Annotated in this window: 194 protein-coding genes, 8 tRNA genes, 1 pseudogene and 1 riboswitch (1 of these 204 cut by a window edge); of the genes and pseudogenes, 57 read left to right on the top strand and 146 right to left on the bottom strand. The window is 57.4% G+C overall.

Translation table 11 applies throughout. From position 1 onward, the window contains the following. Positions 1-315 precede the first annotated feature (315 nt). The 3 genes from B9Z40_RS08890 to B9Z40_RS08900 form a co-directional block, all read right to left on the bottom strand. Positions 316-2637, bottom strand: coding sequence for an alpha/beta hydrolase domain-containing protein (locus tag B9Z40_RS08890; protein ID WP_143473945.1), 2322 nt, complete (start codon positions 2635-2637; stop codon positions 316-318). A gap of 305 nt (positions 2638-2942) precedes the next feature. Beyond that, complete coding sequence (locus B9Z40_RS08895; protein WP_100173021.1) at positions 2943-4106, bottom strand: DUF1501 domain-containing protein; 1164 nt, start codon at positions 4104-4106, stop codon at positions 2943-2945. Positions 4107-4110: 4 nt separating this feature from the next. After that, the gene (locus B9Z40_RS08900; protein ID WP_100173022.1) at positions 4111-5457 is read right to left on the bottom strand and encodes a DUF1800 family protein; all 1347 of its coding nucleotides are present in this window, start codon (positions 5455-5457) and stop codon (positions 4111-4113) included. A gap of 211 nt (positions 5458-5668) precedes the next feature. On the opposite strand from B9Z40_RS08900, the gene B9Z40_RS08905 reads away from it, so the two are divergent. After that, a complete protein-coding gene (locus tag B9Z40_RS08905; protein ID WP_100173023.1) occupies positions 5669-6949 on the top strand; it encodes a serine hydrolase in 1281 nt (426 codons plus the stop codon). 156 nt (positions 6950-7105) lie between these two features. Here B9Z40_RS08905 and B9Z40_RS08910 read toward each other — a convergent pair whose 3' ends face one another. The 11 genes from B9Z40_RS08910 to aceE all read right to left on the bottom strand — a co-directional run bounded on the left by B9Z40_RS08910 (position 7106) and on the right by aceE (position 21920). Then, a complete protein-coding gene (locus B9Z40_RS08910) occupies positions 7106-8077 on the bottom strand; it encodes a tripartite tricarboxylate transporter substrate binding protein (RefSeq protein ID WP_100173024.1) in 972 nt (323 codons plus the stop codon). 27 nt (positions 8078-8104) lie between these two features. Beyond that, positions 8105-9076, bottom strand: coding sequence for a cupin domain-containing protein (locus tag B9Z40_RS08915; RefSeq protein ID WP_100173025.1), 972 nt, complete (start codon positions 9074-9076; stop codon positions 8105-8107). Between the two features lie 13 nt (positions 9077-9089). Next, the gene (locus B9Z40_RS08920) at positions 9090-9911 is read right to left on the bottom strand and encodes a fumarylacetoacetate hydrolase family protein (RefSeq protein WP_100173026.1); all 822 of its coding nucleotides are present in this window, start codon (positions 9909-9911) and stop codon (positions 9090-9092) included. Between the two features lie 16 nt (positions 9912-9927). Next, on the bottom strand, positions 9928-10899 hold the full coding sequence (locus B9Z40_RS08925; protein WP_100173027.1) for an ABC transporter substrate-binding protein: 972 nt from the start codon (positions 10897-10899) through the stop codon (positions 9928-9930). Between the two features lie 25 nt (positions 10900-10924). Then, positions 10925-11659 (bottom strand): class II aldolase/adducin family protein, encoded by a 735-nt coding sequence (locus B9Z40_RS08930; protein WP_100173028.1) that lies wholly within the window; start codon positions 11657-11659, stop codon positions 10925-10927. Positions 11660-11666: 7 nt separating this feature from the next. Then, positions 11667-12635: a tripartite tricarboxylate transporter substrate binding protein gene (locus B9Z40_RS08935; protein ID WP_158238073.1), complete on the bottom strand. Its 969-nt coding sequence runs from the start codon at positions 12633-12635 to the stop codon at positions 11667-11669. Positions 12636-12637: 2 nt separating this feature from the next. After that, entirely contained in the window at positions 12638-13624 is a 987-nt protein-coding gene (locus tag B9Z40_RS08940; RefSeq protein WP_158238074.1) for a tripartite tricarboxylate transporter substrate binding protein, read from the bottom strand. Between the two features lie 11 nt (positions 13625-13635). Then, positions 13636-15333, bottom strand: coding sequence for an FAD-dependent oxidoreductase (locus B9Z40_RS08945; RefSeq protein ID WP_100173031.1), 1698 nt, complete (start codon positions 15331-15333; stop codon positions 13636-13638). Between the two features lie 368 nt (positions 15334-15701). Continuing rightward, positions 15702-17546, bottom strand: coding sequence for a dihydrolipoyl dehydrogenase (gene lpdA, locus B9Z40_RS08950; RefSeq protein ID WP_100173032.1), 1845 nt, complete (start codon positions 17544-17546; stop codon positions 15702-15704). Between the two features lie 9 nt (positions 17547-17555). Then, complete coding sequence (gene aceF, locus B9Z40_RS08955) at positions 17556-19208, bottom strand: dihydrolipoyllysine-residue acetyltransferase (RefSeq protein WP_100173033.1); 1653 nt, start codon at positions 19206-19208, stop codon at positions 17556-17558. Between the two features lie 15 nt (positions 19209-19223). Beyond that, a complete protein-coding gene (gene aceE, locus B9Z40_RS08960; protein ID WP_100173034.1) occupies positions 19224-21920 on the bottom strand; it encodes a pyruvate dehydrogenase (acetyl-transferring), homodimeric type in 2697 nt (898 codons plus the stop codon). A gap of 132 nt (positions 21921-22052) precedes the next feature. Between aceE and B9Z40_RS08965 the strand changes: the two genes are divergently transcribed. The 5 genes from B9Z40_RS08965 (at position 22053) to B9Z40_RS08985 (ending at position 28624) form a co-directional block, all read left to right on the top strand. Further along, positions 22053-24569: a PAS domain-containing sensor histidine kinase gene (locus tag B9Z40_RS08965; protein ID WP_100173035.1), complete on the top strand. Its 2517-nt coding sequence runs from the start codon at positions 22053-22055 to the stop codon at positions 24567-24569. 19 nt (positions 24570-24588) lie between these two features. After that, positions 24589-25215 carry a response regulator transcription factor gene (locus B9Z40_RS08970; RefSeq protein WP_100173036.1) on the top strand — a complete coding sequence of 209 codons (627 nt, stop codon included), beginning with the start codon at positions 24589-24591 and terminating at the stop codon, positions 25213-25215. Positions 25216-25291: 76 nt separating this feature from the next. After that, on the top strand, positions 25292-26143 hold the full coding sequence (gene folD / locus B9Z40_RS08975; protein WP_100173037.1) for a bifunctional methylenetetrahydrofolate dehydrogenase/methenyltetrahydrofolate cyclohydrolase FolD: 852 nt from the start codon (positions 25292-25294) through the stop codon (positions 26141-26143). A gap of 35 nt (positions 26144-26178) precedes the next feature. Then, positions 26179-28218 (top strand): M3 family metallopeptidase, encoded by a 2040-nt coding sequence (locus B9Z40_RS08980; RefSeq protein WP_100173038.1) that lies wholly within the window; start codon positions 26179-26181, stop codon positions 28216-28218. A 22-nt stretch (positions 28219-28240) separates the two neighbouring features. Continuing rightward, complete coding sequence (locus tag B9Z40_RS08985; RefSeq protein WP_100173039.1) at positions 28241-28624, top strand: DUF2237 family protein; 384 nt, start codon at positions 28241-28243, stop codon at positions 28622-28624. 15 nt (positions 28625-28639) lie between these two features. On the opposite strand, the gene soxA is transcribed toward B9Z40_RS08985, so the two are convergent. From soxA to B9Z40_RS09030, 9 genes are all read right to left on the bottom strand, one after another. Then, complete coding sequence (soxA, locus tag B9Z40_RS08990; protein ID WP_100173040.1) at positions 28640-29431, bottom strand: sulfur oxidation c-type cytochrome SoxA; 792 nt, start codon at positions 29429-29431, stop codon at positions 28640-28642. Beyond that, positions 29428-29760 carry a thiosulfate oxidation carrier complex protein SoxZ gene (gene soxZ, locus B9Z40_RS08995; RefSeq protein WP_233204864.1) on the bottom strand — a complete coding sequence of 111 codons (333 nt, stop codon included), beginning with the start codon at positions 29758-29760 and terminating at the stop codon, positions 29428-29430. The genes soxA and soxZ overlap by 4 nt, the downstream gene beginning before the upstream one ends. Next, on the bottom strand, positions 29747-30190 hold the full coding sequence (locus B9Z40_RS09000; protein ID WP_100173041.1) for a thiosulfate oxidation carrier protein SoxY: 444 nt from the start codon (positions 30188-30190) through the stop codon (positions 29747-29749). Before B9Z40_RS09000 ends, soxZ begins: the two co-directional genes overlap by 14 nt. Positions 30191-30194: 4 nt before the next feature. After that, positions 30195-30533: a sulfur oxidation c-type cytochrome SoxX gene (gene soxX / locus B9Z40_RS09005; protein ID WP_100173042.1), complete on the bottom strand. Its 339-nt coding sequence runs from the start codon at positions 30531-30533 to the stop codon at positions 30195-30197. Between the two features lie 103 nt (positions 30534-30636). Continuing rightward, on the bottom strand, positions 30637-32820 hold the full coding sequence (locus tag B9Z40_RS09010; protein WP_100173043.1) for a molybdopterin cofactor-binding domain-containing protein: 2184 nt from the start codon (positions 32818-32820) through the stop codon (positions 30637-30639). Between the two features lie 11 nt (positions 32821-32831). Further along, positions 32832-33341 carry a (2Fe-2S)-binding protein gene (locus B9Z40_RS09015; RefSeq protein WP_100173044.1) on the bottom strand — a complete coding sequence of 170 codons (510 nt, stop codon included), beginning with the start codon at positions 33339-33341 and terminating at the stop codon, positions 32832-32834. Between the two features lie 166 nt (positions 33342-33507). Next, a tRNA-Val gene (locus B9Z40_RS09020) sits at positions 33508-33584 on the bottom strand. A gap of 64 nt (positions 33585-33648) precedes the next feature. Further along, a complete protein-coding gene (locus tag B9Z40_RS09025; protein WP_100173424.1) occupies positions 33649-35895 on the bottom strand; it encodes a bifunctional (p)ppGpp synthetase/guanosine-3',5'-bis(diphosphate) 3'-pyrophosphohydrolase in 2247 nt (748 codons plus the stop codon). A gap of 40 nt (positions 35896-35935) precedes the next feature. Further along, the gene (locus B9Z40_RS09030; RefSeq protein WP_100173425.1) at positions 35936-36874 is read right to left on the bottom strand and encodes an alpha/beta fold hydrolase; all 939 of its coding nucleotides are present in this window, start codon (positions 36872-36874) and stop codon (positions 35936-35938) included. A gap of 102 nt (positions 36875-36976) precedes the next feature. Between B9Z40_RS09030 and B9Z40_RS09035 the strand changes: the two genes are divergently transcribed. The 3 genes from B9Z40_RS09035 (at position 36977) to B9Z40_RS09045 (ending at position 39870) form a co-directional block, all read left to right on the top strand. Continuing rightward, positions 36977-37747, top strand: coding sequence for a 3-hydroxybutyrate dehydrogenase (locus tag B9Z40_RS09035; protein ID WP_100173045.1), 771 nt, complete (start codon positions 36977-36979; stop codon positions 37745-37747). Positions 37748-37759: 12 nt separating this feature from the next. Further along, complete coding sequence (gene ompR / locus B9Z40_RS09040; protein WP_100173046.1) at positions 37760-38491, top strand: two-component system response regulator OmpR; 732 nt, start codon at positions 37760-37762, stop codon at positions 38489-38491. A 134-nt stretch (positions 38492-38625) separates the two neighbouring features. Continuing rightward, a complete protein-coding gene (locus B9Z40_RS09045; protein WP_369823435.1) occupies positions 38626-39870 on the top strand; it encodes an ATP-binding protein in 1245 nt (414 codons plus the stop codon). A 13-nt stretch (positions 39871-39883) separates the two neighbouring features. Here the strand turns inward: B9Z40_RS09045 and ispF are convergent, their stop codons facing one another. Together ispF and ispD are read right to left on the bottom strand one after the other, a co-directional pair. Continuing rightward, entirely contained in the window at positions 39884-40366 is a 483-nt protein-coding gene (ispF, locus tag B9Z40_RS09050; protein ID WP_100173048.1) for a 2-C-methyl-D-erythritol 2,4-cyclodiphosphate synthase, read from the bottom strand. After that, entirely contained in the window at positions 40363-41088 is a 726-nt protein-coding gene (gene ispD, locus B9Z40_RS09055; protein ID WP_100173049.1) for a 2-C-methyl-D-erythritol 4-phosphate cytidylyltransferase, read from the bottom strand. The genes ispF and ispD overlap by 4 nt, the downstream gene beginning before the upstream one ends. A gap of 136 nt (positions 41089-41224) precedes the next feature. Between ispD and mfd the strand changes: the two genes are divergently transcribed. Both mfd and serB read left to right on the top strand, forming a co-directional pair. Continuing rightward, entirely contained in the window at positions 41225-44719 is a 3495-nt protein-coding gene (mfd, locus tag B9Z40_RS09060; protein ID WP_100173050.1) for a transcription-repair coupling factor, read from the top strand. Positions 44720-44750: 31 nt separating this feature from the next. Then, a complete protein-coding gene (gene serB / locus B9Z40_RS09065; RefSeq protein WP_100173051.1) occupies positions 44751-45467 on the top strand; it encodes a phosphoserine phosphatase SerB in 717 nt (238 codons plus the stop codon). Between the two features lie 90 nt (positions 45468-45557). Here the strand turns inward: serB and B9Z40_RS09070 are convergent, their stop codons facing one another. The 3 genes from B9Z40_RS09070 to B9Z40_RS09080 form a co-directional block, all read right to left on the bottom strand. Then, on the bottom strand, positions 45558-45767 hold the full coding sequence (locus tag B9Z40_RS09070; protein ID WP_100173052.1) for a DUF3820 family protein: 210 nt from the start codon (positions 45765-45767) through the stop codon (positions 45558-45560). Positions 45768-45777: 10 nt separating this feature from the next. Further along, the gene (locus B9Z40_RS09075) at positions 45778-46575 is read right to left on the bottom strand and encodes an alpha/beta fold hydrolase (protein ID WP_100173053.1); all 798 of its coding nucleotides are present in this window, start codon (positions 46573-46575) and stop codon (positions 45778-45780) included. A gap of 138 nt (positions 46576-46713) precedes the next feature. After that, positions 46714-47910 carry a PLP-dependent aminotransferase family protein gene (locus tag B9Z40_RS09080; RefSeq protein ID WP_100173054.1) on the bottom strand — a complete coding sequence of 399 codons (1197 nt, stop codon included), beginning with the start codon at positions 47908-47910 and terminating at the stop codon, positions 46714-46716. A 66-nt stretch (positions 47911-47976) separates the two neighbouring features. Here B9Z40_RS09080 and nth point away from each other — a divergent pair, with 66 nt between their 5' ends. The 5 genes from nth to B9Z40_RS09105 all read left to right on the top strand — a co-directional run bounded on the left by nth (position 47977) and on the right by B9Z40_RS09105 (position 53216). Further along, the gene (gene nth, locus B9Z40_RS09085) at positions 47977-48609 is read left to right on the top strand and encodes an endonuclease III (RefSeq protein ID WP_100173055.1); all 633 of its coding nucleotides are present in this window, start codon (positions 47977-47979) and stop codon (positions 48607-48609) included. Positions 48610-48791: 182 nt separating this feature from the next. Beyond that, positions 48792-49595, top strand: a complete 804-nt coding sequence (locus B9Z40_RS09090; RefSeq protein WP_100173056.1) for a DUF3348 family protein — start codon at positions 48792-48794, stop codon at positions 49593-49595. Then, entirely contained in the window at positions 49592-51961 is a 2370-nt protein-coding gene (locus tag B9Z40_RS09095; RefSeq protein ID WP_100173057.1) for a DUF802 domain-containing protein, read from the top strand. Before B9Z40_RS09090 ends, B9Z40_RS09095 begins: the two co-directional genes overlap by 4 nt. Continuing rightward, positions 51961-52635 (top strand): OmpA family protein, encoded by a 675-nt coding sequence (locus B9Z40_RS09100; protein WP_100173058.1) that lies wholly within the window; start codon positions 51961-51963, stop codon positions 52633-52635. The genes B9Z40_RS09095 and B9Z40_RS09100 overlap by 1 nt, the downstream gene beginning before the upstream one ends. After that, the gene (locus B9Z40_RS09105; protein ID WP_100173059.1) at positions 52632-53216 is read left to right on the top strand and encodes a DUF2894 domain-containing protein; all 585 of its coding nucleotides are present in this window, start codon (positions 52632-52634) and stop codon (positions 53214-53216) included. Before B9Z40_RS09100 ends, B9Z40_RS09105 begins: the two co-directional genes overlap by 4 nt. Before the next feature lie 30 nt (positions 53217-53246). Here B9Z40_RS09105 and B9Z40_RS09110 read toward each other — a convergent pair whose 3' ends face one another. The 7 genes from B9Z40_RS09110 to B9Z40_RS09140 are packed head-to-tail and all read right to left on the bottom strand — an operon-like array spanning position 53247 to position 59958. After that, positions 53247-54242, bottom strand: coding sequence for a TauD/TfdA family dioxygenase (locus B9Z40_RS09110; RefSeq protein ID WP_100173060.1), 996 nt, complete (start codon positions 54240-54242; stop codon positions 53247-53249). 38 nt (positions 54243-54280) lie between these two features. Continuing rightward, positions 54281-54523 (bottom strand): glutaredoxin domain-containing protein, encoded by a 243-nt coding sequence (locus B9Z40_RS09115; RefSeq protein ID WP_100173061.1) that lies wholly within the window; start codon positions 54521-54523, stop codon positions 54281-54283. Between the two features lie 38 nt (positions 54524-54561). Next, positions 54562-55329 carry an ABC transporter ATP-binding protein gene (locus B9Z40_RS09120; protein WP_100173062.1) on the bottom strand — a complete coding sequence of 256 codons (768 nt, stop codon included), beginning with the start codon at positions 55327-55329 and terminating at the stop codon, positions 54562-54564. Then, positions 55326-56306, bottom strand: a complete 981-nt coding sequence (locus B9Z40_RS09125; protein ID WP_100173426.1) for an iron ABC transporter permease — start codon at positions 56304-56306, stop codon at positions 55326-55328. Before B9Z40_RS09125 ends, B9Z40_RS09120 begins: the two co-directional genes overlap by 4 nt. Positions 56307-56338: 32 nt before the next feature. Further along, the gene (locus B9Z40_RS09130) at positions 56339-57277 is read right to left on the bottom strand and encodes an ABC transporter substrate-binding protein (protein ID WP_100173063.1); all 939 of its coding nucleotides are present in this window, start codon (positions 57275-57277) and stop codon (positions 56339-56341) included. Then, entirely contained in the window at positions 57270-58073 is an 804-nt protein-coding gene (locus B9Z40_RS09135; RefSeq protein ID WP_100173064.1) for an ABC transporter substrate-binding protein, read from the bottom strand. The genes B9Z40_RS09130 and B9Z40_RS09135 overlap by 8 nt, the downstream gene beginning before the upstream one ends. A 22-nt stretch (positions 58074-58095) precedes the next feature. Further along, positions 58096-59958 carry a TonB-dependent receptor domain-containing protein gene (locus B9Z40_RS09140; RefSeq protein WP_100173065.1) on the bottom strand — a complete coding sequence of 621 codons (1863 nt, stop codon included), beginning with the start codon at positions 59956-59958 and terminating at the stop codon, positions 58096-58098. 67 nt (positions 59959-60025) lie between these two features. Beyond that, a riboswitch (cobalamin riboswitch) is annotated at positions 60026-60274 on the bottom strand. Between the two features lie 72 nt (positions 60275-60346). Here B9Z40_RS09140 and B9Z40_RS09145 point away from each other — a divergent pair. From B9Z40_RS09145 to B9Z40_RS09155, 3 genes are all read left to right on the top strand, one after another. Further along, positions 60347-60577, top strand: coding sequence for a DUF904 domain-containing protein (locus B9Z40_RS09145; RefSeq protein ID WP_100173066.1), 231 nt, complete (start codon positions 60347-60349; stop codon positions 60575-60577). Next, positions 60574-60900, top strand: coding sequence for a cell division protein ZapA (locus tag B9Z40_RS09150; protein WP_100173067.1), 327 nt, complete (start codon positions 60574-60576; stop codon positions 60898-60900). Before B9Z40_RS09145 ends, B9Z40_RS09150 begins: the two co-directional genes overlap by 4 nt. A gap of 253 nt (positions 60901-61153) precedes the next feature. Beyond that, a complete protein-coding gene (locus B9Z40_RS09155; RefSeq protein ID WP_100173068.1) occupies positions 61154-61969 on the top strand; it encodes a sulfite exporter TauE/SafE family protein in 816 nt (271 codons plus the stop codon). Here the strand turns inward: B9Z40_RS09155 and B9Z40_RS09160 are convergent, their stop codons facing one another. Then, entirely contained in the window at positions 61970-62650 is a 681-nt protein-coding gene (locus tag B9Z40_RS09160) for a sulfite exporter TauE/SafE family protein (protein ID WP_100173069.1), read from the bottom strand. 75 nt (positions 62651-62725) lie between these two features. Continuing rightward, positions 62726-64108: an oxygen-independent coproporphyrinogen III oxidase gene (gene hemN, locus B9Z40_RS09165; RefSeq protein WP_100173070.1), complete on the bottom strand. Its 1383-nt coding sequence runs from the start codon at positions 64106-64108 to the stop codon at positions 62726-62728. Positions 64109-64314: 206 nt separating this feature from the next. Here hemN and fnr point away from each other — a divergent pair, with 206 nt between their 5' ends. Beyond that, on the top strand, positions 64315-65040 hold the full coding sequence (gene fnr, locus B9Z40_RS09170) for a fumarate/nitrate reduction transcriptional regulator Fnr (protein ID WP_100173071.1): 726 nt from the start codon (positions 64315-64317) through the stop codon (positions 65038-65040). Between the two features lie 39 nt (positions 65041-65079). Here the strand turns inward: fnr and B9Z40_RS09175 are convergent, their stop codons facing one another. The 9 genes from B9Z40_RS09175 to B9Z40_RS09215 form a co-directional block, all read right to left on the bottom strand. Continuing rightward, positions 65080-65316, bottom strand: coding sequence for a hypothetical protein (locus tag B9Z40_RS09175; RefSeq protein WP_100173072.1), 237 nt, complete (start codon positions 65314-65316; stop codon positions 65080-65082). A gap of 20 nt (positions 65317-65336) precedes the next feature. Continuing rightward, positions 65337-65612 (bottom strand): nitrogen fixation protein FixH, encoded by a 276-nt coding sequence (locus tag B9Z40_RS09180; RefSeq protein ID WP_100173073.1) that lies wholly within the window; start codon positions 65610-65612, stop codon positions 65337-65339. Positions 65613-65633: 21 nt separating this feature from the next. Next, a complete protein-coding gene (ccoG, locus tag B9Z40_RS09185; RefSeq protein WP_369823436.1) occupies positions 65634-67070 on the bottom strand; it encodes a cytochrome c oxidase accessory protein CcoG in 1437 nt (478 codons plus the stop codon). A gap of 70 nt (positions 67071-67140) precedes the next feature. Continuing rightward, positions 67141-68058, bottom strand: coding sequence for a cytochrome-c oxidase, cbb3-type subunit III (ccoP, locus tag B9Z40_RS09190; protein ID WP_100173074.1), 918 nt, complete (start codon positions 68056-68058; stop codon positions 67141-67143). A 36-nt stretch (positions 68059-68094) separates the two neighbouring features. Next, positions 68095-68235 (bottom strand): cbb3-type cytochrome c oxidase subunit 3, encoded by a 141-nt coding sequence (locus B9Z40_RS09195; RefSeq protein ID WP_100173075.1) that lies wholly within the window; start codon positions 68233-68235, stop codon positions 68095-68097. A 15-nt stretch (positions 68236-68250) separates the two neighbouring features. Then, positions 68251-68877, bottom strand: a complete 627-nt coding sequence (gene ccoO / locus B9Z40_RS09200; protein WP_100173076.1) for a cytochrome-c oxidase, cbb3-type subunit II — start codon at positions 68875-68877, stop codon at positions 68251-68253. Between the two features lie 12 nt (positions 68878-68889). Further along, a complete protein-coding gene (ccoN, locus tag B9Z40_RS09205; RefSeq protein ID WP_100173077.1) occupies positions 68890-70326 on the bottom strand; it encodes a cytochrome-c oxidase, cbb3-type subunit I in 1437 nt (478 codons plus the stop codon). A 70-nt stretch (positions 70327-70396) separates the two neighbouring features. After that, positions 70397-70534 (bottom strand): cbb3-type cytochrome oxidase assembly protein CcoS, encoded by a 138-nt coding sequence (gene ccoS, locus B9Z40_RS09210; protein ID WP_100173078.1) that lies wholly within the window; start codon positions 70532-70534, stop codon positions 70397-70399. Positions 70535-70553: 19 nt separating this feature from the next. Next, complete coding sequence (locus B9Z40_RS09215) at positions 70554-72971, bottom strand: heavy metal translocating P-type ATPase (protein WP_369823437.1); 2418 nt, start codon at positions 72969-72971, stop codon at positions 70554-70556. 40 nt (positions 72972-73011) lie between these two features. Here B9Z40_RS09215 and B9Z40_RS09220 point away from each other — a divergent pair, with 40 nt between their 5' ends. After that, positions 73012-73455, top strand: coding sequence for a universal stress protein (locus B9Z40_RS09220; RefSeq protein ID WP_100173428.1), 444 nt, complete (start codon positions 73012-73014; stop codon positions 73453-73455). Positions 73456-73494: 39 nt separating this feature from the next. Here the strand turns inward: B9Z40_RS09220 and B9Z40_RS09225 are convergent, their stop codons facing one another. The 16 genes from B9Z40_RS09225 to B9Z40_RS09300 form a co-directional block, all read right to left on the bottom strand. Continuing rightward, positions 73495-75039, bottom strand: a complete 1545-nt coding sequence (locus B9Z40_RS09225; RefSeq protein WP_100173429.1) for a malonyl-CoA synthase — start codon at positions 75037-75039, stop codon at positions 73495-73497. A 61-nt stretch (positions 75040-75100) separates the two neighbouring features. Then, on the bottom strand, positions 75101-76096 hold the full coding sequence (locus B9Z40_RS09230) for a tripartite tricarboxylate transporter substrate binding protein (protein WP_100173080.1): 996 nt from the start codon (positions 76094-76096) through the stop codon (positions 75101-75103). Between the two features lie 35 nt (positions 76097-76131). Beyond that, entirely contained in the window at positions 76132-77613 is a 1482-nt protein-coding gene (locus B9Z40_RS09235; protein WP_100173081.1) for a malonyl-CoA decarboxylase, read from the bottom strand. Between the two features lie 131 nt (positions 77614-77744). Next, on the bottom strand, positions 77745-78401 hold the full coding sequence (locus B9Z40_RS09240; RefSeq protein ID WP_100173082.1) for an HAD family hydrolase: 657 nt from the start codon (positions 78399-78401) through the stop codon (positions 77745-77747). After that, the gene (locus B9Z40_RS09245; protein WP_100173083.1) at positions 78398-79639 is read right to left on the bottom strand and encodes a Tm-1-like ATP-binding domain-containing protein; all 1242 of its coding nucleotides are present in this window, start codon (positions 79637-79639) and stop codon (positions 78398-78400) included. Before B9Z40_RS09245 ends, B9Z40_RS09240 begins: the two co-directional genes overlap by 4 nt. Next, entirely contained in the window at positions 79636-81000 is a 1365-nt protein-coding gene (locus B9Z40_RS09250; protein ID WP_100173084.1) for an aminotransferase class III-fold pyridoxal phosphate-dependent enzyme, read from the bottom strand. The genes B9Z40_RS09245 and B9Z40_RS09250 overlap by 4 nt, the downstream gene beginning before the upstream one ends. 17 nt (positions 81001-81017) lie before the next feature. Further along, positions 81018-82502, bottom strand: coding sequence for an aldehyde dehydrogenase (locus B9Z40_RS09255; protein ID WP_100173085.1), 1485 nt, complete (start codon positions 82500-82502; stop codon positions 81018-81020). Positions 82503-82511: 9 nt separating this feature from the next. Further along, entirely contained in the window at positions 82512-82826 is a 315-nt protein-coding gene (locus B9Z40_RS09260; RefSeq protein ID WP_100173086.1) for a 2Fe-2S iron-sulfur cluster-binding protein, read from the bottom strand. 18 nt (positions 82827-82844) lie between these two features. Further along, entirely contained in the window at positions 82845-84137 is a 1293-nt protein-coding gene (locus B9Z40_RS09265) for a glutamine synthetase family protein (protein WP_100173087.1), read from the bottom strand. 23 nt (positions 84138-84160) lie between these two features. After that, positions 84161-85426: a cytochrome P450 gene (locus B9Z40_RS09270; protein WP_100173088.1), complete on the bottom strand. Its 1266-nt coding sequence runs from the start codon at positions 85424-85426 to the stop codon at positions 84161-84163. Continuing rightward, positions 85423-86160, bottom strand: a complete 738-nt coding sequence (locus B9Z40_RS09275) for a type 1 glutamine amidotransferase (protein ID WP_100173089.1) — start codon at positions 86158-86160, stop codon at positions 85423-85425. The genes B9Z40_RS09270 and B9Z40_RS09275 overlap by 4 nt, the downstream gene beginning before the upstream one ends. Positions 86161-86324: 164 nt before the next feature. After that, on the bottom strand, positions 86325-88808 hold the full coding sequence (locus tag B9Z40_RS09280) for a S8 family peptidase (RefSeq protein WP_233204865.1): 2484 nt from the start codon (positions 88806-88808) through the stop codon (positions 86325-86327). A gap of 185 nt (positions 88809-88993) precedes the next feature. Continuing rightward, complete coding sequence (locus B9Z40_RS09285; RefSeq protein WP_100173430.1) at positions 88994-89983, bottom strand: AAA family ATPase; 990 nt, start codon at positions 89981-89983, stop codon at positions 88994-88996. A 102-nt stretch (positions 89984-90085) separates the two neighbouring features. Then, positions 90086-93424, bottom strand: a complete 3339-nt coding sequence (locus tag B9Z40_RS09290) for a DEAD/DEAH box helicase (RefSeq protein ID WP_100173091.1) — start codon at positions 93422-93424, stop codon at positions 90086-90088. Beyond that, a complete protein-coding gene (locus tag B9Z40_RS09295; RefSeq protein ID WP_100173092.1) occupies positions 93424-96858 on the bottom strand; it encodes a DNA methyltransferase in 3435 nt (1144 codons plus the stop codon). Before B9Z40_RS09295 ends, B9Z40_RS09290 begins: the two co-directional genes overlap by 1 nt. After that, positions 96843-99746 carry an SNF2-related protein gene (locus tag B9Z40_RS09300; RefSeq protein WP_100173093.1) on the bottom strand — a complete coding sequence of 968 codons (2904 nt, stop codon included), beginning with the start codon at positions 99744-99746 and terminating at the stop codon, positions 96843-96845. Before B9Z40_RS09300 ends, B9Z40_RS09295 begins: the two co-directional genes overlap by 16 nt. Positions 99747-99999: 253 nt before the next feature. Between B9Z40_RS09300 and B9Z40_RS09305 the strand changes: the two genes are divergently transcribed. From B9Z40_RS09305 to B9Z40_RS09325, 5 genes are all read left to right on the top strand, one after another. Then, on the top strand, positions 100000-100959 hold the full coding sequence (locus B9Z40_RS09305; RefSeq protein WP_100173094.1) for a helix-turn-helix domain-containing protein: 960 nt from the start codon (positions 100000-100002) through the stop codon (positions 100957-100959). An 85-nt stretch (positions 100960-101044) separates the two neighbouring features. Further along, positions 101045-102115 carry a M14 family metallopeptidase gene (locus B9Z40_RS09310; protein ID WP_100173095.1) on the top strand — a complete coding sequence of 357 codons (1071 nt, stop codon included), beginning with the start codon at positions 101045-101047 and terminating at the stop codon, positions 102113-102115. A gap of 147 nt (positions 102116-102262) precedes the next feature. Continuing rightward, complete coding sequence (locus tag B9Z40_RS09315) at positions 102263-103240, top strand: tripartite tricarboxylate transporter substrate binding protein (RefSeq protein ID WP_143473946.1); 978 nt, start codon at positions 102263-102265, stop codon at positions 103238-103240. A gap of 104 nt (positions 103241-103344) precedes the next feature. Then, positions 103345-104808 (top strand): amidase, encoded by a 1464-nt coding sequence (locus tag B9Z40_RS09320; protein WP_100173097.1) that lies wholly within the window; start codon positions 103345-103347, stop codon positions 104806-104808. A 14-nt stretch (positions 104809-104822) separates the two neighbouring features. After that, entirely contained in the window at positions 104823-106256 is a 1434-nt protein-coding gene (locus B9Z40_RS09325; RefSeq protein ID WP_100173098.1) for an amidase, read from the top strand. Positions 106257-106291: 35 nt separating this feature from the next. Here B9Z40_RS09325 and B9Z40_RS09330 read toward each other — a convergent pair whose 3' ends face one another. Next, complete coding sequence (locus B9Z40_RS09330; protein WP_100173099.1) at positions 106292-107674, bottom strand: twin-arginine translocation pathway signal; 1383 nt, start codon at positions 107672-107674, stop codon at positions 106292-106294. 72 nt (positions 107675-107746) lie between these two features. Continuing rightward, entirely contained in the window at positions 107747-108553 is an 807-nt protein-coding gene (lgt, locus tag B9Z40_RS09335) for a prolipoprotein diacylglyceryl transferase (RefSeq protein ID WP_100173100.1), read from the bottom strand. A 103-nt stretch (positions 108554-108656) separates the two neighbouring features. On the opposite strand from lgt, the gene ilvD reads away from it, so the two are divergent. After that, positions 108657-110360: a dihydroxy-acid dehydratase gene (gene ilvD / locus B9Z40_RS09340; RefSeq protein ID WP_100173101.1), complete on the top strand. Its 1704-nt coding sequence runs from the start codon at positions 108657-108659 to the stop codon at positions 110358-110360. A 115-nt stretch (positions 110361-110475) separates the two neighbouring features. Here ilvD and B9Z40_RS09345 read toward each other — a convergent pair whose 3' ends face one another. Continuing rightward, the gene (locus tag B9Z40_RS09345) at positions 110476-110883 is read right to left on the bottom strand and encodes a heme-binding protein (protein ID WP_100173102.1); all 408 of its coding nucleotides are present in this window, start codon (positions 110881-110883) and stop codon (positions 110476-110478) included. A 188-nt stretch (positions 110884-111071) separates the two neighbouring features. On the opposite strand from B9Z40_RS09345, the gene B9Z40_RS09350 reads away from it, so the two are divergent. Then, positions 111072-111764, top strand: coding sequence for a Bax inhibitor-1/YccA family protein (locus B9Z40_RS09350; RefSeq protein WP_100173103.1), 693 nt, complete (start codon positions 111072-111074; stop codon positions 111762-111764). A gap of 64 nt (positions 111765-111828) precedes the next feature. Here the strand turns inward: B9Z40_RS09350 and rlmD are convergent, their stop codons facing one another. The 4 genes from rlmD to surE form a co-directional block, all read right to left on the bottom strand. After that, entirely contained in the window at positions 111829-113256 is a 1428-nt protein-coding gene (rlmD, locus tag B9Z40_RS09355; RefSeq protein ID WP_100173104.1) for a 23S rRNA (uracil(1939)-C(5))-methyltransferase RlmD, read from the bottom strand. Positions 113257-113331: 75 nt separating this feature from the next. Then, positions 113332-114180, bottom strand: a complete 849-nt coding sequence (locus B9Z40_RS09360; RefSeq protein ID WP_100173105.1) for a peptidoglycan DD-metalloendopeptidase family protein — start codon at positions 114178-114180, stop codon at positions 113332-113334. 15 nt (positions 114181-114195) lie between these two features. Beyond that, entirely contained in the window at positions 114196-115029 is an 834-nt protein-coding gene (locus B9Z40_RS09365) for a protein-L-isoaspartate(D-aspartate) O-methyltransferase (protein ID WP_100173106.1), read from the bottom strand. Beyond that, the gene (surE, locus tag B9Z40_RS09370) at positions 115026-115802 is read right to left on the bottom strand and encodes a 5'/3'-nucleotidase SurE (RefSeq protein ID WP_100173107.1); all 777 of its coding nucleotides are present in this window, start codon (positions 115800-115802) and stop codon (positions 115026-115028) included. Before surE ends, B9Z40_RS09365 begins: the two co-directional genes overlap by 4 nt. 166 nt (positions 115803-115968) lie before the next feature. Between surE and B9Z40_RS09375 the strand changes: the two genes are divergently transcribed. After that, on the top strand, positions 115969-116943 hold the full coding sequence (locus B9Z40_RS09375; protein ID WP_100173108.1) for an NADPH:quinone oxidoreductase family protein: 975 nt from the start codon (positions 115969-115971) through the stop codon (positions 116941-116943). A 105-nt stretch (positions 116944-117048) separates the two neighbouring features. On the opposite strand, the gene clpA is transcribed toward B9Z40_RS09375, so the two are convergent. Both clpA and clpS read right to left on the bottom strand, forming a co-directional pair. Then, complete coding sequence (gene clpA / locus B9Z40_RS09380) at positions 117049-119385, bottom strand: ATP-dependent Clp protease ATP-binding subunit ClpA (protein ID WP_100173109.1); 2337 nt, start codon at positions 119383-119385, stop codon at positions 117049-117051. Between the two features lie 57 nt (positions 119386-119442). Further along, the gene (clpS, locus tag B9Z40_RS09385; RefSeq protein ID WP_100173110.1) at positions 119443-119802 is read right to left on the bottom strand and encodes an ATP-dependent Clp protease adapter ClpS; all 360 of its coding nucleotides are present in this window, start codon (positions 119800-119802) and stop codon (positions 119443-119445) included. Between the two features lie 161 nt (positions 119803-119963). Here clpS and B9Z40_RS09390 point away from each other — a divergent pair, with 161 nt between their 5' ends. Both B9Z40_RS09390 and B9Z40_RS09395 read left to right on the top strand, forming a co-directional pair. Then, complete coding sequence (locus B9Z40_RS09390) at positions 119964-120224, top strand: cold-shock protein (protein WP_100173111.1); 261 nt, start codon at positions 119964-119966, stop codon at positions 120222-120224. Between the two features lie 129 nt (positions 120225-120353). Then, on the top strand, positions 120354-120818 hold the full coding sequence (locus B9Z40_RS09395) for a DUF192 domain-containing protein (protein WP_100173431.1): 465 nt from the start codon (positions 120354-120356) through the stop codon (positions 120816-120818). Positions 120819-120835: 17 nt separating this feature from the next. On the opposite strand, the gene B9Z40_RS09400 is transcribed toward B9Z40_RS09395, so the two are convergent. The 9 genes from B9Z40_RS09400 to aceA form a co-directional block, all read right to left on the bottom strand. Further along, positions 120836-121168, bottom strand: a complete 333-nt coding sequence (locus B9Z40_RS09400; RefSeq protein ID WP_100173432.1) for a DUF1840 domain-containing protein — start codon at positions 121166-121168, stop codon at positions 120836-120838. Between the two features lie 22 nt (positions 121169-121190). Beyond that, positions 121191-121541, bottom strand: a complete 351-nt coding sequence (locus B9Z40_RS09405) for an integration host factor subunit alpha (protein ID WP_100173112.1) — start codon at positions 121539-121541, stop codon at positions 121191-121193. A gap of 30 nt (positions 121542-121571) precedes the next feature. Beyond that, a complete protein-coding gene (pheT, locus tag B9Z40_RS09410; RefSeq protein WP_100173113.1) occupies positions 121572-124001 on the bottom strand; it encodes a phenylalanine--tRNA ligase subunit beta in 2430 nt (809 codons plus the stop codon). A gap of 34 nt (positions 124002-124035) precedes the next feature. Next, the gene (gene pheS / locus B9Z40_RS09415; RefSeq protein WP_100173114.1) at positions 124036-125073 is read right to left on the bottom strand and encodes a phenylalanine--tRNA ligase subunit alpha; all 1038 of its coding nucleotides are present in this window, start codon (positions 125071-125073) and stop codon (positions 124036-124038) included. Positions 125074-125192: 119 nt separating this feature from the next. Beyond that, complete coding sequence (rplT, locus tag B9Z40_RS09420) at positions 125193-125555, bottom strand: 50S ribosomal protein L20 (RefSeq protein ID WP_026036460.1); 363 nt, start codon at positions 125553-125555, stop codon at positions 125193-125195. 25 nt (positions 125556-125580) lie between these two features. Next, the gene (gene rpmI / locus B9Z40_RS09425; RefSeq protein WP_100173115.1) at positions 125581-125784 is read right to left on the bottom strand and encodes a 50S ribosomal protein L35; all 204 of its coding nucleotides are present in this window, start codon (positions 125782-125784) and stop codon (positions 125581-125583) included. A gap of 136 nt (positions 125785-125920) precedes the next feature. After that, positions 125921-126517, bottom strand: a complete 597-nt coding sequence (gene infC, locus B9Z40_RS09430; RefSeq protein ID WP_100173116.1) for a translation initiation factor IF-3 — start codon at positions 126515-126517, stop codon at positions 125921-125923. 86 nt (positions 126518-126603) lie between these two features. Continuing rightward, positions 126604-128523 carry a threonine--tRNA ligase gene (thrS, locus tag B9Z40_RS09435; protein ID WP_100173117.1) on the bottom strand — a complete coding sequence of 640 codons (1920 nt, stop codon included), beginning with the start codon at positions 128521-128523 and terminating at the stop codon, positions 126604-126606. Between the two features lie 104 nt (positions 128524-128627). Beyond that, entirely contained in the window at positions 128628-129959 is a 1332-nt protein-coding gene (gene aceA, locus B9Z40_RS09440) for an isocitrate lyase (RefSeq protein ID WP_100173118.1), read from the bottom strand. Between the two features lie 534 nt (positions 129960-130493). Between aceA and B9Z40_RS09445 the strand changes: the two genes are divergently transcribed. Then, positions 130494-130895, top strand: coding sequence for an SWIB/MDM2 domain-containing protein (locus tag B9Z40_RS09445; protein WP_100173119.1), 402 nt, complete (start codon positions 130494-130496; stop codon positions 130893-130895). Between the two features lie 49 nt (positions 130896-130944). Here the strand turns inward: B9Z40_RS09445 and B9Z40_RS09450 are convergent, their stop codons facing one another. Together B9Z40_RS09450 and clpB are read right to left on the bottom strand one after the other, a co-directional pair. Beyond that, positions 130945-132648, bottom strand: a complete 1704-nt coding sequence (locus tag B9Z40_RS09450) for a thiamine pyrophosphate-binding protein (RefSeq protein ID WP_100173120.1) — start codon at positions 132646-132648, stop codon at positions 130945-130947. 72 nt (positions 132649-132720) lie between these two features. After that, positions 132721-135327 (bottom strand): ATP-dependent chaperone ClpB, encoded by a 2607-nt coding sequence (gene clpB / locus B9Z40_RS09455; RefSeq protein ID WP_100173121.1) that lies wholly within the window; start codon positions 135325-135327, stop codon positions 132721-132723. An 85-nt stretch (positions 135328-135412) separates the two neighbouring features. On the opposite strand from clpB, the gene B9Z40_RS09460 reads away from it, so the two are divergent. Then, complete coding sequence (locus B9Z40_RS09460; protein WP_100173122.1) at positions 135413-135964, top strand: hypothetical protein; 552 nt, start codon at positions 135413-135415, stop codon at positions 135962-135964. Between the two features lie 37 nt (positions 135965-136001). Here the strand turns inward: B9Z40_RS09460 and B9Z40_RS09465 are convergent, their stop codons facing one another. The 6 genes from B9Z40_RS09465 to B9Z40_RS09490 are packed head-to-tail and all read right to left on the bottom strand — an operon-like array spanning position 136002 to position 142069. Beyond that, positions 136002-136490, bottom strand: a complete 489-nt coding sequence (locus B9Z40_RS09465) for a molybdenum cofactor biosynthesis protein MoaE (protein ID WP_100173433.1) — start codon at positions 136488-136490, stop codon at positions 136002-136004. A 4-nt stretch (positions 136491-136494) separates the two neighbouring features. Then, positions 136495-136746 (bottom strand): MoaD/ThiS family protein, encoded by a 252-nt coding sequence (locus B9Z40_RS09470; RefSeq protein ID WP_100173435.1) that lies wholly within the window; start codon positions 136744-136746, stop codon positions 136495-136497. Continuing rightward, positions 136743-138002, bottom strand: a complete 1260-nt coding sequence (gene glp, locus B9Z40_RS09475; protein WP_199172537.1) for a gephyrin-like molybdotransferase Glp — start codon at positions 138000-138002, stop codon at positions 136743-136745. Before glp ends, B9Z40_RS09470 begins: the two co-directional genes overlap by 4 nt. A 5-nt stretch (positions 138003-138007) precedes the next feature. Beyond that, the gene (gene thrC, locus B9Z40_RS09480; RefSeq protein WP_100173123.1) at positions 138008-139453 is read right to left on the bottom strand and encodes a threonine synthase; all 1446 of its coding nucleotides are present in this window, start codon (positions 139451-139453) and stop codon (positions 138008-138010) included. Beyond that, positions 139453-140775: a homoserine dehydrogenase gene (locus B9Z40_RS09485; RefSeq protein ID WP_100173124.1), complete on the bottom strand. Its 1323-nt coding sequence runs from the start codon at positions 140773-140775 to the stop codon at positions 139453-139455. The genes thrC and B9Z40_RS09485 overlap by 1 nt, the downstream gene beginning before the upstream one ends. Positions 140776-140827: 52 nt before the next feature. Continuing rightward, on the bottom strand, positions 140828-142069 hold the full coding sequence (locus B9Z40_RS09490; RefSeq protein WP_100173125.1) for a pyridoxal phosphate-dependent aminotransferase: 1242 nt from the start codon (positions 142067-142069) through the stop codon (positions 140828-140830). A gap of 133 nt (positions 142070-142202) precedes the next feature. Between B9Z40_RS09490 and B9Z40_RS09495 the strand changes: the two genes are divergently transcribed. From B9Z40_RS09495 to B9Z40_RS09505, 3 genes are all read left to right on the top strand, one after another. Continuing rightward, a complete protein-coding gene (locus tag B9Z40_RS09495) occupies positions 142203-142580 on the top strand; it encodes an Mth938-like domain-containing protein (protein WP_100173126.1) in 378 nt (125 codons plus the stop codon). Positions 142581-142739: 159 nt separating this feature from the next. Continuing rightward, the gene (locus B9Z40_RS09500; RefSeq protein ID WP_100173127.1) at positions 142740-143225 is read left to right on the top strand and encodes a peroxiredoxin; all 486 of its coding nucleotides are present in this window, start codon (positions 142740-142742) and stop codon (positions 143223-143225) included. A gap of 150 nt (positions 143226-143375) precedes the next feature. Further along, positions 143376-145100 (top strand): PhoH family protein, encoded by a 1725-nt coding sequence (locus tag B9Z40_RS09505; protein WP_100173128.1) that lies wholly within the window; start codon positions 143376-143378, stop codon positions 145098-145100. A gap of 27 nt (positions 145101-145127) precedes the next feature. Here B9Z40_RS09505 and dnaB read toward each other — a convergent pair whose 3' ends face one another. The 3 genes from dnaB to B9Z40_RS09520 all read right to left on the bottom strand — a co-directional run bounded on the left by dnaB (position 145128) and on the right by B9Z40_RS09520 (position 149447). Then, positions 145128-146546 carry a replicative DNA helicase gene (gene dnaB, locus B9Z40_RS09510; RefSeq protein ID WP_100173129.1) on the bottom strand — a complete coding sequence of 473 codons (1419 nt, stop codon included), beginning with the start codon at positions 146544-146546 and terminating at the stop codon, positions 145128-145130. Between the two features lie 231 nt (positions 146547-146777). Further along, complete coding sequence (locus B9Z40_RS09515) at positions 146778-148994, bottom strand: molybdopterin cofactor-binding domain-containing protein (RefSeq protein ID WP_100173130.1); 2217 nt, start codon at positions 148992-148994, stop codon at positions 146778-146780. A gap of 3 nt (positions 148995-148997) precedes the next feature. Then, positions 148998-149447, bottom strand: coding sequence for a (2Fe-2S)-binding protein (locus tag B9Z40_RS09520; protein ID WP_199172549.1), 450 nt, complete (start codon positions 149445-149447; stop codon positions 148998-149000). Positions 149448-149646: 199 nt separating this feature from the next. Here B9Z40_RS09520 and B9Z40_RS09525 point away from each other — a divergent pair, with 199 nt between their 5' ends. Further along, positions 149647-149967: a hypothetical protein gene (locus B9Z40_RS09525; RefSeq protein WP_100173132.1), complete on the top strand. Its 321-nt coding sequence runs from the start codon at positions 149647-149649 to the stop codon at positions 149965-149967. Between the two features lie 107 nt (positions 149968-150074). Here B9Z40_RS09525 and B9Z40_RS09530 read toward each other — a convergent pair. The 7 genes from B9Z40_RS09530 to uvrC form a co-directional block, all read right to left on the bottom strand. Then, positions 150075-150150 (bottom strand) — tRNA-His (locus B9Z40_RS09530). Positions 150151-150176: 26 nt separating this feature from the next. After that, entirely contained in the window at positions 150177-152108 is a 1932-nt protein-coding gene (locus tag B9Z40_RS09535; protein ID WP_100173133.1) for a SurA N-terminal domain-containing protein, read from the bottom strand. A 63-nt stretch (positions 152109-152171) separates the two neighbouring features. Further along, positions 152172-152247: transfer RNA gene (locus B9Z40_RS09540), tRNA-Val, on the bottom strand. Between the two features lie 286 nt (positions 152248-152533). Next, complete coding sequence (locus B9Z40_RS09545; protein ID WP_100173134.1) at positions 152534-153619, bottom strand: tartrate dehydrogenase; 1086 nt, start codon at positions 153617-153619, stop codon at positions 152534-152536. A gap of 83 nt (positions 153620-153702) precedes the next feature. Beyond that, positions 153703-154611 carry a DMT family transporter gene (locus B9Z40_RS09550; protein ID WP_100173135.1) on the bottom strand — a complete coding sequence of 303 codons (909 nt, stop codon included), beginning with the start codon at positions 154609-154611 and terminating at the stop codon, positions 153703-153705. Further along, complete coding sequence (pgsA, locus tag B9Z40_RS09555; protein ID WP_100173436.1) at positions 154608-155177, bottom strand: CDP-diacylglycerol--glycerol-3-phosphate 3-phosphatidyltransferase; 570 nt, start codon at positions 155175-155177, stop codon at positions 154608-154610. Before pgsA ends, B9Z40_RS09550 begins: the two co-directional genes overlap by 4 nt. A gap of 122 nt (positions 155178-155299) precedes the next feature. Further along, a complete protein-coding gene (gene uvrC, locus B9Z40_RS09560; protein ID WP_100173136.1) occupies positions 155300-157231 on the bottom strand; it encodes an excinuclease ABC subunit UvrC in 1932 nt (643 codons plus the stop codon). A gap of 96 nt (positions 157232-157327) precedes the next feature. Between uvrC and earP (B9Z40_RS09565) the strand changes: the two genes are divergently transcribed. Continuing rightward, entirely contained in the window at positions 157328-158425 is a 1098-nt protein-coding gene (gene earP / locus B9Z40_RS09565) for an elongation factor P maturation arginine rhamnosyltransferase EarP (RefSeq protein WP_199172538.1), read from the top strand. 81 nt (positions 158426-158506) lie between these two features. Here the strand turns inward: earP (B9Z40_RS09565) and B9Z40_RS09570 are convergent, their stop codons facing one another. Then, positions 158507-160600 (bottom strand): caspase family protein, encoded by a 2094-nt coding sequence (locus tag B9Z40_RS09570; protein WP_100173138.1) that lies wholly within the window; start codon positions 160598-160600, stop codon positions 158507-158509. A 245-nt stretch (positions 160601-160845) separates the two neighbouring features. Between B9Z40_RS09570 and B9Z40_RS17395 the strand changes: the two genes are divergently transcribed. Continuing rightward, complete coding sequence (locus tag B9Z40_RS17395) at positions 160846-160971, top strand: hypothetical protein (RefSeq protein ID WP_255408269.1); 126 nt, start codon at positions 160846-160848, stop codon at positions 160969-160971. Beyond that, positions 160916-161263: an elongation factor P maturation arginine rhamnosyltransferase EarP gene (earP, locus tag B9Z40_RS17090; RefSeq protein WP_143473947.1), complete on the top strand. Its 348-nt coding sequence runs from the start codon at positions 160916-160918 to the stop codon at positions 161261-161263. The genes B9Z40_RS17395 and earP (B9Z40_RS17090) overlap by 56 nt, the downstream gene beginning before the upstream one ends. On the opposite strand, the gene B9Z40_RS09580 is transcribed toward earP (B9Z40_RS17090), so the two are convergent. Both B9Z40_RS09580 and B9Z40_RS09585 read right to left on the bottom strand, forming a co-directional pair. Next, positions 161223-161492 (bottom strand): Txe/YoeB family addiction module toxin, encoded by a 270-nt coding sequence (locus B9Z40_RS09580; protein WP_100173139.1) that lies wholly within the window; start codon positions 161490-161492, stop codon positions 161223-161225. The two genes, earP (B9Z40_RS17090) and B9Z40_RS09580, sit on opposite strands and share 41 nt — an antisense overlap. Beyond that, entirely contained in the window at positions 161489-161731 is a 243-nt protein-coding gene (locus tag B9Z40_RS09585; RefSeq protein ID WP_100173140.1) for a type II toxin-antitoxin system Phd/YefM family antitoxin, read from the bottom strand. Before B9Z40_RS09585 ends, B9Z40_RS09580 begins: the two co-directional genes overlap by 4 nt. Positions 161732-161898: 167 nt before the next feature. Here B9Z40_RS09585 and efp point away from each other — a divergent pair, with 167 nt between their 5' ends. Then, positions 161899-162453 carry an elongation factor P gene (gene efp / locus B9Z40_RS09590; protein WP_100173141.1) on the top strand — a complete coding sequence of 185 codons (555 nt, stop codon included), beginning with the start codon at positions 161899-161901 and terminating at the stop codon, positions 162451-162453. A 47-nt stretch (positions 162454-162500) separates the two neighbouring features. Then, positions 162501-163412: a TIGR00730 family Rossman fold protein gene (locus B9Z40_RS09595; RefSeq protein WP_369823438.1), complete on the top strand. Its 912-nt coding sequence runs from the start codon at positions 162501-162503 to the stop codon at positions 163410-163412. On the opposite strand, the gene B9Z40_RS09600 is transcribed toward B9Z40_RS09595, so the two are convergent. The 11 genes and pseudogenes from B9Z40_RS09600 to B9Z40_RS09650 form a co-directional block, all read right to left on the bottom strand. Then, positions 163409-164539, bottom strand: coding sequence for an MFS transporter (locus B9Z40_RS09600; RefSeq protein ID WP_369823440.1), 1131 nt, complete (start codon positions 164537-164539; stop codon positions 163409-163411). The two genes, B9Z40_RS09595 and B9Z40_RS09600, sit on opposite strands and share 4 nt — an antisense overlap. A 50-nt stretch (positions 164540-164589) precedes the next feature. Further along, on the bottom strand, positions 164590-166020 hold the full coding sequence (locus B9Z40_RS09605) for a DNA recombination protein RmuC (protein WP_100173143.1): 1431 nt from the start codon (positions 166018-166020) through the stop codon (positions 164590-164592). Next, entirely contained in the window at positions 166017-167003 is a 987-nt protein-coding gene (locus tag B9Z40_RS09610) for a D-glycerate dehydrogenase (protein WP_100173144.1), read from the bottom strand. Before B9Z40_RS09610 ends, B9Z40_RS09605 begins: the two co-directional genes overlap by 4 nt. A gap of 30 nt (positions 167004-167033) precedes the next feature. After that, a complete protein-coding gene (gene nhaD / locus B9Z40_RS09615; RefSeq protein ID WP_100173145.1) occupies positions 167034-168317 on the bottom strand; it encodes a sodium:proton antiporter NhaD in 1284 nt (427 codons plus the stop codon). A gap of 17 nt (positions 168318-168334) precedes the next feature. Then, a pseudogene (gene pncB / locus B9Z40_RS09620) lies at positions 168335-169534 on the bottom strand (nicotinate phosphoribosyltransferase); the annotation flags it as partial. A 73-nt stretch (positions 169535-169607) separates the two neighbouring features. Next, the gene (locus tag B9Z40_RS09625) at positions 169608-170264 is read right to left on the bottom strand and encodes an ABC transporter ATP-binding protein (protein ID WP_233204867.1); all 657 of its coding nucleotides are present in this window, start codon (positions 170262-170264) and stop codon (positions 169608-169610) included. Then, positions 170251-171072 carry an ABC transporter ATP-binding protein gene (locus B9Z40_RS09630; RefSeq protein ID WP_100173148.1) on the bottom strand — a complete coding sequence of 274 codons (822 nt, stop codon included), beginning with the start codon at positions 171070-171072 and terminating at the stop codon, positions 170251-170253. The genes B9Z40_RS09625 and B9Z40_RS09630 overlap by 14 nt, the downstream gene beginning before the upstream one ends. Next, positions 171069-172937, bottom strand: coding sequence for an ABC transporter permease (locus B9Z40_RS09635; RefSeq protein ID WP_100173149.1), 1869 nt, complete (start codon positions 172935-172937; stop codon positions 171069-171071). Before B9Z40_RS09635 ends, B9Z40_RS09630 begins: the two co-directional genes overlap by 4 nt. Positions 172938-172966: 29 nt before the next feature. Continuing rightward, positions 172967-173704 carry a nitroreductase gene (locus B9Z40_RS09640; protein WP_100173150.1) on the bottom strand — a complete coding sequence of 246 codons (738 nt, stop codon included), beginning with the start codon at positions 173702-173704 and terminating at the stop codon, positions 172967-172969. Beyond that, a complete protein-coding gene (locus tag B9Z40_RS09645; RefSeq protein WP_100173151.1) occupies positions 173701-174153 on the bottom strand; it encodes a thioesterase family protein in 453 nt (150 codons plus the stop codon). Before B9Z40_RS09645 ends, B9Z40_RS09640 begins: the two co-directional genes overlap by 4 nt. Beyond that, the gene (locus tag B9Z40_RS09650) at positions 174150-175088 is read right to left on the bottom strand and encodes a histone deacetylase (protein WP_100173152.1); all 939 of its coding nucleotides are present in this window, start codon (positions 175086-175088) and stop codon (positions 174150-174152) included. Before B9Z40_RS09650 ends, B9Z40_RS09645 begins: the two co-directional genes overlap by 4 nt. 188 nt (positions 175089-175276) lie before the next feature. On the opposite strand from B9Z40_RS09650, the gene B9Z40_RS09655 reads away from it, so the two are divergent. Next, the gene (locus B9Z40_RS09655) at positions 175277-175810 is read left to right on the top strand and encodes a phasin family protein (RefSeq protein ID WP_100173153.1); all 534 of its coding nucleotides are present in this window, start codon (positions 175277-175279) and stop codon (positions 175808-175810) included. Between the two features lie 79 nt (positions 175811-175889). Here the strand turns inward: B9Z40_RS09655 and B9Z40_RS09660 are convergent, their stop codons facing one another. Beyond that, a complete protein-coding gene (locus B9Z40_RS09660; RefSeq protein ID WP_233204868.1) occupies positions 175890-176765 on the bottom strand; it encodes a patatin-like phospholipase family protein in 876 nt (291 codons plus the stop codon). 133 nt (positions 176766-176898) lie between these two features. Here B9Z40_RS09660 and B9Z40_RS09665 point away from each other — a divergent pair, with 133 nt between their 5' ends. Continuing rightward, positions 176899-177942, top strand: a complete 1044-nt coding sequence (locus B9Z40_RS09665) for an extracellular solute-binding protein (protein WP_100173154.1) — start codon at positions 176899-176901, stop codon at positions 177940-177942. Continuing rightward, a complete protein-coding gene (locus B9Z40_RS09670) occupies positions 177942-179126 on the top strand; it encodes a cytochrome-c peroxidase (protein WP_233204869.1) in 1185 nt (394 codons plus the stop codon). The genes B9Z40_RS09665 and B9Z40_RS09670 overlap by 1 nt, the downstream gene beginning before the upstream one ends. Before the next feature lie 64 nt (positions 179127-179190). On the opposite strand, the gene ahpF is transcribed toward B9Z40_RS09670, so the two are convergent. The 3 genes from ahpF to B9Z40_RS09685 all read right to left on the bottom strand — a co-directional run bounded on the left by ahpF (position 179191) and on the right by B9Z40_RS09685 (position 182038). After that, positions 179191-180741, bottom strand: a complete 1551-nt coding sequence (gene ahpF, locus B9Z40_RS09675; protein WP_100173155.1) for an alkyl hydroperoxide reductase subunit F — start codon at positions 180739-180741, stop codon at positions 179191-179193. A gap of 159 nt (positions 180742-180900) precedes the next feature. Beyond that, a complete protein-coding gene (ahpC, locus tag B9Z40_RS09680; protein ID WP_100173440.1) occupies positions 180901-181464 on the bottom strand; it encodes an alkyl hydroperoxide reductase subunit C in 564 nt (187 codons plus the stop codon). 127 nt (positions 181465-181591) lie between these two features. Continuing rightward, positions 181592-182038 carry a DUF423 domain-containing protein gene (locus B9Z40_RS09685; protein ID WP_100173156.1) on the bottom strand — a complete coding sequence of 149 codons (447 nt, stop codon included), beginning with the start codon at positions 182036-182038 and terminating at the stop codon, positions 181592-181594. A 151-nt stretch (positions 182039-182189) separates the two neighbouring features. On the opposite strand from B9Z40_RS09685, the gene B9Z40_RS09690 reads away from it, so the two are divergent. The 3 genes from B9Z40_RS09690 (at position 182190) to B9Z40_RS09700 (ending at position 185988) form a co-directional block, all read left to right on the top strand. Next, a complete protein-coding gene (locus B9Z40_RS09690; protein ID WP_100173157.1) occupies positions 182190-182948 on the top strand; it encodes a 3-hydroxyacyl-CoA dehydrogenase in 759 nt (252 codons plus the stop codon). A gap of 94 nt (positions 182949-183042) precedes the next feature. Further along, positions 183043-184869, top strand: a complete 1827-nt coding sequence (locus B9Z40_RS09695) for a gamma-glutamyltransferase family protein (protein WP_233204870.1) — start codon at positions 183043-183045, stop codon at positions 184867-184869. A 135-nt stretch (positions 184870-185004) separates the two neighbouring features. Then, positions 185005-185988, top strand: coding sequence for a tripartite tricarboxylate transporter substrate binding protein (locus B9Z40_RS09700; RefSeq protein ID WP_199172539.1), 984 nt, complete (start codon positions 185005-185007; stop codon positions 185986-185988). A 93-nt stretch (positions 185989-186081) separates the two neighbouring features. Here the strand turns inward: B9Z40_RS09700 and acs are convergent, their stop codons facing one another. Further along, positions 186082-188043 (bottom strand): acetate--CoA ligase, encoded by a 1962-nt coding sequence (gene acs / locus B9Z40_RS09705; protein WP_100173160.1) that lies wholly within the window; start codon positions 188041-188043, stop codon positions 186082-186084. A gap of 179 nt (positions 188044-188222) precedes the next feature. Between acs and B9Z40_RS09710 the strand changes: the two genes are divergently transcribed. From B9Z40_RS09710 to murI, 3 genes are read left to right on the top strand one after another with little or no spacing between them, the layout of a single operon-like run. Then, positions 188223-188822 carry a TIGR00645 family protein gene (locus B9Z40_RS09710; protein ID WP_100118973.1) on the top strand — a complete coding sequence of 200 codons (600 nt, stop codon included), beginning with the start codon at positions 188223-188225 and terminating at the stop codon, positions 188820-188822. A gap of 46 nt (positions 188823-188868) precedes the next feature. Continuing rightward, positions 188869-190422 (top strand): fumarate hydratase, encoded by a 1554-nt coding sequence (locus B9Z40_RS09715; protein ID WP_100173161.1) that lies wholly within the window; start codon positions 188869-188871, stop codon positions 190420-190422. A 2-nt stretch (positions 190423-190424) separates the two neighbouring features. Beyond that, positions 190425-191306 (top strand): glutamate racemase, encoded by an 882-nt coding sequence (murI, locus tag B9Z40_RS09720; protein WP_100173162.1) that lies wholly within the window; start codon positions 190425-190427, stop codon positions 191304-191306. On the opposite strand, the gene B9Z40_RS09725 is transcribed toward murI, so the two are convergent. The 5 genes from B9Z40_RS09725 to B9Z40_RS17275 all read right to left on the bottom strand — a co-directional run bounded on the left by B9Z40_RS09725 (position 191226) and on the right by B9Z40_RS17275 (position 194009). Next, positions 191226-192515, bottom strand: a complete 1290-nt coding sequence (locus tag B9Z40_RS09725) for an MFS transporter (protein ID WP_100173441.1) — start codon at positions 192513-192515, stop codon at positions 191226-191228. The two genes, murI and B9Z40_RS09725, sit on opposite strands and share 81 nt — an antisense overlap. Positions 192516-192534: 19 nt before the next feature. After that, positions 192535-193176: a DUF6806 family protein gene (locus B9Z40_RS09730; protein ID WP_100173163.1), complete on the bottom strand. Its 642-nt coding sequence runs from the start codon at positions 193174-193176 to the stop codon at positions 192535-192537. A 17-nt stretch (positions 193177-193193) separates the two neighbouring features. Next, positions 193194-193286: transfer RNA gene (locus B9Z40_RS09735), tRNA-Leu, on the bottom strand. Between the two features lie 39 nt (positions 193287-193325). Next, the gene (locus tag B9Z40_RS09740; protein WP_100173164.1) at positions 193326-193718 is read right to left on the bottom strand and encodes an MAPEG family protein; all 393 of its coding nucleotides are present in this window, start codon (positions 193716-193718) and stop codon (positions 193326-193328) included. 120 nt (positions 193719-193838) lie between these two features. Further along, on the bottom strand, positions 193839-194009 hold the full coding sequence (locus tag B9Z40_RS17275) for a hypothetical protein (RefSeq protein ID WP_199172540.1): 171 nt from the start codon (positions 194007-194009) through the stop codon (positions 193839-193841). A gap of 93 nt (positions 194010-194102) precedes the next feature. Between B9Z40_RS17275 and B9Z40_RS09745 the strand changes: the two genes are divergently transcribed. The 3 genes from B9Z40_RS09745 to B9Z40_RS09755 all read left to right on the top strand — a co-directional run bounded on the left by B9Z40_RS09745 (position 194103) and on the right by B9Z40_RS09755 (position 195778). Beyond that, positions 194103-194642, top strand: coding sequence for a hypothetical protein (locus tag B9Z40_RS09745; RefSeq protein ID WP_100173165.1), 540 nt, complete (start codon positions 194103-194105; stop codon positions 194640-194642). Further along, a complete protein-coding gene (locus B9Z40_RS09750) occupies positions 194633-195433 on the top strand; it encodes a hypothetical protein (protein WP_100173166.1) in 801 nt (266 codons plus the stop codon). Before B9Z40_RS09745 ends, B9Z40_RS09750 begins: the two co-directional genes overlap by 10 nt. A 66-nt stretch (positions 195434-195499) precedes the next feature. After that, a complete protein-coding gene (locus B9Z40_RS09755; RefSeq protein ID WP_100173167.1) occupies positions 195500-195778 on the top strand; it encodes a cupin domain-containing protein in 279 nt (92 codons plus the stop codon). A gap of 43 nt (positions 195779-195821) precedes the next feature. Here B9Z40_RS09755 and B9Z40_RS09760 read toward each other — a convergent pair. The 10 genes from B9Z40_RS09760 to B9Z40_RS09805 all read right to left on the bottom strand — a co-directional run bounded on the left by B9Z40_RS09760 (position 195822) and on the right by B9Z40_RS09805 (position 206767). Beyond that, positions 195822-195895: transfer RNA gene (locus tag B9Z40_RS09760), tRNA-Cys, on the bottom strand. Between the two features lie 79 nt (positions 195896-195974). After that, a tRNA-Gly gene (locus B9Z40_RS09765) sits at positions 195975-196050 on the bottom strand. Positions 196051-196096: 46 nt separating this feature from the next. Then, positions 196097-196172: transfer RNA gene (locus B9Z40_RS09770), tRNA-Gly, on the bottom strand. A 99-nt stretch (positions 196173-196271) separates the two neighbouring features. Beyond that, on the bottom strand, positions 196272-198695 hold the full coding sequence (gene lon, locus B9Z40_RS09775; protein WP_100173168.1) for an endopeptidase La: 2424 nt from the start codon (positions 198693-198695) through the stop codon (positions 196272-196274). Positions 198696-198789: 94 nt separating this feature from the next. Then, the gene (clpX, locus tag B9Z40_RS09780; protein ID WP_100173169.1) at positions 198790-200055 is read right to left on the bottom strand and encodes an ATP-dependent Clp protease ATP-binding subunit ClpX; all 1266 of its coding nucleotides are present in this window, start codon (positions 200053-200055) and stop codon (positions 198790-198792) included. A gap of 108 nt (positions 200056-200163) precedes the next feature. Next, entirely contained in the window at positions 200164-200772 is a 609-nt protein-coding gene (clpP, locus tag B9Z40_RS09785; protein ID WP_100173170.1) for an ATP-dependent Clp endopeptidase proteolytic subunit ClpP, read from the bottom strand. 121 nt (positions 200773-200893) lie between these two features. Then, positions 200894-202207: a trigger factor gene (tig, locus tag B9Z40_RS09790; RefSeq protein ID WP_100173171.1), complete on the bottom strand. Its 1314-nt coding sequence runs from the start codon at positions 202205-202207 to the stop codon at positions 200894-200896. A gap of 63 nt (positions 202208-202270) precedes the next feature. Next, positions 202271-202357 (bottom strand) — tRNA-Leu (locus B9Z40_RS09795). Between the two features lie 114 nt (positions 202358-202471). Then, positions 202472-205624: an efflux RND transporter permease subunit gene (locus tag B9Z40_RS09800; protein WP_100173172.1), complete on the bottom strand. Its 3153-nt coding sequence runs from the start codon at positions 205622-205624 to the stop codon at positions 202472-202474. Between the two features lie 6 nt (positions 205625-205630). Further along, positions 205631-206767, bottom strand: a complete 1137-nt coding sequence (locus B9Z40_RS09805; protein ID WP_100173173.1) for an efflux RND transporter periplasmic adaptor subunit — start codon at positions 206765-206767, stop codon at positions 205631-205633. Between the two features lie 87 nt (positions 206768-206854). Between B9Z40_RS09805 and B9Z40_RS09810 the strand changes: the two genes are divergently transcribed. Next, on the top strand, positions 206855-207928 hold the full coding sequence (locus B9Z40_RS09810; RefSeq protein ID WP_100173174.1) for a squalene/phytoene synthase family protein: 1074 nt from the start codon (positions 206855-206857) through the stop codon (positions 207926-207928). Between the two features lie 44 nt (positions 207929-207972). Beyond that, positions 207973-208812 (top strand): presqualene diphosphate synthase HpnD, encoded by an 840-nt coding sequence (hpnD, locus tag B9Z40_RS09815; protein WP_100173175.1) that lies wholly within the window; start codon positions 207973-207975, stop codon positions 208810-208812. On the opposite strand, the gene B9Z40_RS09820 is transcribed toward hpnD, so the two are convergent. Beyond that, positions 208813-209463 (bottom strand): glutathione S-transferase family protein, encoded by a 651-nt coding sequence (locus tag B9Z40_RS09820; protein WP_100173442.1) that lies wholly within the window; start codon positions 209461-209463, stop codon positions 208813-208815. A gap of 10 nt (positions 209464-209473) precedes the next feature. Next, positions 209474-210181 carry an HAD family hydrolase gene (locus B9Z40_RS09825; protein WP_100173176.1) on the bottom strand — a complete coding sequence of 236 codons (708 nt, stop codon included), beginning with the start codon at positions 210179-210181 and terminating at the stop codon, positions 209474-209476. A gap of 19 nt (positions 210182-210200) precedes the next feature. Here B9Z40_RS09825 and hemH point away from each other — a divergent pair, with 19 nt between their 5' ends. Further along, on the top strand, positions 210201-211289 hold the full coding sequence (hemH, locus tag B9Z40_RS09830; RefSeq protein ID WP_100173177.1) for a ferrochelatase: 1089 nt from the start codon (positions 210201-210203) through the stop codon (positions 211287-211289). Positions 211290-211338: 49 nt separating this feature from the next. Here the strand turns inward: hemH and B9Z40_RS09835 are convergent, their stop codons facing one another. From B9Z40_RS09835 to B9Z40_RS09890, 12 genes are all read right to left on the bottom strand, one after another. Next, positions 211339-212205, bottom strand: a complete 867-nt coding sequence (locus B9Z40_RS09835; RefSeq protein ID WP_100173443.1) for an alpha/beta fold hydrolase — start codon at positions 212203-212205, stop codon at positions 211339-211341. Between the two features lie 7 nt (positions 212206-212212). Beyond that, entirely contained in the window at positions 212213-213304 is a 1092-nt protein-coding gene (locus B9Z40_RS09840) for a branched-chain amino acid ABC transporter permease (protein WP_100173178.1), read from the bottom strand. Positions 213305-213314: 10 nt separating this feature from the next. Beyond that, on the bottom strand, positions 213315-214301 hold the full coding sequence (locus tag B9Z40_RS09845; RefSeq protein WP_100173179.1) for a branched-chain amino acid ABC transporter permease: 987 nt from the start codon (positions 214299-214301) through the stop codon (positions 213315-213317). Next, positions 214298-215038, bottom strand: coding sequence for an ABC transporter ATP-binding protein (locus B9Z40_RS09850; RefSeq protein ID WP_369823439.1), 741 nt, complete (start codon positions 215036-215038; stop codon positions 214298-214300). Before B9Z40_RS09850 ends, B9Z40_RS09845 begins: the two co-directional genes overlap by 4 nt. Beyond that, a complete protein-coding gene (locus B9Z40_RS09855; protein ID WP_100173180.1) occupies positions 215035-215799 on the bottom strand; it encodes an ABC transporter ATP-binding protein in 765 nt (254 codons plus the stop codon). The genes B9Z40_RS09850 and B9Z40_RS09855 overlap by 4 nt, the downstream gene beginning before the upstream one ends. Positions 215800-215901: 102 nt before the next feature. Beyond that, complete coding sequence (locus tag B9Z40_RS09860; RefSeq protein ID WP_100173181.1) at positions 215902-217089, bottom strand: substrate-binding domain-containing protein; 1188 nt, start codon at positions 217087-217089, stop codon at positions 215902-215904. 204 nt (positions 217090-217293) lie between these two features. Next, the gene (locus tag B9Z40_RS09865; RefSeq protein ID WP_100173182.1) at positions 217294-218787 is read right to left on the bottom strand and encodes a sigma-54-dependent Fis family transcriptional regulator; all 1494 of its coding nucleotides are present in this window, start codon (positions 218785-218787) and stop codon (positions 217294-217296) included. Between the two features lie 64 nt (positions 218788-218851). Then, the gene (locus tag B9Z40_RS09870) at positions 218852-219649 is read right to left on the bottom strand and encodes a transporter substrate-binding domain-containing protein (RefSeq protein ID WP_158238075.1); all 798 of its coding nucleotides are present in this window, start codon (positions 219647-219649) and stop codon (positions 218852-218854) included. Then, positions 219642-219947 (bottom strand): hypothetical protein, encoded by a 306-nt coding sequence (locus B9Z40_RS09875; protein ID WP_143473948.1) that lies wholly within the window; start codon positions 219945-219947, stop codon positions 219642-219644. Before B9Z40_RS09875 ends, B9Z40_RS09870 begins: the two co-directional genes overlap by 8 nt. A 107-nt stretch (positions 219948-220054) precedes the next feature. After that, positions 220055-220447, bottom strand: a complete 393-nt coding sequence (locus tag B9Z40_RS09880; RefSeq protein WP_143473949.1) for a hypothetical protein — start codon at positions 220445-220447, stop codon at positions 220055-220057. Positions 220448-220576: 129 nt separating this feature from the next. Continuing rightward, positions 220577-229333, bottom strand: a complete 8757-nt coding sequence (locus tag B9Z40_RS09885) for a YDG domain-containing protein (RefSeq protein WP_100173186.1) — start codon at positions 229331-229333, stop codon at positions 220577-220579. Positions 229334-229590: 257 nt separating this feature from the next. Beyond that, a protein-coding gene (locus B9Z40_RS09890) for a ShlB/FhaC/HecB family hemolysin secretion/activation protein (protein WP_100173187.1) crosses the window boundary here: on the bottom strand, positions 229591-230686 show its 3' portion. Its footprint extends 560 nt past the window's final position; the window shows 1096 of its 1656 coding nt (coding positions 561-1656); its start codon lies beyond the right edge, outside the window; its stop codon occupies positions 229591-229593.

The following is a 230686-nucleotide window of genomic DNA, read 5'->3' on the forward strand; positions in this document are numbered from 1 at the left end:
CCAAAACGAAAGGAGCTAAAAACACAGAACAGCTAAACTTATCCACAACCGAATAAGCCAATTCTTTAAAAACCAGTGGCTCAATATTCGATGCAAACACTGGCTCAGTTTGTCTGGCTAATCAACACGTTGAAAAAGATCTTCCCCAGAAAGCCTGATCAAACAAGAAAGCCGCCACCCTTTCAGGTCGGCGGCTTCTTTTTTATCGCGAAGCGTTCACGTCTTGTTTGGCTTTAGGTCTTTGCAGAGGCCTTGCACAACAACTGCCACCGAGGCCATCCATCTATTCCTCAACATTCAGACGTGAACCCAAGGTCATTGCTGGCCCAACTTGGCAAAGTTAGGTTGAACACTTTGCATCAAGCCACGGTTTTTGTACAAGACGGCATCGTCAGGCAGCATCAGCTTGTCAGCGACCAAAGCGTCCACAGCAGCGTTCCATTTCGCCAGATAACCAGCAGGATTGGTGTACAACTCTTGGGCACTCATGCGTGGGTCTTTGGCGTTTTTGCTGCCCGTGTTCAAGGCAAAGGCCAGTTGTGAGGTGTTCAAGCCGTTTTGATCGCCCTGAACATAACCCGGGTTCCGCAAGCTGTAACCCACAAAGGTGGCCAAGGGCACTGCACTGTCAGGCATTTTGACGCCCGCTTTGCTATTGCCTTGCGTGTCGGACGTGGGCAAATGCACCACGTACATCTTGCTGGTGGGCACCGTGGGGATGACGCTCTCGTCGTTCAGCGACAAGGTGTTGTAAACGCCATTAAAGCCCAAGCCCAAAGCCGACAAATCCGGTGCTGTCAGACTTTGAGGATTGGTTGTGGCAACGGCCATGGTGCCATCGGACACTTTGGGCCAGTTGCTCGCCAATGGTGTACCTGTTCCTTTGGCCCAACCTTCAAGGCTACTGAGCAAAGCACGGTAGAGAGCGGTACTGGCGTTCAATGCGCCGGGAAGTGTTGCCACGGCGGTGCCTGCGCGATCCACACTGTAGTCAGGTTGACTCTTGGCGTTGTTGGCCAATTGTTGTGGGCCATGTGATGTGCCTGCTGAGTAGAACAAACGCACATTGGACGGGATCTCGAGATCTTTGCCCGCGCCGTCGGTCGACACCAAGGAAGCGCGTGCGCCAGCAAACTCAACCGGGCTGTCGTACTGATAGACCTTGGGACAGGTGTTGAGTTCGGCACACTTTTTCATCAGGCCATCGGTCTTGCCAGACAAGGGGTCTGTGATCGTCGAATAGGCAAATGGGAACTGGTCACCCGGGGTGTAATGCGTCTCGTGTTGGCGCGAATAGTCGCCGGGCTTGGCCCAACGGTAGTTGGTGTAGGTTTTGCGTGAACCGCCGACCAAAGGCAACATGCCATCGAAGACCATGCGCACTTGACGATCTGCATTGAAACCCATCCACAAGAAGTCACGCAAGTACCGGCCTGATTGAGAAATGCCCGTGGCCAGCGTGGTCTTGATGCGCCCGGCAACGGGATTGGCATTGCCAACCTTGTCTTGTGTTTCATAACGCAAGAAAGAAATCAAATCACGCACGCCCAAAAAGCCCAAGCCCATGGCCTTGGGGTCGCTGGCGGTGTAATTGAAGTGGTAAATGGAGCCGTTGTCGCTCCCATTGTCCAAGGCGGCTGCATATTTGGCATCTGCCTTGATTTTGGCGCGGTCAATGGACACATAACCGAAACCTGTTGCCGTGGTGTTGCCGCCTTCAGCCACACCCGAGCCCGCTGTGTATGTCCACATAGAAGGGTCGACCTCGATGGGGGCATCGGTGGCTGTTTTGCGGATCCACAAGCTGGCAGGACTGGAGGTCACGCGCGGATAGTACGTGCCCAAAAGACTGCTGGTCGCGTTATCTGCAATGAATTCGTCTTGCACCCCTCCGGTGATTTTTCCGCCAGTTGCATCTTTGGCGACCGGTAAGGTCATCCCTGGTGCATACCAGGTTTTGGTGCTGGTGATGGCCGCTGTTGGGCCGCTCAGTGATGAGGGGCGATCGCCCTGCCATCCGGACAAGACCACGGTCATGCCTTGTTTCATCAAATAAGCACTGCCTGCGCCCAAACCGGTGGTCACCGTACCGGTGGCAGTGGTCGGAATCACCGGGGCAACGTTGTTGAACAAATCGTTGCCTGAGCCATCGTTTAAACCTTCTAATGCACTGGTGTTGGTGCGGTTGTTGACGATGTAAAGCAGGCTACCGCTGGCTTTGGCGGCATCGCTGGGGGTCAAGATGACCACATCGAATTTGTAATTCACCATGCCCGAGGTATCGGCAGAGTTTTTGAGGTCGACAATGGTGGCAGCGCACGGATCGTTCGGATTGACTTTGGCCGATGCCTCAGCCAGGATGTAGTCGTAGGTGCCAACGTTGCCAAATTGGGCGCCGTTGAATGCAGGCGCTTTGCCCTTGGTGACCAAAGACTCGATCCATGAGTTGGTGATTGGACATGACACCGTCAAGTCTGGGGCCACCAAAGCAGACTTGGATGCTGGGATCACGGGTTGTGGAAAAAACGGGGTACTTGAACCGCAGGCCACAAGCATGGCGGCTGTTGCACTCAATCCAAGCAAGGCTTGAACAGATTGGCGTGTGGGCAGTTTGTCTCTTTGAGTAGGTTTGATCACGAGGTGTTCTCTTTCATCTTCGTTGATTGAAGTCGCTCATTTGGACTTCTGCGCTCAACTTATGCCAAGCAAAACGGAATGAACAGAGGGTAAATACTCGTGTGAAAAAAATTCGGAACTGGATCGCTCAGCCTATTTCATCCATGTTTCAGAGTGCTGCGCCTGTGCTGAAGACAGCCAGATGCTATCGGGACCACATGGGTTCTAGAGCTAATGTATGAGCACAACACACATCAATGCTGAGCCATTGCATCGCTTTCTGCGATCTATGACGAGGATCGTTTTTGGTGATTTTTATTGTCTGTTCAGACCCGCCACAAATTGTCGAGCGCCTGAGTTGTGTTTGGCAGCACAGCGTTCATCGCCACCGTACTCAACTGAAATTGCCTTTGCACAATGGGCATGATCACCGAGCGGATGTCCCGCGTTGGCCGCAAGTCTCGACCCTCTAACAATTCCTGCCGTCCCAGTCCCGGCCAATCGGTCAAGACTTGGCCGCCTGCAACTTGACCACCGGCGACAAACGCAACGCCGCCTGTTCCGTGGTCAGTGCCTTGACTGCCGTTCCAGATGGCTGAACGGCCAAATTCGGTCATCACCAAAACTGTCGTTGTGGCCCAATGCGCCGAAAGCGATTCACGCAAGCTCGCCATCGCTTCGTCCAGCGCAGGCAGCATCCGACCCAGACGCACTGTTTGTTGGCTGTGTGTGTCCCATCCACCCACTTCGAGCCAAGCGACGCGCGGACCACGAGGTGCAGATAAAAAGGTGCCCGCTTGTTTGGCCAAAGCGGTTAAACCGGCACCCGTTGAAGGTTCTGTCATCATCGACTTGTCATGCTGTTCCATGGCTTGGGCCAGGGCGCTGGCCAGAGGGACATCGTCGGCGTACATCGCGGTGATCCGATCGAGCGTGTCTTGTGACTTGTTGGGCCTGCGGCTGGGCGTCCAGGTATTGGCACGGTCCGCGCCGCGAAGGGCCAAGGGCATGGCGTGCGTCATGGCCACAGCGGAATGCTGCGAGGCTTGCAGCGCGCGCGCCAGCCAACCGGTGCTCAAAACAAAGGGCCGGTCGCCACCACTTTCGAGTTGCTGCTGGGCATCAAAGTGCGACCGTTCTCGGTAAGAGCTGGCCACGGCATGCACAACCGTCAATTCTTTGTTGAGATACCAACGGTGCAAATTCGCCAAGCCAGGGTGCATGCCAAAGGTGCTGTCCAATGGCAGCGCGGCAGGTGTTTCTAAGCCGCCGCGCAAGGCCGACCATGCGGGGTCACCCATTGCCGGCACAGCAGCCAAGCCGTCCAAAGCACCCCTGAGAAGCACCACAACCAAACGCTGTTCAGAGGGCAAGTGATCCGTTTGTGCGGCCATTGCGAGTCGCGCTGGCAAGGTCCCTGAGGCAAGGATGCCCGCGCCCAAGGCCAGTTGTTGCAGATGCTTACGGCGCGAAAATGTTGGACTTGTCATGGGCTTATCTCCGCATCAGTTCAGGACTGGCCAAGGCAAACGCCAGTGCTTGGACGCCACTTTCGGCGCGTGCGATAGTTTGCGAAGTGCTTGTGCTCAAGTTGGGGCCAAAGGCCTGCTGCATCAAATTTCTCGCATCCAGGTCTTTGCCGTAGAGCTCGCCATAACGCTCAGCCCACTGAATCCGTTTGAGGACCGTGTCAGGAGAAAGCCAATCCGCACTGAGGTCGGGCCAGCCCTGAGGTGATGGCGCTCGCGCCAATGCTTGTCCCATGGTTTGCACCCAATACGCAGAATTTTCAACACTGATGATTCTCTTTTGCATCAGGCGATGCGCAGAGATCAAGCATTCTTCGGGGCGCTTGAATTTGGGGGAATGGTTGTCTTGCCAGCTCAAATCGTGGCTGAACAAGGCCAAAGCCACGGCTTTGAGATCGCCATCGGTGCGGCGAAATTGCGCGGCAACGGATTGGACCAGTGCCGCCGGTGGGGTATCGGTCACAAAGTGACGACACAGCTTGCTGGCCATGAAGTCAGCGCATGCAGGATGCCTGGCCAAGTCGGTGAGCAGCAAATCGAGTGCGTGAGGGCCCTCGGGATAGGTGTTGCCCAGGATGGTTTTTTTGCCAGGTTGATGCAGGTTTTCTACGAACCTTGTCACACCTGCTGTGTTGGGGCTCACGGTCCAGCCGGTTAACAATTTGGCAGTTTGGGTCACGTCGTCTTGCGTGTAGCCCGCGTTCACCCCCAAGGTGTGCAGCTCAAGCAGCTCGCGGGCCAAGTTCTCGTTCAGACCCCTGTCTCGTCGACGCCCTGCGATGGATTGTGGACCGATCGATTGCGCATTGTCCAAATACAACAACATGGCCGGATGAACGATGGCAGCGCGCAAAAGCTTTTTGTAATCGCTGAATGCATGTGGGCGAATGGCTTCGTATTCGTGCGGCCAGACCAAGGCCAGTGTGCTTCCTTTGGTCGCCGCAACACAAAAATGATTCGCCCAAAACTGAACCCACCGTTCAGCAACCGGTGTTGTTGTTTGCGTCATGTGTTGCCAGCGTTTTTCTAAACCATGGAGATTGGTTTGTCGGAGCAACTGCCGCGCAGGTGTCATGGGGCCCAAGGCGTCTTGGGGCTGGTTGGTGCTGGGTGGTGTGCTTGGATTTAGTGCCGCCTGCACGACATCGCGCGAGATTTGCCAAGCTTTTGCACTGTCAATCAGACCCGCAGTGTCAAACGCTGCAGGCCGGTCAAATTGCGCCAGGACCCAAGACTGTGGGTCATTGGCAAGGGTTTGCAGCTGAGGCTGCGAATAACCGAATCGATGGGATGCCAGATGGGCGGCACGCATGGGCACGAATCCTCTTCAAGCTGGAGGGGGTCTTGTGACAATTTACACCCTTTGTGATGAAACTTGATGGAATCGCCGTTCTTTTTTTTTCTGAAAGCAACGTCACAAGAAAAGCGTTACCCATGTGACAGGCCGGTGAGACAAGAGGCTGGATCATGATCAAAGGGTTTACTTTGAACCCTTGAGGCCCCTCATAACAAGGAGACAAACCATGAAACCATCTCGCACGCTGTGTGCTTTTGCCCTTCCCTTGCTTGTTTTCATGAGCGCTGGCATCTGTGCTCAGAATCTGCCCACGACCAAAGCCGAGGATGTGGGCCTCTCGTCAGAGCGACTTGCCCGTATTGGCACCTGGATGCAAGGGGAAGTGAATGCCAAACGCGTCCCTGGCGCCGTTGTGATGGTCGTGCGCCAAGGAAAGGTGGCCTATTACGAACAGGTAGGCCAACAGGACACTTTCACACAACGCCCCATGGCAAGGGACAGCCTGTTTCGAATTTATTCCATGACGAAGCCCATGGTCTCTGTGGCCACCATGATGATGGTGGAAGAAGGCAAGATCACGCTTGAAACTCCGATCTCGCGGTACATCCCTGCATTTGCCAACAGCAAAGTCGGGGTGGAAAAAGTGAACCCCACCACCGGAGTCAAGAGCTTGGAGCTCGAGCCCATGCGTCGACCCATCACCGTTCAGGACATGTTGCGCCACACATCCGGTCTTACCTATGGGTTTTTCGGAGATTCGTTGGTCAAGAAAGCTTACCTGGACGCTGGTGTCGGTGTCAGCGGAGATTTCACGAACGAGGAATTTGCCAACAAGCTGGCGGCACTTCCGCTGCATTACCAACCCGGCAGCACTTGGGACTACAGCTATTCAACCGATGTATTGGGGCGCGTACTTGAAGTAGTTGCCGGCAAACCGCTTTACGCCTTGCTCAAGGAGCGTCTTTTGGACCCGCTTGACATGAAGGACACCAGTTTTTACGTCACAGATACCGCCAAGCAGGCGCGCATTGCGGAGCCTTTGCCGGACGACAGGGTGATCGGTGCAGGCGCCACGGTCGGCGATCCACGTATCGCCATGAAGTTTGAATCTGGTGGCGGGGGCATGGTCTCCACGGCTGACGACTACGCGCGCTTTCTGTCCATGCTGACCTCGGGCGGTGTCTACAAGGGAAAACGGTTCCTGAGTCCACGCACCATTGAGTACATGTCAGCCGACCATCTGGGCAGCAGCGTAGCCACGACGCCCCTTTATCTTCCCGGAGCGGGGCATGGTTTCGGCTTGGGCTTTGCAGTGCGCAAGGTTACCGGTGAATCCCCCTGGATTACCCCTGCTGGGGACTACTGGTGGGGTGGCGCTGGCGGAACATACTTCTGGGTCGACCCCAAATCGGACATGTTTGTGGTCTTCATGATGCAGTCGCCCAAGATGAGAACGGTGTACCGCTCGGTGCTCAGAAACATGGTTTACGCAGCGGTGGAAAAGTAAACTAATTTTCGACCGGTCCCCTGCTTATGATCTATTTGAAGCGCCAATATGAAGATGATCAAGTAACACGCTAAATGGTGCGCGACTTTTGCGCCCATTGGGACATGCCCGTAGGCCGGACGGGCATGGGTTCCGGATTGGGAACCTTGATTAATTCTACAAATCGGCTTTGGCGCCTGAAGCCTTCACCACCTTGGTCCACTTAATCACCTGATCATTCAAATACTGTGTGGCTTGAGCAGGCGTATTACCCACCGGAATTGCTCCCAAATCAGACAACTGTGACTTGATGGCGGGATCGCGCATGACCTCGGCAATTTTGGCACTCAGTGTTTGAACAATGCTCGCAGGTGTGCCTTTGGCCACAACAAATGCGAAAAACGAAGACGACTCTGCACCGGACAAACCTGCTTCAGCCATGGTGGGCACTTCGGGTAACTGACTCAGACGTGCATCTGAAGTCACAACCAAAGCCCGCAACTTCCCACTGCGGATGTGGTTCAACACATTAGGCAGGTTATCGAACATGACCTGGATCTGTCCGCCCAACAAATCGACGACAGCAGGCGCTGCGCCTTTGTATGGCACATGCAGCATGGAAGTGCCGGTTTGGCTATTGAACAACTCGCCGGACAAATGGAATGGGGTACCTGTGCCTGGCGAACCATAGGCCACCGATTTAGGATTGGCTTTGGAATAAGCCACCAACTCTTTCACCGTGCGCACCGGCATGGCGGCATTCACCACCAAGACGGTTGGAGACTCCGCAAGGATAGACACCGCCTGAAAATCTTTGACCGGGTCATAGCTCAGCGAAGGAAAGAGGCTGGGATGAATACCCAAAATACTGGTGTTGCCCAGCAGCAGGTTGTATCCATCGGCAGGTTCCTTGGCCACAAAGCCTGCGCCAATGGTGCCGTTGCCGCCCACCTTATTTTCCACAAAAAAGTTTTGCTTGAATGCGACGCTCAAGCGCTGGGCGACGGCTCGCGCAACGATGTCATTGGTTGCGCCTGCCGAATAACTCACCACCACACGCACTGGGCGCTCAGGGTAAGCCTGGGCCCACAGCACGCATGGCAAAAATAAAGCCACTGAAACAAAGAGACGTTGGATAAGTTGATTCATCGGAGGTTTCCAGGTTAACAATCGAAATCAGGCAGAGAATGGGCGACCTGTACGGTCCCAACCCAAAAATTGCATCAAAGGTGCATCCGACATCCGGATCAAGACACTGTCTCGGCTTGCGCTGTGCGTATGGGCCTGCCAGTAAGGTATGGCCATGAGATCACCTGCCTGCCAATCAAAGCACTGGTCTTGAATTTTCGTGTGTCCTTCCCCGCGTAAAACGACCCAAATCTCGTTGGGCGTTGCGGCAGGCCGAGACCACTGGGTTTGCGCCTGCATATGAAATACCGTTCGGTCAAAGGTCGCCAATGTGGCCGGGCCCAGCACCAGGCTTTTGACACCCTCGGCTACTTCAGTTGCGGCCATCAAACGCGGCAGATACTCGGCGAAAGCAAAACGCATCGGCGAATGCGGATTGACTTGGGTGCTCGCTTGAGTCCTGTCTGGGTGAACTTCGAAAAACATCGGTCCTAAGAACTGAACCAAGGGAACATCCAGAACATCAATCCAATACGCTTCATCGGTGTTCTGATTGTCGTGGCCGTGGTAACACCCATTGGGTGTTAGCAATACATCGCCCGGCAACATGGGAATACTTTGACCATCGACGATGGTGTAAGTCTTCGGGCTACCCTCCAAAATGATACGCATGGCATTGGGTGTGTGTCTGTGGCTGCGTGCCGACTCACCGGCCTTGACCATTTGATAAGCCCCCACCAAAGACGCGACGGTGGCATAGTCGTTGCCCTCAATCGGGTTGGCCATGATCAGGTTGCGCCGCTCGGCTTTGTCTGTGCCCATCAAGCGGCCTGCCGCATGAAGGGCTGGCCGTGCATCGGTGTATTTCCAATGCGCGGGTACAAAATGAGGCTTGGGTTCCGGGTACAAAGATGGCGTCGGTTTGGCCCAGCCATTTTTCATCTTCACCCGATCGAGCATGCCATGCAGAGCCGCAAGGTCTTGGGCTGTGTCAAAGGGAATTGCGCTTGAATCTGTCATGGCCGTTTTCCGTTTACTTCACGATCAATGTCATCTCACCCACATGCTGAATTTCAATGCGCACACGGTCACCGCGCTGCACAGGTCCTACACCTGCAGGCGTACCTGCCGCAATGATGTCACCCGGGTACAAGGTGGCAACCTTGGAGCACTGCTCAATCATGCCGGGAATGTCCACAATCAAATCTTTGGTGTTGGCATCTTGACGCAATTCATCGTTCACCCAAAGTCGGGTCTGCAGGTTACCCGGATCTGGCACTTCGTCAGAAGTTGTGATCCAAGGTCCAAAGGGGCAAAAAGTATCGTAAGACTTGCGCATCACACGCTCTTCTTTGCCGCGCACCACCATGTCGATCAGGCAGGCATAGCCGAACACATGCTTGTAAGCGTCTTCACGCGAAATATGACGTCCGCCTTTGCCAATCACAATGCCCAATTCACATTCATGGTGAATTTCGCGGCCAGGTAAATCGGGCAACACGATTGCGTCATTGGGGCCCGACAAGGAGGAGTTGGCTTTCAAGAAAAAACCATTCAAATCGGCACGGTTGATCGATTTCATCTCCACGCCATGGGCCAGATAGTTGACCGGAAAGGCCAGTAATTTATTGGGCCAGGAAATCGGCACATTGAGATGCACCGTGGTCACATCGATTTTTTTCGTCAAGGCATGGGTCAATATCCCAGGCATGTTGTGGTCAATGTTTGCAATGAACTGCACCATTTGCACAGGTGGCCAAGCCTGGGTGTCCACATGCAAAGCCTCGGTTAAGTCATAGGACTGGGCACCAACAGTCACACCAATGCGACCGCCATTGAATTGAAAAACTTTCATCGGGATATCTCCAACATCAAACAGGAACAAACAAAGATTCGACCGGCATCACTTCTTTCAAGATGCCCTGCTCCACCATGTACTGCATCATGGTTTCCAAATTCACGCGATTGGCCTCCACGCCATAAGGCCAGGGATCGTCTCCAAAAACCTCATCCAGCTCATCCAGGTCATCGCCCAGCCAGGGCAACATATAACGCAAAGCAGCCAAGTTGCGCATGCGCTTGAGTGCAATGGCTTTGGACTCGCAAAACGCTTTGAATAAAGCAGGCCCGATGTGCGGATGCTTCTCATAGGTCTCGCGTTTGAGGGCCAGCAAATGCATGATCGGAAAAATGCCTGTGCGTTTGTAATAGTCTTTTTCGACCTCCCGAAAATTCGGGAACAAACGCACGATGTCAGGATTGTGTTTGCGGGCATCGGGCAAAGTGGTGCCAATGATGGCGTCAATCAAACCCTCGTCGAGCAACTGGCTCAATGACTTGCCGGATTGGTTGCGCTCGATCGGCACGGATCGCAACATCGGCAAGACAGTGGGCTCACCATGGCTGGTCGGGCTGTTGATCGAGCCTTCAACCCATTGAACTCGGGACAAGTCCACACCGTAATCATGTTCCAAATGTCCGCGCATCCAGATCGCTGCTGTCATGGTGTACAGCGGCACGCCGATGCGTTTGCCTTCCAAGTCCTTGGGCGAGCGTATACCCGCTTTGCGGTTGATGCTGATGAAACCATGACGAAATACGCGTGAAGGAAATACAGGCAAAGCGACAAATGGTGAGCCTCCGGCACTGAGTCGGGTGATGAATTCGGAGCTCGACATTTCGGCCAGGTCATAAGCCTGGTCGCGCGCCATGTTGTCAAAAATCACACGCGGCGCTTCGATGGCCAGAAAGTTCAGGTCTATGCCTTCAGGACGCACCTCACGGGTGTACAAAGGCTGCATGCGGTCGTACAAACCTGAAGCGAATGTCAAAGGAATGTTCATGGTCTTCTCGTTTTAATCCAAGGCATTAACGCTTGGGCGCAGGGCCGGTGTCCGTGCCGGCCAATTGGCACCAATACTCCCACGCACGCCACATTTGCGTCGCCGTGGGTGAGACCTGCGAGCGAATGGCGATTTCGCCTGCCGTCAATGCCTTGACGCTGCCGCCCAGCATCCGTGCCTGCAGTTGGATGGTTGCATTGCGCGGCAAATACACCGAGGTCTTGACCACTTCGACCAATGAACGGCCTGTTGCTGTGAAGCCATGACCACGCATCAACACCACACGGTGGTCAGCCAAACCAGCGGCCATGTCACGGCCTTGCGCCATGTCAATGACCAGCATATTGGTATCGCCAAATTTATCGCGGATATCCCAGATCGGAATCTGCAAACCCATGTCACTGGCCGTGTGGATCACTGGGACCAAGGGGACATCGGAAATGGTGAAGGGCAAGACCGCATCGGCATGGCTGTGCACAACCGCTTGAACTTCTGGACGTTTTTCATACACACCCCCATGAATAAAGCGTTCCAGATAAGGCTGGGGGCCGCCCGGATGAACCGGCTCTCCGTCCAGGTGAAACTCCAAAATATCTTGGGCTGTCACCAATTCAGGACTCAAGGACCTGGACAAGAAATAGCGATTTGGATTTTCAGGGTGCCGCATGCTGACGTGGCCATAAGCATCGACAATGCCTTGGTTGGCGAGAATCCGATTCGCTGCGACCAGTTGCGCGATAACTTGGGGGACTTGACTCATGCTGCTCCTAATTCAAACGTGCGCCAGATTGCTTGACGATGGATTCCCAACGCTTCATCTCTTCGGCAATGAAACTGCGAAATTGATCCGGCGTCATATAGGCAGGCTCCACACCTGCTTGGGCCAAACGGGTTTTGATGCTGGTTTGTTGTGTCGCCACTCTGGCTTCTTGGTTCAATAAGTTGATGATCTCTTTGGGCGTTCCGGCGGGCGCCAAAATGCCAAACCAGGTTGGCGACTCAAAACCTGGAAACCCCAACTCAGAAAGCGTTGGGGTCTGCGGCAGGGATTCAACACGGTTGCCCGCCGCAATCGCGATGGGTTTGAGTACGCCACGCTTGATGTGCGGCATCACCTCGGCCGGCGATGCAAACTGCAGCTGTATACGGCCTGCCACCAACTCCTGTATGGCTTCCCCACTGGATTTGAAAGGGATGTGCTCCATCTCTACGCCCGCGCGCTGCTTGAGCAACTCGCCAAACAAATGCGCTGTGTTGCCAATGCCTGAAGAGCCGAAGTTGAAATTCATTTTCTTGCTCTTCATCAAGGCAATCAAATCTTTCAAATTATCGGCCGGCACAGATTGCTGCGCCACCAGTACAAATTGCATTCGGCCAATGAAGGCAATCGGCGCAAAGTCTTTTAGGGTATCAAACGGTACCGAGGCATACAGGAAGGGATTGGCCGCCAACGCATTGGCTGCACCCAAACCAATCGTGTACCCGTCTGCCGGCGCATGCGCCAGAATGCCCATGCCAATATTGCCACCAGCACCTGCTTTGTTTTCAACAATAAAAGGTTTGCCCAATTGGGTGTTGAAAGCCAAAGCAAATTCACGCCCAAGCAAATCCATGGTGCCACTGGTCCCTGAAGGCACAATGACTTTCACCACTTTGGTGGGATAGCTTTGCGCATGAGCAAAGGACACGAAGCTGCAGAGCAAATACAGACAAAACAGACGTTTCCAGTGGACCATGATCAATTCAACTTCGCACCAGATTGTTTGACAATGACTTCCCATTTGGCGGTTTCTTCCAGCAAGAAATTTTTAAACTGTTCGGGCGACATGTATTGGGGCTCAACACCCGTTTGATCCAGTCGCGCACGCAAGGCAGGTTGCACAATCGCTTTTCTGGTTTCTTCATTCAACAATGCAATGACTTCCTTAGGCGTCCCTTTAGGCGTGATGATGCCAAACCATGTTGGCGATTCAAACCCAGTCATGCCCATCTCAGCCATCGTGGGTGTCGCGGGTAACAAGTTCAAACGTTTGGGGCCTGCAATGGCGATCGCCTTGACTGCGCCTCTGGCAATTTGCGGCAACAACTCCACCGGCGTGCCAAACTGCAACTGCAAGCGCCCAGCCACCACTTCTTGTGTGGCCTCACCACTGGATTTGAAAGGCACATGCACCATCTCGACACCCGCTTTGGATTTGAACAACTCACCGAAAAGATGCGCGGTGTTGCCAATGCCCGAGGAGCCGTAATTGAACTCCATTTTTTTGGACTTCATCACAGCAATAAGATCTTTCAAATTGTCTGCGGGCACGCTGGGGTGGGCCACCAAAATAAAGGGAACGCGACCGATGAATGCAACGGGCACAAAATCCGTTAACGTGTCGAAGGGTAAGTTGGTATATAAAAATCGATTGGTCGCTAACATGTTTGCAGCGCCCAGTCCCAATGTGTAGCCATCGCCTGGCGCTCTGGCCAAAATGCCCAAACCCACATTGCCCCCCGCACCAGCGCGGTTCTCCACAATAAATGACTTGCCCAATGCTGTGGTGTAGGCTTGGGCAAACTCTCTCGCCAATGCATCCACCGAGCCGCCTGGGGCATAGGGTGCAATGATTTTGACAGTCCGATTGGGGTAGGACGCGCCAGCTTGTGTATTGACTTGTGCACACAACCAACTTGGTGCAATTGCAATCAGTGCAACGCAACACCGAAACCAAGAGCTCATGAGGGATCGGCTCATTGATCACCCCCCGCAGCTTGCGCCAGGTTCTGGCTTTGTTCAACCTTGCCGTGTCCCGCAATGACCCGCAACCAAGCGCTCAAATCATGGGGCAGCTCATTGCCCCGCCATGCCACATGGCCATCGGGTCGGACCAAGACAAAGTTCTTTTCATACATGCGTTTTGCCTCGTCGTGATGAAAACAAACCTGTTGTAAGGGCATACCCAATTGCTGAGCAGCATCGGTCAGATTGTGGTTTTTTTCATTGTCTGAGGACACCAAGGTAAACCCTCGACCAAAAAAATCCAAAGTTGATTGCCCAACTGACAGCCAGACGTGCGGGGCGCGGCAACCAACGCGTGTGGAAGGGCGGTAATGAATGGCATCTTCAAATTCGGCATCCACGCGGTCTTGATCTTGCGGCTCTAAATCGATGTTGATGGGTGAGCCCACATAGCGATTGCCCAAATGCATGTTGAGCGAAAACCATTCTTTTTTAAGTCCTTCTGACATAGACAGCCCTACCCGCTCACGCACGGCTTGACCCTCCGCAGAATCCTGCGCAATGAGAGGGCTGCTGGGGACTTGCTTCATGGTTTCCAAGTTGCTGGTTGAAAAGCGCGTGATGCGCACCGCAATTGGCCGACGTTCGACGCCATAAGAGGTGAGTAATTGCGGACCACCCCACCCTTCCAATTGAGCGGCCAGTTTCCAGGACAAGTCCACCGCGTCACCAATGCCTGTGTTCATGCCCAAGCCCCCTGTGGGCGACGTCAAATGACAGGCATCACCGCAAATGAAAACGCGGCCGTCGCCATAACTGTCTGCCACCAACTCGGCGCGTTGCCAAGGCAGAACACTCAAAATGTCCATTTCAAATGGCTGCCCCAGTGCTTGATGCGCAAAGTCACGAAGCTCAGTCTCTGAATAGGTTCGTTTTTCCTTAGCATTGCCAATGATGGACATGCGCCAAAGGTCTTTGCCGTTGATGGCTACGATCGTGGCCCAAGTCCCCGTAGGACCGACAAACATGTAGCGGTATCCGGGTGCCTTGTCATGCAAGCGATTGAATTGCGCGCAGCGAAAAATGATGTTGGTGGTGTAACTGAGCAACCCCTTTCCATGCATCGCAATTTGCAATTGTTCACGTACACGGCTTTTAGCGCCGTCGCATCCCACCAAGAAACGGGCATGTACCTGCTTGTAAACGCCCGTTAAGGCATCTTTCACCACAGCAGTTACGCCTTGCGCATTCTCAGAAAAAGCGTCGTATTCTGTTTGAAACATCACCTGAACGCCCTTTTGACTTTCAGCGAACTGACGCAAGATAGGGTCGAACATATTCTGCGGGCAGCGTTCGCGTTTTTGTGGGCTTTCTGGTGGGGGCTGTTCTTGCCGCATGGACGGCATGGGTTGACGCCCTAACTCAAAGCCTTGCAGGGTCGTAAGATAAACATTGTCTTGGGGGTAGTCCCGGTCATAAGGACTGCACTCCACATCTTTCACAATGCCCCATCGCCTGCAAAACTCCATGGTTCTGATACCCACCAGATCCATTTTGGGCTGGAAGATTGAACCATCGCCTTTGTCAATCACCAAAACTCGGCGACCTCGCCAGCCGAGGTCACCGGCTAAAGCCAAACCCACAGGCCCGGCTCCAATCACCAGTACTTCGGTATGAATTTGCTCAAGGGTCGCATTCAGGTCTGTCATAGAGGGGGTTGGCCTTGTCAATTGAATCATGAAATCAATACACGCCCAATTTCGTAATGTATAACCAAGAAGCCCAGGTAGGCTATTGAATTATTCTCTTGCTGACCAGTTCTGACATGAGCCCAACTCCTTCAGAATGAGCGGACAAGCGCTAGATGACTTCTTTTTTACCCATCTTTCTGACGGCATAAATAGCAGGCAATCGACTTGATGGCGGATGGCGTTTTCCAATCCCCACCGACTGTTAAATTGGTCATTCTGTGCAAATGCACAGCATGCTGCGGGGATTGCTTGTATTCGGAAAGCAAAAAGCCCGAACCGTTTCCAGTTCGGGCTTTTGAATTTGTGCCGCTACCGGCTCATGGCTTTTACTTCTTGCCAGGCGGCAAGTCCGTGCAGCTGCCGTGCGCCACTTCCGCCGCCATGCCGATGCTTTCGCCCAGCGTGGGGTGTGGGTGGATGGTTTTGCCGATGTCCACCGCGTCAGCGCCCATCTCAATGGCCAGAGCGATCTCGCCAATCATGTCGCCCGCGTGCGTGCCCACCATGCCACCGCCCAAGATCTTGCCGTGGCCGTGGGCCTCGGGTGAAGCGTCAAACAGCAGTTTGGTCACGCCTTCGTCGCGGCCGTTGGCAATGGCGCGGCCAGAAGCCGACCAAGGGAATAAGCCCTTTTTCACCTTGATGCCTTGCGCTTTGGCTTGGTCTTCGGTCAAGCCCACCCATGCCACTTCGGGGTCGGTGTAGGCCACGCTGGGGATGACGCGTGCGTTAAACGCAGCAGCAGCCAACTCTTTGTTGCCTTGCAGTTCGCCCGCAATGACTTCGGCCGCCACGTGTGCTTCGTGCACCGCCTTGTGCGCCAACATGGGCTGGCCCACGATGTCGCCAATGGCAAAGATGTGCGGCACGTTGGTGCGCATTTGAATGTCGACGTTGATGAAGCCGCGGTCGGTCACAGCTACGCCCGCTTTTTCAGCGGCGAGTTTCTTGCCATTGGGCGTGCGGCCCACGGCTTGCAAAACGAGGTCGTACACCTGCGGGGCGGGGGCGGTGCCGCCCTCTTCTGCCGGTGCAAACGTGACTTCAATGCCTTCGGGCAAGGCGCGTGCGGACACGGTCTTGGTCTTGAGCATGATGTTGTCAAAGCGTTTGGCGTTCATCTTTTGCCAGATCTTCACCAAGTCGCGGTCAGCGCCTTGCATGAGGCCGTCCATCATTTCCACCACGTCAAGGCGTGCGCCCAGCGTGCTGTAAACGGTGCCCATCTCCAGGCCGATGATGCCGCCGCCCAAGATGAGCATGCGCTTGGGCACTTCTTTGAGTTCCAAAGCGCCAGTGCTGTCGACCACGCGTGGATCGTTCGGCATAAAAGGCAAACGCACCGCTTGCGAGCCTGCAGCGATGATGGCCTTCTTGAAGGCGATCACTTTTTTGCTGCCGTTTTGTTCTTGCGCGGTGCCGGTGGTCTCAGACACTTCGAGGTGGTTGGCGCCGATGAATTGGCCCAAGCCGCGCACGGTGGTGACCTTGCGCATCTTGGCCATGGCAGCCAAGCCGCCTGTGAGTTTGCCGATGACTTTTTCTTTGTGGCCGCGCAGCTTGTCGATGTTGACCACCGGCTTGCCAAAGTCCACGCCCAGGTCAGCCATGTGAGCCACTTCGTCCATCACCGCTGCGACGTGCAGCAAGGCTTTGGAGGGAATGCAACCCACGTTCAAACACACTCCGCCCAAGGTGGCGTAACGTTCAACAATGACGACATTCAAGCCGAGGTCAGCCGCACGGAATGCAGCTGAGTAACCGCCGGGGCCACCGCCCAAGACGAGCACATCGCATTCGATGTCGGCCATCCCTGCATAGTTCTCGCCGAAGGATGAGGCTGTGGGTGCAGAGGCTGCTGCCACTGGGGCAGCGGGTGCTGTTGCAGAAGCGACCGCTTGAGCAGGCGCAGCGGCTGGGGCCGCAGCAGCGCCCTCGCCTTCCAGCACCAACACCACCGAGCCTTGCTTGACCTTGTCGCCGAGCTTGACTTTGAGTTCCTTGATCACGCCGCCGTGGCTGCAAGGAATTTCCATGGAGGCTTTGTCGCTCTCCACGGTGATCAGACTTTGGTCAGATTTAACGGTGTCGCCCACCTTGACCATCAACTCGATCACGGTGACTTCGTCGAAGTCGCCGATGTCGGGGACTTGAATATCAATCAGTGCCATGGTCTGTCCTTAGAGCAACACGCGACGGAAGTCGCTGAGGATTTGACCCAGGAACGCGTTGAAGCGTGCCGCTGCGGCACCGTCGATCACGCGGTGGTCCCACGTCAAAGACAAAGGCAGCATCAGGCGGGGCACAAACTGCTTGCCGTCCCAGACGGGTTCCATGGTGCTCTTGCACACGCCCAAAATGGCCACTTCGGGCGCGTTGATGATGGGCGTGAAGTACTTGCCACCAATGCCGCCGAGGCTGGAGATGGTGAAGGTCGCGCCCGTCATTTCTGCAGGGCCGAGTTTGCCGTCGCGCGCCTTCTTGGCCAGCTCACCCATTTCTTGGCTGATTTGCAGCACGCCTTTTTTGTCGCAATCGCGGATAACCGGCACCATCAAACCATTGGGCGTGTCAGCGGCAAAGCCAATGTGCCAGTAGTTTTTGTAGACGATGGCATCACCATCCAACGAACTGTTGAACTCTGGGTATTTCTTGAGCGCGGCCACACAAGCTTTGATCAAGAACGCCAGCATCGTGACTTTGACGCCGCTCTTCTCGTTCTCTTTGTTGGTTGAGACGCGGAAGGCTTCGAGGTCGGTGATGTCGGCGTCGTCGTGGTTGGTGACAGCCGGAATCATGATGGCGTTGCGCAGCAAGTTGGCACCGCTGATCTTCTTGATGCGGCCCATTTCCTTGCGCTCGATGGGGCCGAACTTGGCAAAGTCCACCTTGGGCCAGGGGATCAGGCCCAAAGCTGCGCCGTCACCGCCCGAAGCTGCAGGGGCTTTGGCCGCTTGTGCCTTGGTTTGGGCGGCACCAGTCATGACAGACTTGGTGAAGGTTTGCACGTCGTCTTGCGTGATGCGGCCTTTGGGGCCATTGCCTTTGACTTCGTCCAAAGGCACACCCAGTTCGCGGGCGAACTTGCGCACCGAGGGTGACGCGTGGGGCAAGCCCACCGCGATGCCACCGGGGGCGTGGGCAGGTGCTGCCACTGCTGCGATAGCCGCCACAGGGGTTGCTGCGACAACGGGTGCCGAGGAAACAGCCACAGCCGCTGCTGGGGCAGCAGCAACTGCAGGCGCAGCTGCAACCACGGTGCCTTCCAAAATGGCCAGCAGGTCACCGATGTTGACGGTGTCGCCCACTTTGACTTTGAGCTCTTTGAGCACGCCAGCAGCCGAGGACGGGATTTCCATCGCAGCTTTGTCGGACTCAACGGTGATCAGCGATTGCTCTGCTTTGATGGTGTCGCCGGGCTTGACCATGACTTCGATGACGACAACGTCTTTGAAATCACCAATGTCTGGCACATGCACTTGCACGGGGCCAGATGCAGCAGGTGCAGCGGCCACGGCAGCCACCGGTACAACCGCAACAGGAGCTGATGCGGCCACAGCGGCAGCCGGAGCAACAGTCGTCGCAGCCACTGCGCCAACGGCTTCGACCACCAACACGATGGAGCCTTGCTTGACCTTGTCGCCCAAAGCGACGCGCATTTCTTTGACCACGCCTGCCGTGCTCGATGGGATTTCCATCGAGGCTTTGTCGGACTCGACGGTGATCAGCGATTGCTCGGCTTTGACGGTGTCGCCCACTTTGACCATCAACTCAATGACGGTCACTTCATCGAAATCCCCGATGTCCGGGACTTGAACTTCTACCAATGCCATGTTTGTCTCCAGCTTTTACGCGTACAGCGGGTTGATCTTGTCGGTGTTGATGCCGTACTTTTTGATCGCCTCAGCCACTTGGCTGACAGGCACTGCGCCGTCTTCGCTCAGCGCTTTGAGGGCGGCCACAACGATGTAATGGCGGTTGACCTCGAAGTGTTCGCGCAGCTTGCTGCGGAAGTCCGATCGGCCAAAACCGTCGGTGCCCAACACTTTGTAGGTGCGACCCTTTGGAATGAAAGGACGGATCTGCTCTGCGTAAGCCTTCATGTAATCGGTCGAAGCCACCACGGGGCCGTTGTGCTTGGCCAGCTGTTGACCCACGAAGGACACACGGGGTGTTTCCATGGGGTGCAACATGTTGTGGCGCTCGGCGTCTTGGCCATCGCGGGTCAGTTCGTTGAAACTTGGGCAGCTCCACACGTCGGCCTGGATGCCCCAGTCGGTGGCCAGCAGGGTTTGTGCCGCAATGGATTCGCGCAGGATGGTGCCCGAGCCCAGCAGTTGCACGCGCTTGTCGCCAGCCGCTCCGGGCTTGCACAAATACATGCCTTTGATGATCTGCTCTTCGGTGCCAGGCGTGAGGCCAGGCATGGCGTAGTTTTCGTTCAACAGCGTCAGGTAATAGAAGATGTTGTCTTGCTTCTCGACCATGCGCTTCAAACCGTGGTGCAGGATGACGCCGACTTCGTGTGCGAAGGTCGGGTCATAAGACACGCAGTTGGGGATGGTGTTGGCCATGATGTGGCTGTGACCGTCTTCGTGCTGCAAGCCTTCGCCGTTCAAGGTGGTACGGCCCGATGTGCCGCCGAGCAAGAAGCCGCGTGCCTGCATGTCGCCCGCAGCCCAGGCCAAATCGCCAATGCGCTGGAAACCGAACATCGAGTAATACACATAGAACGGGATCATGATCCGGTTGGACGTGCTGTAGCTGGTGGCGGCAGCGATCCAGCTGGACATGCCGCCGGCTTCGTTGATGCCTTCTTGCAGGATTTGACCGGCTTTGTCTTCCTTGTAGTACATGACCTGGTCTTTGTCGACCGGGGTGTACTGCTGACCCGCAGGGTTGTAAATACCGATCTGGCGGAACAAACCTTCCATACCGAAGGTACGGGCTTCGTCCACCAAAATCGGCACCACGCGTGGCCCCAGGGCTTGGTCGCGCAGCAACTGCGTCAAAAAGCGCACATAGGCTTGGGTCGTTGAGATCTCGCGGCCTTCAGCCGTAGGCTCCATCACTGTTTTGAAGATCTCCAACGCAGGCACTGTGAAGCTTTCTTCGGCTTTGGTGCGGCGGTGTGGCAAGTAGCCGCCCAAGGCCTTGCGGCGCTCGTGCAGATAACGCATTTCTGGCGTGTCGTCTGCCGGCTTGTAAAACGGCACATTGGCCAATTCACTGTCGGACACCGGGATGTTGAAACGATCGCGCATGTAGCGGATGTCTTCATCGGTCAGCTTTTTGGTCTGGTGGACGTTGTTCTTGCCTTCACCCGCCTTGCCCATGCCAAAACCTTTGACGGTTTTGATCAGCAACACGGTCGGCTGGTCTTTGTGCTTCACAGCGGCGTCGTAAGCGGCGTAGACCTTTTGTGGGTCATGGCCGCCGCGCTTCAAAGCCCAGATTTCGTCGTCGCTCATGTGGGCGACCATTTCAAGGGTACGTGGATCACGTCCAAAGAAATGCTTGCGCACATAAGCGCCATCATTGGCTTTGAACGCTTGGTAGTCACCGTCCAAGGTGTCCATCATGATCTTGCGCAAAGCACCTTCTTTGTCGCGGGCCAAAAGCTTGTCCCATTCGCTGCCCCACAAGAGCTTGATCACGTTCCAGCCGGAGCCACGGAATTCACCTTCGAGTTCTTGCACGATCTTGCCGTTGCCACGCACTGGGCCGTCCAAACGCTGCAAGTTGCAGTTGACCACGAAAATCAAGTTGTCGAGTTTTTCACGAGCGGCCAAACCGATCGCGCCCAGTGATTCCACTTCGTCCATCTCGCCGTCACCACAGAACACCCAGACCTTGCGGTTTTCTGTATTGGCAATGCCACGGGCGTGCAAGTACTTCAAAAAGCGCGCTTGGTAGATGGCCATCAAGGGGCCCAAGCCCATCGACACCGTGGGGAACTGCCAGAACTCGGGCATGAGTTTGGGGTGGGGGTAACTGGACAAGCCTTTGCCATCCACTTCTTGGCGGAAGTTGAGCAACTGCTCTTCAGTCAAGCGGCCTTCTAAGTAAGCACGGGCGTAAACGCCGGGAGAGACGTGGCCCTGGATGTACAGGCAGTCGCCACCGTGGTTTTCGTTCTCGGCATGCCAAAAATGGTTAAAACCGGCACCAAACATGTGGGCCAGCGAAGCGAACGAGCCAATGTGGCCGCCCAAGTCCCCGCCGTCGGCGGGGTTGTGGCGGTTGGCTTTGACCACCATCGCCATCGCATTCCAGCGCATGTAGGCGCGCAGGCGCTCTTCAATTTCGATGTTGCCTGGGCAGTGAGCTTCTTGATCTGGCTCAATCGAATTCACATAGCCCGTGTTGGCCGAAAACGGCATGTCAATGCTGTGCTGACGGGCTTCTTCCAGCAATTCTTCCAGCAAAAAGTGAGCGCGATCGGGGCCTGCTTTTTCAATCACGGCGGACAGGGCGTCCATCCATTCGCGTGTTTCTTGGCTGTCGGTATCCGCGCCATTATGTTGTGGTGTTGCCGCTGTCATGCTTGTCTCCATTTGCTGTTATGGGTCAATGATGCTTGAATTTTCACATAATTTTCCCTTTATTTCAAATCGTGCGTATTGATTTTGTATTGTGAAATTTAAAGACGCTGCCGAGTCACCTAAACTAAGAAGATGGAATTGAACAAAGCAACATTGGTCGTGAAGAAGGTAGGACCGTGGGCTTGGTGGCGCACTTGGTGGCGTCGCCAATCGCCCAACAAACAAGACCGGTTTGCCAATTTGGCACCCGTCGCAGCGGTGGTTCTGTTCTTAGCAGCCATTGCCACCGCATTTTGGTATCTGAGAATTGAAGAGCTCGAGCGTGAGCAAGAAGCCATCAAACGCGATGTGGAATACGCGCAACAGCGTTTACGCCTTCGCTTGCTCGAACGTCAAGAACAGGTCATGCGCTTGGGCCGCGATGTGTCCAACAAAGAAATACGCGCAGAACAGTTTTTGTCTCGCGCCGAAGCCTTTGTACAGCAGTACCCAGAGGTCTTGTCTCTGACATGGATAGATGACCGCAGGCGAATCATCGCCAGCAAAAATGTTTCCAGCATGTCATCGACCAACGACAGACGGGCTGGAACTGTGCTGAAAGTGGGAGAAACAGAAAGTCACTACAGCCTGGCCAGAGACCTGATGCAACCGATTTACGGTCAAGTGCGCGTGGAGTCTGACAGGGATACGCAGTTGACAGTGCTGCAGTTGCACACCCCTTTGAGGAGTGACCAAGGCCGATTCGGTGGCGTGATTTTGGTCGAATACACCATGGAAGGTTTGCTGCGCTACGGCGTACCCACCGAGGTTTTGGCCAAATACGCAGTTGCGCTTCAAGATGGCAATGGCCAACTGTTGGCGGGTCAATCCATACCGGGGCGAGCGACGCTTCGGGGCATGTTGCCGGGCAGTGACAAACCCAACAACGACTACGAAGTGCCCGTTTCACCTGTGGGCAACGACTTGATTTTGAGGGCGCAAGCCTGGAGAACGTCTCAAAGCTTGGTGGGCAGCGGTTTGTTTTGGCTGGTCAATGTCTTGAGTGTCATGACCGCCTGGATGTTGATTGGCAATTGGCGTCACACCCGACGGCGAATCCAGGCGCAAAAAGCACTGGTGGCCGAAACCAACTTCCGACGGGCCATGGAAAACTCCATGCTCACAGGCATGAGGGCACTGGATTTACGTGGACGAATCACCTATGTCAACCCCGCTTTTTGTCAGATGACGGGCTGGAGCGACTCCGATTTGGTCGGGGCTGTCGCTCCCTTTCCTTACTGGCCAGACCAAGACCGCGAATTGCTGATGCAAAGGCTGGAAGAAGAGATCAGCGGCCAGCACTCGGCTGCCGGTTTTCAGGTCAGGGTCAAACGCAAAAATGGTCAGTTGTTTGATGCACGCATGTACGTTTCTCCCCTGATCGACGCTACGGGGGAGCAAACCGGTTGGATGACCTCGATGACCGACATCACGGAGCCCAACCGCATTCGAGAGCAACTGGCGGGCTCTCAGGAGCGTTTCACCATCGTTCTCGAGGCCCTTGATGCATCAGTGTCGGTGGCACCTTTGGGCAGCAAAGAGCTGTTGTTCGCCAACAAGTTGTATCGGTCATGGTTTGGCCAAGACACCGAGGGGCATTTGCGTTTGGTCCAGCAAGCCGGTGCCAGTGACAGCACAGACAAAACCTCGGCAGTGGACGATGTCGATGAGATGGCCGGTTTGCCCACCGTGAGCATCACAGTGGCAAGGTCTGAAAACTCCGAAATTTTCATCACCGATCTTGGCAAGTGGCTCGAAGTGCGCTCCCGTTATATCAACTGGGCCGACGGACGACTGGCCCAAATGGTGATTGCCAGCGACATCACCCCTCGGCGTCAGGCCGAGGAACTGTCCGCACAACAAGCTGAACGTGCACAAAACGCCAGCCGTCTGATCACCATGGGCGAGATGGCTTCCAGCGTGGCGCACGAACTCAATCAACCGCTGACGGCCATCAGCAATTACTGCAGCGGCATGATCACGCGCATTCAATCCAAGCAAGTCAACGAAGACGACTTGTTATCGGCCTTAGACAAAACGGCACGTCAGGCGCAGCGCGCAGGGCAGATCATTTTGCGCATTCGCAGCTTTGTGAAACGCAGCGAACCCAACCGCACCTTGTCGGATGTGTCGGCCATGGTGAGTGAAGCGCTTGAATTGGCCGAAATTGAAATGCGCAGACGCCAAGTTCGCCTGACCCACCACATCGCAGCCCGCCTGCCTCAGCTGTTGGTCGATCCCATCCTGATTGAGCAAGTGCTGATCAATTTGATGAAAAATGCCGCCGAATCCATTGACAACGCCAATCGCCCAGCTGAGCAGCGGCAAGTCGAGTTGCGCATCGTGCCCAAACTCATCGAGAACCAGTCGGTGGTGGAGTTTTCGGTCACCGACACAGGCCCAGGCCTGCCGCCAGAGGCCATTGAACGTGTTTACGAAGCCTTTTTCTCGACCAAAGTCGAGGGCATGGGCATTGGCCTCAATTTATGCCGCAGCATCATCGAATCGCACCAAGGCAGGATTGGCGCCGAGAACCTCTACAATGCCGCCGAGGTGTCGGGTTGCCGGTTTTCCTTCTGGATACCGGTCGAAGCCACTTTGAACACCTAACCACCCACGGGGTAACTGAATGAGCTTGATTCCCAAAAAAGGCACTGTTTATGTCGTGGACGACGACGAAGCGGTCCGCGACTCCTTGCAGTGGTTGCTGGAAGGCAAAGACTATCGGGTTCGTTGCTTTGACAGTGCTGAGTCCTTCATCAGCCGTTATGACCCCCGCGAAGTGGCTTGCCTGATTGCCGACATCCGCATGGGCGGCATGTCCGGGCTGGAGTTGCAAGACCGCCTGCTTGAGCGTAAATCGCCTTTGCCCATTGTGTTCATCACGGGTCACGGCGATGTGCCCATGGCTGTGGACACCATGAAAAAAGGTGCCATGGATTTCATCCAAAAACCCTTCAAGGAAGAAGAGTTGCTCGGCTTGGTTGAACGCATGCTTGATGAAGCCCGCGACGCCTTTGCCGAATACCAAAGCGCCGCCAGCCGTGACGCTCTGCTGTCCAAGCTGACGGGCCGAGAAGCCCAAGTGCTCGAGCGCATCGTGGCTGGACGTTTGAACAAACAAATTGCCGACGATTTGGGCATCAGCATCAAGACGGTGGAGGCGCACCGCGCCAACATCATGGAAAAGCTCAACGCCAACACCGTGGCCGACCTGCTCAAGATCGCGCTGGGGCAAAACGCACCCAAGGCCTGACCTTTCGCGACCCCTTTGAAACGCCCGCACCCGTCGGGCGTTTTGCATTTTTTCTCTGACTTTTGGGTTTTCTCACATGACCGCACACACCATCGACGGCAATGCCCTCTCCAAAGAACTGCGCACCGAGGTCGCCACCCGGGCACAAGCACTGAAGGCCAAAGGCATCACCCCTGGCTTGGCCGTGGTGCTGGTGGGCGACAACCCAGCCAGCCAGGTTTATGTGCGCAACAAGGTCAAGGCCTGTGAAGACAGCGGTCTGCACTCGGTGCTGGAGAAATACGAAGCCACCATGACCGAGGCCGACCTGCTGGCCCGCGTCGAAGCGCTGAACAACGACCCCAGCATCCACGGCATTCTGGTGCAGCTGCCCTTGCCTGCGCACATCGACGCGCAAAAAGTCATTGAAGCCATCAGCCCCGCCAAAGACGTGGACGGTTTCCACATCGCTAGCGCTGGCGCCCTCATGACCGGCATGCCGGGTTTTTGGCCCTGCACCCCTTATGGCTGCATGAAGATGCTGGAAAGCATTGGCTACGACCTCAAAGGTAAACACGCCGTGGTCATTGGGCGCAGCAACATTGTGGGCAAACCCATGGCGCTGATGCTGCTGCAAAAAGACGCCACCGTGACGGTGGCGCATTCGCGCACCCAAAACCTCAAAGCCCTGACCCTGCAAGCTGACGTGATCGTGGCCGCCGTGGGCAAGCGCAACGTGCTGACAGCCGATATGGTCAAACCCGGCGCGGTGGTGCTGGACGTGGGCATGAACCGCAACGACGAGGGCAAGCTGTGCGGCGACGTTGATTTTGATGGCGTTAAAGAAGTCGCCAGCCACATCACCCCTGTGCCCGGCGGCGTGGGACCTATGACCATCACCATGCTCTTGGTCAACACCCTTGAAGCCGCCGAACGCGCCTCCAAGTGATCCACAGTATTGATTCAACCGATTTTGGAATCCCCATGACCAACCCCTTGCTCGAGACCTCTGGCCTGCCCCTGTTTGACCGCATTGCCCCTGACCATGTGTCACCGGCTTTGGACGAATTGCTGGCGGCCGCCGAGCAAGCCCTTGAAAAAGTCACTGCTGCCGACTTTCCAGCGGACTGGAAAGCCATTGCCAGCACGCTGGATGTCAGCACGGAGCGGCTGGGTATGGCCTGGGGCGCGGTCTCACACCTCAACAGCGTGGCCGACACCCCCGAATTGCGGGCCGCCTACAACGCCGCCCTGCCCCGCGTGACCGAGTTCTGGACACGTTTGGGGAGTGACGAACGCCTGTACGCCAAATACAAAGCCATTGACGCGGCCAGCCTCAACACCGAGCAAACGCAGGCCCACAAAAACGCCCTGCGCGGCTTTGTCTTGGGCGGGGCCGAGTTGCAAGGTGCGGCCAAAGAGCGCTATGCCGCCATCCAGGAGCGTTTGGCCGAAATCACGCAAAAGTTCAGCGAAAACACGCTGGACGCGACTGACAAATTTGCCCTGTATGTGAGCGAAGATCAGCTCAAAGGTGTTCCCGCCGATGTGGTGCAGGCCACGCGCGATGCAGCTCAAAAGGAAGGCAAAGAAGGCCACCGTTTGTCGCTCAAGATGCCGGTTTATTTGCCGGTGATGCAATTTGCCGACAGTGGCGCTCTGCGCGAACAACTTTACAAAGCGTATGTGACCCGCGCTTCAGAACAAGCGCCGGATGACGCCAAGCATTTCGACAACACTCCATTGATGCAGGAAATCCTGGCGCTGCGACAAGAAGAAGCCCATCTGCTGGGTTATGACAATTACGCTCAGGTGTCGGTGGTGCCCAAAATGGCCGAATCGCCCGAAAAAGTCACCACCTTTTTGCGCGACTTGGCGGCCAAAGCCCGTCCCTTTGCCGAAAAGGACCTGGCCGATCTGCGCGAATACGCCACCACATCACTCGGCACCACAGCCCCACTCAATGCCTGGGATGTGCCCTACCTGAGCGAAAAGCTCAAGGAAGCCCGCTACAGCTTCAGCGAACAAGAGGTCAAGCAGTACTTCACCGCCCCCAAGGTGCTGGCCGGGCTGTTCAAGATCATCGAAACCCTGTTTGAAGTCAGCATCCGGGTCGATCAAGCCCCGGTCTGGCACCCCGCCGTGGGTTTTTACCGCATCGAGCGTGATGGCAAGCTGATTGGCCAGTTCTACTTGGACCCCCCAGCACGCGCCGGCAAGCGAGGCGGTGCCTGGATGGACGACGTGCGCGGCCGCTGGCAGCGCCCAGACACCGGTGTGCTCCAAACCCCTGTGGCGCATCTGGTGTGCAATTTTGCCGAAGGCGTGAATGGCCAGCCCGCCTTGCTCACGCACGACGACGTGATCACCCTCTTTCATGAGTTTGGCCACGGCTTGCACCACATGCTCACCCAGGTGAGCGAGCGCGATGTCTCGGGCATCAGTGGCGTGGAATGGGATGCGGTGGAATTGCCCAGCCAGTTCATGGAAAACTTCTGCTGGGAATGGTCGGTGCTGCGCCACATGACGGCCCATGTGGAAACGGGTGAGCCCCTGCCCCGCGCCCTCTTCGACAAAATGCTGGCGGCCAAAAACTTCCAGAGTGGCTTGCAAACGCTGCGCCAGATCGAGTTTTCGCTGTTTGACATGCTGGTGCATTCAGAGCACGACCCGGCGACAGACTTCATGCCACTGCTGGCCCAAGTGCGCGACGAGGTGGCCGTGATGCGACCACCCGCCTTCAACCGCATGGCCCACACCTTCAGCCACATCTTTGCCGGTGGTTACGCCGCAGGCTATTACAGCTACAAATGGGCTGAGGTGCTGAGCGCTGACGCCTATGCCGCGTTTGAAGAAACCGCTGCCGCAGACGGCACGCCCAGCGTGGAAACCGGACGCCAGTACCGCCAAGCCATTTTGGAAGCGGGCGGCAGCCGGCCAGCGCTTGAATCTTTCAAGGCTTTCCGAGGCCGAGAGCCCAACTTGGACGCCTTGCTGCGCCACCAAGGCATGGTCGCGGCCTGAGTCAAACCAAGAGCTTCAACCCATGAGCCAAAACGCCCTGAATGTCTTGGGAACCCCATTGGTTCCTTGTTCTTATGACCCGCTCACCGGTTATTACCGCGACGGCTGCTGCAACACCGATGCCCACGACCACGGCAGCCATGTGATCTGCGCCAAAGTGACGCAGGCCTTTCTGGACTTTTCCGTGGCTCGGGGCAACGACCTTGTCACCCCTCGGCCTGAATACCGTTTTGCGGGTTTGAAAGCGGGCGACCGTTGGTGTTTGTGCGCCATGCGGTGGCGAGAGGCATTGGAGGCCGGAGTGGCACCACCCGTGGTGCTGGCGTGCACGCATGAGCGTGCGCTGGCCTTCGTGACATTGACGCAATTGAAAGCGTCGGCCTTGGATGGTGACGCCCAAAACTGAGGTTTGTGGGCTGCTTCAGCGCCGCACGCCCGGAGCCTCCAGAGGCAATGGGCCGGCCCGCCAGGCCAAAAAAACCTCCAGGTCCAGCAGGGCCTGTGAACCAAATGCGGGAGGCTCTGCCCGCACCCCTGAAAAGCACGCCCGCAAACGGCGGTGCAAAGACCCCATTCCCTGCCATTCCAAGCGGTAAGCCGGATACGCCACTGGATGCCCTTGGCTCATGGTTTCGCCGCCCAAACGTCGCCCCCAGTTTTGTTCATGGCACTGCGCGCACGCCAGGTTCATCTGCCCGATGCGCTGGTAGTACTGGGCCTGGCCCCGCTGCCAAGAAGCAGTTTGGCTCAGCTGCATCTTGGCTGTACGCGTACCCTCCTGCATCTCGCCCCGTGACGACTTGGCCAGCCATGCCGAGATCGCCAGAAGGGCTTCGGACTCATAAGCCCATGCCGGGGCCTTTTGCTGCTGGGTGCGGCATTGGTTGATCTGCGCCTCCAAATTCAACACAGCACCGCTTTGCGTGACACGCGGGAAACCCGCGGCCATACTTGCCAAGCGGCCAGGTTCTTTGCCGTGACAGCTGGCGCAGGCAGGGCCGTCAGTTGCAGGCTGTTGCCACAGGCGCTCGCCCTGTAGCCACCACAGGCTGGCGGGGTTGAGTCCGTCGTCAGATTGCAAGGTCCGCAGGTCAGCACTCATGAACGCGGTGCCAGACTTCAGATCCGTCAAAGCAATGCCCCGCTGTGGGGATTGCGCTGCGGCCCCCAGGCAGGCCAGCAGCCAAATGCAAACCAGCACCCAGCGCTTCATGCCACCACCACAGGCACAGCGAGCTGCCCTTTTTGTCCTTTGTCGTCAGACCAAGCGAGCTGCAAATCGGCACTCTCGGTCGCCCTCGTGTAAAAAGACAAGTAAGGGTTGGCCGATATGCCGGTGCTCATTTCGGCCTTGAAGATGCGTTGCCCGGCGTAATCCACCGTGAGGGTGTGGATCACGTTTTTGGGTACGGCCGAACCCAGCACATCAAAACGGTAACCGGTCTCCATGGGGTGCTGCAGCAGCACGCGGATTTCGAACACCTCGCCACGGCGAACGCTGGGGGGGATTTGTACACGGGCCAGCATGTCAGGAGGCGTCAAGGCAAGCGGATTCGGTGACTTCCACCTCGGCGGAGGCAGACCACCAGGTGAGGTCAGACATTTGCACCAGCGCCACCACCCGCTGCGAGCCATTCAGGCGCACACGCGTGGACACTTCTGCCTTTCCAGAATGTGGGCCCAGCTCAAACCGTGCCATCAAGGGCCTTGGGTTGCGCATGGACACCAGGCATATCTGGCGCACATGGTCTTGCACCGTCATCGGGCTGGGTACGCGCACATTCAAGGGCACCGACAAGCCGTTGTCGGCCAGCCTTGGCAGTGTCAAGGCCAAACGGCCCTCGCGCACAGTTTGACCTTGTGTGAGTTGGTCGATCCAACCCTGCGCAGACAGTTCGGAGGTTTGTGCGCCCACATTGGGCAGTACGGCAGCGCCGATCAGTCCGGCCAGCAACTCACGTCTTTGGGTCATGGCATCAATTCAAGGTCAAGAGGTAAGCCAACACGTCTTCAATGTCCTGCGCCGCCAACACGGGTTGTCCTGCCCAAGCCTTGCCCACCTGCTGCAGCCCAACAGTGCTGTGGTACGCAGGCATGAGGCTGTCCGGGTTGATCTGGCGCGAGTCCACCAAGCGCAAACGCAACATGGCCGGAGACAAGCGCTTGGCCACACCTTCCAAGCCGGGCGCCATGTTGCCCTGGCGCACGGTGCTGCCCGGCAGCGCATGGCACAGGGCACACTGACCTTCACGCCCCTGGGCAATGCGCAAGCCTTGAACAGGGTCACCGGCCACCGAGGTCAACGGCGTGGGCATGTCCGTGACAAAAGCAGGGCTTGCCAGTGCCTGTGCAGCCCACAGGGCAAGCCCTAAAGCTTGCCCTGCACGCCTGCAGCACCCCCCGGCCACTCGCTGGCGATCAGACGATCTCAAGGCCTTCATTCTTGAGGGGCAGATTGCGCACAGGCTTGCCCGTGGCCGCATAAATCGCGTTCATGATGGCCGGGGCCACCACACAAATGGTGGGCTCGCCCACCCCGCCCCAGAAGTCGTGCGTGGGCGCGATCACCGTTTCAATGTGTGGCATCTGGGCCAGCCGAGCGATGGGGTACAGGTGGAAGTTGTTGTCCACGATGCGGCCATCCTTCACGGTGGACTGGCTTTGCAGCGAGTCAAAACCGTAAGCCACAGAGCCCTCGACCTGCGCCGCGATCTGCTGGGTGTTCACGGCGTGACCGCAGTTGGTCGAGAGCACCAGACGGTGGACCTTGACCTTGCCGTCTTTGACCGAAACTTCGGCCACGGCTGCGGTGTAACTGCCATAACCCATGAACTGGGCGATGCCGCGGTGACGTCCAGCGGGCAACGGCTTGTTCCAGCCCGCTTTGTCAGCGGCCGCGTTGAGCACCGCCAAGTGCTTGGGGTGCTGGGTGATCAACGCACGGCGGAACTCCAGCGGGTCTTTGCCAGCGGCACGGGCCACTTCATCAATGAAACACTCGATGTAAATGCCGTTCTGGTTGGTGTTGACACCCCGCCATGGGCCCACGGGCACATGGGTGTTGCGCATGGCGTATTCGACACGCAAATTGGGCACGGTGTATCCGAACTGAGCCTCGCCGGGCTCTTCGTAATAGCCTTGCAACTGGCGGCGGTCCTTGCCATTCTGGATGTTGTGAGGCGCTGCATACGCGTTGATGGATTGTCCCGACACGCGCAGCTGCAGGCCCACCAACTGCCCTTTGTCGTCGAGTCCCGCTGAGAGCTTGCACAAGCCAATGGGACGGAACATGCCTTGTGACATGTCTTCCTCGCGCGACCAGATCATCTTGATCGGGGTGCCGATGAACTGTTTGCCAATCAGTGCTGCTTGGCGCACATAGTCCTGCGGGCCACCACGGCGGCCAAAACCACCACCCAGCGACGGGTTGTAGACCTCGCATTTGTCAAGCGGCAAACCCGCCACGGTGGACAAAACGGCCAAGGCTGCTTCGGCGTTTTGTGTGGCCACCCAAGCCTCGGCTCGGTCAGCGGTGATGCGCACGGTGCAGTTCATCGGCTCCATGCAGGCATGCGCCACAAAGGGCGTGCTGTAAACCGCCTCCACCGTGCGGGCCGCTTTGGCAATGGCGGCAGGCGCATCGCCCACATCGCGGTCGGCAAAGACGTTTTGTGTGGAAGTCAGGCCTTCGGTCAAATGCGCTGCAATCGACGCGCTGGAGACCTGACCGTTGCCCACTTCATCCCAAACAATGGGCAGCTTCTCAAGCGCTTGTTTGGCGCGCCAGTAAGAATCGGCGATCACGGCCACGGACTCGTCGTCGACCTTGACAACCGATTTGATACCGCGCAGGCTAAGCACCTTGCTGGCATCAAAACTGACCAACTTGCCACCGAACACCGGGCTGGCCTTGATGGCCGCAATCAGCATGCCGGGCAGCGCGACGTCGATGGCATATTTTTGTTGGCCTGTGACCTTGGGCGCCGTGTCCAGTCGCTTGATGGGCTTGCCAACCAGCTTCCAGTCGCGGGGACTTTTCAGGGTGATGGACTTCACATCCGGTGCAGGCAGCTTGGCCGCGGCATCGGCCAGCTTGCCGTAAGTGGTGGAGCGGCCACTGGCCGCGTGCTGCACCAAGCCTTTGTCCACGCGCAGTTCGGCCACGGGCACCTGCCATTGGTTGGCCGCAGCTTGCAACAGCACCATGCGGGCGGCTGCACCGCCCTGGCGCACATACTCTTGAGAGCCACGGATGCCGCGGCTGCCCCCAGTGGCCATGTCGCGCCAGACCCGCTTGCGGGCCAAGTTTTGACCTGCCGTGATGGGTTGCAGCACGACCTTGCTCCAGTCGCACTCGAGTTCTTCGGCCACCAGTTGGGCCAAGCCCGTGTGGGTGCCCTGCCCCATTTCGGCGCGGGCAATGCGGATCACGCAAGATTCATCAGGGCGCACAACGACCCAGGCATTGACCTCGGGCATGGTGGCGCTGGCCAAGGTTTGTGCACCCAGCGGGACATGAAAGCCCACCGAGAGGCCGCCTCCAGCAGCGGCAGCGCCGATGATGAAGTTGCGACGAGAAATGACAGCAGAGTTGGTGTTCATGTTGCGTCTCCTCAAGCTGGCTTAGCAGCGCTGGAAGCACCGGCATCGACCATGTGAATGACCGAGCCGACCTCTTTGCCGGTTTTGGCCGCCAAATGGATGGCGGCGCGAATGCGCTGGTAGGCACCACAGCGGCAGATGTTGGTCATGGCCTCATCGATGTCTATATCGGTGGGCTTGGGTTTGCGTTTAAGCAAAGAGGCTGCGGCCATGATTTGGCCCGACTGGCAATAACCGCACTGGGGCACATCCAACTCAACCCAGGCTTTTTGCAGCGGGTGGCTGCCGTCCTTGGACAGGCCTTCGATGGTGGTGATGCGCTGATTTTTGACCGCGCTGGCTGGGTAGGAGCAAGAGCGAACCGGCTGCCCGTCGAGGTGGACCGTGCAAGCACCGCATTGGGCAATGCCGCAACCAAATTTGGTGCCGGTCATGCCCAGCTGCTCACGCAAAACCCACAAAAGGGGCATGTCCGATTCAGCGTCCACCTTGTGGCGTTGACCATTGATGTTCAGTTGCACGCTATTCTCCTGAAGTAATCTGAAAATTCATCTTCAAGCGTATTCGGCAAACACAGACTGCGAAGTCATTCAAGCGACAGCCAATTCGGATGGCCATTCTGGGTGCCTGAAAATGAAAAAAACCGGTACAAATTACTTTGTACCGGTTTTTTGATCCTACCGAATTTGGTAGGCGCGACTAGATTCGAACTAGCGACCCCCACCATGTCAAGGTGGTGCTCTAACCAACTGAGCTACGCGCCTGCTAAGCCTTGAATTATAGCCACAAAAAAAGGACCCAAAGACAGTTTGACCACAATACGAACGTTCAACGCCTTTTTGCGGCCCTCACGCCTTTCACGCCGCGCACACTGCCCAGCACCTTGTTCAAACTGAACGCGTCGCCAATCTCCACCGTGAAGGTCATCCAGGCCGTGCCTTTGACGGATTGGGTTTGCACCCCGATCACATTCATCTTTTCTTTGGCAAAGACTTCAGAGATATCGCGCAACAGACCTTGGCGGTCCATGGCCTCGACCGACACGTCCACGGGGTAGACCGAACCTTCAGCACTTTTGCCCTCCCCCCAGCGCACATCGATAACCCGCTCTCCGTGGCGCAACGCCAGTTCGCGGAAATTGCTGCAGTCTTGGCGGTGGATGCTCACACCCTTGCCACGCGTCACAAAACCGCCAATCACATCGGGCGGTGCGGGTTTGCAGCAGCGCGACAGTTGGGTCAGCAATGAATCCACACCCACGACCAGCACGCCAGAAGGCGATTTGCGCGCCGTTGCACCTTTGAACTTCTTTTGAAAGTACTCATCAGGCTCCAGCGCTGGCTCGGGCGGGTTGAGCAAGACCTCAATGTTGCGAAGGGAGAATTCGTCTTTGCCCACCACTTCAAACAAGCTGTCGGCAGATTTGAATCCCAGTTGACTGGCCAAGTCCTCCAAGCGGATGGCGGTTCGACCCAGTCGCTGCAAAGATTTCTCAACCGCTTCACGGCCCTTGGCGATGGTTTCTTCGCTGACATGCGCGTTGAACCAGGCACGCACTTTGGCGCGTGCACGGGGGCTGGCCAAAAAACCCAGTTCAGGGTTGAGCCAGTCGCGTGAAGGCCCACCTTCTTTGATGGCGGTGATTTCAACCGTTTGACCATTGGCCAGCGGCGTGTGCAGGGGCACCATGGCACCGTCCACTTTGGCCCCACGGCAGCGGTGCCCCAAATTCGTGTGCACCGTGTAAGCAAAATCAATCGCCGTGGCGCCTTGCGGCAGTTCAACGACTGCGGCGTCAGGGGTCAGCACGTAAATGCGGTCATCAAAAAGTGCGGTGCCCGCTGCCTTTTCTTGCGCCGCACCCGTCAGGTCGCGTTCCCAAGCCAGCAATTGCCGGAGCACAGCAATTTTGGTGTCGTAAGCGCTATTGGCAGAGACCCCGGTGTAGCCTTTGGCCCCGGCTTCTTTGTAAGCCCAGTGCGCAGCCACCCCGTTTTCGGCGTGGTCGTGCATGGCTTGGGTGCGAATTTGCACCTCGATCGGTCCGCCATCGGTGTCGCGCACCACCGTGTGCAGCGACTGGTAGCCGTTGGCTTTGGGCTTGGCGATGTAATCGTCAAACTCCTCTGCGATGGGCGCAAACTGCTCATGCACCCAACTGAGCACTTGGTAACAATCGGCGACCTGGGGAACCACCACGCGCAGTGCCCGAATGTCAAAAACCCGGTCAAAAGCCAGCGACTTTCCACGCATTTTGCGCACGATGCTGTAAATGTGTTTGGGCCGCCCATCCACTTGGGCGCTGATACCTTGGCTGGCCAAGGCCTGTTGCAAGCGCTCACGCAAGGCCAACATGTAGCGCTCGCGCTCAGCCCGCTTTTCATCGAGCAAGCGAGCGATGTCTTTGTAAGTGGTGGGCTCTAAGAATCGGAAAGACAGGTCTTCCATCTCCCATTTGATCTGCCAGATGCCCAATCGGTTGGCCAAGGGCGCAAACACCTGCAAAGACTCACTGGCCAAAGCGGACGGCACCAGGCGTTTGGTGGCCGCGTAATGCCGAAGGGTTTGCAAACGCGAGGCCAAGCGCAGCATCACCACGCGCAAGTCGCGGCTGAAAGCCAGCAGCATCTTGCGCACATTTTCGGTTTGCACCTGAGGGCTCAAGGGTGTGTTGTCAGGCCCTTGGGTGTGCGACTCAGCCGCTCGCGACAAGCGCTGCACATGGATCAAGTGGTTGGTTTGAATCGCCAGCTGCGCCAATTGAGGGCCAAAAGCCTTGCCAATCACCTCTTCGGGTTTGTTCAGGTGCTGGCAGGTGTAGACCAAATAACTGGCGGCCTGCATGGCGACCGAGCCACCAATGTCGGCCAAGATGAGCGCCACCGCGTCTGCGTGGGCCAAGATGTTTTCGCCTGTCTCAAGCGATTCACCCGAAATCAAGGGCTCGGCAAAAGCGCGGGCCTTGGCCAGGGTTCCGGCCAGCTCTTGCTCTGCTGTGGCCAACATGACGGGTGGCACGTCGGACGCATGGGGCGCAAGCGATGCAGGGCCATGCAAACGCCCAGGTGGCGTCATGGGGCTGGCGGAATGGCTGATGGTGGGACTGACCATGGGCTCAGTCGCTCAGCAAAAAATCGGCGACCACTTGAATTTGATCATCCCCGGTTAACGTTGGCGCGTGGCCAAAACCAGGCCAAGTTTCCAGCTGGGCACGAGGACCACGCTGCGTCATCTCCAGAGCGGTCTCTGGCGTCAACAAGTCCGAGTCTTGTCCCCGAATGAGCAGGGTTTGGGCCTTGATCTGATCGTACAAAGCCCACAAAGTCGCCTCGCCAACCGAGGCGTTTTCAGGGGTCATGGCACGCAAAGGCACACCAATGGCAGGGTCGTAATGCAAGGTCAACGCGCCACCCGTGCCAGGGCGGGTCATGTGCGACGACATCTCGTGCCAAACTTCGGGAGTCACCGGGCCAAAGCCTTGCGAAAGTGCCCACATGGCAGAGGCCGCCGCATCAAGGTCGGGGTATTCGCCGTATTGACCCACATAGGTTTTCATGCGCTCAACCGAAGACCAGGTAATGGCGGGCCCCACGTCGTTCAGCACCAAACGGCGAATGGGGGCCAGTAAAGGCAGGCCCGGCTGCCCTGCCAAGACCATGCCAATGAGGCCACCCATGCTGGTGCCCACCCAGTCCAGGCTCAGCAGGGGTTCAGGCCCAGTCTGCACTTGCACCTGGGCGAGCATGGCCAACATGTCGGCCGCATATTGCGGAATTTGGTACAGCGCCGGGTTGGCAAGCCATTCACTTCGGCCGCGCCCCGCCACATCAGGGCAAATGACTTGCAAGGGCTCGGTGCTTTGGGCCACCAAGGCTTGGGCCAAACGGTCAAAATCACGGCCCTGACGCGTTAGCCCATGCGCGCACACCACCACACGTCGAGCCTGTGGGTGTCCCCATCGCACGAACGACATGCGGTGCTGGCCTTCGGGATGCGGGCAAACCACAGCCTCCAGCTGGGGCTGAGAAATGTGAACGGGTTCGTGGGTGGTCATGACAATCAGAAACAATCTCGGTGCGTTGTATCCAAAAACAGGGCTTGGCCAGCGCCATAATGGACTTTTGAACATCCTAATTCATCTTTCGGAGTCATCTTCATGTTGCAAGGTAAAACAGCGTTGGTCACAGGTTCCACCAGCGGCATCGGTCTGGGCATTGCCAAAGCATTGGCCAAACAAGGCGCCAACATTGTTCTGAACGGTTTTGGCGATGCAGAAGGCCCCAAGGCCGAGATCGCTGCGCTGGGTGTCAAAGTCGCCTACCACGGCGCTGACATGAGCAAAGCCTCCGAGATCGAAGCCATGATGAAGTTCGCTGCCGACACCTTTGGCCGGGTGGACATTTTGGTCAACAACGCCGGTATTCAGCATGTGGCCAAGATCGAAGACTTTCCCATTGAGCGCTGGGACGCCATCATCGCCATCAACCTGACCAGCGCTTTTTTGGCGACGCGTCTGGCGCTTCCTGCCATGAAAGCGGCCAATTGGGGCCGCATCATCAACGTGGCATCGACCCACGGTTTGGTTGGATCTGCCGAGAAATCTGCCTATGTCGCCTCGAAACACGGTGTTGTCGGCTTGACCAAAGTCACGGCCTTAGAAAACGCCACCACGGGCGTGACCTGCAACGCGATTTGCCCTGGCTGGGTGCTGACCCCCTTGGTGCAAAAACAAGTGGACGCCAAAGCCGCTGCCATGGGCTTGACCAACGAAGAAGCCAAAAAACAGCTGCTGCAAGAAAAAGAACCCTCGATGCAGTTCACAACGCCTGAAGAACTCGGTGAGTTGGCTGTCTTCTTCTGCTCTGCTGCAGGAAACAATGTGCGCGGCGCTGCCTGGAACATGGACGGCGGCTGGACGGCCCAATAAGGCAAGCTGACCATGAGCACCTCCACTCGCTTGGACAAAATCGTCATCGTTGATGACGACGCCCGCATCCGTGACTTGTTGCGCCGTTATTTGTCGCAAGAAGGTTTTGATGTTTTGTTGGCCGAAGACGGCCGTGCACTAGACCGGATTTTGCAGCGCGAAACCATTGACTTGATGGTGCTCGATTTGATGCTGCCGGGCGAAGATGGCCTGAGCATTTGCCGCCGTTTGCGCAGTGCAGGCGTTAAAACGCCCGTGATCATGCTGACGGCCAAAGTCGAGGATATCGACCGAATCACGGGCCTTGAAATTGGCGCTGACGACTACCTGGGCAAGCCCTTTAACCCACGCGAGTTGTTGGCGCGCATTCACGCTGTTTTGCGCCGCAGACCCCAAAACGAGTCGCCCAGTGCCCCCTCTTCTGCTGACCACGAAGTGATCGTCTTTGGGGCGTTTTCACTGGATTTGGGCATCCGTTCTCTGACCAAAAACGGCGAAGACATCCCTTTGACCAGCGGCGAATTTGCCATGCTCAAAGCACTGGCACGCCACCCCAAGCAACCGCTGACCCGAGATAAATTGGCCCAATTGGCTCGAGGGCGTGAGTTTGAGCCTTTTGACCGCAGTCTGGACGTCCAGATTTCTCGACTGCGCAAAATGATTGAGCTCGATCCCGCCTCGCCCAAAATCATCCAGACCGTCTGGGGCGTGGGCTATGTGTTCGTGCCTGATGGTCAAGCGTGACCCCAACGCCAACCCCGCCATCTGAAGGGGGCGCTTTTGACAGGGCGCCCCGCAGAGTCAAACTGAGCCTTTTTTGGCGAACGTTCTTTCTCTTGGTCTTGTTGATTTTGTGCAGCAGTTTGGCTTGGCTGCAAATGTTCCGCACACAAGAATACGAGCCACGCGTCTTGCGCAATGCCCACCAAATCGCCACGGTGGTCAATTTGACCCGCACCGCCCTCATTCACACCGACGCCATAGCCCGTGTATCTCTTTTGAAAATGTTGGCGGACGAGGAAGATGTCGGTATCCAAACGCGTGAACCCAACGACCAAATTGTCCAGTTTGGCGCATCAGGCTTAGAACGCCAATTGGTGGATGAAATGGTCAAGCGCTTGGGCCCCGATACGCTGATTGCTTCCGAGGTGAATGGGGAAGCCGGTCTTTGGATTGGTTTCAAAATCGAGCGTGACAGTTACTGGCTGCAAATGGACCCTGCTCGCCTGCGGCCACTGGGCGGCTCGGCATGGCTGACTTGGCTAGGCCTGACCTTGGCGCTGTCTTTGGGCGGTGCTGCCTTGATGGCGGGCCTCATTAACCGGCCCCTTAAACGATTGTCTTTCGCCGCCAGTCAAGTGCGCGAGGGGCACTTCAACACATCGACCTTGGACGAAGACGCCGCTACTTCTGAAATCCGTGAAGTCAACATTGGGTTCAACCGGATGGCCGAGCGCTTGGCCAAAATTGAACAAGAGCGGGCCCTGATGTTGGCGGGCATCTCGCATGATCTGCGCACACCACTGGCGCGCTTGCGACTAGAAACCGAATTGAGCGTGGCAGACCTTGAAACCCGCGATTTGATGGCCGCCGACATCGCGCAGCTCGACGCCATCATCGACAAATTTCTCGACTACGCCAGGCCTGAGCCCACCGAACTGGGTCCAGTCTTACTCTCTGGCGTGATCAGCAGAAGCATCGCGCCTTGGCGAAACAACCCGCGCTTTGAGATCAGCGTTGATGTGGCAGAAGACCTGCAAGTGCAAGCCGAGCCAGTGGAACTGTCGCGGGTGTTGTCCAACCTGTTGGAAAACGCCCGCCGCTACGGCCAAAGTCCGAGCGATGGCATCACACGGGTCGAAATCGTGGCCAGGGTGCACGACGGCTGGGTGCTGCTTCGTGTGCGCGATCAAGGCCCTGGCGTTTCTGAAGAAGCCCTGAAAAACCTCACGCAACCGTTTTTCAGGGGCGACACCGCAAGAACCGATGCCACAGGATCTGGCTTGGGCCTGGCCATTGTGGAGCGCTCGGTTCAGCGCATGGGGGGCACGTTTTCGGTGTTCAACAACAGCGCGGGCGGTTTGATGGCGCTGATGAAGTTCCGCCAAGCCGAAGCTGGCTGAGCAAGCCTAAGCGTCAGCTGGCTTTGTTCAGCAACACCACCGCACGCGCTTCCATGCTCTGGCCCATGCCCACGGGGCCGAGCTTTTCAGCCGTTTTGGCCTTCACATTGACCTGATCGGGCTGCACGCCCAGCGCTTTGGCCACGGAGGCATTGATGGCCGCCATGTGCGGTGCCAGTTTGGGGGCTTGGGCCACTACGGTGCAGTCCACGTTTACCAGTTCCCAGCCTTTCTCGCGCACGCGGCGCATGGCTTCGGCCAGTAAGACGGAAGAGTCGGCTCCCTTGAACTGTGCATCCGTGTCCGGAAAATGCCGACCAATGTCGCCCAGACCTGCAGCGCCCAACACCGCGTCCGTGATGGCGTGCAGCAGCACATCGGCGTCTGAATGGCCGAGCAAGCCCAAGGTGTGGGGAATGTCGACCCCACCCAAAATCAACTTTCGACCGGGCACCAAAGCGTGCACGTCCCAGCCTTCACCGATGCGGATATTCATGGTTTTGCCTTTAAAACAGCCTCGGCAAACGCAAAGTCTGCCGGGTAAGTGACTTTCAGATTCATGGCCGAGCCTGGCACCAGTCGGGGCGACAGACCTTGTTGCTCCATGGCACTGGCCTCGTCGGTGATGCCAGCAAAACCCGTTTTGGCCGCTTGTTCCAGCGCTTGGTGCAAAGCGCCGAGGCGAAACATTTGCGGGGTTTGGGCCAGCCATTTGCCCTCGCGTGGCACCGTAGCCTCGACACGCGGAACACCTTCGGACTTTTGGGTCTTGAGCGTGTCGGGCAGCGGCAAAGCCAACAAACCGCCCACCGGGTCGTCGCGGCAAGCTTCGATGAGGGCACTCACCGCCTCAGGTGTCACAAGACAACGCGCCGCGTCGTGCACCAGCACCCAATCATGAGCAGGCACGCCATTGGCCAACATGACATCGAGACCATTGAACACGCTTTCGGCCCGGGTCGCCCCGCCGCAGCTCAGCCGGGTAAACCGGGCTGGCCAACTCGCACCTTCGGGCAAGGCGAAGTCATCGCCGGGAGACACAACCACCCAACCCTGAGCAATCAGCGGCACCCGCGCCAGCGCTTGCAAGGTGTGCATGACCATCGGCTGCCCAGCCACCGCTTGGTATTGCTTGGGCACAGGCGTGCCTGCTCGGCTGCCTGTGCCTGCGCACGGGATCAAGGCGTGGAATCTTGGGTTTTCTGTGGTCGTTGACATGACTCTTGATTGTAGGAGCTCACCCAACTGGGTCTTTGCCCGGCTTCTACAATGGCGGTGTCTGATCATTTATTCACCCCCCTCCTCTCTGGCGGGGGGTGTTTTGCTTTTTTCATCGCCATTGCCCCTCGCAACCATGCAACTGCCCAGCCTTATTTCCGGCAAACGTTTCACCCTGCCCCGCCCCGCCGGATCGGCCGATGCCGTTTTGCTGGCCCAACTGGCCGAGCGCGAGAAAAAAGTCGGCAAGCTCACCGCCATCGTGACTGCCGACGCGGCCGATGCACAACGCTTAATGGACGAGCTGGTGTTTTTTGCGCCCGATCTGCGCTGCGTGATGTTCCCCGACTGGGAAACCCTGCCCTACGACACCTTCTCGCCGCACCAAGACTTGATCAGCGAGCGCTTGGCCACGCTCTGGCGCATCAAACAACGCAACCACGCCGAAAGCGCCGATCTGGTCCTGGTGCCCGCCACCACCGCGCTTTACCGGCTGGCGCCGCCGTCCTTTTTGGCAGGCTACACCTTCGAGTTCAAAGTCAAGCAAAAGCTCGACGAAGCGCAACTCAAGGCCCAACTCACCCTGGCGGGTTACTCACATGTGAGCCAGGTGGTCAGCCCCGGCGAATACGCGGTGCGCGGTGGCTTGATCGACCTTTTCCCCATGGGCTCGCTGGTGCCTTACCGGGTGGATTTGTTCGAAGACGAAATCGACAGCATCCGCACCTTCGACCCCGACAGCCAGCGCAGCCTCTACCCCGTGCCCGAGGTGCGGCTCTTGCCCGGACGCGAGTTCCCGATGGACGAGGCGGCCCGTGCGCGATTCCGGAGCCGCTGGCGCGAACTGCTCGAAGGCGACCCGACCAAAAGCCGCATCTACAAAGACATGGGCAATGGCGTGGCCACAGCGGGCATCGAGTACTACCTGCCCCTGTTTTTTGAAGAAACCGCCACGGTGTTTGATTACCTGGGCGCTGGCCAGGCCGATGCGGCCACCGTGGTGCTGCACGGCGATCTGGAGCCCGCCTTCCAGCGCTTTTGGCAAGACACCCGCGACCGCTACCGCCTGGTCCAAGGCGACCCCGAGCGGCCCGTGCTGCCGCCCGATGCGCTGTTTTTGAGTGCTGAGCAGTTCTACACCCTGACCCAAGGCCATGCCCAATTGGCCCTGCGCGCAGGCACCAGCGATGTGGCTGACAACACCCTCGCCCAGCCCCTGCCCGAGCTGACGGTGGTTCGCGGCGCCGAAGACCCGCTGTCGCGCTTGCAAGCGCACATCCGCAGCAGCGCCAGCCGCGTGCTGATCTTGGCCGAAAGCGATGGCCGACGTGAGAGCCTGCTCGACTTCGTGCGCTCCAGCGGCCTCACGCCGCCTGTGTTTGACAGCCTGCAAGACTTTTTGACCAGCGACGAAAAGGTTGGCATGGCCACCGCCGCCCTGGTCAGCGGTTTCCATTGGTTCGAGCACAACATCGACCTCGTTACCGAAACCGAACTCTTCGCGGCTGGGGCGGTCACCCGTCGCCGTAAGAAACAGGAACAGGTCAGCGACGTTGAAGCGCTGATCAAAGACCTGAGCGAGCTGAATGTGGGCGACCCGGTGGTGCACAGTGCCCACGGCATTGGCCGCTACAGGGGTCTGGTCAATATGGACATGGGCCAGAAAAACCCCGACGGCACGCCCGCCCTGCAAGAGTTTTTGCACCTGGAATACGCCGATCAAGCCACGCTGTATGTCCCCGTGAGCCAGTTGCAGCTGATTGGCCGCTACACAGGCGTGAGCGCCGACGAAGCGCCCCTGCACAAACTGGGCTCTGGCCAGTGGGAAAAAGCCAAACGCCGCGCCGCCGAGCAGGTGCGCGACGCCGCCGCCGAGTTGCTCAACATCTACGCCCGCCGAGCCGCACGAGAGGGCCACCCTTTCCGCTACAGCCCGCAAGATTACGAGACCTTTGCCAACGATTTCGGCTTCGAAGAAACCGCCGACCAAAAGGCGGCCATCCACTGCGTGATTCAAGACATGATCAGCCCCCGCCCCATGGACCGCCTGGTCTGTGGCGATGTGGGTTTTGGCAAGACCGAGGTCGCGCTGCGGGCCGCTTTTGTGGCCGTCACAGGCGGCAAACAAGTCGCCCTGCTGGCCCCCACCACGCTGCTGGCCGAGCAGCACTACCAGACGCTCAAAGACCGCTTTGCCAAATGGCCTGTCAAGGTGGCCGAAGTCTCGCGGTTCAGATCGGGCAAAGAAGTCACCGCCGCCCTCAAAGGCCTTGCCGACGGCACGGTGGACATCGTGGTGGGCACACACAAGCTGCTGAGCGAATCGACCAAATTCCACGACTTGGGCCTGCTCATCATCGACGAGGAACACCGCTTTGGCGTGCGCCACAAAGAGGCCATGAAAGGCCTGCGGGCCGAGGTCGATGTACTCACACTCACCGCCACGCCCATCCCCCGCACCATGGGCATGGCTTTGGAGGGCCTGCGCGATTTGAGCGTGATTGCGACTGCGCCGCAACGCCGCTTGGCCATCAAGACCTTTGTGCGCAACGAAGGCACGGGCGTGATCCGCGAGGCGGTGCTGCGCGAACTCAAGCGCGGCGGTCAGTGCTATTTTTTGCACAACGAGGTCGAGACCATCGAGAACCGCAAGCAAAAGCTCGAAGAAATCCTGCCCGAAGCCCGCATCGCCGTGGCCCACGGCCAGATGCCCGAGCGCGAGCTGGAACGCGTGATGCGCGACTTTGTGGCCCAGCGCTACAACATCTTGCTGTGCTCAACCATCATCGAGACCGGCATCGACGTGCCCACGGCCAACACCATCGTGATCTCTCGCGCCGACAAATTCGGCCTGGCCCAATTGCACCAGCTGCGCGGGCGCGTGGGCCGCTCGCACCACCAAGCCTATGCCTATTTGATGGTGCCCGAGATCGAAGGCCTGACCAAACAGGCCGCCCAGCGGCTCGATGCGATTCAGCAAATGGAAGAACTGGGCAGCGGCTTTTATTTGGCCATGCACGACCTGGAAATTCGTGGCGCGGGCGAGGTGCTCGGCGAAAACCAGAGCGGCAACATGCTCGAAGTGGGCTTTCAGCTCTACAACGAGATGCTGTCCGAGGCGGTGCGCAGCCTCAAAGCGGGCAAAGAGCCCGACTTGCTCAGCCCCCTGTCGGTCACCACCGACATCAACCTGCATGCCCCCGCCCTGCTGCCCAACGATTACTGTGGTGATGTGCACTTGCGCTTGTCGTTCTATAAAAAGCTGGCCACCGCCAAAACCAGCGACCAAATCGACGCATTGCTCGAAGAGCTGGTGGACCGCTTTGGTAAGCTGCCCCCGCAGGCGCAGACCCTGGTGGACGTGCACCGCCTGCGCGTGCTGACCCAGCCCTATGGCGTCATCAAGGTCGACGCCGCCCCGGGCGTCATCCAGATCACCTTCAAGCCCAACCCGCCCGTGGACCCGATGGCCATCATTGGACTGATCCAGAAAAACAAACACATCAAGCTGGCGGGCAACGACAAAATCCGCATCGAACGCGAACTGCCCGACCCCAAGGCGCGGGCGCAAATGGTTCGGGATGTGCTGCGGAGTTTGGGGCAGCCCAAAACCGAAACAGCCCCTGCCTGAATCCGTCAACGATCTTCGATAATCCTGAATCATGACCACTGTTACCGAATTCGCCCCCGGCCTCGCCATTCAGGGCTTCACAGCCCCCCTACCCTTGTCCCAGTTCAAACTGATCGCGTTTGACATGGACTCCACGCTCATCAGCATCGAGTGCATTGACGAGATCGCCGATGCCGTGGGCCGCAAGGCCGAGGTGGCCGCCATCACCGAGGCCGCCATGCGCGGCGAGATCACCGACTTCAAAGAGAGCCTGCGCCGCCGCCTGGCCCTGCTCAAGGGCGTGACGCTGGCCGACATGGAGCGCGTTTACACAGAGCGCCTGAAAATCAACCCCGGCGCGGCCGAGCTGATCGCCGCTTGCCAGAAGGCGGGCATAAAGGTGCTGCTGGTCTCGGGAGGTTTCACCTTTTTTGCAGACCGAGTCAAACAGCGCCTGAACATCGACTTCGCCCGTTCCAACCGTCTTGAGGTGGTGAACGGTGAACTCACGGGCGGCTTGGTGATGCAAAGCTGGGGCGACATTTGTGATGGTGCCGAGAAGCGCCGCACCTTGCTCGAAGTTGCTTCGCTGCTGGGTATAGCACCCCACGAATGCATCGCCATGGGTGACGGCGCGAACGACCTGCCGATGATGGGCGCTGCGGGATTGTCGGTGGCTTATCACGCCAAACCCAAGGTTCGCGAGCAGGCCATGGTCGCCATCCATGAAGGCGGGCTGGACCGGTTGCTGGAAGTCGTGAAGCCCTGACCCTTTGAGTGTGGGAGCCCCGCCCTCGGGGCGATGGCTTGTGGACCGCGAGCGGTCTTTCGCGACGAGGGCGTCGCTCCTACAGGGACCTCAGCGGCGCAGAGGTTTGAGCAGATCACTCAGCCCGTTGTGGTCGATCTCTTGCATCAGTCGGAGCAGCTGTCCGATTTCGGTTTTGGGAAAACCCTCGCGGGCAAACCAATTGAGGTAGTTGCCGGGCAAGTCGGCGATCAGCATGCCCTTGTGCTTGCCAAAGGGCATGGTCGTGGTGACCAGCTTCATTAGGTCGTCGGGTTTCATGGCCTCGCCCTCAGACTGGGCCCCAGAGCCATTCACGCACGCGTGCATGAAATGCTTCAGGGCGCGAGATCATGACCCAATGCCCGCAAGGCAAGCCCTGCACCGCGCTGCCGGGCGCGGCAGCGACCTTTTCCAGCCATTGGGCCGAATGGAACATGAAGGGTTTGCGCTCGCCATAAACAAACAAAAGGGGCATGGGCAGCTGAATTTGCGCCGCGCCCTTGAAGCCGCCTGCCGTGCCAAACCACTGCATGGCGTAGGGGTAGTTCATCTTGTGGGTGATGGTGGCCGGGTCGGTCGGGCAACGCAGCCAGCGGGCCATGGCGCGGGTCATGCGGGTGCCCAGACTGCCGCCGATTTTCCAGGCCAAGGCCAACCAGACCTGGTAGCCCATCACAGAGAGTTTTTCCTTGACGCCCCAACTGCGCAACAAGTCACCCGAGTTGTGGTCGCCCACGTCCACCGCCACCACGCGGGCCACTCGCTCGGCGTGGCGCATGGCAAATTGGTAGCCAAAGATACAGCCCCAATCGTGCAGCATTAGGGTCACGGGTTTGCCCGGGCTGATGCGGTCCACGATCTGGCGCAGCAGTTCGCACATGTCGTCCAAGCTGGTGGCCGAGGGGCCTGACTCAAAGCCCGGCAGCGTGAGGCGCGCACAGGTGGCGCGGTCCTGCAGGGCCGCCACGGTGCCGTCCCACAGCGCACGGGTATCGGGCCAGCCATGCAGCATGAGGATGACCTCGTCACCCTGCCCTTGCAGCCAGACTTCGGTGCCGTTGATGGTGATGCAGCGTTCTTGGTTCATGTTGGCCTCAATTTAAAGCCATGGCTTGGCTGAAGTGGGAGGCTGCCCCTGCAGCCGAATGCGTTCAATGGCATGGCAAGCATTCGCGAGCGGGGGCTCGCTCCCACAGAGAGCTTGCCCTCACCTAGGATCGTCAAATCACAGCGCCTTGGCCAAGCGAGAGACGCCTTCAAGGATCTTGTCTTCGCCCACGGTGGCAAAGCTCAGGCGGAAGGTGGCGTGGTCGGGGTTGGCGCAGAAAAACGGCGTGCCTGGCACAAAGGCCACGCCGTTGTCGATGGCGCGTTTGGCAAACACGTTGCCGTCATTCACCTTGCCGCCTGCGCCCCTGAGGCGCGCCCACACAAACAAGCCGCCTTGCGGTTGCACAAACTCCACCGCATCGCCCAGCTCACGGCGCAATGCGTCGCCCATGGTTTGGGCGCGCTTGGCATACACAGCACGCACTTTGTCCAGCGTGGCAGGCATGCGGCCCGCCAACAGGTATTGCGCGGCCGTGGCTTGGGCAAAGGTACTGGTGTGGGCGTCACTGAACTGCTTGCACATGGTGGCGCGGGCCAGCAATTCGGCAGGCGCAACCATCCAGCCCACGCGCAGGCCGGGCGACAGCACTTTGGACAGCGACCCGCAATGCACAAGCAGCTCACGGCTACCGGGCACCGAGGGGCTCATGGCCAGCAGGCTGGGTGGTGGCGCTTCGCCAAAATACAAATCGCCATAGGGGTCGTCTTCGACGATCAGGGTTTGGTGTTTGACGGCCATCTCCAGCACCTGCTTGCGGCGTTCGGCGCTCAGCAAGGCACCGCTGGGGTTGCCAAAGGTGGGGATCAGGTAAACAAATTTGGGTTTGTGCTCGGCGATCAGTTTTTCCAGCTCGTCGGTCTTGACACCGTGGCCGTCCACCGGGGCGCTGATGAGTTCGGCCCCATACAAACGGAAGCACTGGATGGTGGCGAGGAATGTTGGGCCTTCCACGATCACCTTGTCGCCGGGGCTGATCATGGTTTTGCCAATCAAATCCAGCCCTTGCTGGCTGCCCGTGGTCACGATCAATTGGTCAGACGTGACGTCTTTCGCCCCCTTTTGGCTCATGAAGTGCGCCAGTTGCTCGCGCAGCGGGCCAAAGCCTTCGGTCGCGCCGTACTGCAGGGCCGCGCCGGGGTCTTGGCTCAAGGCGGCGTTGCTGGCCTCGCGGATGCCGTCCACGTCAAACATGGCGCTGTCCGGGAAGCCGCCCGCAAAACTGATGATGCCGGGCTTGCCCAGGAGCTTGAACAGCTCACGGATGGCAGAGGTTTCGACGTTGTTCAGGCGATCGGCAAATTGCAAAGGCATGGTGTATCTTCCCGTGTTGACTTGGCCATCATTTTGCCAACATCTGCACACCTAATTTTGACCCTGATGAAACCCGTACAGATCGAATCCTTTTTTGCCACCCTGCAAGCCGCCAACCCCATGCCCGTGACCGAGCTGGAATACACCAGCGTGTTCGAGCTGCTGGCTGCAGTGCTGCTGTCGGCCCAAGCCACCGATGTGGGCGTGAACAAGGCCACGCGCAAGCTGTTCCCAGTGGCGGGCACGCCGCAAAAGATCTTGGAACTCGGGCTGGAGGGGCTTGAGGGTTACATCAAAACCATTGGCCTATATCGCAGCAAAGCCAAACACCTGATGGAGACTTGCCGCATTTTGGTGGAGCAGCACGGCGGCAAAGTGCCCCGCAGCCGTGAAGAACTCGAAGCGCTGCCCGGCGTGGGCCGCAAAACAGCCAATGTGGTGCTCAACTCGGCCTTTGGCGAGGCGACCATGGCGGTGGACACACACATCTTCCGCATGGGCAACCGCACGGGCTTGGCCCCAGGCAAAACGCCTTTGGCGGTGGAGCTCAAACTGCTCAAACGCATCCCGGCCAAGTACCTGGTGGACGCCCACCATTGGCTGATCCTGCATGGGCGTTATGTGTGCCAAGCGCGCAAACCGCTGTGCGGGCAGTGCGCTGTGGCGGCGTTTTGCGATTTCAAGCCCAAGACGCCCTGAACCCAGGGCTGGAATTGACTTCTTTGTGATTCAGATGTCATCCAACCGAGGCTCATGAAACCCTGCTTGCACGGGTAAAATCATGCGCTCTCCCCATGAGGGTAGCCCCTTGACGGCGGGCATTTGCCGCCGTTGCCACAAGAGCGCTTTGCGCTGCTTTTCAAACCCAATCTGACCTGCCCATGACGCGAGCCTCGCCGCGTGCCCACTTCAACAGTTCTCGACTGACGCGTTTTCTGACCGAAAACGCCATGATCGATGCCGCCCCTGTGGCGGACGATGTGGGGCAAAAGTTGGGCGATTGGCTGAACTTTCGCCATGCGATTGCCTTGCACGGCGTGCTCAACCCAGAGCAGCAGCCCGCAGCACCCCAGCCTGCGCACCTGCGGCGCGCGGGTGTGATGACAGCCGAGGCGTTGACCCGGCATGTGGACAAAGTGCGCGCCCAACTCGAACAATCCATCGCCCAAGGCGCGCCCAGCGGTTCGGGGCTGACGCGCATCGACATGCCACCCGCAGAATTGGACGAACCCATCGAGCCCAAAACGGCGTTTGAGCCCTATCGCCGTTTTTATGCCGCCCACCAGCGCCAAATGGAAGTGTCCCTGCAGACCTTGCGCTCACAAGTGCGGGGGCAGCTGAGCAAGGGCGCACCAAGTCTCCAACAACTGGCCACGCTCGATGCGGCCTTTGAAAACATCTTGAGCGAGCGCGAAGCGCTTTTGCTGGCCAAAGTGGCCAAGCTGCACGAAAAGCGCTTTGCGCAAGCCCTTAAAAAACACATCCAACAACTCAGCACCCTACAAGCCGAGGCTATAGCCGAAGGTGCCGAAGCGCCGTCCGCCACTGCAGTGAGCCCTTTGCCTTGGCTCTTGCCCCTGCGCCAAGCCATGCGCACCGCTTTGCTGGCCGAGCTGGACACGCGCTTGCAACCCGTGCTGGGCCTTGTTGAAGCCTTCAACCAATACACCCCACAAGAACAATGAAACGATATTCCTTTCACATCGCCTTCGCACTGGGCGCATTGGCCGTTGTCTGGGTGGCGGCGGCTGTGGCCACCTCGCACCTGCTGGTTTTGGGCATGGCTGCGGTCATTGGCGCGGTTTATGTGTTTGGCGCGATGGAGCTGCGTCAATACCGCGCTGCCACGTCTGCCCTGAACCAAGCGCTTGCCGACATTCCGCAAGATTTGCAAAACCTCAGCGATTGGCTGATCACCCTGCCTGCTGGCTTGCAAAACCCGATTCGCCAACGTGTGGAAGGTGAGCGCGTGGGCCTTCCTGGCCCGGCTCTGACCCCTTATTTGGTGGGTATGTTGGTCATGCTGGGCATGCTCGGGACCTTTTTGGGCATGGTGGTCACACTCAATGGCGCGGTGTTTGCGTTGGAAGGCTCCACCAACATCGCGGGCATTCGGTCGGCGTTTTCCGAACCCATCAAGGGACTGGGGCTGGCGTTTGGCACGTCGGTGGCAGGCGTGGCCACTTCGGCCATGCTGGGCTTGATGAGCAGCTTGGTGCGCCGCGAACGCGCACAAGCCACCCAGGTGCTGGACACGCTGACAGTCACCACGCTGCGCGGATTTTCTTTGGTGCACCAACGGCAAGAAACCTTCAAGGCATTGCAGCAACAGTCACAAGCCCTGCCGCAAGTCGTGCAGCAACTGCAGACCTTGATGGTGCAAATGGCCCAAACCAGCCAGCAAATGAACGAGCGTTTGATGGCCAATCAGGAAAGCTTTCACGCGCAGGTGCACACGGCCTACACGGGGCTGGCGCAATCGGTTGACCAATCGCTGCAAACCAGTTTGTGCCAAAGCATGCAACTGGCCAGCGACAGCATTCGTCCTGTGGTGCAAGCCACCATGGCGCAACTGAGTGAGCAGGCCCAGAGCATGAACGAGCGCCTGCTGCTCAACACGCAGCAGCAACTGGGCGAACTGACGGCTCAAATGGCGGCCACCACCGCTGCCGTAGCGCACACCAGCGCAGAATCGCTGAAACGCCATGAACAAGCCAGCACCCACATGACCGATCGTGTGGGCCAGACCTTGGAAGCGTTCAGCCAGAATTTCGAACTCAGCGCTAAATCGTTGGTCGACCAAGTCACTGCCGCCCAAACGCAGCAGCTGACTCTGCAGAGCAGCGCCGACCAGCAGCGCCTGCAAGCTTGGCAAGCCTCGCTGACACAAATGGCCAGCGAACTGCACAGCCAGTGGCAGGCCTCAGGGACGCAGACTTTGGCACAGCAGCAAGCCATTTGCGACACCTTGGGCGAAACAGCCCAAGCCATCCAGACCCATGCACAAACCCACGCCAGCCAGACGCTGGCCGACATCACGCGCCTGCACGACGAGCGCGCTGCCGTTGATCAAGCGCGCCTGGATGCATGGCAGGCCTCTTTGACGGTTACGGCCAGCAACTTGGACCAAGCGTGGCAAAACGCGGGCGCGCAAACCTTGGCACAGCAGCAAGCCATTTGCGACACCCTGACCCACACGGCTCAAGAGATCACCGCCCACACACAAACCCAAGCCACACAAACCTTGGCTGAAGTCACACGCCTGATGGCCAGCAGCGAAGCCCTGATGCGAGAGCGCATCGCCTCTGAAACGCAGTGGGCCGCAGGCCACCAAGGGCGCGCCCAAGCGCTTACCGACGTGCTGCGCCAAGAGTTGTCGGCCCTGAGGGATGCAGAAGACGCACGCGGTCAGACCGCTGTGGCCCGACTGGCCGAACTGCAAACTACTGTGACCGCGCACCTGACCACACTGGGCACCGCGCTGGAAGACCCGATCACCCGCCTGATCGAAACCGCCTCAGAGGCCCCCAAAGCCGCAGCCGAAGTCATTGGCCAGCTGCGTCAGGAAATCTCGGTCAGCGTGGCGCGCGACAACGCCTTGCTCGAAGAGCGCACCCGCATTCTGGGCACGCTCAGCACTTTGTTGGACGCGATCAACCACGCCTCGACCGAGCAGCGCGGCGTGATCGATGCCATGGTCGCCACCAGCCAGGCGTCCCTGCAGCAGACCAGTGGGCAGTTCACCGAACAGGTGGCGGCCGAGACCAGCAAGCTGGGCGACATCGCCGCGCAGGTCACGGCCAGCGCGGTGGACGTGGCCAGCCTGGGCGAGACCTTTGGCTTTGCCGTGCGTAACTTCAGTGAAACCAATGAGAAGCTCATGGCCAATCTGCAACGCATCGAGCAGGCGATCGAAAAATCCATGACGCGCAGCGATGAACAGCTGGCCTATTACGTGGCGCAAGCCCGTGAAATGATTGACCTGAGCATTGGCAGCCAGAAAGACGTGTTGGAAGCCCTGCAAAAGCGCCAGTCTGAAGGGGCCGCCTGATGCTCGAGCACGACGCAGACGTCGAGTCCACCGCACCGACCTGGATCTCGTTTGCCGACCTGATGACCGGTCTGCTGGGGGCCTTTGTGCTCTTGCTGGTGGGCGTGATGGCCACACAATTGGAGATGGCCTCCAAACTGGAAGACGAGGTGCAAAAGCGCCAGATCGAAGAGCAAAAGCGCATTTCGCTCGAACAGGCTTTGGCAGGCCCACTGGCCAGTGGGCGCATCACCCTGAACAATGGCCGCATCGGCATCAGCGGCAAGTTGTTGTTCGAGCTGAACTCCGACAAACTCGAACCCGAAGGCCGCAAGCTGCTCAAAAGTCTGGTGCTGCCACTGCGCAGCTACCTGCAGTCGCGCGAAGAAATCCTGATGGTCAGTGGCTTCACAGACGACAAAGCGGTCGGCAGCCGCAACCGCCAGTTTGCAGACAACTGGGAACTCTCGGCCCAGCGTGCACTGACCGTGACGCGCACCCTGATCGAAGAAGGCATGCCCTCCTCACAGCTGTTTGCTGCCGCCTTTGGCCAAGAACAACCTTTGGTGGCCAACACCAACGAGAAAGCCCGCGCCCAAAACCGCCGGGTAGAAATGGCACCTGTGCCCAAAGCGGCCAACGCGTCCCAGGCGGCCCAGGCGACTGGCGTCAAACAAGACACGACCAAGCCATGAACGAAGCCGCACCAGCGCTGCCTGATCTGGACGCCATGCGGGCGGCGGGTGCAGCGCGGGTGGATGCGGTGGGCTGGCATTACATCGAAACATTGGCCAATCGCACGCAAGCGCAATCTGGTCCAGCGCGGCTTTTGCTGCACGCCAAGTTGCAAGAAGCGCTGCAGCGATTCAATGCCCGCATGACCACGGCGGCTCAAACCCATGCCGCTTCCGAACCTTTGCCCTCCCCTTTGGCCACGCTTTTGCAAGACATGGGGCCCAAAACGGCGCCACCAGGGTCAGGCAAAACGGCAGGCTGGCCATCCGAAAACCCGCGCATCCAGGCCTTTAAAAAGCAGTTGAGCCAGATCAGCGTGCAAAAGCAGGTCACCCAAGCCATTGCCCAAGCCCCGCAAAACGCAGGCCCCATCAACTCGCACATGTTGGTGCTGCGCTCTTTGGGGCTCATGCGCGACATTTCACCGGATTACCTCAACCGCTTCATGGCGCATGTGGACACGCTGCTGTGTTTGGAAGAGGCGGGCAATGTCAAATTGACGCCTAAAAGAGCCATGCCCTCGGCTAAAACCCGTTCGTAAGAGGGCCTCGCCGACAGGCTGAGGCGGCGTTCAGGCCGCAACCAGATCCACTGCCACAGGTGCCGGAAATCCATTGCGCCCCGGAAACTCGGGGGCCAAAGTCCGCGCGTTGGGCATCTTGACCCACAGGCGCAGCATCTTGCGGTTGAGCTCGTGCACGCCGTGGTCTTCAAACCCGTTGCGAGAGTGCAGCACGGCGTAGTTGTTGGCGAACTGCAGGTCACCGGGCTCGAGCATCATGCTCAAGCGGAAATCATCGCGGTGCATGATGTCGTCAAACAAGTCGAGTGCTTCGATTTCGACCTTGGACAACGGCAGGTTGCGGATTTCGTGGCCCAGCTCAATGTACTGGCGCAGGTAGCGGCAGCTGAGCTTGCCTTGGTGGTGGCTGAAGATGGGCGACAAGCTCGGCAGGTCTTCGCACAGGTGCGAAAAATACCAAGTGCGGTAATACAGACCCAGGTACTCGGGGTGGTGCTGCAGGATCTCGTTGTAGATCGCCGCCACGCTCACCAAACTGCTCAAGCCACCCTGCTTGGCTTTGCGAAGGCACAAAAGGCCCACCACGTCTGAGGGGTCAGAGTGGTACGGCAGGTACAGGTTGGTTTCGTAAACGCGGGTGGTTTTTTTCGTCACATCGCCCACGTTCATGACCACGCCAAGCAGATCCCCTTTGGGGTTTTGCCGAACGGGCACACCCATGTGCAGTCCAATGCCGTAGTAGAGGATTTGAATGTCTTCTTCGCTGTAGCGCTCAACAGGCAAGCCCCGCAGCACCAAAAAGCCCCGGCCGTTTTCCAGTTCCTCGCTGTGGGTTTTCAGCTCGTGGGCCCAGTCACCAATGGGGAAATCTTCCCGAGAAAAATGGGGGAATGACAGCCCTTTGGATTTCACTTGGGCCAAAGCGGCATCGAGGATGGCCAACACTTTGGCGCTCAATGGGTGCACCCAAGAGGTGTCACCCTCCAAGTCCTGCCCCTTCCAGACCGCTGGCCCGGACATCGCTTGCTTCATGATCAGACCCATGGCCGTTCCCTCATTTTGGTTGCGGCCAACGGCCTGTTTCAGAGCCCGAGTTGGACCAAAGCGGCCTGTAAGCCTGCAAATCCACCCACCCGCTGGTCGTTGATGAAAATTTGCGGCATTTGACGTACCGAAGGACCACATTTTTCGAAGAATGCCATCCGCTCGGCTTCACCGTCGATTTTGATTTCTTCAAAAGCCAAGCCCTTGGTTTTGAGCACCATCTTGGCGGATTCGCACTGGGGGCATGCGGACTTGGAGTAAACGACGATTTTGAGTTCCATGTTTCAAATTCTAGCGAAAGAAAACGGGTAGAAGCCAATCAGGCCATGCGGGGCAAAACCACCCACTGACCATCCAAGGCGCTGATGCGAATACGCTGTTCGAAGACCGATTCGATGGCTGAGTGTGTCGCCGCATCGCTGGCTGCGCCATGGTGCATCACCTGTCCTTCGCGCATGACCACGATGTCGTCAGCATGAAGAGCCATGCCGATTTCGTGCAGCACGCTGACCACCGTGGTGCCCTGAGCCAAGAGACAGTGCACCTGCTCCAGCCAGTCCACTTGGTGCGGCGGGTCCAAGTTGGCCAGGGGTTCGTCCATCAGCATGGTGGGCGCATTGCCCGCCATGGCGCGGGCCAGCAGCACGCGTTGGCGTTCGCCGCCCGACAACTCGCCCAGCATGCGCTCGCGCCAATCCCAAGCCTGTGTGGCCTTCAGGGCGGCTTCCACCATTTGTGCATCGATTGCCGAGGGTGCACTCAGCCAGCTTTGGTGTGGCAAGCGGCCCAGCATGGCCACGTCCCACACACGCAGGTCCAAGGTGCTGGATTCGCCCTGCCCCAGCCAGGACAGTTGCAAGGCCCTTTGCTGACGGGTGAGCGATGCCAGCGGTTGACCTTGTAAAAGCACCTGCCCACTGGTCGGCAACAAACCCGCCAGTGCTTTGAGCAGGCTCGATTTACCCGCCCCGTTGGGGCCGACCACACAGGTCCAGCGTCCTGCTTTGATCTGCAGGTCAATGTCTTTGAGTACCTTGTGCCCCCCCAAAGAAGCACTCAATTGCTGGGTTTCGAGAGCGTGACTCATGCACGCGCTCCGGCTTGGCCATCGTGGTACACGCGCCACAACAAATAAGCACCGCCCAACACCGCGGTGAGCACACCCACGGGCAACTCTTGCGGAGCCAACACAACACGGGCCATCACGTCTGCGAGCAGGAGCAAAGCACCGCCCATGAGTGCTGACAAGAGCAATCGCCAGGCATGGGTGCATCGCACCAGCGAACGGACCAAATGCGGCGCAGCCAAACCCACAAAGGCCACCAAACCGATGTGCGCCACCGCTGCTCCCGTGGCCAATGAAATCACAAGCACAAGAACCACCCGTGCCAAGGTCAAAGGAACGCCCAAGCTTTGCGCAGTGGCCTCACCCAAACTCAGGGCATCCAACACGCTGGCAAAGCCCCAAGCCAGTGACAAGCAAAGCGCCAACACGACCGCAAGGGTGATGCAGGCGCTCCAGCTGACAAACGCGGTCGAGCCCAACAAGAAGCCTTGCATGGCCTGCAAAACCTGCGGTTGCAGCAATGAAATCAAAGAGGTCACAGCGCCCAGCACCACGCCCACCACCACGCCCGCCAACAACAGGCGCAGCGTTTGCTGCACACCGCGCGCCAAAGTCAGGGTGAGCAACACCGCAACGACTGCGCCTAAAAAGGCCGCACTTGTTAGCCCCAAGCCCATCCAGCCGCTCAAGGCCCAAGCACTGACAGCGGAGCTGGTGCCCCAGAGACTCAAATAAACGCTCACACCCAGCGACGCGCCAGAGGCACTGCCCAACAAATACGGATCGGCCAAAGGGTTACGGAAAAGGCCTTGCGCCACCGCTCCTGCCAAACCCAACAAGGCACCGCCAATCCACGCCCCCAAACTGCGCGGCAAACGGATGTCCCACACTATCTGACGCGACACCGCATCGGCCCCGTCAGTCCACCAATCTTGCCAGCCTTGACTGCCTGCAGCCGTGCCGAACAACACCATGAGCAGGCCCAAGGCCAACAGCATCAGCGCCCAACGTGGCGCGTGGGTGTTGGCATTCACCGCAGAGCTCCAATAGCGCTTGAAGCTGGACTTGCAGGCAAGTCAACTTGTGCCGCTGCGCGGTTCAGGCAATGGGCCATCAACTGCGCGCCTTCGGCCATTCGCGGTCCTGGACGCACCAGCAGGTCCGACTCCTCTTGCTTGAAGATACACAGTCGCTCGCTTTGCATGGCGCGCAAGCGACCCCAACCCGGGCGTTGAAGCATGCTGGCGCGGCTGCTGTCGCCAGCCATGATCACATCGGGCCTCGCGCGCACCACCCACTCCGGGTTAACCTGCGGAAATGGACCCATGGATGCGGGAAGGATGTTGGCCACGCCCATGCGCGTGAGTGTTTCGCCAATGAAAGACGACTCACTTGCACCATAGGGTGCCGGGCTGACTTCAAAATAAACACGCTGCAGTTTGGCCGCAGGGCTAAGCGATTGCACCGCCCCCTGAACGCCCGCCTGAATGCCTTTCCATACGCGATCGCTCTCGGCGGCCGGCACATGCAGGGCCTGCGCCACCGTTCGCAAAACGCGCTGTGCGTCGGCATGGTTGCGCGGTTCTAGGCGCAGCACCATGAGACCGAGCGCTTCCAAGCGGTCGGCTCCTCGGGTGGAACCTGCGGCCAACACCAGATCAGGCTTGAGCGCAACGATGCTCTCGATGTTCGGGTCCAGCCCGCCGCCTACACGCGCCAAAGACTTGACCGACTCGGGCCAATTGGAATAACGGTCCAGCCCCACCAATTTGTGACATTGACCCAAGGCACAAACGGTCTCGGTCAGCGACGGCAGCAAGCTCACGATGCGTTGCGGGGCTTGGGTGATTCGCACCTCTTGTTGGCGGTCATCGAGCACGGTGACCGCTTGCACGCTCTGAAAAAACGAGAACAGCAAAAAACCCACAAGGGCCAATGTTTGAGCGCTGCTTCTAAAAATCTTAGCCATGCAAGGCTTCCCACTCACTGAAGATACGGTGCAGTTGTTTCACGCCATCGGTCAAGGCCGCAGGACCGGGCTGCAGAATATCCGCCGATTTGATTTCAAAAATTTGCCCATTGCGCACCGCTGGCACGTCTTGCCAACCCGCCCGCGCCGCCACCTTTTCAGGGCGAAACTTTTTGCCACACAAAGAGCCGATGACGATGTCAGGTGCCATCTCAACGATGGTTTGGCCGCTGGCGATGATGCGGTCGCGCCCCATAGATTGCTGCGCCAACTCAGGGAACACATCGTCCCCACCCGCGATGCCCATCAATTCGGACACCCAACGGATGGTGCTCATGTGGGGTTCATCCCATTCCTCAAAATATACCCTGGGCCGCCGTTTGAAACCCGCAGCCCGCTGGGCAATAGCGTCCAGCTCGGCTCGCATGGCAGACAGCTGGGCCAAGCCCTGCTCGGCCTGCCCCACCATGGCCGCCACTTGGTAGAGGACCGAAAAAATCTCGTCCACGCTGCGCTGATTGAACACCGTGACCTGCACACCTGCCTTGATCAACAAGGACGCAATGTCGGCCTGCAAATCTGAAAACCCGAACACGCAGTCAGGCTTGAGTGTCAAGATCTTGTCAATCTTGGCGGTCAAAAAAGCACTGACTTTGGGTTTTTCTTCCCGCGCCCGGCGCGGGCGCACTGTGTAGCCCGAGATGCCCACGATGCGCTGCTCTTGTTCTAACAAATAAAGCCACTCCGTGGTCTCTTCGGTCAGGCAAACGATGCGTTGGGGCAGCAAGTGGTTCATGGTCTGCAAGCGACGGACGACATCAAGACTTGAGTTTCCAGCTCAATCCAACCGTGGTGGTTCGAGGGAGCTGGTTGTATCCGAAAGCCGTTTGATACCGGCTGTCGGTGGCATTTTCGATGCGCCCAAACAGCGTCCAGTCGCGGTTCAAGGGATAACGGGCCGTCAAGTCCAGTAAGACGTAACTGTTAAGACCCGGTTTGCCTTCGATGTCAGGACGGCCACCTGTGTAGCGAATGCTTCCGCCCAAGGCCAGTAAGCCAATGGTATGTGACACCGATGCAGAAGCCAGGGTCTTGGCGCGACGGACCAATATCTGTCCGGTGGCTTCATTCAAGGGGTTTTGAAGCGTCAAGCTGGCGCGCAAGTCAGTGGTGTGGATGCGGCCGCTGTAGCTGGTTTCAAGGCCTTGGTTCTTGACACTGCTCACGTTGCTGAATTGCCAGGTAGTGGGGTCATACAACAGCAAGTCTTTGGTTCTGGTGTCAAACCATGTGGTACGCAGCCGATGTGCGCCACTGACCCACTGAAAACCCATTTCGCTGGTGGTGGCGGTTTCGTGTCGCAAATTCGGATTGCCACTGTAGGGGTCATACAGATAACCCAACGGCGGCACATTGAATGCCGTGGAATGGCTGACGATCCATTTCCATTGAGGGGTCATGTCGAAGCCGTAGCCCCAATAAACCGAATCCTTGCCCGCCAAGCCCTCTACACGGTCATGCCGGACATTGAACTGCGCACTGTGAACCGACCGGGCATAAACCAATCCGCCATACACAGCGTTGGCAGTGCGCTCGCGGGTCAAATCGGTCACGCCATCCATGCCCGCTTGAATGCCCTGTGTTTGATGATCAACACCAGCCGAAAGCACCACGGACTGCAAGTTGACTTGGTGCGTCCACGACAGCAGACGGGTTCGGGTCTCGGCCTGGGTGGTGAATGAATACCCCCCCGCCGTATCGGTGGTGTTGCGCTCTTTGGCGTCCGAATAGTTGAGGCGGCTGTTCCAAACGGGGTTGAGACGTGCGGTCCAATAAACGGTGTTGCTGTCGATGCGGGTCGCACCCCTGTGAACGTCGGTGGGTTCTGCAAAACTGCCGGCCACATCGTAGTCAAAGCGGCCATTGAAATGGGCGGAGCGCAAGCCCACCTTGTGCTCAGGACCCAGTTCATAGCTCAGATGAACGCTGTGGTTGTCATTGCGGTAACCGTCGGCATCGGCGTTGGCATTTTGCGATTGCGACAGGTTGGCCGCATTGATGCCACGGGTAGACAAAGAGCCTAAAGAAACTGCGTAAGAAAAATCACCGTTTTTGCCTTGGGTGCCCATGTTCAGCCGCGATGTGCCGAGCGAACCTGTTTCGGCCGTCGCATAAACCGTTTGGCCAACTTGACCTTGGCGCGTGAACACTTGGATGACCCCCCCCAAAGCGCCGCTGCCGTAAATGGCGGAAACGTTTCCTCGCACAATTTCAACGCGCTCGACTTGGTCGAGCATGATGTGCTCCAGACTGACAGCACCTGTGGTGTCCTGCTTGCTCATGGGCACGCCGTCCACAAGCACCAATACCTGAAGTGAAGCCGCGCCGCGCAAAAATGCGGTCGACTGGCTGCCACGCCCACCGCTTTGGGTGAACTGAAAACCGGCCTCACGGGCCAACAAACTGGACAGATCGGTCAATTGGGATTGCTCGATCGCGTCGCGGCCCAACACCGTGGTGTGGGGCAGAACGTCGGTGAGAATTTGCTCAGTGCGACTGGCAGTCACCACCACTTGTGTAGGAGTCGACTGCGCCAAAGCGGCGCTGCTCAACAGGTTCAAAAGAGAAAGCGCGGGCAAGGCGATGCCCAGGGAGCGCGCACGAATAGAACGGATTTTCATAAAAAAACAACAAGTCAAACGCCCTCACCGCCTTCCCCGACAGTGCATGGGCTTCACGACCCGTCTGTCGACAAGTCACCTTGTTGGCCGGTATCCGGGCTGACAGATGCAACCTTCACCACCTTCCCAGCTGCCTGTTTCAGGGCGGCCAGTGGTTTGAGATGAAAGCTGGGTTTCCGTTTGACTGAAAACCCGTCTGTTTACCGTTGCGGGGGCAGCGCAGGTTAGGTGGGCCGTGTTGGCTTTTCCCTCCTGCTTCCCGTTGAACTGCACACCGTGAACCGGTTGCGCGAGCACCAACAAAGCCTATTTTAGAGCGTCAGCCTTGAACAAGCCTAAAAAAAGGCCCTAAGCTCTACAATGTGTCACTTATTTTTGTTTGTTTGCCATGGCCCATTCCGACACCATTGATCAAATTGCTGAGCGTGTGGATCATCTGTTGCTGCGCCACGAAGAGCTTCAGCGCACCAACGCCTTGTTGGCCCAACAGCTTCAGGTGCTTACCCTTGAACGTGACCAACTCAAATCGCGTTTGGCGGCAGCCAGAGCGCGTGTCGATGCACTGATTGAGCGCCTGCCCGCAGCCAACACACCCGCATCCCCAGAGGCCACAGCATGAGCAACAAACAACTGGATGTCCAGATCATGGGCCAGAGCTACATCTTGGGTTGCCCCGTCGATGGTGAAGATCGCTTGCTGGCCGCTGTTGGCAAAGTGGACGAAGCCATGTGCAAGATCCGCGATGCCGGGAAAATCAAAGCGCGTGACCGCATCGCTGTGTTGGCCGCATTGAACCTGGCCTTCGACCAAGGCGATTCCGCTGCCAAGGCGCCAGCCGCTGACAAAGACACCCCTCAGGTTTCAGCAGCAGACCAAGAGCGATTGACCCACTTGCTCAAACGCCTCGACCAAGTTCTGAAGCAAGACGGTCAGTTGATCTGATCTCCCGCCTGTTGGCCTCAAGGGTCTTCCGATAAGCCTACAATCAGTCGGTCTGCGGTGCATACCGGGCTTTATATTTCCTTGAACCAATGCTCATAGAGCCCGGGCTTGGTACATTGGCTGGTGAGCGTGATCATCTCGCGTCAGATGAACCCAACGCCAGTCTGCCCTCGCCCACCTGAACCCCGGTTCAGGATGCCGGTCCGGTGGCTTCCGCAGACACCTTTATTCTTCAGCTTCTCACTTCTACCCCATGATCATCGAACCTCTGCTGTTGGCCGAATTGGCCGTTCTTGGCCTTTGCACAGGCTTTTTGGCGGGCCTGCTGGGCATTGGCGGCGGCATGATCATGGTGCCTTTTTTGACTTATATGTTGGGCTCTCGCGGCGTCAGTTCCGACCTGGCCGTGAAGATGGCGATTGCCACGTCGATGGCCACCATCATCTTCACCTCGGTATCGAGTGTGCGTGCGCACCATAAAAAGAAAGCCGTGCGTTGGGATTTGGTCAAAGGCTTGGCCCCCGGCATTGTGATGGGCAGCTTGATTGGCAGCATGGGTATTTTTGCTTTTGCCAAGGGCACTTACTTGGCCTTGTTCTTTGCACTGTTTGTCGGCTTTTCAGCCACACAAATGTTTCTGGACAAAAAACCAGCACCCAGCCGTCAAGTACCAGGTTTCAAAGGCTTGCTGGGCGCTGGCGGCTTGATTGGCTTGTTGTCGGGTCTGGTTGGTGCCGGTGGCGGCTTCATCAGCGTGCCTTTCATGGCTTGGTGCAATGTGGCCATTCACAATGCTGTGGCGACCAGTGCGGCTTTAGGTTTCCCCATTGCACTGGCCAACGTGGCCGGTTACATTGCCAGCGGCCAAAACGTGCAAAACCTGCCAGATTTCAGCTTTGGTTACTTGTGGCTCCCCGCTTTGGTGGTAATTGCGGTGTGCAGCGTGTTGATGGCCCCGATCGGTGCAGCCACCGCCCACAAGTTACCGGTCAAACAACTCAAGCGTGTGTTTGCCAGTGTGCTTTACGTTTTGGCGGCCTACATGCTTTACAAGGGTTTGGTCGCTTGATCATGCGGGTGTGATGCACCAGGGGGCTTGGTCACGCACCAAGCCCATCCACAGAGCCCATGCTGAAACAGCGGCCAAAGCAAAGCCTGCCGAACGAATTCCCCAAGCGCCATCGCCCCAAGTTTTTAAGCGCAAAAACAACCACGGCCCAGCCCACAAGCTCAAGCTGCTGCCCAGGGCAAACAAGGCCATGGTGGCCGCGCCCTCCAAGGGCTGACTGGTCAAAGCGGCCACCATCAAGGCCGAGTAGAGCAAGCCGCAGGGCATGAGCGCCCAAAGCCCGCCCACCATCCAAGGCGCGGCGCGCCCCCAACGCTGGTTGAAAGCCCGAACTTTGGCCCAAAGTTGTCGAGCGGCTTCATCGAGCCAAACAGGTTGTCGAGCCTGGAGCATGAGCAACATACCGAGCACGAAGGCGGCCAAATGCAAAATTGTCCACACTGGGCGAATCGCAGCAGATTGTGTGGTCAGCCAACCCAAACCCTGCACACTGGCTGCAGCGACAGCGCCCAGCAGCGAATAACCACCCAAACGCCCCAACTGAAAAGCAAGCAAAGCCGGAACACGACGCTCACCCGCCACTTGCCCCAAGCCTGCGCAAGCAGCACCGCACATGGCTACGCAGTGGGGTCCGCCCAGCACACCCATCATCAAGGCCGTGATGGCCAAAGAGCTTTGCATTGTGTTTTGAATAAATGACCGTTGTTGGGATTGTGCGTGATCTCAACTTTGCAGCTTTGCGGCTGTGCGATACGTTCAGATGATTTTTGAAAAACGTGTGCGATTGAGATCCGCTTGCACATACCGGTCAAAGACCATCGCCACGCCGCGCACAAAAAACCAACCCATCGGGGTGACTTGTATGCCGGTTTCACTCAACAGCACCAAGCCTTTGGCTTGCAAGTCCTCTAATTGCTGGATTTCATGCGCAAACAGCTTTTTGAAGTCCACCAGCCATGCCAGGTTGATGGACTCGAAATGCAACTGACCTTGGCACATCAAGGCCATGATCACGGATCGGCGGATGAGGTCGTCACGCGACAAGGCCAAACCCCGGACCACAGGCAAATGACCCTGGTCGAGTAAATCGCAATACTCCTCCATAGTCTTGGCGTTTTGGCTGTAAGTGTTGCCAACGCGACCAATCGAAGAAACCCCCAAAGCGATCAAATCACAGTCAGCCTGTGTGCTGTAACCCTGAAAATTGCGGTGCAAGCGCCCCTGCCTTTTGGCCACAGCCAATGCATCGTCAGGCAATGCGAAATGGTCCATGCCGACATACACATAACCAGCGTTGACCAATGCCTCAATGGATCGCGACAACATGGCCACCTTGTGGGCGCCAGAAGGCAACTCTTGCTCGTGGATTCGCCGTTGAGGCTTGAACCGCTCAGGCAAATGCGCATAGGCATACAGGGCAATTCGGTCAGGTTTTATGCGTTTGACTTGCGCCAATGTTCGGTCAAACGATTCAGGCGTTTGCAAAGGCAAGCCATAAATCAAATCTATATTCACCGACTCAAAACCCAAGCGACGTGAAGCTTCCACCAGCGCCGAAACCTGTTCGAAAGGCTGCATGCGGTGAACGGCTTTTTGGACAGCCGGATCAAAATCCTGGACACCAAAGCTCAAACGGTTGAACCCTAATTCAGACAATACCTTGAGGCGTTGTTCATCGACCGTTCGGGGATCGACCTCGACCGAATACTCGCCGCCGGGCACCAGCTCAAAATGCGATCGCAACAAGGCCATCAGTTGGCGCAACTCATCGTCACTCATGAATGTGGGCGTTCCACCACCCAAATGCAGCTGACTGACCGATTGACCGCGCCCCAAATGCGCCGTGTGCAACTCAATCTCTTTGGTCAGATAACGCAAGTAATCTGCAGCACGTTCTTTGTGTTTGGTGATGATTTTGTTGCAGGCACAGTAATAACAAAGCGATTCACAAAAAGGGATGTGCACATACAAGGACAGTGGCGAGGGTTTACCGAAGAGGCCTGATTTGCGCAGGCTCAGGGCTTGAACGTAGTCGCCCTCCCCAAAGGCCTCTACAAATCGATCTGCGGTGGGGTAAGAGGTGTATCTGGGACCCGGCACATCGAAACGGGTCAGCAGTTCTGGTGTGATGACGGACATGTGGCTGCCCCTAATTAAAACGTGTTCATAAAGATCGTTCACTTTGCCCGCCCTCCCCGCCTGCTGCTTTGACACAAATCAAATGTGCTACTGGTTTATGGTGATTTTCTGCACAGACCGGGTAGCGCCCCTGTTCAGGTCAAATTTTCGGTTTAAGCTAAAGACTTGATCCAAGGCAAATCTGTTGCTTCACCGTGAGATAAACCATGAATCCTCAAGCCATCAAAGTTGCCTGTTCCAATTGCAACCTGCGTGAGTTGTGCATGCCTGTTGGCCTGAGCGACCAAGACTTGAACCGACTGGACGACCTGGTGGCCGTGCGCCGCAAGGTCAAACGGGGTGACACTTTGTTCACCAACGGTGAGAAGTTCACCTCGCTCTACGCCATTCGCACAGGGTTCTTCAAGACCTGCTTGGCCACCGAAGATGGGCGCGACCAGGTCACCGGTTTTCAGATGGCTGGAGAAATCATCGGCTTGGACGGTATCGTGAACGACCAGCACAGCTGCGATGCGGTGGCTTTGGAAGATGCCGAGGTTTGTGTCATGCCTTTTGACCGCATAGAAGAAATTTCACGCGAAGTGATGGCTTTGCAGCACCATGTGCACAAGATCATGAGCCGTGAAATCGTGCGCGAACATGGGGTCATGCTGCTGTTGGGCAGCATGCGGGCTGAGGAGCGCTTGGCCGCATTTTTATTGAATTTGGTGCAACGTCTTCACGCACGCGGGTTCTCACAATCCGAGTTGGTCTTGCGCATGACCCGAGAAGAAATTGGCAGCTACCTCGGTTTGAAGCTCGAAACCGTGAGCCGGACATTTTCAAAGTTTGCCGAGGAAGGCATTGTGGAAGTGAAACAGCGGCACGTCCGGATTTTGGACTCTGAAGGCCTGCAAAGACTGGTCAACAACCCCAACAACCACTGCCATTGACGTGACTGGCTGATCACAAAGATCAGCGCCGGGCGCAGGTCAACGGTTGACCTCAACAGGGGACATGGACAGCAAGGTGGTCAAGCCACTGGAGAGCATGGCCAAAGCCCAAAAGGCAAAGAATGACAAGGTGTAGACCCCCTGTCGAGACAAGGCCAAGGGATGGCCAAACCACTGTAAATCCTGCGGATCGACCAAGCCGAACACCAATATCTCCAACAGGCCCGCCACCAAAAAAGCCGGCCAAGAAATCCACATCATTCGTTTTGCCAACATCGGTGTCTCCAGCCAAGGGCTCAGGGTTTGTTTGGGGATGCAGTATTGGGCAAAGTGCCTGTGGCCGCATGGTTTCGGGCTTGAACAGCTGGGGCCAAGGTGGTCAGGGCCTCAGCCGTGTTGGACTTTACGTCGACGCTGCTTTGCGTCAACACCGGGTCTTGACCGTTGGCGGCCAAATAAAAAGTGATGAAAGAGGCCACCACCACCAGCAATGGCCCGGACACCACCAACCAGACATGGCCATACGACCACCAAGGACGGTTGGACTGTTCATAAACGCTGTGTTGTGACATGGCTTTGTCCTTTCAAAAGTGTCAACGCGGCACCAGGAAAACCGACTTTTCCTGCAGATCAGAGAGCACTTGACCGCCCTCTTGGACCGACGCGATGTGAAAAACAATGGGGTGCGAACCTGCAGGCATCGCATCGTAAGGCAACTGCAAACGCACAGACACCCAAAGCGATTCAGTGGGTGCGACGCGGACATGGTTCTCGGTCGCCATGACCAGATCGGGCAGTCCTTGCGCGGAAAGTTGGAAATGGAGCGGTGTTTCAGCCGCATTCATGATTTGCAAACGGTAGACGTTTTCAATTTTGCCGCCAGCCACCATCCTGGCCAAGGCGGAGCGGTCTCGGACCACGTCGACTTTGTAGGTTTTGCGCAGGCCCAAGCTGGTCAGCAACGCAGCCACCACCACGACCAATATGCCGATGTACAAAATCACGCGGGGGCGCAATACATGGCGCAGTGTCTGCTGTCGGGTCCAGCCGTTCTTCATCGCGTGCTCGGTGGTGTACTTCACCAAACCGCGTGGGTAACCGACTTTGTCCATCACGCTGTCGCAGACATCCGCACATGCGCCACACCCAATGCACTCGTATTGAAGACCTTGACGGATATCGATGCCGGTAGGGCAAACCTGCACACACAAGCTGCAATCCACGCAAGACCCCAAGCCCAAAGAGCCGGGATCGGTTTTCTGGGATCGCCCCCCACGGGGCTCCCCGCGCTCGGAGTCGTAAGTCACGATCAGTGTGTCTTTGTCGAACATGGCACTTTGAAAACGTGCATACGGACACATGTATTTGCAGACCTGCTCACGCATGAAGCCGGCATTGCCGTACGTGGCCAACGCATAGAAAAAGACCCAGAACACTTCCCATGAGCTCATGTTGCCCAAGAAGAATTCCAAACCCAACTCTTTGATGGGCGTGAAATAGCCGACAAAGGTGAAGCCGGTCCACATCGCGATCGACAGCCAAACGATGTGCTTGTAACCCTTCTTGAAGAGTTTCTCGGTGGACAGGTAGGCATCATCGAGCCGAATGCGGGCCGAACGATCACCCTCAACCTTGCGCTCGACCCACATGAAAATTTCGCTGTAAACCGTTTGGGGGCAGGCATAACCGCACCACAAACGCCCCGCCACGGCCGTGAACAGGAAGAGCGAGAAAGCCGCGATCACCAAAATCGCGGTCAGGTAAATGAAATCTTGAGGGTAAAGAACCAAGCCAAAAACATAAAAGCGACGAGCCCCCAAATCGAACAGCACCGCCTGACGTTGCCCCCACTCCAACCAAGGCAGCCCGTAAAACACCAGCTGCGTGATCCAGACCATGATCCAGCGCCACTTCGCAAAGACACCTTGCACCGTTCGTGGATAAAGTTTGGGCGTCGCGGCATACAAAGACACCATGTCCGCCGGAACGATCGGCACAATTTTGCGCGGGGGATGTTCTTGGGGGTCCAAACTTCAAGCTTTCAAACGACAGAACACCCAAAAGGATGCGCTGAACCAGTGACAAGACACCTGACAAGCCTCACTTGTTAGCGTTGGGCGTCTTGTTCGACAAGCCCCAAACGTAGGCCGCCAAAACATGGATCTGGCCTTCGGTCAACTTGCTTTCTTGAGCAGGCATTTGGTTGACTTTGCCGTTGTTGATCATGTTGACGATGGCGTTTTCACCCCAGCCGTGCAACCAGATGTCGTCCGACAAATTGGGTGCACCCAAAGCTGGGTTGCCCTTCCCTTCCATACCGTGGCAAGCCGCGCAAGCACCGAACTTGGATTTACCCAATGAAGCCCGCAAAGAATCGTGTGGGCTACCCGACAGGCTGAGCACATAGTGGGCCACGTTGCGCACGTCCTCTGGCGTGCCCACAGCTGCGGCCATGGGGGGCATATTGCCGTTGCGGCCTTGTGTCAAAGTCGCTTTGATGATGTCGGGCGTGCCGCCATACAACCAGTCGGCATCGGCCAAGTTAGGGAAGCCCTTGCTGCCTCGTGCATCAGAGCCATGGCACTGGGCACAGTTGTTCATGAACAATCGGTCACCGATGGCCATGGCCTGAGGGTCTTTGGACACTTCTTCTGGGGGCATGCCCGTGAACTTGGCGTACAGGGGCGCTACTTCGGCATTGGCTTTGGCGACTTCGGCATCGTATTGACCGGCCGATGTCCAACCGAACTTGCCAGCGAGGTTGCCCACACCGGGGTACATGGCCAAATAAACGAAGGCGAAAACGATGGTGATGATGAACAAGCCCACCCACCAACGCGGCAGAGGATTGTTCATTTCACGCAAGTCACCATCCCAAACGTGGCCCGTGGTGTTGTCATGGGCCGTCATGGCCTTGGCTTTGCCGCTGAACCACAGAAGGACGAGACAAGCCAAGATGCTAAACAACGTGATGCCGGCGACGTAAAAATGCCAGAAATTACCGATGAAGTCACTCATTGAGATTCCTTTGATTTTTTATAGTTGGAGGAAGGTTCAGTCATCATGGCGAAACGGCAGCTGGGCTGCTTCGTCAAAGTCGGCTTGGTTGCGCCGTGACATAGCCCACCAGACGATGACCAGAAAGATGACGAAGGTGAGCACCGTCACAACGGAGCGCAGGGTATTGATGTCCATGGCAAGGGCCCTCGTTTATTTGCGGTGAATGCCCATGGCTTGCAGGTAGGCAATGACAGCGTCCATTTCGGTTTTGCCCTTGACGTCGTCCGCCGCTTTGGCAATTTCTTCATCGCTGTAAGGTGCGCCCAAGGTGCGAAGACCCTTCATGTGCGTTGGCAGGCTGGCCCCGTCGACTGTGTTCTTTTGCAACCAGGCATAAGCGGGCATGTTGGACTCGGGCACCAGGTCACGGGGGTTGTTCAGGTGAATGCGGTGCCACTCATCGCTGTAACGACCGCCCACACGAGCCAAGTCAGGGCCGGTTCGCTTGGAGCCCCACTGAAAAGGATGGTCGTACACGAATTCCCCCGCCACCGAGTAAGCACCGTAGCGCAGTGTTTCAGCGCGAAACGGCCGGATCATTTGCGAGTGGCAGTTGTAGCAACCTTCACGGATGTACACATCCCGTCCAGCCACTTGCAAGGCGGTGTAGGGCTTGAGGCCCTCAATGGGTTGGGTGGTGGACTTTTGGAAGAACAAGGGCACGATCTCCACCAAGCCACCAAACAGCAGCACGATCAGGATCAGCACAATCATCAAGAAGTTGTTGGTCTCGATCTTTTCATGAGAAAGACCGCCCGATTTCTGGTTTTCAGCCATTTTCAATTCTCCTCAGGCGTGTGCAACGAGCACGGGAATCTGAACGTCGACAGGACGACCTTGCGTGGCCGTTTTGAAGGTGTTCCACAACATCACCAACATGCCGCCCAGGTACAACAAGCCGCCCAGTAAACGCAACACATAGAAGGGGTAAGTGGCTTTGACCGATTCCACGAAGGTGTAGGTCAAGGTGCCGTCAGCATTCACCGCACGCCACATCAAGCCTTGCATGACGCCGGCAATCCACATGGCTGCGATGTAAATCACGATGCCGATGGTCGCGGTCCAGAAGTGAAATTCGATGGCTTTGACGCTGTACATTTTTTTCTGACCGAACAGACGAGGAATCAGGTAGTACATCGAGCCCATGGTCACCAAACCGACCCACCCCAAAGCACCCGAGTGCACATGGCCCACGGTCCAGTCGGTGTAGTGGCTGAGCGCGTTGACGGTCTTGATGGACATCATCGGACCTTCAAAGGTCGACATGCCGTAAAAGGACAAGGACACGATCAGGAAACGCAAAATCGGATCGTCGCGCAGTTTGTGCCAAGCACCCGACAAGGTCATGATGCCGTTGATCATGCCGCCCCAGCTGGGGGCCAAGAGGATCAGCGAGAACACCATGCCAATGGACTGGGTCCAGTCAGGCAATGCGGTGTAGTGCAGGTGGTGAGGACCGGCCCACATGTAAGTGAAAATCAAAGCCCAAAAGTGCACGATCGACAAGCGGTACGAGTACACAGGCCGCTCGGCTTGCTTGGGGATGAAGTAATACATCATGCCCAGGAAGCCTGCGGTCAGGAAGAAGCCCACGGCATTGTGGCCGTACCACCATTGCACCATGGCGTCTTGCACACCGGCGTAGGCCGAGTACGACTTCATCATGCCCACGGGCAGCGCTGCACTGTTGACCAAGTGCAGCAAAGCCACGGCGATGATGAAGGCGCCAAAAAACCAGTTGGCCACGTAGATGTGGCGCACTTTGCGGGTGCCCACGGTGCCAAAGAACACGACGGCAAAGGCCACCCAAACCAGCGTGATCAGGATGTCAATCGGCCACTCGAGTTCGGCATACTCTTTGCCACTGGTGTAACCCAGGGGCAAGGTGATCGCTGCGAGCACAATGACCAGTTGCCAACCCCAGAAAGTGAAAGACGCCAGTTTGTCGTTGAACAAACGGACATTGCAGGTGCGTTGCACCACGTAATAGGCAGCGGCAAACAAGCCACAGCCCCCGAACGCGAAAATCACCGCATTGGTGTGGAGCGGCCGCAAGCGGCCATAACTGAGCCACGGAATGCCAAAGTTCAACTCGGGCCAAGCCAATTGGGCGGCGATGATCACGCCGACCAGCATGCCCACCACACCCCAAACCACCGTCATGATGGCGAACTGCCTGACAACCGTATCGTTGTAGGACTTGGCCTGCATATTGGCAAAATTCATTTTTACCTCTGCTTATTTATAAAGACCAGCAGAGTTTGACGAGGTGTGCACCGATCGGACTTGATCGAAATCAATCCTCGCGCAAAATTCTTTCGCCTTCGGCTTCAATGTCTTCAAATTGACCCTTGTCGATCGCCCACCACAGGCCCGCCAGGATGAAAAACACCAAGACCACCGACAAAGGAATGAGCAAGTACAAGATATCCATCTGAACTTTCTTCAAATTTTCAGGCCGTTGCAAACGCTGATTTGGAAGGCACAAACACCTCCGCCACGCCTTGCGAAAGACGCAAAGCATTGAGCACCACCACCAAAGAACTCAGCGCCATACCCAAGCCTGCTGCCCAAGCGGGCAACCAGCCCATGACGGCCAATGGCACACAGGCGGCGTTGTACAAGGCTGCCCAAACCAGGTTTTGCTTGACAACGCGCAATGTTGCGCGACTTCGCATCACCGTCGTGACCAAGGCATCCAAATGCCCACCCATCAGAACAAAATCGGACTGAGACTGCGCCAAGGGCACCGCTTGACCCAAAGCAAAAGACACATCGGCACCCGCCAAAACCGGTCCATCGTTCAGTCCGTCGCCCACCATGGCCACTTTGTGGCCTTGGGCCTGCAAAGCGTGTAAGGCTTCCAGTTTTTGTTGTGGGCTGCAGCCCCCCCGCGCCTGGGCGATGCCCACCGCTTGAGCCACTTGGGTCACCGCAGTTTGACCATCGCCCGACAAAACTTGGATGGCCAACCCCAGGCTGGACAACTGTTGAACCACATTGGCCGTTTCGGGGCGCACTTCCTCGGCCAGTTCAAAAGTGGCCATCCAACCGGATGCATCCGCCAAGCTGACCTGCAAGTGCTGGCCCGCCATCACTGGGGCAGCACAAAAACGGGCTGAACCCAGTCGCAAATCCATGGGTTTGGTGCCGTCTAAATAAAGGCGGGCCTTCACACCCTGCCCTGCCAACTCGGTCACGTTTTGAGCTGACAAATCTTCAAGCGCAGACAGTACCCCCGCCGCCTCGGCTTGCCTGCGTGCTTCGGACCAAAGGGCACGCGAAACGGGATGCAATGAATGACGCCCCAGACTGCCTGCCCATGCCAACACCTGTGACTCACTCACACCTGCGCGTGTGTGGATGTGCCGCACCTGAAAAGCATCGCGGGTCAAGGTGCCTGTTTTGTCAAAAATCACCGTGTCGATGTTGGCGAGGTTTTGCAAGGCGCTGAGTCTGCGCACCAGCACCCCGTTGCGCGCCAATGCCCCGGCAGTGGCCAGCATGGCCGCAGGTGTCGCCAATGACAGTGCGCAGGGACAGGTCACGATCAGCACAGCCACGGCCACCATGACCGCATGGGCGGGATCGGTAGGCCACCAGTAGAAGGCAGACGCCAAAGAAGCCCACAAAACGGCGATCAGAAAAAATTTGGCTAAGCGGTCTGCTTGCAAAGCCATAGCGGGTTTAGAGGTGGCTGCGCTTTCCATCAAGGCCACGATTTGCGCATAACGTGTCGAAGCGCCCACCAAATCGATCTGCACCGCCAAAGTGCCACTCAGGTTGTGACTGCCTGCAATCACGCGATCCCCCACGCCACGCGCCAGGGGTTTTGACTCACCTGTCAGCAAGGCTTCGTCCACCTGGCTTTGACCGGACAAGACCTGCCCATCGCCCGCAAAAGCTTCCCCAGGCAAGACCTCGATCACATCGCCCACCTGAAGCCTTCTGATCGACATCAGTGCCCAACTGCCGTCGCTTTGTCGTTTGCGAACACTGTCAGGCAAACGATTGAGCACCGCCTCCAGTGCACCGGCCGTGCGGTCGCGCATGCGTTGCTCTAAAAAGCGGCCCATGAGCAAAAAGAAAACAAACATGGTGAAGGAGTCAAAAAAGACCTCCTTCCCAAATGGCCCGTGGGGTTCAAAAGTGCCCAAAGTGCTGACTGCAAAAGTCACGAGCATGCCCAAGGCAACCGGAAAGTCCATGCTGATGCGGCGTTCGCGCAAGTCGCGCCAAGCACTGAGTAAGAACGGCGTGCACGAAAAGAAAAGAACAGGCAATGACAACACCCAGGATGCCCAACGCAGCAAATACATGGATTCTTCAGAAATTTCACCGGGTTCTGAGAGGTAGGTGGGCGTGGCGTACATCATGACTTGCATCATGCACATTGCAGCAACCGCCAATCGCCACAACATGCGCCGGGCCTCTTCGCGGCGGCGCTGGTGCGCAAGCGCATCGTTGGCGGGCACGGCTTTGTAACCGTAGCGCTCGACCGAACGCATCCACTGTGAGGGCCGAGTTTGCGCGGGTGACCAAACGATTTGACCCCGGTGACTGGCCCCACTGATTTGCACTGACAGCACACCGGGTACGGCCCGCAAAACATCTTCGAGGGTGATGGCACACGCTGCGCAGTGCATGCCTTCAAACACCACACTCGAACGCCAGCAGCCAGATTCGGTTTTTTCAGGCAAGCTGAAGGCGGACCACTCGGACGGGTCATCCAGAAGCTGCAAGCGTTGCTCGGTCATTTCGCTTGGCGAAGACACAGGCAATGGGTTCAAATCGTTGACTTGAGTCATTTTCTGACGATACGTCAAAAAACAGGCGCAAAGCTTGATGTGCATCAAGTGGGCCATGCGCATGCACTTTTATCCTGAACTTTTACAACTTCAGGAGCTCAGCATGTACACACGCATTCTTGTGGCCACAGACGGCTCAAGCCTGTCCAAAAAAGCCGTGGCCAGCGCCATTCAACTGGCAGCGACCTGCGGGGCTGAACTGTTGGCACTCAAAGTGGTTCCGCGTTACCCCCAAGCCTACTTTGAGGGCAGCATCCCTTTATCGGCGGAGGAGATCGGGCGAATTGAAAAGCAATGGACCGAGTCCGCTCAAGCGCAATTGGCAGCGATCGCGCAGACGGCCAAGTCCAAATCGGTGAGCGTGAAGGCCGTGACCGTGAAATCGGATGTGGTGTCCGACGCGATCATCGCCGCAGCCAAAAAGCACAAAGCAGATTTGATCGTGATGGCTTCACACGGCAGAAAAGGCATCAAGAGACTGCTGTTGGGGAGTGAAACCCAGCAGGTGCTGACCCATTCGCACATTCCCGTGTTGGTTTTGCGCTGAAGACGACCGGCCAAGCTTGAGCTTGGCCAGTGCGCCCAATCAGGCCAAGAAAAGCGCTTTGTACTGATCGCGAAGCAAGTTCTTTTGCACCTTGCTCATGGTGTTGCGAGGCAACTCGGCCACCACAAAACAGCGTTTGGGTATTTTGAAGTTGGCCAACTTGGCCTTGAGTTCAGCCAAAACAGCTTCGGGTTGAACGGTTACGCCCGGTTTGGCAATGACCACCGCCACGCCCACCTCACCAAAATCCGGATGAGGCACACCCACCACAGCACTTTCGGCCACCCCCAGCATTTCGTTGATGTAGCCCTCGATCTCGGCCGGGTACACGTTGTAACCACCACTGATGATCAAGTCCTTGCTGCGGCCCACAATGGTCACATAGCCACGTTCGTCGACCTTGCCAACGTCGCCGGTCTTGAAATAGCCATCGCTTGTGAATTCTTCGGCTGTTTTCTCTGGCATGCGCCAGTAGCCCTTGAACACATTCGGGCCTTTGACCTGAATGCCGCCGATCTCTCCGACTGGCAAGTTTTGTCCATCGTCCCCACGCACGCGAAGCTCCACATCGGGCAATGGGAAACCCACTGTGCCGCCTCGGCGCTCAGACTGCTTGGCGTAACGCTGATCGGGGGCGTAGGGGTTGGACGTCAGCATGGCGGTTTCGCTCATGCCGTAGCGTTCCAAAATGGTGTGGCCTGTGCGCTCTTGCCATTCGGTAAAAGTCTCAATCAGCAAAGGCGCAGAGCCTGCGATGAACAGGCGCATGTTTTTGACCGCTGCCTTGTTCAAGCTCGGTTCGGCCAACATGCGCACATACAAGGTGGGCACACCCATGAAAACGGTGGCTTGGTTCATGTATGCAATCGCCCGTTTGGGGTCGAACTTGGCCATCCAAAGCATCTTGCTGCCGTTGATCAGTGCCCCATGAATGGCCACAAAAAGACCATGCACATGGAAAATGGGCAAGGCGTGGATCAGGACATCGCCTTTTTTCCAACCCCAGTAATCCTTGAGCGTGAGTGCATTGCTCAGCATGTTGCCGTGCGTGAGCATGGCCCCTTTGCTGCGACCGGTGGTGCCGCTGGTGTACAAAATGGCGGCCAAATCATCCACTTGGCGCGGCACCGCCTGATGTTTGTCGCTGTGGTGAGTCGCACGTTCGAGCAAGCTGCCTGTGCGGTCGTCGTTGAGGGTGAACACATGCTGCGTGCCCGCCTTGAAGGCAATTTTGCTCACCCAACCAAAGTTGGCCCCACTGCACACCACCACGGCCGGCTCAGCGTTGCCAATGAAATACTCAATTTCAGCACTTTGGTAAGCGGTGTTCAGCGGCAAAAACACATACCCGGCGCGCAAAGTGGCCAAGTAAAGCATCAGGGCTTCGACTGATTTTTCAACCTGCACGGCGACACGGCTGCCTTCAGGCAAATCTAAGGATTTGAACAAATTGGCCATCATGGCCGTGGCGCGGTCCAGATCGTTCCAACTGTAATGAAGGCCTTCGTCGGTTTCGACAGCCGTGGCAGACAAGTCGGAAGGAAAAGCAGCCCACAAGGCTGAAAACAAATTGTGATTTTTCATGGTTTCGTTGAACTCGTGAAAATGGGCCTGCGTGCAGGCCCATAACAAACATGTGATCGGGTCAATCGAGTTTAGCGCCCGAGGCTTTGACCACTTGTGACCACTTGGCCAGCTCTTTTTTGATGAAAGCATCAAACTGACCGGTGGTCAAATTCGGGAATTCGGCACCTTGATTGGCCCAAACGGCTTTGGCTTCGTCGGTCAAACAGGCTCTGCGGATCTCTTCGATGGCGCGCGCTTGGGCATCGGCCGGCGTCCCTTTGGGGCACCACACCCCGTACCAAGTCGACACGGTGTAATCGGGCAAACCCAGTTCTGATGAGCACGGGACATCGGGGAAAGCCGCATTGCGTTTCGATCCCGAAACCATCAAAGCCTTGATTCGGCCGCCTTTGATGTGTGTGGCAGAAGAACCCAAACCATCGAACATCATGTCCACGTTGCCGGCAATCAGGTCTTGCAAGGCGGGTCCTGCACCACGGTAGGGGATGTGGGTGATGAAGGTTTGGGTTTGCAGCTTGAACAACTCACCCGCCAAATGGTGCGATGTGCCGCCTCCGGCCGAACCGTAGTTCAACCTGCCAGGGTTCTTTTTGACGAAATCAAGAAAGGTCTTGAAATCAGCGGCGCTCACTTTTTTGGGATTCACCACCAAAACTTGAGGAACGTTGGCCACCAAGATCAAAGGCACCAAGTCACGTTCCAAGTCGTAATCCAGCTTGGGGTACATGCTCGGTGCAATCGTGTGGTGAACGGCACCCATGAAGTAGTTGTAGCCATCGGGCGCAGATTTGGCGGCTACGCCAGCGCCCAAAGTACCGCCTGCGCCACCTCGGTTGTCGATGATGAGTTGTTTGCCCGTCAGTTTGGCAAACTGGGCTGAAAGGGGCCGCGCAAAAGCATCTGTGCCGCCCCCTGCTGGGAATGGCACCACCATGGTCACAGGTTTGGTAGGCCAAGTGCTTTGCGCTTGGGCATTCCAAACACTGGCTGCTGCGGCTGAAACCGCCCATTTCAAAACGCCACGGCGATCGAAAGCAAGAGGAAGATGTTGCACGAAGGTCTCCTTTTTTTATACGTTGTACTGTCAAATCAAAAATACAGTTGCTCAATACCGTCTGAAACGGGGACTTTACCCTGAGAAAGTCCTTGCCGATGCCGGTCAATTTTGCGCAGATCGTACAGATAGTTGACCATCAGTCCAAAAGACTGTTTGAAACCCTTGGCAGAGGGATCGGCCGCCCAATTGATCTGTTCAACACGGGCACCATTGCCCAAATGAAATCGTGCCACCGGATCAACCGGACGCTCGTCACTGAGTTCTTTGCCCAAATAATGTGCCGCACAGGCCATCAACCACTGTCGCAAAACAGAGCGGTCGGACAAGGCCGTGGCTTGGTCCAGAGCAGACATCACATGACCTGCAGCCGCTGGCTCAAAACCCACCTCACGGCCAAGCTGTGAACGCATCTTGTCTGGAGTGTCCTCCAACATCCGGGCCGCGTTTTTGGACAACCAAGTGCGAAATCCCGGAATGGGCGACAAAGTCGCAAAGGTTTTGAGTTTGGGGAAGTCAGCGCGCAAGGTTTCGACCACCCGTTTGATGAGGGAGTCGCCAAAACTCACGCCTTTGAGGCCTTGCTGGGTATTGCTGATCGAGTAAAAGATGGCCGTGGTCGCCCGGTTCAAGTCCACCGCCTCAGCCGCTTCGTCGAGCAAGGGGCTGATGCTGGCACCGATTTCATTCATGAACGCGACCTCGACAAAAATCAAGGGCTCATCGGGCAAGCGCGGGTGAAAAAATCCGTAGCAACGCCGATCGGAGTCCAGCCGGTTCTTCACATCGCCCCAGCTCTTGATGTCATGCACCGCTTCATATTTGATCAATTTTTCGACCAAACTGGCGGGCGAGTCCCAGCTGATCCGGCGAAGCTCTAAAAACGCCACGTCAAACCAGGTGGTGAACAAATTTTCCAATTCGGCCTCGAGCGCCAACAAGCGCTTGTTGGATTTGATCGCAGGCAGCAACTCCTGGCGTAAATCCACTAAAAAACGCATGCCCTCGGGGAAAACGGCAAAGCGCTGAAGCAATCGTGTGCGCGGCGAAACCAAGGCTTTGCGCATGCGAATTTCAGCCACGCCCTCATCAGGTGTGCCGGTGGCAGCCTCGTACTGCTCACGCGCGGCCTTGACCTTGTTCGCATCGGGAGCGAATTGTTCGCTCATCAACAGCCAGCAGTCTTGTCGCTGTTCGGGGGGCGCCTTGCTGTACCAATTGGCCACCCCGCGTGCCCGTTTTCCGCCCTCCACCTCGCTGACACTGGGGTCCACAATGGCCTTGAGCTCACTCAAGGTCCGACGTAAAACGCGTGGCGACAGTGCTTCTTCTTTGTGGCGCAAAGTGGCGTTGAGCCGCTCCTTGGAAGATCGAGCTTGCGCTTCCTTGGCCGCAATGGGTTTGTTGTTTCGGCCTTCAACCGAACTGTCTTGCGGTTCTGAAGTGGCACCGCTTTTGCTCTTGCCGCTTGGCAACCAACCGGACACTTTGCGACCAATCCAACCCGATGTGCTCATTTAAATACTTCCAACTTCTGGCATGGCGTCATGACCTGATTTCGCGATGTAAAGGACTGGGAATGAAATTTACCTTTCAAACTCAAGGATGATTATCCGCAAATAAGGTCTACACGCCACAAAGCGCTTTATCAAATGCCCAGCAATTTCAAAGCCCGTTGGTACGAATCCTCCGGGTTCATCACATCGAACTGCACAGTTTGCCAGCCCAGCCGCATCGCCCCCAAGACATTGCGGCTCTGGTCGTCCACAAACACACAGTCTGCAGCCACCACGTCCAGTGCCTCGGTGCACATCTCATAGGCCCGTCGGTCGGGCTTGAGGATGCCGGTGTAGGTTGCGTCGATGATCACGTCAAACAACTCCAGCAAAGGCAGCCGCTCGCGAAAGCTCGCGCCGTAAAACAGGTCAAGCTCGTTGGACAGTACCGCCAATTTGCAACCCGCCGCCTTGGCTTGGTGAACGGCGGCCACCGCTTCGGGTCGGATCACCGCTTCTACATCCGCCCCCCGCGCCCGCTGCACGAAGGTCTTCATGTCGTTCCACTCTTCGCCCACCAGGTCGCCCACGCTGCGGGTGCGGGCCATCCAGTACTCGCGTTCGGTGATGTGGTCGGCCTGCATGGCCTGCCAAAGCGCATCAGTCTCCGGATCAAAGGGACCCCGCCAAGTCAGCGTGCCGGGCGGCAAACCGAGTGCCGCTTCGCTCAGATCGTGCGTTTCAAACAGGGTGCGGCTGATGACCCCGCCAAAGTCCAGCACCAAGGCCTTGCCCGATGCGGCGCTCATGGCGCGACCTTTTTCACCAACCCGCGGGCCAGCCAGTCGTCAAAGACCTTGAGCACCTGCTGCACAAAAGCCGCGTCGTTGATGTGCGCGACGATGCGCGAGACCTCAGCCCTACCCCAATCGCATTGACAGCATTCATCCATCAAAGCCGCCAAGCCTTCGGCATCGTGCAACGGCGCGCCGGGCCGGTCCCACTCTTCAATCCCTTGAAGTGGCAGCACCAGGTGCACCGGGCCACGGGCCTGACGCAATCGGCTGGCCAGCTCGCGGGCGAATTCACGGCGCATGTCGGCGTCGATGCCCACCGAAGCGATCAGACGGTTGTGGTCGTGTGAGGGCCGCCCGGCAAAGCGCTCGGGCATCTGGCCCCAGGCGGGGTAATCCACCAGGTCGGTGGCGCCGGGGGCGACGATCATCGGCACGCCTTTGAGGCCCGCGCCCATCAAACGGTCGGGGCCGGCGCTCACCACCGAGCCGCCCATCTGGTTGACCATCTCCTGCAGACTCAAATCCATCACGCAGGCAAACTGCCCCTGTGCGGCCAACGATTCAAACGCCCTGCCCCCCATGCCGGTGGTGTGGAACACCGCCAAGTCAAAACCGCGCTTGTCCAGCTCGGGCTGCAGCTGCACCATGTATTTCAGGCAGCTTGAGCCCAAAGACGTCATGCCGACCACTGGCCGCTCGAACCGCGGCACCCGCGCTACGCGGCAGGCCCCCACCACCGCACCTGCAGCTTGCGCCAGCGCCGACTGGCACAGGCTATTCAGGCCATACAAGCCACCGGCCCACAGCACCATCATCAGATCGGGCGGCATACGATCGGGCGGCAAGAGCGGCGAAAACGCTACCGTGGACAGCACCACCTTGGGCACACCCAGCGGCAAGCTGCTGGCCACGTCCAGCGCCAGGTCGGTGCCCATGGTGCCACCGAGCACCAGCAAGCCGTCCATGCGGCCTTCGCGCTGCAGTTGGGCAGCCAAGGCCGATGCGCCTTGCGCCATCAAAGCCATGGCGCTGTTTTCGTCGCCGCTGTCCATGACCTGCTGCAGCGTCACGCCCGCAGCCGCAGCAACGTCAGAGTTGGCAATGTCCGGGACCACCCGGCCTTTGGCCAGCACCCCCACATCCATAACCAGCGCCTGGCCGCCTGCGGCCAGCACCTGCTCGCGCATGAAGCCAATCTCGTCGCTCTTGGTGTCGACGGTGCCGACAATCAGGATGACCGGGCTCTTCATGCGCGGCCTTCCTGCACAGCGGCAAAGGCGGCTTCAAGCACGTTGCACATGAAGTCGACCTCCTCACGGGTGATGACCAGCGGCGGCGACAGGATCAGGTTGGGGCCGGAGATGCGCACCATCAAACCTGCCTTGTAGGCGACCTTGGCCACCCGTGCCGGGATGTCGCTGCTGCGGGTCATCGGCGTGCGTTTGGCCTTGTCGCTCACCATCTCGATGCCCAGCATCAGGCCCACACCGCGCACATCGCCCACAAAGCTGCAGGTGTCCACCAACTTGCGCAAGCGCGTCTGCAGGTGCGCGCCCACACGGGCGGCGTTGCCGGGAATGTCCAGCGCCTCGATCTGGTCGAGTGTGGCCAGCGCCGCCGCGGCGGCGATCGGGTGCGCGCTGTAGGTGTATCCGTGCGAGACCGATGCCGTGCCCGTGGTGTCGGCGTCAAACACATCGGCAATGCGGCGGTTGATGGCCGTGGCCCCAAGCGGGATGTAGCCCGAAGAAATGCCCTTGGCCAGGCACCACATGTCGGCGTTCACGCCCCACAGGCGGGTGCCAAACAGCTCGCCGCTGCGGCCAAAACCGGTCACCACTTCGTCGGCAATCAAGAGCACACCATACTTGTCGCAAATCTGGCGCACCAGAGGCCAGTAGTTGGGTGGCGGCACGATCACACCACCCGCGCCCTGCACCGGCTCGGCAATGAAAGCCGCCACCGTGTCTGGCCCCTGAAAGACAATTTCTCGCTCCAACAACTCGGCGCAGATTTCGCCCAGTCGGATCGGGTCATCGGTGTAGGGGTTGTGATAGACCCAAGGCGTGTCGATGTGAAAGCACCCGGGCAGCAAGGGCTCGTAGGCGCGGCGGAAATTGGTGTTGCCGTTCACGCTCATGCCGCCAAAGTGCACCCCGTGGTAGCCCTGGCGCAGGCTGATGAACTTGAAGCGGTCGGCCTGGCCCTTGAGCTTCCAGTATTGGCGGGCCACCTTCAATGCGCCCTCCACCGCATCCGAGCCGCCGTTGGAGAACATCACTGTGGCTACGTCTTCGGGCTGCATCATCTGCACCAGGCGTTTGGACAGCTCGATGGCCCGCACATGGGTGGTGCCGCGGAACACGTTGTAAAACGGCAGCTCGTCCATCTGCGCCACGATGGCGTTGCGCACCGGCTTGTTGCTGTGGCCCAGGTTGCAGGCCCACAGGCCCCCCACACCGTCGAGCATCTTGTGGCCGTCCACGTCCCAGATCCAGCAGCCCTCGCCTTTGGCGATGATGTCGGGGGTGGACTTCTTCATCGCCCCCGGGTGGGCCATGGGGTGCCACAGGTATTGGGCGTTGTCGGCCTTGAGTTGCTCGTGGTTCATGTCGCTTACTTTCAAAATCAAAGCTGAATCCAGGCCGTTTTCAGGTCCAGGTATTTGTCCAGGGCATGCATCGACTTGTCGTGCCCGTTGCCCGACTGGCGCACCCCGCCCAAAGGCACGGTGATGTCGGGGCCGCCGTATGTGTTGACGTGCACCACCCCGGCCTTGATGGCGCGCACCATGCGGTGGGCGCGTGAGAGGCTGCCCGTCCACACGGCCGACGCCAAGCCATAGGTTGAATCGTTGGCCAAGCGCACCGCATCGGCCTCGTCGTCGAAAGGCAAAACCGCCAGCACCGGACCAAAGACTTCTTCGCGTGCCAAGGTCATGTCGGGCGTCACGCCATCAAACAATGCAGGGGCCATGTAGCTGCCGCCTGCCACGGGCTGCAAAGCCTGGCCACCCACGCGCAGGCGTGCGCCCTGCTGCTGCGCAGTCTGCACCGCTGCCAAATTTTTGACCAATTGCCGGGCGCTGCTGACCGCACCGATTTCGGTGCTCACCTCCAGCGGGTCACCCACGCGCAAGCTGGCCGCGATCTTGTGCAGGCGTTCCACGAACTCGTCATGCACCGAACGCTGCACCAAAAGCCGCGAGCCCGCCACACACACCTGACCGCTGTTGCGGAAGATGCCGATGGCCGAGACTTTGGCCGCCTGCGCCAGATCGGTTGCATCGTCAAACACCACATTGGGCGACTTGCCGCCCAGCTCCAGGTACACCCGCTTGAGGTTGGACTCGGCCGAAGCCTTGAGCAACATGCGCCCCACCGGGCCGGAGCCGGTGAAGGTCAGGATGTCCACATCCATGTGCCGCGCCAGCGCTTCGCCCGCCTCAGCGCCCGTGCCAGTCACCACGTTGAGCACCCCCGCAGGCAAGCCCGCGTCCAGGCACAGCTGCGCCAGGCGCAACAAAGACAGCGATGCGTCTTCGGAGGGTTTGAGCACCACCGAGTTGCCCGCCGCCAGCGCGGGGGCGATCTTCCAGGCGCCAATCATCAGCGGAAAGTTCCAGGGCACGATGGCCCCGACCACGCCGACAGCCTCCTTGTGGATCAGCCCCAGCGTGCCCTCGGGTGTGGGCGCGATCTCGCCGTTGACCTTGTCCACGCACTCGGCGTAATAGCGGAAGGTGCCCGCCGCACTGCCCGGCTCGGCCTTCCAGGCCATGGCGATCTCGGTGCCGTTGTCGCGCACGCCCAGCACCGCCAGCTCGGCGTGGTGCGCCTCGATGCGGTCGGCGATGCGGTGCAACACCTTCTTGCGCTCGGCAGGCGCCATGCGCGACCACACGCCAGACTCGAAGCTGCGGCGGGCCGCCTGCACAGCGCGGTCCACATCAGCCTGCCCGGCCGCTGCAATGGTGCAAAGCTGTTGTCCGTCAATGGGCGAGACCACGGGGAGAGTTTGGCCTGAGTTAGCAGCCGCCCACTGCCCGTCGATCAGCAGCCCCTGATCGGGGATGGGCAAATGGCGCAGCGCGTCGATCTGTTCTTGTTTCATGGGCCGCCTTCAGTCGGGCACATGCAACACGATGCCGTCGAGCGCAGCGGAGGCGATCAGTTGGCAGCTCAGGCGGCTACCGCTTTGGCGTGGCGCGATGACGATGTCGAGCATGGCGTTTTCCACCTCGTCCATGGGCGGGCAAGCGGCCAGCCAGGCTTCATCGACATAGACATGGCAAGTGGCGCACGACAGGCAGCCACCACATTCGCCCGCGACGCCGGGGATGCCGTTCATCTGCGCGGCGTCCATGAGGTTGGTGCCGTCGTTCACGTCATCGCTCACGCGATCGCCATTGCTCATGATCCAGTGCACTTGGGGCATGGGGTGGGTTCTTTCAGGTCAGATGAATCGGATGTAGTGATCACGCAGCGCGTCGCCTTCGAGGCCTGCCGTGCGTTCGATCTCGTGGCGCTTGATGCCCACATGGTTGGCCACCAGGCCTTCGCCCAGCGCTTGCGTGAGCGCCGTGTCGGCTTCGAGCGCATCCAGTGCGCCCGCCAAGGTGTCGGGCACGCTGTGGGTGGCGTCCTTGTTTTCCAGACAGTCACCCGTCTCTGCGGGCTGCAGCTTGTACGCATTGGCCACGCCCAAACGGGCAGCCTGCAGCACGGCGGCAGTGTGGGTGTAGGGGTTGGCGGCAGCGTCCCCCATGCGGTGCTCGATGCGCGCGCCCGGACCGCTTTCAGCCGACAGGCGCACGGTGACGCCCCGGTGGTCCACCGCCCAGTTTTGCCAAAAGCCCGAGAGGCTGGCCGGTTGCAGACGCTGGTAGGAGTTGGCGCTGGGGGCCAGCAGGCCCGCCAAAGCTTGGTGGTGGTGCATCAGACCGGCGGTGCAGCCCAGCGTCAATGCGTTGAACTGGCTGGCGTCGTGCCCACCCGAGATGGCGTTGTGGCCCTGAGCATCGCGCAGGCTGAAGTTGATGTGCACCCCGCTGCCCCCCACGGTGAGGATGGGCTTGGGCATGAAGGTCAGCACGATGCCGTGCTGGAAAGCGACTTCACGCGCCAACAGGCGGAACAAAAAGATGTCGTCCACCGCTTTGACGGCGCGGTCATAGGTCAGCGTGAACTCGAACTGCGGCGCGTCGTATTCGGTGTTCATGCTGTCGATGCGAAAGCCAGCGGCCGTGGCCTTTTCCCACAGGGCGTCGGTGAAGCCCCTGGGGTCGGCAAAGGGGCCGGTGGCATACACATGGGCCGCAGGCGTGTCGTAGGGTTTGAGCGAGCCGTCCGGCTCGATCTGGAAAGCAAAGGCTTCGAGCTCAATGCCCACCATCGGGTCGTAGCCCATGGCCTGCCAGTCGGCCACGGCGCGCTTCAAGGCGCTGCGCCCGCACATGGGCAGCGGTGTGCCGTTGTTGGCTTTGAGGTCGCCAATGGCCACCTGGGTGAAGGGCTGCCAGCCGGGGCGGATGTCTTCGGCGATGTAAGCCGCCTCCATGTCCGGCAGGCCTTCCATGACCATGGCACCGGGCGCGGGGATCAGTTCTTTCTCATACGTCACGCCAAAAGTGCCTCGGCAAAAACGGGCACCGCCGCCTTGCCCGGGTTGGAGCGTGACGTATTTGCCCCGCGCAATGGCCAGGTGGTCACAAAACAGCACCCGCAGGCGTTCTTGAACATTGGACATGGTGATTCCTTTCAACCCTAGGTTCAGATGAGGTGCATGCGCACCGGCAGGCGTTTGATGCCACAAACAAAATTCGAACGCAAAAAGGCGTGTTCGCCCGTTTGCTCGATGCGATCGACCCGCTTGATCAACTCTTGCAACAAGACCCGCAACTCCAGCCGCGCCAACCACATGCCCAGACACGCATGTGCCCCGCCTTGCCCAAACGACAGGTGGCGGTTCACACCCCGGCTCAGGTTGACGGTGAAGGGCTGCTCAAAAGCCCGCTCGTCCCGGTTGCCCGAGATGAACCACAAGAGCACCTTGTCGCCCGCCTTGACCTGTTTGCCGTGGTACTCGAAGTCCTCGGTCGCGGTACGGCGGAAATGCGTGGCCGGAGAAGCCCAGCGGATGAACTCGTCGGCCACGCCTTCCCAGGCGGCCTCGCCCTGCACCGCCTTGAGTTGCTGCATCAGTCCCGGCTGGTTGGCCAGCGCGTGCAAGGCCGCCGCAATCGAATAGCGTGTGGTGTCGTTGCCCGCCGCCACCAGCAGGCAAAAGAAATTGCGGAACTCGGTGTCGCTGATGACATTGCCTTGCGCATCGGGCTGGGTGATCAGGTGCAGCACGCCGCTGGTGTCACCCGCTGCGCGTTTGCGCTCCATCATCTGGGCCGCGTAGTCGAACAAGTCAGCCCCGGCAGGCGAGCGAAACGGCATGAAGCGGTAGGCCTCGGTGTCCATTTTGTCGACCACATGGCTGGTGAAGTCGCTGTCGGTGTTGGCCATGAGCGCGTCGCCCTTGTCCACCAGCCAGTCCAAGTCCTCTTCCGGCAAACCCGCGATGCGCCCAAGCATGCGCATGGGCAGCTGGCGGGCGATCTGGTGCGTGGCGTCAAACTCACCCAGCCCCAGCGCTTGGTCGAGGATGCCCACACAGAGCTCGCGGATCTGCTCTTCGTACAGCGCCATCATGGGCTTGGAAAAGGCCTTGGCCACCAGCATGCGGGTGCGGGTGTGCTCGGGTGGGTCGGTCTCCTGGAAGGTGCGCCGCGCCATGTACTCCTCGTGCGTCTGGTCTTCCATGCGGATGCCTTGGGCAGAACTCAAGCGCTGGTGATTGCGGTTGAGCTCCAGAATGTCGGCATGCCGCGTGACCGACCAAAAGCCCTTGCCTTCGGACCAATTGCACCAGGCCATCGGGTCTTCGTCGCGAAGGCGCTGGAAGGTGTTGTGCGGCGTGCCGTTCACATAGCTGTCGTGGTCCGCCAGGTCGGCGTGGCCATCGTCGGTGGGGTGCCAGACGGTCATGGGCGGGTGTTCCTTGCATGTTCAATGAATTGCGCCATCCACTGGCCAAACAGTGGCACATCGGCGGCCTGCTGCAGGCTGCCGTGGGCGCGGGCCAGGGTGTCGTTGTCGAGCTTGTCGGCCAGGTAGCCCAGCAGCGCCTGCATGAACACCTGCGGCATTTCGGGGTGGTACTGGGTGGTCCAGATGTGCTGACCGACCTGCATCGAGCCGATGGGGCAAAAATCGCTGCCACCCAGGCACTCGGCTCCCTCGGGCATGCGGGTGACCTGCTCGTTGTGGGCTGCCATCAAGGTGGTGGTGCTTTGCGCGGGCTGCATCCAGGGGCGTTCAACCTGCCAGTGCGTTGGGGCGGTGCCCAAACCCCAACCCGCCGCGTTGCGCGCCACCTGCCCGCCCAGCGCCCGGGCCACCGCCTGGTGGCCAAAGCACAGGCCGATCAGTGGCTGGCGGGCGGCATCGGTGGCGCGGATGAAATCCAGCAACGAACCGACCCAGGGCAGGTTGTCGTCGTTGACCGAGGCCGGGCTGCCGGTGATGACGTAGCCGTCAAAGTCTGCGGGGCTTGCTGGCAGCACCCCGTCCTTGACCGGCAAAACCTCGTAAGACCAGTCCGGACGCAGAAGCTGCAGCAGCTCGACCACCTTTTGCCCGTCGTTCGGGAAATGCGCGGCAAACGCCGAGGTGTCGTCGTTGGTCAGCAAAACGGCGATATGCAGCTTCGGCAGGGTCATCGGGTGTCTTTCAATCTGATGCCCATGCTATGCACAAGGCGCGTCAAGCACTATCAAGTTTGGGCACCGCACACCCCGGGTTTTCACTCTGCTACCAGACCGCAATCAAACCATTTTCCTGGCACCACGAAAATGGTTTGATTCAACTCTCCAATCGTCTTCAATCAAACTGGAGGACGCACCGCCACAGGAGTAGCCACACGCGCTTTGATCTCCTGATAAATCGGCAAATCCTGTTTGACTTCCAAGGTCACCGCCAAACCGTAAGGGATTGCGCGGTCCAGTCGCTCGACACCATCGCGCTTGCAATGCACCCGCAGCCTGAGCACATCACCGTCCTGAAAAGCCATGACAGCGTTTTGGGATTCCAGAACTTCATGCTGAACCGTACCGCGCAGCATTTGATTGTGATCCGCATCCACGCGATCTAACTTCAAAGGCATCGTTGCCCATTTGCTACCCGCAGGAGCCAATTCCAGCTTGGCTTCCCGAACGTTGCGGTGCGCAGGGTTGATAGGCGTGAACCATGCCAAGGTCACCACCAAACGACGCCACAAACGCTGCCCACTCATGCACACCGGCAAAGGAAACTCATATTCGTGAATTTCGTTTTCACGGATTTCGTCACACCCGAGCACAGTCGCCCGCTGTTCCGTGCAAGCCAAAACACGTTCAATGTCTGCTGCGCCGTAACCCAAGTACCGCGCCAACACTGTGCGGAACTGGCGAGAATTGGCGCTGGTTTTCAATGCTGATTCCAGCTGAGCCTTAGCCTCTTCCGGCTGACGTGCACCATGCACCAAGAGAGCTTTCATCAGCACAGCCATCAAACCGTCTGGAATATCTTGCCCCTGCTGCTCACGTAATGCCTGAAGCATGTCATGGATGCGGACAGCCCCTCTGGTAGCTAAGGCTGTGGCATTGCTGGTTCCCTTCCAGTAACCGAAATTTGAACGCTTGCCGGGTTCGGTTGAATCAGTCGCCACCTTTTGACCCGGTCCTATAGCCGTGAGTGGATCGATCTGATAAGCCGTTTGCTGCCCCTGAATGGGGTCCTTGTAGAGTTGACGGCCACCTGCTAAGAGGATTTCGGGTTTGACCGAACGCCGAAATCCATGCCCCAGGCGCATGGCAGGACTTGGCAGGGCGTCGCCTGGCATGACATCTACCCTGCGATGAAGCGGAAACGGACCAAATTCATCTGCATGCAGAGCACCAACGGTCAAGGCATTCATGGACTCCGCAGGAGACATCACACGCCGATCAGCCAACCCTTGCTGCATGGCTTTCAAAGTGGCTTCTACTTTTTGGTCATCCGATAGCGTTGAGAAACCAGAATGAAGCAAGCCCATTTGAATGTCATCGGTATAGTTGCCTGCACTGACGCAGAACAGCACCCTGTACTCATAGGACAACCAATCCAGCAATCGTGCCCAAGGGCTCAGGGTGTGTGCCAACAGACGACTTGGATCACCAATCGACAAGTTGATCACCTTGATCTGTGGGGCCTGTGCTTCCAGGCCATTAGCTGCCTCAAACATACGACGCACAGCAATCTGAATGCGGTCTTCAAAGAACACATCATCTGGCATGTGTTCCGAACGAGGAGTTCTGAAATCTGTCTCATTTGGCTGCATGACAGGCACACACAGCAGCCGCCGCCGAAGCGGATCATTCACGCCACCGCCCGTGTCTCCATGAACAATCAAAGATGCCATGGCCGTGCCATGTTTGCGTTCACCTGGTTGGTACAAAGGCTCCAAACTAAACATGTCATTGACATCCAGACGATCCAACAAAGCATCGTGCAGCTGTAACGGAACACCATCGAACAAAGCTGCAACCGGCTCCAAATCAGGCAAAGCACCGGCTACAACACCTGGCTGTCCCTCTTCGTCCGATGAAACAGCCAGACTCTGCCCGGTAGGCCTGAAAAACATGATGCTGGACAGCTTGAGCAGATCAATCCTGATATCAGACTCGGCCCCGCTGACTTCTTGCACCAACTCTTCGATGGCAGCTCTGGGCAGCTCGCCCTTCATGGCGTGAAAAGCGATGGGACTAATGTCTATAGGGGCGCCAATGACCGAGCCCCCCAAACGCCCCAAGGTTTCGCGCAACTGCAATTCATTGCGTTGGCGACGTGCCTGATTGCTGTGGTAGAAAAATTCAACCTGAAAGCGCTCTATGGCAGCAGGGTCATCCGAAACCTCCAGAAACGCACGCCATTGATCCAGCATGCCCGTTTCTTCAAGGCTCTCATTAGGGCCCCAGCGACGGATATTGCGCAATTGCTCAAATACCTTACCCCAAGCACTTTTGCCCCGTGGCAAAGGCCTACCTGCTACCCACAGTTCCCAAAGCGAAAGCAATTCACGCATGCCACGCTCATTGGCCATGGACAAGAACAAACGCCCCGTCAGCGGCGAGGCCTTGGGCCGCCCCTGTTCATCCGCAGCATAAAAGTCTTCATCTGGATCAATATCTACCTGATCCCACTCGCCAAGCCATTCAAGACCTGCAGACTCCACCGCAGCTCGAAAATCATCCACTCGACCAATGATCTCGATGACCAGCACCGTCTCAGGCTCCAGGCCGGGCATGGCATCAGACAAGCTGGCCCTGTACTGCATCCAGTTTTGCTGCAATGTGTTGAGTCCACGACCAAGCCGCTCTATCTGCCTTGCACGGCTGGGCAAATGTGGCGGTGGTGAAAATGCAGGACGGCCTGCCTCAGGTTGAACGGTGCGCCGCTGTGGGAAAACCAACAGGGGTAATTGATCTGGCATTTTTTGTCTCCTCCCTTAATTACCTCGGTGTCTTGTTTTTTTATTTACACCTTCGGATCTGGCCCTAATCGTTGTCGCCACTGATCCAGTCTGGCCCGGGTGATGGTTTTGGCATCCTCGGTTTTTTGCTCCAGCACGGCTTTTCTGATTACCGACAGGCAAAACTCCTCGGCTTCGGCGTAATTGCTGCCCAGCAAATGCTTCGCCAGCGTTTCACTGGCATAACCGAGGTTGACTTTGCAGCGGCGGGCCACATCATCGATGAACACTGCCAATTGTGCGCGAGTGGGCACAGGCAGCGCCATGCGCAGCTGAAAGCGCCGCCACACGGCACGGTCAAGCAACTCGGGGTGGTTGCTGGCAGCCACCACGACCACATGGTCAGGCAAATCATCCAACTGCAAGAGCAAGGAACTCACCACACGCTTAATTTCGCCCGTCTCATGTGTGTCTCCACGCTCCTTACCCAGCGTGTCGAACTCGTCAAAGAACAGCACGCAACGCTGGGTGCGTGCGTAATCCATTAGGTTTTTCAGGCGGGTCGATGTTTCACCCAAATAGCTTCCAATGAGCGTCTCGTAACGAACCACCAGCAAAGGCACCATCAGCTCAAAGGCCAAAGCTTCGGCCAAAGTGGTTTTGCCATTGCCTGGCGGGCCCGCCAACAACACCGTGTGACGTGGCTTGAGGTTGTAGGCGTGCAACAACTCGGCGCGGTGCTGCTCTTGCACCAGCTCTTGCACCTGCTCTGCAATACCCGGCGGAAGAATCAGACTGGCAAGTGATCGCTCGGGCTGAATTTCGTGAAAAAGGTCTTTTTGCATAGCCCCTCCTGCGCGAACAGGTGTCACCATGGCTGGCCGATTGATCGGTGCCCCGGCAGCTTGCATGGACCGACTGAGCCTGTCGGCCAGGATGCGGTGCCCCTTGGACCGCTCCTCGACGATCAAAGACTCCGCCGCTTTGCGGAATGTGATCTGGTCGCCATTGCTGGCGGCCTTGATCAAATTAACCAACAGATCGGCTTGCGCCATTTGCATACCCCTCGGCCAAAAGGCCACTTTTAAACTGAAACAGGCTTATTTTCACAGGATTTCTTGACTTTCTGGCTTTCAACCCTATTCCTGGCACAGCTCTTATTGCACCAAATGCATCACACTGTCTATGAACTCAGGGTGGCCACTGGCGCTTAAGTCCAGCATGAAATAAACATGGCTATTCGCCCACTCTTGCTTGGTCAACCCACGATCTTTAACACTCGAGAAATTGGTAGGCGTCACGATTGCGCTTTCCAAGCGCAAATCTTTATCCCCTAAGCGTTGCTCAATTTCTTTGATTGTTTTGTGGAATTGCACCTTAGGGTGTTGCGGGCCTTCATGCGAAATGCCGTGTGGCTCAATGAACAAAACGACTTGCTTCGATCCGTTGACAGCCCAAAGAATGAAGTCTGGGTAAAAGTTACCTGCTTCAAAGAAGCCAATTCCACTGCCTCGCGATTTGTTGCGTAACAAGTAGATGGTGGTGTTTTCCGAAGCGAGGCGTGCTTCTTCTCTGTCAAGCCAGCCCATCAGTGCGCTTACAAAACCAGTTTCACTTTCATTCAGAGCAACTGGTGCAATGCTGATTGGCGTTCCACGTTTGGCCGACAACAGCGGTTGATACAGGTGATTGCCAAGAATGCAAGCTTTGAGCTGCCCAACATCCAAAAGCTTGCGTTTGGCTTTGCTCTGTTGCGCGGCTTCAATGTCGGACTGTAATTTTTGAATATCGGCAATCAGCTGAGTCTCGCTGGCGTCCACCGTCAGTGTGTACACCTCACCTGGTTGCGGCAAGTTTTCATGTGCTGAATCAAGGTCCACCACACGCAGCCTTGGGCGGATGAACTCATCGCGCTTGTAGTCAAAAAAGCGGCTGCAATACTTCTTGAGAAGCTCCAACGCCAGCTGATTCCAAACGGTCACGTTGCTATATTTTTGCAGCGACATCAGCTCAGAGGGAACCAACAAGCTGTACCAACTGGTGTCCAACAGTAACCCAGTCAAGCTTTCAGGCCGAATGATCAAGCTGTATTGGTTCTCACGGGCCTTGTACTTTTCCAGCTCAAAATAGAGGTGGTCCTTATCGATGAACGCCACATGCTGCGCTGAAAAAACCGCTTGATTCCTTTCAATGACAGCACCGGCCTGTTTGCCAACCTCAGGGGCAGCAATGGCCGTGATTTTGGGATACCAATCCACCTCAATTCGGTTGCGCGTCAAATACTCGGGCACCTCCCCCATCAATGGCATCACGCCGTCGCGGTTAAAGCTGTATTCGCGCCCTTCGCCATCCTTCAGTTTAGGCCGAACGATCTTGAGCTTGTGACCAAAGTCATGCGTCACATTCATGGGAATCGTGAACACCTCTTTACTGTCATTGGTAGGAAGGCCTTCGTCTTGCAAAAATTGGCGGAACTTCTCCATGAAGTCCGCCTGCACGCCAAACACATTCAAGGTCTCAATCAGGTTGATGTATTGCGGTGCACCCATAGGCCGTGCATGGCTCGAACGCTTGAGGCTCCACTCCCACCCCTTGAGACGCACACCACGACCAAAAAGCTGAATGATTTGCGAACCCTCAGTTCGCCCTACTCGCATCAGCCCCAATGTGCTGACACGCCAGCAATCCCACCCTTCAACGAATTTTTTAGCACCCATCAGCAGATTGATAGGCGAGCTTGACTCCTTGACGCTGTTGAACTGCGCGGCAAGGAAATCACTGTCCCCGACCACCATCGGCGGCAAGAGGTCAGACTTTTGCAATGACTCCAAATGTTTGGACAGGCCGAGTGCATCACCCACATTGATCAAACCAAAGTGCTGACTGGCCTCTCCAGCCAGCAACACCAATTCACCACTGTCGCCCTTTAAGCGCTGCACTTGCAGCAAACCGCCCGCTGAGTTGTTGAACAGCTTGGCCAAGATGTCTGAGTGGATGGTTTCAACCGTTTTGCCCGACTGCATCTGTTGCAGCAAGTACAAAAACGCCCCGTGAAAAATATCCACGTTGTTGCTGACCAGGCCCGTCTCGTCGCCCTTTTTCGTCAACAAAGATTGAACCGCATTTTTGGCCCTGTCTGGATCGGCCAGAAACCTCGCCAAAAAGCTCAAAACCTGCACCACGTCTGAAGCAGTTTCATCAACCTCTACAACCACTTTGCTTTTGACTTTTTTGCTTGTAACAGCCTTGCTGACACTGCCGCCCACAAACACCCAAAGTGGCTTTTCCAGGTTGAACTCTGCGTATTCCGCCTTGCGCACTTCATACAGTGCAAGCTGTTGGTAAAAAGTCAGCAGGCAACCCGTCAGGTACAAAAACTCCACGTCCTCTTGGGACTTTGGAATGTTGAAAATCCGGTAATCCTTGCCGTAGCCATCTTCGTAAAAATATTTGTACGAGTAATCAAACAGCACCGCCTTGGCGTAGGCCTGTTCAATCCTTGGGCTTGCAGCGGCAGTGACGGCCTCGCGGAAGGTGGCCGAATACTCAAACGCAAAGCCCTGCTCGGTCAGCATAGACCGCTGCTTGTACCAGCCATCCTCTTCGGCCTTACCCATCCCTCGGTGGCCTTCGTCCACAAGGATCAGGTTTTGCATGCCCAGGTTGCGGGTGGCGATGGAGGTCGGCCCATCCTTGTCACCCAGCTTGGTGATCTCTATATAGTCAATGCGGGTCAAATGCCCACTTTGGCTGGCAAACATATCGTTGTTGTCCAGCACCAAGCGGCCCACTTCAATACCACTTTGGCGCATCTCAAGCTCATGCTGCTGGCTCAGACTCTCGTTGGGCGTAATGAGGATGGTGCGCGTCACCGCATCGGGCTGGCCCGCCTCTTTGGCGTAATGCGCGAACTGACGGTAGTTCACATGCATAAGCAGCGTCTTGCCCGACCCAGTGGCGTTTTGCAAACAGAGTTTGTTCAACTCGTCTTCGGTGTAGGGCTCAATCCCCGTCGCGTGTGGCATGGCCTGCGAGGCCCAGTGCGCATTGAAGCGGTTAACGTAGCCATTCAAACTGGACAGCAAATTAGCCCGGTGGCTGAAGTACTGATCCAGATAAATCTCTGTGAATAACAGCGACAACCATTGGTAATACTTCCACTCAATAGGCCGATCACGCCCCTCGTTGAGCCATTGGGTGTGCGCCACGATGTTTTGCTCGTAGGCCAGCAAACGATCAGGATGCAACGATGCCTGCGGCAGCCAACCCAGCTGCAATTGCTTGTAATAAAAGTGCAGGTTGTCAGTATCCAGACCTTCACGGCAATCGCGCAAAGTCTTGGTCAACGCATACATGGGACGCACGGGACGCCCATTGTGTTGATGCTGCTGCAATGGGTCGATGCCAAACAACGAAATCAACCATTGGTTGAGCACCAGTTTTTGTGAGAAAGGCAAAACTGGCGCCGACCGTGCGGTTTTTGAACGGGAAGCCATCAGTTCGCCTCTTGCGACCACATGGCCGCGTGAAAGGCCTCTTCAATCAGACGCACTTTGGTCTGTTCAGCTTCCACCAATGGGTTGGGCAGCGTGTGGCTGCCATTCACATAGATCACATCGTAGGTGTTTTCACGCGGTGAGATTTGCAGCTTTTCCATCAGGAACTTTTGCAATGCAGCGTTGTCTTGCTCGGGGTTGTCGGTCAGCTTGCGCCAAACAATGAGCGTTTTTTGGCGCGAGCTGTCATCACCCGGTACCTTGAGCGTATAGCCCTCCACCAGGCGGAACCAGAACGGACCTTGATCATCCGGCTTGAGGCGCTTGCACACCAGGCGAGTGTTCTGATCCTTGGGCAAATCTTTGTCTACCTCTCGTTCAAACTCAGCACTGAAAGTTTGCGGGGCAGCCAAATGCTCCACCCACAGGCCAATCAGCCAGTTGAAGGTCTCAATCAGATCAATACGTTGTAGTGCCAATGCATCGCTGCCCGGCCTTTTGATCTTCATGGCGTAGTTGGCGGGGTCGGCAAAGGCTTGCACATTCAACAAGCTGGGGCTGCCTTGTGTCTCAACATCCAGCCAATAGTTCAGCATATATGCAGAACGAAGCTCTGGACTTGCATCCAAGGCGCGGTCACGGGCCGCATCATCAGACACAATCAAATTGTTGAGTGCATCTTCATAGCTCTCAAGACGAAGATATTTAAAGCATGAACTCACTCCATCTTGCTCAATCGGTTTTCCATTACTCCAACTGTTGCTGTAAACACACTTTTTAATTCTGGGCAAAAGAACACCATCAAAATAATCACCCTGTTCCACTAAATAATATTTCAACGAGCCCGACAGATCTCTACTGAAATTAATTGCCGCATGAGCAGATGTCCCTGACCCAGCAAAATAATCAACAAAAATATCACCGTCAGAGCAGTAATAATCAATAAAAAATCTATTCAACTCGATCGGCTTTGGTGTTGAATTAATCGAATATCCAAGAATATTACTCAGCGCAGTAGACGCCTGACTTGCAGTACCAAACCTTTGCACTGACGAGGGTATTTCAGAATTTCTAATTTTCTTATACTTCAACTTACCTGTAGATGAAAAGTAGAAATCAACAATTTCCTGACCCTTGGTATCAAATACTTTTTCAGCACTATTCTTAAAAAATTTAGTCATCTGCCCATATTGAGTCCATGCAGCCTTTAGGGTCACAGGGGATACTGTCTTACCCTCGATTACATGCATGCTTCCAGAGGTTACTTCAACTGTCTCGGCCCCTCCCCATTTGCCTGAAAAAATAGTACCGTCAGGAGCCTCGCATTTGACGCCGGCAGGAAAACTGAATTCCTGTAACTTATGACGCTTCGATTCCTTTTTCATGGCGCCTGCAATAACAAAGCCCTCCGCAGAAGATGTGATATCTAAGTTGTTTTTATTTTTTGCATAATTCAAAATATATTCATGATATATTTTGTAATAACCGGACTGGGCAGAATGATTTCTATCCCATATTAAATTGGCAACATAATTATTCGCACCACACTGAGCGTCAAGTATCGACTTCAAGTTAGAAACTTCATCATCATCAATACTTACGGAGAAGATACCATTTTCTTGCAATAAGGACATATGTTTGCCAACTCGTTCTGAAATGAGTGTGCACCAAGAGCTATGCTTATAGGCATCCTTATATATAAACCCGTCGTAACCTTTGTTATATGGTGGGTCAATATAGATAAATTTAACCTTACTCTCTAACGTTCGTTGCATTAACCCTAAAGCTTGAAAATTCTCGGAGTGAATCAACACACCATCACACTGAGCATCTAGATTTTCAATTTCGGTCAGTAAATTAGCTTTGAAGTGATCGTCAAACAATGCCGTATCGAGCAATAAAAACGGGTTTCCCTTCAAAAACTCTTCCGTCAACGGCACGCTGTAACCCACCTGCGCGGTATCGCCCACAACTTCATCAATGGCAAACAGTCTGACCCATTCATCACGCTGCGCCTCGTTTGCCGCTATCTCTGGATAGAACTTCTCTGGAACTCGATCCAACGTGATGCAGTAATTCACCTCTGTCACAAACTTCTTCTTCAGCCAAAGCTTTTTCTGAAAGTCCTCAAGCTGAGCCAAGAAAGCGATGAGCTGATGCGCGATGCGGCGTAACACCTTGACCTTGCCCAGATACTGCTCCACCTTGGGTGCATCGGCGTTTTCAATGTCGTCTAGCCGCATGACTTCGTTCTTGATGTAGAAGTCCAGCTCACGGCGCAAGAAGCCACCCAGGTCTTTGTGGATGAAGTAATCCATAGTGTTGCGGGCGGTGTACAAGCTGATGTACTTAGCCAGCAAGGGGCGCTTGGTTTGTTTTTCGGTGGGAGCCAACAGATTAAGCAGACGCATGTAGTCCGCAGTTTGACCTTCTGGCAACTGTGCCATGGCTTGCAAGAACACATCTGCCATCCAGTGGGCGGGCATGTGCTCTTTGTTGATGCTTCCAAACTTGGCTTTGATCTCGTCTTCGTCAAAGGGATAGCCTTCTGTCAGCACCTTGTATTCAAAGTTCAGCACTAGGCTGCCATCGGCATCCAGCTCAGCAGGACTGCTGAGCAGCGGGATGAATTCACGCTTTTGATCACCACTGGCTTTGATGTTGCCGTGCTCGCCCTCTTGTGCCTCGGCAATGCGCAAATGCACCTTCATGGCTTTTTGTTCGCCTGTGGCAGTGGTAGGCACTTCAAAATCAAAGGCTCCGTCTTGGCCGTTGGTTTTGGCAACATCTAAATGCTTTTTGACGGCTTCGATCGGGTCGAAGGTGTAGTGGGTGAAGTTTTCACCGCTCTTGATGTAGTACTGGTCTTTGTTGGCCCAATGCAAATACACCTCGCGTCCGTCGTAGGGCACGCTGTAAGGTGCGGCGCGTGTGTCACTCTCGCGGGCGTAGTAACGGCGGCTCAAAAAATCGCCGTTGTCGTAATAGCGTTCAAAGAAACGGTACAGGTGGTCGTAAATTTCCGCATCAGCGCTCAATGACTCTTTGGCGGCTTGGGCTGCCGCCATGTCTTCGAGATACTTTTTACCTGCTGGCAATCCAGCAAAGGCGGGATTGAGTTCTCCTTTGGCGTCCAAGGCGGTGTCGCCCAGGCTTTCAAACAGCTTGGCTTTGGCTTGTGCAAATAGCTGCTCGGCATTGGCGCTGTCACGAGCACCAAATGCTGTCTCAATTTCCTTGAGCAGATCGTTTTCCAGAAAATGGGTGATCTGCACGCTCTTGGCGTGCATGATTTTGTAAAGCCCAAAGTCGAGCTCAGGTTGGTCAAGTTGGAAAAGGTCCTTCAAAAGGCCTTTGAGACGGACGAGTTGTTTGTTGTTTGTCGTTGCCATGTCTTGCTGCGGGTTGTTTTGCAGGTTCAAATAACCTGCCATGCGATGGTGAAAAGTGGTTCAGATGATGCCGAATGCGCCATTCGTCTAGTCAACTCTTCAATGAGCTGATCACGCTTATCGTGGATCTCGTCTTCCACTTGAAAAATTTCTTGCCTCTGCTTGCGTTGCTGGCGCTCAAGCTTAGCTATTCGCTCTTGAATGACCTGTTGCTCATCCAAAGTGGGGGCTTGTCTCGCCTCGCGTTGGGCCACCTTGATTTGCTCTTTGGTGTTTTTCAGAGCCTGCTCAGCCCCTTGCACCATGTCTTCGGCCCAGCGGTCCAGCTTGTCGCGGGCTTCGGCGAAGTGTTTGTTGTTGGTTTCGAGCGATGTGGCTACCGTGGCCTGCGCGTGGCGTTGTGCTTCGGCACGCAGTCTTGATTGAACCGTTTCGTCCAAGATGACCGAGGCTTCATCCAATAGCGCATGGCAGGCCATGAGCTTTTCGCAAGTTTCTTGGTCCAGCGACTGCCCCTGCTCGGTCAAGGCCGAGAACAACAAAAATTCCTGTTTTTCAAAGCTGTCCACCGTGAGTTTTTGCAGAGTAAGCACACCCGACTTGCCGCGCAAGACATCGACCACCGAAATTCGGGCTTCATTTTTTTGCGGATCGAACACCAAACGCTGCAGCGGGGTGTCGGCAGTTTGTGCGCTTTGAATCACCCACTCGCCCAAGGGGTGAGAAAGCCGGTAGGTAAAGCTGTCTTGCCCTGAATCATTGAAAGCCAGTGAGTTGGCGTCTTGCGGTTGGTTGCGCGAAATCAGGTGGTAGCGCCCGGCAGCAATGTCGCTGGCGGGTGGTGCTTTCAAATCAAAGCTAAGCTGTTCGCTGTCAAACCAAGCTTGTTTGGCCAACACGTGCTGAGTCAAGTCCCAAAAGCGGCGGCTGAAGCGGTCCAAGTGAGCATGGGTGTCTTGCAACTGCAAGCGCAGGCGGTCATGCACTTCGGCATCAAAATTTTCCAGTAACTGGCGACGGGTGTCTTGCATGCGCGCTTGGATGCTGGCGTCCATTTCGGCCCGCAGCGCGTTAAAAGCGTTGTCAATTTCTTCTTTTGTGCGGCATGTGCGATAGATATCCAGAATGCGCTTCTCAAAGTCAACTCCGGATTCGATGGTGCCCAGCACTTCGTCAGAGGCACCAAACACGCCATCGAACAATTTGAATTTGTTGTCCAGCAACTCCAGCACGCGCTGGTCCGCATGGTTACGCTCGTTGAAGAAGTTGATGACGACCACATCATGCTTTTGGCCATAGCGGTGGCAGCGGCCAATGCGTTGCTCCACGCGCTGGGGGTTCCAGGGCAGGTCGTAATTGATGACCAAAGAGCAGAACTGCATGTTCACACCCTCAGCCGCCGCTTCGGTGGCAATGAGGATGGATGCATCGTCTCTGAAGTGTTCAATCAGCGCGGCGCGGATATCGATATCTCTTGAGCCGGTGATGCGACCTATCCCTTGGTTGCGGACGATCCACTGGTCGTAAATGCTGGCCGCCTCAGGCCCGCCGTTGGTGCCACTGAACAGCACCACTCGGCCTGCATGACCGTTTTGCTCCAGGTAGCGCTTGAGGTATTCCTGTGTGCGCTTGGATTCGGTAAAGATGAGGGCTTTGCGCTGAGCTCCAGTTTGCGCCATGGCTTTGAAGCCAACATCCAACGCTTGCAATAAGGCTGTGGTTTTGGTATCGGTGCCAATGCTTTGCGCCCAAGTGTGCAAACGGTCCAGCTCACCAATTTCATCATTGAGCCGTTTGCGGTCGAGCTGACCAGGGTCTTGGGTCGCAGTGTCGGGCTCGTCACCTTCGTTGAGAATTTCGTCAAGAAGGTCTTCTTCCATTTCTTCTTCGTCCACCAACGTTTCAATCCAGTCGTCTTGGGTCTGGATTTTTTCGTCGCGCAAGGCTTCAAGCCTCAGCTTCATGACGCCCAAGGTGCCCGCAATAGCCTGCGAGCTAGAAGCCAACAACTTTCTCAGCACCAACTCGGTCAGATGGCGCTGGCGTCGGGGAATGGCGTAACTGTCTTCACGGGTCAGATAGTCCGTGACGGCTTCGTAAAAACGGTGCTCGTCGTCGGTGGATCGGAACTTTTGTGTGTGAGGTTTGCGCTGGGTATAACTGATGTACTCGGTCACATCCTTGCGAAGGGTGCGCTTGCAAAAACTGGCCAAGCGGTTGCGCAAGCCGTCCAAATCACCACTGGCTCCAGTGAATTGGCTGCGAAAAGAATTCAGGTCGCCAAAAATGTTGTCGTCGATCAGTGTGGACAGGCCATACAGCTCCAAGATGGAGTTTTGCAGCGGGGTCGCGGTCAGCAGCAACTTTCGGCTGTCTGATGTGGCCCAGCGCAGGGCCTGACCGATCTTGTTGCTGTCTCTGTAAGCGTTGCGCAGTTTGTGCGCTTCATCAATGACAACCAAGTCCCAGGCCATGGACCGGATGTCTTCCTTGATGCGTGTGGCATAGGCATACGACATGACCACCACCGCCTTTTGCTGCAATGGGGCCAAGCCCTTGCGCTGTGCTTCACGCCATGTTTTGGAGTCCAGAACAACTGCTGGCAGATTGAATTTTTCTTCCAGCTCCAGCGCCCATTGTTTGCGCAGCGACGCGGGGCAAATAACCAACAACTGACGCTTGCGCTCGGCCCAGTATTGACACAGCACAATGCCCGCTTCGATGGTTTTGCCCAAGCCCACTTCATCGGCCAGCATGACGCCTTTGGACAGTGGCGACCGCAAAGCGAAGACCGCAGCCTCAATCTGGTGGGGGTTCAAGTCCACACTGGCGTTAAACAGCGCCTGCGAGAGTCGATCCAACCCGCCACCAGCATGCTGGAGCGTCAAGTCATGGGCGATGTACTTGGCTTGGTGGGGGGTGAGAAGCATGAAATCGGATGAATACAGACAACAAAGGTCAAGATCAACACACATCCTAATCAAAAAAATAGCTGTTTCGAACTTGTTCAAACTACTTATTAGCCGACCTTTGGACCCGAGCCATGGGTGAAAAACACAGAATTTCTGTACACCCCATCCACTTTGCGCAAAACCAGTGCCGGGTTAACCTGAAATGACGGGGATGTCGCTGCCATGCAGAATCTCAAAAATCACGGTTTTTTTCTGCGCTCCGCCCCTTTCCATGCCCAACTCCCTCGCCCGTTCAACCTGGGTCCAGGTACTCGACACCCAGGACATGGACCAGCACGCCCTGGCCCAGCAGGGCTGGGCGCTGCAGTACGAGCAACTCTCGCCTGGCCAGTTCAAGGGGCGCATCCACCAGGTTCAGCTGCCCGAGGTGACGCTGCTGCGCGAAGACACCAGCATCGCTTTGCGCCAGCGCGGTCGGCTCGATGACAGCGTGTACGGCTTTGCCATGGCTTTGCAAGATTCCCCCGATCTGTTTTTCAACGGCCAACGGGTGCCAGCCCACGCCATCATGTGCGGCAAGGGCGACGAGGTAGACCTGACCACGCCGCCCCACTTCACCCTGATCGCTGTGGTGGTGGCGCGCAGCCTGCTCAACCCACTGTGGGAGCGCATGTACCAAAAACCCCTGGCGCACTGGCTTGAAAAGCAGCTGGTGCTGCAAACCACCGACATCAAGGCCCAGAACCTGCGCGACCTGCAGCTGACCGTGCTGGACCAGGCCAGCGCCCTGGCGCACCGCCAGCACGACCCGCAAGCCTTGCGCCAGCTGCGCGACGAGATCCTGATGGAATGGCTCGAAGCCCTGCCCGCCCAGGTCGACACCTCCGAGCTGCCCAACCTGGAGCGGCGCAAAAAACTAGTGGACCGGGCCTGCGAGCTGATGATGGGCCATGCCGACGAGCCGCTGTCCATTTTGGAGGTGTGCAGCCGTGTGGGCACAAGTCGGCGCAAACTCAACTATTGCTTTCAGGACGTGCTGGGCACCACGCCCATCAAGTACCTGCGCTCGCTGCGGCTGAACAGCGTGCGCCGCGCCCTGCGCCAGGCGACACCGGGCGAGACCATCCAAGACATCGCCTCACACTGGGGTTTTTGGCACTTGAGTCAGTTTGCACAGGACTACAAACACCTGTTTGGCGAACTGCCCTCGGACACCCTGCGCCAACGATGAGCACCGCCCAGGCCATCTGAGGTATCTTGATGATCGTGTTGTTTGGCTTGGCAGCGGGCTGGCTGAACCAGATCAAGGCCCAACCATGAACACACCACCCTTTTGCCCCAGCTACCGCGAGTCCCGTGCGCTCTTTTTACAGGCTGCCGATGCCTGCGGGGCTAAGTTGCACAGTGACAGCTTGCCCTTGCTAGGTGCGCAAGGCGAAGCGCTGGCCATGGACGTAGCGGTGCACGGTCCGGCGAACGCCTCCAAAGTGCTGATGACCACCAGCGCGGTGCACGGCATCGAGGGCTTTTGCGGCTCGGCCATCCAGACCGGGCTGTTGCAACAACTGACACTGCCGCCCGATGTGGCGGTGGTGCATGTGCATGCGGTCAACCCTCATGGCTTTTCGCACGCACGGCGGGTCAACGAAGACAACGTCGACCTCAACCGCAACTTCATCGACTTCGGTCAGCCCCTGCCGGTCAACACCGATTACGCCGAGATCCACGCCCTGCTGCTGCCCGAGCACTGGCCGCCCACGCCCGAGCAGGCCGCCGCGCTGCAGGCGCAAGCCCAGATTTGGGGTGATCGGCGCATGCAGCGGGCCATCACCAGCGGCCAGTACCAATATCCAGACGGTGTGTGGTTTGGCGGGCTCGCCCCCACCTGGAGCCACCGCACCTTCCGGCAAGTGCTGCAAGACCATCTGGGGCAGGCCCGGCAGATCGCCTGGATCGACCTGCACACGGGTCTGGGCCCACACGGTCACGGCGAGCGCATTTTTGCCTGCACAGACACGGGCCCAACATTGCGTCGCGCCCGCCAGTGGTGGGGAGCAGACATCACCTCGGTGGACACGGGCACATCCCAAAGCGTGCCCTTGTCCGGCCCGATCCAGATGGCCATTTACGAGGAATGCCCGCAAGCGCAGTACACGGGCATTTGCCTGGAGTTTGGTACCCTGCCATTGGCGCAGATGATTCTGGCCATGCGCGCCGACCACTGGCTGGCTTTGCACCCCGAGGCCCCGCACGCGCAGCAGGCGGCCATCCGGACGGACATGCGCGAAGCGTTCAATCCGCCCTCCAGCGACTGGCAACAACAGGTCTGGCGCCAAGGCCTGCAAGCGGCGCAGCAGGCGGTGCAGGGTTTGGCAAAGCAGCCCTGAAACCGGGCCGCCTGGCACTTTTGGGGAAAACCCCGCCCGGCGTTTGCCATTTTTCGATACAGGGAAACGGGCAAGTTGTTCAGACTGTGGATTCCCCGTGACCGCAGCGTGTGCGGCCGCCACCACAACACCCGAGGACGACAAACCATGATTTCACGCCGTACGATTTCGCGACTGCTCGCTGGCCTGCTGGGCAGCCTGATGGTGCTCAGCGCCACTGCACAGGGCTTCCCCAACAAGATGGTCACCGTGATGGTGCCCTACCCTGCGGGCGGCCCTTCGGATGCGGTGGCCCGCCTGGTGCAGGTCGAATACGAAAAAAACCTCGGCCAAAAGATGATGGTCGAGAACCTGGGCGGCGTGAGCGGCGCTTTGGGCGTTCAAAAAGTGCTGGCAGCCCCTGCTGACGGCTACTACCAGCTGCTGAGCACCCCCATGGAGCTGGTGATGGCCCCCCTGGCCCTGTCGGCCGTCAAGTTCAAGCCCGAAGAAGTCCGCATGGCCAGCCTGATGGGCCGCACCTCGATCGGCCTGGCGGTGCGCAAGGACCTGCCGGTCAACAACCTGCCGGAATTCCTGGCCTGGGCCAAGGGCAAGCAGGTCAGCTACGCCAGCGTGGGCCAGGGCTCGCTGTACCACATCATGGGTGAGCGCTTCAAAACCCTGACCGGACTGGACATGCTGCACGTGCCCTACAAAGCGGCCGTGCAGATCTACACCGACTTGGGCGGCAACAGCGTGGACATGGCCTTTGTCCCTGTGGCAGGCCCCATCATTGGCATGGTCAAGGACAACCGCTTCAAGATCATCGGCATCTCGTCCACCGCCCCTCACCCCCAACTGCCCGATGCCGCGCCCATCAGCGCGCAGCGTGGCATGTCCGACTTCGTGTTCGACATCTGGATCGGCCTGCAGGTGTCTAAAAACACGCTCGACGCCGTGGTCCAAAAACTCAACCAGGCCATGAACGAGGCCATCAAGTCCGAAGCCTTTGTCAAGGGCATGACCACCACCGGCAGCCAGGTGCCTGCAAGCATGAGCGTGGCTGAAGTCGACCGCTTCTACACCCAGGAGGTGTCCCGCTACCGCGCCTTGTTCAAGGCCGCCAACGTCGAACCTCAATGACGTGAACCCTGCGGCGCGAAAGCGCTGCACCACTCGACGGCCCGGGACATGCACACACCACCGTGCATCCCCGGGTTTTTCATTGGCACACACTCAGGCCCGGCATGACCGACTACACCTACAGCACCGCCACCGAACTGCTCGCGCGCTTGCGCGCAGGCGAAGTCACCAGCAGCCAATTGCTGGCCCAGCACATCGCCCGGGTGGCACAACTCGACAGCCGCATCAACGCCGTGGTGGTGCGCACCTTTGGCGCCGCCCGCGAACGCGCCGCTGCCGCCGACGCAGCCCGCGCGCGAGGCGAAGACTGGGGGCCGCTGCACGGCCTGCCCATGACCGTCAAGGAATCGTTCGACCTGCCGGGCACCCCCACTTGCTGGGGCTTTCCGGACTACAAAGACAACATCGCCGAACAGCCCGCCGTGGCCGTGCAGCGCCTGCTGGACGCAGGCGCCGTGGTCTTTGGCAAGACCAATGTGCCCGTCGCTCTAGGTGACTGGCAGTCGTTCAACCCGGTCTATGGCACCACGAACAACCCCTGGGACCTGACGCGCACACCGGGCGGATCATCGGGTGGGGCCAGCGCCGCGCTGGCCTCAGGCATGACCCCTTTGGAACTGGGCAGTGACATCGGTGCGTCGATCCGAAACCCGGCGCATTACTGCGGCGTGTATGGCCACAAGCCCACCTGGGGCGTGGTGCCCATGGAGGGCCACCAGCTGCCCGGTGTGCGCTGCATTGACAGCCTGGACATTGCCGTGGCCGGGCCACTGGCGCGCAGCGCCCAGGACCTGCAACTGGCCATGCAGGTGCTGACCACCCCCTTGCAACAGTTTGGCCCCATGGGTTGGACGCCCGCCCAATGGCGTCAAACCGACAAAGCCCCCTGGCAATGCCGCGTGGCCATCGTCTACGACGACCCCGAAGCGCGGGTGGACCAGAGTATTCAAGACCGGCTGCATGCGCTGGCCGACTTTTTGCGTTTGCAAGGCGTGACCGTGCTGGACGACCACCGCCCGGTGGACAGCACGCAGTCGCACCGTGTGTACTCGTACCTGCTGCGCTCGGCCACTGGCGCCTGGCTGGACGACGCGACTTTTGCCCGCTTTCAGGCGTTGGGCCAGCAAGCCGACCCCGCGCTGGACTCCATGCGCGAGCGCGTCTGGCGCGGCAGCACGCTCACGCACCGCGACTGGGTCGAGTTTGACCAGCAACGCGCCGTGCTGCGGGCGCAGTGGCGCAGCTACTTTGACACGCTGGACCTGCTGATCACCCCAGTGGCCACCTCGCCCGCCTTTTTGCACAACCAACAAGGCGAGCGCTGGGAGCGCATGCTCCAGGTCAACGGCCAAGACCAACCCCACACCGACAGCCTGTTCTGGGCGGGCTACCCCGGTGTGGTGGGCTTGCCCGCCACCGCGATCCCGATCGGGCAAAGCCCGGACGGTCTGCCCGTCGGGGCGCAGATCATTGGCAACAGCTTTGCCGACCCGCTGTGCCTGAACATGGCCCGCTGGCTCGAAACCGAATGGTGCGGCTTTGTGCCGCCCCCACTGTCCTGGAAGTGAAAGAACACCCTCGAATGACCCAGATCACCGACTTCAACGCCAGCGAACTGTCCGGGCGCATCCACCAGCGCCAGGTTTCTTGCACCGAGGTGATGCAAGCCTATCTGGCCCGCATCGAGCAGCTCAACCCCACCTACAACGCCATCGTCAACCTCGCCCCGGCCGATACCCTGCTGGCCCAAGCACGGACCTGCGACGCCGAGCTGGCGCTCGGCCAGTCTCGCGGCTGGCTGCACGGCATCCCGCAGGCCATCAAGGACACCGGACACGCCGTGGGCTTTCCGACCACCTTTGGCAGTACCGTGCTGCAAGCGGCCCTTCCCGCCAAGGACAGCATCATGACCGAGCGCATGAAGGCAGCGGGCGCCATCGTGATCGGCAAAACCAACATGCCCGAGCTGGGCCTGGGCTCGCACACCTTCAACACCTTGTTTGGCCCCACGCCCAACGCCTGGGACACGGCGGTGAGCGCAGGCGGCAGCAGCGGCGGCGCGGCCGTGGCACTGGCCCAGCGCCTGCTGCCCGTGGCCGATGGTTCAGACTTCATGGGCAGCCTGCGCAACCCGGCGGGCTGGAACCACATTTTTGGCATGCGCCCCTCGCAAGGCCGCGTGCCCTTTGGCCCTGGGGCCGATGTGTGGGTGGACCAGCTGGGCACCGAAGGCCCCATGGCCCGCAGCGTGCGCGACTTGGCCCGCCTGCTGGCCACACAGTCAGGCCATGACGCCCGCCAACCGCTGTCACTCAACGGCAGCGTTGACGCATCCGACTTGCGGTACACGCCCGATGCGCTGCGCGGTTTACGTGTCGGTTGGTTGGGCGACCTGAACGGCCACCTGGCCATGGAGGACGGCATTCTGGACGTGTGCCAAGAGGCGCTGCAGCACATGGCGGGCCATGGTGCCCAGGTGAGCGCCATCGGTCTGGGCTTTGACACGCAAGCGCTGTGGGACTGCTGGTTGGTCTGGCGCCGTGCGCTGGTCGGCCCCAAAGTGGCGGCCTTGCTGCAAATTCCGGGCGCCAAAGACCAACTCAAACCTGAAGCCCTGTGGGAGCATGAGAACTCGCTCAAGCTGTCGTTCATGGACTTCATGCAGGCCAGCCAGACACGCAGCGCCTTCTACCAGCACCTGCTCGGTCTGTTTGGCCAATACGACGTGCTGGCCCTGCCCGTGGCGCAGACCTGGCCGTTTGCGCTGCAAGAGCGCTGGCCACAACACATTGGCGCAAGCGCCATGGACACCTACCACCGCTGGATGGAGTGCACCATTTACGCCACGCTGGCGGGCCTGCCCGCCATCAGCCTGCCTGCGGGCTTTCACCCGACACACGGCTGGCCCATGGGCGTGCAGCTGATCGGTAAACCACAAGGCGATCTGGCCTTGTTGCAGGTGGCGGCGGCCTACGAGGCGGTGCGGGGCGACTGGCTGCAAAAGAGGCCAGCGTAAGCAGCGATCCGATCAGCCCCTGCATCGCACGGGGCTCAATCGGTCAGTTCGAGCAGCGTCGTGTGCCCTTGGGCCATGGGCCATGTCAAACCCACGATTTTTTCGCCGTTGAAGCTGCCGACCACGCTGCGATGCGTGCTGTCGTTCAAGCGCAAGCGGCTCGCGGCCACCCCTGCCCCGGACGGCACGCCGGGCAAGCTGCTTTGCCCGTCCAGACTCATGGCGTCGCGCGCCGGGTCGAAATACCCCCGGGGTCGGGTGAAGCTGAGCACCGCTTGAGCCGCACGATCGGCGTCGTTCACACGCTCTGGCCGCATGTTGAGCCATGGGCTCGATCTGGGCAATGGGCTGCGGTAAATGTGCGTGGTGGCGTAACCTGCGGCCTGGATCTCGAATTCATAACTTGTGTCGCCACGCCCCCGAAAAGGCCCCCATTGCCCATCGGCCCCCGTGGTCTGGACGTGGACCGCTGGCCCCTGGCGCTGGCCAGTGGCCGCGTCGGTGGCGAAAATGGCCATGCGGGCGCCGCGCAAAGGCAGGTTGTTGACGAAGTTGCCGCTGCCCGCGTCCATCGGGTCCAGGCCCAGGCCAACCAGTTTGCCGTTGAGCACCACGTCGATCTGGCGCACCAGACCAATGCGCGGCGCCTGCCCTGTGATGAAGCGGTAAGTGGCTTCAAAGGCGGTTTGGGAATAAGACGTTTCGCGGTGGTCAATTTTGGTGATCACCACATTCGTGGCCCCTTTGAGTTCGGGGCCCTCAAAGCCCACCATCGTGGGTTTGCCTTTCATGCCCAGCCACAGCCCATCGGGCTGCGCGAATTTGTCGTTGTTGTCCGAGCGGATGGTCATCCAGCGTGTGGGGCCGCAGACCTCGTCGCCTTGGGCGTTTTTGGGGGCATTGAGTTGCTGGAGGAACGTTCCTGTGCCGGAAAACTCGTTGGCCTCGTTGACGCCAGGAATGGCCTGTACCCCGTGGTTGGGCGTGCCGCCCAGCACAGCGTGGCTGACGACTGCGGCACCACCGCCATTGCAAATGAAGTTGCGGATCGCATTGCCCCCACGCGAGTTGCCCACCAAAATCACTTGGCTTGCCCCAGTGCGGTGCAAGACGGCCTGCACCTCGTCTCGCAAGAAAGCCATGTGTTCCTGGGTGGACGAGCGCCCGGCTTGCGCTTTGTTGTCGGCGTCGCGCGCCAATGGGTAAGGCACGTCAATGGCGTGCAAGCGGTCCGTGGGCCAGCCGTTGGACTCGAAGCGCCAAACGGTGGACTGCCACAGGCCTGCGGTGTCGCCGTTGCCATGCACAAACACGATCGGTGTCCGCTCTGCCTGAGCACTGAGCGGAGGCCCCGAACAAGCACTCAAGAGCAGCAAGGCTGCTGAAACAAGTCCCAATGAGCGTCGCTGGAGGTTCATGGCATTCCTATCGTGTGCTTGGCAAAGCGCACATCCTCCTGCCAACCCGGCCGAAAGCCTGACTCCTGTGCGTCAGTGGGGCTTGTCCGATCTACGACCGAACCAGACCCACAACACCACGCCGCCCAGCATCATTGGTACACAAAGCCACTGCCCCATGCTCATGCCCAAGCTCAAAAGGCCCAGATGCGCATCGGGTTCGCGGAAAAACTCGGCCACGAAGCGGAAGAAACCGTAGCCCAGCAGGAAGGCACCCGAGACTTGGCCCGTAGGACGGTCTTTGCGGGCAAACCACCAGAGCAAGACGAACAACAGTAGCCCTTCCAGCGCAATTTGGTAAATCTGCGAAGGATGACGCGGCAAATCCCCTGCGCCGCGAAACACCATGCCCCAGGGCAATGCAGGATCCGCCACCCGGCCCCAAAGTTCGCCATTGATGAAGTTGCCAATGCGTCCTGCTGCCAAGCCCGTGGGCACACAAGGGGCCACAAAGTCCATGACCTGCAAAAATGGGCGCTGACGGGTGCGGGCGAACCAAACCATGGCCAGTATCACCCCGAGTAGGCCCCCATGAAAGCTCATGCCGCCTTGCCAAACCGCCAAAATTTCCAGTGGGTTGGAGAAGTAATAGGCGGGTTTATAAAACAGGCAGTAACCCACGCGCCCACCCAAGATGACACCGAGCACGCCCAAAAACAAGATGTCTTCGACATCACGCTTTTGCCACTGAGGCAGGTTTTTAAAAGGCAAATGCCCCAAGCGCCGGATAGCGAGCCCAAAAAACAGGCCAAAAGCAGCCAGGTAAGTCAAGCCGTACCAATGGACAGCCAAAGGGCCCAATTGAAGGGCAACGGGGTCGATTTGAGGATGGATCAGCATGTCCGGATTGTGCACCGGTCATGCCGCGACTCGGACACACTGGCCAGTCAGTCCCCCGTTAAAATGGGCCGACTTTTATTTTGGGCCCCTGAAGGACAACACCATGAGCGACAAAATCATCCCGATCACACCCATCAACCGCAGAAGCGCCAACATCACACAGGGCAAATCTCGAGCCCCCAACCGGTCGATGTACTACGCCATGGGCTACGAAGAAGGTGACTTCGTCAAACCCATGGTGGGCGTCGCCAATGGCCACAGCACCATCACCCCCTGCAACAGCGGTTTGCAAAAATTGGCCGATGCAGCCATCCAAGGCATCGAAGAGGCCGGTGGCAATGCCCAAGTGTTTGGCACCCCCACCATTTCCGACGGCATGGCCATGGGCACCGAAGGCATGAAGTATTCGCTCGTTAGCCGCGAAGTCATCTCAGACTGCATTGAAACCTGCGTGGGTGGTCAATGGATGGATGGTGTTTTGGTGGTCGGCGGTTGCGACAAAAACATGCCCGGCGGCATGATGGGCATGTTGCGCGCCAACGTGCCGGCTATTTATGTTTACGGCGGCACCATCCTGCCGGGCCGTTACCAAGGCAAAGACCTGAACATCGTCAGCGTGTTCGAAGCCGTGGGTGAAAACGCTGCGGGCAAACTCAGCGACTTTGACCTCAAAGAAATCGAAAAGCGCGCCATTCCCGGAACGGGTTCTTGCGGCGGTATGTACACCGCCAACACCATGTCCTCGGCGTTTGAGGCTTTAGGCATGTCCCTGCCCTACTCGTCCACCATGGCCAACCCGCACGACGAAAAGCAAAACTCGGCCAAAGAGTCTGCGAAGGTTTTGATCGAAGCCATCAAAAAAGACCTCAAGCCCCGCGACATCGTGACCAAGGAAGCGATTGAAAACGCTGTGGCCGTGATCATGGCCACGGGCGGTTCGACCAATGCTGTGCTGCACTTTTTGGCCATTGCCCACACCGCAGGCGTGGAGTGGACGATTGATGACTTCGAGCGCATGCGCAAGAAAATTCCAGTCATTTGCGACTTGAAACCCAGTGGCAAATACCTGGCCGTCGACCTGCACCAAGCCGGTGGCATTCCCCAAGTCATGAAAACCTTGTTGGCCGCTGGTTTGTTGCACGGTGACTGCATGACCATCACAGGCAAAACCATTGCCGAAAACCTGAAAGACGTGCCGGACGTTCCACGGGCCGACCAAGACGTGATCCGCCCGATCGACAAGCCCATGTACGCCGAAGGCCACTTGGCCATCCTGAAGGGCAACCTGTCGCCTGAAGGCGCTGTGGCCAAGATCACTGGTCTGAAAAACCCGGTCATCACCGGCCCCGCCCGTGTGTTCGACGACGAGCAATCGGCCCTGGAAGCCATTTTGGCGGGCAAGATCAAAGCCGGTGACGTGATGGTCTTGCGTTACCTTGGCCCCAAAGGCGGCCCCGGCATGCCCGAAATGCTGGCCCCCACGGGCGCGCTGATCGGCGCGGGTCTGGGTGAAAGCGTGGGCTTGATCACCGATGGCCGTTTCTCCGGCGGCACTTGGGGCATGGTGGTGGGCCACGTCGCTCCCGAAGCCGCAGCCGGTGGCACCATCGCTTTTGTGAATGAAGGTGACAGCATCACCATCGACGCACACAAGCTGATTCTGGAGCTGAACGTGCCCGAAGCTGAATTGGCCAAACGCCGTGAAGGCTGGAAAGCCCCTGAACCCCGCTATACCCGTGGCGTGCAAGCCAAGTTCGCTTTCAACGCATCGAGCGCCAGCAAAGGTGCTGTGCTTGACCTGTACTGATCTAAAAGCCAATGCCCAGCAAAAAAGCCGCTTTTCAGCGGCTTTTTTGTGGGCGCTTGGTTTGCCTCAAGCAAACTCCGGCAAGGCCAAAGCCTGCCAAATGGGCTTTTGAGAATTACAAACCGATGGCTGCGATGCCGGCTTTCGCGATTTGTGCGTCTTCGGTCGATTTGACACCGCTCACGCCCACAGCACCCAAGCAGAAACCGTCTTTCATGATTGGCACACCACCTTCGAGCATGCCTTCGATGGTGGGGGCCGACAAAAAGGACATGCGGCCGCCGTTGATGACGTCTTCATAGACCTTGGTTTCACGACGACCCAAAGCTGCCGTGTGGGCTTTGGCCGGTGCAATGTGAGAAGACACAGGGGCTGCGCCATCCAAACGGGCAAAGTGCAACAAATGGCCTCCAGCATCCACGATGGCGATGCTCACAGCCCAGTTGTTTTTGAGGGCTTCGGCTTCGGCCGCAGCGGCAATGGCTTTGACATCAGACAGTTCAAGGGTGGATTGTGTTTGCATATATAGACTCGGTCTTCAAATAAAACCAGAAGCATACACGGGCCCCATCGGTCGATTGCTCACTTCAAAGCAAAACTGATGCACCCGGATAACCCCATCAGCAGACGGAAATCTTAAGTCCCTAGGCCCAGTCATTAAGGCACACCTACAATGGGTTCACCTTTTCACAGGCATGACAGGAGAAACACATGAGCGACCTTCAAACCCTCAATTCATCAGACTGGGGCCATGTCGACTTGGCCGCACGCAACCGCGTTCTGCGCAACACCTATTGGCTGCTGGCCTTGAGCCTTTTGCCCACCGTTTTGGGCGCATGGCTTGGCGTGGCCACTGGCATCACCCGTTCACTGACAGGTGGCTTGGGGCTGATCGTCTTCATGGCGGGCGCTTTCGGCTTCATGTTCGCCATCGAAAAGACCAAAAACTCGGCGGCCGGTGTGCCCGTTTTGTTGGCCTTCACCTTCTTCATGGGTTTGATGCTGTCCCGCATGATCGCCATGGTGCTGGGTTTCAAGAACGGGTCTGAGCTGATCATGACCGCGTTTGCTGGCACTGCAGGTGTGTTCTTTGTGATGGCCAGCTTGGCCAGCACCATCAAGCGTGATATTTCGGGCATGTCCAAATGGCTGATGGTGGGCGCTTTGGCCATCATGATCGGCGGCATCATCAACGTGTTTGTAGGCTCCACCGTGGGCATGATGGTGATCTCCGTGATGGCCATCGGCATCTTCAGCGCTTACATGCTGTACGACCTGAAGCAGATCATCGACGGTGGTGAGACCAACTACATCAGCGCCACTTTGGCTTTGTACTTGGACATCTTCAACGTCTTCCAAAGCCTGTTGGCCTTGTTGGGCATCATGGGCGGCGAAAAAGACTGAGACGTCTCAGCTTTCCCAATCAAAAAGGCTCCTTCGGGAGCCTTTTTGCTGGGTGACCTGTGCATCAAATCAGTTCGAACACCGCCATACTTTCCACATGCGCTGTGTGCGCAAACATGTTGATGACGCCCGCACTCACGCAGCGGTAACCGGCGCGGTGCACCAAGATGTCGGCGTCGCGGGCCAGGGTCGCGGGGTTGCAGCTCACATACACAATGCGCTTGGGGGGCAACCAGCCTTGGCGCAAATCGGGGTTCTCGTTCAGTTCGGCCAAGGCTTTGCTCAGGGCAAAGGCGCCCTCACGCGGTGGATCCACCAACCATTTGTCAGCGGTGCCATCGGCGACAAGCATCTCGGGTGTCATCTCAAACAGGTTGCGGGCCACAAATTGTGTGGGTGCCAGAGCTTGGGCCTCAGGGCGATGGGCCTGGTTGGCAGCGTAGTTGTCGCGCGAACGGGCCACCAGCGTTTCTGCACCCTCAATGCCCAGTACTTCGCCCGCTTGTGTCGCAATCGGCAGTGTGAAGTTGCCCAAACCGCAAAACCAGTCAATGACACGTTCGGTTTTTTGCGCATCCAGCAAACGCAAAGAGCGGGCCACCAACACACGGTTGATGAAGGGGTTGACTTGGGTGAAATCGGTGGGTCGAAACGGCATGGTGATGCCAAAGTCTGGCAGGCCATAACTGAGCTGTGGCCCCTCGGCATCGAGCAATTGCACCGTGTCAGGCCCTTTGGCTTGCAACCACCACTGCACATTTTGCGCAGCGGCAAAAGTGCGCAACAGGGTTTTGTCGCCGTCACTCAGCGGCTCCATGTGGCGAAGCACCAAGGCGGTCACGCTGTCACCACAAGCCAACTCCAGTTGCGGCAAACTCTCGCGGGCATCCATTTGGCCGATCAATTCCCGCAAAGGCAGCAGCATGCGGCTGACGTGCGGAGGCAAGACCGGGCAAACCTTCATGTCGGCGATGTAACGGCTTTTTCGCTCATGAAATCCAATCAGCACTTCGCCTTTTTTGATGACATAGCGCACCGACAAACGAGCTCGGTAACGGTAACCCCAAGCAGGCCCTTCAATGGGGCGGAGCATGGTTTCCGCTTTGACTTTGCCCAGATGCCAAAGGTTGTCTTCCAGCACCCTTTGCTTGACCGCCACTTGGGCAGAAACCTCCAAGTGCTGCATCTTGCAGCCACCGCATGAACCTGTGTGCAGCCCAAAATGGGGGCAACCAGGGCGTACACGTTGGGAAGATTCGTGGTGAATTTCGGTCACCGTGCCCTGCTCAAAGCTGCTTTTTTTGCGGCCTACCTGAACCGAGACGACCTCAAAAGGCAAGGCCCCATCGATGAACACCACTTTGCCGTTGGGCCTGCGGGCAATGCCTTGGGCATCCATGTCGAGGGCATTCACACGCAACCAGCCCTCGGGCAGGTCGTCTGTGACGTAAGAATCGGGATTGGGTGGGGTTGAAATGTCTTGTTCGCTCATGCCCTGATTGTCTCAGGATGCAGCGTGCATTTCGGGGTCAAAAACCAGAATGGTCCACAGCAATGGACCCACGCTTCATCGGGCGGGTAAAAGCTTGGCCGGATCGACGGGTTTGCCTTGCCTGCGGACCTCAAAGTGCAGTTTCACACGGTCAGCGTCCGACTTGCCCATTTCGGCAATTTTTTGGCCCTTGCGTACTTTTTGGTCTTCTTTGACCAGCAAAGCTTGGTTGTGGGCATAAGCCGTCAAAAAGGTGTTGTTGTGCTTGAGGATGATCAAGTTGCCATAACCGCGCAAACCGGCACCGGCATAGACCACTTGTCCGTCCGCCGATGCCACGATGGCATCGCCGGCTTTGCCCGCAATGTCCAAGCCTTTGTTTTTGGCTTCGTCAAACCCAGCGATCAGCGCACCATTGGCAGGCCAAATGAACCCCAAGCCTTCGTCGTTGCCCGAAGGCTGGTTGGCAGAAGGTGCTGGCTCGGGTTTGGGCGGACTCACACTGCTCGCAGAAGCGTTGGTCTGTGCAATCGGGCGGACCACGACGCCAGGCGTTTCTACCGCAGCACCGGGCGGAGAAACGCGCAAAACCTGCCCTACTTCGATCACATCGGGGTTGCTCAATTGGTTCCAGCGGGCCAAATCACGCCAGCCTTGCCCGTTGTCCAGGCCAATGCGGGTCAAGGTCTCGCCGCGCTGCACGGTGTGGTAACCCGGTTTGCCAGCGTTTTCGCTGCCTGGCATGGGCTTGGACGCATCCACCGAAGTCGAAGTGACAGGGTTGTTGGCTGAAGTGCTTGTGCGGCCCATGGGGCTGCGGTCTTCTACAGGCGCAGGGGCCCTAACTGAGGAAGAGCATGCGCTCAGAAGCACCACGGTCAATGCCGTCAAAACCAGGGGACGAAAGTGAAACAAGGGGTTCATCGGTTTATCAGGGATTCAGGCGACGCCCGATTTTAGAGGGACAAAATGAACAGCTTCCAGCACTTGGCGTTCATAGCCCTGTGCGGTTTTCAAAATCACCACCAAGGCTTGGTGGCCTGCGGGGGTGATGGTCGGAGCAATCAATCGCCCCCCCACAGCCAACTGCTCAAGCCAGGCATCGGGCACAGCATCACCACCAGCCGCAGAGATGATGCCCGCATACGGTGCGCCCTTGGGGTAGCCCAGCATGCCGTCGCCAAAAATCAGGTGAACGTTGTGCAACCTGAATGGGCGCAAGTTGGTTCTGGCCTTCTCATGCAAGCCACGCAAGCGTTCGATGCTGTACACCTCTGTGGCCACATGGCTGAGCACGGCAGCTTGGTAGCCGCAACCGGTGCCAATTTCGAGAATGCGGCCCAATTTTCCAGGTGCATCTTGGCAAAGCAACTCGACCATTCTGGCCACCACATTGGGTTTGGAGATCGTCTGCCCCAAACCAATCGGCAAACTGGTGTCCTCATAGGCTTGATTGACCAATGCGCTTTCGACAAAACGGTGGCGCTCAACTTGGCCCATGGCATCCAACACACGCGCATCTTGGACACCTTGCTCTGCCAGTTTACGCACCATGCGCGCACGCACGGCGACCGAGTCCAGCCCCAAACCGGAGACGGCTGAAGAGGTTCGGGGCAAAACCCCACTCGCTTCTTTGGCCAACTGCTGGCTGGCGTTCAAACTCGGCGGGGGCGTGGAGGTCTGAGTTGCACCGACGCCGATGGCCGTTTTGCGCGGCGAACCGATTGCCCCGGAGGAGGACAATTTGACTGGAAAACCAGGACGTTGGCTCATGCTGGGTCTTGTGTGGTCAAGCGTGTGAACGTCTGGGACCACTGGTCCAAATGCGCGTGCTCCGTCAGATCGACCTTCAGGGGTGTGACCACCACATGGCCCAAACCTGCAGCATGGAAGTCGGTGCCCTCGCTGTCGTCCATGGCGGCACCAGCGTTGCCAATCCAGTACATGGTTTGACCGCGGGGGTCCACTTGGGTAATCACGGGCTCAGCCGCATGGCGACGGCCTAAACGACACAACTTGGGTGCTTTGATTTGGGACAAAGGCAAATTGGGAATGTTCATATTCAAAAGCCAAGGCTGGGTCCCCACCTCACCACCCACGCGCATTTGCTGCACGATCTCTTTGATTTTTTGAGCCGCCGAATCCAGGTGAGCCCAACCCTTGTCGATTTGCGAGACCGCGATGGCCGGAATGCCAAACAAATAGCCCTCCATGGCCGCACCCACGGTGCCGGAATAAAGGGTGTCATCGCCCATGTTCGCGCCATTGTTGATGCCTGAAATCACCAAATCGGGACGGTAGCCCAACAAGCCCGTCAAAGCGATGTGCACACAATCGGCGGGTGTGCCATTCACATAGCGAAAACCATTGTCTGCGCGATGCACATACAGGGGCGTATGCAGGGTCAAGGCGTTGGACTTGGCGCTGTTGTTGTGCTCGGGCGCCACGACCTCCACCTCCACATCCGCCAGGCTTTTGAGCGCATCGTGAAGGGCCACGATGCCCTCGGCGCGAAAGCCATCGTCGTTGGAAATGAGAATTTTCATGCGGAGTCCTGTCAGAGTTTCGATTGTAGAGGGCGACCGACTTTGGAGGGCCCAAATCACAAAGAAAACAAGCTTTCACGAATTGGTCGCTCGAGAGACATGCTTTGGCCCCTTGGCTTGCCTAAGATCCAGCAAACAAACGCTGCAATCAACAAGGAGAAGATGCATGCACGCATGGCTTTGCGAGAACCCCGTCGGGGTTGAGGCACTCAATTGGAAAGAACTCCCAACCCCCACCCCGGGGCCAGGCCAAGTTCTCATTCAAATTCAAGCCGCGAGCTTGAATTTCCCCGACCTCTTGATCGTTCAAAACAAATACCAAATGAAACCGGAGCTGCCTTTTGTGCCGGGCTCTGAGTATGCGGGTCTGGTGCAAGCCGTTGGCGAAGGTGTGACACACCTGAAAGTGGGCCAAACAGTGGCTTGCCTGTCTGGCACAGGCGGGTTTGGCACCCATACCTTGGCGCCTGCCAAACTGTGTATGCCTTTGCCCAATGGGTTTTCTGCCGTCGACGGCGCAGCCTTCATCATGACCTACGCCACGTCGCACCACGCCTTGGTGGACCGTGCGGCCTTGAAAGCCGGTGAAACCGTGCTGGTCTTGGGAGCAGCGGGTGGCGTGGGCACAGCGGCCATTCAAATCGCCAAAGCCATGGGGGCCAAGGTGATCGCGGCCGCGTCCACCGACGAAAAATGTGCCCTGTGCACCACGCTTGGCGCAGACGCCACCATCAACTACAGCACCGAAAACCTGCGTGAAGCCCTCAAAACGCTGACCGAAGGCAAAGGGCCAGATGTGGTTTACGACCCTGTGGGCGGCGATTTGGCCGAACCGGCGTTCCGTTCCATCGCTTGGCGTGGCCGCTACTTGGTGGTCGGTTTTGCAGGCGGCCCGATCCCTGCTCTGCCCCTGAATTTGCCACTGCTAAAGGGCGCGTCTCTGGTGGGTGTGTTCTGGGGTGACTTTTCAAGACGCGAACCCCAAGCCAATGCCGCCATGATGGGCGAGTTGGCCCAGTGGTACGGCCAAGGCAAGATAAAGCCCGTAATTGACCGAACCCTGCCCATGAATGAGTTGAAGGCGGCCTACACCTTGATGGGTTCGCGCAGCGTCAAAGGCAAACTGGTGATGGTGAACTGAGCTTTGGCACCCAAGCGGCTTGGCCGTTGACCATGAAAAAAGGAGGCCTGAGGCCTCCTTTTTTGTTGCTTGAGCCTGTCAAGGGACAAAGGCCGATGACAGTGGTCAGTTGGCCGTTGCCTCTTCAGGCTCGGTAGGCTCCGAACGCGAAGCACGGCTTTCCTTCTTCGGATTGGGCGTGATGTCCAGCTGCACTTCGTCCTTGTCGTCGATGTCCACCGTGAGGCGTCCGCCTTCGGTCAGGCGACCGAACAACAACTCGTCGGCCAAGGCCTTGCGAATCGTGTCCTGGATCAGGCGCTGCATTGGGCGAGCACCCATGAGCGGATCGAAACCCTTCTTCCCCAGGAACTTGCGCAAAGCGTCGGTGAAGGTGACTTCGACCTTTTTCTCGCCCAGCTGGGTTTCCAGTTGCAGCAAGAACTTGTCCACCACGCGCAGAATGATTTGCTCGTCCAGCGGCTTGAAGCTGACCATCGCATCCAGGCGGTTGCGGAACTCAGGCGTGAACAAGCGCTTGATGTCGCCCATCTCGTCCCCGGCCTGACGCGGGTTGGTGAAGCCAATGGTGGCCTTGTTCATGGTCTCGGCGCCCGCGTTGGTGGTCATGATGATGATCACGTTGCGGAAGTCGGCCTTGCGCCCATTGTTGTCGGTCAGCGTGCCGTGGTCCATGACCTGCAGCAGCACGTTGTAAATGTCTGGATGAGCTTTTTCGATCTCGTCGAGCAAGAGCACGCAATGCGGCTTCTTGGTCACGGCTTCGGTCAACAGACCCCCTTGGTCAAAACCCACATAACCCGGAGGCGCACCGATCAGGCGGCTGACAGCATGGCGCTCCATGTACTCGGACATGTCAAAGCGGATCAGGTCAATGCCCAAGATGTACGCCAATTGCTTGGCGGCCTCGGTTTTGCCCACGCCTGTGGGGCCAGAGAACAAGAAAGAGCCAATCGGCTTGTCGGTCTTGCCCAAGCCCGAGCGGGCCATTTTGACGGCCGAAGCCAACACTTCAATGGCTTTGTCCTGACCAAACACCACCGACTTGAGGTCGCGCTCGATGGTTTGCAATTTGCTGCGGTCGTCGTTGGACACGTTGGCTGGCGGAATGCGAGCAATCTTGGCCACGATGTCTTCGATCTCGGTTTTGCCAATCGTTTTCTTGCGCTTGGATGCCACTTGGATGCGCTGAGCAGCACCGGCTTCGTCGATCACGTCAATCGCCTTGTCAGGCAACTGGCGGTCGTTGATGAACTTGGCCGACAACTCGGCAGCGGCCTGCAAAGCCGCAATGGTGTACTTGACGCTGTGGTGGTCTTCGAAACGGCTCTTGAGGCCTTTGAGGATGTCCACGGTCTCAGATACCGTCGGCTCGACCACATCCACTTTCTGGAAGCGGCGGGACAGGGCCGCATCTTTTTCGAAGATGCCACGGTATTCGGTGAACGTCGTCGCGCCAATGCACTTGAGCTGACCGCTGGACAGCGCAGGCTTGAGCAGGTTGGACGCGTCAAGCGTGCCGCCCGAGGCCGCGCCCGCACCGATAAGGGTGTGGATTTCGTCGATGAACAAAATGCCGTTGGGTTTGTCTTTGAGCGACTTGAGCACGCCTTTGAGGCGCTGCTCGAAATCACCACGGTACTTGGTGCCTGCCAACAAAGCGCCCATGTCGAGGGAGTACACCGTGGCCTCGGCCAGGATGTCAGGCACGGTGCCTTGTGTGATGCGCCAGGCCAGGCCCTCGGCAATCGCGGTTTTACCCACACCGGCTTCACCCACCAACAGCGGGTTGTTTTTGCGGCGACGGCACAAAATCTGAATGGTGCGCTCAACTTCGTATTCGCGACCAATCAGTGGATCGATCTTGCCTTCTTTGGCCGCTTGGTTCAGGTTGTTGGTGTACTGCTCAAGCGGGGAGGCTTTTTCGTTGCGCTCGCCACCGCTGCCCTCTTCGCCTTCTGGGCTTGAAGGGTTTTCAGCCGACTTGGCCGCTTCGGGCGGATCGGTTTTGCGAATGCCGTGGGCGATGAAATTGACCACATCCAAACGGGTGATGCCTTGCTGGTGCAAGTAATACACGGCATGGGAATCTTTTTCGCCAAAGATGGCCACCAACACATTGGCACCTGTCACTTCTTTTTTGCCACTGCCTGTGGACTGCACATGCATGATGGCGCGCTGGATCACACGCTGAAAGCCCAAGGTGGGTTGCGTGTCCACTTCTTCGGTGCCGGCCACTTGAGGCGTGTTGTCTTTGATGAAATTGCCAAGAGCTTTGCGCAAATCATCAATATTGGCAGCACAAGCGCGCAGCACTTCGGCCGCGCTGGGGTTGTCCAGCAATGCCAAAAGCAAATGCTCGACCGTGATGAATTCGTGGCGTTGCTGACGGGCTTCAACAAAGGCCATGTGCAAACTGACTTCCAATTCCTGGGCAATCATGTGATTTCCTTTTTGCCTTGCTGAGAGATATTCAAATGACTTGGGGGACAAAGCCCACTATTCAAGGGGTTCGCTGACACATTGCAAAGGGTGTCCTGCTTGTTTCGCGGCATCCAGCACCTGGTCCACTTTGGTGGCCGCCACATCGCGGGAATAGACCCCACAAATGCCTTTGCCGTCCAAATGGATTTTGAGCATGATTTGGGTCGCCGCCTCACGGTCCTTGCTGAAGAACTCCTGAATCACCATCACCACGAACTCCATCGGGGTGTAGTCATCGTTCAACATCGCCACCTGGTACATCTGGGGCGGTTCAATTTTTTGGGCACGACGCTCAAGAAGCACCGTACCGCCGCCATCGGGCGTGCGGGGTGTTTCTGTCGGCAGCGTGGGATTTGGGGGTTTCTTCGTTGCCATGAATTCATTCTATCGATGCTTTCATGTCCTTTGAGGCCTGCGCTCGAAAAGTCTTGACATCGAACGTCTAAAAATTGTGACACCTCGGGTAAACCGCACATTGACAAAATTGACAGTCATCCAGCAAACTGAAATGACAAGTACAAAGATGGAGACATCGTATGCCCAGTGGTACGGTCAAATGGTTCAACGACGCCAAGGGTTTTGGCTTCATCCAGCCCGACGGGGGTGGTGCCGATGCTTTTGCCCATTTTTCGGCCATCCAAGCCGAAGGGTTCAAGACCCTGAAAGAGGGGGCGCGGGTCGAGTTTGAGCTGGCGGAAGGTGCCAAAGGCATGATGGCCATGAACATTCGGCCTGACCCTAACACCGACACTCAGGCAGAAACAAGCGCATCTCCTACGGCGGAAACAGGCCCCTGACTGGCTTATCCTATGGTCTTTCCCATCTGGGGCATGCTCTTGGGCATGCCCCACAGATCAGCCATGAACCGCCCATCTTTTTTTGCACAGCGCTTTGGCGCATTGCTTAGCCTCCTTCTTCACCACACCATGGCTCAAACCCTGCGCCACGGGTATCAAGCTCTGGTCCTTGTGGGTGTCGTCTCACTGGCAGGAACTGCTTGGGCGCAATCGGGGCCGCAGCTTCAGTTGCCCAGAACCAAACTCAACGCGGGCATGCATGTGCTGGACGTTCAGTTGGCGCAAACCCCTGATCAGCGGCAAATTGGCCTGATGTGGCGCAAAGAGATGCCGCAACACGAAGGGATGTTGTTTGTGTTTGAACAAGCTGCCTCGCAGTGCTTTTGGATGCGCAACACCTTGATTCCCCTCTCGGCGGCCTTCGTGTCCGACGATGGCACCATCGTGAACATCGCCGACATGAAGCCCCAAAGCGACGATTCGCACTGCTCAGACAAGCCTGTTCGATTCGTGCTGGAGATGAATGTGGGCTGGTTTGCCAAACGGCAAATCAAAGCAGGCTACCAATTGGGCGGTGCCGTTTTCAAGCGTTGAACTGAAAACTAACGGGCTTACACACCCCAAACCAAGTCTGACTGTTCAGCCAGACATCTTTTAAGCGTTTTCATCATGGGTGCTGCCCGTTGGCTGATTTGCACCTTCGCATCCTTCTCATCATCCAGGAAGCCTTTTCCTGATGCGCCCGCTGCCTGCTTGTGCTCTTGGCGTTTGGCAGCCTCTTGCGCCAAAGCGGACTCCAAACGCGCTATCGCTGCTGGGATGTCTTGAACCAACACAATGCCTTTGACCGGATCATTGCCCAACATCATGTGAAGCAAGGCCCTGGCATCGGTCTCCAGCATGATGAGGTCGCTGGTCGCTTTGGATTTGAATTTGAACAACATGGTGGCTCCCATCAGGAATGATTCAGCGGCCCACCATCTCCACACCTTCGTCGTCAACGGCATCGCCCTGGATCAAGGCCTTGAGTTTATGGCTTGCATGGAAGGTCGCGACACGACGTGCATCAATCGGAATCAATTCTCCTGTGCGCGGATTGCGGCCAGGACGCGCTGCCTTGGTCCTGATTTGGAAATTGCCAAACCCGGAAATCTTGACATCGTCTCCTGAGATCAGGCTGTCCACCACCAGATCGAAGAACGCATCGACCATGTCTTTGGACTCACGCTTGTTCAAGCCGATCTGCTCGAACAGCAAATCAGCCAGCTGCGCCTTGGTCAGTGCCGGTGTTTCCAGTGATTCAAAGCTGATTTGCATGAGCGCATCCCAAGAAAGTTTGAAACCGTATCAACTGCGCAGCCGAGCCGCCACTTGGGCTGTCAGTTGCGCAAGCACGGCCACCATGGCCGCCTCAATTTGGGCATCGGTTAGCGTGGCTTCGTCGCTGTGCAAAGTCAAGCGCACCGCCAAACTCTTCTCGCCTACCGCCAAGCCGCCCGCAGATTCGGCTTTGGGGCGGTAAATGTCAAACAGCACCGCATCGCGCAGCAAGCCCTGAGTGGGCGCCGCATGGATGGCCGCCAGCAATTGAGCGTGGGTGACCTGCTCATTCACGATGACCGCGATGTCGCGCTCCACCGACTGGTGCTTGGCCACGGACTGGGCTACAGGCACCAGACGTGCCGTCACGGCTTCAAGCGACAACTCGAACACCACGGGCGCGCTGCTCAGCTCCCAAGCTTGACGCCAACGGGGGTGCAACTCGCCCACATGACCGATGACAACCCCATCCAGCAGCACTTGGGCCGAACGGCCTGGGTGCAGCGCGGGGTGCTCGGCGGCCACAAAGGTCGCTTGGCGCGGCGCCAACAGTTTTTCAACATCGGCCTTGACGTCGTAATAATCGACATTGCGGGCCTTGCCCTGCCAGCCCAAAGGCTCGACGGGGCCCCAGGCCATGCCAGCCACGCGCATGGGTTGGTCAAAGCCTTCGACGGTGGTGTCGGTGCTTTGCACCGTGGCGTTGCGCAAAAACACACGGCCCAGCTCGAACACACGCACGCGGTCGGCCTTTCGGTCGGCGTTGAACTTGACCACTTGCAGCAGCGAGCCGATCAGGGTGGAGCGCATCACGCTCATCTGGCTGGCGATCGGGTTGAGCAGGCGAATCGGGTTGGCATTGCCCGCCAAGTCTTTTTCCCAAGCTTCTTCAACAAAGCTGTAGTTGATGGTTTCCTGGTAACCTAAAGCGGCAATGGCCCGGCGCACGGCAGACGGACTGCGCTCGGTCTCGCGGCGCACCTTGGCGGTGATGGGGGCCAGCGGTGGGTTGGTGGGCAGGTTGTTGTAGCCCACCATGCGGGCCACTTCCTCGATCAGGTCTTCTTCGATCTGCAAATCAAAGCGGAAGCTGGGCGGCGTCACGGTGACGGTGCCCTCGCCTTCGGCAACCTGCAAACCCAGGCCCCGCAAGGCATCGGCGCACTGCTGCTGGCTCAAAGGCATGCCAATCACCTTGACCGCACGGGCCACGCGCAGCGTGACGGGGGTGATCGCTGGGATATTCAAAGTCTGGTCGTCGATGGGACCGACTTGGGTGTCGGGCGTGCCGCAGATGTCGAGCACCAGCTGGGTGATGCGCTCGATGTGCTCCACAGTGAGCTGCGGGTCCACACCACGCTCAAAGCGGTGACCGGCATCGGTCGAGAAGTTGAAGCGGCGCGAACGGCCCGCGATCGAGGTGGGCCACCAGAATGCGGCTTCGATGTAGATGTTTTGGGTGTCGTCGGACACGGCGGTGGCGTCCCCACCCATGATGCCCGCCAATGACTCGACCTGGCTGTCGTCGGCAATCACACCCACCTTGTTGTCAAGGGTCACGATGTTGCCATTGAGCAGCTTGAGCGTCTCGCCGGGCTGGCCCCAGCGCACTTGCAGGCCGCCGTGGATTTTGTCGAGGTCAAAAATGTGCGAAGGACGGCCGAACTCGAACATCACGTAATTGGAGATGTCCACCAGCGGGCTCACGCTGCGCTGGCCGCAACGGGCTAAACGGTCCACCATCCACTGCGGGGTTTGGGCTTGGGTGTTCACGCCCTTGACCACACGGCCGCTGAAGCGGCCGCACAGGTCGGGGGCTTGCACCTGCACCGCCAGCTTGTCACTGATCTGCGTGGCCACAGCCGGGAACGTTGGGGCTTTCAAAGGCGCACCGGTCAAGGCCGACACTTCGCGAGCGATGCCGTAAACGCTCAGGCAATGCGCCAGATTCGGCGTGAGCTTGAGCGTCATCAGGGTGTCGTCCAGGTTCAAATACTGGCGGATGTCCTGACCCAGAGGCGCGTCTGCGGGCAATTCCAACAGGCCGCCATGGTCGTCGGCAATCTGCAATTCTTTGGCCGAGCACAGCATGCCCTGGCTTTCGACACCACGCAGCTTGCCGACCTTGATCACGAAAGGCTTGCCATCTTCACCTGGGGGCAACTCGGCCCCCACCATGGCGCAAGGCACTCGAATGCCCACGCGGGCGTTGGGCGCGCCGCAAACGATGTTCAGCAAGCTGCCCTGCCCCACGTCCACCTGGCACACGCGCAGGCGGTCGGCGTTGGGGTGCTGCACAGCTTCCTTGATTTCACCGACCACGATCTTCGTGAACGGTGGGGCCACGGGCTCGAGCTCTTCCACTTCGAGACCGGCCATGGTCAGGGTGTCGGCCAGTTGCTGGGTCGTCAGGGACGGGTTGCAGAACTCGCGCAACCAAGATTCGGGAAATTGCATGACTCGTGTCTCGTGTATCGGACTTGGGAGGGAATTACTGGAACTGGCTCAGGAAGCGCACATCGCCGTCAAAGAACAGGCGCAGGTCGTTCACACCGTAGCGCAGCATGGTGAAACGGTCCATGCCCATGCCGAAGGCAAAACCGATGAAGCGTTCGGGGTCCAAGCCCATGTTGCGCACCACATTGGGGTGCACTTGGCCGGAGCCGCCCACTTCCAGCCAACTACCCGCCAGAGGGCCTTCTTGGAACTGGATGTCGATCTCGGCGCTGGGTTCAGTGAAGGGAAAAAAGCTGGGACGGAAGCGCAGCACCAGATCGTCGCTTTCGAAGAAGGTGCGGCAAAAATCGGTGACCACGACTTTCAGGTCTTTGAAGCTCACGTTCTCGCCAATCCACAGGCCTTCGCACTGGTGGAACATGGGCGAGTGGGTGGCATCGCTGTCCACGCGGTAGGTGCGGCCCGGCGCGATGACGCGGATTTCGGGCATGGCCTGACCGGCATCAATTTGGTTGCGGTAGCGCTTGACGTGCTGCACCGCATGGCGGATCTGCATGGGGCTCGTGTGCGTGCGCAGCAGATGACCGCCTTCGACGTAGAAGGTGTCGTGCATGGAGCGGGCCGGATGGTCTTCGGGCGTGTTGAGCGCGGTGAAGTTGAACCAATCGGTCTCAATCTCAGGGCCCTGGGCCACTTCAAAGCCCATGGAGCCAAAAATGTTTTCGACCCGCTCAAGTGTGAGCGAGACCGGGTGCAAACCACCCACATTAGTGCTGCGCCCTGGCAGCGTCACATCCAGTGCTTCGGCCTTGAGCTGCGCTTGCAACTCGGCATCGGCCAGCGCCTGGCGGCGGTCGTTCAGTGCAGCCTCGATCGCCTGCTTGGCGAGGTTGATGGCCGCACCGCGGGTTTTTTTGTCTTCCACGCTCAGAGCGGCCATGCCCTTCATCAGCTCGGTGATGCGACCGGCTTTGCCCAAAAACTGGGCCTTGGCGTTTTCGAGGTCAGCAGGTGTCAGTGCTTGCACAAAACTCTGGCGTGCGGATTCGACCAGGGTGTCCAGCTCGTTCATGGTGTGGAAGATCGTTGATCTGTGTAAATGGAATAAAAAAGGGATTGAAGCTTTTGTGAGCCTCAATCCCTTTGATCGAGTGCGCGGCATGAACCCGAAGGCCCATGTCACTCATGAAATCAAGCTGCAGCCAATTTGGCTTTGACTTGGTTCACGATGCCAGCAAAAGCGGCCTTGTCGTGCACGGCGATATCCGCCAGCATCTTACGGTCGATTTCGATGGCAGCCTTCTTCAGGCCGTTGGCGAACTGGCTGTAGGTCAGACCGCATTCACGCGCAGCGGCGTTGATACGGGCAATCCACAACTGACGGAACACACGCTTTTTGGTGCGGCGGTCACGGTAGGCGTATTGGCCAGCCTTCATCACCGCCTGTTTGGCGATACGGAAGACATTGCCGCGGCGACCGCGGAAACCTTTTGCAAGGGCCAAAACTTTCTTGTGACGGGCGCGTGCCGTTACACCACGTTTAACGCGAGGCATATTTATTCTCCTTGTTCGTCAGTAATTACAGGCCAGCCATGGGCAGCATTTGCGCGATGTGACCCATATTGGTCTCATGCACAGACACAGCACCGCGAAGGTGGCGCTTGTTTTTGGTGGTCTTCTTGGTCAGGATGTGACGTTTGAAGGCTTGGCCGCGTTTAACGGTTCCACCTGGACGAACACGGAAGCGCTTTTTAGCACTGCTTTTGGTCTTCATCTTGGGCATATCAATGCTCCTTTAATTGTGCTCGTGAGGCGTCTGCAAAAAGTTTGCAGCCTTGTTGGCCCCGAGCCACTTTTAACAAAAGTCACCCGAAAGTGACTTTCGACCCGACCAGCCCGAAAGCCGGTCAAATTCTTTTTTAAACCGACTCAGCAGGCGCCGAAGCGTCTGCAGGCTTGCCGCTGGTAGGCTTTTTACGGCCCGGCGCGATCATCATGATCATCTGGCGACCTTCCAACTTGGGAAACTGCTCCACAATGATCGAATCGGCCAACTCGTCGCGAATCCGGTTCAGCAAGGCGATGCCCAACTCTTGGTGGGTAATCTCGCGGCCACGGAAACGCAAAGTGATCTTGCATTTGTCACCATCTGCCAAAAAGCGGCGGATGTTGCGCATCTTGATGTTGTAGTCACCATCGTCGGTACCGGGACGGAACTTGACTTCTTTGATGTCAATGACCGTTTGCTTGGCTTTGGCTTCTGCCGCACGCTTTTGCTCTTGGTACTTGAACTTGCCGTAATCCATCAAACGGCAAACGGGAGGTGTGGCTGTGGCGGCGATTTCAACCAAGTCCACATCCATCTCACCCGCTAAGCGCAAGGCTTCAGCCAAGGACAAAATGCCCATGGGTTCATTTTCAGGGCCGGAAACACGGACCTCTGGGGCCATGATTTCACGGTTCAAACGGTGTTTACGTTCTTCGCGGTGGCGACGATCACGAAATTCGGTAGCGATGACTCAATCCTTTACGGAACAAAACTGCAACAAGCAGCCTATCCATCTTTGTGCCCACGGGCCAAAGCTTGTGGCGAAACTCACCTTCAGGCTTTAGAAGCGATGTCGGCAGCAATGAGTTCAATGAACGCATCGATCGACATCACACCGAGGTCTTTGTTGCCTCGGGCGCGCACTGCGACGGTACCTGCTGCCTTCTCTTTGTCGCCAGCGACAAGGATGTAAGGCAGCTTTTGCAACGAATGCTCACGTATTTTATACGTGATTTTCTCGTTACGCAGATCCAAATCAACCCTAAGGCCTTGATTTGACACTGATTTTTGCAGTTTTGCAGCGATTTCACGACAGTAATCTGCCTGGGCATCGGTGATGTTGAGCACCGACACCTGCAAAGGCGCAAGCCAAGTGGGCAAGGCGCCAGCGTGCTGTTCAACCAAAATACCGATGAATCGCTCCATACTGCCCACAATCGCGCGGTGCAAGATCACGGGGCGCTGGCGAGAACCGTCTTCGGCCGTGTACTCGGCGTCCAAGCGCTCGGACAGGTTGAAGTCGACTTGGATCGTGCCGCACTGCCACTCACGACCAATCGCGTCCTTCAAGGTGTATTCGATCTTGGGGCCATAAAAAGCGCCGTCGCCTTCCGAAATCACAAACTCACATCCTGAGTGACGCAAGCTGTCCATCAAAGCTTTTTCAGCCTTGTCCCACAACTCATCCGATCCAATGCGGGCCGCCGGACGTGTGGAGACCTTGAACAAAATATTGGTGAACCCGAAGTCTGCGTAGACTTTTTTGAGCACCTGGGTGAAGGTGTCGCACTCGGGCAGAATTTGGTCTTCGGTACAAAAAATGTGGCCATCGTCTTGCGTGAAACCACGCACACGCATGATGCCGTGCAAGCCGCCGGAAGGCTCGTTGCGGTGACATTGGCCGAATTCACCGTAACGCAAAGGCAAATCACGGTAACTCTTGATGCCTTGCTTAAAGATGAGGATGTGGCCCGGGCAGTTCATCGGCTTCAAGGCGTAATCGCGCTTTTCCGACTCGGTGGTGAACATGTTGTCGCGGTACTTGTCCCAGTGACCGGTTTTTTCCCAGAGGGATTTGTCCAGAATCTGCGGGCCCTTGACTTCTTGGTAGCCGCTGTCGCGGTAAACCTGGCGCATGTACTGCTCCACGGTTTGCCAGACGGTCCAGCCTTTGGGGTGCCAAAACACCAAACCTGGGGCGTGCTCGTCAATGTGGAACAAGTCGAGTTCGCGACCCAATTTGCGGTGGTCGCGCTTTTCGGCCTCTTCCAAGCGTGTCAAGTACAGCTGCAGGTCATCTTTGCTGGCCCAAGCTGTGCCGTACACGCGCTGCAACATTTCGTTTTTGCTGTCTCCGCGCCAGTAGGCACCCGCCACTTTCATCAGCTTGAAATGCTTGAGCTTGCCGGTGCTGGGGACGTGAGGTCCACGGCACAAGTCTTCGAATGCGCCTTCACGGTACAAGCTCACCTCTTGGTCGGCTGGGATACTGCCAATGATTTCGGCCTTGTAATGCTCCCCTATGGCCTTGAAATGGGCCACCGCTTCATCGCGCGGCAAAACACGGCGCACAACAGGCTCGTCCTTGTTGGCCAACTCGGTCATGCGTTTTTCGATCGCCACCAAGTCTTCAGGCGTGAAGGAGCGGCTGTACGAAAAGTCGTAATAGAAGCCGTTTTCAATGACGGGGCCGATGGTGACCTGCGCTTCGGGAAACAAGTCCTTCACGGCGTAAGCCAACAAGTGGGCTGTTGAGTGACGAATCAGCTCCAGGCCTTCGGGGTCTTTGGCGGTGACGATCGACAAATTGGCGTTGGCGGCCATGCTGAAACTGGTGTCCACCAGTTGGCCGTTGACTTTGCCTCCCAATGCCGCTTTGGCCAAGCCAGCGCCAATGGAGGCGGCCACGTCAGCCACGGTCACAGGACCGGGAAATTCGCGCAATGAACCGTCGGGAAGAGTGATCTGAACCATGTGTCTACAAGTAAAAAAGCGCGGCAAAGGCCGCGCTTGGAAGGGATGTCTAAACGCTGAGGACAGATTTTACGCCGCCCTCGCCTTCAGCTCGCCAAAATGGATCAGTGGAACTGCTCTTCTTCTGTCGAACCGGTGAGGGCCTTCACGCTGGAAGAACCGCCTTGGATCACAGTGGTCACGTCATCGAAGTAACCCGCGCCGACTTCTTGCTGGTGCGACACGAAGGTGTAACCCTTGTCGCGTGCTGCGAATTCAGGCTCTTGCACCATGTTGACGTAGTGCTTCATGCCTTCGCCGTTGGCGTAGGCATTGGCGAACTGGAAGGTGTTGTACCAATTGATGTGGATACCGGCCAATGTGATGAACTGGTACTTGTAGCCCAATGCTGACAAGTCTTCTTGGAACGAAGCGATTTGGCTGTCGTTGAGGTTCTTCTTCCAGTTGAAAGAAGGTGAGCAGTTGTAAGACAAGAGCTTGCCTGGGCATGCAGCGTGCACAGCTTGTGCGAATTCGCGGGCAAAGCCGATGTCTGGCACGCCTGTTTCGCACCACACCAAGTCAGCATAAGGCGCGTAAGCCACGCCACGGCTGATGGCTTGCTCCAAACCGTTTTTGACGCGGTAAAAACCTTCTTGTGTGCGCTCGCCAGTCAAGAAAGGCTTGTCGTTGGCGTCGTGGTCAGACGTGATCAAGTTGGCCGCTTCGGCATCGGTGCGGGCCAACACGATGGTGGATGTACCCATGACGTCCGCCGCGAAACGTGCAGAGATCAATTTCTCGCAAGCTTCTTGGGTGGGCACCAACACTTTGCCGCCCATGTGGCCACACTTCTTCACCGCAGCCAATTGGTCTTCGAAGTGAACGCCAGCAGCACCAGCAGAGATCATGTTCTTCATCAATTCGAAAGCGTTCAACACGCCACCGAAACCGGCTTCAGCGTCAGCGACGATGGGCAAGAAGTAGTCGATGAATTCTTTGTCGCCGGGGTTGATGCCACGGCCCCACTGGATTTCGTCGGCGCGTTTGAATGTGTTGTTGATGCGGCGAACCATGGTGGGCACAGAGTCATACGCGTAGAGCGATTGGTCTGGGTACATGGTTTCGGACGAATTGCCGTCGGCCGCGACTTGCCAGCCCGAGAGGTAAACCGCTTCCAAACCAGCTTTGGCTTGTTGCATGGCCTGACCCGCACTGATGGCGCCGAAAGAATTGACGTAGCCTTTTTTGGCACCGCCGTTGACTTTGTCCCAGAGCTTTTCTGCGCCGCGCTTGGCCAGTGTGTGCTCGATGGGCATGCTGCCGCGCAAACGCACGACGTCAGCAGCAGAGTAACCACGCTTCACACCTTTCCAGCGTGGGTTGGTGGCCCAGTCCTTTTCGAGGGCTGCGATTTGTTGTTCACGGCTGAGTTGTTCGGTGAGGTTAGCGGGCATGAGAAGACTCCTAAAGTCAATTTGAAATCGGGCGATTTGGGCAGCGAATTCTGCTTTGTCGGCGCCTCAATCTTAACTCTTATAGAAGAGTTATTTTCATTCTTATGTCTTATACAAGACTTATTTTTTATCATTTAAAAACAATGACTTAGACAAAATATTTCACGATATGATTGTGCATTTCCCATATTGAGAAAAGTTTTAACGCTCGAATACAGGGTTTTTTTGCAATATGAAACGACCAGAAGAATAATGAAATCACGGATCTTCAAAAAACACATCAGAACCCAGTTCAAAGAACGCAAATCAGTCATGCGGAAAAAATGACAAGGACTCATCAAAGCTGAAGACTTTGAAAAAAGAGATGTCCTAGCGCAAACAAATCGCACAAGACCTTAAAAAAATCAGGATCAACCCCTATAGAAAAAATGAAAAATTGACTTGGAAAGCGCCTCTTTCTCCAGTAGCATTCAATCAGCTGGAAACAAACTGTTACTCAGCAACGAACTCACTTCCGACCCTAGGAACAACATCATGGCAACTGCGAAAAAAACCCCGGCAAAAAAAGCTGCTCCCGCTACCAAAGCAGCTCCAGCGAAAAAAGCTGCTCCTGCTAAAAAAGTGGCTGCAAGCGCTCCTAAAGCTGCGGCAAAAGCCCCAGCCAAAAAAGCTGCTCCTGCAGTCAAACGCACACCCAATCCTGCTTTCATGAAAGCATTGACCCCCAGCGCTGCATTGGCTGCTGTGGTGGGCGCAACCCCACTGCCACGCACTGAAGTGGTCAGCAAAATGTGGGTCTACATCAAGAAGCACAACCTGCAAGACAGCGTGAACCGCCGTGCGATCAACGCAGACGACAAGCTCAAGGCTGTATTTGGCAAAGCACAAGTCACCATGTTCGAAATGGCTGGCTTGATTGGCAAGCACCTGAAATAATTCAGACAAGCCCCAACAAAAAAAACCCGCCAAGGCGGGTTTTTTGTTGTCAGGCCCCAGCCGCTTGTTTGGCCAAGGCCGCTTGAGTGATGGCACTCAAGGTGCCGCGTGTGGTGATCACCTCAGGATCAAGCATCACCTCCATCAGCGTGCCTTGAGGGCGCGCCAGAGCCTCCAGCAAGGCCACTTCAAAACCTTCGGTTTGAGTGATGCGCACACCCGCATAGCCGTAAGCCTGTGCCAAAGCGACAAAATCGGGGTTTTGCAGTTTTGATCCGGTTGAATGCTCAGGGTACTCGCGCTCTTGGTGCATGCGGATGGTGCCGTACATGCCGTTGTTGAGCAAGACAATGATGCTTTTACCGCCATGCTGAACCGCTGTGGCCAACTCTTGACCGTTCATCAAAAAGTCCCCGTCCCCAGCGATGGTGAATGCGAGCCGACCCGTCAACAAGTTGGCGGCAATGCCTGCGGGAACCCCATAACCCATGGCCCCCACGGTGGGCGCCAACTGGGTTTTGTGACCTTTGACCAAGCCATGGTGTTTGTAAAAACGGTGCATCCAGCTGGCAAAGTTACCCGCACCATTGGTCAGCACCGCATCGGCAGGCAGGTGCTTTTGCAGCGTCGCAACAATGGCGGGCATGTCGATGGCGCCAGGCAGCGTTTGCGGTTGCAAGTTGCCCAAATAATCCGCATGAGCGGCCTTCGTCCAATCGGTCCACGGCACTTCGGGCGGTGCAGTCAAGACTTCCAGGCTGCGAGCTGCCGCGTTCATGGTGGCATTAATGGCCAAATCGGCTTGGTAAACACGGTTGAGCTCTTCTGCACTGGCGTGGATGTGCACCAGCTTTTGTTGGGTTTTAGGCGCTTGCAACAAGGTGTAGCCACCCGTGGTCATCTCGCCCAAACGTGGGCCTATGGCGATGATCAAATCGGCGTCGCGCACGCGCTGGGCCAGCGCTGGACCAATGCCAATACCCACATCACCCGCGTACAAGGGATGGTGGTTGTCAAACGTGTCTTGAAAGCGGAAAGCGTTGGTGACGGGCAACTGCCAGTTTTCGGCAAATCGCTCCAACGCTTGTGCCGATTGCACGGTCCAGCCACCGCCACCCGCGATCACCAAAGGCTTGCGAGAAGCCAACAGCATGTCGCGCAGGGTGCGGAGAGACCCTGGGTCACTCCAAGCTTGTATGGGCTCCAAGCGGGGCAAAGGCTCAGACTTGACGGGCTGTGTCAACATGTCTTCGGGCAAGACCAAAACCACAGGGCCGGGACGGCCGTTCATGGCTGTGGCAAAAGCGCGAGCCACGTACTCAGGCAAGCGCTCAGGGTCGTCTACGCGCTCGACCCGCTTGGCCATGCCTTTGGTCGAGGGTCCGAAGAAGTGGGTGTAATCCATTTCCTGAAAAGCCTCACGGTCGCGCGTGTCGCTGGCCACGTCGCCCACAAACAAAATCATGGGTGTTGAGTCCTGGAACGCGGTGTGCACGCCAATGGACGCGTTGGTGGCGCCAGGACCCCGGGTCACAAAACAAATACCTGGACGGCCTGTGAGTTTGCCTTGTGCCTCGGCCATGTAAGCAGCGCCACCCTCTTGTCGGCAGGTCACAAACTGGATGGCCTCGCGGTGCAAGTGAAAGCCATCCAGCACCGCCAGATAACTTTCACCGGGCACGCCAAAAGCATGGGTAACGCCTTGGGCCAAGAGGCATTCAACGAGCAGGTGGCCAGCAATTTTTGAAGTCATGCCGCATTGTGCCCAACACCGCCGCGCCAGTCTGTCACGGCTGTGCTTGAAGGACGGTTGGCCAGAGGGCCATCAAAGCGCTTGCTCAACCACTTTGAAATCGAATTGCCCAGGGTTTTGCACCGGGTCCACCGACACCTCGATGCTGCATTTGGGTGGGAAGCGACCTTCCAGCAACAGCTTGGACAAGGGGTTCTCCAAGCGCTGCTGGATCGCCCGCTTCAAGGGGCGTGCACCAAATACCGGGTCAAACCCCACTTTGGCCAATTCCGACAAGGCCGCAGGACTGACGACCAAGCTTAAATCCATGCGAGCCAGTCGGGCTTGCAAGACCTTCAGTTGGATTTCAGCAATGCTGGCGATGTGGTCGGCATCCAAACCGTGGAAGACCACCGTCTCGTCAATGCGGTTCAAAAATTCGGGCCGGAAATGGGTCTTGAGTTCATCCCATACCGCATCCTTGATGTCTTCGGCAGGCTGCCCCACCATCGACTGGATCAGGTGCGACCCCAAGTTGGAGGTCATCACAATGACGGTGTTTTTGAAGTCCACCGTACGGCCTTGACCGTCGGTCAGTCGGCCATCGTCCAGCACTTGCAGCAAGACATTGAACACGTCGGGGTGGGCTTTTTCGACCTCGTCGAGCAGCAACACGCTGTAGGGTTTGCGACGCACAGCTTCGGTCAGGTAACCGCCCTCCTCGTAGCCCACGTAGCCCGGAGGCGCACCGATCAAGCGGGCCACCGAATGCTTTTCCATGAACTCACTCATGTCCATGCGGATCAGGTGGTCCTCGCTGTCAAACAAAAACCCTGCCAAGGCTTTGCACAATTCTGTTTTGCCCACGCCTGTGGGGCCCAGGAAAAGGAAAGAGCCCGTGGGTCGGTTCGGATCGGACAAGCCCGAGCGCGAGCGGCGAATGGCGTTGGCCACAGCGGCAATCGCTTCATCTTGGCCCACCACGCGCTGGTGCAGTTTGTCTTCCATCTGCAAGAGTTTTTCGCGTTCGCCCTGCATCATTTTCGACACCGGGATGCCCGTGGCACGAGAGACCACTTCGGCAATTTCCTCGGCGCCCACTTGGGTGCGCAACAAACGGTGCACCGGTTTTTCGCCTGGTGCAGACTCTTTGGCTTGGACTTCTTTGAGTGTTTTCTCCAAAGCGGGCAGCTTGCCGTACTGGAGCTCAGCCACTTTGTTGAAATCGCCCTTGCGCGTCAGTTCTTCGATTTGCTGGCGCAGTTGATCGATTTCTTCTCGCACCTGCTGGCCCCCTTGGGCTTGGGCTTTTTCGGCTTGCCAAATTTCCTCAAGGTCAGCCGACTCCTTTTTGAGCTTGACAATTTCTTCTTCGATCAAGTCAAAACGCTTTTGAGAGGCCTCATCGTGCTCTCTGCGCACGGCTTCCCGCTCGATTTGGAGCTGGATCAAACGGCGATCGAGTTTGTCCATGACCTCGGGCTTGGAATCGATCTCGATTTTGATTTTGGCAGCAGCCTCATCGATCAGGTCAATGGCTTTGTCTGGCAAGAACCGGTCGGTGATGTAACGGTGGCTCAACTCCGCTGCGGCCACGATGGCCGGATCGGTGATGTCCACGCCGTGGTGAATTTCATACTTCTCTTGCAGGCCGCGCAAGATGGCGATGGTGGCCTCAACCGAGGGTTCGTTGACCAAGATCTTCTGAAAACGGCGCTCCAAAGCAGCATCTTTTTCAATGTATTTGCGGTATTCGTCGAGTGTGGTCGCGCCCACACAATGCAGCTCGCCCCTTGCCAGAGCGGGTTTGAGCATGTTGCCCGCGTCCATCGCCCCTTCAGCCTTGCCTGCCCCAACCATGGTGTGCAGCTCGTCAATGAATACGATGGTTTGGCCTTCGTCTTTGGCCAACTCGCTGAGCACGGTTTTCAGGCGCTCTTCAAACTCGCCCCTGAACTTGGCCCCGGCGAGCAAAGCGGCCATGTCGAGTGACAAAACGCGCTTGCCTTTGAGCGAATCGGGCACCTCGCCTGCCACGATGCGCTGAGCCAGCCCCTCCACAATCGCGGTCTTGCCGACGCCAGGCTCGCCGATCAGGACGGGGTTGTTTTTGGTGCGGCGCTGCAAGACTTGGATCGCGCGGCGAATCTCGTCATCGCGGCCAATCACCGGATCCAACTTGCCCATCCGGGCCCGCTCGGTCAGGTCAATGCAGTACTTTTTCAGGGCTTCACGCTGACCTTCGGATTCTGCGCTGCCCACGTTTTGACCACCCCGCACCGCGTCGATGGCAGCCTCCAGGCTCTTTCGGCTCATGCCCTGCTCTTTGACCAAACGACCGATTTCACCTTTTTGGTCGGTCAGGGCCAACAAAAAGAGTTCGCTGGCAATAAACGCATCGCCCCGTTTGATGGACTCCTTCTCAGCTGCTTGCAGCAGTTTGGCCAAGTCGGGTCCTACTTGCACTTGGTCTTGACCCGTGACTTTGGGCAAACGGTTCACAGCCGTCTCGGCTGCCAACAGAAGGCCCGGCACCTGAACACCTGCGCGCATCAGCAAAGATTTGGGGCCGTCGTCTTGTTTGAGCATCGCCAACAGGACGTGTGCAGGCTCAATGTAAGCATGGTCGCCGCCCAAGGCCAATGACTGCGCATCGGACAGGGCTTCGTGAAATTTGGTCGTCAGTTTGTCTAAGCGCATGAAAGTTCTCCAATGGGACCTAGCTTGGGGGTCATTGGCCATTTTCAAGCGGCTGAGGCTGTGCTTTCTTGCCTAAAATCAAGGAATGCAGATCCACCAGCTGTCCATCAGCCACGACGAAGTCCACGACCGCTTGTTGGTGCGCCTGAACACACAAGATGCGCAGGAGTACCGTTTTTGGCTCACCCGGCGAATGGCGCTTCGTTTGCTGCCGGCACTGAACCAGTCGGTGCTTCGATTGGAAGCCGCGCAGCCCGGGGTGGCCGCCTCAGACAGCCGTGCGCAGCAAATTTTGGCCGACATCCAGCGCGATGCTTTTTTGCAAACAGCCGATTTCACCACGCCCTATGACGCCCAAGCACAAAGGTTGCCTTTGGGTGCAGAGCCGATGCTGGTGACCGATGTGCAATTGAGTCTTCAAACGAATGGCAGCTTGGAAGTCGTTTTTCAGCAAAAGCTGGGGGAATCGGTTCAATCTTGTCACCTGAACTTGCAAGCAAGTTTGGTTCATGGCTTGATCCATTTGGCACAAGAAACCCTGGTCAAGGCCGATTGGGAAATGGCAGCGCAGCCAAAGTCCATCGGACACGAGTCAACCCCAAAATTGACGATGGATCCGACGGTTTACAAACATTGAGCCGTCTCACGCGCGGTCATCCAGCCAAGCGGTGGTTTCAGCTGTTGCTGCGCTCAATGCCCCAACGGGCCAAGGCCGAATCGTCTGAAACGCGGGCGTCCACCCAATGCGAGCCCTGCGGGGTTTGCTCTTTTTTCCAAAACGGCGCTTGGGTTTTGAGGTAGTCCATCAAAAACTCGCAGGCCTTGAAACTCTCACCCCGGTGCGCCGAGGTCACGGCCACCATCACAATTTGGTCCGCGGGCAGCAAACGGCCCACACGGTGCACCACACGGGCGGCATAAAAATCGAAGCGCTGATGGGCTTCAGCGATCATGACTTCGATCGATTTTTCGGTCATGCCGGGGTAATGCTCCAGTTCCATGGCCTGAACCTCATCAGCGGCCTGCCCGGTGAGTGCACGGGTGTCGCGCACCGTGCCCACAAAACTGCACACCGCGCCCACGCGCAGATCTTGCGCTCGCAGGGCTTCGATCTCTTGTGACAAATCGAAGTCTTCGGTCTGAATGCTCACGGAAGGGCGCATGCGGTCAACCACCGGTCACAGGTGGGAAAAATGCCACTTCGCCATCAGCCACCAGAGGCGTACCGTCGCTGGCCATGACTTGGTTGACAGCCACACGCACAGGCAAACCGATGGCCAAACATTGCGCATAAGCACCACCACGGGCAATCAAGGCTTGGCGAAGGCTGGCCACATCCTGGGCAGAAGTCTCCACCGTTTCTGTGCCCACACCCATGGTTTCCCGCAAGGAAGCGAAATACCGGACTTGAATTTTCATGACAGCCATTCCGAAAAAGACCAAAAACTGAGCATGTCGCCCTGGGCAATGGTTTGTCCGCCGGGATTGTCCACCACGCCATCGCCCCAAACCACCGAGGTCAAAACCCCAGAGCTTTGGTTCGGGAACAAATCCAGACCGCCTTGTGCGTTGCGGCGAACCCGCAAAAACTCTCGCCGCTTGTCCGCCTTGGGCAAGTCAAAGTGGGCAGGCAAATAACAAGGCACAGGCGGCTTTGGCGTCGCACCTTGAAGGGCCAAGATCAAAGGTTTGACCAACAGCAAAAAAGTGATGTAGCTCGACACCGGATTGCCTGGCAAACCCACAAAGTGAGCGGAGCCTGCCGAACGATCGCGGCGCACATGGCCATAGGCGAAAGGCTTGCCGGGCTTCATGGCAATTTGCCACAGTGCCAAGTCGCCCAAAGATTGCACCGCAGGCTTGACGTGGTCTTCCTCGCCCACCGACACACCGCCACTGGTCACGATCAAATCATGTTGTTCGGCTGCGGTTTGGAGGGCCGCGACCGTGGCTTCGCGGCGATCCGGAACAATGCCCAAGTCGCTCACCTCACAACCCATGCGCTGCAACAAGGCGCGCAAGAAGAATCGGTTGGAGTTGTAAATGGCCCCAGGCCGCATGTCCCCAGGCGCCACATCGCCAGGCATGACCAACTCATCGCCCGTTGAAAACAAAGCCACTTTGGGCCGCGCCACGACTTGCAAATGCGCGAGGCCCAAGCTGGCGGCCAATCCCAATTCGGCAGGGCCCAATTTCTGGCCGCGCTTGAGCACGGTATCGCCCGTTTGGACATCCTCTCCGCTGCGTCGAACCCACTGACCCGCCTCGGCTGTTGTCAAAAAGCGCACCCTGCTGGCATCTGACGTCGACACAGACTCAGTTTGCTCTTGCATCACGATGGCATCGGCCCCAGGCGGCACAGGGGCTCCAGTGAAAATGCGCGCGGTTTGGCCGGGCAACAGGGCTTCGCCAAAATGGCCCGCCGGAATGCGCTGTGTCACCGTCAACTCGGCACCCATGTGTTGCACATCGGCACTGCGCACGGCGTAACCGTCCATCGACGAGTTGTCAAAAGCGGGCACTTGCAAGGAGGACACCACATCTTGCGCCAGGACACGGCCATCGGCATCGAAAGTAGCCACGGTTTCAGACGTTTGCAGTGGCCTGATGTGGGACAACAACGACTTCAGTGCGTCGTCGAGCGACATCAAAGTAGCGCGAGGGGCGGTGCTCATGGGTTTCAGTCGCAATGCTCGGTGATGTAGGCCTTGATCAAATCCACATCTGCCGCCATCACCTGTACCCGCTTGGGCAGGGCTTCGATGCCTTCAAACTGCGGTGGGCGATCGGGTTGACGGCCCAAGGCTTCCACGATGGTGGCTGCGAACTTGATGGGCAAAGCGGTTTCCAGCACGATCATGGGCACTTGAGGTGTCAGGTGCTCTTTGGCCACTTTCACGCCATCGGCGGTGTGGGTGTCGATCATCAAGCCGTAGCTGGCAAAAACCTGCTGAATGGTCTTCAGACGGTCAGCGTGGGTGCTGCGGCCGCTGTCAAAACCATACGTTGTGGCCGCTTGGGCAAAGCGCGCATCGGCCGACAGGTCGAAGAAGCCTTGCGTGCTCAGGCCTTCGCCAAAGATGGCTTTGGTTTTGGCGGCATCCCGTTCCAGCAGGTCAAACACAAAGCGTTCGAAGTTGCTGGCTTTGGAAATGTCCATGGACGGGCTGGAGGTCTCGTGTGTATCGGCCGTGCCGCGCACGCGGTAAATGCCCGTGCGGAAAAACTCGTCCAGCACATCGTTTTCGTTGGTCGCGACCACCAAGCGGTCAATCGGCAAACCCATCATGCGGGCCACATGGCCTGCGCACACGTTGCCAAAGTTGCCACTGGGCACCGTGAAGCTGACCTTTTGCTCGTTGCTTTGGGTGGCCTGAAAGTAACCGGCAAAGTAATAGACAACCTGGGCCAACAAACGCGCCCAGTTGATGGAGTTGACGGTTCCGATTTTGTATTTGCGCTTGAAATCCAGATCGTTGGAGACGGCCTTGACGATGTCCTGGCAGTCATCGAACACACCTTCAATGGCGATGTTGTGGATGTTCTCGTCGAGCAGGCTGAACATTTGGGCTTGCTGGAACGGGCTCATGCGACCGTTTGGGCTGGTCATGAAAACGCGCACACCCTTTTTGCCGCGCATGGCGTACTCAGCCGCGCTGCCGGTGTCGCCAGACGTGGCCCCAAAAATGTTCAAGGCTTCACCGCGCCGCGCCAGCTCGTATTCAAACAAGTTGCCCAGCAACTGCATGGCCATGTCTTTGAAGGCCAAAGTGGGTCCGTTGGACAAGGCTTCCAGATACATGTCGGGCTGGGCTTGGCCAACAGCCTTCAATGGCTTGAGCGGCACGATTTCCGGGGTGCCAAACACTTCAGCGGTGTAGGTCTTGCGGCACAAAGCCTGCAGGTCGCTGGCTGGAATGTCGTCGATGTAGAGCGACAAGACCTCAAAGGCCAAGTCTGCATAACCTTGGCTTTGCCAGACACCGCGCAAGCGGGTCAAGGCGGCTGCGTCGATCTGCGGGTAACTTTCAGGCAAGTAAAGTCCGCCGTCAGGTGCCAAGCCTTCGAGCAAAATTTCACAAAATTGTTTGCGGTCCGTGTGACCACGGGTAGACAGGTAGCGCATCAGTTCAACTCTTCTTTGCGAATGCGGACGATGGGTGCCATCACGGTTGGCAGGGCTTGCATTTGGGCCAGCACATCGTTCAAGGTGCCTTCACGGGTGTCGTGGGTCAAAATGATCACGTCGGTCTGGTTTTCGTCGGCTTGGCTGACCTGATCGGCCTCGCGCTGCAAAACCGCGTCGATGCTGATGCCCGCATCGGCCAGCAAGCCGGTCACTTTGGCCAGCACGCCCGCTTGGTCGGCCACGCGCAAACGCAGGTAATAGCTGGTCACCACTTCGGACATGGGCAACACGGCCAAGCTGCTCATGGAACCCGGTTGGAAAGCCAAATGCGGCACGCGGTTGAGCGGGTCGGCTGTGTGCAAACGGGTGATGTCCACCAAATCGGCGATCACCGCGCTGGCGGTGGGCTCGGAACCCGCGCCTTTGCCGTAATACAAAGTGGTGCCCACAGCGTCACCTTGCACCATGACGGCGTTCATGGCGCCTTCGACGTTGGCAATCAAGCGCTGGGTCGGCACCAGGCTGGGGTGCACACGCAGTTCAATGCCCTGAGCGGTGCGCTTGGTGATACCGAGCAGCTTGATGCGGTAACCCAATTGCTCGGCATATTTGATGTCGGCGGCGCCCAACTTCGTGATGCCCTCCACGTAAGCTTTGTCAAACTGAACAGGGATGCCAAAGGCGATCGCACTCATCAAGGTCACTTTGTGGGCAGCGTCCACGCCTTCGATGTCAAAGGTCGGATCGGCTTCGGCATAACCCAAACGTTGGGCTTCTTTGAGCACATCGGCAAAGTCCAGACCCTTGTCGCGCATTTCGGACAAGATAAAGTTGGTGGTGCCGTTGATGATGCCCGCCACCCATTGGATGCTGTTGGCCGTGAGGCCCTCGCGCAGCGCCTTGATGATCGGAATGCCACCGGCGACAGCGGCTTCAAAAGCCACCATCACCCCCTTGGCTTGGGCCGCTGCAAAAATTTCGGTGCCATGCACGGCCAGCAAAGCCTTGTTGGCCGTTACCACATGTTTGCCCGCAGCAATGGCTTCCATCACCAAGGCCTTGGCAATGCCGTAACCACCGATCAGCTCAATGACGATGTCGATCTCAGGGTTGGCAATCACAGCGCGGGCATCACCCACCACCTGAACGCCCTCACCCACCAGGGCTTGAGCACGCGCCACGTCCAAGTCGGCCACCATGGCAATTTCAATGCCACGGCCCGCACGGCGCTGGATTTCTTCTTGGTTGCGCTTGAGTACGTTGAAAGTGCCACTGCCCACAGTGCCCATGCCCAACAGGCCCACTTTGATCGGTTTCATTTTTTAACTTCTTTACTGCTGTGCGCCCGAAATGTTCGGGCAAGGATTGAATTCAAGCCACCAAGGCTTCGGTGCCAAAACGTTGACGAGCGCCTTCCAAAAAGCGTGCCACGCGAGCAATCGCTTCGCGCAAATCGTCTTCATGCGGCAAAAACACAATGCGGAAATGGTCGGCATCGGGCCAGTTAAATCCCGTGCCTTGCACCAACATGACCTTGGTTTCTTCCAGCAGTTGCAAAAAGAAATCCTGATCGTCTTGCACCGGGTAAATTTGGGGATCGAGCTTGGGAAACATGTACAAGGCCGCACGCGGTTTGACACAGCTAACCCCCGGGATCGCCGTGATCAGCTGGTGCGCCAAATCGCGCTGCTTGCGCAATCGACCGCCCTCGCCCACCAACTCGTTGATGCTCTGGTGACCGCCCAAGGCTGTTTGAATGGCCCATTGCCCCGGCACGTTGGCACACAAACGCATGTTGGAGAGCATGTTCAGGCCCTCGATATAATCGCGGGCTCTCTTTTTGTCACCCGAGATCACCATCCAGCCCGCGCGGTAGCCGCAAGAGCGGTAACTTTTGGACAGAGAGTTGAAAGTCAGGGTCAGAACATCTTGAGACAAACTGCCCAAAGGGGTGTGTTTGACGCCGTCGTACAAAACCTTGTCGTACACCTCGTCGGCGAAGATCACCAAGCCATGCTCGCGGGCAATGGCCACGATGCCCAACAGCAACTCATCGGCGTACAAAGCACCTGTAGGGTTGTTGGGGTTGATGACCACAATGCCTTTGGTGCGCGGCGTCACTTTGGCGCGGATGTCGGCCAAATCAGGCATCCAGCCATTGGCTTCATCGCATCGGTAATGCACGGGAGTTCCGCCAGACAAGCTGGCCGCCGCCGTCCACAGTGGGTAATCGGGCGAGGGCAAGAGCAACTCGTCGCCATCGTCAAGCAAGCCGTTGGTCGCCATCACAATCAATTCGCTGGCCCCGTTGCCCAGGTAAATGTCGTCCAGCGTGACCCCTTGAATGCCCTGCTTTTGGGTTTCGTGCATCACCGCCTTGCGCGCCGCAAAAATGCCTTTGCTGTCCGAGTAACCCGCTGAATTGGGCAGGTTTCGGATCATGTCTTGCTGAATTTCTTCTGGCGCATCAAAACCAAAAACCGCCAGGTTTCCGATGTTCAGTTTGATGATCTTCTGACCGTCCTCTTCCATCTGGCGGGCGCGGTCCATGATCGGGCCCCGGATGTCATAACAAACGTTGGCCAGCTTGGCTGATTTTTGAATTGGCTTCAAAGTATCTCCAAAAGGAGTTTCAAGAGGGAGAAAACCTATAATTTGACCACATTTCAAGGCTGTCTTGGCCCAAGCTCCCAGAGGATGCTCTCTATTGTTCAGCCGGCAAGGGCACGTCCCTGCCCACACACGCATGAAACTACAACCCGACAAATCCAACAGCCTCACCATCAATGCGTACGGACCCGGATGGATAGAGGTCAACGCACAGCGTTTCACGAGCTCTTTGGTGGTCAGCAGCTTGGCGGGTTCAAGCCCTCAAGCGTGGGCCGTCCAGCGTTTTGAAGACCTGACCCCTTCAGATTTTGAAATTTTGGCCCACAGTGGGGCTGAATTGGTCCTGTTTGGCAGCGGCCAGCGCTTGCGTTTTCCTCAGCCCGCTTGGCTTTCCAGCTTGATCACCAAGGGCATTGGCATGGAGACCATGGACACGGCGGCCGCCTGCCGCACTTACAACATTTTGGCCAGCGAAGGACGCAAGGTGGTGGTGGCTTTGTTGCTGGAAACGTAAAGCATGCATTTGCATTCCATCCTTGTTCACAAGGTCTAGCTGGCCTGAAGGACGCCTTTCAGAGTAAAATCTAAGGTTGCCGGGTCCCACGGCCTTTAGCGAAACTGTCGACTTTGCAGGTTGACAGGCGCACCACCTGTCAAGCGAGTTCAAAGTTTTATGGCGATCGTTCTTAACAAACCCCTCCCCGAATTTGAAGCTAACGCGACCAGCGGACTGAAAGTTTCCAACATTTCACACCTCGGCCAACCCGTGGTTTTGTTCTTCTATCCCAAAGACAACACACCCGGCTGCACCACAGAGGCCATGCAGTTCCGTGACAAGTACAAAGACTTTGTCAAAGCAGGCGCGCTGGTTTTGGGCGTTTCGCGCGACAACATGAAATCCCACGATGACTTCAAAGGCAAGCTGGAATTGCCCTTCGAGTTGATCGCCGACACCGAAGAAAAAATGTGCCACATGTTTGGTGTTGTGAAAAACAAAATCATGTACGGCAAAAAAGTCAAAGGCATCGAGCGCAGCACCTTCTTGGTGGGTGCAGATGGCACACTCAAACAGGAATGGCGCGGTCTGAAAGTGCCAGGGCATGTGGAAGAAGTGCTCAAAGCTGTGAAAGACTTGAAAAAAGCTGCTGCGGTAGCATGATCCCCCTGTGTCAGTTTTGACATTCGGCTCGTGCATAATGTTTTTATGCCGCTGAAAATCAGCCCTCCTCATTGAAAAGCCGCCTGGTTGTCCAGGCGGCTTTTTATTTTTCGACGACCGAATCATTTACCCCTCAAGAGGCCATTGCCCATGCCACTGCCACCCGCCCCTGCCCAACGTGCCAGCCGCCTGACTGCGTCTGCTTTTGTTTCCTCTGGCATTGAGGAGGAAAACGTTCCGGCCATGATTCAAGTGGAAACCAAGGCCCCAAAGGGGGTTGCAAGTTCGCCAGTAGCCGTTGCATCGCCCAGCGTTGCGTCAGACACCAAAACCACTCCGCGCTCCCGCAAGCCGTCTTCTGCAACTGCGTCTGCATCTGGTCAAACACCTTATACGGCTCCGGCAACTTCCACTGAGCCAAAGTCTGCTGCACCCAAACCCGTGCTCACCCAGCCCACAACGCCCCGCGCCAAACGCAAAAACGGCCCTAAGAAACTTTTCGTGTTGGACACCAATGTCCTTATGCACGACCCGATGAGCCTTTTTCGGTTTGAAGAGCACGATGTCTTCTTGCCCATGATCGTCCTGGAAGAGCTGGATGGCCATAAAAAAGGCATGACCGAGGTGGCGCGCAATGCCCGCCAAGCCAGTCGCTCGCTCGACGTTTTGGCATCCGGTCAAGGCCAAGACCTGAGCCAAGGCTCACCCTTGAATGTCAGGGGCCACTCGGATGCCTCGGGCCAATTGTTTTTCCAGACCCAAGCACTCGATTTGAGCTTGCCCTTGGCCCTACCCCAAGGCAAAGCAGACAACCAGATTTTGGGCGTGGTCAAAGCGCTCGGGCAGATGCATGCACCTCGCGAAGTGGTGCTGGTGTCCAAAGACATCAACATGCGCGTCAAAGCCCGTGCACTGGGCTTGCTGGCAGAGGATTACCAAAACGACAAAACCCTGGAAGACGGTGATTTGCTCTACCCGGGATCACTGGCTTTGCCTGTCGATTTTTGGGTCAAAAACGGTAAAACAGTGGAAAGCTGGCAGCAAGGGACGAACACGTTTTACAGAATATCGGGCCCCATCGTGCCCAGCTTGTTCATCAACCAGTTTGTGTATTTCGAAGCACCGGGCGAACCGAGTTTGTACGCACGGGTGACCGAAATCCGTGGCAAAACAGCTGTCTTGCGGACCTTGAAAGATTTCGGCCATCAAAAAAATGCCGTTTGGGGCGTGACCGCACGCAACCGCGAACAAAACTTCGCCGTCAATTTGCTCACCGACCCAGACATTGATTTCGTGACATTGGCAGGCACTGCGGGCACGGGCAAAACCCTTATGGCCTTGGCGGCAGGCTTGACCCAGGTGCTGGACGACCGCCGTTACACCGAGATCATCATGACCCGTGCTACGGTGAGCGTGGGCGAGGACATTGGCTTTTTGCCAGGCACTGAAGAAGAAAAAATGGGCCCCTGGATGGGCGCACTGGACGACAACCTGGAATTTTTGGCCAAGGGCGATGGCGGCAATTCAGGCGAATGGGGTCGCGCAGCCACCAACGAGCTGATCAAGAGCCGCATCAAGATCAAGAGCATGAACTTCATGCGCGGCCGTACTTTCATGAACAAGTACGTGATCATTGACGAGGCCCAGAACCTGACGCCCAAGCAAATGAAAACCTTGATCACCCGAGCCGGCCCGGGGACCAAAATCATTTGCATGGGCAATTTGGCCCAAATTGACACGCCTTATTTGACCGAAGGCTCATCGGGCTTGACCTATGCGGTGGACCGATTCAAAGGCTGGGCACACGGCGGCCACATCACCTTGGCACGTGGCGAGCGTTCGCGCTTGGCCGACTTTGCCAGCGACGCTCTCTGAGCGTCAGCCAAGAGCGCCAGTCGGGTCTCAGTAATCGTCACTCAGACCCGACGCCAAACTTTCGAAACGCGTCAAGTTCTTCAGGAAGGTCAAACGGACCGTGCCAGTAGGGCCGTTTCGTTGTTTGCCGATGATGATTTCGGCCACACCCGGATCTTTGGAATCCTTGTTGTAGTAATCGTCGCGGTAAATGAACATGATGATGTCGGCATCTTGCTCAATGGCACCGGATTCGCGCAAATCGCTCATCATGGGCCGTTTGTCGGTGCGTTGCTCGACGCTTCGGTTGAGCTGCGACAACGCAATCACTGGGCACTGGAGTTCTTTGGCCAGCATTTTCAAGCCCCGCGAAATCTCACCCAACTCGGTCGCGCGGTTGTCGCCGCCCGAGCCGCCAGAGCCACTCATCAGCTGCAAGTAATCCACCACAATCAAGCCCAACTTGCCACACTGCCGCGCCAAACGGCGCGCGTTGGCCCGCAACTCGGAAGGCGTGAGGCCCGGTGTTTCATCGATGTGCAAAGACACCGTGCGCAATTTTTCGATGGCCTCCGTCAAGCGTGGCCACTCGTCGTCACTCAGCTTGCCGGTGCGCAAATGGCCCTGGTCAATGCGGCCAATGGAGCCCACCACACGCACCGCCAACTGAGATGCGCCCATTTCCATCGAGAACACCGCCACCGGCAAGCCCTCGTTCAAGGCCACATGTTCGGCAATGTTGACCGCAAAAGCCGTCTTACCCATCGAAGGTCGGGCCGCAATCACGACCATATCGCCGGGCTGCAAACCCGAGGTCATGCGGTCCAAATCGTAAAAACCTGTCGGCACGCCCGTGATGTCGTTGGGGTTGTCGGCCATCTCTTGAACGCGGTCGAGCAGCTCCACCACCAGGGTGTCCATGGACTGGAAGCCCTGCTTCATGCGCGAGCCTTCTTCCCCAATGTTGAAGATTTTTTGCTCGGCTTCGTCCAAGATGCGGTCAATCGCTTTGCCCTGCGGGTTGAACGCATTGGTCGCGATTTCATCACTGGCTGACACAAGTTTGCGCAAGATCGAACGCTCGCGAACGATCTCGGCATAACGTCGAATATTGCTGGCGCTGGGCACGTACTGCGCCAAGGAGTTCAAGTAACCCAGGCCACCCATTTCGGCCGTTTTACCTTGGTTTTGCAACTGCTCACTGACCGTGATGACGTCTGCGGGCTTGGAAGTGTTAATCAACGCCCCAATGGCGGTGTAAATCAGCTTGTGCTCGTGGCGGTAAAAGTCGGAGTCCACCAGCAAATCACCCACACGGTCCCATGCGCCATTGTCCAAAAGCAAGCCCCCCAAAACGCTCGACTCGGCTTCGATCGAATGCGGTGGTACGCGCAACTTGGCAATTTGACTGTCAGAGGAAAGGTCAGCGGGAAATTCGCTCAAATGGGGGGTAAAAACAGCAGACATGGTGTACCGGCAAACTAAACCGCGATGTTAGCCCGTGCCAGCCAGTGAGTCACGGGATAAAGCTGTGGATAAGTAGGGTGTAAGCAGTGAGCAATACGGGACAACTTGACCCCACAAACAAAGGCATGCAGAAACAAAAAAGCCCTTCTGGAACCAAAAGGGCTTTTTCAGATTCAGGCTAGAACAAACACCCCGTGGATAGGGTGAATCTTCGCCTTGTCAAACACCCCATCACGTCAACGCATTTTTGACGCGTTGTGGTGACATGGGCAAAGCACGCAGTCGCTTGCCAGTGAGTTGGAAGATGGCGTTGGCGATAGCCGGTGCCACAGGCAACACGCCAATTTCGCCCATACCGGTAGGCGCAGCATCTGACTTCACCAGCTTGGTATGGATCTCAGGCATATCGCTCATGCGAAGCACGGGGTAGTCGTTGAAGTTGGATTGAACCGGCGCGCCATCTTTGATGGTCAACTCTTCGATCAGGGCGACCGACAAACCAAATACGGCTGCCCCTTCCAGTTGGGCCAAGATATTGACGGGTTGGACGGCCAAACCGGGGTCGACCGCCAGCCACATGTGGTGAACTTTGATTTTTCCAGTTTGACGGTTCAGTGACACCTCCACCACGCCAGCAGCCAAAGTGCCGTGGTAGTCGGAAAACGCAATGCCCAAGCCACGGCCGTTGCGCTTGCGTTTCCAATCTGACATTTTGGCCACTTCGCGAAGCACCGCATTGGCCCTCGCATCGTGCTGCGTCAGTTGTAAGCGCATGGCCAGTGGATCGGTTTTTTTCGCGTGCGCCACTTCGTCCACAAAACATTCAATCGCAAACTTGTTGTGCCCCGCACCAATGCCTCGGAAGGCATGAACACGCATGCCGCGAATTTCACGCACGGCCTCGGCGGCGGCGTTTTCAATGTTGTAGTGAGGCAGGTCGATGCCGTTCCAACCAATGTAGTCGCGTCCGCCCGTGGCTTGAAAGCGCGGTGCCGAAGCGATGGCATCCACGTTTTCTGCAACCAAGCGGTGACGCCATCCAACAAGATTGCCCGCATCGTCTAAACCAGCGCGCATGACATGGTGTGTCATGGGCCTTGGGCGTGCAGCGGCCATGTCGTCCTCGCGCGTCAACAGCAGCTTGACGGTTTGCTTAGTCACATTGGCCAAGACCACGGCTTGTGCAATGTTGTCCGGTGCGATGCGTCGCCCGAAGCCGCCACCCAACAATTGTTGATGGACCTTGATTTTGTCTGGGGTGGTTTTCAAAATACCAGAGGCAGCGACCGTTCCCAAGAAGGCAAATTGGGTGCCCGTCCATATCTCAGCCGACTGACCGTCTGGATGGATGCGCGCAATGCAGTTCATCGGCTCGAGTTGGGCGTGGTAGCAGTGCTCCGTCCAATAGGTGGCTTCAATGGTTTGCTTGGCATTGCCCATGGCGGTGATCGAATCGCCGCGTTTGAAAACATCCATCGTTTTCGCATTGGGGCCAATGCCCTGCTTGGCGTAATCTTTCTTGGCTTTTTCAGAGTCAAAGTTGGCCGCGATAGCACCCGTGGTGTTCCACGTCACCTTTTGTTTCAGCACGTTGCGCGCCATTCGGGTGGCGTGCACGCTGGTGCCAATGACCGCGACACCAAATGGCAGCGGAATCACTTTGGTCACACCTGGAATGGCCAAGGCTTCATCGCTGTTGATGTTTTCAGCTTTCGCACCTTCCATAGGGGATTCGAGCACCGTGGCGTAAACCATGTCGGGGACGCTCACATCGATACCAAACTGCGCGGTGCCGTTGGTTTTTGATTTCACATCGCTGCGACCAATGTCTTCTCGCCCGATCAATTTGAATTGCGCAGGTTTTTTCAAATCACTGTCATTGATTTTGGGAAGTTCTGCGGGAACAGTGGCGAATTTGGCAACGTCACCGTAGCTGATGCGCTGGTTGGTTTTCGCGTGGATGACGAAACCCGTGTCGGTCGTCAGTTCCGTCGATGGCACTTGCCATTTGTCTGCCACTGCGTTGACCAACACGAGCCTGGCTTGAGCGCCCAAAATCCTCAGGGGTTTGAAGTAGCCTGCAATGGCCACGCTGGCGAGTGAGGCTTGGCCGCCATTCAACAAAGGATGAGGATTGCCGTAGACCTTGGGATTGGGCGGCGCCAATTCGGTCTTGACCTTCGACCAGTCTGCGTCTAACTCCTCGGCCAAAATCAAAGGCAAAGATGTCAGCGTGCCTTGGCCCATCTCGCCAGTGGGCACCATCACCGTGACGTTGTTGTCCGTGCCAATGGTGATCCAGGCATTGACCTTCATCGCGTTGTCTGCCGCTTGGGCTTGCTTGCCCATCAGGCCTGCTCCACCCAGTGCCAGAGAAAAAGTCAAACCGCTGGCGCTGGCCAAAAATGTGCGGCGTTTCATGGTGCTTGTGTTTTGAATTGTGGTCATGACTTAGGCCTCTTTCGCTGCACGTTGAATGGCTTTGACAATCCGTTGGTAGGTGCCGCATCGGCAAATATTGCCGTCCATGTGGGCCACGATTTCATCTCGCGTGGGGTTTTTCTTTTTCGCAAGCAAAGCTGCTGCTTGCATGATCTGCCCAGATTGGCAGTAGCCGCACTGAGGCACTTGCTCGGCCACCCATGCCTTTTGCAATTTGTGTTCACCTGTCGGTGAAAGGCCTTCGATGGTGGTGATTTTTTTGTCGGCCACGGCCGAGACAGGGGTGACGCAAGAACGTGTTGGCTTGCCGTCAACGTGCACTGTGCAGGCGCCGCATTGGGCAATGCCACAGCCAAATTTGGTGCCGGTCAGTTTGAGTTCATCGCGAATCACCCACAACAATGGGGTGCTGGGAGCGACGTCAACAGGCGCTGACTGACCGTTGATCTGAAGTGACATGGTGCTCATGCTTGGCCCTTTATTTGCAATTGAAAAAACGAATGACGCATTGTTCTTGAACAAGTGAGGATTTCGGGCTAGGGTTTGCACTGGCGTGTGTCGCCAATGTTTCAATCAACCGATCCACGCCTACTTGGGCAGCGCGAAAAGTCCAGCATTTCCCCAAATCCATCGTCAAGGTCATACAGAAAGTTCAATCATGCGTGAGCGGCATAAGGTCTATGTCATCGAGTTAGACAAGGATGTTCTAAATGAAGCCAAGTTCAAAAAGGCCAATCCCGCTTATGTGACTGGCAAGCCTTGTGTCTACGTAGGAATGACGGGGCTCGACCCCGACACCCGCTTTGACCAACACAAAGCGGGCATCAAATCCAACAAGTACGCCATGAAGTACGGCATCAGACTGATGCCTGAGATCTACGAAAAGCTCAACCCCATGCCCTATGGAGATGCCCAATACATGGAAGTCGATTTAGCGATAAGGCTGCAAAGATTGGGCTACGGGGTCTGGCAGAACTAGCTTTAGGGTCTTAAGCAGGAAGAGTAAGCCCTACGACACAACCCTAAATCGTTCGGAAAAAGAAAAAAGCCCTAGAAACCAAAATGGTCTCTAGGGCTCTTAAATATTGGGGTGGCTGATGGGGCTCGAACCCACGACAACAGGAATCACAATCCTGGACTCTACCAACTGAGCTACAGCCACCGTAGATCTGTATTATAGCCCGAGACTCAGGGCTTTTCGGCAGTCACATCACCCAAGTTTTTAGGTTTTTGCGCCACCATTTCAACTTTGAATTTGGACTTCAAGCTCGCCAAATAAGCTTGAGATTCGGCTTGGGACCACAAGCGCGCAAATTGCGAACGGGTTTGCTCGGCTTGCTGAGCCGAGGCCTCTGGGCGAGGCAAAATTTTGTTGACACGAACCACCGCATAACCCTGGACACCCAGATCCACACCCACCAAGGCCGGCAATTTGGAAGGGTCTGCGCGCAAGGCCGCATCCATCACCGCTTGCGGCAACGTGAGTGCTTGGTCGCGAGAAACGATCATTGCTTCGCCCAAAGTAGCTAGTGCAGGCTCTGACTGCCAAGCAGCCAAGCGAGCCATGCCTTCTGCTTTGGCCAAATCGGCCGCTTTGGTTTGGGTCAAACCTTGGCGCGCTTCGGCTTTGACATCGTCAAAAGGACGCACCGTGGCTGGGCGGTGGGTGACGATGCGAGCCGACACGAGCGTGTTGGGCGCGACTTCGACCGCAGCCGTGTTGCGGCGCTTGGAGACCGCATCCTCAGAAAAGATGGCTTGCAGCAGTTTGGGGTTGCTCAACACACCTTGTGTACCAGGCACAGGTGTACGCGTCAGGGTTTGTGCTTTTTGAACCGTCAATTTCAACCGTTCAGCCACAGGTGCCAAGCTGTCCGATTGCTCATAAACGCTGTTGCTGAAAGTCTCGGCCAATTCGGCAAATTGCCTTTGGGCCTGTTGTTTGCGCAAATCAGCTTCCAACTGAGGACGCATCGATTCAAACGACGGCACAGGCGGCTGTTTCACATCCGTCAACAAAATGATGTGAAAGCCGAAATCTGAGGTCACGATGTCGCTGATGTCACCCTTTTTCAAAGCGAACGCCGCGTCTTCAAAAGGCTTGACCATGGCACCACGAGAGAAAAAGTCCAAGTCACCCCCGTTTTGAGCCGAGCCTGTGTCTTCAGAGTTTTTACGAGCAACTTCGGCAAAGCTCTTGGGCGCTTTGCGCACAGCCGCCAACAACTCTTCGGCTTTGGTGCGTGCTTTTTGCTTGTCAGCCTCGGGCAGGTCTTTGGCCGCGTTGATCAGGATGTGGCTGGCACGGCGTTGTTCTTGACCCGACAAGCGCTGAAGGTTTTGCTCGTAATAAGTTTTCAGGTCTTGCTCAGGCAATGCGATGCGCGATTGCAAGGAGGGCAAGTCCAAAACCAAGAATTCCACATCCACGTTTTCGGTTGTGCGGAAACGCTCTGCATTTTGTTTGTAATAGGTCTCCAGGTCCGCATCTGTCGTGACCACTTTGGCGGCAAAGTCAGCGGATGACCAACGCTTGACCTGAACATCACGGCGCTGCAAGTAAGCATTCAAAGCCGTGTCGGTTTGACTTTGGGTGGCAAACGCAGAGGTTTGCAAACCTGCCAAGACTTGCTGATTGGACAAATCACGGCGCACTCGGGCCTCAAGCATTTCAGGGGTCATCCCTTGGCTGGCAGCCAGTTGGCGGTAGCGTTCCATGTCCAGCTTGCCGTCTGCACCGCGCAAACCGGCAATCGAAGGGTCTTGCTGCAGATAACGCGCCAAGCGCTGATCGCTGGTCACCAGCAATTGCTTGTCCGATGCCAATGCGATCAAACGGTCATTGACCAACTTGTCCAAAGTCGCGTAACGGGCTTCAGCCGAGTCCAGCATCTTGGGGTCAAGATTGGGCACCGATGCGCGAATCCGGTCCACTTCCACCTGGTGAGCCGCATCCCACTCTGACTGGGTGATCTTGTTGCCATCGACCCGGGCTACCACAGCACCTTTGTCCTCGAACTGTTTGTAGCCTTCGATGCCAAACAGGACAAAAGAAGGAATTACCAACAAGAACAACAAACCCATCAAAATTTTGGAGTTGTTGCGGATCGAATCAAACATGTTTGAAGTCTCGTGTTATCAACAAAAAAGGCGAACACAGGGTTCGCCTTGGTTTGTATGTGGTGGTGGGCGCTGACGGTCTCGAACCGCCGACCTACTCCGTGTAAAGGAGCCGCTCTACCAACTGAGCTAAGCGCCCCACATAAAAAATCTTCAATTCGAAACTTCACATTGATTTGGCAAGTGAAGCTCTGGAACTTTGGCACCCTTGATTTTAATCGCACACAAAGTGCCCATCAGACCAAGGTCGTCTTGTCCAGCATCCATTGTTTATGGGTCAATGAATGTGCCCGACATCAAAACACAAGGTTTTGGACAGCCGGTTTGTACAACATTGAATTTTATCCTTGAAAAATCCATAAAAAAGGCAGCGCATCAGAGAAATTCAATGCGCTGCCAATGGTTGAAGCCTGTTTAAGAGCCGATCAAAGCGCGGCAGCGATGGCTTTGCCCACATCCGCCGTGTTGGCCGTTCCGCCCAAATCGGGGGTTCGGGGTGCATCAGCACCTGCAGCCAGCACTTTCTCAATGGCCGCCAAAACGGCATCGTGTGCGTCTTTGTGACCCAAAAACTCCAGCATCATCGCGCCGCACCAGATCTGGCCGATCGGGTTGGCAATGCCTTTACCCGCGATGTCGGGGGCCGAACCATGCACAGGCTCGAACAGCGATGGGAATTTCCGGTCAGGGTTCAGGTTGGCGCTGGGCGCGATGCCAATCGTTCCCGTGCAAGCAGGGCCCAAGTCGCTCAGGATGTCGCCAAACAAGTTGCTGGCCACCACCACATCAAAAAAGTCTGGGCGCTGTACAAAGTGGGCCGTCAAGATGTCGATGTGGAACTTGTCCACGTTGATGCCCGGATAAGCCTTGGCCATTTCGGCCACACGCTCATCCCAGTAAGGCATGGTAATGGCGATGCCGTTGGACTTGGTGGCACTGGTCAGGTGCTTTTTAGGACGAGATTGCGACAATTCGAACGCAAATTTCAAAACGCGGTCGACGCCAATGCGGGTCATGATGGACTCTTGCATCACGATCTCGCGCTCGGTGCCCGGGAACATGCGGCCGCCTACGCTGGAGTATTCCCCTTCGGTGTTTTCACGCACGATGTACATGTCGATCTCACCGGGCTGGCGGGCGCTGCCGTCACGCCGCACCACGGGGGCGATGATGCCGGGCATCAAGCGGGCTGGGCGCAAGTTGATGTACTGGTCAAACTCGCGGCGAAACAGCAGCAAAGAGCCCCACAGCGAGACGTGGTCGGCAATTTTGTCGGGCCAGCCCACGGCACCAAAATACAAAGCATCGTGGCCACCGATCAGGTCTTTCCAGTTGTCGGGCAGCATTTGGCCGTGCTTTTCGCAGTAATCCCAGCTGGAAAAGTCGAAATGGTCAAAGTGCAAATCAATGCCGAACTTGCGGGCTGCCGCGTCCATCACGCGCAGGCCTTCGGGCATGACTTCTTTGCCAATGCCATCTCCGGGAATGACAGCGATACGGTGCTTGCTCATACGAGTTACTTTCTGTGAATCAAAAAACAAAGGGTGCGAAATCGAAAAACCAAGAGCTTAGCAACAAAGCAAGGGGTTTTGCGTCAGTGGCGAGATGGCCGCACCACCCAACTCACGCCCAGCGCCGTGAGGGCTGTGCCCACCAGGGTGGCGACGGTGATGGTTTCGCCAAAGAGCAGCCAGGCCATCATGGCCGTGGTGGGCGGCACCAAATACATCAGGCTGGTGACCGAAGCCGCCGCACCGCGTTGGATCAGCAAGTACAAAAGCGAACTGCCCCCCAACGTCAGGCCCAGCACCGACCAAGCCATGGCTCCGGCCAGCTCATTGTTCCAACGCATGGGCTCGGTTTCCATCAACGCAAGCGGCAAGGTAACCAACAAGGCTGCCAGCAACTGAACCGTGTTGGCCGTGCGCACATCGCAGGGTTTGACATAGCGCTTTTGGTACAGCGTGCCCACCGTGATGCTGAGCAAAGCCGTCAGGGCACATGCCATGTTGGCGGGCGTGACATGGTCCAAGGGCGTGTCCAAGGTCAATTTGCGCCACACAACCATCAACAAACCCACAAAACCAAGCAACAAACCCAGCCATTGCCGGCGCGAAATGCCGGGCTGGTCATGGCCCCGCAAGCTGTAGGCCAGCCAAATGGCCGTCAAAACGGGCTGAAAACCGACCACCAACGACGACAAGCCCGAACCCATACCCGCCTTCACCGCCACCCAAACGCCGCCCAAATAGCCTGCGTGCATCAAGATGCCGGTGACCGACAAGTGCAAAAATTGCCGACGGCTTTGGGGCCAAGCCACTTTGGCCCAGACGATCCAAGTCAAAAAGCACGCAATCGACAAGGCATAACGTACCGACAAAAAAGACAGAGGGGGTGCATGGGGCATGCCGAAACGGGCCACGATGAAGCCCGTGGCCCAGATCAACACAAACACCACTGGTGTCGCCCTCACCCAAGCCACAGATGACCAGCCCCCGATCATTTCACGCGGGCTCGGATTTCAGGCAAGGCCTTTTGCATGTAATAAACCATGGACCACACCGTCAAAACGGCCGCGATCACAATCAGCACGGCACCCCAAACGCGGGTGTCAATCACACCCAACAGCGTCCCGTTGTAAAGCAAAAACGGGATCGCCACCATCTGCACCGTGGTCTTGAGTTTGCCCACCATGTGAACGGCGACGCTTTTACCAGCGCCGATCTGTGCCATCCATTCGCGCAAAGACGAGATGGCAATTTCGCGGCCAATGATGATGAGTGCCACCAACACGTTCACCCGGTCCATTTGCACCAGCATCAGCAAGGCAGCGCACACCAAAAACTTGTCTGCCACGGGGTCCAAAAAGGCCCCAAATGCCGAGGTCTGGTTGAGTTTTCGGGCCAAAAATCCGTCCAACCAATCGGTGAACGCAAACAGCACAAACAAGATGGTGGCGATCAGGTTTTGCGTCTCCACCGACAGGCTGTCCAAGTAATACACGCCAATGATCAAAGGGATCGCGACAATGCGCGTCCAAGTCATGATGGTGGGGATCGTGAAAAACATGGGCTGATTGTGCATCAAGCGCATGACCGCTGGTTGACACTGGAGAAGCCCCGCCCCGGGATGATGGGTCGTGGTCTGCGGTGGTTCTTTCGCGGCGGGGGCGCCGCTGCTACAAATAGGTTTCAGTGCAAGGCGTTGTAAATGGTCTCGGCCAATTCGCGCGAAATGCCCTCCACGCCCAGCAAATCTTCGACACTCGCACTTTCTACGCCGCGCACACCACCAAAACGTTGCAGCAATTTGGCCCGTTTGCGTGGCCCGATGCCGGGGATTTCTTCGATCTTGCTGCCGCCCATGCGCACTTTGGCGCGCTGCGCCCGCATGCCCGTAATGGCGAAACGGTGCGCCTCGTCGCGAATTTGGGCCACCAACATGAGCGCGGCCGAATCCTTACCCAGATAAACCTTCTCGCGGCCATCGGCAAACACCAGCTCCTCCAGGCCCACCTTGCGGCCTTCGCCTTTTTCCACGCCGACGATGCGCGACAAGTCCAGCCCCAATTGGGTGAACACTTCGCGGGCCATGCTGACTTGCCCTTTGCCGCCGTCAATCAGCACCAAGTCAGGCAACCGCGCCGTGCCCTCGCCGGAGCGCAAGGCCTCGGCCAATTTGCCGTAACGGCGCAACAACACCTGGCGCATGGCCGCGTAATCGTCGCCCGGCGTGATGCCTTCGATGTTGTAGCGGCGGTATTCGCTGCTCTGCATCTTGTGCTGGCGAAACACCACACAAGAGGCTTGGGTGTTTTCACCCGCCGTGTGCGAGATGTCAAAACACTCGATGTGCAAGGCGTTCAGATCGTCCGGGGCCAAATCCAGCGCGTCCGCAAGGGCCCGGGTGCGGGCTTGTTGCGAGCCCTCTTCGGCCAAGAGACGGGCCAACTTGATGTCGGCGTTTTTCTCGCTCATCTCCAGCCACACCCGGCGCTGCTCGCGGGGGTTGTGCACGGCTGCAATTTTGTAACCCGCTTGCTGCGACAAGGCCGCCACCAACGCTTTGTCGACCGCCACGCTGGTGATCAACGCCGCCGGAACCGGAATACCAATGTAGTGCTGGGCCATGAAGGCTTCGAGCACCTGCACCTCAACCGCCACCTGCGGTTGTTCATCGTCTTCGATGGCCTGCAAAGCGTGGGCATCTTCCACATGCGCCGGAAAGTAAGCCCGGTCGCCCAAATGCCGACCGCCGCGCACCATGGCCAAGTTCACGCAAGCGCGTCCGCCCTGCACCCGCACGGCCAAAATGTCCACATCGGTGTCGGTGCCCGTGTCCACCGACTGCTGGTGCAGCACCCTCGACAACGCCGTCATCTGGTTGCGGACCTCGGCCGCTTGCTCAAAAGCCAGGCGATCGGCATGGGCCATCATCCGCGCTTCCATCTCTTGCAAGAGCGATTGGGTTTCGCCCTTCAAAAAGCGCTCGGCGTGTTGCACATCGTCGGCATAGGCTTCAGGCGAGATGAGGTTCACACAGGGGCCAGAACAGCGCTTGATTTGGAACAGCAAACAGGGTCGGGTGCGGTTGGCAAACACCGTGTCTTCGCAGGTGCGCAGGCGAAACACCTTTTGCAAAAGCTGAATCGATTCTTTGACCGCCCACGCACTTGGAAACGGGCCAAAGTAGCGGTGCTTTTTTTCAACCGCACCGCGGTAATAGGCCACACGGGGAAAGGTTTGCGGCTCAGGCGCACCCTCCACTGCTTTCAAAAACAGCGTGCCATTGCCCGTGAGCTTGAGGTAGGGGTAAGTTTTATCGTCCCGAAACAGGATGTTGAAACGCGGGCTGAGGGTCTTGATCAGGTTGTTTTCGAGCAGCAGTGCCTCGGCTTCGGAGCGCACCACCGTGGTCTCCAGGCGGGCGATCTTGCTGACCATGTGGCCAATGCGTGTGCCGCCATGGTCCTTCTGGAAATAGCTCGAGACCCGCTTTTTGAGCTGCTTGGCCTTGCCCACATACAGAACTTGGCCCTGCGCGTCGAAATAGCGGTAAACCCCCGGCAATGCAGGAAGCGCGGCCACTTGGGCCAGCAAAATGTCGTCGTGTGCCGCTGTCATGAAGCTTATTGTCGCGGCAAACCCATACCCCGGCCTGAAGTGGGAGCGAGCCCCTGCTTGCGAATGCCTGCACCCAGCCAAGCGACAATTCGAGCCATGAACACGCGCCACGCCGAAAAACTTTGGGACATTTTTTGCACCGTCATCGACAACCACGGCGATCTGGGCGTGTGCTGGCGGCTCACCTGCCAGTTGCTGGCCCAAGGCCAATCGGTGCGCTTGTGGGTGGACGACGCCTCGGCCCTTTCATGGATGGCCCCCGACGCCCATGCCCAGCCCCATCTGCAAGTGCTGCCCTGGGGCGCAGCCAGCCAAAGCGATGTGTTGAAAACCTTGAAGCCTGCAGACGTGTGGGTCGAAGCGTTTGGCTGCACCCTGCCCGAAGCCTTCGTCGCCCACGGTGTCGCCACGCACGCACAACAACCCGCCTGGATCAACCTCGAATACCTCAGCGCCGAAGACTGGGTGCCTCGCATGCACGGTCTGCCCTCACCCGTGATGAGCGGTCCGGCCAAGGGTTGGACCAAAACTTTCTTTTATCCCGGCTTCACCCCCGACACAGGGGGCCTGTTGCGAGAATCCGACTTGCTGGAACGGCAGCAGCGCTTTGACCGTGCAGCTTGGCGACAACAACACGCCCCGGATCTGGCACCCGGCGGGCTGTTGATCAGCCTGTTTTGTTACGAACCTGCCGCCCTGCCCCAACTCCTGACCCAACTACAAGGAACGCCGCACCACCTGCTGGTCACCCCCGGCCGCCCACTGGCGGCTGTGCAACAAGCTTTGTCGAACATGCCGACCGATGGAATTCAGCTCAACTGGGGTGCCCTGCTCTATACCGACCAAAACAGCTTTGACGAGATGCTCTGGGCTTGCGACCTGAACTTTGTGCGAGGCGAGGACTCATTGGTACGTGCCCTGTGGGCAGGCCAGCCCTTCATCTGGCACATCTACCCGCAGGATGATGATGCCCACCACGCCAAGCTGGAAGCGTTTTTGGAGTGGATGCAAGCGCCGGAGAGCTTGCGCAAGGCGCATCGGGTGTGGAATGGGGTGGAGTCCGGTGAATGGGAGAGTTTTAATTCAAATGGGCAGGCCGAATGGAGGGCCTGCGCGCAAGTCATAAGGCAACGGCTACTGACGCAAAGCGATTTATCCTGCCAAATGCTTACATTGGTCAAGGCGACTGGCTAAGAGAGTTGACATTGCTGACTTTCGGCAAGGGTTCTGCCGCCTTTGGCAGAACCTTCAATTCGTTTCAGCCTGGCATCAAGACTATTTGTTGAAGTAAAAATCCCCTACCACTTGGTCATAGATCGCTGGCACTTGCTCATGACCGACTGATTTAGCCGCTTCGACAACCTTGCGACGTACATCGCGAATCATGTTGTCAACTCGCAGGCCGGGTGTTTTCATCTCGCTGAGAAACATACGGGTGAACAAGCCATTAGGATTTTTGTCACCCGGCCCCAATTTGTCTAAAGCCTGCTGCCCCGTACCCGCTGAAAAGATGATCATTTGCCCTGTTGCAGCAGTTGTAGGCGCAAGGCCGCGTGTGCCAATCGCTCGGCCCGACTTCGGAAAAGGATTGTCGCGACAGGCATCAATGACAGCGAGGGTCAACTTGACCTTTCTGTCGTTCATGTCATCGAGCAATCTTTGCAATTGAATGGCATCGTCACGAACCTGGTCTTCACTCTCACCTTTGATGTCGATGGGCAAGAGATAGTTGGTAGAGCCGATCTGAATCCCGTGACCCGCGTAGAAGAGCACGACTTCATCACCCCCCTCTAGTTCGTTCTTGAATTGGCGCAGGACAGCTTTCATGTCCTTCTCATTCAAGTCGTTCTTGACCGTCACCTTGTAGCCCAAGTCGGTCAAAGACTTGCCAACGGCATTGGCATCTTGGCGCGCATTGACCAGCTTGGACACACTCGAATAATTGTCATTGCCGATCACCAAAGCCTTGCGAGTGACGGCAGCGGCTGAAGCGGCTTCCTTTTTACCCTTCATGCTGGCCAGTTCTTCCTTGAGTTTGGCCAACTCCAAATCTTTGGCCCTTGCACTTTCGGCCACCGCCTCCAACTCTTTGATCCTACTGAGTTGAATCAACCTGTCTTGCTCACGCTGTTTGGCTTCCTGTGCCAGGCGGGCCTGCTCTTTTTGCTGCGCCTCCAAAGCCAGCTTTTGTAGCTCTTTGAGTCTTGCGTCTTCAGCCAAGCGCTGCTCTTCTTTGGCCTTCTGATCTGCCAGCAGCTTCTCTTGTTCACGCAACTTGGCTTCTTTAGCGAGGCGCAGTTGCTCTTTTTGCTGTGCCTCCAAAGCCAGCTTCTGTTGTTCTTTGAGTCTTGCGTCTTCAGCCAAGCGCAGCTCTTCTTTGGCCTTCTGGTCTGCCAGCAGTTTCTCTTGCTCGCGCAACTTGACTTCTTGAGCCAGGCGTAGTTGCTCTTTTTGCTGCGACTCAAAAGCCAATTTCTGTTGTTCTTTGTTTCTTGCGGCTTCCGCCAAGCGCTGCTCTTCTTTAGGCTTCTGGTCAGCAAGCAGTTTTTCCTTGGAAGCAGCTTCCTCGGCAGACTTTTGCTGCGATGCCAATTGATCCTTCAGATATTTCGAGGTCTCTGTGATAATTGAAGGTTGAATTGATGTCGTACTCATCCCAATAAATCCAACTGACTCTTTGTTTTCTTTTTTTGCCATTTCATCGGCATCAAAATAAAAATTTATTGAATTTGATTTTTCACCGTAAATAAATGATCTCGATATATCCCTGGAGTACAAATCACTCCAATGCAATATATTATTAAATTCAAGACCACCCTTTGCAATAACTTTACTAGCAGGCTTTACAATAGCAACAAAAACCCCATAATCATTGGATTTGGCATTGTAAAATGTATGAATAATTACTGACTCTTTTTGGTATAAAGCTGCAATCACGTTATTAATTTTTTTCCCATAAGGTTCATTAATAATTATTTTATCTTTGAGATTTTTTACATCGGGAAAATGCTTAAAGCCACCACAATACCTTGAATTAAGAGGCGAAATGGAATTAAAATTACCATAAAAATGATCCAAGTTTAAATTTTGCATTCTAAGGCATGCTGGAAAACCGTGGTTACCACCCCCTTTCGAAATTGTTTTCCTAACGAAAATTAAAACCGGGGATCCATTAAAATCTTTCTCTTCAAATATCAAACCATCGAAATAATCATTATTAATTTCGAATTTTTTTGGATCAATCAACTTCCAATCACCTTTTGGTAAATTGATGAATTTATCCTCACCCAAAGGGTAGCTAAAATCTTGAGCAAAGGCATTGAATACAAAATTGAAGGCCAAGAATAAAATGGAAATAAAAATTTTCATATGCTAGAAAAATTCAACACAGGCTCCAAGAATCACAGGTGATCGAAAAATTCATTTCTACTCTGGCAACAAGACAGAATAAACGACACTGTTGACTTAGCGGCATAAAGACACGGCGTTGTTCAGCCCTATGCCAAACAACAAATAGACCTTGAGGATAATCCAATACCATGTCCCTCATCAACACCTTCTTCCCTATCGGCTGGTAGCACTACTTGCTGGGCGGCCTCACCATTGGCGCTGGCGTGGCACTGTTGTACCTGTTCAACGGCTGGGTCGGCGGCATGAGCACCGTCTTTTCGAGCAGCTGGTCCTTTGTCTTCAAGCGCAGTTTCTTCCAGCAGGACCGCTTTCACAGCTCTCGCCAATAGCGACTGGTTCACGCCTTGGGCGGACCAGCCCTTCATCTGGCACATCTACCCGCAGGATGATGATGCCCACCACGCCAAACTGGAAGCCTTTTTAGATTGGATGCAAGCGCCGGAGAGCTTGCGCAAGGCGCATCGGGTGTGGAATGGGATGGAGAGTGGGGAATTGACCTCGCTCAATTCCAACGCGCTGACAGACTGGACGGCATGTGCGCAAACTGCGCGGAAACGGCTGCTTCAACAAACCGATTTGGTCAGCCAACTGATGAGTGTGACCACATGCGCAGCACTTTGACGGTGTTTTGCTCGGCCAGAACCTCGTAGACCAAGCGATGCTGGATGTTGATCCTCCGGGAGTACGCCCCAGCCAGATCGCCCACCAACTTTTCATAAGGCGGCGGATTCTGAAAAGGGTTTTCTTGAATCATGGCCAGCAGTTCTTGCGCTTTGGGCTTGAGCCCGGCAGACGCCAGTTTCGGAGCATCCTTTTGGGCATGCTTGGCAAACACCAGCTGCCAGCTCACCAGTTCAGCTCCTTTGCGCAGTCGTCCACTGACTCGGCCATGCCCTCCTTGATGGACTCGCGCATGCCAGGTACAGCCAGCAGATACAGCGTCTCCTGAATCGCTTGCCAATCCTCTGCAGACAACAAGATCGAATCGTGGCGCTTGCCCGTGATGACAATGGGTTGATGCGACTCGGCTGCCTGATCCATCAAACGGTAAAGGTTGGCGCGGGCGTCACTGGCGGAAAGGGTTTGCATGTTGAACTCCTCGCTTTATCGTACGCTATCAGGTACGGACAGTCAATCTTCACACAATCTCAACCTCTTCCGTAGAGCAACGAGATTTCGCTCGAAAACCAAGCCCCACAGGTTAGAATAGTGGGCTTGGCTTTTGGCCACCCCTTTTCATTTCAGACTTAATTCCTATGAAAACCGCTCAAGAAATCCGCGTCGGCAACGTCATCATGCACGGCAAAGACCCCATGGTCGTCCTGCGCACCGAATACCAACGTGGCGGCCGCGGCTCGTCGACCGTGCGCATGAAGCTCAAGAGCTTGATCGCCAACTTCGGCACCGAAAACGTGTTCCGTGCTGACGACAAGATGGACCAAGTCATCTTGGACAAAAAAGAGTGCACCTACTCTTACTTCGCTGACCCGATGTACGTCTGCATGGACACCGAGTTCAACCAGTACGAAGTCGAAGCCACCAACATGGGCGACGCTTTGAACTACCTCGAAGACGGCATGGAACTCGAAGTGGTGTTCTACAACGAGAAAGCCATATCGGTTGAATTGCCCACCAGCGTGGTGCGCGAGATCACTTGGACCGAGCCAGCCGTCAAAGGCGACACCTCCGGCAAAGTGCTCAAGCCCGCCAAAATCGCCACCGGTTTGGAAGTGCCCGTGCCTTTGTTTGTAGCCCAAGGCGACAAGATTGAAATCGACACCCGCACTGGCGAATACCGCAAGCGCGTCTGATCCCTTGATCATGTTCCCCAAAGAAAGCCCCGCAAGGGGCTTTTTTCATGGCCATGCACAATGAACGCATGCCCAAAATACCCAACGCACCCGACACACCCAATATTCAAGACGCCACCTTGGCCCACGCTTGGGCGGATTTGCAAAACGAGTCCCCCACCAGCGACTGGCTGCTGCCCGAGGCGCACCGCTTGGCATTCGCCGACCCGGAATTTTTGTTGCGCCGCGAAACCCGGGGCATTCGTTTTCAGTTGGAAATGCTCAAGCCGGATCTAGCCCAAGCCGAGGCGGGCATTGAACACACGGTGGTGGTGTTCGGCAGCGCCAGGTTTGTCGACCGATCCACCGCAGAAGCACGTTTGAAATCAGCGCTGCAAAGTGGCCCATCTCAGGCCATTCATCAAGCGCAAGCCCTGCTGCGCAATGCAGAGCATTATGAAAACGCCCGGATTTTTGCCCAAATGGTCGCGCGGTCATGCGATTGCCTACCCCAGCATGAAAAGCTCTTCATCTGCACAGGCGGCGGCCCCGGCATCATGGAAGCGGCCAATCGGGGCGCTTCGGAGGTCGGTGCGCTGTCGGTGGCCCTGAACATCGCCCTGCCCCACGAGCAACAACCCAATGCGTATGTGACGCCAGGCCTGAGCTTCAAGTTCCATTACTTTGCGCTGCGCAAAATGCATTTCATGATGCGGGCCAAAGCTTTGGTGGCGTTTCCGGGTGGTTTTGGCACGCTGGACGAGTTGTTTGAGGTGATGACTTTGGTCCAAACACGCAAATCCAAGCAGGTGCCGATTTTGTTGTTTGGCAGCGATTATTGGCAGCGTTTGCTCAACCTCGAGCTGCTGGTGGAAGAAGGCATGATCTCAGCCGATGACCTGAACCTGATCCATTACGTGGACACGCCCGAAGCGGCTTGGCAGGCCATTTGCGCGTTTTACCAACTCAAGGTGTCTTAAGGCTTGGACGCATGGGCATGGCCTGGCCGCAAAAACCAAGCGGCACGAGAACCTGTACCCACGGCTGCACCCACCACCCAGAACACCGGGGCAACGCCTGCGATGGCCCCCGCAGCACCAAACAGCATCGGCATCAGCACGCTGGAGGCGTTGATGCTCATCAAGCGCAAGCCCAAAGCCTCGCCTTGTCGGTGTGGCGGGGTGATCTGGTGCAAAGTGCTCATGATCATGGGTTGCACGGTGCCCAACACCAAACCCAGCAAAATCGAACACGCAGCCATGGCCCAAGGTGTCGGCATGAAGGGATAAAAGACAAAAATCACACCCGTGCAGGCCATCGCGAACGTGATGATTTGGTGCTCTTTGACGTGCTTTGAAATGAAGGGCAAACAAACCCGAATAAAAGCCGATGCCAAAGCGAACGCCCCCAAAATAGACCCCACCACCGACGCGCTGTAACCGCGCTCGTGGCCCAGAACCGGCACGACAAAAGTGTGGACATCCCAGCACGACGCCAACAACCAGTTCACGCCCAATAAGCGCCGCATCATCGGCTCGGCCAGCAAATCCAAGGCACGGCGCGGTTGGGCGTTGGGCAACTCGGGGGACAACGGCAACTCCGGCACCTGACGCACCCAAAACCAAGTGAACAGCGGAAACACCGCCATCAACAAAAACGCCCAGCGAAAACCCACAACATCGCCAGCGGATGGTCCTGCGAAGTCGATCAACAAACCCGCCGCGACGGGCCCCACAAAATTAGACACCGCAGGGCCGAGTGACAACCAACTGAAGGCCACTTTGAGCGCGGCTGGATCTGTCGCCATGCGGCCGACATGGCGTTGCAATGCGATCAACACCATCCCCGTGGCGCCTCCAACCGCCAAGGCGCTCAAACACATCACCGGGAAAATGGGCCACACCGCCGACAAAAGAACCCCAGATGCGGCTATAACCACGCTCACGCGCATGAGTTTTTGCAAACCACGGCGGTCGCTGTAACGGCCGGCAGGCAATGCCAGAAACATGGGGGCCAGTGCAAACAAGGCCAACAAAGCACCCACCGCAACAGGACTGAAGCCTTGCTTGAGGGCCAACAAAGGGATGGCCATTCGCGCGCCCGCCATGCAGGCGTGCAGGAACATTTGGCCTGCAATCAACCGGGCCAAGTCTGGCGTCAATCAGCCACCTCGTCGGGTAAATCCGGGCCACCCGGCAGCAGCGCCTGAGCCTGCAATTCAGGCAGCGCGTCCACTTGCCGCAAGGCGCGGCTCATGACGTTGCTGCGGGTTTGGGCCTGGTCCAGCGTGTTGAGCACGGTCTGGGTCTGGTTGCGCACCTTGGACAGCACATCCCCGAATTTGCCAAACTCCGTTTTCACCGCGCCCAGCACTTGCCAGACTTCGCTGGAGCGTTTTTCAAGCGCGAGCGTTCTGAAACCCATTTGCAGGGCGTTGAGCATGGCCATCAAATTGGTGGGCCCCGCCAGCGTCACGCGGTGGTCGCGCTGCAAGGTTTCCATCAAACCGGGGCGACGGAGTACCTCGGCATACAAGCCCTCGGTGGGCAAGAACATCACCGCAAAGTCGGTCGTGTGGGGTGGCTCCAGGTACTTTTCAGCAATCGACTTGGCTTCCAACTTGATGCGCGTCTCCAGGGCTTTGGCGCACAACTCGGCCTGCACCGGGTCGGCGCGGCCTTGGGCTTCGAGCAGGCGTTCGTAGTCTTCGTTGGGGAACTTCGCATCGATCGGCAACCACACGGGCTGGCCGCTGTCCGAGCGACCTGGCAAGCGGATGGCGAAGTCCACCCGGTTTTTGTCACCAGGTTTGGTGGCCACTTGCACGGCGTATTGCTCTGGGGTGAGCACTTGTTCAAGCAAGGAGGCCAGTTGCGCCTCGCCAAACATGCCCCGGGTTTTGACGTTGGTCAGCAGGTGTTTGAGGTCGCCCACGCCTTGCGCCAAGGTGTGCATTTCGCCCAAGCCTTTATGCACCTGCTCCAGCCGGTCGGCCACTTGTTTGAAGCTCTCGCCCAGACGGGCTTGCAGCGTGGCCTGGAGTTTTTCGTCCACGGTCTGGCGCATTTCATCGAGCTTGGCGGCGTTGCTTTGCTGCAGCTGGGCCAGCTGGGTTTCCATGGTGCCGCGCATCTCGGTCAGGCGCCGGGCGTTGGCCTCTGACAGTGCATTGACTTGTTGCGCCAAGCTGTCGGTCAGGCTTTTTTGCAGCAAGGCCAGTTGCTGGGCCAAGGCGTCAATTTGTTGGTTTTGCGTGCGGGTGGCCTCGGCGCTTTGCTGCAGCAGCGATTGCTGGAACAGCGTGAGGTTGTGCATGGCTTCTTGCCGGCCTTGCACGCTGGATTGGCTGATCTCGGTGCGCATCTCGCGCTCCAATCGCTCTGTTTGCGCCTGCGCGGCAGCAAACTGTTGCTGCTGCCACGCAGTCTGCTCAGACGCTTTTGTAGCCGTTTGTTCGGCGGTTTTCTCTGCCAGAAATTCTGCGATCCGTTCGGCCTGCGCCTCGGGCGACACCCGCGAACGCAGCAATAAAAACACCAAAGCTAACAAATTCAGCCCACCCAGCGCGAGCAGCAACCACTCGTTCATGCAGCGGAGCCTGTCACGGTGTTCAGTGGCGTCAAGGCCTTCCCACGGGTGAGGTAAGCCACCAAATTGTCAGCGGCCAATTGGGCCATCGCCATGCGGGTTTTGACCGTGCTGCTGGCGATGTGGGGTGTGAGCACCACGTTGGACACCTTGAGCAATTCGGGGTGCACCGAGGGCTCGCCCTCGAACACATCGATGCCCGCCGCAGCGATCTGGCGGGCCGCCAGCGCTTTGGCCAAAGCCGCGTCGTCCACAATGCCGCCGCGTGCGATGTTGACCAAAGTGGCGGTGGGCTTCATTTGCGCCAATTCAGCCGCGCCGATGGTGTGGTGCGACTCGGCGCTGTAGGGCACGACCAGCATCACATGGTCGGCCGTTTGCAACAGCTCTTGCTTGGACACGTAGCGGGCCTTGCATTCGGCTTCCAGCTCGGCGCTCAGGCGCGAGCGGTTGTGGTAAATCACATTCATGCCGAAGCCGTGGGCGGCGCGGCGGGCAATGCCTTGACCGATGCGGCCCATGCCGATGATGCCAATGGTCGAGCCATGCACCTCGGCACCGGCAAACATGTCGTAGCTCCACTTGGTCCACAAACCGGCACGCAGGTAATGCTCGCTCTCGGTCACGCGGCGGGCCGTGGCCATGAGCAAGGCAAAGCCAAAGTCGGCCGTGGTTTCGGTCAACACATCAGGCGTGTTGCTGGCCTGCACGCCTGCGGCGGTCATGGCGGGCACATCGAAGTTGTTGAAACCCACGGCCATGTTGGCCACGATCTTGAGCTGAGGGTTGGCCTGCAAGAGCGCCGCGTCGATGCGCTCACTGCCCGTGGTCAAAGCGCCCACTTTGCCTTGCATGCGACGGGTCAGCTCTTCGGCAGACCAAACCTCGTCGGCCTGGTTGCTCTCGACGTCAAACACCTGCGCCAAAGACTGCAGGACCTCGGGAAAGATGGCACGGGCCACCAAGATACGGGATTTAGTCACGAAACACCTCCTAAGCGATGACCCAAAAGGTCAATGCATGAATTGAAATTGAACGATGTAGACAAGGGCTCCGGCCAAGTAACCCAACAATGCCCACAGACTGATTTTTTTCAAATACCAAACGAAATCAATTTTTTCAATGCCCATCGCCGCCACACCAGCAGCCGACCCGATGATCAAAATCGAACCGCCCGTACCTGCGCAGTAAGCTAAAAATTCCCACAAAAAACTGTCGGTTGGATGTTGCTCAAGGCTGTACATGCCCATGGCAGCGGCCACCAAGGGGACGTTGTCTACCACTGCACTCACCAAGCCAATGATGATCACAATGATGTCGAGTTGGCCCACTTGTTGGTCAAGCCATTGGGCCAAAGAAGCCAAGATATGGGTGTGCTCCAGTGTGGCCACAGCCAACAAAATGCCTGCAAAAAACAAAACGGCACTCATGTCAATCCGGGTCAATGCACTGACCAATGTGAGGTGCGATTTGTCCTCATCTGGCTTGTCCTTGTGCACCAAATCGCCAATCAGCCAAATGAAACCAAGGCCCAAAAGTATGCCCATGAAGGGTGGCAAAGAGGTGATGCTCTTGAAGACCGGAACGGCCATCAAAACCCCCAAACCCAAGAAAAACATCAGATTTTTTTCAAAAGGCGAGGTGTTGGCCTCTTGGGCATCCACGTTATGGGTTGGTGGCGTCACGGCTCGGCCTTTGAGCAAGCAAGACATGACAAAAGTAGGAATCAAGAAACTGACCAGAGCCGGTAAAAAGACCCCTTTCATGATTTCCAAGGCCGTGATTTGCCCCCCGATCCAAAGCATGGTGGTGGTCACGTCACCAATCGGTGACCAAGCCCCCCCAGCATTGGCGGCAATGACAATGGCACCCGCAAAAAACAATCGATCCTCGCGTTGGTCGAGCAGCTTCTTCATCAAGGAAACCATGACGATGGCGGTGGTCAGGTTATCGAGCACTGAGCTTAAAAAGAAGGTCACAAAACCCACAAGCCACATCAAACGAGACAAAGAGCTCGTTTTCACGCGCGAAGTCAACACATCAAAACCATTGTGGGCGTCAATCACTTCCACGATGGCCATAGCACCCATCAAGAAAAACACAATTTGGGCGGTCGACATCAACGATTCGCCCAACTCATGAGAAATGGTTTGAGGATCGTTGGCACCCACCGCATAAATGGTCCAAAGACCCCCTGCGGCCAACAAGGCCGTTGCTGTTTTGTTCACCTTGAGCGGATGCTCCAAAGCGATGGCAGCGTATGCCACCACAAACAGACAGATCAACAAGGTCAGCATTTCGATTTCTTTCGGATTTAGATGGCAGCCGTGGGCAAGTCGATTTCAAACACTTGGCGCAAGTACGCCAAATACTTCTCGTCATCACACATGCCTTTGCCAGGTGAGTCCGACAATTTCGCCACAGGCTGACCATTGCAGCGCGTCATTTTGATGACGATTTGCAGCGGCTCGTACCCCAGGTCATTGGTCAGGTTGGTGCCCACGCCAAAAGCCAGTTGGCAACGGCCCCTGAATTGCTCGAACAAGGCAATCGTTCGGGGAATGGTCAAACCGTCGCTGTAAATCAGTGTCTTGGTTTTCGGGTCCACCCGGTTCAACTGGTAGTGCGCAATCATGCGCTCACCCCAGCTAAATGGGTCACCACTGTCGTGGCGAGCCCCGTCAAACAACTTGCAAAAATACAAATCGAAATCGCGCAAGAAGGCGTTGAAACCGTAGACATCACTCAGGGCAATGCCCAGGTCGCCCCGGTATTCTTTGGCCCAAGACTCGAAGGCAAAAATCTGGCTGTCGCGCAGTCTGGGGCCCAAAGCTTGCGCCGCTTGCAAATACTCATGCGCCATGGTGCCCAGCGGGGTCAAACCCAGCAAATAGGCGTAATAGACATTGCTGGTGCCCGCGAATTGGCCCTTGGGTCCCGTACCCAAACGCGCCGACAGCACCCGCAGAACCTCTTCATGCCAGGCGCGCGAGAACCGGCGGCGTGTGCCGTAGTCGGCGATTTTGAGGGTTTCAAGGCCTGGTGCTTTGAGCTGGGCAATCTTGGTGTCCAAGCGCCTGCGGCCCTCCATCAGGTCAGGCACCTTTTGGGTGTTGCGAAAAAACACCTCGTTGACGATGGCCAGCACCGGGATCTCAAAAAGAATCGTGTGCAGCCATGGCCCTTGAATGGTGATGTCGATCTCACCGGATGGCAGCGCCGTGACCTGAATGCATTTTTCGTTGAGCTTGAACAGCCCCAAAAAATCCACAAAGTCGCTTTTGATGAACCGCAGCGAGCGCAGGTACTGCAGCTCGGTTTCCTTGAAGCTCAAAGAGCACAGCGAGCGGATTTCTTGGCGAATCTCTTCCACATAGGGTGCTAAGGGGAGCCCAGGGTTGCGGCACTTGAATTTGTAATCCACCTGCGCACCCGGAAACTGGTGCAACACGACTTGCATCATGGTGAACTTGTACAGGTCGGTGTCGAGCAGGCTGGTGATGATCATGGTGTGTTGTCTCTGGTGGCTAGGGCCACTCGTGCTTGTCGGGCAGTGTAAGGGATGCCTTGTGACCGCGTTGTTGGGTTCAGGCTACCGTTTGTATGCGCCCGCTGGTCAGCACCAGCACCCGCTGGGCATGTTTGGCCAAAATGTTGTTTTGCTCGGCCACCAGCATGGCCACGCCTTCACGGGCCAGCTGCAGCAGCGCATCGCGCATGGCCGCCACCAACACCGGGGCAATGCCCTCGCAGGGCTCGTCCAGCAACAAAAGGCGCGGGGCCGTCATGAGGGTGCGGGCGAGCGCCAGCATTTGCTGCTCCCCTCCGCTCATTTGGCTGGCCGGGCGGTGCAACATGGCTTTGAGCTGCGGAAACAAGGCCAAAACTCGCTCGCATCGCTGGTCGGCTGTGTCTTGCCCGCTGGAAACCGGTTGGGTTTGGGCTGCTATCCACAGGTTCTCTTTCACCGACAGGCCGGTGAAAAGGCGACGGTCTTCGGCCACAAAGCCCAAGCCTGCGCGGGCGCGGCGATGGGCGGGCCAGTCTTGGATGGGCCGGCCTTGCCATTCAATTCGACCTCGGGCTCGGGGGCCGATGCCGATCAGGCTTTGCAGCAAGGTGGATTTGCCTGCGCCATTCAAGCCCTGAATGACGACCAATTCGCCCTCGCCCACCGACAAACTCACGTCAAACAAAGCCTGGGCTTGGCCATACCAGGCGTTCAGGCCTTCAACGTTGAGCAACGGGCAGGCCTTTCGCATCGGTATTCACGTTAGCGTTCAGATCGAAATCCATCCCCAAGTAGCGCTCGCGCACCTGCGGGTCTTGCGCCACCACGTCAGGCAGGCCGTCGGCCACCAAGAGACCTTGCATCAGCACCAGCACCCGATCGGCCACGCCAAACACGGCGTCCATGTTGTGCTCGGTGTAGAGCACCGTCACGCCTTGTGAAGCCACTTGGCGCACCAGCGCCATCATGTCGGCCCGCTCGGCCAAGGCCAAGCCGGCGGCGGGCTCGTCCAGCAACAACAAAGACGGCCCTTGATTTGCAGCCGACTCGGGCAAGCCCGCCAAGGCCATCGCCAGCTCCAAGCGCTTTTTGGCGCCATAAGGCAAATCGGCCACCGTCGCGTGAGCCTGATGTTGCAAGCCCGCTTGCGTGGCCAACTGAAAAGCACGGTCTGGTTGGCGGCGGTCCAGCCGGTCCCACCAAGCCAGTGGCGCAGCACCGCGCAGCACCAGCTGGATGTTTTGCAGCACGGTCAGCGCCTCAAAGGTTTGCGCGACCTGAAAGGTGCGGGCCACGCCCAAACGCTGGCGCTCAGCGGGCGACTTGTCTAAAAGGGATTGGCCCTGCCAAATCACCTGGCCTGCCGTGGGCTCTTGCTGGCCTGCCAAACAGGCAAAGCAGGTCGATTTACCCGCGCCGTTGGGGCCGATCAGGGCGACACACTGGCCCGCAGGTACAGAGAAGTGCACGCCGTCCAGCGCCCGCACACCGCCAAAATGCTTGGCCAAACCGCTGACCTGCAAAACCGTTCCAAGTCTCATGCACGGCTCCCCTTGGAAGCGAAACGGGCCAACCCCATTTGCAAACCACCCAACACACCACTGGGGGTCAAGACCATCACCAACATGATGACCAAGCCCAACACACCGCGCCAATAGTCGAGGCCCTGCCCCAGCTCGGCCCCACCCCACACCAGCAGCACACTGCCCACAGCCGAGCCCCAAAGTTGGTGCACACCGCCCAACAAGATGACCAACAAGGCATCGACGGACATGGCCACCGAAGCCACAGAGGGGAACACCGCCCCTTTGAAGGCTGCCCACAAGCCGCCTGCCAGCCCCGCCACAGTAGCGCTGCCCACAAACACCTGGTAGCGCAAAGCCTGGACCGGCAAGCCACTGGCCGCTGCCCGCAAAGGCGCGTCGCGAACAGCTTGCAAAGCCGCGCCCCGGCTGGAGCGGGCCAAGCGGGCCATGCACACGATGGCCACAAGCATGAAGACACCCAGAGCCGCGTCCCACAAGGCACGCAACTCGGGTGCGATCAAGCGCAGACCAATCAGGCCGTTGTCGCCGCCCGTGAGCGCCACCCACTGCGTGGCCCCTGCCCAAATCATTTGCGCCAGCGCCAGTGACAGCATGGCCAAGTACACCCCGCTGCTGCGCACCACCAAGGCACCAAAAGCCAGCGCCACACCCAGCGCCAGCGCCATGCCCGCAGTCAAAGCGCCCAACAGGCCCGCACCCCAGTGCCAATGCGCGAGCGCCGCACCATAAGCACCCAATGCAAAAAACGCCGCATGGCCAAAACTGACCAAACCACCCAAAGCCATCATCCACTGCAGGCTCAGGCCAAACAGCATCATGACCATCACGTCCTCGGCCAAGCTGCGGCCGTAATCGCCCTGCCCCCAGGCCAGCAACGTCAACCCGACAAAAACGGCGACAAACAGGGCCCGACCCGGCAGGCCCAAAGGCCAGAGCGCAAACACCGGTACGCTTTCGCGCAACTCCCCATGCACCGCCGCCCCAGCCAAACCCTGCGGCCGCCAAACCAGCACCACCGCCATGGTCAAGAACACCAGCACCAAAGTCGCTTGAGGGAAAAAGCTCAGGCCCAAAGCGTGGATCACACCAATCAGCACCGCCGCCACAAAGGCCCCGCCAATGCTGCCCAGCCCGCCCATGACGACGACCACAAAGGTCTCGACGACCACGTTCACGTCCATTTGCAGGTTGGCAGGCTCGCGGGGCAACTGCAGCGCACCGGCCAGTCCCGCCAGACCACAGCCCAACATGACCACGCCCAGCATGAGCGGTGCGGGGTTCACACCCAAGGCGTCGAGCATCTCGCGGTCTTGTGTGGCGGCTTTCACGCGCTGCCCCCAAAGTGTGCGGGTGAGCAAGAGGTGCAGGCCCAGCCAAACGACTGGCCCGAGCACCAAGGTGAACAATTGCCAGGTCGGGAAAAACGACTCGCCCAGCTGAACCGCACCTTTGAGGCCCGGAAAGCGCGGCGCAAATACCTCTTCAGGCCCAAAATACCAGCGCATGGCGTCGTGCAGCGCCAGCGTCAGGCCAAAGGTGGCCACCAGTTGGTACAGCTGCGGCGCGTGGCGCATGCGTTTCAAAAGCAAAACTTCGGTCACGGCCCCGAGCAAGGCCGCAAGACAAGCGCCCATCAACATCACCGAACCGTATCCCCAAGCGGTCTCGGCCATCGCTGGCCAACCGTTCGTCACCGCGTGCGCCGAACACAAAGCGCCCAGCATGAAAAAACTGCCGTGCGCAAAATTGACGATCCGGGTCACACCAAAAATCAGCGTCAGCCCGGAAGCCATCAGGAACAAGGTGGTGGCGTGGCTCAGGCCATTGAGCAATTGCAGCGCCAGTGCTTCGAATCCCAATTCAGGCCTTTGTCTTCAGAGTCAACAGGTCAGTCCACCCAATGGGTGAAGTCCTGGGCAGCGACGCGGGTGGTCTGGAAGGTGTTCACCAGCGCAGACTCATCGGCATAACCGAGTGCCATGCCGCAAACCACCATCTCGTTCTCACCCGCGCCCACATGCGGCAAGATGATTTTGGAAAAGCCGTTCCAAGCCGCTTGCGGGCAGGTGTGCAAGCCCCGCGACCGAGCGGCCACCATGATGCTTTGCAAAAACATGCCGTAGTCGAGCAAACTGCCCCGGCCCATCACCTTGTCGATGGTGAATATCAGGCCCACGGGGGCGTCAAAGAACCGGAAATTCTTTTGGTGCTGCGCGTGCATCAAAGCCTTGTCGCCCTTGCCAATGCCCAGCACACCGTACAAACCAAAGCCGCATTCGCGGCGGCGGTCGATGTAGGGGCTGACCCATTTTTCGGGGTAGTAGTCGTAAGACTCGGCGTATTCAGAAGCCAAGGCCGGGTTGGCGCTGATGGCGTCGTGGGCTGCGCAGGTCTTGGCCACCAACTCGTCGCGCTTGGCGCCTTGCAGCACATAGACCTTCCAAGGCTGGGTGTTGGTGCCGCTGGGCGAACGGGCGGCAATGCTCAGCACCTCTTGCAAAACGCTGCGGTCCACCGCTTGGGGCAAATAGGCGCGGGCCGAAAAACGGCTCAAAATGGCCGCATCCACGCTGGCGGCGTCGTTCACGCGGGTGCTGACTTGGGGTCCGATGTCCAAAATGCTCATGTCAATGTCTCCAAAAATGCTTTGAGTGGGGCAGGCAGGGGCACGGGGCGGCGGGTTTCTCGGTCCACGTACACATGCACAAAATGGCCCCGGGCGGCGCTCAGGTCTTCGCCTTGGGCAAATAAGCCCACCTCGTAACGCACGCTGGACGTCCCCAACTTGGCCACGCGGATGCCCGCGTCGATGGTTTGGGGGAAGGCCAGCGGCGCAAAGTAAAAACACTGGGTTTCTACCACCAGACCAATGGTGCTGCCCGCGTGGATGTCCAGCACGCCCTGCTCAATCAAGGTGGCGTTGACCGCGGTATCAAACCAACTGTAATAAACCACGTTATTCACATGGCCGTAAACGTCGTTGTCCATCCAGCGCGTGCTGATGGGGCGAAACGCCTTGTAGCTGCTGCGGGGGTCTGCCTGAGGTTTGGCGGGGGGTGTCACGGGCGAATTCATGGCTGTTGATTGTGCCAGCCTTGCCACAGCCGCCAGTACTGCAAAGCCACATCCCAAGTTTGCATTTGCACCTGCACCGTGGTCTCGATGTCGTGGCCATAGCCGCCGCCCATGCACATGACCACCGGCAGTCTGCGCTGCCAGGCCCAGTCCATCACCACCCGGTCGCGGGCCTGCATGCCGTCCAGCGTGAGCTTGAGCCTTCCCAGCCGATCGCCCTCGTGCGGGTCGGCACCCGCCAGATAAATGACCAGCTGCGGGTCAAACCGGTCTTGCAGGGTCTGCAGCGCCTGGTGCAGCGCGGCCAAATAAGGCTCGTCGGTACAGCCATCGGGCAGGCCCACATCCAGGTCATTGGCTTCCTTGCGAAAGGGAAAGTTCTTCTCGCCATGAAGCGACAAGGTAAAAACCGTCGGGTCATTGGCAAACACATGCGCTGTGCCATTGCCTTGGTGCACGTCCAGATCGATCACCGCGACTTTCAACGCTTGGCGTTGGTGCCGCCAGGCTTCGGCCTGCATCAACCTGGCGGTGACCGCGATGTCGTTGAACACACAAAAGCCACCACCTTTGTCGGCGTAGGCATGGTGTGTGCCCCCGGCTAGGTTGCCCGCCACACCCTGCGACAAAGCATCTCGGGCCGCGGCGACCGTGGCACCGACGGATCGGCGGGCACGCTCGGCCATGGCCAAACTCCAAGGAAAACCGATTTCGCGCTGCACCGCCGCATCGAGACTGCCATTGGCAACGCCCTGGATGTAAGCGGGCGTGTGAACCAGTGCCAGCTCGCCATCGCTGGCGGTGGGCGCTTCTTGCATCAGAACGCCTGGCAATTCGGTACTCAAGCGGTCGCGCAAACGGCTGTACTTGTGCATGGGAAAGCGATGCCCCTCGGGCAAAGGCAGAACAAAATGGTCGGCGTAATAGGCGTGCATGGCTTGATTCAGAACAAAGCGATTCTAGAAAACCCACTCTAAACTGAGCCCACACCAAGCCCATGGCCTTGTAAAGGCTGGGAGAGACCCTAAAATTCAAACCATGCTGCACTGCAACAAAGTTGTATGGCCCCGGTCAGTTTCGGCGCAGTTGTCTTGAAACCTCAAATTCTTATCTGGAGCCTTACATGTTGACACCCGAGCAAATCGTCGCCGCACACAAAGCCAACGTTGAAACCCTGTTTGGCCTGACCGCCAAAGCTTTCGAAGGCGTTGAAAAACTGGTTGAACTGAACATGAGCGCCGCCAAAGCCGCTATGGACGAGTCCTCCAACAGCACACAAGCGGTTTTGAGCGTCAAAGACGCCCAAGAACTGCTGGCCATGCAAGCCAACCTGTTCCAGCCATTGGCCGAAAAAACAGCCGCCTACAGCCGCCACCTGTACGAGATCGCTTCCGGCACAGGCGGTGAATTCACCAAAGCCATGGAGTCGCAAACAAGCGCTGCCCAAAAGCAATTCGCCACGCTGATCGACACCGCTGCTCAAAATGCGCCTGCCGGTTCCGAGCAAGTCGTGGCCATGATGAAGGGTGCCGTGACGACCGCCAGTGCCGCTTTTGAATCCGTGCAAAAAGCCGTCAAACAAGCCACCGACCTGGCCGAATCCAATCTGGCTTCGGTGACCCAATCGGCTGCACCCAAAGCTGCTAAAAAGAAGTGATTTTCTAAATCTCTTCAAGGGCTGATCGCCAGATCAGCCCTTTTTTTTGGCCCTTTTTTTTGGCCCTTTTTTGCCTGCCTCAATGGCCCTCTTCGAACTGGGCCAAACGCACTTTCAAAGCGGGTAATGCAGCCCGCATGGCGGCTCTCCCAGCTTCGATGGACCGCATGCGGGCGCTGAAATCGGCACTTTTTACCCCGGTCAATGCGGGCCTGACCACAAAATCCGCATCTTTCAAGGCCAAAGTGTTGATGGTCTTGCCCATGATCGTGAAGGTTTGCATCAGGATTTGAAACGTGTCGGCCGAAGGGTTGCCCTCTGGGTCACTCGAAATGTCGACCGCGATCACAAAATTGGCCCCCATATCGCGGGTCTGGCGCACCGGCACAGGCGCCACCAAACCCCCGTCCACATACTCACGCTCACCAATGCGCACCGGCTGAAAAACGGCCGGCACCGCGCTGGACGCCCGCACCGCAGCGCCGGTGTTGCCGCGCCGAAAGGTGATCGCTTCGCCGCTTTTCAGGTCGGTGGCCACGATGCCCAGCGGTATCTTCATCTGCTCCAAATTCTTGCCACCGACTTGGGTGTTCACGTATTTGGCCAGCGCCTCCCCGCGCAAAGCCCCTCGATTGAGGATGGGCAGCATCCAATCGGTGATGTCGGCCTCTTGCATGGTCTCGGCCATCCGGGCCAGTTCAGCTGTGCTTTTGCCACTGGCATACAGCGCGGCGACCAAACTTCCGGCCGATGTGCCCACCAAATGGCTGGGACGCAAACCAGCTTCTTCCAACACCTCGATCACGCCCAAATGGGCAAAACCGCGCGCCGCACCGCCCCCCAAAGCCAGGCCCAGTTTCAGCTCACGGCGCTCCACGGCAGGTGCGGTTTTGCCTGCGACACCCGTTGTGGGCGGCGTAGACAAACTGCTGCACCCAGCCAAAACCAGCGCCAAACACAGACCCACGGCAACCCGACCAACGCTTTTTGACCTGTTCTGACGCACGGATTCCCCATGAGCACCAGAGGGGTTATTGAGAACCATTCTCATTTGATATAAACTTCGAACAACTTCACGGGGCATTCAAATGACTTTCAAAAAATCTCTCATCAGCTTGACTTGTTTGCTGGCCACCACAGCCACTTGGGCACAAGACAAAACACTCAACATCTACTCGGCGCGCCACTATCCCACAGACGAAGTCATGTACAGCGACTTCACCAAAGCCACGGGCATCAAAATCAACCGAGTGGATGCCGACGATGCCGGTATTCTCGCCCGTCTGAAAGCCGAAGGTGCGGCCTCCCCGGCTGACGTGATTTTGCTGGTGGATGCCGCCCGCCTTTGGCGTGCCGAGGTCGATGGCCTTTTCTTGCCCATCAAATCGGCCAAGCTCGAAGAAGTGATTCCTGCCAATTTGCGTGCCAAACCAGCCGACAACGGGGGCACGGCTTGGTTTGGTCTGTCCACCCGCGCCCGCGTGGTGGTGTTCGACAAGCTGAAATACACCAAGGCGGACTTTGACAGTTATGAAAAACTGGCCTCCCCCCAATTCAAGGGGCAACTGTGCATCCGCTCTGGCTCACACCCCTACAACCTGAGCTTGTTTGGTGCCATGACAGAGCACTTGGGCCCACAAAAAACAGAAGCTTGGCTCAAGGGCTTGGTCGACAACATGGCCAGCAGCCCCAAAGGCGGCGACACCGACCAAATCAAGGCGGTGGCCTCGGGTGAATGCGGCATGGCGGTCACCAACACCTACTACCTGGCCCGCATGATGCGCTCCAGCAACCCCGCCGACAAAGCCGTGACCGATAAAATCGGTGTGGTGTTCCCCAACCAATCGAGCTGGGGCACCCACGTCAACGTGGCGGGTGGCGCGGTGGCCCGTCACGCCAAAAACACAGCCAATGCGGTGCTGTTTTTGGAATATTTGACCAGCCCTGCAGCACAAAACCACTTTGCCAACGGCAACAACGAGTGGCCCGTGACCAAAGGCGTGAGCTTTGACAACCCGGCCCTCAAAGCCATGACCGGTGGCAGCTTCAAAAGCGAACTGATCCCGATCAGCGCCGTGGGCATGAACCAAATCAAGGTGCAGCAGATGCTGGACCGCGTTGGATTCAAATGATGAACATGCTTGCAAAGTGGCAGCAAGCCCTCATTGCCTTGCTGCTGTGGACCAGTCTCGCAGGCTGTGGTTCAAAAACCAGCCCCGACCCGCTTTCACCGGAAGCGGCTTTGGGCAAACTGATTTACTTTGACGCCTCCTTGTCCGCATCGGGAGGCCAATCCTGCGCCAGTTGCCACCAACCGGCTTTTGGGCACGCACAACCCAACGATTTGCCAGCCCAACCGGGCGGCAGCCATCTCCAGGAAAAAGGTCAGCGCACGTCACCCTCATTGCGGTACTTGGCATACAACACGCCCTTCGAAGTGGACGCTGAGGGAAAAGCAAAAGGCGGCTTCTTTTGGGACGGCCGAGCACAAACACTGGCAGAACAAGCCAAACAGCCTTTTCTCGGCAAAGTGGAAATGGCCAACCCCGATGTGCCCAGCGTGATCGCAAAATTGGCCGTAACCCCGTATTCGGCGCAATTCAAAAAGGTGTTTGGTTCGGACATTCTCAGCCGCCCCGAAGCCGCGTTCGAGCAGATGGCCATGGCCTTGCAGAAATTCCAGTTGGAAGACCGGTCCTTCAGGCCCTTTTCAAGCCGATTTGACCAATATCTTGCAGGAACCATCAAGCTCACACCCGCCGAAATGCGCGGACTGGACTTGTTCAAAAACGCCGAGAAAGGCAACTGTGCAGCCTGCCATACCGCTGAAAAAGACCAAGCGGGGTTGCCGCCTCTTTTCACGGACTTCAGTTACGACAACCTCGGGATTCCGCGCAACTTGGCCCTGAAACACAACCAAGATCCCTCCTATTTCGACTTGGGGCTTTGCGCCAAGACACCCGAAGACAAACGGTCACAAAGCGCCTGGTGCGGCGCATTCAAGGTGCCATCGCTGCGCAACGCCGCGGTGCGACAAGCTTTTTTCCACAACGGCCAGTTCAAGAGTTTGCGCGAGGTCCTGGTGTTTTACGTGCAGCGCGACACCCATCCGGAAAAATGGTATCCCCAATCGGCCGATGGCCGCATCGACAAATTCAACGATTTGCCGCTTGTCTATAAAAACAACGTGAATGTGGAAGAAGTGCCCTACGAGCGCAAGAAAGGACAGACCCCTGCCCTTGACGAGGCGGAGATTGAAGATGTCTTGGCATTTCTGCGCACGCTCACCGATGCCGACCTGAAACCCACACAGTAGACAGCAACAACCTGTCAGCCAAGCGCCTTGAAAACCGGTGTATTCAAGGCGCGTTGGCTTGGGTTCAGGAACGGATCAGGTGGTCAAAGGCGCTGAGCGCAGCCTTGGAGCCTTCGCCTGCGGCGATCACGATCTGCTTGTACGGCACGGTGGTGCAGTCACCAGCAGCGAACACGCCGGGCACATTGGTGTGGCCCTTGGCGTCCACCACGATCTCGCCAAACTTGCTCAATTCGACCGTGCCCTTCAAGAACTCGGTGTTGGGCACCAAACCAATTTGCACGAACACGCCTGCCAACTCGACATGGTGCTCGGTGCCGGTGGCGCGGTCTTTGTAGCTGATGCCGTTGACCTTGCTGCCGTCGCCGGTGATCTCGGTCGTCTGGGCGTTGGTGTGCACCGTCACGTTGGGCAAGCTGTGCAGCTTTTTCACCAATACAGCGTCGGCCTTGAGTTGCTCGGCAAACTCGATCACGGTGACGTGTTCGACGATGCCCGCCAAGTCAATCGCGGCTTCAATCCCGGAGTTGCCGCCACCGATGACTGCCGTGCGCTTGCCCTTGAACAGCGGGCCGTCGCAATGCGGGCAGTAAGCCACGCCCTTGTTTTTGTACTCGGCTTCGCCGGGCACGTTCACATTGCGCCAGCGCGCACCGGTGGACAAGATCACGGTCTTGGCCTTGAGCGTCGCGCCGTTTTCCATCTGGATGTGCACCAAGCCATCGGCGCCTGCGGGCGTCAACTTGTCGGCGCGTTGCAGGTTCATGATGTCCACGCCGTACTGGCGCACCTGGGCTTCCAAAGCGGCAGCGAACTTGGGTCCGTCCGTCTCCAGCACCGAGATGTAGTTTTCAATCGCCATGGTGTCGTTGGTCTGACCGCCAAAGCGCTCAGCGGCCACACCCACCCGGATGCCTTTGCGGGCCGCGTACACGGCAGCCGCCGCACCAGCGGGGCCACCACCGACGATCAAGACTTCAAACGGGTCTTTGGCGTCCAGCTTAGCGGCGTCGCGGGTGGCTGCACCCGTGTCGAGTTTGGCCACGATTTCTTCGACGCTCATGCGACCCGAACCGAACACCTGGCCATTCAGGAACACCATGGGCACGGCCATGATCTGGCGCTCTTCCACTTCCTTCTGGAAAGCACCGCCCTCAATGACCACGGTTTTCACCTTGGGGTTGAAGATGGCCATGAGCGACAAGGCCTGCACCACGTCTGGGCAGTTGTGGCAAGACAACGACATGTAAACCTCAAAGCTGGAGTCGGCGTCCAGGCCTTTGATGGCATCGATCACTTCGGGCTCCACCTTGGGTGGGTGGCCGCCGGTCCAGAGCAATGCCAAGACCAAAGAAGTGAACTCGTGGCCGAGCGGCAGACCTGCAAAGCGCACGCCTTGGCTTTCACCCTCGCGCACCACTTCGAATGAAGGCTTGCGTGCGTCGTTGCCGGTGGTGTCCAGGCTCACTTTGTCGGACAAGCCCACAATGGTCTCGAGAAGCTCTTTCATCTCGGTGCCAGTTTCGCTGTCGTCCAAAGAGGCGACCAAGCGGATGGGCTGGCGCAGCAAGGCCAAGTACTGTTGCAATTGGGCTTTGAGGGTGTCGTCGAGCATGGAATTCTCCTGTTTCGGGCTGCAAAAAACTCAAGTCCTCGCTTGTGGCGGGACCCAAATAAAGGGTTTTGGGGGAATCGTTGAGGACAGCGCAACCCGACTTGTGGCCTTGTTGCGCTGTGCTCAACGCCCTGCCAAGCAGGGCGAAGAAGTCAAGATTTAGATCTTGCCGACCAGGTCGATGGAAGGAGCCAAAGTCTTGGCGCCTTCTTTCCACTTGGCTGGGCACACTTGGCCGGGGTTGGCGGCGGTGTACTGGGCAGCGGTCAGCTTGCGCAATGTCTCAGACACGTCACGGGCGATTTCGTTGGAATGGACTTCCATGGTCTTGATCATGCCGTCTGGGTTGATCACGAAAGTGCCGCGCAAAGCCAGGCCGTCTTCTTCGATGTGCACGCCAAAAGCGCGTGTCAACTTGTGTGTCGGGTCACCGATCAATGGGAATTTGGCTTTGCCCACAGCAGGCGAAGTCTCGTGCCACACTTTGTGTGAGAAGTGCGTGTCGGTGGTGATGATGTACACCTCAGCGCCGGCCTTTTGGAAAGCAGCGTAGTTGTCAGCAGCGTCTTCGATTTCTGTAGGGCAGTTGAAGGTGAAAGCGGCGGGCATAAAGATGAACACGTTCCACTTGCCCTTGAGGGTAGCTTCGGTGATTTCGACGAACTTGCCGTTGTGGAAGGCTTGGTTTTTGAACGGCTGGATTTGTGTGTTGATCAGGGACATGGTGTTTCCTTGGGGTTGGTTGAAAAAAACTATCGAATGAGAAAACTCATTGGTGCCAATCATAATTCAGCCAAGGGTTTCTACTCATGAGTAGTTTCTATCAGACCGATAGGGAAAAACTTATGACTCAGGTCATTCGATTGGCATCATCTTTCTTGCCGATCACGCCAAAAGCCAAACACAGCCAAGCCCCCATCCAAGCCCCGCCGCCCCAAGGCACCAGCGAGCGGAAGGCATCCAAGCCCAGCACATAACGCGCATACAGGTTGAAGCTGAAAAAGAACAAGCCCAAGACCATGAGCCAGCCTGCCGCTTGCAGCCAGCGCTTGGCCCCAAACACCGCGATGGCCAAGCCCGTGAACAACAAACCCAGCGAGTGGAACTGCTGCTGGCTCAATGCGGTTTGCACTGCAGAAGGCACGCCTTCTGAAAACACGGGCAAATGGGCAAAGGCGGCGCTGAAGGCCACGCTGGTGCAGGCACTGAGCGCGCCCAAACTCAGAAAAAGTCGCCCTGAAAAAGGGAAAGACTTCGGGTTTGGGGGTGAAGCGACAGGCGTAGAAAGTTGGGACATGTTGATCCAGGCAGAAATGCTGAAAAAAGAACAATGTCGATTGAAACACGCTCAGAGCCCTGCCTTTTGTGCAGCGTCAACAATGGCCCGCAATCGACGCCGTGTGCATAATTGAAGTTGACGTTACGTCAACCCTATTCAGGAGAGAAACATGGACATTCAAGGCAAGGTTTTCATCGTCACAGGCGGCGCATCGGGCTTGGGCGAAGGCACGGCACGCATGCTGGCGGCCAACGGCGGCAAGGTCGTCATTGCCGACATGCAGGCTGAAAAAGGCGAAGCGATTGCCAAGGAACTGGGCGGCGCGTTTGTGAAGTGTGATGTGAGCAACGAAGCCGACGGCCAGGCCGTGGTGGCCCAAGCCGTGTCGATGGGCAAGCTGATGGGTCTGGTCAACTGCGCAGGCATCGCCCCCGCCGAAAAAACCGTGGGCAAAAACGGTGCACACAGCCTGGCCGTCTACACCAAGACCATCATGGTCAACCTGGTGGGCACCTTCAACATGATCCGCCTGGCGTCCGAAGCCATGTGCAAAAACGAACCCGAAGCCACAGGCGAGCGCGGCGTGCTGATCAGCACCGCCAGCGTGGCCGCCTACGACGGCCAGATCGGTCAAGCGGCTTATGCCGCATCCAAAGGCGGCGTGGTCGGCATGACCTTGCCGATTGCCCGCGACCTGTCGCGCAACGGCATCCGCAACATGACGATTGCCCCCGGCATCTTCGGCACGCCCATGCTGTTTGGCATGCCCCAAGAGGTGCAAGACGCGCTGGCCGCAGGTGTGCCCTTCCCCAGCCGACTGGGCACCCCCCAGGACTACGCCAAGCTGGCCAAGCACATCATCGAAAACGACATGCTCAACGGCGAAGTGATCCGCCTGGATGGCGCGATTCGCTTGGCACCGAAGTGAACTGAAGCCTTTCCCGCCTCGCATGAGCGACAGGCCCTTCGGGGCCTTTTGTCGTTTCGGCACTAGGATGACGTTTCTCACCCAAGGAGCACGCATGACACCCACCCGGTCCCTGATCACCCTCGCCGCAGTGGCGCTGTTGGTCGCCTGCGCCAGCCCGCCACACACCAAGGCCTTGCGGTACAACGTACCCGATCAAGCCGTTCAACCAGTTCAGCCCGAAGCCGCCACTGGCAACACCACCAAACCCGGTTGGGCCTTTGCTCAGCAAGCGGTGGCGGCGGCCAACCCGCTGGCCACCGACGCGGGGCACCAGGTGTTGCGAGCAGGCGGCTCGGCGCTCGATGCGGCCATTGCCGTGCAAATGGTGTTGGGCTTGGTAGAGCCGCAGTCGAGCGGGATTGGCGGCGGGGCTTTTTTGCTGCACTTCGATGGCCAAAAACTCACCGCGCACGACGGTCGCGAAACTGCACCCGCTGGTGCCCGTGGCGACATGTTCATGGACCAAGGCAAACCATTGGCTTTTGACGATGCGGTCTTGAGCGGATATTCGGTGGGCGTGCCTGGCACGGTGCGCATGCTGGAAGCGGCGCACCAACAGCACGGCACCCTGCCTTGGGGCCAATTGCTTCAGCCGGCCATCACACTGGCCGATAAAGGTTTTCGGGTCAGCCCCCGTTTGCACGCCCTGCTGCAAGCCGACCCACACCTGAAAAAAGACCCGCTGGCCTTGCGCTTTTTCTACCAAGCCGATGGCCTGGCTTGGCCCGTGGGCCATGTGCTGCGCAACCCTGAATACGCACATGTCTTGAGGCGCATCGCGGCCGAGGGCAACCAAGCCCTCCACGAAGGGCCTGTGGCCCAAGCCATCGTGCAGCGCACGCAATCTGCGCCCCGCCCTGGGAGCTTGAGCCTGCAAGACTTGCGCACTTACCAGCCCAAAGTGCGCGAAGCTTTGTGTTTCGACCACACGGCTCAGCAACGCGCCTACCGCGTCTGCGGCTTTCCACCCCCGTCATCCGGACAAATCGCCATCGGCCAAATTTTGGGCATCTTGGACCGCACCACCGCCCAAGGCCCAGAAATGCAAGCAGGCCTGCCCTCTGCCGACTGGCTGCACCGTTACACCGAAGCCTCGCGCTTGGCTTTTGCCGACCGCGCACAGTACCTGGCCGACCCTGACTTTGTGCGTGCGCCCGCTGGCGATTGGCGCAGCCTGCTGGCCCCTGAATACCTGTTGGGACGCAGCCAGCTCATTGGCGCGCAGTCCATGAAAACGGCCACGGCAGGACAGCCTGGTGGCACAAGCACCAGCTTTGCGCCCATGCCGCACCAGACCGAATACGGCACCAGCCACATCAGCGTGGTCGACGCCCAAGGCCGCGCGGTGGCCATGACCACCACCATCGAAGCCGCGTTTGGCTCGCGCCGCATGGTCTCCACCGACCCGTCTCGTCCCGGCGGCTTTTTGCTCAACAACGAATTGACCGACTTCAGCTTTGTGCCCGCAGATGCCCAAGGCAGGCCCGTGGCCAACCGGGTGGAGCCCGGTAAACGCCCGCGCTCTTCCATGTCGCCCACCTTGGTGTTTGACAAAACCACAGGCCAATTGCTCATGAGCGGCGGCAGCCCCGGAGGGGCCGCGATCATTCACTACACAGCCAAGCTGCTCACCGGCACCTTGCATTGGGGCTTGAACGCCCAGCAAGCGATCAATTTGCCCAATTTTGGTTCGCTGGGTGGACCCACCCTGCTCGAAGCCCAAAGTTTCCCAGCCACCACGGTCGATGCCCTCAAAGCCCAAGGCCACGCGGTGATCGAAATGGACATGACCAGCGGGCTGCAAGCGATTGAGCGCACCCCCAATGGCTGGTTTGGGGGCGCTGACCCAAGGCGTGAAGGCGTGGTGTTGGGCAATTGAGCCCATCAGAGACAGGGCCTCCCCGGGCATCAGTCACACAAGCGACCTGCCCAGGGTCAGCGTGCAGGTTTGCCCCCTTGCCGAATGGCGCGTCTTGATTTTCAATGGTCAGATTCATTCAACAAGGAGACTGGTTTGACAACCCAAGCTACAACGCGACGCACTTTCGTTCAGGCCTCCGCGGCAGCCGCTGCCTCAGTGGCCTTCCCGGTTTTGGCGCAGGCACAAGCTTTTCCGGCCAAGCCCATCAAACTGATTTGCCCTTGGCCTGCAGGCGGCTCCTCCGATGCCGTGATGCGCGCATTGGCCGAGAGCGCCGGCAAAGCCCTGGGCGTTCAAGTTGTCATCGAAAACAAACCGGGTGCCAGCGGCATGCTCGGCCCCAACGAGCTGGTGCGTGCCCAGCCCGACGGCTACACCCTGTCGCAAGTCACCATTGGCGTGGCGCGGCTGCCTCACATGCAAAAAATGCAGTTCGATCCGCTCAAAGACTTCACCTACATCGCCTGCCTCACGGGCTACACCTTTGGGGTGGTGGTACGGTCCGACTCCCCCATCAAATCAATTGCGGATTTGGTGGCCTTTGCCAAAGCCAACCCGGGGAAATTCACTTACGGCTCCACTGGGAACGGCACCACGCCCCACCTGGCCTTTGCCGAATTTGCCAGCAAAGCCAAAATCGACGTGACCCATGTGCCCTTCAAAGGCAGCGCCGATGGCGTGCAAGCGGTTTTGGGTGGCCACGTCATGTCGCACAGCGACGCAACGGGCTGGGCACCGCAGGTCGAGGCGGGAACCATGCGCTTGTTGGCCACCTACGGCAGCAAACGCACCAAGCGCTGGCCCAATGTGCCCACGCTCAATGAACTCGGTTTCGACACCGTCTCCGATTCGCCTTTTGGCATTGGCGGCCCCAAGGGCATGGACCCGGCCGTGGTCAAGAAGCTGCACGACGCTTTCAAGCAAACCTTGCAAGATCCGGCCGTCATGGCCAGCTTTGACAAATACGACCAATCGGTGATTTACATGGGCACAGAGGAATACACCAAGTTCATTCGCGACACCTTCCAGTCCGAAAAAGTAACCATCGAACGATTGGGTCTGGCCATGAAAGGCTGATGAGGCCCAACACCATGACAAAAGGCAGCCGAGGCTGCCTTTTGTTTGGGACTCTTGCAAAGGTCTGATGACCTTTGCAAATGTTGCTGCAGATCAGTAAGCCTGACCCAACTGGCTCAAGATGCCGGGGTTCTCGAGCGTCGAGATGTCTTGTGTGATCTCTTCGCCTTTGGCCAGCGAACGCAGCAGGCGGCGCATGATCTTGCCCGAACGGGTCTTGGGCAGGTTTTCGCCAAAGCGGATGTCCTTGGGCTTGGCGATCGGGCCGATTTCTTTGGCGATGTGGTCGCGAAGTTGCTTGGCAATCGCCTTGCCTTCGTCGGTGTTGGGCAGCGATCGCTTGAGCACCACAAAGGCGCAAATTGCTTCACCGGTGGTGTCGTCAGGGCGCCCCACCACGGCGGCTTCGGCAACCAGCTCGGTGCAGCTGACCAAGGCCGATTCGATTTCCATCGTGCCCATGCGGTGCCCCGACACGTTCAGCACGTCGTCGATGCGGCCCGTGATGGTGAAGTAACCGGTTTTCTCGTCCCGGATCGAGCCGTCGCCTGCCAAGTAGTACTTGCCCTTGAAGTCTTCTGGGTAATAGCTTTTCTTGAAGCGCTCAGGGTCGCCCCAGATGTTGCGGATCATGGAAGGCCATGGTTTTTTCACGACCAAAATGCCGCCTTGGCCATTGGGCATGTCTTTGCCGGTTTCGTCCACGATGGCGGCCTGGATGCCTGGGAAAGGCAGCGTGCACGAGCCAGGCACCATGGGCGTGACGCCAGGCAGCGGCGTGATCATGTGGCCACCGGTTTCGGTTTGCCAGAAGGTGTCCACGATCGGGCAATTGCCGCCACCGACATGCTGGTGGTACCACTCCCAAGCAGCGGGGTTGATCGGCTCGCCGACCGAACCCAGCAAACGCAGGCTGGAGAGGTCATAGCTCTTGGGGTGCACCGCGTCGTTGGCTTCTGCGGCTTTGATGAGCGAACGGATGGCGGTAGGTGCTGTGTAGAAGATGGTGGCTTTGTGGTCCTGGATCATCTTCCAGAAACGGCCAGCGTCGGGGTAAGTGGGCACGCCCTCGAACACGATTTCAGTACCGCCCAGAGCCAAGGGGCCATAGGTAATGTAGGTGTGGCCCGTGACCCAGCCGATGTCGGCGGTGCACCAGAACACGTCATCAGCTTTCAAATCGAACGTCCATTTTGTGGTCAGCGCCGCGTGCAGCAAGTAGCCGCCCGTGCTGTGTTGCACACCTTTGGGCTTGCCGGTGGAGCCCGAGGTGTAGAGCAAGAACAGGGGGTGTTCGGCGCTCACCCACTCTGGCTCGCAGGTGGTGGCTTGCTGGTCGGCCAAGTCGGCCATCCACTGGTCGCGGCCAGCGGTCATGGCGATGTCGGCACCCGAGCGCTTCACAACCAAGACATTCTTGATCGAGCCGCAGCCGCCCAAACCAATGGCTTCGTCCACGATGGACTTGAGGGGCAGCAGCTTGCCGCCGCGCACCTGGTTGTCGGCGGTGATCACGGCGACAGCGCCTGTGTCTTCGATGCGGTCACGCAGCGACTGGGCCGAAAATCCACCGAACACCACCGAGTGGGTCGCGCCGATGCGGGCGCAAGCTTGCATGGCCGCCACGCCTTCGATGGACATGGAGATGTAGATGACCACGCGGTCACCCTTTTGGATGCCCAGGCTTTTCAAGGCGTTGGCGTATTGGCAGGTTTTGGCCAGCAGCTGGCTGTAGGTGACCTTGGTCACTTCGCCACCGTCGGCTTCAAAGATGATGGCGGTCTTGTCGCCCAGGCCTTTTTCGACGTTGCGGTCCAGGCAGTTGTAAGAGGCGTTCAGGGTGCCGTCTTCGAACCACTTGAAGAAAGGCGCGTTGGATTCGTCGAGCACCTTGGTGAAAGGGGTCTTCCAGCTGATCAGTTCCTTCGCCAGACGACCCCAATAGCCCTGGTAGTCGGTTTCGGCTTCTTTGCACAGGGCTTCGTAAGCCGCCATGCCTGAAATATTGGCGTTTTTAACAAAGTCTTCGCTGGGCTGATAAAGGTTGGAACTCATCTGATTTGTCTCCTCAATGACATGGACGTTTTTTTAAACTGGTGCAAATGTCGGCTTTCGCTCTTACAAAGTACTGACTGACATCAGACTTGCATGGACATGGGGTGGAATTGGATTTCTACCGCCTAAAATCTTGTCACGCCCCAAGGCCAGGCCTTCAAGCAACATTCAGGAAAACCATGTCCCCCAAGCAGCCCGCCCCCAAAGGCAAATTGAGCCCCTTGAACAGCTTTATTTTTGCCAGCCGTTGGCTGCAATTGCCTCTTTATTTGGGCCTCATCGCCGCTCAAGCTGTTTACGTTTTTCATTTCTGGGTGGAATTGGTGCACCTTTTGGAAGCGGCCTTTGGCAGCCAAACCGCCCTGCAGGCCCTGATCACCAGCATCGGTTACAAAACCGACGCCCCCATCACCTCGTTGAACGAAACCGTGATCATGCTGGTCGTTTTGGCCTTGATCGATGTGGTCATGATTTCTAACCTGTTGATCATGGTCATCGTTGGCGGCTACGAAACTTTTGTATCGCGCCTGAATCTGGAAGGCCATCCCGATCAGCCCGAATGGCTCGACCATGTGAATGCCTCGGTGCTCAAGGTCAAACTGGGTACGGCCATCATTGGCATCAGCTCCATCCACCTGCTCAAGACCTTCATCAACGCCGCCAACTACGATGAAAAAGTGCTGATGTGGCAAACCATCATCCACATGGCTTTCTTGCTCAGCGCCATTGCCATTGCCTATGCAGACCGCCTGATGTCGCACCACGACAAGGCCCACTGAGCGCCTGACAACGAACGATTTTTGATTTTCACGGGATAAAACCACCATGACCACACTGATCAAACAAGACGACCTGATCGAATCCGTCGCCGCAGCGCTGCAGTACATCAGCTACTACCACCCGGCTGACTTCATCTCGCACCTGGCCAGCGCCTATGAGCGCGAGCAAAGCCCGGCCGCCAAGGACGCGATTGCGCAAATCCTGACCAACAGCAAGATGAGCGCCTTTGGCCACCGCCCGATTTGCCAAGACACCGGCATCGTGAACGTGTTCCTCGAAGTGGGCATGGACGTGAAATTCGATGGTTTCACGGGCAGCCTGGAAGACGCTGTGAACGAAGGCGTGCGACGCGGCTACAACTATGCCGACAACATGCTGCGTGCATCCGTGGTGTCTGACCCGCACTTCAACCGCAAAAACACCAAAGACAACACGCCCGCCGTGATCTTCACCAAGATCGTGCCGGGCCACCATGTGCATGTGACCGTGGCGGCCAAAGGTGGCGGCAGCGAAAACAAGTCCAAGTTGATCATGCTCAACCCCGGCGACAGCATCGTCGACTGGGTTTTGAAGACGGTGCCCACCATGGGCGCTGGCTGGTGCCCACCCGGCATGCTGGGCATCGGCATTGGCGGCACCGCCGAAAAAGCCGTGCTCTTGGCCAAGGAAAGCCTGATGGACGACCTGGACATGTACCAGTTGCTCGAAAAATCCAGCAAAGGCGAAAAGCTCGACCAAGTGGAAGAGATGCGCCTGGAGCTCTACCACAAGGTCAACGCCCTGGGCATTGGCGCACAGGGCCTGGGCGGCCTCACCACCGTGCTCGACATCAAGATCAAGATGTACCCCACGCACGCGGCCAGCAAGCCTGTGGCCATGATCCCCAACTGCGCGGCCACCCGCCACGCGCACTTTGTGCTGGACGGCTCTGGCCCCACCTATCTGGAAGCACCATCACTCGATCTGTGGCCCAACGTGAACTGGACAGCCGACACCGAAAAGAGCCAACGCGTGGACCTGAACACCCTGACGCCCGAGCAAGTCGCCGCCTGGAAACCCGGCCAGACCCTGCTGCTCAACGGCAAGATGCTCACGGGCCGCGACGCTGCGCACAAACGCATTCAAGACATGCTGGCCAAAGGTGAGCCGCTGCCCGTGGACTTTAAGAACCGCGTGATTTACTACGTGGGTCCGGTGGACCCCGTGGGCGACGAGGCTGTGGGCCCCGCAGGCCCCACCACCGCCACCCGCATGGACGGCTTCACCGAAATGATGCTGGCCAACACCGGCCTGATCGCCATGATCGGCAAGGCCGAACGTGGCCCGGTCGCCATCGAAGCCATCAAGAAGCACAAGAGCGCTTACCTGATGGCCGTGGGCGGCGCGGCATACCTGGTGTCCAAAGCCATCAAGCACGCCCAGGTCGTGGGCTTTGCCGACATGGGCATGGAAGCCATTTACGAATTCGACGTGGTCGACATGCCCGTGACAGTGGCGGTCGATGCAGGCGGCACCAGCGCCCACATCACGGGACCTGCCGAGTGGCAAAAGCGCATCGCCACGGGTGAGTTCAAAGGCATTGGTGTGACGGCTGGCTGAACGTGAACAGGCCCATCGGCGTTTTTGACAGCGGCATTGGGGGCCTGAGCGTGCTCAGGGCCTTGCAAAAAGAGCTGCCGAACGAGGCCTTTGTGTACCTGGCCGACAACGCGCATGCGCCCTACGGCGAGAAAAGCGAGGCGTTTGTCAGCCAGCGCACCCTCGCAATCGCCGACTATTTATTGACGCACCACCACATCAAAGCTTTGGTGGTGGCCTGCAACACCGCCACCGCCGCCGCGATCCACGGGTTGCGGGCCCTGCACCCTGCTCTGCCGATTGTGGGTGTTGAGCCTGCGCTCAAACCGGCTTTGGCCATCAGCCAGACCCGTCGCATTGGGGTGATGGCCACCCGAGGCACCGTGGGCAGCGAGAAATTCGCCCGCTTGCTGGCCAGTGTGCAAGGCCAAGCCGAGTTTGTGGTGAAAGCCTGCAACGGCTTGGCTTTGGCCATCGAGCAAAGCACCCTGCCCGACCGGGTTGAAGTTGCGCAACAAGACATTGCACAGCTCCTCAAGACCTACACAGAAGCCATGGGGCGTTTTGGCAATCAACCGGGTGAAATCGACACCTTGGTGCTGGGCTGCACCCACTATGTGTTTGTCGAATCCGCTTTGCAAGACTTGTTAGGCCCGCAGGTGCAAATGGTCTCAACGGGGGAGCCCGTGGCACGTCAAACACGACGCTTGTTGGAAATGGCAGACTTGCTGTCTCAAGACGGCACTTCGACAAAGCAAAGCACCCGTTTGTTGACCACGGGTGACTTGGAAAGCCTTCAAGCCGCCGCCCAACGGTGGCTGGGTTTACCGTCCCAGGCTTGCCAAGCGGCCACGCTCTACGTCCACGGGGATCAACAAGATCAAGCCCAGGATAAACAGCAGTGAGGTCGATCCGATGGCCAAACGCTGGTTGCCATCACTCAACCAAGTGATCAGGCCATAGGTCAAGGGACCCAAAATGCTGGCCAGCCGAATGGCAAAGGTCCACAGGCCAAAGAACTCGCCCAAGCGCTGCGTCGGGACCATCAAACCGGCCATGGCACGGCCTGAAGACTGGCTGGACCCCATGCAAAAACCCGCAATGGCGGCAGCCCACCAAAACATGTCTTTGTTGGTCGAAAGCGCCGCAATGATGCAAGTGGCGACCCAACCGACCAAGGTCAAGGACAAGGTCAGTTTGTGACCCACGCGGTCTTGCAAATGCCCAAGCAAAAAGGCCCCAGCAAAGGCCGCAAAATTCAACACAAAGATCAGCACCATGGTTTCTTGGGGCTGAAAGCCAATCACCTGCTCGGCGTAAATGGCCGCCAAGGTAATGGCCACGGCGACGCCACCTTGGTAGGCCACGGCGCAAGCCAGTAAACGGGTGAAATCGGGATAGGGCGAGGCATCACGCAAGGTTTGCCGCAAGCCACGCAAACTTTGCAACACCGTGCGCACGGGCAAATCCGGTTGCGCGGGCGAGTGCTCTTTCAAAAGTGCAAAAGTCACCAGCGCCGCCGCACCGTAAATCACAGCGGTAATCAGCATGGTCACGGGCACGAACTGGCTACCGGTCTCACCGCGGGCCTGAGCCGACAGGACATAGGCCAAACAAATGCCCAAAGTGAGCATGCCGCCGATGTAACCCAAGGACCAACCCCAACCGCTCACACGGCCCATGGCTTCAGGTTTGGCCAGCTCCGGCAAAAAGGACGCGGTGAGCGACTCGCCATACGAAAAGAAGGTGTTGGACACCACCAAAATGAACAAGCCCAGAGCCACTTGACCCGGCCCCACGAACGCCAATGCGGCCGTGCTGAGCACACAACCGGCGGTGACCCACATGAGCAAACGTTTTTTGCCCGCCACACGGTCGGCCCAAGCGCCCAGCCCTGGCATGGTCAACATGACGATGAAGTAAGAAACACTCAAGCCAGAGGTCCAGGCCAAAGTGGCCCAATCGGCACCGTCAGCGACGCCACCCACAAAATAAGCCGCAAACACGGCTGTGATGACCACAGTGGAATAGCCAGAATTGGCGAAGTCGTACATGGCCCAACCGAACACCTCGCGCTTTCGAACGCCGGGATTGAGGGCTTCGCGGGAGATCATGTCAGACACGTTGAACCGATCAGTGAAGGTGTCTTGGGCGTCGGCCACCGCCGTGGCCGCTGCCACCATTGCCCCCGCCATTGCCGCCTGAGCCACGGGGTGGCTTGCCCAACTCGAGCGAGCTGACCAGGTTGTCAAAGCGTTGGCTGAAGAGTTTGTCGATTTCAGAAACCACGCCCGACAATTCGGAGCCGTCGAAATGACGCTCCATCATGTTCACCACATCGTGGATCAACAGGTCGCGCTGCGCTTGCATGATGGCGCCGGGATCAGGACCCACAAACAACATCACAAAATCGTCGCGCGAATCGGTGCCGCTGGCTTCGTCTTCGTCGTCAAATTCGGTGTCGTAAAAGGTGACTTCGATCTGTGCGCCTGCTGCTGACAAATCGTTCAGGTTCATGCACAGGTCTTCCATGACCATGCGAAAGTCATCGTCGCCCCGAACCGTCCAGCACATCTGCAGGCGGCTCAAATCGCCATCAAAACGGATGCCGGGTTCTTCTTCGTACAAACTGGGCGAACCGTCGCTCAGGCTGCGAGCGCCTGCATAACGCCAAAGGGGTTTGAGTGCTTCCTGGATCGCTTTGATGTCCGTACCAGGTTTGATGGGCACATCACCATGCACATGAATTTCAAGCGGTGCGTTGTCGTTTTTCATGATGGTGTTTCCACTGTTGGTGCCCCGAACCGGAATCGAACCGGTACGCCCGCTATGAACGAAGCAACGGATTTTAAGTCCGGTGTGTCTACCAGTTTCACCATCGGGGCATAACGCTTATTGTGCCTTGATAACGCGGTGTTTTGACCTCAGTCCATCTGCAAATTCAGCATGGCCAATGCATACAAGGCCACCACGGCCAAATAAGCGGCAGACCACACCATCGTGCGCCACTTGGCTTTGTCGGCAACGTAACAAATCACATACAAAACGCGCATGACAACAAAAAACACGGCCAGCGCATCCACGATTTGTGGATCGACCCCGGTGAGCAAAGCCAAGATGATGCCGACCGCAAAGAAGGGGAAAGCTTCGAAACAGTTGGCCTGCGCGGCATTGGCCCTGGCCCGAAAGCCCGTTTGACGCGCCAGCCAAGCCCGTGGGTCGTTGTTGTCAAAACCCTTGAAGCCCGATTTGGCAATGCCCGCGCACACCACAGGCATGAGTCCGGCCACCAACACAGCACCATAAGAAATCATCATTCTGCTCTCCTTCAAGATTCGGTCGAGGTCGCAAGCCAAGGGCGGCAACCACGCAAAAAAAAGCCACTGAGATCATCAGTGGCTGTTCACTGGCCCGGCGCAAAGCCGAGCGCATGAGGATCAACCGCCCTTTTTGGAGCGCTTGCCTGGGTTTTTCTTGCTGCGGGTGGCCACACCACGCTCAAGGCTCACGCGTTGACCGCGGCCTGCTGTGCGCAGGGTCACGCCTGGCAATGCGGGCAATGGTGGGGTGAATTTACGATCTGCTTCGGTAACGATTTTGTTGCCCATCTACGGCTCCAGATAAATAATGCAAAGCGATATTAAGCCACAAGAATGGGCAGATTTTCGGGCCGACTTTAGATCAGGCGATAAACTGCCCACATGGACTTCACCGCTTGGCTGATCGTGGCCTATTTCGCCATGCTGGCGATCAACCTTCGCAAACGTTGGGGGGTCATCGACGGCCCTTGGCTGTTTTTCTTTCGGGCTTTTTTCCCCAATTGGAAGTTCTACCATGGCATTCAACTGGCACCACGTCTTTACGTTCGCGGTCAGCTTGGCACATCGACTTGGACCGACTGGCAACTGATTTACCCCCGTCTGCCAAGGAAAGCCATCCACCTGTTCCACAACCCTGCCGTGAATTTGGCGCTGGCTCACCAAAACTTGGTGGACCACTTGGCCAACGACATCAACGAATTGCCGGAAGGCGCGGACATTCGTGACCGTGTGACCTACCAACTGGTCAAGCAACTGGCTTGGCAAGCCCTCTCTGGTGAGTGCTGGGGTGATCAGCCCATGCTGCAGCAGCCCCCTGCAGAGGGGCTGTCGGCTTACCAATTTCAAGTGCGCATGGAGTTGCCCGATGGGCAAAACAGCCAGCTCATGCTGCAATCGCCAGTGGAGACGCAATGGAGTTGACTTGGGCTGTCCGTGGTTTTGAAATATTGCTGGGTTGGAGCTTGCTGCTGCAAACACTGGAGTACCTGCGCCTGCCATCGATGGACAAACTGACCCAATGGCCCGTGTTGTCGCAAGAGATCCCCGCGCGGCCTGCTTGGCTCAAGACCACGCTGGACCAGTTGTTTCAGCCCCAACCTTACACCGCTTGGTTGTGCTTAAGAGCCGTTTTGGCCATCGCGCTGATGCTCGGGCAAGTGGGCTTGGCAGGCGCTACGCTGCTGTTTGTCATGGCCTTGCTGCTGCTGCTGCGCTGGCGCGGTGCCTTCAACGGTGGCAGTGATTTCATGACCCTGGTGGGCATCTCTGGACTGCTGCTGTCCCACTTGGTAGCCACTTTCACCGACGCCTCATTGGGCTGGCAAGCTGGCTTTGGGTACATCAGCTTGCAAACCGTCAGCTCTTACTTTGTTTCTGGTTGGGTGAAACTCTTGCGCCCAGAGTGGCGGTCAGGCCGCGCCCTCACAGTTTTTCTGGACACAGGGGTTTATGGGCCCTTGGCACACAACAGCATTTACCGAAACCGGATGGTGGCTTTGCTGTGCTCTTGGGCGTTCACCCTGTGGGAAGGTTTATTCCCTTTGGCACTGCTCGATGTGCGATTGGCGGTGCTTTGGTGCGCAGTGGCCGCCCTTTTTCACTTTTTGGTTTTTTGGTTCTTGGGCTTGAACCGGTTTTTTTGGGCCTGGATCAGCAGTTTTCCGGCCCTCATCTATTGCGCCAGCCTCACCCCTCAGCTGCTCCCATTCTGACGGGTTGGCGACTGCAAGGGCATTGAAGGCCGTTTAGGATGGCTTTTTTGTTTGCAAGGCCACAATATGAACGCCCTCACACTTGAAGCATTCACAGCCCAATCGTTGGACGAGGGTTTTGATGAAATCATCGTCCGGGAGTGGGATGCCCACTTGAAGCTCGACACCCATACCCACCCCTTTGATGTCAGCGCCCATGTGGTTCGCGGTGAGTATTGGTTGACACTGGGCGAACAAATCCAACACCTGAAGGCTGGCGATAACTTCCGCTTGGCCCGAGATGTGCCACATGCCGAGTTGTACGGCCCAGAAGGTGCCACCGTGTGGGTGGCCCGCGCCAATTGATCAAAAAAATACCCCTGAGGCATGAACCGCAGGGGTATTTGTTTGGAGGCGCGACCCAGAGTCGAACTGGGCTAGACGGATTTGCAATCCGTTGCATAACCGCTTTGCTATCGCGCCAAAACCGTTGCTGACTGACAAAAATGGGAAGCTGTTGCTTCCCATTGTTTTGAAAAACCTAGCGTGTTTTTCATCATTTTGGAGCGGGAAACGAGATTCGAACTCGCGACCTCAACCTTGGCAAGGTTGCGCTCTACCAACTGAGCTATTCCCGCAAACTGGAAAAAACAAATGAAAGATGTTGGCACTTCTTTCGGAATCTGGAGCGGGAAACGAGATTCGAACTCGCGACCTCAACCTTGGCAAGGTTGCGCTCTACCAACTGAGCTATTCCCGCGTATTTCAAAGAACTCAGCATTGTATGCCGTGTTCTTTGGAATGGTCAAATTGTAATGCAATTTCAGGGGGTCTTTGGTCTCCCCCTGAAAATTTTGCATCAATGTTTCACGGCTTCGGGCTTGGGCGTCGCAGTGACCGCGGACAAAGCGGCAGCAGCCACCTCTTCATCACTCAAGGGCGTGGGTTTGGCTTCCAAAGCCACCTCCAAAACCTGGTCGATCCATTTGACCGGGACAATTTCCAAACCGTTTTTGACATTTTCAGGAATGTCTTGCAGGTCTTTCACGTTGTCTTCGGGGATCAACACCGTCTTGATGCCACCGCGCAAAGCCGCCAGCAACTTTTCTTTCAAGCCACCGATGGCTGTGACTTCACCGCGAAGGGTGATTTCGCCCGTCATGGCCACATCTGCACGCACCGGAATGCCCGTCATGGCCGACACCATGGCAGTGGTCATGGCAGCGCCTGCGCTGGGGCCGTCTTTGGGGGTCGCGCCATCAGGAACGTGGATGTGGAGGTCTTTCTTTTCAAAGACCTCGTCCTTGATGCCCAAAAGCCGTGAACGGCTGCGCACCACGGTGCGTGCAGCCTCGACCGACTCTTTCATCACATCGCCCAAAGAGCCCGTGCGGGTGATCACGCCTTTGCCTGGCATCAGGGCTGCTTCGATGGTCAGCAAATCGCCACCCACCTCGGTCCACGCCAAACCCACCACCTGACCCACTTGGTTCTTTTGCTCCGCACGGCCGTAGGTGTACTTGCGCACGCCCAAAAAGTCGTTCAGGTTGTCAGCGGTCACCAACACCTGAGGTGTCATTTGCTTGAGCAACAAGGCCTTGACCACTTTGCGGCAGATCTTGCCCAGTTCGCGCTCAAGAGAACGCACACCGGCTTCACGGGTGTAGTAACGCACCACATCGCGCACAGCCGCTTCGGACACCAGCAACTCGGTGACTTTCACGCCGTTGTTGGTCATTTGCTTGGGCAGCAAATACTTCATGGCGATGCTGGTTTTTTCGTCTTCGGTGTAACCCGACAAACGGATCACTTCCATCCGGTCCAACAGGGCCGAAGGGATGTTCATCGAGTTCGAGGTGGCCACAAACATGACGTCGCTCAGGTCAAAGTCGACCTCGACGTAATGGTCACCAAAGGTGTGGTTTTGCTCCGGGTCCAACACCTCCAGCAAAGCGCTGGACGGGTCGCCCCGGAAATCCGTGCCCAATTTGTCGATCTCGTCGAGCAGGAACAGCGGGTTCTTGGTGCCGACTTTGTTCAGGTTTTGCAGCACCTTGCCGGGCAAAGCGCCGATATAGGTGCGGCGGTGGCCGCGAATTTCGGCCTCATCGCGCATGCCACCCAAGGCCATGCGCACGTATTTGCGGCCCGTGGCCTTGGCGATCGACTGACCCAAGGAGGTCTTGCCCACGCCGGGTGGCCCGACCAGACAAAGAATAGGCGCTTTGACTTTGTCCACGCGTTGTTGCACCGCGAGGTATTCCAAAATGCGGTCTTTGACTTTGTCCAAACCAAAGTGGTCCTGATTGAGGACATCTTCGGCATTGGCCAAATCGTGCTTCAGTTTGGTCTTTTTGCCCCATGGCAGACCAATCAAAACGTCCAGGTAGTTGCGCACCACCGACGCTTCGGCCGACATGGGTGACATGAGTTTGAGTTTTTTGAGCTCGCCATCGGCCTTTTTACGGGCTTCGGCCGACATCTTGGCGGCCTTGATTTTCTTTTCAAGCTCTTCGATGTCAGCGCCCTCTTCGCCATCGCCCAGTTCTTTTTGGATGGCCTTGACCTGCTCGTTGAGGTAAAAGTCGCGCTGGTTCTTTTCCATTTGGCGCTTGACGCGGCCACGGATGCGCTTGTCAACATTCAGAATGTCAACTTCGTGCTCCAACTGAGCGAACAGGTTTTCCAAACGCGATTTGATGTTGGCCAAGTCCAGCACTTGCTGCTTGTTTTCCAACTTGAGCGGCAAATGCGCAGCGATCGTGTCGGCCAAGCGACCGGGGTCGTCGATGCTGGAAATCGAGGTCAGGATCTCAGGCGGAATTTTCTTGTTGAGTTTGACGTACTGGTCAAACTGCTGCATCACGGCGCGGCGCAGGGCTTCGATTTCGCTGCTGGCGTCCGATTGCTCAGACACAGGGTCTACCGGCGTGACGGCGGCCACAAAGTGCGCTTCGCCGTCCACGATGGACTTGACGATGGCGCGCTGTTGGCCTTCCACCAGCACTTTCACGGTGCCATCGGGCAGTTTCAACATCTGCAAGATGGTCGACACACAACCCACATCGAACATGTCGTCGACGGCGGGTTCGTCTTTGGCCGCGGTCTTTTGGGCCACCAGCATGATGCGGCGCTCAGCGGCCATGGCCGACTCAAGCGCTTTGATGCTTTTGGGGCGACCCACAAACAAGGGTATCACCATGTGAGGGAACACCACCACATCGCGCAGCGGCAACATGGGCAGTTCAATCAGGGTGGGCGGCAAAGGTGTGTGTCCAGACATGGTATGTCCCTCGGGTCAATTCAGCTACACATGGATGCTGCACCCGCAATTTCAACCCAGCAAGGGGCAAATGGCTCGATGCAGCACATGTGGGTCAGGCCTGTTTGGCCGCCTCGCGGTAAACCAGCAGCGGCGGCTTGTTGTCGTCGATGACGGACTCGTCCACCACAACTTTTTCAACGTTGGCCTGGTTCGGCAACTCAAACATGGTGTCGATCAGCGCTTGTTCCATGATGGAGCGCAGGCCTCGGGCACCTGTTTTGCGGGCCAAGGCCTTGCGGGCCATAGCGGTCAAAGCATTGGGGCGCACTTCGAGCTCAACCCCTTCCATGGCCAGCAGTTTGGTGAACTGCTTGACCACGGCGTTCTTGGGCTCGGTCAGGATCTGGACCAAGGCATCTTCGGTCAGCTCGGCTAATGTGGCAATCACCGGCAAACGACCCACCAGCTCGGGAATCAGACCAAATTTGATCAAGTCTTCGGGCTCGACTTCGTTGAACACATCGGTCAGTGAGCGCTGCTTTTTGCTCTTGACGGACGCACCAAAGCCAATGCCACCCGACTCGGTGCGGTTTTCAATGACTTTTTCCAAGCCAGCGAATGCACCGCCGCAGATGAACAAGATGTTGGTCGTGTCGATTTGCAAAAAGTCCTGATTGGGGTGCTTGCGCCCGCCTTGAGGGGGCACGCTGGCCATGGTGCCTTCGACCAGCTTGAGCAAGGCTTGCTGCACGCCTTCGCCCGAAACGTCTCGGGTGATCGAGGGGTTGTCTGACTTGCGGGTGATCTTGTCGATCTCATCGATGTAAACGATGCCGCGTTGCGCGCGCTCCACGTCGTAATTGCAGGTCTGCAGCAGCTTGGCCACGATGTTCTCGACGTCTTCGCCCACATAACCGGCTTCGGTCAGCGTGGTGGCGTCGGCCATGACAAAGGGCACGTCCAGCATGCGGGCCATGGTCTGGGCCAACAAGGTCTTGCCCGAACCTGTAGGGCCAATCAGCAAGATGTTGCTCTTGGCCAGCTCAACTTCGTCTTTTTTAGCCGTTTCTTTGTGCTTGAGGCGCTTGTAATGGTTGTACACAGCCACCGCCAAACTTCGCTTGGCTTTTTCTTGGCCAATCACGTAGTTGTCGAGGTTGGTCTTGATGTCCAAGGGCGTTGGCAAGCCCTCTTTGGCACCGTCCGACACGGTCGTGGTGGCCAATTCGTCACGCACGATGTCGTTGCACAAATCAATGCACTCATCGCAGATGAACACCGATGGACCTGCGATCAGCTTTTTAACCTCGTGCTGGCTTTTGCCGCAGAAGGAGCAGAACAGGTTTTTCTCAGTCGTTGAGCCTTTTTTATCGGCCATAAATGTCGCCTCGGTATCCGGAATTCGTCAATGATAACGAAAGAAAAACGGCGCTCACCCTTTCGAGGTAAACGCCGTCAGCTTAGGGGCTATGAAGCCCAGCCATGCTCAAGCACGCTTGGAAATCACCTCGTCCACCAAACCGTAGTCTTTGGCTTCGGTCGCGGACAAATAGTAGTCGCGTTCGGTATCCAGTTCGACCTTGGAAAGCGGTTGCCCGGTGTTCTCGGACAGGATGCGGTTCAAATGCGCCCGGGTTTTGACGATTTCGCGTGCGGCGATTTCAATTTCGGTCGCCTGACCACGCGCACCGCCCAAAGGCTGGTGGATCATGATTTTGGAGTTGGGCAAGGAAAAACGCTTACCCTTGGCACCCGAAGACAACAAGAAAGCGCCCATGCTGGCGGCCATGCCGTTGCAAAGTGTGGACACATCGGGCTTGATGAAGTTCATGGTGTCGTAAATCGCCATGCCCGCGCTCACCGAGCCACCGGGGGAGTTGATGTACAGCGAGATGTCCTTTTCAGGGTTTTCGCTCTCCAAGAACAGCAACTGGGCCACGATCAGGTTGGCCATGTGGTCATTGACCTCACCCACCAAAAAGATCACGCGCTCCTTGAGCAAACGCGAATAAATGTCATAAGCACGCTCGCCACGGCCCGACTGCTCGACGACCATAGGGACCATGCCCAAATTTGTGATGTCCAGTGCGCTCATCATTTCTCCAAAAATATGTTGGGGACTTTAACCTGAGTTTTCAAGCCCACCAATAAGATGGGGCTTGTCCGCCGAACCACAAGCCCGGCGCAAGCCCCATTTTCAAGGGAATCGAAACCGATCAGCCTTGCTGGCCCATCAATTCTTCAAACGAGATGGCTTTTTCGACCACTTTGGCTTGCGCCAAGACGAAGTCGGCGACGTTGCTCTCGATCACCACGGCTTCGACTTCGGCCAAACGCTGGTTGTCGCTGTTGTACCAACGGACCACGTCTTCAGGGCGCTCGTAGCTGGAAGCCAGCTCTTGGATGTGGGCCTTGATCTGCTCTGGCTTGGCGTGCAAGGTGTTGCCACGCACCACTTCAGCCACCACCAGACCCAAGCGAACGCGCTGCTCAGCTTGGGGACGGAAAATGTCGTCAGGGATCGGGGCCTTGTCGGCATCTTTCACGCCACGCTGTTTCAAATCGGCACGGGCACCTTCTTTCAGACGCTCGATTTCGTTTTGCACGATGGATTGGGGCAAGTCCAGCTCGGCCTTGGCGACCAAGGCGTCCATGGCCGCTTGTTTGTTGCGACCCAACAAACGGAATTTCACTTCACGCTCGAGGTTTTTGCGGATGTCAGCGCGCAGGCCTTCAACCGTTGCGTCAGCGATACCCAAAGACTTGGCCAAGGCTTCGTTGACTTCAGGCAAGTTGGCCGCTTCGATTTTCTTGACCGTGACCATGAAGTCAGCCGTTTTGCCAGCGACATCTTGGCCGTGGTAATCGGCGGGAAAGGCCAGAGGGAAAGTCTTGCTTTCGCCGGACTTCATGCCGCGCACGGCTTCTTCGAATTCTTTCAGCATCTGGCCATCGCCCAAGATGAATTGGAAGTCTTCGGCTTTGCCGCCGGAGAACACTTCACCGTCGATCTTGCCTTCGAAGTCGATGGTGGCGCGGTCGCCGTCTTGCGCTGCGGCGTCTTGAGCGCGCTGTGCGAAAGTGCGACGCTGCTTGCGCAGGATGTCCAAGGTCTTGTCGATGGCTGACTCAGAGACTTCAGCCGTGAGTTTTTCGACTTCGGTGTCGGCCAAGTTGCCCAGCTTGACTTCTGGATACACCTCAAAGATGGCTTCGAAATTCAACTCGCCTTCAGGCGCGCCTTCTTTTTCGGAGATGCGGGGCTGACCAGCCACGCGGACTTTGGCCTCGTTGGCAGCGACTGCAAAAGCCTCGCCCACTTTGTCGTTCATGACTTCGTACTGAACCGAGTAACCATAGCGCTGTGCCACCACGTTCATGGGCACTTTGCCTGGACGGAAGCCGTCCATCTTGACGGTGCGGGCCATTTTCTTCAGGCGCGCGTCCACTTCAGACTGAATGGCGGTGATGGCCACAGTCAGGGTGATCTTGCGTTCCAGCTTTTCCAGGGTTTCAACAGTCACAGTCATCGTCGTTCTCGGTTAATTGAATGTCTCTCAGGCCACTGGTTATCCCATTGGCCACAAGTCGGTTGGTGCGCGGGGCGGGACTCGAACCCGCACAGTGTTGCCACCGTCAGGACCTAAACCTGGTGCGTCTACCAATTTCGCCACCCGCGCATGTCCAAACAAAAAGGGCGTCAGGCTGTCCAAGGGCTTTAAAACCCTCGTTGCACCTGACCGCCCGCTTGAAATCGGTCAACTTTCTATTTTAGCCGCTTCAAATGGGCAATTTCAGGCCCGGGCTTGATTTGGCCGTGCAATTCGGAACCAGGCCGCGTACATGGCCGGCAGTGCCAACAAGGTCAGCGCCGTGGCCACGATCAGCCCCCCCATGATGGCCACCGCCATCGGGCCCCAGAACACGCTGCGCGACAGCGGGATCATGGCCAAAACAGCCGCTGCAGCCGTCAGAACAATGGGGCGCAAGCGCCGCACGGCCGACTCCACAATGGCCATCCACGGTTCCACACCTGCTGCGCGGTCTTGCTCGATCTGGTCAATCAAAATCACCGAATTGCGCTGGATCATGCCCATGAGTGCGATCACCCCCAGCAAAGCCACGAAGCCAAAAGGACGGTCCAAAGCCAACAAGGATGCGGCCACGCCTGCCATGCCCAAAGGGCCTGTCAGGAACACCAATACCGAGCGGCTGAAGCTTTGCAACTGCAACATCAGCAAGGTGAAGGTGATGAACAGCATGATGGGCACACCCGCTGCAATGGAGGCCGAGCCTTTGGAGCTTTGCTCCACCGCGCCTGCCACTTGAATGCGGTAATCCAGCTCACCTTTGGCGGCCCATTGGGCTTGCAGCTTGTCCAAATCGGGTTTGAGCTGTGCCGATACTGTGGCACCTTGCATGCCTTCGGCGATGTCCGACTGCACCGTGATGGCGTATTGACGGCCTTCACGCCACATCACGCCAGGCTCCCAGCCGAACACAGGTTTGGCGATCTGGAGCAATGGAATCGATTTGCCAGAAGCGGTGGGCACATAGGCTTGCCCCAAATCCGACAAAGCATCTCGCTCGTTCAACGGTTGGCGCAATACGATGTCAATCAGCTTGTCCCCCTCACGGAACTGGCCCACCGGGGTGCCCGACAGCAGGGTGCGCGATGCCTGCGCAATGGATTGACTGGTGACGCCCAAGGCGCGGGCCTTGGCCTGGTCCACTTCCAAGCGCACCGTTTTGACCGACTCGTTCCAGTTGTCGTTCACGCCGCGGGTGCTGTTGTTCAAGCGCATGGCGGCTTTGACCTCTTCGGCCTTTTCGCGCAAAACCGAAGGCTCGGTGCCCACCAGCCTGAACTGCACCGGGTAGGGCACAGGGGGGCCGTTGGGCAGCAGCTTCACGCGACCGCGCACCTCAGGAAACTCTTGTGCCAACAAAGCAGGCAGTTTGATGCGCAAAGCTTCTCGCACCTGCAAGTCTTTGGGCAAAACAATCAGTTGAGAAACATTGCTTTGCGGGAAAACCTGGTCCATGGGCAGGTAAAAACGGGGCACGCCCGAGCCCACCCAGGTGGTCACCGAACTGACGCCCTGCTCTTGGGCCAAGCGTTTTTCGACCCGTTTGGCCACTTCTTCACTCGCACCAAAAGGCGCACCTTCGGGCAGCCACAAGTCGACCAGAATTTCTGGTCGACTGGAGTCGGGAAAGAACTGCTGCTGAACCTTGCCCATGCCCACGATGCCCAGCACAAACAAAGCGATGGTGATGCCAATCGTCTTCCAGCGGTGAATGACGCACCAGGTCACCCAAGTGCGAAACTGTCGGTAAAAAGGCGTGTCGAACATTTCGGCGCTGTCGTGGCTGTTCTCGGCCACGGCATGCGCTGGCGGCTTGAGCAGCCACGCGCCCAAATAAGGCACAAAATAAACCGATGCCACCCAACTGATGATCAAGGCGATCACGGTCACCGCGAAGATGGCAAAGGTGTATTCACCCGTCACCGACTTGGCCAAGCCAATGGGCAAAAAGCCTGCAGCGGTGATCAAGGTGCCTGTGAGCATGGGCATGGCGGTGAGCTCGTAGGCAAAAGTGGCAGCGCGAAACTTGTCGTAACCCTCTTCCATTTTGCGCACCATCATCTCAACCGCAATGATGGCGTCGTCCACCAGCAAGCCCAGCGCAATGATCAGCGAGCCCAGCGAGATTTTGTGCAGCCCGATGCCAAAGTAATTCATGGCTAAAAAGGTCACCGCCAGCACCAGCGGAATGGTGATGCCCACCACCAAACCCGGACGCACATCCAGAGTCCATCGACGCCATAAGGGGTTTTCACCCGGGCGTTTGTGCAAGCCCAGCGCCAAAAAGCTCACGGCCAGCACAATGACCACGGCCTCGATCAAGACCTTGATGAACTCGTTGACCGAGTTGGACACCGCCGAAGGCTGGTCTTGCACTTGTTTGAGCGTGATGCCCACCGGCAACTGGGCCTCGAATTGCTGCGTGCTGGCTTTCAAGGCCTTGCCCAGGGCGATGATGTCCCCGCCCTTGGTCATGCTCACCCCCAGCGCAATGACTTGTTCACCGTCGTGTCGCACTTTGACGGCGGGTGGGTCCACATAGCCCCGGCTGACTTCGGCGATGTCGCCCAAGCGCAGTTGTGTGCCCGAGCCGCCGCGAATCGGCATGGCCCGCACATCGTCCAGATTTTGAAACTGGCCGCCCACACGCACCTGCACCACGTCTTGGGGCGACTGCATCGTGCCCGCCGACTCGACCGCATTTTGCTGGCTCAGTTGCGACAAGACCGAAGCCATGTCCAAGCCCATTTGCGCGATCTTTTTTTGCGAAACGTCGATGAACACCTTCTCGTCTTGCACGCCAAACAACTCGACCTTGGCCACATCGGGCACCCGCAACAAGGTTTGTCGCATGCGGTCGGCTTGGACTTTGACCTCGGCCAAACTGAAGCCATCGCTGCTGAGGGCGTAAATCACGCCATACACATCGCCAAATTCGTCGTTGAAAAACGGACCCACCACGCCCGATGGCAAAGTGCCCCGCATGTCGCCAATCTTTTTGCGCACGGCGTACCAAACCTGCGGCACCTCGTTGGGTTTAGAGAAATCCTTGAGCTCCAAAATGATTTGCGACTCGCCCGGCTTGGAGTAGCTGCGGATCTTGTCCGAATACGGGACTTCCTGCAGGGTACGTTCGAGCTTGTCAGTGACCTGCTCGGCGACCTGCTGGGCCGTGGCCCCTGGCCAATAGGTGCGCACCACCATGGCCCTGAAGGTGAAAGGTGGGTCTTCGTCCTGCCCCAACTGAAAGTAGGACGCCATGCCCAAAACCATGAGCGCCACCATCAGGTAACGCGTCAAGGCCGGGTGCTCCAACGCCCAGCGCGAGAGGTTGAACTTTGTGTCGTTGCTTGCCATGGTCAATCACCGTCCCGAAGGGGTAGGTGCTGCAGACTTGGCAGCGGGGTCCACGTAAACGGTGACTTTTTGCCCCGGGGTCAGCATATGCACCCCCGCAGACACCACTTTTTGGCCTGATTGCAAGCCGCCACTGATCACCACTTGGTTGCCATCCACCGTGGCCACTTGCACCGGTTTCAAATCCACCGTCATGTTCGCCTCATCCAGCACCCACACTGCGCTGCCTGAGCCCTCTTGCCGCAGTGCGCTGGTGGGCAACTTGATGGCCCCTGACTGACTGCCTGGCAATTGCGCGGCCAACACGTTGACGGTGCCGCCCAAAGGCAAGCGTTCCGACGCATCCAACGCCAACTTGACAGCATAGGTGCGCGTGACCGGGTCGGCACTGGCGGCCAATTCGCGCACTTGGCCTTGCAAGGGTTGGCCTGTGCTGACCAGAATTGCCTTCATGCTTTGCCCCACTTTGAGGGCCATCGCCATGGCCTCTGGCACGGCAAACACCGCATCCCGCGGGCCGTCGTGCGCCAATCGCACCACTGGCTGACCCGCTGAAACCACTTGACCCACCTCGGCATCAACCCCCGTGATCACGCCAGATTGGCTGGCCGTCAAACGGGCATAACCCGCTTGGTTGCTTTGGGCTTGCGCTTGGGCTTTGGCTTGGTTCAGCGCTGCATCGGCCGCTTTTAAGGTGGCGTCCCGCCTTTCCAACTCGGCACCGCTGATGAAGTTCTGCGTCTTCAAGGCCTCAAATCGTTTGAAATCTGCTGCTGCCAAATCGCGCTGGCTTTGGGCTGCAACCACTTGGGCTGCCGCCGCTTGGGCCGCCAATTGGTAATCTTGGGCGTCAATCAAGGCCAACAACTGGCCAGCCGACACCCGCTGGCCCTGCTCGGCAGGACGCTGCACCAACTTGCCTGCCACCTGAAAGCCCAAGCGTGACTCCACACGCGCACGGACTTCGCCCGAATATTCCCCCAACACATTCAGGTCAGTTCCGGCAACGGTGACCAGCTTGACTGAACGCAATGGCTCTTGGGGTGATTCTTTTTTGGAACATGCTGCCAAAGTAGTCAAAAAAAGCGCTGTGGCGCATAAATGAACAACTCGCCGAGAGGCGAGTGATGAAAAGCTTGGCATGGGAGTCCCTGCGAAAAAAATAATGACCGGTTGGTTAGTAATCTATTCAAACGCGTCCAGTTTGTCAAGCGACAATAGGCATTGACCATGCATCCAGCCCCCCTATTCAAGCCCCCGCAAAGCCCAAGACTGCGTCCTGAACACCGCCGCATCTTGCAGGGCGTGTCGCGCTCTTTTGACTTGTCCATTCGGCTATTGCCCCCTGCCCTGCAAGCGCCCGTGGCCATTGGCTACCTGCTGGCCCGCGCCACAGACACCGCGGCCGACACCACCGCACTGCCCCTCGCCGAGCGTCAATTGCTGCTGGACCACATGACCCAGGCGATTGCTGAGCCACGCACCCACGAGACCAAAGACCTGGAACTGACCCGCCTGACCCAAGCCTTTGCTGCACAACAAAAAGACCCGAACGAACGCGCCTTGATGGTGGCTTTGCCTGAGTGCTTACCTCTTTTGCAAACTTTGTCTGAAGCTGACCAAGCCAGCGTGCGAAGCGTGCTGGGCCACATCACACAAGGTCAACAGTTCGACATGACACGTTTTGGTCCCGGACTGAACGCTTTGAAAACCGAAGCCGAACTGGCCCACTACACCTGGCTGGTGGCAGGCTGTGTGGGCGAGTTCTGGACCGAACTGTGCGGCCGTCACCTGACCGGCTACAGCCAATTGCCACAAGCCGAGATGATGCACCTAGGGCGTGAATACGGCATGGGCCTGCAACGCCTGAACATCGTTCGTGATGCAGGCGCTGACCTGGCTGCCAGGCGTTGTTACTGGCCTGAAGAAACCCTGGCACAAGCGGGCCTGACCCCGGCGATGTTGGAGCAAGCAGCCCAAACCAGCGACGCCGGCACACTACTTGCCCTATTACCGCTCTACACCCAATGGTTAGATCGGACCCAAATGCAACTGGCCGATGGCATGCGCTACGCCCTTGCACTCAAACCCCTGCGCCTGCGCTTGGCCAGCGCCCTGCCCGCCCTGATCGGGGCACGCACCGTCGCACTGCTGCGCCAAGCAGGGCCTGCGGCCCTAACCCAACGCGTCAAAATGCCCCGGCACGAGATGCGCGCCCTTTTTTGGCGTGTGGCATTCGGTTTGGGGTCTTGTGGCGTGCTGGAGAGGGAATTTCGCAGAGGGTCTGACGTGGATCAGCCTTGAGCTCTCACCTTCAACCTCTTATTTAGCTGCGAGAATCCCAGCCCATGAGCCCGCAAGACTACGTCCAACAAAAAGCCGCCGCCTCGGGCAGCAGTTTTTATTACGCCTTTTTGTTTTTGCCTCCTGAGCGGCGTGCGGCCATCACCGCCTTTTATGCGTTTTGTCGCGAGGTGGACGACGTGGTGGACGAAATCAGTGACTCCGGTGTGGCTGCCACCAAACTCGCCTGGTGGCAAAAAGAAGTGCAACAAGCCTACGCAGGCCAGCCCAGCCACCCCGTGATGCATGCCCTCATGCCCTTGGCCCCCGCCTTCGGCATCAAAAGCCGCCACCTGATGGCCGTGATCGAAGGCTGCCAGATGGACCTGAACCAGACCCGTTATCTGGACTTTGCGGGCCTGTCCAAATACTGCCACCTGGTGGCGGGCGTGGTGGGCGAAGTCGCCGCCCGCATCTTTGGCCAGACCGACGAGGCCACCACCACCTACGCCCACAAGCTGGGCCTGGCCTTTCAGATGACCAACATCATCCGCGACGTGGGCGAAGACGCCATGCGTGGTCGCATCTACTTGCCGCTGGACGAGCAACAACGCTTTGGCGTCAAGGCGCAAGACTTGATGCAACGCACCTATTCGGACAACTTCACCGCGCTGATGAAGTTCCAGACCGAACGCGCCCACGCCCTGTACGACGAAGCCCTGGCCCTGCTGCCAGCGGCCGACCGACGCGCCCAAAAACCTGGCCTCATGATGGCCAGCATCTACCGCACCCTGCTGCGAGAGATCGAGGCTTCAGGTTTTCAGGTGCTGCACCAGCGCATCGCGCTCACGCCGCTGCGCAAGCTGTGGCTGGCGTGGAAGATGCAGGCGCTGGGGCGGTTTTAATCACTTCATCGCCCGCGCTTGCGTTTGAGCAGGACGCTCCACGCACAACTTCACCCAAGCTTCTACAGCCGGGTATTGCACCAACAGCGCAGCGGATGGACGCACCCAGCTGGCCACGCTGGCCACACACACATCGGCTACGGTGAAACGGTTGGCCGCCAAGTAAGCCTCGCCTTTGGCGTTTTGCGCTTGCAAGTGTTTTTCCAGCACAGCCAAGGGCACCTTCAAGCGGCCTTCGGCCTTGTCGGCCAACTCGGGCTTGCGCTGGTCTTCGGGCATGGCCATGCGGTGCATCAGCACGGTCAGCGCATCCGCCTCCAACTCAGAGACTGTCCAAAAGCTCCATCGCAGGGCTTCGGCTTCTTCGCGGGGCGTGGCGGGCGCAATCGTTTGGCCATCGGCTTTCCCGTGAACGCGGGCAATGTAGAGGGCACAGGCCATGCTCTCCCAAACCGTGACCGCGCCTTCGGGCCGCTCGTCGATCAGGACCGGGATATGGCCATTGGGGTTGATCGCCAAAAACTCAGGGGTTCGAGTCGCCCCACCCGCGTAATGCGTCGACACAAGCTCAAACGGCACGCCCAGCTCCAGTGCCGTCCAGATGGGGCGCACGGCGCGGGATGGGCCAATGCCGTAAATCTTCAAAGTCATGTTGGTCTCCTCAGCGTTGGTAGTCAGGCCAGCTGGCGCACAGCGCATGCAAGTCTCGCACCTCCAGGTGCGGGCGGGTGTCGCCGTGGGTCCAGTCGTGGCCCTCTCGGTTGAGCCAAGCCACCTGCATGCCTGCGGCCAAAGCGCCCACGCAGTCGGCGTGCGCATCGTCGCCAATGTGCAGCACCTCATGGACTTGCACCCCAGCAGCGGCCGCACCGGCCACAAAGATACCCAGATCTGGTTTGGCCACACCCAGCGATTGAGCACTCACACTGGCCTGAAAGTGCTCACCAATGCCCACGCGGTGCACATCGGCGTTACCATTCGACAAGGCCACCACCGGGTAGCGTTGGCTCCAAAAACGCAGCGCGGGCAAAGCATCCTCGAACAAAACCACCCGCTGGCGCTCGGCAAAAAAGGCCTCAAAAGCGGGCTCGGCCAAATGCACCGGGTCACCGGCTTGCTGCAACAGGGCGCGAATCGACTGAAGGCGCAAAAACGACATGTCGTGCGCCCGATCGGCATGGCGCGCATTGATTTCGGCACGCACGGCTTGTCTGTGCGCCACATCGGCTGAAAGTGCTGCCGTACGCGGGGCATGCGCGGTCAGCCAATCGATCAGCACTTGTTCTGCGCGGTGGATGGTGGGCCAGACGGGCCACAAGGTATCGTCCAGATCGAGGGTAATGGCGCGAACGCGGGAAAGGTCAAGCATGTGAGGGAGAATACCGCACATGGCATTCAACAAAGAACCCTCCTTTCAGCACGGTCAGGCCGCCAAAACGGCCGTCTTGTATTGCAACCTGGGCACCCCCAGCGCGCCCACGGCACCAGCGCTTCGCAAGTACTTGGCCGAGTTTTTGGGCGACAGCCGCGTGGTCGAGATCCCCAAACCCATCTGGTTGCTGATCCTTCACGGCATCATTTTGCGCGTTCGCCCCAAAAAATCGGCCGCCAAATACGCCAGCATCTGGACCGAGGGCGGCTCGCCGCTCAAAGTCTTCACCGAACAACAAGCCCTATCGCTGGGCACGGCCTTGCAAGAGCGTGGCCACAGCGTGACGGTGCGCTACGCCATGCGTTACGGCCAGCCCTCCATCCCTGAGCAACTGCAAGCACTCAAGGCCGAAGGCGTGCAGCGGGTTCTGATTGTGCCCGCCTACCCACAATACAGCGGCACCACCACGGCCAGTGTGTTCGATGCGGTGTACCAATGGGGCCTGAAAACCCGGCTCATCCCAGAGATGCGCTTTGTCAACCGTTACCACGACGACCCGCGCTACATCGCTGCGCTGGCGCAAACGGTGCGCGAGCACTGGGCTGCCAACGGCCAAGCCGAACAACTGCTCATGAGTTTTCACGGCGTGCCCGAGCGCACCCTGCATCTGGGCGACCCCTACCACTGCGAGTGCATGAAAACCGGCCGCCTGCTGGCCGAAGCGCTGGGCCTTTCCAAAGACCAATACAAACTGACTTTCCAGTCGCGCTTTGGCAAAGCCAAGTGGCTCGAGCCCTACACCGAGCCCACGCTGATCGCCATGGCGCAGCAAGGCGTCAAAAAGGTCGATGTAATCTGCCCCGGCTTCACCGGTGACTGCCTGGAAACACTGGAAGAAATCCAGCAAGAGGCGCAAGAAGCGTTTTTGCACGCGGGCGGCGAAAGCTTCAGCTACATCTCCTGCCTGAACAACCACACACAGTGGATCGAGGCATTGGCCGACATCAGCCTGGGGCACATGCAGGGCTGGGACTTGTCAGCGCCCGATGCAGCGGCGCTGGCCGCCAGCCGGGCGCGGGCTTTGGCGCACGGCTCCAAAACCTGATCAGGTTATTTGTTGGAGCGAGCCCCTGCTTGCGATGATTTGCCGAAACTCAGACTTCACTCAAAAAGTCCGTCACCCATTCCAGTTGCTGCAGCACATTGAGCGCTGGCGCGTGACCGCAGCCCGGCACTTCGATGTGCTTGAGCAAACCACGGGCCCCTGGCCCACGGCGGCGCATTTCGGCCGCAGTATCAGGTAACACCAGGTCAGACTCCACCCCGCGCAGCAGCAGCACCGGCACCTGAACGGCGTCGTAATGCGACCAGATCAGGTAATCGTTGGGGTGCGCTGTGAACTGCGTCACCATGGCCGGGTCGTAGTGCGGCGTCACGCGTCCGTCTGGCAAACGGCGGGTAGACGACTCTGTCAGGCGGCGCCATTGCGCATCGCTCAGCCACCCATAAGGTTTGTAGACCTGGCGCAAAAAGGCTTCGAGTTCGGTCACCGTGGCAAAGGCCGGGGGCGTACCCGCATAGGCCTTGATGCGGTCGATGGCCGTTTGCGCCAGTTCGGGCGCGTTGTCGTTGAGCGTGAGGCTCAAGATGCGGTGCTTCAATGTCGGCTCGACCAAACCCGCCGCGCACAGCGTGCCGATCGCGCCGCCCATGGACGTGCCCACCCAATGCACAGCACGCAGCTGCAGGCCGTCCATCAGCTCGCGGGCGATGCGCGCATAAAAGGCCAGGCAATACTCCTGCTCAGGGGCACTGCTCCATTGCGACAGGCCACGGCCCACCGTGTCGGGGCAGATGACCCGGTAGCCCTGTGCGCTCAGGTGCGCGGCCAACTCGTCCATGTCGCGTCCAGTGCGGGCCAGCCCGTGCCAGGCGATCACAGTGCCTTTGTCGGCCTTGCCCCAGTCGGTGTAATGGATTTCAAGCCCGGCGCAGCGGACGTAGTTGGATGTGAAAGTCATGTCCACCTCAAGCCTGTTTCGTCGAAGCCATTGCCCGCAGCGCGGCACGCGTGCGCAAGCGCCCCACCACCCCTGTCGGAAAGTAATAGACCGACAGCACAAACAGCAAACCCAGCCAGAGCAGCCAGCGGTCAGGCGAGAGCAGTGACGACAGCAAAGGCACGGCAGCCGTGGCCTCGCTCGCCAAGCGCAGCAGGTCCTGCAAATAACTCTGCGCCAACAAAAACAGCACCGAGCCAATGGCTGCGCCATAGATGGTGCCCATGCCGCCAATGACCACAATCAGCAGCACATCCATCATGATTTCAAAGCTCAGCGAGGTGTCTGGCCCGTTGTAGCGCAGCCAAAGCGCCAGCATGGCTCCGGCCACACAAGCGTAAAGCGCAGACAACACGCTCGACAGCGTGCGGTACACCACCACGCGGTAGCCAATGGCCTCGGCGCGGAACTCGTTTTCACGGATGGCTTGCAGCACGCGACCAAAGGGCGAGTTGACGATGCGCAAGAGCGACAAGAGCATCCCCACAGCCAGCACAAACAACAGGTAGTAACAAAGCAGACGCCCATCCAGCGACACGCCGAGGAATGGCTCTTCGCCGAACTCAGTGCTGGGCAGCAGCAGCTCGGGCAGCTTGAAGCTCAGACCATCTTCACCGCCCGTGAAATCGGACAGCTGAGACGCCAAGGTTTGAAAGGCCGCCGCCACGGCCAGCGTGATCATGGCAAAAAAGATCGCCCGCACACGCAACGAAAACAGACCAATGGCCAAGGACAGCACCAGCGTGAGGCCCAGCGACAAAGCAAAACCCGCCGCCAAAGCGCCCCAGGTGGGCCCCCAAGTGTTGGACGAGATGGCGATGCCATAGGCCCCGATGCCAAAAAACAGGGTGTGCGCAAAGCTCACGATGCCGGTGTAACCCAGCAGCAGGTCAAAGCCCGCCACCAGCACCACAAAAATCAGCACCTTGGCCGCGACCGACAAGGCCTTGACGCCCGGGAACAAAAACGGTGCAAAAGCCAAACCCAGCAAGGTGAGGACCAGCAAAGCGGCCAGCAAACGGCTGCGCGGATGGTCGTTGGAAATCAAACGGTTGAACATGTCTGGACTTTCAACGATTGGCCACGGGGTAGACACCCTGGGGACGCCACAGCAGGATGCCCGCCATCAGCGCGATGTTAGAAAACAGCGCCAGCTTGGGAGCCAGAAAGCCGGTGTAGTTCGCCATCAAGCCCACCAGCAAGGCCCCGATCAGCGCCCCACCGGTCGAGCCCAGCCCGCCGATGATGATGACGATGAAGATCAGCACGTTGACCTGCGCGCCCATCTGCGGCACCACGTTTTGCTGGTACAGGCCCCACATGACACCGCCCAGCCCGGCCAGCGCGCTGCCTACCACAAACACACCCACAAACAGGCGGCGGATGCGGTAGCCCAGCGACTCGACCATCTCGCGGTCTTGCACACCCGCGCGGATGAGCAAGCCGATCTTGGTGCGGCCCAGCACCCACATTTGCGCGGCAAACACGGCCAGGCCCACGGCCACCGCCAGCAGGCGGTATTTCTCGATGGCCGCATCGCCCCAGAGCACGGCGCCGCGCATGGCTTCGGGCAAAGGCAAGGCAATCTGCAGCGGCCCCCAGATGACCTTGATGAGTTCCTCGCCAATGATCATGCCGCCCATGGTGATGAGGATTTGCTTGAGGTGCTGGCCATACACAGGCCGCACGATGAAGCGCTCAAAAGCCAAGCCCACGGCAGCGGCCACGGCCATCGCAATCAACATGGCGGGCAACACCGCCACCATGTTGCGCCACCAATCGCCCGAGCCGGTCCAGTCGCCCATGGCGCCCAACACGCTGGTGGCCACAAACGCGCCCAGCGCGATGAACAGGCCATGGCCAAAGTTCAGCACGTCCATCAGGCCAAACACCAGCGTCAGGCCCGAGGCCATGATGAAGATGATCATGCCCATGGCCAACCCTGCCACGGTCAGCGTGAGCCAGGTCGAGCCCGAGCCGATCAAGGGCCAAGCCAACAGCGCCAACACAGGCACCAGCAGCAAAGGCCGGGTATCGATGTCTTGCAGGAATTTCATAAAGCCAGTCCCAACAAGGATTGCTGCAAAGCCGTGTCTTCGGCCAGCGCCTGCATGCGGCCCGCGTGCACCACGCGGCCGTTGTCCATCACGGCCACGGTGTCGCCCAGTTGCTGAGCGAAATGGATGTTTTGTTCCACCAGCAAGATCGTCACGCCGCTGGCTTTGAGTTGCTGAAAGGCCTCGATCATGTTCTGGATGATGGCCGGGGCCAGGCCCTTGCTGGGCTCGTCGATGATCAGCAAATCACGCGGCTCCACAATGGCCCGCGAGACGGCCAGCATCTGCTTTTGCCCGCCAGACAATTTGCCCGCCGGGTGGTTCCAGAACTTCTCCACCGCAGGGAAGAGTTTGAAAATCCACTGCAAACGCGCCTCGTCCATCTGCGCCGCGTTTTGGGCGTTGCGAGCGGCCAGCAACATATTTTCTTTCACCGTCAGGTCAGAGAAGATGCCCATGTTTTCCGGCACATAAGCGATGTTTTTTTGCGCAATGGCGGGCGTGTTGAGTGCGGTGATGTCTTCACCGCCAAAAGTGATGCGCCCTTGCGAGGCTTGCCACAGGCCCATGATGGTGCGCAGCGTGGTGCTCTTGCCAGCGCCGTTGCGGCCCAGCAGCATGGTCAGCTCGCCGCGCGGCACGACCAGATCCACCCCGTGCAGGATGTGGTACGCCCCGATGTGCGTGTGTACGCCTTCGAGGGTCAGCAAATTTGTGTTCATGTTGGCTTGGTTCATGCGGCCACCTTGGCTTTGCCGAGGTATGCCTCTTGCACGATGGGCGATGCGATCACCTCGTTCGGCTCGCCATCGGCCACCAAAGCCCCGTTGTGCAGCACGATGATGCGGTCGGCCAACTCGCGCACCACATCCATCTTGTGCTCGACCAGCAAGATGGTTTTGCTCTTGTCTTTTTTCAGCTCGCGAATCAAATCGAGGATCACCGGCGCTTCGTCGTGGCTCATGCCTGCGGTGGGCTCGTCAAACATATAGACCAAGGGCTCCAGCGCCATCAACAGCGCCACTTCGAGCTTGCGTTGGTCACTGTGCGGCAAGCTGGCCACCGGGGCATCTTGCTGCGCGGTCATCGACACGGATTGCAGAATTTCCAAAGCGCGGTTCGTCAAAGCCGCGTGGTCGCTCCAGATGCTCCACAAGTTCAGACCCCGGCGGTGTGCGCCCTCCTTCGTGGCCTGCACAGCCAAGCGCACGTTCTCCAACACCGACAGGTTCGGAAACAGATTGGTCAGCTGAAACGCCCGGCCCAAGCCTGCGCGGGTGCGCGCCGAAGCACTCAGGCCCGTCAGCTCGCGCCCGTTCAGGTGCACCGTGCCCTCGGTCACAGGCAACTGCCCCGAGATCAGGTTGAAGTAAGTGGTCTTGCCTGCCCCATTGGGGCCGACGATGGCGGTCAGCGTGCCGGGTTCAAAGCGGCACGAGACCGCATTGACCGCCACATGACCGCCAAACCGCACAGTCAAGTTTTGGGTTTCAAGCATTCCATCCACCAGCAAGCAAGTAGGAGCGGCGCCCTCGCCGCGATGAGGCACTCGCAGAACAAAAATCGCCCCGAGGGCGGGGCTCCCACACCAAGAAACCGATCAACGCTTATTGCGAATCGGCACGTTCATTTCTTCGGGCTTGATCTCGCGGATCAGCTCGGGCACGCCCCAGGCAAAAGCCGGATCGACCTTGATCTTGAAGTGGTACATGCTCTGCATGGCCTGGTGGTCTTCCTTGCGGAAGGTCATCTTGCCCTTGGGCGTGTCAAAGCTCATGCCTTCCATGGCGCCGATCAGCTTGTTGGCGCTGGTGTCGCCATTGGTCTTTTTCAGTGCCGTCACCAAGGCCATGGCCGATGAGAAGCCGCCTGCGGTGAAAAAGTCTGGCGGCGTCTTGAACTGGGTGTAGTGCATCGACACCATGGCGTCGTTCACCGGGTTTTTGGGCATGCCAAAGTAATAGTAGGCCGCACCTTCCATGCCGGGGAACTGCTTGTAGGCCACCATGGCGGGCAGGATGTTGCCGCCCGTGGCGATCTCGATGCCGTAGCGCTTCAAGTCCATGTCGGCGATCTTGAAGGGGTTACCACCGGCCCAGATGATGAAGATGATCTTGCGACCGGGCTGACCTTTGAGCTTGTCGATCATGCGCTGTGCACCGGCGGTGAAGTCGGTGGTGGCGGGCGGCAGGTACTCTTCGTGCACCAGCTTGGATTTTTTCAACGCTTCCTTGAAGGCCTTCACGCCGTCACGGCCAAAAGCCGAGTCTTGGGCCATGGTGACGATGCTCACGCCCTCTTTGTCCACCGCCACAGCGTTGGCAATCGCGTCCTGGCTGCTGTTGCGGCCGGTGCGGAAAATGTATTTGTTCCATTTGTCACCGGTGATCGAGTCGGCCACGGCGGGCTCGACCAGCAGAATTTTTTTGTACTCTTCAGCCACAGGCAGCATGGCCAAGGCCACAGGCGATGCGGTGGGACCCACGGCCAGGTCCACTTTGTCGTCGCCATAAGCAGCGGCCAGCAGGTTTTTGCCCAGGTCGGGCTTGCCTTGGTCGTCTTTCTCAATCACCACAATCTTGCGGCCAGCCACTTCCATGGTGCCACCTGTGGCGTAGCTCAAACCCATCATCAAACCGGTTTGGGTCTGCTTGCCGTAGGCCTCCAGGGGGCCGGTCTTGCTGTAGATGTGGGCGATTTTGATGTCTTTGCCCTGGGACATGGCGGCGGGGGCCAAGGAAGATGCAACCGCCAAGGCGGCCAAAGAGATGAGGTGTCGACGGAACATAGGGGTCTCCTGTTGGAATGGTCATGCGCTTGTCACACAAAATGTTTGCACAAGCCGTGCCAGAAACATCCAGCACCACCCCCATCCTAAACCCTTGTCAATACTGGATATTTCCAATCAGTCAGATCAGAGACTGCAGAACTGTATTTTTAAAATACAACTCTATTGATCAATAAAAATACACATGATCAAAATAAATACACATCACGGCAAACGAAGATAAAGCTTCGCACGCGAAACGCCCAGCATTTTGGCGGCAGCCACCTTGTTGCCTTGGGTGACCTCCAATGCTTTGGCCACGGCCAAACGCTCCAAGGCCTCCACCTGTTCAGAGAGGGGTGCCAACCAGGCATTCGCATCTTGGGCCATCACAGGCAAGAGGGACTGACGTGTCGCAGGGGCCGGTGAAATTTGACTCAAGCCAGACTCGCGCAAAACCAACTCCACTTCGGACACATCCACCATGCCCGTGTCACTGCGCAGCAGCAATTGCTCTAAAACGTTGCGCAACTCACGCACATTGCCGCGCCAGTATTGCGCTGACAACAAGGCCACCGCTTGCGGGCTGAATTCGGGTTGCGGCAAATCGCTGCGCAAGGCCAGGTCTTCGGCCAGCACCTCGATCAGTGCCGGAACATCAGATGCCCGCTCACGCAAAGGGGGCAAACGCAGGGGCAAGACATTCAGGCGGTAAAACAAGTCCTCCCTGAATTGGCCCGACTGCACCAGCTTGACCAAGTCTCGCGAGGTGGCGGCGATGATGCGGGCATCAAACGGAACCAAACGGTTAGAACCCAGGGGCTCCATTTCGCCCTCTTGCAATGCGCGCAACAGCTTGGCTTGCAAACCCAAGGGCATGTCACCGATTTCGTCCAGAAACAAGGTGCCGCCATCGGCGAGTTTGAATTTGCCGTCTCGCCCCTTGCGGTCTGCACCGGTATAAGCGCCTGGTGCCACCCCAAAAAACTCGGCTTCGAGCAAAGTCTCGGGCACCGCCGCAATGTTCACGCTCACCAGCGGGCCTTTGGCTCGGGGTGAGGAAGCATGGATGGCATGGGCCAACAACTCTTTGCCTGTGCCCGTCTCACCCAGCAAAAGAACCGGACTGCTGGACTGGGCGGCCCTGCGCGCTTGGCGCTTGAGATCGACCACGACTGCGCTCGAACCAATGAAGCTGGCAAAACTGTGCCGAGCCTGGCGCAGCCCAACGCCCGAGCGACGCTGGACAGCCAAAGCGTCACGCGCTTCATCCAACTCACGCTGCATCAAGGAAAACTTCGCCAAAAACGGCTGCAAATTCGATTGCGGCTGGTCAAACAACACCACGCCCAATGCCCCGATCACCTGCCCCGCATCGTCGCGCAAAGGAAAACGGCTCACCACAAACGTGCCCGCCTTGTTGGTGAGCAAGTCGATCAAAATGGGTTTTCCGGTCTCCAACACGCGTTGCATTTGTGTGTTTTGGACCACCGAGGCCACCGGTTGCCCCACAAAGTCAGCCTCACTGGCAAAACCCAAGGCTGGTAGGTATCGGCGGTACTGGTCATTGATCCAAACCACACAGCCTGATCGATCGACCAACAACATGCCCTCGCTGGCATTTGCAAAGACATCAAACAAAGACTTGGCGGCCAAATTCAAAATGCTTTGAGCATCTTTAGGCAATAAAGGCTGATGGGAAAGTGCTGTTGACGACATTCGCCGATCTTAACGACCGCGCTCGTCGACCAACCAAATAAGCACTCCCGAATGCGTGGGCTACTTAGCCATTGGAAGCATGCGAAACCCTGGGCCGACTCACGTCGTACCCAAACCAACGCGTCGAAATGGCCCTGAAAGTGGGTTCTTTCACCAGGGTTTGAACACCCGTGGACAGTTTTTGCTCGATGTCCTTCTGTCCTTTGGGCACCGCCAAACCCACGCGAATTGGGGCGGCGAAGGGCACGCCCACTTTGAGTGGCAAGCCCGCCTTGTCAATGAAATACTCGGCGATCAGGTTTTCTTCGAGCACGGCATCGAGTTTTTTATCGGCCAAGGCACGCAGGGCGTCTTCAATCCGCTCAAACGACTGAACGGACTTACCCACTGCGCCTCGGGCTTGTTCTTCAACACCTGTGTTGGCCAATACCCCCAGCCTCTTACCCAAGAAGTCATCCAGACTCATCAAGTCGCGATCATCGTCTTCGTGCAACACAGTCACCAATTGAATCGTGGCGTAAGACTTCACAAAATCAAAATGACGGCGATTTTCGGGGGTCAGTAGCAGCTGGTTGCCAATGAAGGCAATGTCACCCGCCTTGAGCTTTTGCCGCAACTGAACAAAGGTGTCCATCACAGGCTCCAGCTCAAATCCGAGCGATACCAACAAGGCACGCACCACCTCTACATCAAAGCCGGTAGGCGCCCCATCTGGCTGGGCAAAACTGTAAGGCTGGTACCGCGAAATAAAGCCCACGCGCATTTTGGGTTTGTCCTGCGCTTGCACGCCAATCACTGCGGACAAAGCCATCAGCCCCTGAAGCCAGCGGCGGCGAGACCAGAACAGGGGCTGATCAGTCATGAAAAGCCCCCTCAAAGCAATGCCGCAGTTCATGCCCCAAGTAGTTGTAGCCGGTGACTTCGGGCGTCACCACCGTACACTCGCCTCGCTTCACGTTCCAATACGCACAGGCCATGGGCCGCGAATTGGGCCCGACCGGGATGCCGGTGATGCGTGAGCAAAAGTCGTAGCCGTCCTTGCGGGCCAAGACTTTGACTTTGGGTTCATGGATCAGACGCTGCTCCGGCGGCAAGGGCTCAAAGCGCACACGATCGACCAAGGGCGGTCTGAATCTCCGCACGATGGCGGTATCGGGCATGTCGTTGAGGTCAAGGCTTGGGGCTTGAGACGTGGTTGGCGATGGGCTTTGGCTGTACCCCATCGCGTGAAGGCTCCACAAACCTAGCCACAGCCAAACCACCCTTTTCATGTGTCTTCGCCCGCACGCATGCACAAAATGAACAAATGACCCATCTGCGAATGCGTGGTTTTGCCCGTGGTGACAATGGTGCAACTGGGTTTGGATTTAGACCAATAAGCACAGCCCTCTTGCCACACGCCAAAGCCGTCTTGGTCTTTCACTTGCTCGCAATACTGAGCCGCATCGGGCCGAACCAGCCAAGACACCACCGGCTGGGGCAGCTTGTTTTTCTCACCTTGTGGGGGCATGACGGGCGAGAAATCGAGCAAGGGGTCGGTGGTTTGTGCCATCAAGTGGCCACTCCATGACAACACCAAAGCACCCAACAAGCCGATCAAGCCCAGAGGTATGGCTTTCAAAAAAGCAAATCGCTTGCAGTCAATACCGAGTCTGGGCATGCCATTCATTAACAAAACAATTAGAGATTAATTCTAATTCCTTTTATTTAAAAAATGACAACACATCAACTCGCGCTCGGCATCTCACCTGAATGGCACATTGACCCCATCTTCAAACGGCCCTTTTTGTTATTTGCGGTTTGTGAATCCATTTTCAGAAGTCCCCGCATTGCCTCGTGAGGCCTGCGTATTTCTGGGAACCAGGCAAATATCCAAACCGTCCAGCACCGTTTTTTCACAATCACAGGGCTCTAAATCGGTCACCGTGCAAACCAACTCAGCTTGTGGCGATGGCAATGATGCTGGAAAGTTAGAAGCCACAGCCGGCTGTGCCGCCACAATCGTCACACTGCCGCCACCCGAAACGGGTTTCAAAGGTGGCACGATGGGTTTGATGGCATCGTTCTGCGGGGACAAAATACGTCCCAACAACACACCATCGGGCAAGGCATAGTTCGAGGCCTTGCCGCCATTGGCCCCGTCTGACCAGCTGTACTTCACATCCACCGGTTTGTTGCCGCCAGGTGTCGCCGTTTGGAATCTGCCAGATACGCTGACTGCCAATTGCTCCGCACCCACCAGTCCCTGCACCGCCCCGAGTGTGACAGTGGCATCGGTGTTGCCATCCACATTCTTGTTGGCAACCGAAGATCCCACCAGGGTCAGCACCTTGGGTGTGATGAAAGCAGACGTATGAACCGAAGTGAAAGGCAGGCTGTAGTTGCCGGAATCAAGGCCTGTCATCTGTAAATTGTCAAATTTCACCTGTTGCGCCAAAGGCTGGCCCAGTGCATTGCGACTCACGTCTTTGCTGGCAAAAAAGCCTGCGCCCAAGTCCCATTGCACAGCGTCACCCGCAATCAAATTGCTGGCAGCTGCGCGAGCCGTTGCAGTTGTCGTGCCGTCATAGGGTTTGTCATTGACGCTGACTTGAAGGTCCAAGAGTCGAGGCGTAATTTTCGCCTGGGCTTGAAAACTGTCAGCGCTGAGCGCGTAATTGCCAGCTTCTGCACCGGCCAGTGCCAAGCCTGAAACGGTGACCGTTTTGGGCACCACTTGGCCAGTGGCATCGCGGCTCACTTGCTTGTCTGCAAAAAGCGCACTGCCCGCTTGCAAGAAAACCGTATCGCCCGTCACCACGCCCACACCTGCCGAGCCGGCAAGGGTGGCCTGGGCAGTGCCGTCGTACACCTTGTCGGCCACCAATCCACTTGCTTGCAAGAACTTGGGCGTGATATTCGCCGTCGTGGTGGCCGTGCTGTTGAGCAAGTTGTAGTTGGTCCATTGACCGGTTCCATCGACCTTGACCAAAGCAGAAGAATCGCTGATGGACACCAGCTTGGAGACACCCACATTTTTGTCAGAGAAATTCGCTGTACCGCGTACTGACAAGGTCTCGAACCCCACACCCGTCAAAATGTTGCTGGCCGTGATGGTCGCCAAGGTATTGCCGTCGTAGACTTTGTTAGCAGCCGTAAAGCCCGTCAATGTCACATCTTTTTTGGTGATGACGCCCACATTCCCACTCACTGAGCTGGGTAAGCTGTAATTGGACAGATTCGTTGCACCCGTGGCTTGGTAATCGCTGTTGCTCAAACTCACTGTCACAGTTTTACCCACGCCCACGTTGGCGTTGTTGTATGCGCCTGAGGTCTTGCTCACGGTGGCACCGTCAGTACCCAACCAACCGGTCAAAAGGTAATTGGCTGAAGTCAATGTCGCAGCCGTCGTGCCGTCATATACCTTAGAGACCGTGCCCCGCAAAGCCGCTGAAATGTCGGTCGCCAAAATCGGCGCCGGGTCAATGGTCAATGCACCGTTAACACCTGTGACGGTGTAGTTGGTTTGATTCGCCACCGTCATGGTGTTGGCATAGGTGCCCACGTTGGTGCCGGTTGCGCCAGATGCACTGATGCCCACCAAACCAGCTTCCGAATCGCTACCCAAAAGCCCTGCGACGGTAAAACCTGTGACCGATTGCGCAGCACCATTGAAAGTCGTGGTCCTGCTGTTCGCAGTCGCCACCAGGGCCGCACGCGTAATCGCACCGTCCGTACCAGAAAAGCTGTTCACCCCGTTCGCGAGGAAATAGTTACCGGCATCGGTTGAACTCAGGCTAACGCCTGTTACGGAATAACCCAAATTGGTGCCCACTGTGGATTGGCTGAAGGCGCCAGTGCCGCCGATGGTGACCCGGTCATTGGTGATTTTCCCTGTCATGCCCACCACCACATTGGCAATTGAGGTGGTTGCGTCATACACCTTGCTCACGCCCGTTGCGTTGGGGGTGATTTCTTTAGGGGTGACAGACAGCGTGCCCACAAAAACAGGCGTACCCAAGAAATTAGTCCCTGTCTGGGTGTAGGCTAAATCTTTGACGTTGTAGCTACCCACCACCGTGTTGCCCGAAGTGCTCAGTGTCGCCACAGCGCTACCGTTGTAGGGTTTGAGCGTCATGGTCACCGATGTACCCGCACCATCGTTGAAGGTGTAATTGTTGTTGGTGCCAGTGCGCGTCAAGTTGTTGATCGTGACGCCGTTTCCGTCTAGGTAGGCCGCAGTCGTCGCAAAGGTTGGAGAGGCACCATAAACCACACTTTGGCTCGTTGTTCTGACCAACAATTGTCTTGCCGGGAGAATTGTGTAATTGCCGTTGACGTAAGTAAAGTCGTAATTGGTGGCAGCAGCACCTATTGGCACCAAAACACCCGAATAAGTGCCTTGGGCTATGTCATTGACCGCGTTGGTCCGCGTAACGGTTACGCCACTCGTATCCACAACGGCCTCGGTATCCCCCAACTTGAATCCGCTGAACCGAGCACCTAAAAAATTGGCCGGATCAGCTTGCGTCACAAACCGAGCATCGTCTATGGCTGTTGCTGTCAACATCGCTTTGGTGATGTTGGCCGTCGTCGTTTTGGACGTGGTGGTCAGGTTGTAGTTGTTCCAATTGCCCGTGCCATTGGCTTTGGTCAAGGTGGACACATCGGCCACGGTCACCGTTTTGCCATTGGCCACATCTTTGGTGCCAAAGAGCCCTTGGCCGCTGATGAGCAAAGTCTCTCCGTTGAACAGGTTACCGAAAGTACCGCTGGTGATGGTCGCCAGCGTCGATCCGTCATACACCTTGTTGGACGCTACCAAAGTGGCCAGCGTGATGTCACGACGGCCAATCACCAAGTTGGGCTGCGCTGTCAATGTGGTGTTGAAGGTGCCTGTACTCAGACTGTAGGCGTAACTGCCCACGTTTTCACCAGCTGCACGGCCACCGGTCAGGCCCGCTAGAACATCTGCCGAGGTCACTGCAAAAGTATTGTTGCCGCCCACACCTGCAACGGCATTGGTCAGTGTTGCACCACTGGTGGTGGCGTAGCCCACTGGATCCGTCGCGCCATAAGCCTTGTTGTTGTTCGACAGCGTCATGCTGAAACTTGGCTTGGTCGCCGTGCGGAAAAACACCTGCGTCCCGCTGGCACTTCCGCCGCCGGGCACTAACATGTCGTTGGCATGGTTAGCGTCAAAGCCCTGGCCAAAGCCTGCATTCAAGGCTGCGCTGGTGCCTTGGTAATAAAGGTTGTTAAAGCCTGTACTCAAGTTACTCAACACACCTGTAGTGCTGGGCGCACCCGAATACACATAGGTTTTGCCAGGCGTTCCATTGGTTTGCGTCAACGTATTGCCGGCAACCGTCAAGATCTGGCCACCGGTTTCAGTGCCGGCCGCGATGAGGCTGCCTGCGGCAACCACGATGTCACCCGTGCCAGCATTGATGATTTTGGGCGAAGTGACATTGCCTGTGCCCGATGTACTGACCAAAACGCCTGCATTGCCATTTTGGGTGATGGTAAAAACAGATCCGTTGATGGAGCCGCTGTTGGTCGCGCTGCCATTGCCGGCAACCACTTGTACATCACCCGTGCCGTTGTTGACGATGGTGTTGGTTTGTACGCCACCCCAAAGAGGGTTTCCGACACCCGAAAAAATATGTCCATTGCTGGCCGTGATGGACACATTGCCACCACCATTGGTCATGGCCAAGCCTTGCATGCCAATGGCTTGCTTGGTCGAATCTGTGGCGGTGCCGGTCACGTTGATACCGCCAGAAGTCGTGTTGGTGACAGTCACGCCTGCGTCAAACCCGACTCCCTGACCCGAACTCGAGGAACCTACCAATGTCATCCCTGTGCCAGAGAGGTAACTACCGGTGTAGGAGTAAAGACCATTCGCGCCCGAGTTGCTTGTGCCGGTCAGACTCAATTGTTGCGAAGCATTGAACACACCGCCTGCACCGTAATAGCCCAATACAGCGCCTGTGGTGCTCGTAGCACTGGCCACCATGGTGATGTTCTTGGCTGCGACTGTGCTTTGAGAATAAACACCTGCATTGGGGTTCGTGGTACTTGCCGTGGTCCCCGTCAAATTCACATCACCATTGGTGGCGGTGATGTTGTTGGTGATGCTGATGCCATGCCCTGTGGGCGCATTTCCTGTGAGGATGATGTTGCCTGTGCCGTGCGCTGTGATGCCGCCGACGCTGTTCACGGCATTGACCGTGAGCGTTCCGTTTGTGGTGGTCACATCGATATTGCCATTGCCTGCCGTGGTTCGGCCTGCAAAAGTGACAGAGTTGGCTTCGGTCACAAACACGTTACCGCCGGCACTGACATACAAGGTGCTGACATCGCTTTGAATACGGTTGCCCACTGCTCCGATACCGCCGTTTGTGGCGGTCAGGTAAAGATTCGTTGCAGCCAAACTGCCAGCCGTCTCAGTGATGGCGCCAGAAGATGTTAGATTTATGGTATTCGTTCCCGTCAATGCAATGGTGCTTGCCAGTGACAAGTCACCTGTAACAGTGGCCGTGACATTCCCATTGCCACTGATTGCTGTGTCTATGCTTGTGTTGACGGTTTTGTTAAACGTCAGGTTGGCATTGTTTGTCAAAGTAACGCCAGTTGTGCTACCTAAGGTGCCTGTTGCACCTCCATTTCCGACTTGCAAAGTGCCGCCATTTATTGAAGTTGAGCCGCTATAGGTATTGGTTCCACTAATTGTTTGCTTGCCCGTCTGATGAATCAAACTGCCAGTACCCGAGATCGCACCTGCGTAATCGTCTAACGCCGACATAGCGTTGTTGAGGATGACTGCCGCGCCATTGGTCACAATGCTGCCAGCACCTGTTAGACCACCTGTTAGGTTGATGGATTTGGTGGAAACACCATTGATGGTTCCAGCTAAGTTGATAGCTGCAGTAGAAGTGGAAGACGGCTTGCTGGCGGTGATGGACACATCCCCTGTTGACGCTGTGAAGGTAGTGCCAGAGTTCAGGAATGCACCAACTCCGCCTGTTGTGCCACCGATGCCATTCATCGTCAATGATGTTCCAGAAATACCAATGGTTCCGCTGGTATAGATACCGTTACCTCCACCAGTACCAGCATTGCCAGTCAGGCTAACCGCACCTGTGGTGGTGATGTTGCCAAGAATATTCAAGGCAGAGTTGGACCCAGAACCCGTCGCGTTGATGGTGACGCCACCCGAACCTGCATTGATGTTGACACCAGCGTTTTGGTTGTAAGCCCAGTTGCTACCGCCTGCTGTATCTGTTGATGTGATGTCAACCTTGCCTGTCGATCCAGTTGTGATCGAAGCATTAAGAGTTACCCCCCCTTGAGTATTACTCTGTGAAGTTGAAACGCCGGTGATGTTCAAGTCTTTGGAGGTTGTGATGGCCGCTGTGTTGTAGACACCAACGCTGGCTGTGCTCGTCCCCAGAAGGTTTGTCGTCGGTGCCACATAGCTTGTAGTGCTGGCAATTCTTACCCCTACTGAGTAGCCCGAGGCACTTCCGGTGCTCTTACCGCTCAAAACGATCTGGCCGGCGGCGTCACTCGCTGTGATGGTGCGCCTCGTTGCATTACTGGCCAAATAAAGATCATTAGCGGCCAAACTATCGCTGATTTGAACACCCGCACGAGTGGTTGATGTAGACGTACCACTGCCTGCAGCAAACACCCCACCTGTGAACGTACCGCCCGTGTTGTCAATGATCACGTTCTTGCCCGTGATGGCAGTCGAGGTCACCGAGTTGGGAACGCCGTCTTGAATGAAGATCGAGCCCTGATTGCTCTTGAGGATGGTGTTGCCGCCTGTAGAAACAAACGAGGACGCACCGCCTTGGTAGCCAGGGGCAGCGCCACCTGAAAGATAACTGTTTGAGAAAACAGAAATTGCCTCGGTTGCAGCGTTGTTGGTGGTGGCGCTGATGGTAAGGTCGCCAACTGCTCTGGCCTGCACACCGGCCATGGTGATGGTGGCGCCGGCATTGGAAGCAGATGCGTTGTTGGTGCCCGTTATGCTCAGGCGGCCCCCTGCGGTGTAGGCATTGACCAGGTTTTGCCAGTTGGTGGAGGTGTGGAAGACGGCCGTTCCACTGCCCGCGCCATTGAGCGCTCCAGTAATTGACAGATTGCCAGCAGCGGTGATGGTGTTCCCAGAGCCTGGACCAATGGTGCTGTAAAAGCCGTAGCCCGTTTGGCCGCTGGCGGTGTTGGCTGTGCCATTGATGGTGACGTTGTTGCCGTAAACGCGCACATTGCCGCCGTTGAATTGAACGCCTTGGTTGCCACCTTGTCCAGAGCCAATGATGGTGACATCACCGCCGCTGTTCAATGTGCCGACTTGGTTGCTATTGAAGTAAACGCCATGGCCGCTGGTGGTGGCCACGCCGTTTAGAGTAATGGCACCTCCATTAGATTTGATAGTGCCGTAACCGTCATACAAGTTAATACCTGTACCTGTTGCCTGCCCTTTGATGGTTAGGCTGCCTGTGTCCGCGGTGATCAAACCACCTCGAAGCATGAAGCCAGCATTCAAACTGGCATTGCTCGAGTCTTGAGTGCCCAAGGTGACGATGCCTTTGGTCGTCAAGCTGGGGTTCGTGGAGCTGCCGCCATAGGTGCCAAAGCGGATACCGCCATAACCGTTCACGGTGTGTGTGCCTTGCACCGTCAAGCTGCCGGCGCCTGCATCCAATGTGACGTTAGAGCCATCGTTAAAGACGACTGCGGAATTGATCGCACCGGCCGTGCTGCTGCTGATGCCGCTGATGACGCTACTGCCTGTCGACTTAAAGCTGCTGGTGCCAGCAAAGAGCACGCCTTGATTCCATTCGGCAGCGCCAGTGGCAGTGCCTGTGACCGTGATGGTGTTAGCGGTAATACCTGATCCATTGTTAAAGTTAACACCACGGCTGCCGCCGGTGGTGTTGCTGTTGGTGCCCGTGAGGGTCACGTTGCCATCGCCGGCATCGATTACGCTGTTGAGCGTTAGGCCGCTTCGGTTGGTGACCGTCGCGGCATTGCCAGACGCAGTCATGGTCACGTCAAGCTTGCCCGTGGATGTGTTGTCGCCACTGGCTTTACCGATGCGTTGGTTGATGGTGACGCCGTTGTCTGCTGTAAGAGTCAAGCTGGCGTTGTTGGCACCCGATTTGACAATGGCGGCATTGACCAAAATGTTGCCGTCGCCAGTAACTGCTGAACCTGGGCCTGTACCAGCTGTATCTTTGTAGATCGGTTGATTGACTTGATTGGCTGCGGTAGTGGCCACGGTCACGCTAGTGCCGGCATTCAAGGCCGTTCCGATATCAGAGGCTTTGATCTTGGAATAGCCCGCAGTGGCTGCAACTGCATCGCCGGTGATGTCGATGTTGTCTGGGTCAAGTAGCCAAACCGAAGCCGTTACCATTGCAGCATCGACCGTCAATTCATGGCCCGATGTTTCTACAAATCCACCTTGGCTCTGAAGCTTGGCACCGCGGACATCGGTGATCCTTGCCAATGCGCCCGTGGCCTCATCTCGCCCAATAACAATATCACCGCCATTGCGCAACTGGCCTTGGCTGTCATGGCCAGCACTGTTGGCGGTGATGCTGCCATCCACCTTGATCTGCCCGCCGTCAGCCAGCAAGTGCACCGCCCCGCCCTGCTCGCCCGTGGTGTCGATGCTGCCGCTTTGAATGATGCTGGCCACTGCGCTGTTGAGTACTGCGGCCTGCATGTAAACCTGACCGCCTTCGGTCACGATGGTGCCGCCTTTGGCATTGGCCACTGCCGCGTTGATGCGGCTGGGGCTCAATTCGAGTTTAATGCGGCCGCTGCCGCTGATTGGAATCCTCACCGTCTCTGCTGCGGCCAAATAAGCCGCGCCGCCTTGCGTTTGGATGCTGCCTTCATTGCTCACGCTCGCACCCAGCAGCGCCACATAGCCACCGTTGGTTTTGATGCTGCCCTGGTTTACAACACTCGCTGTACTGCCATTGCGCTCAAACTGGTGGTTGCCCGCCATGAAGTTGGCGTCGTTGATTCCTAAGGTTGATGCCGTGAAGCTGCTGGCATTCACGCTGCCGTCTTTGCCAAACAAGATGCCGTTGGGGTTGACCAAGACGACCTGGCCATTGGCATTCAGCTGACCCAAAATTTGGCTGGGGTTGGCGCTGCTCACGCGGTTGAGCATGACGGCGTCTGCGCCGGGCTGCACGATGTTGACTTTGGCGCCTGTGCCAATGTCAAAGCTGTTCCAGTTCATCACGGCTTTGCTGGTGGACTGGTGGATGTTCATCACCGCACCGGCTTGCTGAACGGTGGCCACACCTTGGGCAAGTTGGCCGCCCGAAGGCAATGCGACCGCCGACACGGAACCTGCTGGGCCAGCCCAAGCCATGCTGACCAACACACAAGCCGCAGTCAGTTGTGCGGCGTAAAGCACAACCGAACGCCCCATCGATGCCCCATTGGCTTTGCCTTGAATGCTGGCGTGTTCACCCACTGCCACGAGGCAGCCCAGGCGTTTGGAAAACACGTTTTTAAAACATTGGGAATTCATACGAGTCTTTGAAGCGCAAACCCACAAGACCTGCCTTTGTGGGTGATAAAAACACTAAATTTCAGAAATGAAATATTAGAACCATCTAACTATCAATTTTAGCAGTCAAAAACACGACCGCCGATTAAATAACCGCAACAATGCGTAATTTGTAGGTATTTTTAGAAATATTTAATAAAACTGATATTTTCGGACGAAAAAAAGCCCGCTCCAGGCGGGCTTTAATGAAAAAATTGAATTTATCGAATCAGTATGGCTTAGAAGACGAAAGTCAAAGAGGCATTCAAGCGCCAGTTGTTGGGTTTGGAGTCGATATCACTTGGCAGTGCCCCTTTGTTGCCGCCGAATCCCTTGGCCGCAGCCACGTTGTAGTACCACTTGTTCACGTTGCCACTGGTCTGCAAGCCCACTGCTTGCAAGGCATAGGTCTCGCTGAAGATGCCTGCCAAAGGCTTTTTGCTGGCCCGAACCACACCGCCGTCGTAAAACACGCCCCAAGTTTGGTTGGGTTGGTATTTGTAATTGAACTCCAACGTGGTCAGCAACGCGTCGTCACCCAAACCATCGGCTGTGGAATAAGCGCGTACGCCATTCGCACCACCCAAGCTCATCTGATTAGAGCCTTCCATGTGCTGCGATGTGCGCTGGCCACGCACTTTGGCCAAGCCGTACCACTTGCCATCCTCGCTCAGGTTGAACTGCTTGCGCGCATTGAACTCGAGCTTGGTGTAGCTGTTTTCAGGCACGTTTTGAAAGTTGACCAAGGTGGCGTAATGACCAACCACCGCAGTCACTTCAGCACGCATGGGTTCATTAGACAAACGGTCGCTGTCGGCTGACAGGCGCAAACGCAACTGGTGGTCTTGCACCCGATTGACCTCGACCCCGGTTGACGACAGTTCGCTGCGAGATTGGCGTGTGGAAAGATCGGCCGCACCTTTGAACACCAACTCGCGGCGATGGCCCAGAATCTTTTCCAGTCCCATGACCAAGTCGTTCGACTGGCTCTGCGTCACCGACTGCCCGCCCCGAATGCCCTCGCTTCTTGAATGGCCCAAACCCATGCGAAAGCGGCTGTCCCAACTGGCCACAGGCATGTCGTATTCGCTGCGCACATAGGTGATGCCCTGGGACTTTTGCCCCGTCAAGGTCAAACGCGAGCTGGGTAAATGCCCGCCAAAACTCACCTGCCCCAACACCTGCGCCTTGCCAAACTGGCGAAGGCCATAGTTGTTGGTCTGCACCAAACCACCCAACATCTCCCAGGGGCGCGAAGGGGCTTCTGTCACGTTGACCAGCAAATCGAGCAATTCGGGGCCTGCCGAGCGGATGACCACATCCAACTCCAGGGGC

The sequence above is a fragment of the Limnohabitans sp. 15K genome (assembly GCF_002778285.1).
In the GTDB taxonomy this organism is placed as follows: Bacteria; Pseudomonadota; Gammaproteobacteria; order Burkholderiales; family Burkholderiaceae_C; genus Limnohabitans_A.

What these genes read in the sequence shown, in the direction of transcription:
- B9Z40_RS09845 (WP_100173179.1), bottom strand. Translation starts at nt 214,301, where the DNA reads ATGAAATTCCTGCAAGACATCGATACCCGGCCTTTGCTGCTGGTGCCT.
- efp (WP_100173141.1), top strand. Translation starts at nt 161,899, where the DNA reads ATGAAAACCGCTCAAGAAATCCGCGTCGGCAACGTCATCATGCACGGC.
- B9Z40_RS09640 (WP_100173150.1), bottom strand. Translation starts at nt 173,704, where the DNA reads ATGAGCATTTTGGACATCGGACCCCAAGTCAGCACCCGCGTGAACGAC.
- B9Z40_RS09195 (WP_100173075.1), bottom strand. Translation starts at nt 68,235, where the DNA reads ATGGACATCAATACCCTGCGCTCCGTTGTGACGGTGCTCACCTTCGTC.
- B9Z40_RS09855 (WP_100173180.1), bottom strand. Translation starts at nt 215,799, where the DNA reads ATGCTTGAAACCCAAAACTTGACTGTGCGGTTTGGCGGTCATGTGGCG.
- B9Z40_RS09090 (WP_100173056.1), top strand. Translation starts at nt 48,792, where the DNA reads ATGACGCGAGCCTCGCCGCGTGCCCACTTCAACAGTTCTCGACTGACG.
- B9Z40_RS08970 (WP_100173036.1), top strand. Translation starts at nt 24,589, where the DNA reads ATGAGCTTGATTCCCAAAAAAGGCACTGTTTATGTCGTGGACGACGAC.
- B9Z40_RS09330 (WP_100173099.1), bottom strand. Translation starts at nt 107,674, where the DNA reads ATGAACCTCCAGCGACGCTCATTGGGACTTGTTTCAGCAGCCTTGCTG.
- B9Z40_RS09605 (WP_100173143.1), bottom strand. Translation starts at nt 166,020, where the DNA reads ATGAACGAGTGGTTGCTGCTCGCGCTGGGTGGGCTGAATTTGTTAGCT.
- B9Z40_RS09485 (WP_100173124.1), bottom strand. Translation starts at nt 140,775, where the DNA reads ATGAAACCGATCAAAGTGGGCCTGTTGGGCATGGGCACTGTGGGCAGT.
- B9Z40_RS09860 (WP_100173181.1), bottom strand. Translation starts at nt 217,089, where the DNA reads ATGTTCCGTCGACACCTCATCTCTTTGGCCGCCTTGGCGGTTGCATCT.
- hpnD (WP_100173175.1), top strand. Translation starts at nt 207,973, where the DNA reads ATGAGCCCGCAAGACTACGTCCAACAAAAAGCCGCCGCCTCGGGCAGC.
- dnaB (WP_100173129.1), bottom strand. Translation starts at nt 146,546, where the DNA reads ATGTCTGCTGTTTTTACCCCCCATTTGAGCGAATTTCCCGCTGACCTT.
- B9Z40_RS09835 (WP_100173443.1), bottom strand. Translation starts at nt 212,205, where the DNA reads ATGACTTTCACATCCAACTACGTCCGCTGCGCCGGGCTTGAAATCCAT.
- ahpF (WP_100173155.1), bottom strand. Translation starts at nt 180,741, where the DNA reads ATGCTCGACGACACCCTCAAAGCCCAATTGCAACAGTACTTGGCCTTG.
- B9Z40_RS09030 (WP_100173425.1), bottom strand. Translation starts at nt 36,874, where the DNA reads ATGACCACCCACGAACCCGTTCACATTTCTCAGCCCCAGCTGGAGGCT.
- B9Z40_RS09840 (WP_100173178.1), bottom strand. Translation starts at nt 213,304, where the DNA reads ATGTTCAACCGTTTGATTTCCAACGACCATCCGCGCAGCCGTTTGCTG.
- acs (WP_100173160.1), bottom strand. Translation starts at nt 188,043, where the DNA reads ATGAGTTCCAACCTTTATCAGCCCAGCGAAGACTTTGTTAAAAACGCC.
- B9Z40_RS09820 (WP_100173442.1), bottom strand. Translation starts at nt 209,463, where the DNA reads ATGACTTTGAAGATTTACGGCATTGGCCCATCCCGCGCCGTGCGCCCC.
- B9Z40_RS09585 (WP_100173140.1), bottom strand. Translation starts at nt 161,731, where the DNA reads ATGCAAACCCTTTCCGCCAGTGACGCCCGCGCCAACCTTTACCGTTTG.
- B9Z40_RS09600 (WP_369823440.1), bottom strand. Translation starts at nt 164,539, where the DNA reads ATGGCGGGCGCGCGAATGGCCATCCCTTTGTTGGCCCTCAAGCAAGGC.
- B9Z40_RS09310 (WP_100173095.1), top strand. Translation starts at nt 101,045, where the DNA reads ATGAACACACCACCCTTTTGCCCCAGCTACCGCGAGTCCCGTGCGCTC.
- B9Z40_RS09255 (WP_100173085.1), bottom strand. Translation starts at nt 82,502, where the DNA reads ATGAAACAAGAACAGATCGACGCGCTGCGCCATTTGCCCATCCCCGAT.
- B9Z40_RS09250 (WP_100173084.1), bottom strand. Translation starts at nt 81,000, where the DNA reads ATGAACCACGAGCAACTCAAGGCCGACAACGCCCAATACCTGTGGCAC.
- B9Z40_RS09010 (WP_100173043.1), bottom strand. Translation starts at nt 32,820, where the DNA reads ATGAACACCAACTCTGCTGTCATTTCTCGTCGCAACTTCATCATCGGC.
- B9Z40_RS08900 (WP_100173022.1), bottom strand. Translation starts at nt 5,457, where the DNA reads ATGCGTGCCGCCCATCTGGCATCCCATCGATTCGGTTATTCGCAGCCT.
- B9Z40_RS09810 (WP_100173174.1), top strand. Translation starts at nt 206,855, where the DNA reads ATGCATCCAGCCCCCCTATTCAAGCCCCCGCAAAGCCCAAGACTGCGT.
- B9Z40_RS09115 (WP_100173061.1), bottom strand. Translation starts at nt 54,523, where the DNA reads ATGGAACTCAAAATCGTCGTTTACTCCAAGTCCGCATGCCCCCAGTGC.
- B9Z40_RS09160 (WP_100173069.1), bottom strand. Translation starts at nt 62,650, where the DNA reads ATGCAAAGCTCTTTGGCCATCACGGCCTTGATGATGGGTGTGCTGGGC.
- B9Z40_RS09450 (WP_100173120.1), bottom strand. Translation starts at nt 132,648, where the DNA reads ATGACTTCAAAAATTGCTGGCCACCTGCTCGTTGAATGCCTCTTGGCC.
- B9Z40_RS09570 (WP_100173138.1), bottom strand. Translation starts at nt 160,600, where the DNA reads ATGAAAATTTTTATTTCCATTTTATTCTTGGCCTTCAATTTTGTATTC.
- lpdA (WP_100173032.1), bottom strand. Translation starts at nt 17,546, where the DNA reads ATGGCACTGATTGATATTCAAGTCCCCGACATCGGCGACTTCGACGAA.
- B9Z40_RS09345 (WP_100173102.1), bottom strand. Translation starts at nt 110,883, where the DNA reads ATGCAAACACAATCCACCCTTGAACTGTCTGATGTCAAAGCCATTGCC.
- aceE (WP_100173034.1), bottom strand. Translation starts at nt 21,920, where the DNA reads ATGACAGCGGCAACACCACAACATAATGGCGCGGATACCGACAGCCAA.
- B9Z40_RS09315 (WP_143473946.1), top strand. Translation starts at nt 102,263, where the DNA reads ATGATTTCACGCCGTACGATTTCGCGACTGCTCGCTGGCCTGCTGGGC.
- B9Z40_RS09645 (WP_100173151.1), bottom strand. Translation starts at nt 174,153, where the DNA reads ATGAATTCGCCCGTGACACCCCCCGCCAAACCTCAGGCAGACCCCCGC.
- B9Z40_RS09395 (WP_100173431.1), top strand. Translation starts at nt 120,354, where the DNA reads ATGGCTCAAACCCTGCGCCACGGGTATCAAGCTCTGGTCCTTGTGGGT.
- B9Z40_RS09800 (WP_100173172.1), bottom strand. Translation starts at nt 205,624, where the DNA reads ATGGCAAGCAACGACACAAAGTTCAACCTCTCGCGCTGGGCGTTGGAG.
- B9Z40_RS09650 (WP_100173152.1), bottom strand. Translation starts at nt 175,088, where the DNA reads ATGCACGCCTATTACGCCGACCATTTTGTTCTGCCTTTGCCCGAGGGG.
- B9Z40_RS09550 (WP_100173135.1), bottom strand. Translation starts at nt 154,611, where the DNA reads ATGATCGGGGGCTGGTCATCTGTGGCTTGGGTGAGGGCGACACCAGTG.
- mfd (WP_100173050.1), top strand. Translation starts at nt 41,225, where the DNA reads ATGCAACTGCCCAGCCTTATTTCCGGCAAACGTTTCACCCTGCCCCGC.
- pgsA (WP_100173436.1), bottom strand. Translation starts at nt 155,177, where the DNA reads ATGTTTTTCACGATCCCCACCATCATGACTTGGACGCGCATTGTCGCG.
- B9Z40_RS09350 (WP_100173103.1), top strand. Translation starts at nt 111,072, where the DNA reads ATGAGCGACCTTCAAACCCTCAATTCATCAGACTGGGGCCATGTCGAC.
- B9Z40_RS09870 (WP_158238075.1), bottom strand. Translation starts at nt 219,649, where the DNA reads ATGACTGATCAGCCCCTGTTCTGGTCTCGCCGCCGCTGGCTTCAGGGG.
- B9Z40_RS09135 (WP_100173064.1), bottom strand. Translation starts at nt 58,073, where the DNA reads ATGAACCACTTGCTGCCCCAACGCATCGTTTGCCTGACCGAAGAGACC.
- B9Z40_RS09305 (WP_100173094.1), top strand. Translation starts at nt 100,000, where the DNA reads ATGCCCAACTCCCTCGCCCGTTCAACCTGGGTCCAGGTACTCGACACC.
- B9Z40_RS09175 (WP_100173072.1), bottom strand. Translation starts at nt 65,316, where the DNA reads ATGTTGGCAAAACGAATGATGTGGATTTCTTGGCCGGCTTTTTTGGTG.
- B9Z40_RS09755 (WP_100173167.1), top strand. Translation starts at nt 195,500, where the DNA reads ATGAACGCCCTCACACTTGAAGCATTCACAGCCCAATCGTTGGACGAG.
- rplT (WP_026036460.1), bottom strand. Translation starts at nt 125,555, where the DNA reads ATGCCTCGCGTTAAACGTGGTGTAACGGCACGCGCCCGTCACAAGAAA.
- ccoO (WP_100173076.1), bottom strand. Translation starts at nt 68,877, where the DNA reads ATGGCTGAAAACCAGAAATCGGGCGGTCTTTCTCATGAAAAGATCGAG.
- B9Z40_RS08895 (WP_100173021.1), bottom strand. Translation starts at nt 4,106, where the DNA reads ATGACAAGTCCAACATTTTCGCGCCGTAAGCATCTGCAACAACTGGCC.
- ispF (WP_100173048.1), bottom strand. Translation starts at nt 40,366, where the DNA reads ATGAATATCCGCATCGGTGAAGGCTGGGACGTGCACGCTTTGGTGCCC.
- B9Z40_RS09275 (WP_100173089.1), bottom strand. Translation starts at nt 86,160, where the DNA reads ATGACCCTGCCGAAGCTGCATATCGCCGTTTTGCTGACCAACGACGAC.
- B9Z40_RS09695 (WP_233204870.1), top strand. Translation starts at nt 183,043, where the DNA reads ATGACACCCACCCGGTCCCTGATCACCCTCGCCGCAGTGGCGCTGTTG.
- B9Z40_RS09105 (WP_100173059.1), top strand. Translation starts at nt 52,632, where the DNA reads ATGAACGAAGCCGCACCAGCGCTGCCTGATCTGGACGCCATGCGGGCG.
- B9Z40_RS09360 (WP_100173105.1), bottom strand. Translation starts at nt 114,180, where the DNA reads ATGAACCCCTTGTTTCACTTTCGTCCCCTGGTTTTGACGGCATTGACC.
- B9Z40_RS09850 (WP_369823439.1), bottom strand. Translation starts at nt 215,038, where the DNA reads ATGAACCAAGCCAACATGAACACAAATTTGCTGACCCTCGAAGGCGTA.
- B9Z40_RS09655 (WP_100173153.1), top strand. Translation starts at nt 175,277, where the DNA reads ATGTTGACACCCGAGCAAATCGTCGCCGCACACAAAGCCAACGTTGAA.
- B9Z40_RS17275 (WP_199172540.1), bottom strand. Translation starts at nt 194,009, where the DNA reads ATGGGCAACAAAATCGTTACCGAAGCAGATCGTAAATTCACCCCACCA.
- ahpC (WP_100173440.1), bottom strand. Translation starts at nt 181,464, where the DNA reads ATGTCCCTGATCAACACACAAATCCAGCCGTTCAAAAACCAAGCCTTC.
- B9Z40_RS08935 (WP_158238073.1), bottom strand. Translation starts at nt 12,635, where the DNA reads ATGGTCCACTGGAAACGTCTGTTTTGTCTGTATTTGCTCTGCAGCTTC.
- pheS (WP_100173114.1), bottom strand. Translation starts at nt 125,073, where the DNA reads ATGAACGAGCTGGACACCCTGGTCGAATCCGCACGCCAGAGTTTTGTG.
- rpmI (WP_100173115.1), bottom strand. Translation starts at nt 125,784, where the DNA reads ATGCCCAAGATGAAGACCAAAAGCAGTGCTAAAAAGCGCTTCCGTGTT.
- B9Z40_RS09110 (WP_100173060.1), bottom strand. Translation starts at nt 54,242, where the DNA reads ATGGGTCTGATCATGAAGCAAGCGATGTCCGGGCCAGCGGTCTGGAAG.
- B9Z40_RS09670 (WP_233204869.1), top strand. Translation starts at nt 177,942, where the DNA reads ATGAACATGCTTGCAAAGTGGCAGCAAGCCCTCATTGCCTTGCTGCTG.
- B9Z40_RS09245 (WP_100173083.1), bottom strand. Translation starts at nt 79,639, where the DNA reads ATGAAGAGCCCGGTCATCCTGATTGTCGGCACCGTCGACACCAAGAGC.
- B9Z40_RS09875 (WP_143473948.1), bottom strand. Translation starts at nt 219,947, where the DNA reads ATGCCCGATACCGCCATCGTGCGGAGATTCAGACCGCCCTTGGTCGAT.
- B9Z40_RS09070 (WP_100173052.1), bottom strand. Translation starts at nt 45,767, where the DNA reads ATGAAACCCGACGACCTAATGAAGCTGGTCACCACGACCATGCCCTTT.
- clpB (WP_100173121.1), bottom strand. Translation starts at nt 135,327, where the DNA reads ATGCGCTTAGACAAACTGACGACCAAATTTCACGAAGCCCTGTCCGAT.
- B9Z40_RS09390 (WP_100173111.1), top strand. Translation starts at nt 119,964, where the DNA reads ATGCCCAGTGGTACGGTCAAATGGTTCAACGACGCCAAGGGTTTTGGC.
- B9Z40_RS09515 (WP_100173130.1), bottom strand. Translation starts at nt 148,994, where the DNA reads ATGACCACAATTCAAAACACAAGCACCATGAAACGCCGCACATTTTTG.
- ispD (WP_100173049.1), bottom strand. Translation starts at nt 41,088, where the DNA reads ATGTCAACGACCACAGAAAACCCAAGATTCCACGCCTTGATCCCGTGC.
- B9Z40_RS09885 (WP_100173186.1), bottom strand. Translation starts at nt 229,333, where the DNA reads ATGAATTCCCAATGTTTTAAAAACGTGTTTTCCAAACGCCTGGGCTGC.
- B9Z40_RS09470 (WP_100173435.1), bottom strand. Translation starts at nt 136,746, where the DNA reads ATGAAAATTCAAGTCCGGTATTTCGCTTCCTTGCGGGAAACCATGGGT.
- B9Z40_RS08980 (WP_100173038.1), top strand. Translation starts at nt 26,179, where the DNA reads ATGACCAACCCCTTGCTCGAGACCTCTGGCCTGCCCCTGTTTGACCGC.
- B9Z40_RS09535 (WP_100173133.1), bottom strand. Translation starts at nt 152,108, where the DNA reads ATGTTTGATTCGATCCGCAACAACTCCAAAATTTTGATGGGTTTGTTG.
- B9Z40_RS08945 (WP_100173031.1), bottom strand. Translation starts at nt 15,333, where the DNA reads ATGACAGACCTGAATGCGACCCTTGAGCAAATTCATACCGAAGTACTG.
- B9Z40_RS09630 (WP_100173148.1), bottom strand. Translation starts at nt 171,072, where the DNA reads ATGAGACTTGGAACGGTTTTGCAGGTCAGCGGTTTGGCCAAGCATTTT.
- B9Z40_RS09825 (WP_100173176.1), bottom strand. Translation starts at nt 210,181, where the DNA reads ATGCTTGACCTTTCCCGCGTTCGCGCCATTACCCTCGATCTGGACGAT.
- B9Z40_RS09125 (WP_100173426.1), bottom strand. Translation starts at nt 56,306, where the DNA reads ATGCTGTTGGCCTTGGGCCTGCTCATGGTGTTGTTCGGCACGGCTGCA.
- B9Z40_RS09075 (WP_100173053.1), bottom strand. Translation starts at nt 46,575, where the DNA reads ATGAACCAAGAACGCTGCATCACCATCAACGGCACCGAAGTCTGGCTG.
- B9Z40_RS09215 (WP_369823437.1), bottom strand. Translation starts at nt 72,971, where the DNA reads ATGCGCATGGCCCACTTGATGCACATCAAGCTTTGCGCCTGTTTTTTG.
- B9Z40_RS09265 (WP_100173087.1), bottom strand. Translation starts at nt 84,137, where the DNA reads ATGTCCAATGTTCAAGAACGCCTGCGGGTGCTGTTTTGTGACCACCTG.
- ccoN (WP_100173077.1), bottom strand. Translation starts at nt 70,326, where the DNA reads ATGAATTTTGCCAATATGCAGGCCAAGTCCTACAACGATACGGTTGTC.
- B9Z40_RS08940 (WP_158238074.1), bottom strand. Translation starts at nt 13,624, where the DNA reads ATGAGCTCTTGGTTTCGGTGTTGCGTTGCACTGATTGCAATTGCACCA.
- B9Z40_RS09865 (WP_100173182.1), bottom strand. Translation starts at nt 218,787, where the DNA reads ATGTCGTCAACAGCACTTTCCCATCAGCCTTTATTGCCTAAAGATGCT.
- B9Z40_RS09495 (WP_100173126.1), top strand. Translation starts at nt 142,203, where the DNA reads ATGAAACTACAACCCGACAAATCCAACAGCCTCACCATCAATGCGTAC.
- rlmD (WP_100173104.1), bottom strand. Translation starts at nt 113,256, where the DNA reads ATGAGCGAACAAGACATTTCAACCCCACCCAATCCCGATTCTTACGTC.
- B9Z40_RS09260 (WP_100173086.1), bottom strand. Translation starts at nt 82,826, where the DNA reads ATGCCCCAAGTGCACTGGATCATGAGCAATGGCGATCGCGTGAGCGAT.
- B9Z40_RS09140 (WP_100173065.1), bottom strand. Translation starts at nt 59,958, where the DNA reads ATGAAAATCCGTTCTATTCGTGCGCGCTCCCTGGGCATCGCCTTGCCC.
- B9Z40_RS09405 (WP_100173112.1), bottom strand. Translation starts at nt 121,541, where the DNA reads ATGCAAATCAGCTTTGAATCACTGGAAACACCGGCACTGACCAAGGCG.
- B9Z40_RS08985 (WP_100173039.1), top strand. Translation starts at nt 28,241, where the DNA reads ATGAGCCAAAACGCCCTGAATGTCTTGGGAACCCCATTGGTTCCTTGT.
- B9Z40_RS09120 (WP_100173062.1), bottom strand. Translation starts at nt 55,329, where the DNA reads ATGAGTCACGCTCTCGAAACCCAGCAATTGAGTGCTTCTTTGGGGGGG.
- thrS (WP_100173117.1), bottom strand. Translation starts at nt 128,523, where the DNA reads ATGGTTCAGATCACTCTTCCCGACGGTTCATTGCGCGAATTTCCCGGT.
- lon (WP_100173168.1), bottom strand. Translation starts at nt 198,695, where the DNA reads ATGTCTGGACACACACCTTTGCCGCCCACCCTGATTGAACTGCCCATG.
- nhaD (WP_100173145.1), bottom strand. Translation starts at nt 168,317, where the DNA reads ATGCTGACCTTGTTGATCTGTCTGTTTGTGGTGGCATACGCTGCCATC.
- ompR (WP_100173046.1), top strand. Translation starts at nt 37,760, where the DNA reads ATGAGCACCTCCACTCGCTTGGACAAAATCGTCATCGTTGATGACGAC.
- hemN (WP_100173070.1), bottom strand. Translation starts at nt 64,108, where the DNA reads ATGTCCGTCATCACACCAGAACTGCTGACCCGTTTCGATGTGCCGGGT.
- uvrC (WP_100173136.1), bottom strand. Translation starts at nt 157,231, where the DNA reads ATGACAGCGGCACACGACGACATTTTGCTGGCCCAAGTGGCCGCGCTT.
- B9Z40_RS09375 (WP_100173108.1), top strand. Translation starts at nt 115,969, where the DNA reads ATGCACGCATGGCTTTGCGAGAACCCCGTCGGGGTTGAGGCACTCAAT.
- clpP (WP_100173170.1), bottom strand. Translation starts at nt 200,772, where the DNA reads ATGAGCGCACTGGACATCACAAATTTGGGCATGGTCCCTATGGTCGTC.
- B9Z40_RS09750 (WP_100173166.1), top strand. Translation starts at nt 194,633, where the DNA reads ATGGAGTTGACTTGGGCTGTCCGTGGTTTTGAAATATTGCTGGGTTGG.
- B9Z40_RS09725 (WP_100173441.1), bottom strand. Translation starts at nt 192,515, where the DNA reads ATGATCTCCCGCGAAGCCCTCAATCCCGGCGTTCGAAAGCGCGAGGTG.
- B9Z40_RS09285 (WP_100173430.1), bottom strand. Translation starts at nt 89,983, where the DNA reads ATGGCGCAAGCCGATCTGTTGGTTAATTTGATCAAGGCCGCCAGCAAT.
- aceA (WP_100173118.1), bottom strand. Translation starts at nt 129,959, where the DNA reads ATGCCCGCTAACCTCACCGAACAACTCAGCCGTGAACAACAAATCGCA.
- B9Z40_RS09710 (WP_100118973.1), top strand. Translation starts at nt 188,223, where the DNA reads ATGTCCCCCAAGCAGCCCGCCCCCAAAGGCAAATTGAGCCCCTTGAAC.
- B9Z40_RS09745 (WP_100173165.1), top strand. Translation starts at nt 194,103, where the DNA reads ATGGACTTCACCGCTTGGCTGATCGTGGCCTATTTCGCCATGCTGGCG.
- fnr (WP_100173071.1), top strand. Translation starts at nt 64,315, where the DNA reads ATGAATCCTCAAGCCATCAAAGTTGCCTGTTCCAATTGCAACCTGCGT.
- B9Z40_RS09445 (WP_100173119.1), top strand. Translation starts at nt 130,494, where the DNA reads ATGGCAACTGCGAAAAAAACCCCGGCAAAAAAAGCTGCTCCCGCTACC.
- B9Z40_RS09690 (WP_100173157.1), top strand. Translation starts at nt 182,190, where the DNA reads ATGGACATTCAAGGCAAGGTTTTCATCGTCACAGGCGGCGCATCGGGC.
- B9Z40_RS09300 (WP_100173093.1), bottom strand. Translation starts at nt 99,746, where the DNA reads ATGCTTCTCACCCCCCACCAAGCCAAGTACATCGCCCATGACTTGACG.
- clpA (WP_100173109.1), bottom strand. Translation starts at nt 119,385, where the DNA reads ATGATTGCCCAGGAATTGGAAGTCAGTTTGCACATGGCCTTTGTTGAA.
- B9Z40_RS09320 (WP_100173097.1), top strand. Translation starts at nt 103,345, where the DNA reads ATGACCGACTACACCTACAGCACCGCCACCGAACTGCTCGCGCGCTTG.
- earP (WP_199172538.1), top strand. Translation starts at nt 157,328, where the DNA reads ATGAACACGCGCCACGCCGAAAAACTTTGGGACATTTTTTGCACCGTC.
- B9Z40_RS09155 (WP_100173068.1), top strand. Translation starts at nt 61,154, where the DNA reads ATGATCATCGAACCTCTGCTGTTGGCCGAATTGGCCGTTCTTGGCCTT.
- glp (WP_199172537.1), bottom strand. Translation starts at nt 138,002, where the DNA reads ATGAGCACCGCCCCTCGCGCTACTTTGATGTCGCTCGACGACGCACTG.
- B9Z40_RS09595 (WP_369823438.1), top strand. Translation starts at nt 162,501, where the DNA reads ATGGCCATGCACAATGAACGCATGCCCAAAATACCCAACGCACCCGAC.
- B9Z40_RS09220 (WP_100173428.1), top strand. Translation starts at nt 73,012, where the DNA reads ATGTACACACGCATTCTTGTGGCCACAGACGGCTCAAGCCTGTCCAAA.
- B9Z40_RS09730 (WP_100173163.1), bottom strand. Translation starts at nt 193,176, where the DNA reads ATGAAAAACGACAACGCACCGCTTGAAATTCATGTGCATGGTGATGTG.
- B9Z40_RS09240 (WP_100173082.1), bottom strand. Translation starts at nt 78,401, where the DNA reads ATGAGCGCCGCATCGGGCAAGGCCTTGGTGCTGGACTTTGGCGGGGTC.
- ccoS (WP_100173078.1), bottom strand. Translation starts at nt 70,534, where the DNA reads ATGGATATCTTGTACTTGCTCATTCCTTTGTCGGTGGTCTTGGTGTTT.
- B9Z40_RS08920 (WP_100173026.1), bottom strand. Translation starts at nt 9,911, where the DNA reads ATGAAAGTTTTTCAATTCAATGGCGGTCGCATTGGTGTGACTGTTGGT.
- thrC (WP_100173123.1), bottom strand. Translation starts at nt 139,453, where the DNA reads ATGCGCTACCTGTCTACCCGTGGTCACACGGACCGCAAACAATTTTGT.
- B9Z40_RS09525 (WP_100173132.1), top strand. Translation starts at nt 149,647, where the DNA reads ATGCGTGAGCGGCATAAGGTCTATGTCATCGAGTTAGACAAGGATGTT.
- B9Z40_RS09095 (WP_100173057.1), top strand. Translation starts at nt 49,592, where the DNA reads ATGAAACGATATTCCTTTCACATCGCCTTCGCACTGGGCGCATTGGCC.
- B9Z40_RS09290 (WP_100173091.1), bottom strand. Translation starts at nt 93,424, where the DNA reads ATGGCTTCCCGTTCAAAAACCGCACGGTCGGCGCCAGTTTTGCCTTTC.
- B9Z40_RS09665 (WP_100173154.1), top strand. Translation starts at nt 176,899, where the DNA reads ATGACTTTCAAAAAATCTCTCATCAGCTTGACTTGTTTGCTGGCCACC.
- B9Z40_RS09365 (WP_100173106.1), bottom strand. Translation starts at nt 115,029, where the DNA reads ATGAGCCAACGTCCTGGTTTTCCAGTCAAATTGTCCTCCTCCGGGGCA.
- B9Z40_RS08905 (WP_100173023.1), top strand. Translation starts at nt 5,669, where the DNA reads ATGAAACCATCTCGCACGCTGTGTGCTTTTGCCCTTCCCTTGCTTGTT.
- B9Z40_RS08910 (WP_100173024.1), bottom strand. Translation starts at nt 8,077, where the DNA reads ATGAATCAACTTATCCAACGTCTCTTTGTTTCAGTGGCTTTATTTTTG.
- soxX (WP_100173042.1), bottom strand. Translation starts at nt 30,533, where the DNA reads ATGCCCACGCCGTTGACCTCGGTGGCCGGTGACCCTGTTCAAGGCTTG.
- B9Z40_RS09545 (WP_100173134.1), bottom strand. Translation starts at nt 153,619, where the DNA reads ATGAGCAAGCACCGTATCGCTGTCATTCCCGGAGATGGCATTGGCAAA.
- B9Z40_RS08930 (WP_100173028.1), bottom strand. Translation starts at nt 11,659, where the DNA reads ATGAGTCAAGTCCCCCAAGTTATCGCGCAACTGGTCGCAGCGAATCGG.
- pheT (WP_100173113.1), bottom strand. Translation starts at nt 124,001, where the DNA reads ATGCAATTTCCCGAATCTTGGTTGCGCGAGTTCTGCAACCCGTCCCTG.
- aceF (WP_100173033.1), bottom strand. Translation starts at nt 19,208, where the DNA reads ATGGCATTGGTAGAAGTTCAAGTCCCGGACATCGGGGATTTCGATGAA.
- B9Z40_RS09400 (WP_100173432.1), bottom strand. Translation starts at nt 121,168, where the DNA reads ATGTTGTTCAAATTCAAATCCAAAGCGACCAGCGACCTCATCATGCTG.
- B9Z40_RS08925 (WP_100173027.1), bottom strand. Translation starts at nt 10,899, where the DNA reads ATGAACATTCCTTTGACATTCGCTTCAGGTTTGTACGACCGCATGCAG.
- B9Z40_RS09500 (WP_100173127.1), top strand. Translation starts at nt 142,740, where the DNA reads ATGGCGATCGTTCTTAACAAACCCCTCCCCGAATTTGAAGCTAACGCG.
- B9Z40_RS09225 (WP_100173429.1), bottom strand. Translation starts at nt 75,039, where the DNA reads ATGAAAAATCACAATTTGTTTTCAGCCTTGTGGGCTGCTTTTCCTTCC.
- B9Z40_RS09235 (WP_100173081.1), bottom strand. Translation starts at nt 77,613, where the DNA reads ATGAGCACATCGGGTTGGATTGGTCGCAAAGTGTCCGGTTGGTTGCCA.
- B9Z40_RS09520 (WP_199172549.1), bottom strand. Translation starts at nt 149,447, where the DNA reads ATGTCACTTCAGATCAACGGTCAGTCAGCGCCTGTTGACGTCGCTCCC.
- B9Z40_RS09100 (WP_100173058.1), top strand. Translation starts at nt 51,961, where the DNA reads ATGCTCGAGCACGACGCAGACGTCGAGTCCACCGCACCGACCTGGATC.
- B9Z40_RS09740 (WP_100173164.1), bottom strand. Translation starts at nt 193,718, where the DNA reads ATGATGATTTCTTATGGTGCTGTGTTGGTGGCCGGACTCATGCCTGTG.
- B9Z40_RS09045 (WP_369823435.1), top strand. Translation starts at nt 38,626, where the DNA reads ATGTTCCGCACACAAGAATACGAGCCACGCGTCTTGCGCAATGCCCAC.
- B9Z40_RS09880 (WP_143473949.1), bottom strand. Translation starts at nt 220,447, where the DNA reads ATGCCCAGACTCGGTATTGACTGCAAGCGATTTGCTTTTTTGAAAGCC.
- B9Z40_RS09035 (WP_100173045.1), top strand. Translation starts at nt 36,977, where the DNA reads ATGTTGCAAGGTAAAACAGCGTTGGTCACAGGTTCCACCAGCGGCATC.
- B9Z40_RS09685 (WP_100173156.1), bottom strand. Translation starts at nt 182,038, where the DNA reads ATGTCCCAACTTTCTACGCCTGTCGCTTCACCCCCAAACCCGAAGTCT.
- tig (WP_100173171.1), bottom strand. Translation starts at nt 202,207, where the DNA reads ATGACTGTGACTGTTGAAACCCTGGAAAAGCTGGAACGCAAGATCACC.
- soxA (WP_100173040.1), bottom strand. Translation starts at nt 29,431, where the DNA reads ATGAAGCGCTGGGTGCTGGTTTGCATTTGGCTGCTGGCCTGCCTGGGG.
- B9Z40_RS09295 (WP_100173092.1), bottom strand. Translation starts at nt 96,858, where the DNA reads ATGGCAGGTTATTTGAACCTGCAAAACAACCCGCAGCAAGACATGGCA.
- B9Z40_RS09180 (WP_100173073.1), bottom strand. Translation starts at nt 65,612, where the DNA reads ATGTCACAACACAGCGTTTATGAACAGTCCAACCGTCCTTGGTGGTCG.
- B9Z40_RS09505 (WP_100173128.1), top strand. Translation starts at nt 143,376, where the DNA reads ATGCCACTGCCACCCGCCCCTGCCCAACGTGCCAGCCGCCTGACTGCG.
- hemH (WP_100173177.1), top strand. Translation starts at nt 210,201, where the DNA reads ATGGCATTCAACAAAGAACCCTCCTTTCAGCACGGTCAGGCCGCCAAA.
- lgt (WP_100173100.1), bottom strand. Translation starts at nt 108,553, where the DNA reads ATGCTGATCCATCCTCAAATCGACCCCGTTGCCCTTCAATTGGGCCCT.
- serB (WP_100173051.1), top strand. Translation starts at nt 44,751, where the DNA reads ATGACCACTGTTACCGAATTCGCCCCCGGCCTCGCCATTCAGGGCTTC.
- B9Z40_RS09145 (WP_100173066.1), top strand. Translation starts at nt 60,347, where the DNA reads ATGGCCCATTCCGACACCATTGATCAAATTGCTGAGCGTGTGGATCAT.
- ccoP (WP_100173074.1), bottom strand. Translation starts at nt 68,058, where the DNA reads ATGAGTGACTTCATCGGTAATTTCTGGCATTTTTACGTCGCCGGCATC.
- clpS (WP_100173110.1), bottom strand. Translation starts at nt 119,802, where the DNA reads ATGGCAACGAAGAAACCCCCAAATCCCACGCTGCCGACAGAAACACCC.
- ilvD (WP_100173101.1), top strand. Translation starts at nt 108,657, where the DNA reads ATGAGCGACAAAATCATCCCGATCACACCCATCAACCGCAGAAGCGCC.
- B9Z40_RS09000 (WP_100173041.1), bottom strand. Translation starts at nt 30,190, where the DNA reads ATGACCCAAAGACGTGAGTTGCTGGCCGGACTGATCGGCGCTGCCGTA.
- B9Z40_RS09805 (WP_100173173.1), bottom strand. Translation starts at nt 206,767, where the DNA reads ATGCCAAGCTTTTCATCACTCGCCTCTCGGCGAGTTGTTCATTTATGC.
- clpX (WP_100173169.1), bottom strand. Translation starts at nt 200,055, where the DNA reads ATGGCCGATAAAAAAGGCTCAACGACTGAGAAAAACCTGTTCTGCTCC.
- B9Z40_RS09465 (WP_100173433.1), bottom strand. Translation starts at nt 136,490, where the DNA reads ATGCGCCCTTCCGTGAGCATTCAGACCGAAGACTTCGATTTGTCACAA.
- B9Z40_RS08965 (WP_100173035.1), top strand. Translation starts at nt 22,053, where the DNA reads ATGGAATTGAACAAAGCAACATTGGTCGTGAAGAAGGTAGGACCGTGG.
- B9Z40_RS09080 (WP_100173054.1), bottom strand. Translation starts at nt 47,910, where the DNA reads ATGCCTTTGCAATTTGCCGATCGCCTGAACAACGTCGAAACCTCTGCC.
- nth (WP_100173055.1), top strand. Translation starts at nt 47,977, where the DNA reads ATGAAACCCGTACAGATCGAATCCTTTTTTGCCACCCTGCAAGCCGCC.
- B9Z40_RS09130 (WP_100173063.1), bottom strand. Translation starts at nt 57,277, where the DNA reads ATGGCTAAGATTTTTAGAAGCAGCGCTCAAACATTGGCCCTTGTGGGT.
- folD (WP_100173037.1), top strand. Translation starts at nt 25,292, where the DNA reads ATGACCGCACACACCATCGACGGCAATGCCCTCTCCAAAGAACTGCGC.
- B9Z40_RS08915 (WP_100173025.1), bottom strand. Translation starts at nt 9,076, where the DNA reads ATGACAGATTCAAGCGCAATTCCCTTTGACACAGCCCAAGACCTTGCG.
- B9Z40_RS09460 (WP_100173122.1), top strand. Translation starts at nt 135,413, where the DNA reads ATGCAGATCCACCAGCTGTCCATCAGCCACGACGAAGTCCACGACCGC.
- B9Z40_RS09715 (WP_100173161.1), top strand. Translation starts at nt 188,869, where the DNA reads ATGACCACACTGATCAAACAAGACGACCTGATCGAATCCGTCGCCGCA.
- B9Z40_RS09270 (WP_100173088.1), bottom strand. Translation starts at nt 85,426, where the DNA reads ATGACCGTCTGGCACCCCACCGACGATGGCCACGCCGACCTGGCGGAC.
- surE (WP_100173107.1), bottom strand. Translation starts at nt 115,802, where the DNA reads ATGAAAATTCTCATTTCCAACGACGATGGCTTTCGCGCCGAGGGCATC.
- B9Z40_RS09325 (WP_100173098.1), top strand. Translation starts at nt 104,823, where the DNA reads ATGACCCAGATCACCGACTTCAACGCCAGCGAACTGTCCGGGCGCATC.
- B9Z40_RS09150 (WP_100173067.1), top strand. Translation starts at nt 60,574, where the DNA reads ATGAGCAACAAACAACTGGATGTCCAGATCATGGGCCAGAGCTACATC.
- B9Z40_RS09025 (WP_100173424.1), bottom strand. Translation starts at nt 35,895, where the DNA reads ATGACGCCACCTGGGCGTTTGCATGGCCCTGCATCGCTTGCGCCCCAT.